The organism is Acinetobacter sp. LipI_23 (assembly GCF_058243045.1).
The window spans coordinates 461,372-692,057 of the sequence record NZ_JBZAYJ010000001.1 but is presented as its reverse complement, the minus strand read 5'-3'; the positions used below and the strand labels follow the sequence as shown (position 1 = coordinate 692,057).

General features: G+C 42.2%; 205 protein-coding genes, 2 tRNA genes, 3 rRNA genes and 11 pseudogenes (2 of these 221 cut by a window edge). 85 read left to right on the top strand and 136 right to left on the bottom strand.

Annotated features, from left to right (window positions below; all coding sequences use genetic code 11):
- The 6 genes from yihG to AC4CVD_RS03355 all read left to right on the top strand — a co-directional run.
- Positions 1 to 25: the 3' portion of a 1-acylglycerol-3-phosphate O-acyltransferase, YihG family gene (gene yihG / locus AC4CVD_RS03380; RefSeq protein ID WP_490752039.1), read on the top strand. The gene continues 908 nt to the left of window position 1, outside the view; only the last 25 of its 933 coding nucleotides appear in the window; its start codon lies beyond the left edge, outside the window; the stop codon is at positions 23 to 25.
- 10 nt (positions 26 to 35) lie between these two features.
- Positions 36 to 1,085 carry a preprotein translocase subunit SecA gene (locus tag AC4CVD_RS03375; RefSeq protein WP_373863459.1) on the top strand — a complete coding sequence of 350 codons (1,050 nt, stop codon included), beginning with the start codon at positions 36 to 38 and terminating at the stop codon, positions 1,083 to 1,085.
- 123 nt (positions 1,086 to 1,208) lie between these two features.
- Positions 1,209 to 1,940 (top strand): septum site-determining protein MinC, encoded by a 732-nt coding sequence (gene minC / locus AC4CVD_RS03370; RefSeq protein ID WP_114837467.1) that lies wholly within the window; start codon positions 1,209 to 1,211, stop codon positions 1,938 to 1,940.
- A gap of 69 nt (positions 1,941 to 2,009) precedes the next feature.
- Positions 2,010 to 2,822 (top strand): septum site-determining protein MinD, encoded by an 813-nt coding sequence (gene minD / locus AC4CVD_RS03365; RefSeq protein ID WP_039889843.1) that lies wholly within the window; start codon positions 2,010 to 2,012, stop codon positions 2,820 to 2,822.
- 2 nt (positions 2,823 to 2,824) lie between these two features.
- On the top strand, positions 2,825 to 3,097 hold the full coding sequence (minE, locus tag AC4CVD_RS03360) for a cell division topological specificity factor MinE (RefSeq protein ID WP_004694905.1): 273 nt from the start codon (positions 2,825 to 2,827) through the stop codon (positions 3,095 to 3,097).
- Between the two features lie 121 nt (positions 3,098 to 3,218).
- Positions 3,219 to 3,506 (top strand): PA4642 family protein, encoded by a 288-nt coding sequence (locus AC4CVD_RS03355; protein WP_004694907.1) that lies wholly within the window; start codon positions 3,219 to 3,221, stop codon positions 3,504 to 3,506.
- A gap of 64 nt (positions 3,507 to 3,570) precedes the next feature.
- Here AC4CVD_RS03355 and AC4CVD_RS03350 read toward each other — a convergent pair whose 3' ends face one another.
- Both AC4CVD_RS03350 and AC4CVD_RS03345 read right to left on the bottom strand, forming a co-directional pair.
- On the bottom strand, positions 3,571 to 4,476 hold the full coding sequence (locus AC4CVD_RS03350; protein WP_004694909.1) for an AEC family transporter: 906 nt from the start codon (positions 4,474 to 4,476) through the stop codon (positions 3,571 to 3,573).
- 57 nt (positions 4,477 to 4,533) lie between these two features.
- A complete protein-coding gene (locus AC4CVD_RS03345) occupies positions 4,534 to 7,629 on the bottom strand; it encodes a DNA translocase FtsK (protein ID WP_490752036.1) in 3,096 nt (1,031 codons plus the stop codon).
- Positions 7,630 to 7,925: 296 nt separating this feature from the next.
- Between AC4CVD_RS03345 and trxB the strand changes: the two genes are divergently transcribed.
- From trxB to AC4CVD_RS03330, 3 genes are all read left to right on the top strand, one after another.
- The gene (trxB, locus tag AC4CVD_RS03340; protein WP_004694912.1) at positions 7,926 to 8,879 is read left to right on the top strand and encodes a thioredoxin-disulfide reductase; all 954 of its coding nucleotides are present in this window, start codon (positions 7,926 to 7,928) and stop codon (positions 8,877 to 8,879) included.
- Between the two features lie 87 nt (positions 8,880 to 8,966).
- The gene (gene aat / locus AC4CVD_RS03335) at positions 8,967 to 9,698 is read left to right on the top strand and encodes a leucyl/phenylalanyl-tRNA--protein transferase (protein WP_062034249.1); all 732 of its coding nucleotides are present in this window, start codon (positions 8,967 to 8,969) and stop codon (positions 9,696 to 9,698) included.
- A 21-nt stretch (positions 9,699 to 9,719) separates the two neighbouring features.
- A complete protein-coding gene (locus AC4CVD_RS03330) occupies positions 9,720 to 10,535 on the top strand; it encodes an arginyltransferase (RefSeq protein ID WP_004694916.1) in 816 nt (271 codons plus the stop codon).
- Positions 10,536 to 10,564: 29 nt separating this feature from the next.
- On the opposite strand, the gene rimI is transcribed toward AC4CVD_RS03330, so the two are convergent.
- From rimI to AC4CVD_RS03295, 7 genes are all read right to left on the bottom strand, one after another.
- Positions 10,565 to 11,023: a ribosomal protein S18-alanine N-acetyltransferase gene (gene rimI, locus AC4CVD_RS03325; RefSeq protein WP_279042840.1), complete on the bottom strand. Its 459-nt coding sequence runs from the start codon at positions 11,021 to 11,023 to the stop codon at positions 10,565 to 10,567.
- Positions 11,024 to 11,127: 104 nt separating this feature from the next.
- Positions 11,128 to 12,009, bottom strand: coding sequence for a metal-dependent hydrolase (locus AC4CVD_RS03320; protein WP_087014336.1), 882 nt, complete (start codon positions 12,007 to 12,009; stop codon positions 11,128 to 11,130).
- A 293-nt stretch (positions 12,010 to 12,302) separates the two neighbouring features.
- Complete coding sequence (tuf, locus tag AC4CVD_RS03315) at positions 12,303 to 13,493, bottom strand: elongation factor Tu (RefSeq protein ID WP_004692776.1); 1,191 nt, start codon at positions 13,491 to 13,493, stop codon at positions 12,303 to 12,305.
- 93 nt (positions 13,494 to 13,586) lie between these two features.
- Complete coding sequence (gene fusA, locus AC4CVD_RS03310) at positions 13,587 to 15,722, bottom strand: elongation factor G (RefSeq protein ID WP_004694927.1); 2,136 nt, start codon at positions 15,720 to 15,722, stop codon at positions 13,587 to 13,589.
- Positions 15,723 to 15,852: 130 nt separating this feature from the next.
- Positions 15,853 to 16,323: a 30S ribosomal protein S7 gene (gene rpsG / locus AC4CVD_RS03305; RefSeq protein ID WP_004694929.1), complete on the bottom strand. Its 471-nt coding sequence runs from the start codon at positions 16,321 to 16,323 to the stop codon at positions 15,853 to 15,855.
- Between the two features lie 177 nt (positions 16,324 to 16,500).
- Positions 16,501 to 16,875 carry a 30S ribosomal protein S12 gene (rpsL, locus tag AC4CVD_RS03300; protein ID WP_002050319.1) on the bottom strand — a complete coding sequence of 125 codons (375 nt, stop codon included), beginning with the start codon at positions 16,873 to 16,875 and terminating at the stop codon, positions 16,501 to 16,503.
- A gap of 154 nt (positions 16,876 to 17,029) precedes the next feature.
- On the bottom strand, positions 17,030 to 18,487 hold the full coding sequence (locus AC4CVD_RS03295; RefSeq protein ID WP_490752033.1) for an EcsC family protein: 1,458 nt from the start codon (positions 18,485 to 18,487) through the stop codon (positions 17,030 to 17,032).
- Between the two features lie 278 nt (positions 18,488 to 18,765).
- Between AC4CVD_RS03295 and AC4CVD_RS03290 the strand changes: the two genes are divergently transcribed.
- Positions 18,766 to 19,995 (top strand): beta-ketoacyl synthase N-terminal-like domain-containing protein, encoded by a 1,230-nt coding sequence (locus AC4CVD_RS03290; RefSeq protein WP_004694933.1) that lies wholly within the window; start codon positions 18,766 to 18,768, stop codon positions 19,993 to 19,995.
- Between the two features lie 23 nt (positions 19,996 to 20,018).
- Positions 20,019 to 20,471 carry a CopD family protein gene (locus AC4CVD_RS03285; RefSeq protein WP_010325998.1) on the top strand — a complete coding sequence of 151 codons (453 nt, stop codon included), beginning with the start codon at positions 20,019 to 20,021 and terminating at the stop codon, positions 20,469 to 20,471.
- Between the two features lie 81 nt (positions 20,472 to 20,552).
- Here the strand turns inward: AC4CVD_RS03285 and AC4CVD_RS03280 are convergent, their stop codons facing one another.
- From AC4CVD_RS03280 to AC4CVD_RS03260, 5 genes are all read right to left on the bottom strand, one after another.
- Complete coding sequence (locus AC4CVD_RS03280) at positions 20,553 to 21,659, bottom strand: acyltransferase family protein (RefSeq protein ID WP_078426276.1); 1,107 nt, start codon at positions 21,657 to 21,659, stop codon at positions 20,553 to 20,555.
- A 187-nt stretch (positions 21,660 to 21,846) separates the two neighbouring features.
- On the bottom strand, positions 21,847 to 23,289 hold the full coding sequence (locus tag AC4CVD_RS03275; protein ID WP_151836671.1) for an amino acid permease: 1,443 nt from the start codon (positions 23,287 to 23,289) through the stop codon (positions 21,847 to 21,849).
- 142 nt (positions 23,290 to 23,431) lie between these two features.
- A complete protein-coding gene (locus AC4CVD_RS03270) occupies positions 23,432 to 23,791 on the bottom strand; it encodes a RidA family protein (RefSeq protein WP_004694941.1) in 360 nt (119 codons plus the stop codon).
- Between the two features lie 37 nt (positions 23,792 to 23,828).
- Positions 23,829 to 24,926, bottom strand: coding sequence for an alanine racemase (alr, locus tag AC4CVD_RS03265; RefSeq protein ID WP_490752030.1), 1,098 nt, complete (start codon positions 24,924 to 24,926; stop codon positions 23,829 to 23,831).
- 36 nt (positions 24,927 to 24,962) lie between these two features.
- On the bottom strand, positions 24,963 to 26,222 hold the full coding sequence (locus tag AC4CVD_RS03260; RefSeq protein WP_130147654.1) for a D-amino acid dehydrogenase: 1,260 nt from the start codon (positions 26,220 to 26,222) through the stop codon (positions 24,963 to 24,965).
- Positions 26,223 to 26,361: 139 nt separating this feature from the next.
- Between AC4CVD_RS03260 and AC4CVD_RS03255 the strand changes: the two genes are divergently transcribed.
- Together AC4CVD_RS03255 and AC4CVD_RS03250 are read left to right on the top strand one after the other, a co-directional pair.
- Positions 26,362 to 26,826: an Lrp/AsnC ligand binding domain-containing protein gene (locus AC4CVD_RS03255; protein ID WP_004694947.1), complete on the top strand. Its 465-nt coding sequence runs from the start codon at positions 26,362 to 26,364 to the stop codon at positions 26,824 to 26,826.
- Positions 26,827 to 26,910: 84 nt separating this feature from the next.
- The gene (locus AC4CVD_RS03250; protein ID WP_078389946.1) at positions 26,911 to 27,654 is read left to right on the top strand and encodes a sporulation protein; all 744 of its coding nucleotides are present in this window, start codon (positions 26,911 to 26,913) and stop codon (positions 27,652 to 27,654) included.
- A 96-nt stretch (positions 27,655 to 27,750) separates the two neighbouring features.
- Here AC4CVD_RS03250 and AC4CVD_RS03245 read toward each other — a convergent pair whose 3' ends face one another.
- Positions 27,751 to 28,395 carry an HAD-IA family hydrolase gene (locus AC4CVD_RS03245; protein ID WP_078389947.1) on the bottom strand — a complete coding sequence of 215 codons (645 nt, stop codon included), beginning with the start codon at positions 28,393 to 28,395 and terminating at the stop codon, positions 27,751 to 27,753.
- Between the two features lie 93 nt (positions 28,396 to 28,488).
- Between AC4CVD_RS03245 and AC4CVD_RS03240 the strand changes: the two genes are divergently transcribed.
- Entirely contained in the window at positions 28,489 to 29,256 is a 768-nt protein-coding gene (locus tag AC4CVD_RS03240) for a hydroxymethylpyrimidine/phosphomethylpyrimidine kinase (protein ID WP_078389948.1), read from the top strand.
- A 118-nt stretch (positions 29,257 to 29,374) separates the two neighbouring features.
- Here the strand turns inward: AC4CVD_RS03240 and AC4CVD_RS03235 are convergent, their stop codons facing one another.
- The 9 genes from AC4CVD_RS03235 to rpe form a co-directional block, all read right to left on the bottom strand.
- Positions 29,375 to 30,028, bottom strand: a complete 654-nt coding sequence (locus AC4CVD_RS03235; RefSeq protein WP_490752027.1) for a nuclease-related domain-containing protein — start codon at positions 30,026 to 30,028, stop codon at positions 29,375 to 29,377.
- A gap of 121 nt (positions 30,029 to 30,149) precedes the next feature.
- A complete protein-coding gene (locus tag AC4CVD_RS03230; RefSeq protein WP_490752025.1) occupies positions 30,150 to 30,635 on the bottom strand; it encodes a methylated-DNA--[protein]-cysteine S-methyltransferase in 486 nt (161 codons plus the stop codon).
- A gap of 33 nt (positions 30,636 to 30,668) precedes the next feature.
- The gene (gene sugE, locus AC4CVD_RS03225) at positions 30,669 to 30,986 is read right to left on the bottom strand and encodes a quaternary ammonium compound efflux SMR transporter SugE (RefSeq protein ID WP_490752023.1); all 318 of its coding nucleotides are present in this window, start codon (positions 30,984 to 30,986) and stop codon (positions 30,669 to 30,671) included.
- A gap of 82 nt (positions 30,987 to 31,068) precedes the next feature.
- On the bottom strand, positions 31,069 to 31,386 hold the full coding sequence (gene sugE / locus AC4CVD_RS03220) for a quaternary ammonium compound efflux SMR transporter SugE (RefSeq protein ID WP_005400191.1): 318 nt from the start codon (positions 31,384 to 31,386) through the stop codon (positions 31,069 to 31,071).
- 233 nt (positions 31,387 to 31,619) lie between these two features.
- Positions 31,620 to 32,546, bottom strand: coding sequence for a copper resistance protein B (locus AC4CVD_RS03215; RefSeq protein ID WP_490752021.1), 927 nt, complete (start codon positions 32,544 to 32,546; stop codon positions 31,620 to 31,622).
- Positions 32,533 to 32,826, bottom strand: a complete 294-nt coding sequence (locus AC4CVD_RS03210; protein WP_490752019.1) for a hypothetical protein — start codon at positions 32,824 to 32,826, stop codon at positions 32,533 to 32,535. The genes AC4CVD_RS03215 and AC4CVD_RS03210 overlap by 14 nt, the downstream gene beginning before the upstream one ends.
- Positions 32,813 to 34,681, bottom strand: a complete 1,869-nt coding sequence (locus AC4CVD_RS03205) for a copper resistance system multicopper oxidase (protein ID WP_490752017.1) — start codon at positions 34,679 to 34,681, stop codon at positions 32,813 to 32,815. The genes AC4CVD_RS03210 and AC4CVD_RS03205 overlap by 14 nt, the downstream gene beginning before the upstream one ends.
- A gap of 45 nt (positions 34,682 to 34,726) precedes the next feature.
- On the bottom strand, positions 34,727 to 35,200 hold the full coding sequence (locus AC4CVD_RS03200) for a hypothetical protein (protein WP_490752015.1): 474 nt from the start codon (positions 35,198 to 35,200) through the stop codon (positions 34,727 to 34,729).
- Between the two features lie 431 nt (positions 35,201 to 35,631).
- On the bottom strand, positions 35,632 to 36,318 hold the full coding sequence (gene rpe / locus AC4CVD_RS03195; protein WP_004694978.1) for a ribulose-phosphate 3-epimerase: 687 nt from the start codon (positions 36,316 to 36,318) through the stop codon (positions 35,632 to 35,634).
- A 177-nt stretch (positions 36,319 to 36,495) separates the two neighbouring features.
- Here rpe and AC4CVD_RS03190 point away from each other — a divergent pair, with 177 nt between their 5' ends.
- Complete coding sequence (locus AC4CVD_RS03190; RefSeq protein ID WP_004984216.1) at positions 36,496 to 36,771, top strand: DUF2218 domain-containing protein; 276 nt, start codon at positions 36,496 to 36,498, stop codon at positions 36,769 to 36,771.
- Between the two features lie 17 nt (positions 36,772 to 36,788).
- Here the strand turns inward: AC4CVD_RS03190 and AC4CVD_RS03185 are convergent, their stop codons facing one another.
- The 9 genes from AC4CVD_RS03185 to AC4CVD_RS03145 form a co-directional block, all read right to left on the bottom strand.
- Positions 36,789 to 37,844: a M48 family metallopeptidase gene (locus AC4CVD_RS03185; RefSeq protein ID WP_490752013.1), complete on the bottom strand. Its 1,056-nt coding sequence runs from the start codon at positions 37,842 to 37,844 to the stop codon at positions 36,789 to 36,791.
- Between the two features lie 10 nt (positions 37,845 to 37,854).
- On the bottom strand, positions 37,855 to 38,964 hold the full coding sequence (locus AC4CVD_RS03180; RefSeq protein ID WP_490752011.1) for a YjgN family protein: 1,110 nt from the start codon (positions 38,962 to 38,964) through the stop codon (positions 37,855 to 37,857).
- Positions 38,965 to 39,090: 126 nt separating this feature from the next.
- The gene (fghA, locus tag AC4CVD_RS03175) at positions 39,091 to 39,927 is read right to left on the bottom strand and encodes an S-formylglutathione hydrolase (protein WP_262470784.1); all 837 of its coding nucleotides are present in this window, start codon (positions 39,925 to 39,927) and stop codon (positions 39,091 to 39,093) included.
- Between the two features lie 24 nt (positions 39,928 to 39,951).
- Positions 39,952 to 41,328 (bottom strand): C13 family peptidase, encoded by a 1,377-nt coding sequence (locus AC4CVD_RS03170; protein ID WP_176537205.1) that lies wholly within the window; start codon positions 41,326 to 41,328, stop codon positions 39,952 to 39,954.
- Positions 41,329 to 41,451: 123 nt separating this feature from the next.
- Complete coding sequence (locus AC4CVD_RS03165) at positions 41,452 to 42,270, bottom strand: class I SAM-dependent methyltransferase (protein ID WP_490752010.1); 819 nt, start codon at positions 42,268 to 42,270, stop codon at positions 41,452 to 41,454.
- Positions 42,264 to 43,088, bottom strand: coding sequence for an undecaprenyl-diphosphate phosphatase (locus tag AC4CVD_RS03160; RefSeq protein ID WP_058869001.1), 825 nt, complete (start codon positions 43,086 to 43,088; stop codon positions 42,264 to 42,266). The genes AC4CVD_RS03165 and AC4CVD_RS03160 overlap by 7 nt, the downstream gene beginning before the upstream one ends.
- A 12-nt stretch (positions 43,089 to 43,100) precedes the next feature.
- Positions 43,101 to 43,766, bottom strand: a complete 666-nt coding sequence (gene tsaB, locus AC4CVD_RS03155) for a tRNA (adenosine(37)-N6)-threonylcarbamoyltransferase complex dimerization subunit type 1 TsaB (protein ID WP_010325977.1) — start codon at positions 43,764 to 43,766, stop codon at positions 43,101 to 43,103.
- Positions 43,767 to 43,894: 128 nt separating this feature from the next.
- A complete protein-coding gene (locus AC4CVD_RS03150; protein ID WP_058868999.1) occupies positions 43,895 to 44,425 on the bottom strand; it encodes a gamma carbonic anhydrase family protein in 531 nt (176 codons plus the stop codon).
- 23 nt (positions 44,426 to 44,448) lie between these two features.
- Positions 44,449 to 45,051, bottom strand: coding sequence for an NUDIX hydrolase (locus AC4CVD_RS03145; protein ID WP_004984200.1), 603 nt, complete (start codon positions 45,049 to 45,051; stop codon positions 44,449 to 44,451).
- Positions 45,052 to 45,174: 123 nt separating this feature from the next.
- Between AC4CVD_RS03145 and AC4CVD_RS03140 the strand changes: the two genes are divergently transcribed.
- Together AC4CVD_RS03140 and pabB are read left to right on the top strand one after the other, a co-directional pair.
- Positions 45,175 to 45,723 (top strand): NUDIX hydrolase, encoded by a 549-nt coding sequence (locus AC4CVD_RS03140; protein ID WP_490752006.1) that lies wholly within the window; start codon positions 45,175 to 45,177, stop codon positions 45,721 to 45,723.
- A gap of 129 nt (positions 45,724 to 45,852) precedes the next feature.
- On the top strand, positions 45,853 to 47,202 hold the full coding sequence (gene pabB, locus AC4CVD_RS03135) for an aminodeoxychorismate synthase component I (RefSeq protein WP_178927790.1): 1,350 nt from the start codon (positions 45,853 to 45,855) through the stop codon (positions 47,200 to 47,202).
- 71 nt (positions 47,203 to 47,273) lie between these two features.
- On the opposite strand, the gene hisC is transcribed toward pabB, so the two are convergent.
- A complete protein-coding gene (gene hisC / locus AC4CVD_RS03130; protein WP_178927791.1) occupies positions 47,274 to 48,365 on the bottom strand; it encodes a histidinol-phosphate transaminase in 1,092 nt (363 codons plus the stop codon).
- Between the two features lie 174 nt (positions 48,366 to 48,539).
- The gene (gene hisD, locus AC4CVD_RS03125; protein WP_178927802.1) at positions 48,540 to 49,841 is read right to left on the bottom strand and encodes a histidinol dehydrogenase; all 1,302 of its coding nucleotides are present in this window, start codon (positions 49,839 to 49,841) and stop codon (positions 48,540 to 48,542) included.
- A gap of 176 nt (positions 49,842 to 50,017) precedes the next feature.
- On the opposite strand from hisD, the gene AC4CVD_RS03120 reads away from it, so the two are divergent.
- The 4 genes from AC4CVD_RS03120 (at position 50,018) to tnpC (AC4CVD_RS03105) (ending at position 52,855) form a co-directional block, all read left to right on the top strand.
- Positions 50,018 to 50,368, top strand: a complete 351-nt coding sequence (locus AC4CVD_RS03120; RefSeq protein WP_490752003.1) for a nuclear transport factor 2 family protein — start codon at positions 50,018 to 50,020, stop codon at positions 50,366 to 50,368.
- A gap of 71 nt (positions 50,369 to 50,439) precedes the next feature.
- Positions 50,440 to 50,823 (top strand): IS66-like element accessory protein TnpA, encoded by a 384-nt coding sequence (tnpA, locus tag AC4CVD_RS03115; RefSeq protein ID WP_043974824.1) that lies wholly within the window; start codon positions 50,440 to 50,442, stop codon positions 50,821 to 50,823.
- Positions 50,820 to 51,155 carry an IS66 family insertion sequence element accessory protein TnpB gene (gene tnpB / locus AC4CVD_RS03110; protein WP_473827493.1) on the top strand — a complete coding sequence of 112 codons (336 nt, stop codon included), beginning with the start codon at positions 50,820 to 50,822 and terminating at the stop codon, positions 51,153 to 51,155. Before tnpA (AC4CVD_RS03115) ends, tnpB (AC4CVD_RS03110) begins: the two co-directional genes overlap by 4 nt.
- A gap of 74 nt (positions 51,156 to 51,229) precedes the next feature.
- Entirely contained in the window at positions 51,230 to 52,855 is a 1,626-nt protein-coding gene (gene tnpC / locus AC4CVD_RS03105; RefSeq protein WP_201949790.1) for an IS66 family transposase, read from the top strand.
- A gap of 122 nt (positions 52,856 to 52,977) precedes the next feature.
- Here the strand turns inward: tnpC (AC4CVD_RS03105) and hisG are convergent, their stop codons facing one another.
- The 5 genes from hisG to AC4CVD_RS03080 all read right to left on the bottom strand — a co-directional run bounded on the left by hisG (position 52,978) and on the right by AC4CVD_RS03080 (position 57,288).
- Complete coding sequence (gene hisG, locus AC4CVD_RS03100) at positions 52,978 to 53,679, bottom strand: ATP phosphoribosyltransferase (protein ID WP_004984172.1); 702 nt, start codon at positions 53,677 to 53,679, stop codon at positions 52,978 to 52,980.
- Complete coding sequence (murA, locus tag AC4CVD_RS03095) at positions 53,676 to 54,935, bottom strand: UDP-N-acetylglucosamine 1-carboxyvinyltransferase (RefSeq protein ID WP_004695018.1); 1,260 nt, start codon at positions 54,933 to 54,935, stop codon at positions 53,676 to 53,678. The genes hisG and murA overlap by 4 nt, the downstream gene beginning before the upstream one ends.
- A 6-nt stretch (positions 54,936 to 54,941) precedes the next feature.
- The gene (gene ibaG, locus AC4CVD_RS03090) at positions 54,942 to 55,193 is read right to left on the bottom strand and encodes a BolA family iron metabolism protein IbaG (protein ID WP_004695019.1); all 252 of its coding nucleotides are present in this window, start codon (positions 55,191 to 55,193) and stop codon (positions 54,942 to 54,944) included.
- 136 nt (positions 55,194 to 55,329) lie between these two features.
- Positions 55,330 to 55,662, bottom strand: coding sequence for a ribosome hibernation-promoting factor, HPF/YfiA family (gene hpf / locus AC4CVD_RS03085; RefSeq protein ID WP_004695021.1), 333 nt, complete (start codon positions 55,660 to 55,662; stop codon positions 55,330 to 55,332).
- 171 nt (positions 55,663 to 55,833) lie between these two features.
- A complete protein-coding gene (locus tag AC4CVD_RS03080) occupies positions 55,834 to 57,288 on the bottom strand; it encodes an RNA polymerase factor sigma-54 (RefSeq protein WP_005400217.1) in 1,455 nt (484 codons plus the stop codon).
- Positions 57,289 to 57,613: 325 nt separating this feature from the next.
- Here AC4CVD_RS03080 and AC4CVD_RS03075 point away from each other — a divergent pair, with 325 nt between their 5' ends.
- Entirely contained in the window at positions 57,614 to 58,168 is a 555-nt protein-coding gene (locus AC4CVD_RS03075; RefSeq protein WP_178927794.1) for a DJ-1/PfpI family protein, read from the top strand.
- Between the two features lie 55 nt (positions 58,169 to 58,223).
- Here AC4CVD_RS03075 and AC4CVD_RS03070 read toward each other — a convergent pair whose 3' ends face one another.
- The 14 genes from AC4CVD_RS03070 to AC4CVD_RS03005 all read right to left on the bottom strand — a co-directional run bounded on the left by AC4CVD_RS03070 (position 58,224) and on the right by AC4CVD_RS03005 (position 70,409).
- Positions 58,224 to 58,535 carry an ankyrin repeat domain-containing protein gene (locus tag AC4CVD_RS03070; protein ID WP_178927795.1) on the bottom strand — a complete coding sequence of 104 codons (312 nt, stop codon included), beginning with the start codon at positions 58,533 to 58,535 and terminating at the stop codon, positions 58,224 to 58,226.
- 61 nt (positions 58,536 to 58,596) lie between these two features.
- The gene (locus tag AC4CVD_RS03065) at positions 58,597 to 58,788 is read right to left on the bottom strand and encodes a hypothetical protein (protein WP_490752000.1); all 192 of its coding nucleotides are present in this window, start codon (positions 58,786 to 58,788) and stop codon (positions 58,597 to 58,599) included.
- Between the two features lie 8 nt (positions 58,789 to 58,796).
- Positions 58,797 to 59,822, bottom strand: a complete 1,026-nt coding sequence (locus AC4CVD_RS03060; RefSeq protein WP_201702131.1) for an IS30-like element ISAba125 family transposase — start codon at positions 59,820 to 59,822, stop codon at positions 58,797 to 58,799.
- A gap of 44 nt (positions 59,823 to 59,866) precedes the next feature.
- Complete coding sequence (locus AC4CVD_RS03055) at positions 59,867 to 60,079, bottom strand: hypothetical protein (protein ID WP_490751998.1); 213 nt, start codon at positions 60,077 to 60,079, stop codon at positions 59,867 to 59,869.
- Between the two features lie 215 nt (positions 60,080 to 60,294).
- Positions 60,295 to 60,501 carry a hypothetical protein gene (locus AC4CVD_RS03050; protein WP_178927797.1) on the bottom strand — a complete coding sequence of 69 codons (207 nt, stop codon included), beginning with the start codon at positions 60,499 to 60,501 and terminating at the stop codon, positions 60,295 to 60,297.
- An 84-nt stretch (positions 60,502 to 60,585) separates the two neighbouring features.
- The gene (locus AC4CVD_RS03045; protein WP_201950094.1) at positions 60,586 to 61,935 is read right to left on the bottom strand and encodes an aromatic acid/H+ symport family MFS transporter; all 1,350 of its coding nucleotides are present in this window, start codon (positions 61,933 to 61,935) and stop codon (positions 60,586 to 60,588) included.
- A gap of 265 nt (positions 61,936 to 62,200) precedes the next feature.
- Positions 62,201 to 63,805 carry an IS66 family transposase gene (gene tnpC, locus AC4CVD_RS03040; RefSeq protein WP_004684361.1) on the bottom strand — a complete coding sequence of 535 codons (1,605 nt, stop codon included), beginning with the start codon at positions 63,803 to 63,805 and terminating at the stop codon, positions 62,201 to 62,203.
- A gap of 74 nt (positions 63,806 to 63,879) precedes the next feature.
- Entirely contained in the window at positions 63,880 to 64,269 is a 390-nt protein-coding gene (gene tnpB / locus AC4CVD_RS03035) for an IS66 family insertion sequence element accessory protein TnpB (protein ID WP_151769163.1), read from the bottom strand.
- On the bottom strand, positions 64,212 to 64,595 hold the full coding sequence (gene tnpA / locus AC4CVD_RS03030; protein WP_004684363.1) for an IS66-like element accessory protein TnpA: 384 nt from the start codon (positions 64,593 to 64,595) through the stop codon (positions 64,212 to 64,214). Before tnpA (AC4CVD_RS03030) ends, tnpB (AC4CVD_RS03035) begins: the two co-directional genes overlap by 58 nt.
- Positions 64,596 to 64,919: 324 nt before the next feature.
- A 5S ribosomal RNA gene (gene rrf / locus AC4CVD_RS03025) occupies positions 64,920 to 65,034 on the bottom strand.
- 243 nt (positions 65,035 to 65,277) lie between these two features.
- A 23S ribosomal RNA gene (locus tag AC4CVD_RS03020) occupies positions 65,278 to 68,171 on the bottom strand.
- Positions 68,172 to 68,591: 420 nt separating this feature from the next.
- Positions 68,592 to 68,667, bottom strand: a tRNA-Ala gene (locus AC4CVD_RS03015).
- Positions 68,668 to 68,733: 66 nt separating this feature from the next.
- Positions 68,734 to 68,810: transfer RNA gene (locus tag AC4CVD_RS03010), tRNA-Ile, on the bottom strand.
- Positions 68,811 to 68,871: 61 nt separating this feature from the next.
- Positions 68,872 to 70,409, bottom strand: a 16S ribosomal RNA gene (locus AC4CVD_RS03005).
- The 16S, 23S and 5S rRNA genes sit together here with 2 tRNA genes alongside, the layout of an rRNA operon.
- Before the next feature lie 550 nt (positions 70,410 to 70,959).
- Between AC4CVD_RS03005 and AC4CVD_RS03000 the strand changes: the two genes are divergently transcribed.
- The 5 genes from AC4CVD_RS03000 (at position 70,960) to AC4CVD_RS02980 (ending at position 75,181) form a co-directional block, all read left to right on the top strand.
- The gene (locus AC4CVD_RS03000) at positions 70,960 to 71,862 is read left to right on the top strand and encodes an MlaA family lipoprotein (protein WP_490751995.1); all 903 of its coding nucleotides are present in this window, start codon (positions 70,960 to 70,962) and stop codon (positions 71,860 to 71,862) included.
- Between the two features lie 98 nt (positions 71,863 to 71,960).
- Positions 71,961 to 72,929 (top strand): RsbU family protein phosphatase GigA, encoded by a 969-nt coding sequence (gene gigA / locus AC4CVD_RS02995; protein ID WP_490751993.1) that lies wholly within the window; start codon positions 71,961 to 71,963, stop codon positions 72,927 to 72,929.
- A 112-nt stretch (positions 72,930 to 73,041) separates the two neighbouring features.
- Entirely contained in the window at positions 73,042 to 73,563 is a 522-nt protein-coding gene (gene gigB, locus AC4CVD_RS02990; protein ID WP_004692241.1) for an anti-anti-sigma factor GigB, read from the top strand.
- A gap of 23 nt (positions 73,564 to 73,586) precedes the next feature.
- Entirely contained in the window at positions 73,587 to 74,411 is an 825-nt protein-coding gene (locus AC4CVD_RS02985; protein ID WP_168159490.1) for a carbon-nitrogen hydrolase family protein, read from the top strand.
- 344 nt (positions 74,412 to 74,755) lie between these two features.
- Complete coding sequence (locus AC4CVD_RS02980) at positions 74,756 to 75,181, top strand: organic hydroperoxide resistance protein (protein ID WP_490751991.1); 426 nt, start codon at positions 74,756 to 74,758, stop codon at positions 75,179 to 75,181.
- A gap of 43 nt (positions 75,182 to 75,224) precedes the next feature.
- Here the strand turns inward: AC4CVD_RS02980 and AC4CVD_RS02975 are convergent, their stop codons facing one another.
- Positions 75,225 to 75,785, bottom strand: a complete 561-nt coding sequence (locus AC4CVD_RS02975) for a hypothetical protein (protein ID WP_490751989.1) — start codon at positions 75,783 to 75,785, stop codon at positions 75,225 to 75,227.
- A gap of 117 nt (positions 75,786 to 75,902) precedes the next feature.
- Positions 75,903 to 77,390, bottom strand: coding sequence for a type II secretion system ATPase GspE (gene gspE / locus AC4CVD_RS02970; protein ID WP_004979214.1), 1,488 nt, complete (start codon positions 77,388 to 77,390; stop codon positions 75,903 to 75,905).
- A gap of 114 nt (positions 77,391 to 77,504) precedes the next feature.
- Between gspE and AC4CVD_RS02965 the strand changes: the two genes are divergently transcribed.
- Together AC4CVD_RS02965 and AC4CVD_RS02960 are read left to right on the top strand one after the other, a co-directional pair.
- Positions 77,505 to 78,317 carry a DUF432 domain-containing protein gene (locus AC4CVD_RS02965; protein WP_017396988.1) on the top strand — a complete coding sequence of 271 codons (813 nt, stop codon included), beginning with the start codon at positions 77,505 to 77,507 and terminating at the stop codon, positions 78,315 to 78,317.
- A gap of 9 nt (positions 78,318 to 78,326) precedes the next feature.
- The gene (locus AC4CVD_RS02960; protein WP_004692251.1) at positions 78,327 to 79,250 is read left to right on the top strand and encodes a mechanosensitive ion channel family protein; all 924 of its coding nucleotides are present in this window, start codon (positions 78,327 to 78,329) and stop codon (positions 79,248 to 79,250) included.
- Positions 79,251 to 79,299: 49 nt separating this feature from the next.
- Here the strand turns inward: AC4CVD_RS02960 and AC4CVD_RS02955 are convergent, their stop codons facing one another.
- On the bottom strand, positions 79,300 to 81,996 hold the full coding sequence (locus AC4CVD_RS02955) for a DUF2339 domain-containing protein (RefSeq protein WP_490751987.1): 2,697 nt from the start codon (positions 81,994 to 81,996) through the stop codon (positions 79,300 to 79,302).
- Between the two features lie 162 nt (positions 81,997 to 82,158).
- On the opposite strand from AC4CVD_RS02955, the gene polA reads away from it, so the two are divergent.
- Positions 82,159 to 84,924 (top strand): DNA polymerase I, encoded by a 2,766-nt coding sequence (gene polA / locus AC4CVD_RS02950; RefSeq protein ID WP_490751985.1) that lies wholly within the window; start codon positions 82,159 to 82,161, stop codon positions 84,922 to 84,924.
- Between the two features lie 143 nt (positions 84,925 to 85,067).
- Here the strand turns inward: polA and AC4CVD_RS02945 are convergent, their stop codons facing one another.
- Genes AC4CVD_RS02945 through ppx form a run of 5 tightly spaced genes read right to left on the bottom strand, consistent with a single transcriptional unit; the run spans position 85,068 to position 90,183 of the window.
- The gene (locus AC4CVD_RS02945; RefSeq protein WP_004979206.1) at positions 85,068 to 85,637 is read right to left on the bottom strand and encodes a YggT family protein; all 570 of its coding nucleotides are present in this window, start codon (positions 85,635 to 85,637) and stop codon (positions 85,068 to 85,070) included.
- A 25-nt stretch (positions 85,638 to 85,662) separates the two neighbouring features.
- On the bottom strand, positions 85,663 to 86,493 hold the full coding sequence (gene proC / locus AC4CVD_RS02940) for a pyrroline-5-carboxylate reductase (protein WP_004692257.1): 831 nt from the start codon (positions 86,491 to 86,493) through the stop codon (positions 85,663 to 85,665).
- A gap of 28 nt (positions 86,494 to 86,521) precedes the next feature.
- Positions 86,522 to 87,868, bottom strand: a complete 1,347-nt coding sequence (tilS, locus tag AC4CVD_RS02935) for a tRNA lysidine(34) synthetase TilS (RefSeq protein WP_490751983.1) — start codon at positions 87,866 to 87,868, stop codon at positions 86,522 to 86,524.
- Positions 87,805 to 88,629, bottom strand: a complete 825-nt coding sequence (locus tag AC4CVD_RS02930) for an acetyl-CoA carboxylase carboxyltransferase subunit alpha (RefSeq protein ID WP_490751981.1) — start codon at positions 88,627 to 88,629, stop codon at positions 87,805 to 87,807. Before AC4CVD_RS02930 ends, tilS begins: the two co-directional genes overlap by 64 nt.
- 30 nt (positions 88,630 to 88,659) lie before the next feature.
- Positions 88,660 to 90,183 (bottom strand): exopolyphosphatase, encoded by a 1,524-nt coding sequence (gene ppx, locus AC4CVD_RS02925; RefSeq protein WP_004692262.1) that lies wholly within the window; start codon positions 90,181 to 90,183, stop codon positions 88,660 to 88,662.
- A gap of 263 nt (positions 90,184 to 90,446) precedes the next feature.
- Here ppx and trxA point away from each other — a divergent pair, with 263 nt between their 5' ends.
- The 3 genes from trxA to AC4CVD_RS02910 all read left to right on the top strand — a co-directional run bounded on the left by trxA (position 90,447) and on the right by AC4CVD_RS02910 (position 93,041).
- On the top strand, positions 90,447 to 90,773 hold the full coding sequence (gene trxA / locus AC4CVD_RS02920; RefSeq protein ID WP_004692264.1) for a thioredoxin: 327 nt from the start codon (positions 90,447 to 90,449) through the stop codon (positions 90,771 to 90,773).
- 330 nt (positions 90,774 to 91,103) lie between these two features.
- Positions 91,104 to 92,372, top strand: a complete 1,269-nt coding sequence (gene rho, locus AC4CVD_RS02915) for a transcription termination factor Rho (RefSeq protein WP_004692266.1) — start codon at positions 91,104 to 91,106, stop codon at positions 92,370 to 92,372.
- 411 nt (positions 92,373 to 92,783) lie between these two features.
- Entirely contained in the window at positions 92,784 to 93,041 is a 258-nt protein-coding gene (locus AC4CVD_RS02910) for a hypothetical protein (RefSeq protein WP_005400740.1), read from the top strand.
- Positions 93,042 to 93,182: 141 nt separating this feature from the next.
- On the opposite strand, the gene AC4CVD_RS02905 is transcribed toward AC4CVD_RS02910, so the two are convergent.
- From AC4CVD_RS02905 to pheS, 3 genes are all read right to left on the bottom strand, one after another.
- Complete coding sequence (locus tag AC4CVD_RS02905; protein WP_004649746.1) at positions 93,183 to 93,479, bottom strand: integration host factor subunit alpha; 297 nt, start codon at positions 93,477 to 93,479, stop codon at positions 93,183 to 93,185.
- Positions 93,476 to 95,857 carry a phenylalanine--tRNA ligase subunit beta gene (gene pheT, locus AC4CVD_RS02900; RefSeq protein WP_490751979.1) on the bottom strand — a complete coding sequence of 794 codons (2,382 nt, stop codon included), beginning with the start codon at positions 95,855 to 95,857 and terminating at the stop codon, positions 93,476 to 93,478. Before pheT ends, AC4CVD_RS02905 begins: the two co-directional genes overlap by 4 nt.
- A 132-nt stretch (positions 95,858 to 95,989) precedes the next feature.
- Positions 95,990 to 96,970: a phenylalanine--tRNA ligase subunit alpha gene (gene pheS / locus AC4CVD_RS02895; protein WP_004979194.1), complete on the bottom strand. Its 981-nt coding sequence runs from the start codon at positions 96,968 to 96,970 to the stop codon at positions 95,990 to 95,992.
- Between the two features lie 157 nt (positions 96,971 to 97,127).
- On the opposite strand from pheS, the gene AC4CVD_RS02890 reads away from it, so the two are divergent.
- Positions 97,128 to 98,144 (top strand): hypothetical protein, encoded by a 1,017-nt coding sequence (locus AC4CVD_RS02890; protein WP_078388713.1) that lies wholly within the window; start codon positions 97,128 to 97,130, stop codon positions 98,142 to 98,144.
- 61 nt (positions 98,145 to 98,205) lie between these two features.
- Here the strand turns inward: AC4CVD_RS02890 and AC4CVD_RS02885 are convergent, their stop codons facing one another.
- Both AC4CVD_RS02885 and AC4CVD_RS02880 read right to left on the bottom strand, forming a co-directional pair.
- On the bottom strand, positions 98,206 to 98,418 hold the full coding sequence (locus tag AC4CVD_RS02885) for a KOW domain-containing RNA-binding protein (RefSeq protein WP_004692273.1): 213 nt from the start codon (positions 98,416 to 98,418) through the stop codon (positions 98,206 to 98,208).
- 128 nt (positions 98,419 to 98,546) lie between these two features.
- Positions 98,547 to 99,098, bottom strand: coding sequence for a P-loop NTPase family protein (locus tag AC4CVD_RS02880; RefSeq protein ID WP_490751977.1), 552 nt, complete (start codon positions 99,096 to 99,098; stop codon positions 98,547 to 98,549).
- Positions 99,099 to 99,289: 191 nt separating this feature from the next.
- On the opposite strand from AC4CVD_RS02880, the gene AC4CVD_RS02875 reads away from it, so the two are divergent.
- On the top strand, positions 99,290 to 99,655 hold the full coding sequence (locus AC4CVD_RS02875) for a hypothetical protein (RefSeq protein ID WP_490751975.1): 366 nt from the start codon (positions 99,290 to 99,292) through the stop codon (positions 99,653 to 99,655).
- On the opposite strand, the gene AC4CVD_RS02870 is transcribed toward AC4CVD_RS02875, so the two are convergent.
- Positions 99,648 to 100,349 carry an IS1 family transposase gene (locus AC4CVD_RS02870; protein WP_005005861.1) on the bottom strand — a complete coding sequence of 234 codons (702 nt, stop codon included), beginning with the start codon at positions 100,347 to 100,349 and terminating at the stop codon, positions 99,648 to 99,650. The two genes, AC4CVD_RS02875 and AC4CVD_RS02870, sit on opposite strands and share 8 nt — an antisense overlap.
- On the opposite strand from AC4CVD_RS02870, the gene AC4CVD_RS02865 reads away from it, so the two are divergent.
- Positions 100,344 to 101,294: a hypothetical protein gene (locus AC4CVD_RS02865; protein WP_490751973.1), complete on the top strand. Its 951-nt coding sequence runs from the start codon at positions 100,344 to 100,346 to the stop codon at positions 101,292 to 101,294. The genes AC4CVD_RS02870 and AC4CVD_RS02865 overlap by 6 nt on opposite strands.
- Positions 101,295 to 101,322: 28 nt before the next feature.
- Here the strand turns inward: AC4CVD_RS02865 and rplT are convergent, their stop codons facing one another.
- Both rplT and rpmI read right to left on the bottom strand, forming a co-directional pair.
- Entirely contained in the window at positions 101,323 to 101,682 is a 360-nt protein-coding gene (gene rplT / locus AC4CVD_RS02860; RefSeq protein ID WP_004692276.1) for a 50S ribosomal protein L20, read from the bottom strand.
- 11 nt (positions 101,683 to 101,693) lie between these two features.
- Positions 101,694 to 101,888 (bottom strand): 50S ribosomal protein L35, encoded by a 195-nt coding sequence (gene rpmI / locus AC4CVD_RS02855; protein WP_004278281.1) that lies wholly within the window; start codon positions 101,886 to 101,888, stop codon positions 101,694 to 101,696.
- A gap of 221 nt (positions 101,889 to 102,109) precedes the next feature.
- Here rpmI and AC4CVD_RS02850 point away from each other — a divergent pair, with 221 nt between their 5' ends.
- Both AC4CVD_RS02850 and AC4CVD_RS02845 read left to right on the top strand, forming a co-directional pair.
- Positions 102,110 to 103,363, top strand: a complete 1,254-nt coding sequence (locus AC4CVD_RS02850; RefSeq protein WP_004979186.1) for an MFS transporter — start codon at positions 102,110 to 102,112, stop codon at positions 103,361 to 103,363.
- Positions 103,364 to 103,467: 104 nt separating this feature from the next.
- Complete coding sequence (locus AC4CVD_RS02845; RefSeq protein ID WP_004979184.1) at positions 103,468 to 104,199, top strand: energy transducer TonB; 732 nt, start codon at positions 103,468 to 103,470, stop codon at positions 104,197 to 104,199.
- A gap of 112 nt (positions 104,200 to 104,311) precedes the next feature.
- On the opposite strand, the gene AC4CVD_RS02840 is transcribed toward AC4CVD_RS02845, so the two are convergent.
- The 3 genes from AC4CVD_RS02840 to AC4CVD_RS02830 form a co-directional block, all read right to left on the bottom strand.
- Positions 104,312 to 104,740: a YqaA family protein gene (locus AC4CVD_RS02840; protein WP_490751971.1), complete on the bottom strand. Its 429-nt coding sequence runs from the start codon at positions 104,738 to 104,740 to the stop codon at positions 104,312 to 104,314.
- 1 nt (position 104,741) lies between these two features.
- Positions 104,742 to 105,035: a hypothetical protein gene (locus AC4CVD_RS02835; RefSeq protein WP_004979180.1), complete on the bottom strand. Its 294-nt coding sequence runs from the start codon at positions 105,033 to 105,035 to the stop codon at positions 104,742 to 104,744.
- Positions 105,036 to 105,150: 115 nt separating this feature from the next.
- Positions 105,151 to 105,771 carry a glutathione S-transferase family protein gene (locus AC4CVD_RS02830; RefSeq protein WP_004692287.1) on the bottom strand — a complete coding sequence of 207 codons (621 nt, stop codon included), beginning with the start codon at positions 105,769 to 105,771 and terminating at the stop codon, positions 105,151 to 105,153.
- Between the two features lie 324 nt (positions 105,772 to 106,095).
- Here AC4CVD_RS02830 and AC4CVD_RS02825 point away from each other — a divergent pair, with 324 nt between their 5' ends.
- Positions 106,096 to 106,548, top strand: coding sequence for an Hsp20 family protein (locus AC4CVD_RS02825; RefSeq protein WP_004692288.1), 453 nt, complete (start codon positions 106,096 to 106,098; stop codon positions 106,546 to 106,548).
- A gap of 51 nt (positions 106,549 to 106,599) precedes the next feature.
- On the opposite strand, the gene AC4CVD_RS02820 is transcribed toward AC4CVD_RS02825, so the two are convergent.
- The 3 genes from AC4CVD_RS02820 to thrS form a co-directional block, all read right to left on the bottom strand.
- A protein-coding gene (locus AC4CVD_RS02820) for an IS3 family transposase (RefSeq protein WP_101495500.1) occupies positions 106,600 to 107,837 on the bottom strand; the annotation gives its coding sequence in 2 pieces (ribosomal slippage) (positions 106,600 to 107,501 and positions 107,501 to 107,837; 1,239 coding nt in all).
- Positions 107,838 to 107,939: 102 nt separating this feature from the next.
- Positions 107,940 to 108,491, bottom strand: a complete 552-nt coding sequence (infC, locus tag AC4CVD_RS02815; RefSeq protein ID WP_078425166.1) for a translation initiation factor IF-3 — start codon at positions 108,489 to 108,491, stop codon at positions 107,940 to 107,942.
- A 5-nt stretch (positions 108,492 to 108,496) separates the two neighbouring features.
- Positions 108,497 to 110,419 carry a threonine--tRNA ligase gene (thrS, locus tag AC4CVD_RS02810; RefSeq protein WP_005400751.1) on the bottom strand — a complete coding sequence of 641 codons (1,923 nt, stop codon included), beginning with the start codon at positions 110,417 to 110,419 and terminating at the stop codon, positions 108,497 to 108,499.
- A 509-nt stretch (positions 110,420 to 110,928) separates the two neighbouring features.
- On the opposite strand from thrS, the gene AC4CVD_RS02805 reads away from it, so the two are divergent.
- Positions 110,929 to 112,572 carry an acyl-CoA synthetase gene (locus tag AC4CVD_RS02805; protein WP_490751969.1) on the top strand — a complete coding sequence of 548 codons (1,644 nt, stop codon included), beginning with the start codon at positions 110,929 to 110,931 and terminating at the stop codon, positions 112,570 to 112,572.
- Positions 112,573 to 112,650: 78 nt separating this feature from the next.
- Here AC4CVD_RS02805 and yjgA read toward each other — a convergent pair whose 3' ends face one another.
- The 9 genes from yjgA to mazG all read right to left on the bottom strand — a co-directional run bounded on the left by yjgA (position 112,651) and on the right by mazG (position 119,293).
- Complete coding sequence (gene yjgA, locus AC4CVD_RS02800; protein ID WP_005400753.1) at positions 112,651 to 113,184, bottom strand: ribosome biogenesis factor YjgA; 534 nt, start codon at positions 113,182 to 113,184, stop codon at positions 112,651 to 112,653.
- A 2-nt stretch (positions 113,185 to 113,186) separates the two neighbouring features.
- Positions 113,187 to 113,456, bottom strand: coding sequence for an HPr family phosphocarrier protein (locus AC4CVD_RS02795; RefSeq protein ID WP_010325935.1), 270 nt, complete (start codon positions 113,454 to 113,456; stop codon positions 113,187 to 113,189).
- Positions 113,453 to 114,304, bottom strand: a complete 852-nt coding sequence (rapZ, locus tag AC4CVD_RS02790; RefSeq protein WP_004692298.1) for an RNase adapter RapZ — start codon at positions 114,302 to 114,304, stop codon at positions 113,453 to 113,455. The genes AC4CVD_RS02795 and rapZ overlap by 4 nt, the downstream gene beginning before the upstream one ends.
- A 26-nt stretch (positions 114,305 to 114,330) precedes the next feature.
- The gene (panC, locus tag AC4CVD_RS02785) at positions 114,331 to 115,173 is read right to left on the bottom strand and encodes a pantoate--beta-alanine ligase (RefSeq protein WP_490751967.1); all 843 of its coding nucleotides are present in this window, start codon (positions 115,171 to 115,173) and stop codon (positions 114,331 to 114,333) included.
- Positions 115,174 to 115,176: 3 nt separating this feature from the next.
- Positions 115,177 to 115,986 (bottom strand): 3-methyl-2-oxobutanoate hydroxymethyltransferase, encoded by an 810-nt coding sequence (gene panB / locus AC4CVD_RS02780; RefSeq protein WP_004692301.1) that lies wholly within the window; start codon positions 115,984 to 115,986, stop codon positions 115,177 to 115,179.
- 36 nt (positions 115,987 to 116,022) lie between these two features.
- Positions 116,023 to 116,511: a 2-amino-4-hydroxy-6-hydroxymethyldihydropteridine diphosphokinase gene (folK, locus tag AC4CVD_RS02775; protein ID WP_004692303.1), complete on the bottom strand. Its 489-nt coding sequence runs from the start codon at positions 116,509 to 116,511 to the stop codon at positions 116,023 to 116,025.
- A complete protein-coding gene (gene pcnB, locus AC4CVD_RS02770; RefSeq protein WP_114836793.1) occupies positions 116,508 to 117,977 on the bottom strand; it encodes a polynucleotide adenylyltransferase PcnB in 1,470 nt (489 codons plus the stop codon). The genes folK and pcnB overlap by 4 nt, the downstream gene beginning before the upstream one ends.
- 137 nt (positions 117,978 to 118,114) lie before the next feature.
- Positions 118,115 to 118,513: a ComEA family DNA-binding protein gene (locus AC4CVD_RS02765; RefSeq protein ID WP_114836792.1), complete on the bottom strand. Its 399-nt coding sequence runs from the start codon at positions 118,511 to 118,513 to the stop codon at positions 118,115 to 118,117.
- 18 nt (positions 118,514 to 118,531) lie between these two features.
- On the bottom strand, positions 118,532 to 119,293 hold the full coding sequence (gene mazG / locus AC4CVD_RS02760) for a nucleoside triphosphate pyrophosphohydrolase (protein ID WP_114836791.1): 762 nt from the start codon (positions 119,291 to 119,293) through the stop codon (positions 118,532 to 118,534).
- A gap of 118 nt (positions 119,294 to 119,411) precedes the next feature.
- Here mazG and AC4CVD_RS02755 point away from each other — a divergent pair, with 118 nt between their 5' ends.
- The gene (locus AC4CVD_RS02755) at positions 119,412 to 120,179 is read left to right on the top strand and encodes an SDR family oxidoreductase (protein ID WP_078388728.1); all 768 of its coding nucleotides are present in this window, start codon (positions 119,412 to 119,414) and stop codon (positions 120,177 to 120,179) included.
- 39 nt (positions 120,180 to 120,218) lie between these two features.
- Here the strand turns inward: AC4CVD_RS02755 and AC4CVD_RS02750 are convergent, their stop codons facing one another.
- Genes AC4CVD_RS02750 through cysM form a run of 4 tightly spaced genes read right to left on the bottom strand, consistent with a single transcriptional unit; the run spans position 120,219 to position 125,727 of the window.
- Positions 120,219 to 122,525: a RelA/SpoT family protein gene (locus tag AC4CVD_RS02750; RefSeq protein WP_004979149.1), complete on the bottom strand. Its 2,307-nt coding sequence runs from the start codon at positions 122,523 to 122,525 to the stop codon at positions 120,219 to 120,221.
- Positions 122,526 to 122,558: 33 nt separating this feature from the next.
- Positions 122,559 to 123,947 carry a 23S rRNA (uracil(1939)-C(5))-methyltransferase RlmD gene (rlmD, locus tag AC4CVD_RS02745; protein ID WP_490751964.1) on the bottom strand — a complete coding sequence of 463 codons (1,389 nt, stop codon included), beginning with the start codon at positions 123,945 to 123,947 and terminating at the stop codon, positions 122,559 to 122,561.
- A 6-nt stretch (positions 123,948 to 123,953) separates the two neighbouring features.
- Positions 123,954 to 124,775: a 3'-5' exonuclease gene (locus AC4CVD_RS02740; RefSeq protein ID WP_005400762.1), complete on the bottom strand. Its 822-nt coding sequence runs from the start codon at positions 124,773 to 124,775 to the stop codon at positions 123,954 to 123,956.
- A 22-nt stretch (positions 124,776 to 124,797) separates the two neighbouring features.
- The gene (gene cysM, locus AC4CVD_RS02735; protein ID WP_005400763.1) at positions 124,798 to 125,727 is read right to left on the bottom strand and encodes a cysteine synthase CysM; all 930 of its coding nucleotides are present in this window, start codon (positions 125,725 to 125,727) and stop codon (positions 124,798 to 124,800) included.
- Positions 125,728 to 125,880: 153 nt separating this feature from the next.
- Here cysM and AC4CVD_RS02730 point away from each other — a divergent pair, with 153 nt between their 5' ends.
- The 5 genes from AC4CVD_RS02730 (at position 125,881) to rsfS (ending at position 131,796) form a co-directional block, all read left to right on the top strand.
- On the top strand, positions 125,881 to 128,694 hold the full coding sequence (locus AC4CVD_RS02730; RefSeq protein ID WP_005400764.1) for a GacS-like sensor histidine kinase: 2,814 nt from the start codon (positions 125,881 to 125,883) through the stop codon (positions 128,692 to 128,694).
- 113 nt (positions 128,695 to 128,807) lie between these two features.
- A complete protein-coding gene (locus AC4CVD_RS02725) occupies positions 128,808 to 129,596 on the top strand; it encodes a crotonase/enoyl-CoA hydratase family protein (RefSeq protein WP_004692317.1) in 789 nt (262 codons plus the stop codon).
- A 34-nt stretch (positions 129,597 to 129,630) separates the two neighbouring features.
- The gene (locus AC4CVD_RS02720; RefSeq protein WP_278345127.1) at positions 129,631 to 130,506 is read left to right on the top strand and encodes an NAD(P)-dependent oxidoreductase; all 876 of its coding nucleotides are present in this window, start codon (positions 129,631 to 129,633) and stop codon (positions 130,504 to 130,506) included.
- A 15-nt stretch (positions 130,507 to 130,521) separates the two neighbouring features.
- Entirely contained in the window at positions 130,522 to 131,316 is a 795-nt protein-coding gene (locus tag AC4CVD_RS02715; RefSeq protein ID WP_279044024.1) for a TIM barrel protein, read from the top strand.
- Between the two features lie 75 nt (positions 131,317 to 131,391).
- The gene (gene rsfS, locus AC4CVD_RS02710; RefSeq protein ID WP_004692321.1) at positions 131,392 to 131,796 is read left to right on the top strand and encodes a ribosome silencing factor; all 405 of its coding nucleotides are present in this window, start codon (positions 131,392 to 131,394) and stop codon (positions 131,794 to 131,796) included.
- Between the two features lie 47 nt (positions 131,797 to 131,843).
- Here the strand turns inward: rsfS and AC4CVD_RS02705 are convergent, their stop codons facing one another.
- The 6 genes from AC4CVD_RS02705 to AC4CVD_RS02680 form a co-directional block, all read right to left on the bottom strand.
- Complete coding sequence (locus AC4CVD_RS02705) at positions 131,844 to 132,452, bottom strand: hypothetical protein (protein ID WP_279044023.1); 609 nt, start codon at positions 132,450 to 132,452, stop codon at positions 131,844 to 131,846.
- 16 nt (positions 132,453 to 132,468) lie between these two features.
- The gene (locus tag AC4CVD_RS02700; protein WP_228128225.1) at positions 132,469 to 133,767 is read right to left on the bottom strand and encodes an ammonium transporter; all 1,299 of its coding nucleotides are present in this window, start codon (positions 133,765 to 133,767) and stop codon (positions 132,469 to 132,471) included.
- A gap of 224 nt (positions 133,768 to 133,991) precedes the next feature.
- Entirely contained in the window at positions 133,992 to 134,693 is a 702-nt protein-coding gene (locus AC4CVD_RS02695; RefSeq protein WP_005400770.1) for an FG-GAP repeat protein, read from the bottom strand.
- A gap of 97 nt (positions 134,694 to 134,790) precedes the next feature.
- Entirely contained in the window at positions 134,791 to 136,245 is a 1,455-nt protein-coding gene (locus AC4CVD_RS02690; protein WP_005400771.1) for an NAD(P)(+) transhydrogenase (Re/Si-specific) subunit beta, read from the bottom strand.
- A 3-nt stretch (positions 136,246 to 136,248) separates the two neighbouring features.
- Entirely contained in the window at positions 136,249 to 136,572 is a 324-nt protein-coding gene (locus AC4CVD_RS02685; protein ID WP_004692331.1) for a proton-translocating transhydrogenase family protein, read from the bottom strand.
- Between the two features lie 11 nt (positions 136,573 to 136,583).
- Entirely contained in the window at positions 136,584 to 137,711 is a 1,128-nt protein-coding gene (locus AC4CVD_RS02680; protein ID WP_279044021.1) for an NAD(P) transhydrogenase subunit alpha, read from the bottom strand.
- Positions 137,712 to 138,775: 1,064 nt separating this feature from the next.
- Between AC4CVD_RS02680 and AC4CVD_RS02675 the strand changes: the two genes are divergently transcribed.
- Positions 138,776 to 139,966 carry an MFS transporter gene (locus tag AC4CVD_RS02675; RefSeq protein ID WP_005400773.1) on the top strand — a complete coding sequence of 397 codons (1,191 nt, stop codon included), beginning with the start codon at positions 138,776 to 138,778 and terminating at the stop codon, positions 139,964 to 139,966.
- Between the two features lie 61 nt (positions 139,967 to 140,027).
- Here AC4CVD_RS02675 and AC4CVD_RS02670 read toward each other — a convergent pair whose 3' ends face one another.
- The 10 genes and pseudogenes from AC4CVD_RS02670 to AC4CVD_RS02625 form a co-directional block, all read right to left on the bottom strand.
- Positions 140,028 to 140,672: a HEPN domain-containing protein gene (locus AC4CVD_RS02670; RefSeq protein ID WP_005400774.1), complete on the bottom strand. Its 645-nt coding sequence runs from the start codon at positions 140,670 to 140,672 to the stop codon at positions 140,028 to 140,030.
- A 693-nt stretch (positions 140,673 to 141,365) separates the two neighbouring features.
- Positions 141,366 to 143,099 carry a UvrD-helicase domain-containing protein gene (locus tag AC4CVD_RS02665; RefSeq protein ID WP_005400775.1) on the bottom strand — a complete coding sequence of 578 codons (1,734 nt, stop codon included), beginning with the start codon at positions 143,097 to 143,099 and terminating at the stop codon, positions 141,366 to 141,368.
- The gene (locus AC4CVD_RS02660) at positions 143,096 to 145,177 is read right to left on the bottom strand and encodes an ATP-dependent nuclease (protein ID WP_005400776.1); all 2,082 of its coding nucleotides are present in this window, start codon (positions 145,175 to 145,177) and stop codon (positions 143,096 to 143,098) included. The genes AC4CVD_RS02665 and AC4CVD_RS02660 overlap by 4 nt, the downstream gene beginning before the upstream one ends.
- A 113-nt stretch (positions 145,178 to 145,290) precedes the next feature.
- Entirely contained in the window at positions 145,291 to 148,395 is a 3,105-nt protein-coding gene (locus tag AC4CVD_RS02655) for a type I restriction endonuclease subunit R (RefSeq protein WP_005400777.1), read from the bottom strand.
- A gap of 58 nt (positions 148,396 to 148,453) precedes the next feature.
- Positions 148,454 to 148,957 carry a hypothetical protein gene (locus tag AC4CVD_RS02650; protein WP_005400778.1) on the bottom strand — a complete coding sequence of 168 codons (504 nt, stop codon included), beginning with the start codon at positions 148,955 to 148,957 and terminating at the stop codon, positions 148,454 to 148,456.
- Between the two features lie 6 nt (positions 148,958 to 148,963).
- Positions 148,964 to 149,980 carry an AAA family ATPase gene (locus tag AC4CVD_RS02645; RefSeq protein WP_005400779.1) on the bottom strand — a complete coding sequence of 339 codons (1,017 nt, stop codon included), beginning with the start codon at positions 149,978 to 149,980 and terminating at the stop codon, positions 148,964 to 148,966.
- 17 nt (positions 149,981 to 149,997) lie between these two features.
- On the bottom strand, positions 149,998 to 151,302 hold the full coding sequence (locus AC4CVD_RS02640) for a restriction endonuclease subunit S (RefSeq protein ID WP_005400780.1): 1,305 nt from the start codon (positions 151,300 to 151,302) through the stop codon (positions 149,998 to 150,000).
- Positions 151,295 to 152,713, bottom strand: coding sequence for an ATP-binding protein (locus AC4CVD_RS02635; RefSeq protein WP_348943136.1), 1,419 nt, complete (start codon positions 152,711 to 152,713; stop codon positions 151,295 to 151,297). The genes AC4CVD_RS02640 and AC4CVD_RS02635 overlap by 8 nt, the downstream gene beginning before the upstream one ends.
- Positions 152,703 to 154,433, bottom strand: a complete 1,731-nt coding sequence (locus tag AC4CVD_RS02630) for a class I SAM-dependent DNA methyltransferase (RefSeq protein ID WP_005400782.1) — start codon at positions 154,431 to 154,433, stop codon at positions 152,703 to 152,705. The genes AC4CVD_RS02635 and AC4CVD_RS02630 overlap by 11 nt, the downstream gene beginning before the upstream one ends.
- 243 nt (positions 154,434 to 154,676) lie before the next feature.
- Positions 154,677 to 154,865: pseudogene (locus tag AC4CVD_RS02625) on the bottom strand (hypothetical protein); the annotation flags it as partial.
- 196 nt (positions 154,866 to 155,061) lie between these two features.
- On the opposite strand from AC4CVD_RS02625, the pseudogene AC4CVD_RS02620 reads away from it, so the two are divergent.
- The 3 genes and pseudogenes from AC4CVD_RS02620 to AC4CVD_RS02610 all read left to right on the top strand — a co-directional run.
- Positions 155,062 to 155,712: pseudogene (locus AC4CVD_RS02620) on the top strand (TorF family putative porin); the annotation flags it as partial.
- 38 nt (positions 155,713 to 155,750) lie between these two features.
- Positions 155,751 to 156,683, top strand: coding sequence for an IS5-like element ISAba12 family transposase (locus AC4CVD_RS02615; protein WP_053579251.1), 933 nt, complete (start codon positions 155,751 to 155,753; stop codon positions 156,681 to 156,683).
- Positions 156,684 to 156,736: 53 nt separating this feature from the next.
- Positions 156,737 to 156,889, top strand: a pseudogene (locus AC4CVD_RS02610) (TorF family putative porin); the annotation flags it as partial.
- 45 nt (positions 156,890 to 156,934) lie between these two features.
- Here AC4CVD_RS02610 and AC4CVD_RS02605 read toward each other — a convergent pair.
- From AC4CVD_RS02605 to AC4CVD_RS02595, 3 genes are all read right to left on the bottom strand, one after another.
- The gene (locus AC4CVD_RS02605; RefSeq protein ID WP_004692350.1) at positions 156,935 to 157,150 is read right to left on the bottom strand and encodes a hypothetical protein; all 216 of its coding nucleotides are present in this window, start codon (positions 157,148 to 157,150) and stop codon (positions 156,935 to 156,937) included.
- 10 nt (positions 157,151 to 157,160) lie between these two features.
- Positions 157,161 to 158,576: a glutamine synthetase family protein gene (locus AC4CVD_RS02600; protein ID WP_279045430.1), complete on the bottom strand. Its 1,416-nt coding sequence runs from the start codon at positions 158,574 to 158,576 to the stop codon at positions 157,161 to 157,163.
- Positions 158,577 to 158,845: 269 nt separating this feature from the next.
- Positions 158,846 to 159,547: an IS1 family transposase gene (locus AC4CVD_RS02595; RefSeq protein ID WP_004282344.1), complete on the bottom strand. Its 702-nt coding sequence runs from the start codon at positions 159,545 to 159,547 to the stop codon at positions 158,846 to 158,848.
- Between the two features lie 75 nt (positions 159,548 to 159,622).
- On the opposite strand from AC4CVD_RS02595, the gene AC4CVD_RS02590 reads away from it, so the two are divergent.
- Complete coding sequence (locus tag AC4CVD_RS02590) at positions 159,623 to 160,018, top strand: transposase family protein (protein ID WP_078388747.1); 396 nt, start codon at positions 159,623 to 159,625, stop codon at positions 160,016 to 160,018.
- Positions 159,966 to 160,298, top strand: a complete 333-nt coding sequence (locus AC4CVD_RS02585) for a transposase (protein WP_004692353.1) — start codon at positions 159,966 to 159,968, stop codon at positions 160,296 to 160,298. The genes AC4CVD_RS02590 and AC4CVD_RS02585 overlap by 53 nt, the downstream gene beginning before the upstream one ends.
- Positions 160,299 to 160,486: 188 nt before the next feature.
- Here AC4CVD_RS02585 and AC4CVD_RS02580 read toward each other — a convergent pair whose 3' ends face one another.
- From AC4CVD_RS02580 to kdpA, 5 genes are all read right to left on the bottom strand, one after another.
- Positions 160,487 to 161,200: a response regulator gene (locus AC4CVD_RS02580; RefSeq protein ID WP_004692355.1), complete on the bottom strand. Its 714-nt coding sequence runs from the start codon at positions 161,198 to 161,200 to the stop codon at positions 160,487 to 160,489.
- 27 nt (positions 161,201 to 161,227) lie between these two features.
- A complete protein-coding gene (locus AC4CVD_RS02575; RefSeq protein ID WP_005400786.1) occupies positions 161,228 to 163,876 on the bottom strand; it encodes a sensor histidine kinase in 2,649 nt (882 codons plus the stop codon).
- 206 nt (positions 163,877 to 164,082) lie between these two features.
- On the bottom strand, positions 164,083 to 164,685 hold the full coding sequence (kdpC, locus tag AC4CVD_RS02570) for a potassium-transporting ATPase subunit KdpC (RefSeq protein ID WP_004679624.1): 603 nt from the start codon (positions 164,683 to 164,685) through the stop codon (positions 164,083 to 164,085).
- 19 nt (positions 164,686 to 164,704) lie between these two features.
- On the bottom strand, positions 164,705 to 166,747 hold the full coding sequence (gene kdpB, locus AC4CVD_RS02565) for a potassium-transporting ATPase subunit KdpB (protein WP_490751961.1): 2,043 nt from the start codon (positions 166,745 to 166,747) through the stop codon (positions 164,705 to 164,707).
- A gap of 11 nt (positions 166,748 to 166,758) precedes the next feature.
- Entirely contained in the window at positions 166,759 to 168,483 is a 1,725-nt protein-coding gene (gene kdpA, locus AC4CVD_RS02560; protein WP_039890241.1) for a potassium-transporting ATPase subunit KdpA, read from the bottom strand.
- A 313-nt stretch (positions 168,484 to 168,796) separates the two neighbouring features.
- Between kdpA and AC4CVD_RS02555 the strand changes: the two are divergent.
- A pseudogene (locus tag AC4CVD_RS02555) lies at positions 168,797 to 169,192 on the top strand (undecaprenyl-diphosphate phosphatase); the annotation flags it as partial.
- A 153-nt stretch (positions 169,193 to 169,345) separates the two neighbouring features.
- Positions 169,346 to 169,618: a pyocin activator PrtN family protein gene (locus tag AC4CVD_RS02550; RefSeq protein WP_004644614.1), complete on the top strand. Its 273-nt coding sequence runs from the start codon at positions 169,346 to 169,348 to the stop codon at positions 169,616 to 169,618.
- On the opposite strand, the gene AC4CVD_RS02545 is transcribed toward AC4CVD_RS02550, so the two are convergent.
- The gene (locus AC4CVD_RS02545) at positions 169,602 to 170,750 is read right to left on the bottom strand and encodes a site-specific integrase (RefSeq protein ID WP_005400789.1); all 1,149 of its coding nucleotides are present in this window, start codon (positions 170,748 to 170,750) and stop codon (positions 169,602 to 169,604) included. The two genes, AC4CVD_RS02550 and AC4CVD_RS02545, sit on opposite strands and share 17 nt — an antisense overlap.
- A 133-nt stretch (positions 170,751 to 170,883) precedes the next feature.
- Between AC4CVD_RS02545 and dusA the strand changes: the two genes are divergently transcribed.
- Entirely contained in the window at positions 170,884 to 171,906 is a 1,023-nt protein-coding gene (gene dusA, locus AC4CVD_RS02540) for a tRNA dihydrouridine(20/20a) synthase DusA (protein WP_424904590.1), read from the top strand.
- 62 nt (positions 171,907 to 171,968) lie between these two features.
- Here dusA and AC4CVD_RS02535 read toward each other — a convergent pair whose 3' ends face one another.
- On the bottom strand, positions 171,969 to 172,478 hold the full coding sequence (locus AC4CVD_RS02535) for a hypothetical protein (RefSeq protein ID WP_005400791.1): 510 nt from the start codon (positions 172,476 to 172,478) through the stop codon (positions 171,969 to 171,971).
- 64 nt (positions 172,479 to 172,542) lie between these two features.
- A pseudogene (locus AC4CVD_RS02530) lies at positions 172,543 to 172,656 on the bottom strand (DUF695 domain-containing protein); the annotation flags it as partial.
- A gap of 58 nt (positions 172,657 to 172,714) precedes the next feature.
- Here AC4CVD_RS02530 and AC4CVD_RS02525 point away from each other — a divergent pair.
- A complete protein-coding gene (locus AC4CVD_RS02525) occupies positions 172,715 to 173,416 on the top strand; it encodes an IS1 family transposase (RefSeq protein ID WP_005005861.1) in 702 nt (233 codons plus the stop codon).
- On the opposite strand, the gene AC4CVD_RS02520 is transcribed toward AC4CVD_RS02525, so the two are convergent.
- From AC4CVD_RS02520 to AC4CVD_RS02490, 7 genes are all read right to left on the bottom strand, one after another.
- Positions 173,381 to 174,448, bottom strand: coding sequence for a DUF695 domain-containing protein (locus tag AC4CVD_RS02520; RefSeq protein ID WP_490751959.1), 1,068 nt, complete (start codon positions 174,446 to 174,448; stop codon positions 173,381 to 173,383). The genes AC4CVD_RS02525 and AC4CVD_RS02520 overlap by 36 nt on opposite strands.
- 100 nt (positions 174,449 to 174,548) lie before the next feature.
- Entirely contained in the window at positions 174,549 to 175,316 is a 768-nt protein-coding gene (locus AC4CVD_RS02515) for a tRNA threonylcarbamoyladenosine dehydratase (protein WP_005400793.1), read from the bottom strand.
- Positions 175,317 to 175,430: 114 nt separating this feature from the next.
- Positions 175,431 to 178,184 (bottom strand): aconitate hydratase AcnA, encoded by a 2,754-nt coding sequence (gene acnA, locus AC4CVD_RS02510; protein WP_005400794.1) that lies wholly within the window; start codon positions 178,182 to 178,184, stop codon positions 175,431 to 175,433.
- A 127-nt stretch (positions 178,185 to 178,311) separates the two neighbouring features.
- Positions 178,312 to 179,127, bottom strand: a complete 816-nt coding sequence (locus tag AC4CVD_RS02505) for a TatD family hydrolase (RefSeq protein ID WP_171054248.1) — start codon at positions 179,125 to 179,127, stop codon at positions 178,312 to 178,314.
- A gap of 12 nt (positions 179,128 to 179,139) precedes the next feature.
- Positions 179,140 to 180,090 carry an RsiV family protein gene (locus AC4CVD_RS02500; RefSeq protein ID WP_005400796.1) on the bottom strand — a complete coding sequence of 317 codons (951 nt, stop codon included), beginning with the start codon at positions 180,088 to 180,090 and terminating at the stop codon, positions 179,140 to 179,142.
- A 47-nt stretch (positions 180,091 to 180,137) separates the two neighbouring features.
- Complete coding sequence (locus tag AC4CVD_RS02495; RefSeq protein WP_005400797.1) at positions 180,138 to 180,956, bottom strand: hypothetical protein; 819 nt, start codon at positions 180,954 to 180,956, stop codon at positions 180,138 to 180,140.
- Positions 180,957 to 181,046: 90 nt separating this feature from the next.
- Positions 181,047 to 182,636: a peptide chain release factor 3 gene (locus AC4CVD_RS02490; protein ID WP_005400798.1), complete on the bottom strand. Its 1,590-nt coding sequence runs from the start codon at positions 182,634 to 182,636 to the stop codon at positions 181,047 to 181,049.
- A 291-nt stretch (positions 182,637 to 182,927) separates the two neighbouring features.
- Here AC4CVD_RS02490 and AC4CVD_RS02485 point away from each other — a divergent pair, with 291 nt between their 5' ends.
- Positions 182,928 to 183,878: an IS481 family transposase gene (locus AC4CVD_RS02485; protein WP_006582413.1), complete on the top strand. Its 951-nt coding sequence runs from the start codon at positions 182,928 to 182,930 to the stop codon at positions 183,876 to 183,878.
- Between the two features lie 148 nt (positions 183,879 to 184,026).
- On the opposite strand, the pseudogene AC4CVD_RS02480 reads toward AC4CVD_RS02485, so the two are convergent.
- A pseudogene (locus tag AC4CVD_RS02480) lies at positions 184,027 to 184,532 on the bottom strand (hypothetical protein).
- Positions 184,533 to 184,747: 215 nt separating this feature from the next.
- On the bottom strand, positions 184,748 to 186,826 hold the full coding sequence (locus AC4CVD_RS02475) for a bifunctional diguanylate cyclase/phosphodiesterase (protein WP_005400800.1): 2,079 nt from the start codon (positions 186,824 to 186,826) through the stop codon (positions 184,748 to 184,750).
- A gap of 80 nt (positions 186,827 to 186,906) precedes the next feature.
- Here AC4CVD_RS02475 and AC4CVD_RS02470 point away from each other — a divergent pair, with 80 nt between their 5' ends.
- On the top strand, positions 186,907 to 187,935 hold the full coding sequence (locus tag AC4CVD_RS02470; RefSeq protein WP_007116247.1) for an IS701 family transposase: 1,029 nt from the start codon (positions 186,907 to 186,909) through the stop codon (positions 187,933 to 187,935).
- A gap of 260 nt (positions 187,936 to 188,195) precedes the next feature.
- On the opposite strand, the gene AC4CVD_RS02465 is transcribed toward AC4CVD_RS02470, so the two are convergent.
- Entirely contained in the window at positions 188,196 to 190,391 is a 2,196-nt protein-coding gene (locus AC4CVD_RS02465) for a carboxy terminal-processing peptidase (RefSeq protein ID WP_490751958.1), read from the bottom strand.
- A gap of 241 nt (positions 190,392 to 190,632) precedes the next feature.
- Between AC4CVD_RS02465 and nagZ the strand changes: the two genes are divergently transcribed.
- Both nagZ and AC4CVD_RS02455 read left to right on the top strand, forming a co-directional pair.
- Complete coding sequence (gene nagZ / locus AC4CVD_RS02460) at positions 190,633 to 191,649, top strand: beta-N-acetylhexosaminidase (protein ID WP_005400802.1); 1,017 nt, start codon at positions 190,633 to 190,635, stop codon at positions 191,647 to 191,649.
- A 158-nt stretch (positions 191,650 to 191,807) separates the two neighbouring features.
- Positions 191,808 to 192,683, top strand: coding sequence for a class I SAM-dependent methyltransferase (locus AC4CVD_RS02455; protein WP_490751956.1), 876 nt, complete (start codon positions 191,808 to 191,810; stop codon positions 192,681 to 192,683).
- Positions 192,684 to 192,741: 58 nt separating this feature from the next.
- Here AC4CVD_RS02455 and AC4CVD_RS02450 read toward each other — a convergent pair whose 3' ends face one another.
- Positions 192,742 to 194,073 (bottom strand): alpha/beta fold hydrolase, encoded by a 1,332-nt coding sequence (locus tag AC4CVD_RS02450; RefSeq protein WP_490751955.1) that lies wholly within the window; start codon positions 194,071 to 194,073, stop codon positions 192,742 to 192,744.
- A gap of 306 nt (positions 194,074 to 194,379) precedes the next feature.
- Between AC4CVD_RS02450 and AC4CVD_RS02445 the strand changes: the two genes are divergently transcribed.
- The 9 genes and pseudogenes from AC4CVD_RS02445 (at position 194,380) to AC4CVD_RS02405 (ending at position 203,893) form a co-directional block, all read left to right on the top strand.
- Complete coding sequence (locus tag AC4CVD_RS02445; protein WP_168158291.1) at positions 194,380 to 195,645, top strand: glutamate-5-semialdehyde dehydrogenase; 1,266 nt, start codon at positions 194,380 to 194,382, stop codon at positions 195,643 to 195,645.
- A gap of 478 nt (positions 195,646 to 196,123) precedes the next feature.
- The gene (locus AC4CVD_RS02440) at positions 196,124 to 197,341 is read left to right on the top strand and encodes an acetate/propionate family kinase (RefSeq protein WP_005400806.1); all 1,218 of its coding nucleotides are present in this window, start codon (positions 196,124 to 196,126) and stop codon (positions 197,339 to 197,341) included.
- Between the two features lie 55 nt (positions 197,342 to 197,396).
- Positions 197,397 to 199,538: a phosphate acetyltransferase gene (gene pta / locus AC4CVD_RS02435; RefSeq protein ID WP_039890250.1), complete on the top strand. Its 2,142-nt coding sequence runs from the start codon at positions 197,397 to 197,399 to the stop codon at positions 199,536 to 199,538.
- 203 nt (positions 199,539 to 199,741) lie between these two features.
- Positions 199,742 to 200,752, top strand: coding sequence for a PM1805 family lipoprotein (locus AC4CVD_RS02430; protein WP_005400808.1), 1,011 nt, complete (start codon positions 199,742 to 199,744; stop codon positions 200,750 to 200,752).
- A gap of 175 nt (positions 200,753 to 200,927) precedes the next feature.
- Positions 200,928 to 201,026: pseudogene (locus AC4CVD_RS02425) on the top strand (NUDIX hydrolase); the annotation flags it as partial.
- Between the two features lie 85 nt (positions 201,027 to 201,111).
- Positions 201,112 to 201,495: an IS66-like element accessory protein TnpA gene (gene tnpA / locus AC4CVD_RS02420; protein WP_004684363.1), complete on the top strand. Its 384-nt coding sequence runs from the start codon at positions 201,112 to 201,114 to the stop codon at positions 201,493 to 201,495.
- Positions 201,492 to 201,827 (top strand): IS66 family insertion sequence element accessory protein TnpB, encoded by a 336-nt coding sequence (gene tnpB, locus AC4CVD_RS02415; RefSeq protein ID WP_473827493.1) that lies wholly within the window; start codon positions 201,492 to 201,494, stop codon positions 201,825 to 201,827. Before tnpA (AC4CVD_RS02420) ends, tnpB (AC4CVD_RS02415) begins: the two co-directional genes overlap by 4 nt.
- 74 nt (positions 201,828 to 201,901) lie before the next feature.
- Positions 201,902 to 203,527 carry an IS66 family transposase gene (gene tnpC, locus AC4CVD_RS02410; protein ID WP_490751952.1) on the top strand — a complete coding sequence of 542 codons (1,626 nt, stop codon included), beginning with the start codon at positions 201,902 to 201,904 and terminating at the stop codon, positions 203,525 to 203,527.
- Positions 203,528 to 203,558: 31 nt separating this feature from the next.
- A pseudogene (locus AC4CVD_RS02405) lies at positions 203,559 to 203,893 on the top strand (NUDIX domain-containing protein).
- Positions 203,894 to 204,004: 111 nt separating this feature from the next.
- On the opposite strand, the gene AC4CVD_RS02400 reads toward AC4CVD_RS02405, so the two are convergent.
- Positions 204,005 to 204,910: a DMT family transporter gene (locus AC4CVD_RS02400; protein WP_279045575.1), complete on the bottom strand. Its 906-nt coding sequence runs from the start codon at positions 204,908 to 204,910 to the stop codon at positions 204,005 to 204,007.
- A gap of 179 nt (positions 204,911 to 205,089) precedes the next feature.
- Between AC4CVD_RS02400 and AC4CVD_RS02395 the strand changes: the two genes are divergently transcribed.
- From AC4CVD_RS02395 to AC4CVD_RS02385, 3 genes are all read left to right on the top strand, one after another.
- Positions 205,090 to 205,950, top strand: a complete 861-nt coding sequence (locus AC4CVD_RS02395) for a helix-turn-helix transcriptional regulator (protein WP_279045576.1) — start codon at positions 205,090 to 205,092, stop codon at positions 205,948 to 205,950.
- 622 nt (positions 205,951 to 206,572) lie between these two features.
- On the top strand, positions 206,573 to 208,099 hold the full coding sequence (locus AC4CVD_RS02390; protein ID WP_005400812.1) for a fumarate hydratase: 1,527 nt from the start codon (positions 206,573 to 206,575) through the stop codon (positions 208,097 to 208,099).
- A 103-nt stretch (positions 208,100 to 208,202) separates the two neighbouring features.
- Positions 208,203 to 208,751, top strand: a complete 549-nt coding sequence (locus AC4CVD_RS02385; RefSeq protein WP_005400813.1) for a DUF2059 domain-containing protein — start codon at positions 208,203 to 208,205, stop codon at positions 208,749 to 208,751.
- A 5-nt stretch (positions 208,752 to 208,756) separates the two neighbouring features.
- Here the strand turns inward: AC4CVD_RS02385 and AC4CVD_RS02380 are convergent.
- The 7 genes and pseudogenes from AC4CVD_RS02380 to tig form a co-directional block, all read right to left on the bottom strand.
- Positions 208,757 to 209,023: pseudogene (locus AC4CVD_RS02380) on the bottom strand (DUF2846 domain-containing protein); the annotation flags it as partial.
- 142 nt (positions 209,024 to 209,165) lie between these two features.
- A complete protein-coding gene (locus tag AC4CVD_RS02375) occupies positions 209,166 to 210,320 on the bottom strand; it encodes an RNA-guided endonuclease InsQ/TnpB family protein (RefSeq protein ID WP_005402020.1) in 1,155 nt (384 codons plus the stop codon).
- Positions 210,317 to 210,931, bottom strand: coding sequence for an IS607 family transposase (locus AC4CVD_RS02370; protein WP_005402019.1), 615 nt, complete (start codon positions 210,929 to 210,931; stop codon positions 210,317 to 210,319). Before AC4CVD_RS02370 ends, AC4CVD_RS02375 begins: the two co-directional genes overlap by 4 nt.
- A gap of 50 nt (positions 210,932 to 210,981) precedes the next feature.
- Positions 210,982 to 211,431: pseudogene (locus AC4CVD_RS02365) on the bottom strand (DUF2846 domain-containing protein); the annotation flags it as partial.
- Between the two features lie 158 nt (positions 211,432 to 211,589).
- Positions 211,590 to 212,900 carry an ATP-dependent protease ATP-binding subunit ClpX gene (clpX, locus tag AC4CVD_RS02360; protein WP_010325894.1) on the bottom strand — a complete coding sequence of 437 codons (1,311 nt, stop codon included), beginning with the start codon at positions 212,898 to 212,900 and terminating at the stop codon, positions 211,590 to 211,592.
- Positions 212,901 to 212,928: 28 nt separating this feature from the next.
- Positions 212,929 to 213,534, bottom strand: a complete 606-nt coding sequence (clpP, locus tag AC4CVD_RS02355) for an ATP-dependent Clp endopeptidase proteolytic subunit ClpP (protein ID WP_005400817.1) — start codon at positions 213,532 to 213,534, stop codon at positions 212,929 to 212,931.
- Between the two features lie 193 nt (positions 213,535 to 213,727).
- Positions 213,728 to 215,059 (bottom strand): trigger factor, encoded by a 1,332-nt coding sequence (gene tig / locus AC4CVD_RS02350; protein WP_005400818.1) that lies wholly within the window; start codon positions 215,057 to 215,059, stop codon positions 213,728 to 213,730.
- A gap of 273 nt (positions 215,060 to 215,332) precedes the next feature.
- Here tig and AC4CVD_RS02345 point away from each other — a divergent pair, with 273 nt between their 5' ends.
- The 9 genes from AC4CVD_RS02345 (at position 215,333) to rdgB (ending at position 227,260) form a co-directional block, all read left to right on the top strand.
- A complete protein-coding gene (locus AC4CVD_RS02345; protein WP_005400819.1) occupies positions 215,333 to 217,516 on the top strand; it encodes a TonB-dependent receptor domain-containing protein in 2,184 nt (727 codons plus the stop codon).
- Positions 217,517 to 217,846: 330 nt separating this feature from the next.
- Positions 217,847 to 220,072, top strand: a complete 2,226-nt coding sequence (locus AC4CVD_RS02340; RefSeq protein ID WP_005400820.1) for a TonB-dependent receptor — start codon at positions 217,847 to 217,849, stop codon at positions 220,070 to 220,072.
- Between the two features lie 118 nt (positions 220,073 to 220,190).
- On the top strand, positions 220,191 to 220,874 hold the full coding sequence (locus AC4CVD_RS02335) for a Fe2+-dependent dioxygenase (RefSeq protein ID WP_005400821.1): 684 nt from the start codon (positions 220,191 to 220,193) through the stop codon (positions 220,872 to 220,874).
- 49 nt (positions 220,875 to 220,923) lie between these two features.
- Positions 220,924 to 222,030 carry an alpha-hydroxy acid oxidase gene (locus AC4CVD_RS02330; RefSeq protein ID WP_039890252.1) on the top strand — a complete coding sequence of 369 codons (1,107 nt, stop codon included), beginning with the start codon at positions 220,924 to 220,926 and terminating at the stop codon, positions 222,028 to 222,030.
- Between the two features lie 359 nt (positions 222,031 to 222,389).
- Positions 222,390 to 224,087, top strand: coding sequence for a 2-isopropylmalate synthase (leuA, locus tag AC4CVD_RS02325; RefSeq protein ID WP_005400823.1), 1,698 nt, complete (start codon positions 222,390 to 222,392; stop codon positions 224,085 to 224,087).
- 101 nt (positions 224,088 to 224,188) lie between these two features.
- Positions 224,189 to 225,349 carry a homoserine O-succinyltransferase MetX gene (metX, locus tag AC4CVD_RS02320; RefSeq protein WP_005400824.1) on the top strand — a complete coding sequence of 387 codons (1,161 nt, stop codon included), beginning with the start codon at positions 224,189 to 224,191 and terminating at the stop codon, positions 225,347 to 225,349.
- Positions 225,349 to 225,942, top strand: a complete 594-nt coding sequence (gene metW, locus AC4CVD_RS02315; RefSeq protein WP_004979039.1) for a methionine biosynthesis protein MetW — start codon at positions 225,349 to 225,351, stop codon at positions 225,940 to 225,942. Before metX ends, metW begins: the two co-directional genes overlap by 1 nt.
- Complete coding sequence (locus AC4CVD_RS02310; RefSeq protein ID WP_004692440.1) at positions 225,939 to 226,529, top strand: tetratricopeptide repeat protein; 591 nt, start codon at positions 225,939 to 225,941, stop codon at positions 226,527 to 226,529. The genes metW and AC4CVD_RS02310 overlap by 4 nt, the downstream gene beginning before the upstream one ends.
- Positions 226,530 to 226,633: 104 nt before the next feature.
- Positions 226,634 to 227,260 (top strand): RdgB/HAM1 family non-canonical purine NTP pyrophosphatase, encoded by a 627-nt coding sequence (gene rdgB, locus AC4CVD_RS02305; protein ID WP_005400826.1) that lies wholly within the window; start codon positions 226,634 to 226,636, stop codon positions 227,258 to 227,260.
- 119 nt (positions 227,261 to 227,379) lie between these two features.
- On the opposite strand, the gene AC4CVD_RS02300 is transcribed toward rdgB, so the two are convergent.
- Positions 227,380 to 228,264, bottom strand: coding sequence for an AEC family transporter (locus tag AC4CVD_RS02300; RefSeq protein WP_039890254.1), 885 nt, complete (start codon positions 228,262 to 228,264; stop codon positions 227,380 to 227,382).
- Positions 228,265 to 228,423: 159 nt separating this feature from the next.
- Between AC4CVD_RS02300 and tatA the strand changes: the two genes are divergently transcribed.
- From tatA to AC4CVD_RS02280, 4 genes and pseudogenes are all read left to right on the top strand, one after another.
- Positions 228,424 to 228,648: a Sec-independent protein translocase subunit TatA gene (gene tatA, locus AC4CVD_RS02295; RefSeq protein ID WP_005400828.1), complete on the top strand. Its 225-nt coding sequence runs from the start codon at positions 228,424 to 228,426 to the stop codon at positions 228,646 to 228,648.
- An 18-nt stretch (positions 228,649 to 228,666) separates the two neighbouring features.
- Positions 228,667 to 228,916, top strand: a pseudogene (gene tatB, locus AC4CVD_RS02290) (Sec-independent protein translocase protein TatB); the annotation flags it as partial.
- Between the two features lie 208 nt (positions 228,917 to 229,124).
- Positions 229,125 to 229,910, top strand: a complete 786-nt coding sequence (gene tatC, locus AC4CVD_RS02285) for a twin-arginine translocase subunit TatC (protein ID WP_426977691.1) — start codon at positions 229,125 to 229,127, stop codon at positions 229,908 to 229,910.
- Positions 229,911 to 230,108: 198 nt separating this feature from the next.
- On the top strand, positions 230,109 to 230,686 hold the 5' portion of the coding sequence (locus tag AC4CVD_RS02280) for a PhoX family protein (protein ID WP_490751949.1). Its footprint extends 1,675 nt past the window's final position; only the first 578 of its 2,253 coding nucleotides appear in the window; the start codon lies at positions 230,109 to 230,111; the stop codon falls past the right edge of the window.

Below are 230,686 nucleotides of genomic sequence, written 5' to 3'. Positions count from 1 at the left end.
CTCAACCTCCAATTTAACCGAGTAAGGGTCTATGCATGATGCAGAATAACCAAGTCAAAAAGTCTAAATATCATCAGGTTGATCCACAAAGTTTGTATTTCAAACTGTTTTTGATCTATGACATTTTTATGGTGTTTCTCATCATTTTTAACTTGTTTTGTTTGTGTGCTAATTTTTTTATCATGAGCAATATCGGTGGATGGTTTTTCCATGCCATTCACCTAGAAAGTGTCTTAAGCTTCTATCGTGAGCATTTGCATCCGTGGGTCATCACCACAGAAGCTTGGTTTATTCTGTTCTTGATTGCTGAATTACTGGTACGTTGGGGTATTGCTATTATTTATAGACACCATCGTCGCTGGTTTTTCTTCCCTTTCATCCATTGGTACGAAATTTTAGCGATTATTCCTCATTTACGCTTTTTAAGGTTATTCCGTGCAGGAGTGATTGCTTTTCGCCTGCATGAATTAGGCTATAACGTCATTCCTCAATCGGTACAAGCTAAGGCCAAATTTTACTACCGCGTGGTGATGGAAGAGCTCTCTGACCGCGTCGTGATTACTGTATTAGATGGGGTGAAGCACGAATTAAATACCAGTTCGACCCATAAAAAAATTATCCATGACCTGGTCGATCATCATCGGGCTTTATTTGCACAAGCATTGGCTGAAATTTTACAAGAATCTCTCGCCACTGAACTGAAACAACGTCAATATTTTATTGCTCAGAATGTCGGTCTGATTGTGAATCGTGCGATTGAAGATACCCCTGAACTGACCCAATTACTGCGTTTGATTCCAATTGTAGGTGGAAGAATTGAGCAACAAATTCAAAGTATCGGACAACGACTCGGTGAAAACATCACACAAGGTTTACTGGAACCGATGGTGGTGGGAAATCCTGCACAGCCCAATGCCACCTATCGCTTGATAGCTGAAAAAGTCAGTGATTTAAAAATCGATAATCAGTCTTTGGAACAGTTGGTTGAGTCTGTGGTCTATGAAAGTTTGGATGCCATTCGCAAGCAAGTTAAGGTGAAACAGTGGTTAGAAGAGCTTGAAAAAGATGATCAAGCCAAAGAATAAGCATTAAGGTAAAAATATTACAAACGCAGCTAGTGCAATCCTTCATTTTGTTCTAGGATTTGCTCTATTTACAACATCACTTCTTTAGTAAAAAATAAATCTGAGAAGTCTTAAGGAAAAATTATGGCTGATATCCGGATAACTGGCAGAATGGTCAATGCGATTCGCATTACCCTTGACACCAATGATCATGATGCAATCCGACAGCAATTAAGTAAAACATTACAAAATGCATCGACTGCTGGGGCGTTAGTTGTTCTGGAAAGTAGCGTTGAGCAAGAGTTAATTTCCTTGATTCAATTATTGCTGGATCTAGATGTACAGCCAATGGCAGTACAAGAAGGAATTTTGGCGGAACAAGCCCGTGCCATTCAATTCCCCGTGATTCCTGCGCAAGGTCATGGTATTAGCTCGCAACTTCAAGAAGTCAAAGCAACCAAAGAGCAAGTGGTTGAAGCCCCAGCTCCGGCTGCGACAGCTTCTACCAATGCACCAGTTGCGGCAGCACCTGTTATTCGTCATGCAACTTCATACCATGACGAAATTTTACGTACGGGTCAGTGCTTGGTGCAAAATCAAGGCGATATCATTATTACCGCAGGCATTAACAGCGGCTCGGAAGTGATTGCTTCAGGAAATATACATATTTATGGTAGTGCTCGTGGTAGAGTCATTGCCGGCGCGGGCGGAAACAGCGCTGCACGTATCTTCTGTCATGCTCTAGAAGCTGAATTGGTTTCAATTGCAGGGACCTATTGTGTTGCAGATGATATTCCAGCGCAGCATTTAAAACGCCCAACACATATTTACTTAAATGATCAACAAGAGCTTGTATTTGAAGCGCTTGAATTTTAATGTATAAATAAACACCAAAAGCCCCAAATGATAAATAAGGGGATTTAAACCATAACAGGAGTGGATTCGGTGGCGAAAATTGTTGTCGTAACATCAGGCAAAGGTGGCGTAGGCAAAACTACGACAAGCGCATCTTTTGCAACAGGTTTAGCCCTACGTGGTCACAAAACTGTTGTGATCGATTTTGACGTAGGTTTACGTAACCTTGATTTGATCATGGGTTGTGAACGCCGCGTTGTGTATGATTTTGTCAATGTATTAAATAACGAAGCTCGATTACAACAAGCGCTTATCCGCGATAAAGATATCGAGAACTTATATATCTTACCTGCGTCGCAAACCCGTGATAAAGATGCCTTAACTGATGAAGGCGTAGCACGTGTCATGGATGAGTTGTCACAAGAGTTTGACTACATTATTTGTGACTCACCCGCAGGTATCGAACGCGGTGCAATTTTAGCAATGTACCATGCCGATGAAGCGATTATTGTGACCAACCCTGAAATTTCATCTGTACGTGACTCTGACCGTATTATTGGTATGCTCGACAGCAAAACCAAAAAAGTTGAAATGAATGAAGGTCGTATTCGTAAACACTTGTGTATCACACGCTTCAACCCTGAACGTGCCGATAAACAAGAAATGTTAACCATTGACGACATTTCTAAAGATATTTTACGTGTGCCAACTTTGGGAGTGATTCCTGAATGTAAGAGTGTTTTACAAGCATCGAACGAAGGTAAACCAGTGATTCTCTTTACTGAAGAATCAGCAGGTCAAGCCTATGATGACCTTGTGGCACGTTTCTTAGGTGACGAACGTCCTTACCGTCATATTACGGTGAAGCCTAAAGGCTGGTTAGCACGACTATTTGGAGCGTAGACATGGCAGGATTTTGGAGTAAGCTTTTTAGTAATGATGAAAAACCGTCTAGTGCTCAAACAGCGAAGGATCGTTTAAAAGTCATCGTAGCGTCTGAAAGTGGTTTAGGTAAACGTCTTAGCCAAGACAAAATCGACCAAATGAAGAAAGAAATCATGCAAGTGGTGAATCGCTATGTTCGCGGTGTAGATGAACAGCACATTCAAATGGCTGTCCGTTCTGAAGCGAATATTGAAATGCTTGAAATGAATATCAATTTGCCTGAAGAACGTTAATCTGATTTTTGATTAGTCAAGCAAATTGAATCAAGGCAGAATATGCGCAGACACAAGAAAGTATTTTCTTTGTCTCCCATATTTTGCCTTTTTTAATGATTAAACCAGCAAGGAGATTGCTATGGCATTATCTCAGCCAGCAACGTTCAATGAAGAATGGTCAGATGAGCGTGTATTTGCCTACTTAACTCAGCTTCCTCCTGAAGGTGTGAATGGCGACTTTCATGTGTTGTACCATGCCTTTAAACACATGCGCCCAAGTGATTATGAGCGACTGCTCACCCAATTTAAAACGGATGGTCGCGACATTAATGCCACCAATCCAGAAGGTCAGCGTATCCATGACGTGATTGCCGCTTATCCACGTCAAGCAGCTCCCTTCTTAGAGGTTTTGGCTAAATTCGCCTAAACCTAGATCTGCTTAATGCGCATGATCTACAAATGCCAGTTCATTCCTAGGAGACTGGCATTTTTTATGACTGTAAAAACCACATCCAAAGTGGAAAAGTCAAACCGAAACACAAAGTTTGCAAACTAATGATTGCTGCCATGAGTTGACTGTCCCCTTGAAAATATTTGGTCAGGACATAGGCAGCCGATGCCGTCGGCAGTGAGAAGAAAACCACCACAATCATGGTTTCAAATGTTGCTAAACCAAATAAAAGACATCCTACATAGGCCAAAATAGGCACCAAGATTAAACGTCCCAAAGTGTTTAAAATTAGCGCTCGGCCAGCATATTTTAACGCATCAAACTGGAGTGCTGCGCCCACACACAAGAGCCCAAGCGGGAGGCTCATCCCTGCTACTAGCTTTAAAGATTGGTTAATGCTCTCGGACAAATGCATACCTGAAAAATTAAAAATGATCCCGACCAGACAGGCGAGAATCAGCGGATTTTTCGCAACCGACCACGCAATATTTTTATAAGATAGTCCCTGCCCTTGAGAAAAACCAAGTACGGACAGTACATTCACCAAAGGAATGACAAAGGCAATAATCATGGCAAAGACTTGCATCCCCTCAGCGCCAAAAATCAAAGCCATACTGGTCAAACCAATATAAGTATTAAAACGAATATGACTCTGTAAATAGACGCCAAATTGCGTCACAGGCGTACTATACAGCGCTTTTAATACCCACAGCACCACACTCATCAGCAAGGTCACAGTAAAGACCACAGCAAGCGCTGGCAGGACTTGCCCGACATTAAAATGAACGGTGGCTAGACTACTGAACAGCAAAACAGGAAATAAAATCCAATAATTCAGTCTTTCAGCACCTTGCCAAAATTCCACCGTTAAAAAGCGATACCGCTTTAATACATACCCCATGGCAATGAGTACTACCAATGGAATTAATGCATCAATAATTTGCATGACTGGATGCCTAAACTGAATGATTAAGAAAAAGCCTGCAATCCGCAGGCTTTCTTTTTAAACTAAAATTTCTCGCTTACCGTTCGCACCTTGCGCACTCACAATCCCATTTTCTTCCATTTGGTCGACAATCCGCGCGGCACGGTTATAGCCCAAACTAAACTTACGTTGTAGCGAGGACACCGAAACCTTGCGTGTTTCCAATACAAAGGATACGCACTGGTCATAAAGTGCATCACGGTTTGGATCGCCATCACCATCTTCAAAGCCACGAGAACTTGGCTCTTCATCAAATGGCGTTAGGATTTCATCAACATAATTTGGCGAGCCACGTTCACGCCAAGCATCACAGATGCGGTTCACTTCATCATCGGCAATAAAGGCACCATGTACACGTTCAGGTTCAATTTTACCCGGGCCTAAGAACAACATATCACCATGACCCAGTAAGTCTTCCGCCCCACCGGCATCCAAAATCGTGCGTGAGTCAATTTTCGAGTTCACACGTAAAGCCACACGTGTTGGAATGTTAGCTTTAATCAGCCCCGTAATTACATCGACCGATGGACGCTGCGTTGCAAGTAACAAATGAATGCCTGCGGCACGTGACTTTTGTGCCAAACGCGTAATCATTTCTTCAGCTTTCTTACCGACCTGCATAATCATATCGGCAAACTCGTCCGCCACAATTACAATCGATGGTAATGGGGTCAAACGTGGTGCGCGCTCACCAGCAACCGAATCACTGGCTTTCCAAGTCGGATCAATCAGCTCTTCACCATTGGCAATCGCTTCTTCCACTTTACGGTTATAGTCCGCTAGCTTACGAATTTTTAAGAAAGACATCAGCTTATAACGGCGTTCCATTTCATTCACACACCAGTTCAAGGCATTGACTGCATCTTTCATGTCCGTGACCACAGGGGTGAGCAAATGTGGAATATCGTTATAGTTAGCGAGCTCTAACTGTTTCGGGTCAATCAAAATTAAACGTAACTCATTCGGCGTATATTTCAACAACATCGATAAAATCATCGAGTTCACTGCCACCGATTTACCTGAACCTGTGGTGCCTGCAACCAGCATATGCGGCGCTTTACCTAAGTCAGCAATGACAGGATTACCTGAAATATCTTTGCCCATTGCCATCGAAAGAATGCTATTCGGATCGGTAAAAGCAGGAATAGTCAACAACTCGATTAAACGCACCATTTCACGTGTGCTATTCGGCACTTCAATCCCGATATACGGTTTACCCGGAATAACTTCAACCACGCGTACAGATGCCATGGACATTGAACGCGCAAGGTCACGGGAAATATTGGTCACTTTAGAGGCTTTCACACCTGGTGCTAAATCCAACTCAAAACGAGTTACCACAGGCCCCGGCTGTGCTTCGACTACTTTAGCCTTGACATTAAATTCTTGTAGCTTAATTTCAAGCAATTCAGATAAACGCGCCAACTGCTCAGCGGTGAAATTGACTTTTTTATTCAGGTCAACTTCATCCAGTAAGTCTAATCCTGGCAGCGGTGATAAATCACGACGACGTTCTGCTACTTGCATGGACAACGACATTGGACGGCCTGATGCATCCGTCAGTGGCGCATCAAAGTCAAACTCTTCTTCGTCTTGCGGTTTTCCAGCGGTGTCCTGCCATGCTTCAATAAATGCTTCTTTGGACAAAACTTCTTTGGTTACAGCCGCTGTAGCACTTGTGCTCACTGTATTATGATGCTGAATGGGTGCTTGTACAAAAGCAGATGACTGCGCATAGCTACTGCTGGTCCGTACATCTGAAGCAGCAACTTTCTGCTCCGACCAATCTTCAGCAAGGAATTCGTCTAAATCATCCAACTCATCGAGCTGTGCTTTTGCAATTCCACTCGGCGCTGGTTGTAATGCAACGGGACTTGCAGCAGCACTTAAAGTTGCAACCTCGGCTACCGCAATTGGATCTTCAACCACATGTAAATGAGACACAGTTTCAGGCGTATTGAAGGGGCTGTGAACATCCGTTGCTGTTTTACCATTGGGTACGGCAGCAAGCAGCTCGTCAAAGATTTCATCATCATCCCAATCAACATTTTTCTTCTGTGCAGGGGCATTGTCTTGGAAATAATGAGGATCAGCAATTGGCGCTGTATGATCTTGAACCACTGCTTGAAAATGTTGTTCTGGGCTAAATGGGCGATCTTCTTCGGCAGCACGAAGTAAAGCATCAATATCATTTTTATGACGTTGATCTTCACCTGAGTTTAATGCACGCCATACTTCCCCTGTCGCTACCACGCGCTGACTGTCTTGTTCTAATTGGTGCGCTTTTTCTATCGTCCGCTCAAGCTCTACTTCATCATCCACATCCACCTGTTGTTCTTGAACACGTTGCTCTTTGGCCACCATGTCATTAAACAAATGCTCTGCTGAATAGTCACGCTGAGGTGCTTTAACTGATGCCTCTTGCACGGCTACTGGTGCCTCGACCAATTCCGTTGCTTCAATACCCTTTTTCGGTGCCGTTGCAATCACTTCTTTTTTGACGCTTGGCGTCGTACGATCAAAGGCAGACTCGCTTTCAGGTACGTTACGGTAAAATAAATCTTGTAAATACGCAGGAGTTGCTTTGAGGGTCGCGAAAGTACGGTTCCATTTGATACCGAAAGCCAAGGTCAATAAGACCACGGTAAACACGACCAAAAATAAGGTTGCACCGTAAATGGTTAAAATCTGCGACAAACTTTGTCCCAGTTCATAACCAATAATGCCGCCAGAGGCATTGTCTAAAGTGTCCGCTGGAACTTTCCAAAACAAGAACAGTAAGCTGGCGGTTGCAAGCAAAATAAAGAATTGTGCAGCATAACGAAATGGGCGGTTTAAAAAACTATGCGGCCACCAGACTTGAATGGCTTCAATGAACAAAAACACAGGAATAAGTAGACTTGCCCAGCCTAAAAAACCGAACAGTAAGTCAGCAATCCACGCCCCAGCAACGCCACTGGCATTCGAGACTTGCAAGGTATCACTTGATATATGCATCCAGCCCGGATCAAATGGGGTATAGGTCACGGTAGCAAGGAACAAATAAATGCCAAACGAGACTAAAAATAATGTCATTAATAAGCGCTGTGCATAAGCACCCGACACCTCAGTCATATACTGTCCTGTAACAAATTCTTCATTAATGTTTTTTGTTCGAAACCTAAAGCAAAAGTTTCACAATAAACGTCATATTATGCACCTCTTCTTTATAAAAAGATGCACTATTCTTAAATGCTTTATGTATAGCGAGCAGATGATTTTTCCACTTTTTCCCGCTCTACACCGCATATTTCTTCTATATAGCTCAAATCGATTTGATTGATCAATAATATCGACATTGAACTCACACAACTGTTATAGAGTTTCACGTATAATTCCACAAATTTCTAAATAAAAAAAGGATTCTACGTATGAGCGCTCGTCACTCACGTTTGATTATTCTCGGTTCAGGCCCTGCGGGTTACAGCGCTGCGGTATATGCTGCGCGTGCCAACTTAAAGCCGACATTGATTGCGGGTATCCAACTCGGTGGTCAGCTAACGACAACGACTGAAGTCGATAACTGGCCGGGTGACCCTGAAGGCTTAACAGGTCCTGCACTGATGGAACGTATGCAAGCGCATGCTGAACGCTTTGGTACTGAAATCATCTACGATCATATCAATGAAGTCGATCTTTCTGTACGTCCATTTGTACTCAAAGGTGACATGGATGAGTTCACTTGTGATGCACTGATTATTGCCACAGGTGCAACCGCTCAGTACTTAGGTCTTGAGTCTGAAGCTGCTTTTATGGGCCAAGGCGTGAGCGCATGTGCAACCTGTGATGGTTTCTTCTACAAAAACCAAAAAGTCATGGTTGTGGGTGGCGGTAATACTGCCGTTGAAGAAGCACTATATTTGTCTAACATTGCATCGCATGTGACTTTGGTTCACCGTCGTGACTCATTGCGTTCTGAAAAGATTCTTCAAGATCATTTATTTGAGAAAGAAAAAGAAGGCAAAATCAGCATCATTTGGAATCACCAAGTGGATGAAGTTTTAGGTGACAACACGGGTGTAACCGCCGTTCGCTTAAAATCAACTCAAGACGAATCTACACAAGATATTGATGTTCAAGGTTTGTTTGTTGCAATTGGCCACAAACCAAACAGCGCAATGTTTGATGGTCAATTGAACTTACGTGATGGCTATATCCAAGTCCAAAGTGGCACATCTGGTAATGCCACTGCTGCTTCTGTTGCAGGTGTATTCGCAGCAGGCGACATTGCTGATAGCGTTTATCGTCAAGCGATCACTTCAGCGGGTTCTGGCTGTATGGCTGCGCTAGATGCAGAAAAGTATTTGGATGCTTTAGGCGAATAATCTAAGCCTTGAAAAAAGACCGCCTTCCATAGGCGGTTTTTTTATGTATGATCTTAAAGTCATTTTTTATCATGTATACACACTACTATGCAGCAGTTACCGCCTTCTGAGTATATCTTTCCCGATCCGCTTGAAGTTGACCCTGAGGGTGAAGGCTTAATTTGTATCGGTGCAGACCTCTCCCCTTCTACCCTGTTTGAAGCCTACACCCATGGTTTATTTCCATGGTTCTCAACAGGCGAGCCCATTTGCTGGTGGTGCCCCGAGCCACGTTGCATCATACGTCCGCAGGATTATCAGCCCAGTAAAACTCTCCTTCGGAGCATGAAAAAGCAAGATTATCGCATCACCATCAATCAAGCTTTTGAACGGGTGATCCGTGCCTGCTCACTACCACGCAGCTACGCTGATGACACGTGGATCAGCGAAGACATTATAGATGGCTACTGCGCAATGTTTGATGCAGGTTATGGCTATAGTGTTGAAGTATGGGATCAAACACGCTTGGTTGGTGGACTATATGGCATCAGCATTGGACACGGCTGTTTTGGGGAGTCCATGTTCAGTACCGAAACGGATGTCTCAAAAATGGCCTTTTATACGCTGATGTTGATTGGACGTGAAAATAAGCTGCCTTGGATCGACTGCCAATTGGTCAATGATCATCTGTTAAGCCTCGGTGCTTGTACACTTTCTCGGCAAACCTATTTAAAATCGTTACAAGATGTTGTAAATCAACCCGCTATCGATTGGAAAATGTATCAGGAGGGTGTATTTTCAAGTAAAACAATAGCGCAAAATGCGCGACTGACCGAATAAAGAATAATAGAGGGATTTATCATGAATTCGTATCACCCGAAGTCCCTACTGAATGATTTACAGTATTACATCACGCCACCGCATGACTGCAGCTATCTAGAAAAAAAGTCAGCCCGGATGGTATTTCTCGATCCAGCACATCGTATTGATGTCGTCACGCTGTCCGAACTTTCTCGGGTGGGTTTTCGCCGGAGTGGTGATTTTGTCTACCGCCCAGAGTGTCATCTGTGTCGACAGTGCTTGTCGAGCCGCGTACCTGTACGCGAATTTAAGATGAACAGCAGTCAAAAAAAAGCATGGAAACGCAATCAAGATCTGACTTTAAAAATTACCCGCACTGCGGATGCCACCAAAAAACATTATGACTTATATGAGCGTTATATCTTTAAACGCCATGCCGATGGAGACATGTTCCCACCTAGCCGCGATCAATTTGATAAATTCCTCGTGCATAGCTGTACCGAGAGCTTTTTCTTAGAGCTGTGGAAAGAAGACCAACTCATCTGTGTTTCGACCTGCGACCCTTTAGATGATGGCTTATCTGCGGTTTATACTTTTTTTGATCCCGATGAAAACAAACGCTCACTCGGCACTTTCGCCATTTTAAAACAAATCGAGCTAGCAAAAGCACGCGCTTTGCAGTTTGTGTATTTGGGCTATTGGGTACCACACTCAGAAAAAATGAACTACAAATCGCAGTATTTACCGCTAGAGTTACTGATTGATGGTCAGTGGCGCAGACTCAATCACAGCCTGAGCAGCGAGGAAGTGCAGCAACTGGGAAACTCCTTAATGACCACCCTACCTTCGGGGTGGAATAACGCCATTATTAAATAATGGCGTTATACAGAAGCTTAACTGTTCTCTCATTTAAACAACTCGGAAAAGTCATCACTACATGATTTCACCATGATAATTGCATGCTCACGACCACCATCTGGTTTAGGATAATAGTTTTTACGCAAATCAATTTGATGAAAACCGGACTTTTCATACAAGGCAATGGCCGCCTGATTGCTCTCACGGACTTCTAAGAACACTTGTATTGGGTTGTTTTTGAGTTGTGCCAGTGATGCATCTAATAGCTGGTAACCCAACCCTTTGCCTTGCTGGCTTGGATGAATGGCCATCAACAATAAATTGGCCTCATCAAGAACGGGTTGGAGGATACAAAAGCCTACGACCTGCCCTGCCTGTTCAATCACGGTACTGTGATAAGACTGCATGGACTCTTGGAACTGTTTTAGGCTCCAAGGATGGGTTTGAACTAAATTTTCAATCTGCGCAACTTGGCTTAAGTCCGCAGCTTGCATTAAACGAATCATCTTCGTTTATCTTTCTAAAATGTGGAGGTCACAGTATAAAAAATTTGTGCTAAAAACCGAACAAAAAAAAGAGTGATTTACATCGCTCAAAGAGCCAAAACTGCTTAAAAACCTAATTTTAGCTTCCACTTCTCAAGTAAAGCGTCGGTGTCGTGATGATTAGGATGAAAACCTGGTTTAAAGTACATGATCATTTCACGTGCCATCCCTGTAATAATTCCTTTCGATGGACTATATGCATAGGTATAAATATCTTTCAGCGCAGCCCTGTTCAATTGTTTATCTTGCTTTAATAACCGAAACACAAAATACGACTGCACGCAGAATAAAATGGCCATGGCTGCAACCAGTGATCCCGTTCGTAGTAGATAGGATTTGATTCCCTTTCCAAAAACTCCTTCAAATACATCATAAGCCACAGCTTTGTGCTCATTTTCTTCAATAGCATGCCATAACCACATGGTTTTCATGGTTTCATCGCTCATCAGCTCTTGAATGTGGTTATTGACCAACAACTGAGAGGCAATAGTTGCAGTAAAATGTTCCAGCGCGGTGGTTGCTGTTAAATCCACCATCTCTTGTGTAATACCCACAGGCTTGCCTAGAAAAGCAAACACTTTACGTGTGGTTTGAATTGCACGGTCGGTATAGCGGTCAAGTGTTGCAACATCGTGCCCATACTTTTGCGCAGACGCATTAAAACCTTCATGTTCTTGCGTATGCATCGCTTCTTGACCAATAAAGGCTGAAATTTCTTTTTGTAATTCGGCATTATCTTTGATTGAGGGATGCTGTCTAACGGCACGAACACTGTCGATAAAAAACATTTCACCTGCTGGAAAGAGTGCTGACAGTGCGGTCATAAAATGGGTCAGTCCAGCTGAACCATTCATCCAATATTCAGGTACGCTTTCAAACTCAAAGTTCATCCGACGTACAGGGAAACTCGCGCCCGCACGGTTTGTGATTTTTACCTTCGCATTCATATTTTTGCTCCTATGAATATCCTGAAGACATCCACTGCTTATAGTTGTTTTCGTCTTTTTATCTTACGTGATTAGGCTCCGCCCATAAGTGCAGTTAGGGTCAGCAAAATATCAGTTTAGGACAGTTTTCAGGGTGGATTGTTAGACAATTTAGTGTGCGTAAAGTTCTACGCTATTTTTAGGATGAACACTAAAGCATGCCGTATCTTGCCTAAAATAATCACTTTCGCAGTAAAAATGAATAAATAAAAAAAAGCGCCCCGAAGGAGCGCTTTTTTTACACAATCAGATGATTATGCAGTTACTTTAGCAACTACACCAGCACCAACTGTACGGCCACCTTCACGGATCGCAAAACGTAGACCTGGGTCCATTGCGATTGGGTGGATTAATTCTACTGACATTTCTACGTTGTCACCAGGCATAACCATTTCAACGCCATCTTGTAATTTGATCGCGCCAGTTACGTCAGTTGTACGGAAGTAGAACTGTGGACGGTAACCGTTAAGGAATGGAGTGTGACGACCACCTTCTTCTTTAGAAAGTACGTATACTTCTGCATCGAATTTAGTGTGCGGCTTGATTGCACCTGGTTTAGCAAGTACTTGACCACGTTGTACGTCTTCACGCTTAGTACCACGTAGAAGAACACCACAGTTCTCGCCCGCACGACCTTCGTCAAGCAATTTACGGAACATTTCTACGCCAGTAACTGTAGTTACTTGAGTATCACGGATACCAACGATTTCAACTGATTCGCCTACTTTCACAATACCAGTTTCTACACGACCAGTTACTACTGTACCACGACCAGAAATAGAGAATACGTCTTCGATTGGCATTAAGAATGCTTGATCGATTGCACGTACTGGCTCTGGAATGTAAGTGTCAAGCGCGTCAACAAGAGCAACAACTGCTTCTTCGCCATACTGACCAGCGTCACCGTTAAGTGCAAGAAGAGCTGAACCACGGATAACTGGAGTGTCATCACCTGGGAAGTCATAAGTAGAAAGAAGTTCACGAACTTCCATTTCTACTAATTCAAGAAGTTCTTCATCATCAACAAGGTCACACTTGTTAAGGAATACAAGAATGTAAGGTACACCAACCTGACGAGAAAGAAGGATGTGTTCACGAGTCTGTGGCATTGGACCATCAGTCGCAGCACATACAAGGATCGCGCCGTCCATCTGAGCAGCACCAGTAATCATGTTTTTAACATAATCGGCGTGGCCCGGGCAGTCTACGTGTGCGTAGTGACGAGTTGGAGAATCGTATTCTACGTGTGAAGTATTAATTGTAATACCACGTGCTTTTTCTTCTGGTGCAGAGTCAATTGCAGCGTAGTCTTTCGCTTCACCACCGAATTTCTTCGCACATACAGTTGCAATTGCAGCTGTTAAAGTTGTTTTACCATGGTCAACGTGACCGATTGTGCCCACGTTAACGTGTGGCTTATTACGTTCAAACTTAGCCTTAGCCATGAGATCTTCCTTTTTAAACTACTCATGCAGGATCACTGCATGAGCACTTGGTTTTTAACTATGAATTAGTTTGGGCTTATAGTAATCGAAAGATTACTCGTCGTCACCTTTTTTACCGCCAGACTGGAATTTAGAAATGATGCCTTCAGCCACGTTACGTGGAGTTTCAGCATATTTAGCAAATTCCATAGAGTATGTTGCACGGCCTTGAGACATAGAACGCATTTGAGTCGCGTAACCAAACATCTCTGCAAGTGGAACTTCAGCTTTAATTGCTTTAGTACCGCCAGGCAAGTCGTCCATACCTTGAACCATACCACGACGACGGTTTAAGTCACCCATGATATCGCCCATGTAGTCTTCTGGAGTTTCTACTTCAACTTTCATGATCGGTTCAAGCAAGATAGGATCTGCTTTCATGAAACCGTCACGGAATGCGTAAGAACCTGCCATTTTGAACGATAATTCGTCCGAATCGACATCGTGGTAAGAACCGTCAAACAATGTAGCTTTGATGCCAACAACTGGGTAACCAGCAAGGACACCATTCTTCATACGCTCTTGGATACCTTTATCCACAGCACCGAAGAATTCTTTAGGAACTACACCACCAACAACTTCTTCAACGAATTCGTAATCTTTTTCTGATTCAGGATCCATTGGCTCTAAACGTACGTATACGTGACCAAATTTACCTTTACCACCAGTTTGACGTACGAATTTACCTTCTTGTTCAACTGTTTTCTTGATCGTTTCACGGTAAGAAACCATTGGTTTACCAATGTTTGCTTCAACACCGAATTCACGCTTCATACGATCAACAATGATGTCAAGGTGAAGTTCACCCATACCAGCAATAATTGTTTGACCTGACTCTTCGTCAGTACGAACGCGGAATGATGGATCTTCCTTAGCCAAACGACCTAAAGCAATTGACATTTTTTCTTGGTCAGCTTTAGTTTTTGGTTCAACAGCCAATGCAATTACTGGCTCTGGGAATTCCATACGCTCAAGTGTGATGACATTTTTCTCATCACAAAGTGTATCACCCGTAGTTACGTCTTTAAGACCTACACACGCAGCGATATCACCCGCACGAATTTCTTCAACGTCTTGACGATCGTTCGCGTGCATTTGCACGATACGGCCGATACGTTCACGTTTAGATTTAACTGGGTTATAAACAGAATCACCTTGTTTAAGAACACCAGAGTAAACACGTACGAAAGTTAAGTTACCTACGAATTTGTCGTTCATGATTTTGAACGCAAGCGCAGAGAACGGAGCTTCGTCAGATGCTTCACGAATCGCTTTAGTTTCAGCCTTATCGTCAAGAACACCTTCAATCGCTTTAACTTCTGTAGGCGACGGTAAGAATTCAATTACTGCGTCCAACATACGTTGAACACCTTTGTTTTTGAACGCTGTACCACAAAGCATTGGTTGAATTTGACAAGCCAAAGTTTGAACACGTAGACCAGCAACGATATCTTCTTTAGATAGTTCGCCTTCTTCTAGGTATTTGTCCATTAGCTCTTCAGAAGCTTCAGCAGCAGCTTCAACCATGTTTACACGCCATTCTTCAGCAGTAGCTTGAAGTTCAGCCGGGATTTCACCGTATTCGAACTGCATACCTTGTGAAGCTTCATCCCAAATGATCGCTTTCATTTCGATCAAGTCGATTACGCCTTGGAAGTTTTCTTCAGCGCCAACAGGGATTACTACAGGTACAGGAGCTGCACCTAAACGTGTCTTCATTTGTTCAACAACACGGAAGAAGTTTGCACCTGTACGGTCCATCTTGTTCACGAATGCTAAACGAGGCACTTGGTATTTGTTCGCTTGACGCCATACAGTTTCAGACTGAGGTTGTACACCACCTACAGCACAGTAAACCATACACGCACCATCAAGAACACGCATAGAACGTTCAACTTCAATTGTGAAGTCAACGTGTCCCGGTGTATCAATTACGTTGATACGGTGTTCAGGGAACTGTTTAGACATACCTGACCAGAATGTAGTCGTAGCAGCAGAAGTAATGGTAATACCACGTTCTTGCTCTTGCTCCATCCAGTCCATTGTTGCTGCACCATCGTGTACTTCACCAATTTTGTGAGATACACCTGTGTAGAACAAAATACGTTCTGTAGTTGTGGTTTTACCCGCATCAATGTGCGCAGAAATACCAATGTTACGATAACGAGAAATTGGGGTTTGACGAGCCATGATTTCTTGCATTCCTAAATTTTGTTGTTTAAAACAGGCGCTTTAAGCTGACGAACAGCTTAAAGCGATTCGATGACAGTTTGGCGTAAGCCAAGCTGTCACCCTCCTGAATAGGGGCTGTTTTAGTCGCTTAGAAGCGGTAGTGAGAGAATGCTTTGTTGGCTTCAGCCATACGATGCACGTCATCACGTTTTTTAACCGCTGCGCCTTTACCTTCAGCTGCATCAAGCAACTCACCAGCAAGACGTAAAGCCATAGTTTTTTCAGAACGCTTAGCAGCAGCATCTACTAACCAACGCATAGCTAGAGCAGTACGACGGGATGGGCGTACTTCCATAGGTACTTGATAAGTAGCACCACCAACACGGCGTGCTTTTACTTCAACCATAGGACGAACTTTTTCAAGAGTAGTCTCGAAAAATTCAACTGGGTCTACTTTGTTTTTTTCTTGAACGCGGTCTAAAGCACCGTAAACGATACTTTCAGCAATAGATTTTTTACCATCTTGCATTACATGGTTCATGAATTTAGCGATTGTTTGGCTGCTGAACTTAGGATCCGGAAGGATTTCACGAGCAGCAACTACGCGACGTCTTGGCATTTTAAACTACCTATATATATGACACTTCAGGTTAATCCAGCCGTAGCACAAAGTGTCATGTGCTTTCGCTGGCCTTACTACACGTCGCTTGAATTTCACAAAATTAATGCAGAAATCAGACAAGCGAGACGATAAAGGATTGCAGTTCTAGCGAACTAAGAGGTTAATCTCGAAAGATTATTTCTTAGGACGTTTAGTACCGTATTTAGAACGAGACTGGTTACGATCTTTCACACCAGCACAGTCTAAAGAACCACGAACGGTATGGTAACGTACACCTGGTAAGTCTTTAACACGACCACCACGGATAAGAACAACACTGTGCTCTTGTAGGTTGTGGCCTTCACCACCGATGTAGCTAGAAACTTCAAAGCCAGAAGTTAAACGCACACGGCAAACTTTACGCATTGCTGAGTTAGGTTTTTTAGGTGTAGTTGTGTAAACACGTGTACAAACACCACGACGTTGTGGACAAGCCTTCAACGCAGGAACTTTAGATTTTTCAACTAAAGTCGTACGACCCTTACGGATCAACTGATTTGTTGTTGCCATTTGGCAATTCTCCCGTTAATAAAAAACCCAAAAAAAGACGACTTTTTGAGGGCATGCAATTGTAAGCTAAGACGTAAAAATGGTCAACATTTCAAACTACATGTAATGTTGACCAAATCAGGGCTTTTACAAATTTCTATCTATTTTAAAGGGTTTATTTTTTACTTGGCGCATTTCGTCTTTTTGTAACCTTTTTTTCAGTCGGCTCTACAGCGGGTTTTGCTGTGACTTTTGAAGCCATATTGGGTTCATTTTCCGTAAAAGACTCATTATTGTTCTGTGTGGTCTCCTCAACCTCATCCACTGGATATAAATCTGCAAGATCCTCTTCCATTTGTAGGGCTGGTTGCTGCGGTGCAACAGCATCATGGGGTTCAATCATTTGATCTGCGAGTTGTTCCAGCCCTTGTTGAACACGTTCTTCGGTTGCGACAGGCTCTGTAACTTTGTCAGACTTTTTCTGGATTTTAACCTTGGTAATGCTTTGATGACCATTTAACTCCACTTCAGCCCCAAGTTTCAAATCTGAACCATCGGTCTCTGATGTACTGCGCTGTGACAATAGTCTTGGTGAGGCTTTCACCAAAAGCTCAAGTGAGCGTTCATATGCTGTTAAAGCACTAAGGCTGGTATCTTTTTGTTGGATGATATATTGACGGGCTTCTGAAAAAACCAGTTGTGCTTTTTGGTGTACATCATCAACAAGGCGCCAACTATAAGCTGCACTCACCCCTGCACTGGCAATTGGTGTGAGTCTTGCTAACTTATTCAGTAGCGATAGGTTAGCAATCGACTGCCCCCATTTCAGCTGACCATCGGCATTGATCAACCATTTCTTTAAGGCTTCAATATCATTGCTTGAACCTAAAAGCTGTTGTAACTGAGAGACATCATGGGTTTGCAAGGTATTTGAAATGGCTTTTATCGCCATCAACAAAGTTTGTTTTTCCGCAATCAGCCCAAGATCAATCTGTTTAAAAATAAACTGGACGATGTCTTGATCGGACTCTTTAGTTAAGTCAAAACCATAAGAACGTCCCACTTGGTAGATCATACGTAACGACATCACCAAGGAAGCAGGGACATCTACGGTTGAGCCCACAAAGCCCGTTGCTCCAGTCAGTGCGCCTTGCAAGATAGCAATAATTTTATTTTGTTCGGACAATGCCTGACTAATCCGTTTTGAACGGTCGACATCTTGGGTCAGCATTTCTAAATCACGCACGCCTGCTTCATCTAAAACGGCATCGACCGAGCTCATACTTGAGCTAAATTGATTGAGCTGGCTAAAAAAATAATCTGCGGCTTTATCGGAAAGTTGTGGCGACACAAAATGTGCCACTCGATTTGCGTTGACATAATGACGTCCCAATAAATGACGCGATACTGTCGGCAGATGGTCTCTTAAGACTTGCTGCGGGTGTTCATAACGCTTATTTTTCGATTTTGTTTTTGTACTCGCACTATCACCAGTTGTAGCATTGGTCAGTGCTGAGGCCGTATCTGGGCTCACTTGGTTTAATATGTTTAAACCTGTATGACTGAGCTTTTTAGCCACTCCGAAGGCATTTGAAAAGAAACCACTGCGCTGTTTATTGTTTGAATCCGCCATTCCGTACCCCGTACTTTATAATCTTTCATTTCTAGCTAAATACTAGGTGTAGTACGCATTTATCTCAATAAGAATATGTGTCTTTTAGTAAAGTTGAAATGCCCTGCTCCTGATTTTAAGACAAGTCAAATTGGCATAGGATTTGCCATAAGAATTAAAAATTCTTTCTGCTATTATGATCTGCATTGAAAACATAAGAGTTGCAATTGGCTTAGAAATAAATTGTTGATTCATCTTTAAGCGCAACTCTGCAAAACCACCATATAAGGGATCTTTAAATGAAACGTGTAGTAATCACTGGCATGGGTATCAACTCATGTATCGGTAATACTTTGGAAGAAGTTACTCATGCATTACAAAACGGGATTTCTGGGACACGTTTTAACCCAACCTATGCTGAACTCAATTTTAAAAGCCATATCAGCGCTGCTGCTGAACAAGACTTTGATGGCATCGACCGTAAGCTAAAACGCTTTATGGGTGTTTGTGCCATGTATGCATACAATGCTGCGGTTGCTGCGGTTGAAAATGCAGGCTTAACAGCAGAGCAAATTGGTGGCAATCCACGCTATGGTATCGCGGGTGGTTCAGGTGGTGGTTCAACTGCATCTGTAGTTGAAATGAAAGAATTGTTAGACACCAAAGGCGCACGTAAAGTTGGTCCGTTCTTCGTACCTCGTAATATGTCGAACACAATTACGGCAAACGTTGGCGTTGCTTTTAAAATGCAAGGTGTTGCACACACCATTACCAGCGCATGCGCAACGTCTGCTGATGCAATTGGTTATGCCTATAACCTGATTCAATTGGGCAAGCAAGACCTCATGCTTGCAGGTGGCGGTGAAGAAGATCACTGGTCTCAAAGCTTGTTATTTGATGCGATGGGTGCACTGTGCTCAAAATACAATGACACACCAGAAACAGCGTCTCGTCCTTACTCTGCTGACCGTGACGGTTTCGTGATTGCTGGCGGTGGCGGTTTTGTAGTGCTTGAGTCTTTAGAACATGCGCAAGCACGTGGTGCCAACATTTTGGCTGAAGTTGTGGGCTATGCGGCAAACAGTGATGGTGCAGACATGGTTGCGCCATCGGGTGAAGGTGCGACACGTTGTGTACTGATGGCACTTGAAGAAGCAAAACAACACGGCGTAGACAAAATTGACTATGTGAATACGCATGGTACGTCGACGCCTGCCGGTGACATCACTGAATTAAAAGCAATGGAACGTGCATTTGGCGAAGGTCAAGTTCCTCCACTCAGCTCAACCAAGTCAATGACAGGTCATAGCTTAGGTGCAGCGGGCGTACAAGAAGCAATCTACTCTGTCCTAATGATGCAAAATGATTTTATTGCACCCAACATCAACGTGACTGAACTGGATGAAGGCGCAAAACCATTTGATATCGTGCTTGAAAAACGTGACGCAAAATTGAATACTGTGATGAGTAACAGTTTCGGTTTTGGCGGCGTAAATGCATGTCTCATTTTCAAAAAGTGGGAAGGCTAAGCCGCCCATTTTAGGGTGACTTGATGGATGCTCCTTCTGATGCTTTTTTGTGGGTAAAAGCATTACATATTATTGCCGTGGTGTGTTGGTTCGCTGCATTGTTCTACTTACCACGGCTCTATGTTTACCATGCCATGAGTGATGATGCCGTCAGTCATCAACGTTTCGAGGTCATGGAACGTAAGTTGTACCGTGGCATTATGTGGCCGTCGATGATTGCAACACTGATCACGGCACATTTCTTGGTCGAATGGGGTGATGCAACGCGCCACTACCATGAAGCCCTATGGTTCTACCTCAAAGTCGGCTTGGTTGGACTGTTGGTGATTTACCACTTTGTTTGCGGCTATTACCGTAAGAAATTGATTGGTCATGCGCACTACAAGTCACACAAATTTTGGCGCTTCTTTAATGAAATGCCGACCCTCATTTTATTTGCTGTGGTGATTTTAGTCGTGGTTAAACCGACATTTTAAAATCCCACACTTAAAAAGCCCCGATTGATTCGGGGCTTTTTAATGTCTGTACAAAATCAACAGCACAGTTCAAGATCAGTATTACGAACGTATCCAAGATTGACGAATTTTTAAATTGAGTGGGGTCGAATAATATTTCTCAATCGCCCAACTCAAAATAAACACCGCGATAAAATAAACAGGCAACAACATCAGCTTTTCAGCCGCTAAAGTGTCTTTTGGGAAATACACCACTTTCATTAAGCCGAGAACAATTAAGTGAAACAAATACATTTCATAACTACGCTGCCCAATCCAAACCAAACTCCGTGCCGTGTATGAGGCAGGTTTAACTTTCGGCTCTTGAGAAAAGCAAAATATGAGTAACGCCGTAAGTAACGCAAATACGCTGATACCCCATGTACTCACCTCTTTGATGGGTGCATAAAAATATAAAGCGGTCATCAGCAACGCTGTTACTGCAACAATCATTTTTTGATTGTAAATGGCACCTTTGAAATGCTGCGTATACATTGCGGTGAGGCAGCCAATGGCAATTCCATCGAAACTAGAAAAATAATGATACAGATAAGCACCACTTTCCTCGCCAAAATGGAGGGCACGAAAATACGGTGCATACGCGATGACAGCGAGTAGAAAAACAATAAAGCCTTTGCCTCGACCCAGTGCTAAACACAGGACAGGAAATGCCAAATAGAAAACCTCTTCAACCGATAAAGACCATAATACGCCCAAGGCATAGTTCACCCAGCCGTATTCAATAATCAATAGATTCATCCAGAAACTCAAAGCTGAAAGAATAGTCACAGCATAGGACACCTCTTTGCCATTGGGTGACTGATTGAGAAAGGGTTGCAACCCTAAACTTCCGAGCACACTGACCATCGCAACCAATAACACCAGACACGGTATGATTCGGGCAATACGACGGATATAAAAATCTTTCAGCTTAATCTGCGCCAAAGATCCACTACGCTGTAAGGTATGCTGGGTAATCAAAAAACCTGAAATGACAAAAAACATGGTCACACCATAGTTGCCGTTTCGTGCAAGCAAGGTACTTAAGCTCTCGCCCCCAATGGGGATGCCGAGAAAGGTATCGTGTAATTTATACGGAATATTGAAATGATGAATCAGCACCAATAGGATGGACACGCCACGTAGGATGTCGATTTTATAATTACGCATAAATCATTATTAAAATTTTAAAGTGCCTCATTAAAAGTGAAATCGCCTGATTTAGACAGCTTTTATATATAAAATCATACAATTATCTAACACTGAATTAGAACCTATTGATTCAGCTCAAGCAAAAAGAAAGCCCTACTTTTGCAGGGCTTTCTTTCAAACATCACGAGTACAGAATAAATGTTACTTAGTTATCCAGTTGCTGCCCTAACAGACGCTTTTTCATACGTGGTTTGTACAGCAGTTGATACGTCACGGCTAAAATAATCACCCAGAGTGGACTGATCATTAATGCACGAAGGGTATCCGCCTCTAAACTCAAAATAATCAACGTAAAGAACAAGAAGATTAAGACCACATAAGACATCCAAACACCGCCCGGCATTTTAAAGGTCGATTTTGCATGTAGCTCAGGACGCAATTTACGGTAGCGGATATAGCACACCATAATAATGCTCCAGATACTGATGAACAGAATCACACACAATGAACTGGCTAATGTAAAGGCTTCAACCGTATTTGGTACAAAGTACTGTAGCGCCGCACCTGCCATGATAAAAGCACATGAGAAGAATAAGCCTTTCGCTGGTACAGCACGTTTTGATAGACGAGCTAGACTCTGCGGAGCTTGCCCTTCTCTTGCCAAACCAAACAGCATACGTGATGTAGAGAACACGCCACTATTCATTGAAGACATCACTGAAGACAGCACCACCAAGTTCATAATGATGGCTGAAGTCGGAATACCTGCATGTAAAAATAGTGAAACGAACGGACTTTGATCCGCAGGAATTTGATTCCACGGCGTCACCGACATCACCACAAATAATGACAAGACATAGAACAAAATGATACGGGTTGGAATCGCATTCACTGCTTTAGGTAAGTTCTTTTCAGGATCTTTGGTTTCAGCAGCCATGGTTCCAATTAGCTCTACACCGACAAAGGCAAAGAGTGCAATTTGAAAACCTGCTAGAAAGCCACTACCACCTTTAGGAAACATGCCGCCATGCGACCAGACATTGGTAAAGCTGGAAGCCGTGCCATCCGGTGAGTGAAAATGGCTGAATACCATAAAGCCGCCTATCACGATCAGCCCTAAAATGGCTAAAATTTTGATTAAAGCAAACCAAAATTCAATTTCACCAAAGAGTTTCACAGTCAGCAAATTTAACCCAAGGACAAACAGCACACAGCCAACACTGATTAAAGCCTGCCCCATGGGAGTAAAGGCCATGTCTGGCGGGAGCCAAAAACCAAGATAGTTAATAATGGCTGCCAAGTCCGCAATACCGACCAAGACCCAACCGAGCCAATAGGACCAACCGATATAGTAACCCGCACCCGGCCCAATCAGATCATGAGCCATGTCGATAAACGACTTATAGTGCAAATTTGACAATAAAATTTCGCCCAATGCACGCATCAGGAAGAAGAACATGGTTCCGATAATCATATAAATGATCAGAATCGAAGGACCAGCAAGAGAGATGGTTTTGCCCGAACCCATGAACAGGCCCGTACCAATCGCGCCACCAATGGCAATCAATTGCAGGTGGCGGTTGGATAATTTCCGTTGTAATTCATGCGATGATGCATTTGCACCGTCAGCTTGTGGGGTAGTCGTCATAATTTAACATCCTGTTAAAGTCCTTTTTTGCGTATAAACCATGTTCATACAGTGCTCGTTATCCTAACGGGCGGCATTTATACGCTCATCAGCACTTCGGTTGAAACCCAAGCGCTGATATACACGGGGAGAGTTTAAAAAATTAGTTTTGTGCAGCCGTCACTGCAATTTCGATCAACCAGTTTGGATTAACCAAATCAGCCTGAATCGTGGCGCGCGAAGGTGCTACACAACCATTCATCCAATCAATCCAAATTGCATTGACTGTAGAAAAATCAGAGAGATTTTTGATGTAAAGCTGAGCCGATAACAAACGTGATTTATCTGTATTTGCCAAAGCTAAAAGCTCATCAATTGTTGCTAAAATTTCACGGGTCTGGCCTGCGACATCATTGTCGGTATTCTTTGGCACTTGCCCTGACAAATACACCACTTGATTAAACACAGTGACTGCACTCATGACTTCGTTGGTGTTGAATTTTTGAATGTCTGAATGTGACATAGGTCTTTCCTTGTATGAAACTGTATAAAAATAAAATTTAATCTTGGATAAAATTGACACGTGCAGTGACAGCACACATCAGCTCATAGCCAATCGTGCCTGAACCTGCTGCGACTTCATCAATGCTGAGTACAGCATCCTGTTTCGATGTACCCCACAGCACCACTTCACTGCCGACTTGGGCATTTGGAAGGTGAGATAAATCGACCGCCAACATGTCCATGCTGACACGCCCGACCAAGCGGCTGCGTTGTCCATCAACTAAAATAGGCGTACCTGTTGCGGTAATCCGTTGATAACCATCGGCATAACCACAAGCCACAATACCCACACGCATGTCGCTTTCAGCAATGAACTTTGAGCCATAACCGACGCTATCGCCTGCTTTTAATTGCTGAATGGCAATCAACTCGCTGCGCAAACTCATGGCTGGTTGCAAGTCCCAGTCCTGAATCGAATGGCTTGGATAATCTGGAGAACTACCATAGAGCATGATGCCGCTACGGATCACATCCGACTGCAACTGTTCATGGCGGAGAATGGCTGCACTGTTACTGACTGAACGTGCACCCGGTAGATCATGGGTGATGGCATCAAATAACTGACATTGATGCGCAATGCCTTCACGTCCGAAACGCTCACCATCGGCATCCGAAAAATGCATCATATGGGTCAAGCGTTGAACTTGAGGCAAACTGGAAAGCTGCTGCCACACTTGACGGTATTGTTCAGGACGGAAACCTAGACGGTTCATACCGCTGTTCATTTTTAAATAAACATCGAACTGCGCCTCTAAAGGAAAACGCGCTAACCATTCGAGTTGATATTCACTATGAATACTAAAGCTTAGATCCAACTCATGGCAGTCAAATAGATCTTGCTCTGAAAAAATACCTTCGAGTAACAGAACTGGACCTGTCCAGCCCAAGGCCCGAATACGTTTCGCCTCCGCCAAATCGAGCAGCGCAAAACCATCGGCAGATTTGAACGCTTGATAGACGCGTTCAATCCCATGACCATAGGCATTGGCTTTAACCACCGCATAGACTTGGCTATTCGGCATTTTCGTGCGGGCAACATTTAAATTATGCTGCAGTGATTGGCTATGAATCACTGCAGTAATTGGACGCGGCATTTTCTTCTTCCTTGAATCAATATGACCTAAAACGGATTAGGCTGCTGAAGGATAACGTTGAATCGATAGACCTTCAGTACTGATGTCTGGTTGATGATTCATCACCAAGTCACTAATGAGCTTGCCTGAACCGCATGCCATGGTCCAGCCCAAGGTGCCATGTCCTGTATTCAAGAATAGGTTTTTAAAGCGGGTCGCGCCAATAATCGGTGTAGAGTCTGGTGTCATTGGACGTAAACCCGTCCAGAAACTTGCTTCAGCTAAATTTCCACCTGGGAATAAGTCTTGAGTCACCATTTCCAAGGTTGCACGGCGGTCTTGATTTAAACCGTGGTTGAAACCGCTCAGTTCCGCCATACCGCCCACACGGATACGTTCATCAAAACGCGTAATGGCAATTTTATAAGTTTCATCAAGAACCGTAGACTGCGGTGCAAATGCAGGATCTACAATTGGAATCGTCAGTGAGTAGCCTTTGACAGGATACACAGGCAAATTCAAATTCAAGGGTTTTAAGAAATCACGTGAATAGCTGCCAAAAGCAAGCACATAGCGGTCTGCTGTAAGCACTTGGCCGTCAACCACCACGCCTTTGATTTCATCGCCTTCAACCACAAGTTTTTCAACATTTTGGTTAAATTTGAATTTTACGCCCATGTCTTTGGCAAGATTGGCCAAAGCATTGGTAAATAGGTAACAGTCTCCTGTTTCATCATTCGGCAGATGCAAGCCGCCGACCAGTTTGTCTTTGGCATATTCTAAGGCTGGCTCAACTTTGGCTAAGTCATCTTTCAATAGCAGTTCGTAGTCGACGCCGCATTCTTTTAACACTTGGATGTCACGCTGCACTGCATCCAGCTGCGCTTCATTACGGAAAACCTGCAAAGTTCCTTTCGCGCGGTTTTCATAGTGAATGCCGGTTTCTTTGCGCAGTTCACGCAAGCAGTCACGGCTGTATTCAGCAACACGCGTCATACGTTCTTTGTTAATGGCATAGCTTTGCGGATTGCAGTTTTTCAGCATTTGCGCCATCCAGTTCAGCTGCCACATGCTGCCGTCAATGTTAATTGCCAATGGAGCATGATGCTGGAACATCCACTTTACAGCTTTAAAAGGAATACCCGGTGCAGCCCACGGTGTAGAATAACCTGGAGAGATTTGCCCTGCGTTACCAAAGCTAGTTTCTTCAGCAGGACCAGCTTGACGGTCTAAAACCGTAACGCTTGCGCCTTGTTGTGCAAGGTAATACGCACTTGCAACACCGATGACACCACTACCTAAGACAATTACACGCATGACTGATCCCTTACACACACACTAGTTTATTTAACTAGTATATTTTTAGGTTAATAGTTTTTTTCACTGTTTTTAACATTATAATCTAGGTAAATCTCCATTTTTGTCGCGCTAAAATTCTAAACATAGGAAATTTATAATGCGTAAATTAGATCGGATTGATCAGCAGATTTTAGATATTTTGCAGCGCGATGGACGAATTGCGATTAGTGAATTGGCCTCTCGCGTTAACCTCTCAACCACACCATGTTCGGAACGCGTCAAACGCTTAGAGCGCGACGGTATTATCATGGGTTACTACGCACGCCTCAATCCGCAACTGGTCGATCGAAACTTATTGGTGTTTTTAGAAATTAAGCTATCAGCCAAGTCTGGCGATGTGTTTGATCAAGTGGCGCGTGACTTGGTCGAAATTCCTGAGGTTTTAGAATGCCATCTAATTTCAGGTGAATTCGATTATTTAGTTAAAGCCCGTTTAAAAGAAATGAGTGCCTACCGACGCCTATTGGGTGATTTACTAAAAAAACTGCCCTCTTCAGCGTCATCGCACAGTTATATTGTGATGGAAGAAGTCAAAGAAAGTTTTTATTTGGACATTCGCTAACAGCTTATTAAAAATATGCATCTTAAAAATGCATTCACTTTAAATGTTTAAAACCTATCGATTCCCTATTGGAAGTTCTGCACCATGTTTAACAAACTTATGTCTAGTCTTGGCTTACAAGGCATTCAAGTGGATACTCGTCTACACACCACCGCGCCACAAGCGGGACAAGCCATTCAGGGTGAGGTTATTTTTAAAGGTGCTGCGTCTAATAAAATTATCAACGGTATTTATTTAAAGCTCATGACCACAGCCGAGGTTGAGTCAGACGATGCTGAGTACAATAGCGCGTTAAGTATTGCCGAATGGCACATTAGCGGGGCTTTTGAGTTACAAGCCCATCAGTCACATGCATTTCCTTTTTCGATTCAACTACCCTTTGAAACGCCAGTTACAGATGTGCCTTGCCGCGTCAATAAAACTAGAGTGTGGTTACATACACATTTAGATGTGGACTGGGGGCTCGATGCCACTGACAAAGACTATTTACAAATTTTACCGACACCGGCTATGCAGGCGTTTATTCAAGCCATGCAGCAATGCAGTTTTCAGTTGATGACCGTCGATGTTGAAAAAGGTCAACTACGTGGCAACGGCTTCCACTCGAGCATTGGTTGTTATCAAGAACTTGAATTTAAACCTACGCAATTGTTCAACAGCATCAATGAAGTTGAAGTGTCCTTTGTGGCAGAGCAACATCAAACCCATGTGCTTTTAGAAGTGGATCGTAAATTTCGTGGTGATGGCTTCAACAGCCTTACCATTCCCCATCAGCAGGCCAATCCGGCACTGTTAGTGAATGAAATTAGACGCATGTTGGGACTTTAATTTTTAATCACTGCGCACAACTGTTTTAATGTAGAAAGTAGTGCGCAGTCAAAAAAGGCGTTATTTAAATCCTGTCCGAATTAAATTCTGTCTGAGTTAAATCAAGTCCAAGACATCGGCAAAGGTTTTAATTCGCGCTTTAGGTGCGGCTTCCGTCAACTCTTGATCAGAACCATAACCGTATTCCACCACAATGGTTTCAATGCCGTTGCGACGTGCACCCAAAATGTCATGCTCACGATCGCCAACCATCAGACATTCTTCTGCTTTTAACTGCTCTTTTTCTAAAATATAAGCAATCAAATCTCCCTTATTGGTGCGCTCACCGTTCAGTTCACTGCCATAGGGATGCACAAAGTATTGCAGTAAATTGAAATGCTCTAAGATTTGACGGGCATAGACTTCTGGTTTTGCTGTCGCCAAATATAAGTGATAGCCCTGCTCGGTCAGTTTTTTTAAGGTCGGTTCAACATCGGCAAATAAATGGTTTTCATATAAACCTTTCACCGCAAAACGCTCACGATAGCCCAATAAAGCTTGCTCTGCCAAAACATCGTCCACTGCAACATTTAAGAGTTTTGCCAAAGACGCTTTTAGTGGTGGCCCAATAATCCAGTCAATGTTTAGATCTTCAGCAATGGGATGTCCGACTTTGTTTAAGCCATAACGCGCACTGGTGGTAATGCCAACTTTTGGATCTGTTAATGTTCCATCTAAATCTAGCAAAATATGTTTAATCACAGCTGATCCTTCTTGGGCTTTAAATAAAATACTATCGAGAGTTCTGCTAAAGTTGCCTATACTATCGCAAATTTTCGCAACAAGGATATTTCTGTGCGCGCAACCGTACTGTGCTTTTCTGGTTTAGACCCTTCAGGTGGTGCTGGTTTACAGGCCGATATCGAAGCGATTGGTCAAAGTGGTGCGCATGCAGCCATTGCGTGTACAGCACTCACTGTTCAAAACTCGCAACAAGTGTTTGGCTTTGAAGCAACGTCAAAAGAATTGCTGTTAGCTCAGGCCCACGCTGTTGTCGGTGATTTACCGATTAAAGCCGTAAAATCTGGCATGTTAGGCACCACAGATAATATTGCAGCACTGGCTGAATTTCTACGTGAACATCCTGAGTACAAATATGTGCTCGACCCTGTTTTAGTAGCGAACAGTGGAGGTTCACTGGGTGATCAAGCCACCTTGGTCAAAGCCTTTGTTGAGCTGATCCCATTGGCGGACATTATTACCCCAAATACAGTTGAACTACGAGCGTTAACAGGTCTCGATGACTTAGCTGCCGCAACACAAAAACTGTTTGAAATGGGTGCCAAAGCGGTATTGGTGAAAGGTGGTCATGAAGACACACCTGACTATATTCGTAATGCCCTGTTTGTGAATGGCGAGCTCATTTCTGAAACTCGCTGCCCGCGTTTAGCCGGTGAATATCACGGTTCAGGTTGTTCGCTGGCAAGTTTTATTGCAGGTCGTTTGGCGCAAGGTGACAGTGTTAAAGTCGCAGTACATCATGCCGAAACATGGCTCTTTGGTGTATTAAAACAGGCAGAAACACCTGTTGAAGGCGGTCAAAAAATTCCGAAGCGTTTTTAAGTTAGAAAAAAAACTGCAAAGGTAAAAGCCAGTCCATGAAGAAATGGACTGGCTTTTTTTTAAATTCTAGATTTTATTTTCGGTGCAAAATGAATGTGTCACCTTTGGAATGGAGTATTTAACCATCTTGATGGCGTTGTTTTAAATGTGCCACATGCTCACGGTTGGTTTTCCATGACTTCTCTAACACTTCTTTTTCGATCCGAAGCTGAATCCGTTTCAGTTTCATCGCTGGAATCACCACTGTGTCAAAGGTCTTAATATAATCGACCCATGCTTTACCTTTAAATACCGTACTGGGCATCGCAGTTTTAAACTCGCATTCAGGCATAAACACCACAGCAGAATGGATATAATCTACATCAACAATATCTTGCAACACACTTTGCAAAACTTTGACGTGTTTATAATTTTGATGCAGCGGATTTTGAAATTTAAAGCTCTTTTTATAAATTTTTTGCGTCCACATCTTTTGACGCTCACCACCAAAAATCCACCCCTTATAGTTTTTGGTTTCAATCACAAAAACGCCAAAAGGGCTCAATACAATATGGTCTATTTGAGTTGTCCCGCCCTGCTCATCAGGCAAAGTCACATCGTTAATTAGAGTATAACGCTCATCCAAATACAATTTCACATGCGCTTGAACTGCGAACTCGCCGAACTTTCCTTTCAGATAAGGCTTAAACGCTTTTAAAAGGCCGATCCCGAACAAGATCAGTAGCATCCACCACAGTTCTGAAAACACATTCCCCACAATTTGACTCATCATATTATTCATCGTTATTTGAGTTAGAGACACGATTCTTCAAAAGAATACACATTAAAAGACAACATACTGATTTTAAATTATTAAACTAGAAATACGAGCGTAAAAACTCCGAAACACACGCTTAATTCGCAATTTTCTCAAGTTTCAATAAAATATCTTTATTGTCCAAACCGCCTGCAAAGCCGACCAATTTTCCATTCGCCCCCACAACCCGATGACACGGCGCAATAATTGAAATCGGATTTTTGCCATTGGCTGCACCCACTGCACGAACGGCTTTTACATTGCCGATCTGTAGCGCAATATCTTTATAGCTTCGGGTTTCACCAAACGGAATTTGCAGTAAAGCCTGCCAAACTTGCTTCTGAAAACCTGTCCCCGCAAAATCCAAAGGCAAATCAAAACATTGACGTTTTGCCACAAAATACTCGCTCAACTGTCGTTCAGTTTCCAGTAAAATCGGATGCTGATTGTGTTCGATCAGCTCAGCTAAACGTACCCGTTTGGGGTTTTCATTTTCCCACAATACGGCAACCAAGGCTTGATCATGTGCCACCAGTCTCAGTACCCCGACAGGAGATGGCATATATTTAAAAAATAAGCGCATGGTTCACCACAAAAATTGTCTATGTATACAATATTATGACGATGAAAGTTTCATCAGTACAAGCCCAGAAATGACTAAAACCGCTGCGAGCATCCGCATGGCATTGGCAGGTTCACCTAAAATCAAGATACCAACCAAAAATGAACCAATCGCGCCAATCCCTGTCCAAACCGTATAGGCTGTGCCCAAAGGTAAGGTCTTCATGGCATAAGACAGCAGCGCAAAACTGGCCACCATAAATACGAGGGTTAAAATACTCGGTGTCAGTTTAGTAAAACCATCCGATACTTTCATTGCATAAGCCCAAACCACTTCGAGCAATCCTGCAACTATTAAAATCACCCACGCCATACGCAAAACACCTTTTATTCCGAGCAGAAACAACAAAGCTTCAAACGAAGGATCGCTTGAAGCTCTACATATTTGAATGAATTTAGCTTGATGAGAGTTTCATCAAAATCAGTCCCGATACAATCAGCACCGCAGCAAACATCCGCATAGCTGTCGCGGGCTCACCTAAAATAAAAATCCCCACCAAGAAAGACCCTATCGCACCAATTCCGGTCCAAATGGTATACGCGGTCCCTAGCGGCAAGGTTCGCATTGCATAGGCCAGTAAACCAAAACTTAAAATCATGAACACAATGGTAATGATGCTGGGTGTGAGTTTGCTAAACCCTTCGGACAGTTTCATTGAATATGCCCAAACGATTTCAAACAGACCCGCAAAGATAAGAAAAACCCAAGCCATGATACTGACTCCTCTTTACTAGAGTCAGGCCGTCCTGACGAATTTTCTCAATATGAGGGAGGTCGTTCCTCCTAAATATGCCTCAAATTATAGCAAAGAGCGCACCAAAATGAATTATTTTCACATTTAGAAATCATTAAAGCGCAAAAAAGAGTGATCCGAACCAGCAGATCACTCTTTCAGCACAACCTTGGTGCAATCTTAGATATTCACTTTAAATCTAAACTTCTGGCTTAAAATTTAAAGCGGAGACCCATTCCGTACTGCCAACCTTTCTCTTCGTCACTTTCAGCCTGCCAAGCCGTCGCTTCATTGCCTTTGCTATATTCATAGGCAATGTCCACATAAGGCATGACTTTTTTGCTGATTTCATAACGCGTCTCAAGACCGACAGCTGCATTACTAAGGCCTGATTTTTTGGCATATTTAGAGTCATCACTGAAAATAATGTTCAGATCTAAATAAGGTTTGAAAATCAGCTTTTGGGTCAGTAACAAGTCCCGCTCAGTTTCTAAACTAAACGCAGCATAGTTGTCTGCACCAGCATATACGTAAGCATCGGTTTCAAAGAAATACGGCGCTAAACCATGTAGGCCAAGCACCCCATCCACTTTGTCTTCCGTATCCCATCCCTGCTGTTCACGCTCCACCTTTTCAGCTCGGTAACGTGCACCCGCCTGTACATCCCAAAAGTCTGAGATCATACGGCTATACAGCACTTTGGCATCATATTCAGCCTTATGCGCTTCCTGCTTATCCGCATGTACTTTGATAAACAGCTTATTTTCATCTGTCCCGATACGGGTTTCAAACTCAGACTTTAAACTGCCATCGCCGTCTTCATTCAGCAACCATTTGTTATCGACAGTGGTGACCGCATAAATTTGCGCACCATGCTCTTTGCGGTGATCATGCGTATGTGCTGTTGAGTCATGATTCATCTGCTGTACATGTTGTGCGCTAGCCTGTGGAACAGCTTGAGTTGGAGTGGTCATCACCTGATGCTGTGCATGTTGTGACATCACGGACTCAGTGGTCATGGACATATTTGCATTTGCTTCAGCAGGCATATGATGCCCTTCATGCGCCATAGCCGCAGCACTCATCAACACGAAAGAACAGCTCACTATGCTTTTAGAAAAAAGATTAATGGTGTACATGATGATCTCCTTTCTGAGCCTTCGACTGTTTGCTTGATTGAGTCTGAGCTTGCTTCTCCGATGAAGACTGACTAACCGCATTTTTCTGTTTCAGCATCTGAGCATGCTCATCGGCACTATGCTGATGATGCTCATATGCCATATCTTTGGACTGAACTTGGCTTGTAGATTTGGCTTTTTGTTTTTCATGCTGTGCATGAGATTCGGCAGCCATAGCAAACGAACTCAATAAGACACTAACAGCTAAAGTAAAACCTGAAAAAAGATTAATGATGCGCATGTTCATCTCCTTTTGGTTCAACTTGAGCTGCTGTTTTTTGCTCTTGAATTGGGGTGGTGGACACTTGACTATCACTCACATTAGCCACAATCAGTTTATTCATCATGCCTGAGCTCATGTGGTAAAGCAGATGACAGTGAATGGCCCATTCGCCTAACTCATCTGCGGTCAGTAAAGCAGTCACTGTTTTGCCCGGTGGCACAATCAAAGTGTGCTTATTCGGCATATCAACAGCGGCTTGTCCATTTTCCAGTTGCATAAACATACCGTGCAAATGCATCGGATGCGCCATCATACTGTCATTGATAAATTTGATCCGAATACGCTCACCGTACTTCACTTTCAACGGTTCAGCGTCGCTAAATTTTTTCCCATTGATGGTCCACAAATAGCGCTCCATAGTTCCACCCAAACGAATCACTAACTCGCTCGTCGCCTCACGGGTATCTTTTTGAGGCTCTAAGGATTTCAGATCGCTATATTGCAATGCCTTATCACCTTTAGGAGTAGAGGCATTCGCCCACCCATACACTGGTGTAACAGCTTCCTGTACCGAAATTGCTGTCGTATTCTGTTGCGCATGACCCATCTGTGTATGATCCATCTCAGACATGGTCTCATGATTCATCTTTGAATGATCCATACCAACCATCGCCGCATGATTCATCTTCGAATGATCCATTTCAGGCATCGCTTCAGGGTTCATTTTGGAGTGATCCATTGCAGGCATCGCTTCATGACTCATCTTTGAGTGATCCATACCTGAATGTTCTGAGCCGTGTCCCATATCTTCCATGGTCAACAATGAGCGTGGACGTGGCGCAGGCATATCTATGCTCTGTGCGATTGGGGTCAACTCATTGTGTAAAGTTCCAATGGCGTAGCCTGAACGGTCAATCGACTCTGCTTCAATTTGATAATGCCCTGCTTTCGGTTCCACAATCACATCATAAGTTTCAGCAGTTCCAATCCGAAACTCATCCACAGGAACGGGTTTAACAGGCTGACCATCTGCACTGACTACCGTCATTTTTAAGTGAGGAATACGGATATCAAAAAATGACATGGCTGAAGCATTGATAAAACGCAACCGAACCTTCTCATTCGGCTTAAACATACCTGTCCAGTTCTGCTCAGGCGTTTTACCATTGATCAGGAAGGTATAACCCGTAACATCCGACAGATCCGTTTTTAGCATGCGCATTTGGTTCCACATGGAACGGTCTTGCCACGCGGCTTTTAAGCCCTCGCGCTGTACTTGTTTCCACACATCAGCAACGGTTTCACGCTGATTTTGATAATATTCGGCAGAAATTTTCAGATTCTTCTGAATTTGTTCACTACTCTGCTCATGGAAGTCCGACAGCATCACCACATAGTCACGCTCAGTTTTTTCATGCTGAGCTAAAGGCTTTTTGTCTTTGGGATAAATGACCAATGCGCCATACAGCCCATCTTGCTCTTGTCCTTTCGAGTGTGCGTGATACCAATAGGTTCCACTTTGGCGCACTTTGAACTTATAGACAAATTCGCTCTTCGGCTGAATACCATTAAACCCATTAAAACCTGGCACACCATCCATTAGCCCGGGCAAAAGCAAACCATGCCAGTGGATCGATGAATCCTGTTTTTTTAAGTTGTTTTTAACCCGAATGACCGCATCATCGCCCTCCTCAAATTCAAGCAAGGGAGCTGGAAACTGTCCGTTGACACTAATCCGCTTGAGCGACTTGCCGGTTAAATTGACGGGACTTTCATCAATCACCAATTGGTATTCTTTGACTGCGGCAAAGCTCCAAGAAGATGACATCAGACATGCCCCAAGGACGAGGCTTTGTTTAAATTGAATAGACATGACTAAATCCTAATAATTTTAAAAATAAAGTTTTAAAAATCAGGATTAGGCTTTAGGAGGACGTAGAATTTCTTGCCAATAGCCCACTAGATGTTGAGCTTGATAACGAAAATGGGGGGATGATTGTACTAAAGCGGCTTCAAGCTGAACCACTGCAAGCGGTTCAACGTCTAAAAGCGTCAGCGTCGTTTGGCAGTGATACTGTGCATACTCCTGACACTGAACTTGCTTATTTTGCAGCATATCCAAGGCATGACAATTGCTCTTCGCTGTTATGTCGGTCTGAGCTATATGCATTTGATGTCCAGAGACTGGACTCGATGATTTCGTTTGATGACAGTCGAGCATGCTTTGCCTGCCTGTTGCATGCGCAGAACTTTGCTCACTGGTTGCAGCCTGCATACTCAGCTGCATCATTTGATGCATCGGCGCTGCCGAAGCTTGGGCAATACCACTCCACCCCATTACCAAAATAATGAGTAAGACAAACCAAGAATGTGTCTTGAGCAATGAACGCACAATCAATCCTATTTAGTCAGTGAAGAATGATATTTCAACGCAACAAAACGCTTTTTGCATGTAAATGCCTGAGCTTTTGTTGCTGATCCCAATCAACAGAATAAGCAAAGAATGCTTTATACACAAGTTTATAAATTTAAATTCAATTACTGCGACAGTTTAGCCACTACGCACACTTAAACAATAAAGTTATTTTTTAAACAGCACTATTTTTAAGTACAGATGAATAAAGCACCAGTAACTATAAAGCTTTCACACCATAAAAAAGGACTCAAATGAGTCCTTTTTATACATTTAACGTCTAAATACTAAACCATTGCTGTGTAAACGTTTGAATATTAATCAAGTTATCCATATCGTTATCAACATAGATATCCACCAGTTTATCCATAAAGTTATCCACAGAACGCATAGTATTTATACCTATGAGCTTAAACCTTTACCGCACCCACTTTTGCAAGCTCTGCACGCATATCATCAATCACAGCTTTATAATCTGGTTTTCCAAAAATAGCTGAACCAGCAACAAACATATCTGCACCCGCTTCCGCAATCTCGCGAATATTTGCAGGTGACACACCACCATCCACCTCTAAACGAATATCACGCCCTGAAGCATCAATAATTTTGCGCGCTTCACGTAGTTTATCTAAAGTCATCGGAATAAATTTTTGACCGCCGAAACCTGGGTTCACACTCATCAACAAAATTTGATCGACTTTATCGAGCACATAATCTAAATAATGGAGCGGCGTTGCTGGGTTAAAGACCAAACCAGCTTTTGCACCGCCTGATTTAATCAACTGTAAAGAACGGTCGATATGGTCAGAGGCTTCTGGATGAAAGGTAATAATGTCCGCGCCTGCTTCTAGGAAGTCACCAATCATGCGATCGACAGGTTTAACCATCAAATGCACATCAATCGGGGCTTTGATGCCGTAGTTCTTGAGGGCCTTACAAATACCCGCACCAAAAGTCAGGTTTGGCACATAGTGGTTATCCATCACATCAAAGTGAACCACGTCTGCACCTGCTGCAAGTACATGTTCAACGTCTTCACCTAAACGAGCAAAGTCAGCAGAGAGAATAGATGGTGCAATTAAATAAGGCTTGGACATGCGTGTACCTGGTTTAACAAAAGGGAATAAAGGCATTATAGCAAATTCAGCTTTTGAACTGGGACTTGTGAAAAAAGAAAGCGTTAAGCTTTCTAAATTTGCAACGTAGCGTTGCAACATTCAACTTTTCATTTGGCTTGAAACTGCTATGGTAAGTGATCAATCGACGAGGTAAATATGAAAAGTACTGCGGATATTGTCACGACAGATGCGGCTCGAATTGCAAAACGACTGGTGAATCATTGGAAACATAAGTTTGAAATCGAACAAGAACCCAGTAGTTTTACCATTATCATGCCTGAAGCACGGGTCCTTTTAAGTCCTCAAGCCGAACATTTACATGTCAGCATTGAGGCGAGTGAAGAAAAATTGAGTCACTTAGAACACGTGGTCTTAGACCACCTGATCCGTATGGGACAAACGCCCCTCACAGCAACATGGACACAAGTTTAAGTCAGCGGCTGAATGAATTAGTTTGATAAGCGTTGCTGTTGGTTAAATTGGCGAATAGCCGCAATACGCTCTTGGGTCGCAGGGTGACTTTGGAAGAATGAACCAATGCCACCTTCCTCCTCTTCTTCAGACTTCCCTTGCGGCTGCTTTTCTTCCTCTTCGGCACGTGCATCGGCTTCCATACGTGCCAAGAAATTCGCTAAATGTAAGCTTGAAATCTGGTTTTTATCCAAGACATGCATGGCATACAAGTCCGCATCACTTTCAAAATTGCGTGAATAACTGGCACCAACCAAAGCCACAGGCAAAGTTGTAAATAAGGCCGAACTGTCCCCCGTCACCGCAATCAACAGCACACTAAAACCTAAACTGGATAAGGCTTGCTGTAAGCTATGTCGCTCGACCAAGTGCCCTTGCTCATGTGCTAAAACCCCAATAATTTCATGATCATCTTTGGCTAAATTAACCAGTTCATCGGTCAAAATAATGGTGTTGTTTGGCAGCGCTAAAGCATTCGTTCCAATTTGTCCACCTGCACGAAACAGTACTTTGGCAGGTTGCCCATTGGCAACAAGGTCTTGATAGCTTTGTATGATTTGTTTTTGACGTGCAAGAGGGATAGTCGAAGGTCCCGTCAGCTTAAACACTTGTTCTTGCGCTTCATCGCCGAGTTTATAGATGGTATCGGCAGGTAGTTGCATCGCGACATAATGTGCTGCGCTTGGAATACCCCATCTTAAAATGGCGAAGATAAAAGCGGCAACAAACACCACACTAAACAAGATGAGACTTGGTGAGCGTTCTAATTTCCAAATCGAATGCTGTACATGCTTTTTGTTCAGCTCAAACCAGTCAGGCAATGCTTGTGGAAATTCAATCCGTGCATCATCTTTCAACTCAACCACAGGTCGAATCTGCCCCAATGCCCCAATCAACTGCATATCGGCATAGTAATAACGACGCTGCTGCTGGTTATAACAGATCAACACCGTTTCTCGGTCTATCGGTGCAATCGTGGCTGGATAAGGCTTAGAAATCTGCCCATCGTAAAAGGTGATGTTTTGTTCCTGCATTTAAGCCTCGTTACAGCGAAATATCGATGTCAAAAATATCACTCAGCTCTTCAGCAATAGCATTCGGGTCATCTTGAGCCAAATTGTACATACGATCTGGATCATTTTTTAGGGTTAAAGTTAATGACTCAATTTGATACTGATACAAACGCACCGCAGCCCATGCAGATAACAAACCGAGCGAGAGGATTTTTAAAATCCAGTTGGTCATCACGATCCATGCATAATGCATCTGACCACAGTCCGTTTGGAAAGGGCTACGCCCCAACGTGGCTTTATTCCATGTGGTAATAAAAATACGAGCCATCATCAGCGGCCAAATCATAAAAGCAGCAATCATATAAATTACCGCCACCATGATCCCAAACTGGGTTGGAGAACTGCTCCCCACTTGAAGGGTGAAGGCAACGAATAACCCTAAAACAAAGACGATTCCAATAAACAAAAACACCGGGACATACATGGCACGCATATAGTCAGGCCAATCGGCATGTAGCTCAAAACGTAATTGCCCGAGTTGTAAATTATCCAGCGTGTATTTTTTAAAATACCAAAATAGCACAGGGAAAAAGATCCCAAGGGTAAAGATGTAAATCAAAATGCCTTTCAGCGCCAAGATATAGGCTTCTTTGGTTGTGCCTGTAAAATAAAAGCGGCTATTACCAAATTTACTGTTTCTGGCACGAAAGCGAATAGTAGAACGTACCAACCACGGTACAAGTAGAAATATGATGAGGAAACCAATTAAAGAAGCTTGCCAAGATACCTGAGCCAAAGCTGAAGCGCCAAAGTACACGCCCAAAGCAATAATTCGACCAATCAGGATGCGTGTAGGTACACCCGTAAAATCAAACTTGCGGCGATAAAACACCGTATTGCCATAAAAATAGCGTAAGCGTCTAACCTTCGCCCAAGGGGCATATAAACTGAAGGTAACAATGGTCAATAAGATATTCACAATCCAAATGCCAAAGTACTCTCGGGCATTACCACGGAATTGGAAACGAAAGGTCTGTCCCAAATAGGCGTTTGGCTCATCCGTGGGAACGGCTGGTGGAGGTGGCCAGCTTGCTTCAAAAGAAGCCTCTACAGGTGGCAAAGATGCCTCTGAATTTTGCATGTATACCCTATCTATTATTTTACTGTTTTATTTTTTAAGAACAAAAAATCAATCACCCAACCATGTTAATGCCAGTGCTGGATGATTTCTAGTCAAAAATTAAGAATAAATATGACAAATCAAGATTTAAGATTCGAGCTGTACGGCATGAAACTGCAGGTGATCATCAATAAAACTTTGAATAAAGTAATAACCATGGTCATAGCCTGCATGTTCGCGAAGCGTCAGTGGCTGGCCCACAGCCTGACAGGCTTGCTGAAATAATGCAGGATTGAGCTGGCTATAAAACTGATCACTCAAACCCTGATCAATTAAAATATCAGCAAAATGAGCTGTTTTTGTTTGGACCAAAGCGCTTGCATCATGTTTCAGCCACTCAGCTTGATCTGAACCTAAATAGTTTGAAAACGCTTTTTCACCCCAAGGACATTGGCTTGGTGCACAAATCGGGGCAAATGCAGACACCGACTTAAACTTCTCAGGATATTTCAAGGCCAAGGTTAAAGCACCATGACCGCCCATGCTGTGCCCGAAAATCCCAATACGCTCTGCTTGTACAGAAAATTGCTGAATCACTAAATCATACAGTTCTTCAGCAACATAGCTTTCCATCTGGAAATGCTCAGCCCACGGCGCTTGGGTTGCATTGATATAAAAACCTGCCCCTTGCCCAATATCCCAATGATCACCTTGCGCAACTTGTTCACCACGGGGTGAAGTATCAGGCGTTACCAAAATCAGACCTAGCTGTGCTGCTAAACGCTGCGCATGCGCTTTAATGGCAAAAGTTTCTTCGGTACAGGTTAAACCTGCCAAATAAAATAATGTTGGACACGCTTGCCCTGCTAACGCTTGAGCAGGTAAATAAATACCAAACTTGCTCTCACCTTGGAGGCTGATGGAATTAAATCGGTAAATACGCTGTTCACCATCAAAACTACGGTTAGATTGTACTAATTCCATCAGGGGTTCCTTTTTAGATCCAAATTAAGGGGTAGTAACAGCTTTAGGTGGAAACAAGCGCTGTTCAAGTTGTGGAAGCATCAGCTCCATATTTTTACCCATCGACCACTGCGGTTCAGAGGGCTCAAAGCCTTGTGCTGTTTCCCATTGGCTCACAGTTTTTTGTGCTTGGCTAAAAGCAGTTTCTATACTGTTTTGTTCACGCATTGCTTGATCAAAAAACGCCCGACCAAAATAAGTATAATCGGCTTCATTGGTACACCCAAAAGACTGGCGGTCTGCCGCCGAAGCGGTAATGATCAAAGTATTGTCATTTTGCAGTGCTGGTACAAAGCTTCCAGAGAAGCACGATGAAATCACAATCACACGCCAGCGAATACCCGATGCATCTAAGGTTTCGCGTAACCATTTCGGGTCGACCTGAGTTAAGTCTAAAGGTGCATTTTCCATTTCGAACTGGTTCGGTAAACCATGCGAAGTCATATATAAAAATAACACATCACTTTCACGGTTCATCTGTTGTCCCATACGGCGCAGCGCCATTTCAATACTGTGTTTAGAGGCAATCGGAATTTCTGTTCGTGTAGCAGGGTTATTTACCAGCATCATCGAACGGCCCAACGTACCAAAACGCGTATCGAACTGTTCTTTTATTCGCTCGACTTCCGAACGGAATACATCTTGATAACTCGCTCCCGCTACGCCAAGGAAATACCAATGTGACTGGGCAAATTCGCCATATTGCACAGACTCTAGTGCTTTATTCAGTAAGCGACTTTGTGCATAGAAGGCATCTTCTGCAAAGGTTGGTGGTGTTTCTTCTACTTTCCAAATCGGCTGACTGGTCACTGACATTTGCCAAACCACAAGGGTAAACAGCGTGGCCAAGACAATCAGGGCTCGCTCCCACCAAGGCCATTTCAGTTCACGTGAAAACACCCACACCACAGCCAAACTCTGCCAAACAAACAGTACCATGAACACATTCGGTAGGTAGTCGTAGAAGAAATACGGCAGGACATCAATCATGCCTAAATATTGGATAAAACTTTGTAATAACGCGATATGCGTATCCAACACCAACCAAAGCAGTGCTGGTACCAACATCAAACGCGGATTATTCACCCGTTGAGACAGAAAAATCCCGACAATCAGGGCAATGAAAGGCCAAAGTGCGTAACTGACCAAACCTTGTGGGTTAAAGTCACCGATCTCTCCTGCGCTCAACCAGCTAAATAAAGTATTGGCTGAGCCACCTAAAATCCCCCAGAAGATGAGCTGCATAATCGAAGGATGGACAATTTGCAAAGAGCGTCGTGAACCTAGAAACAACCACATCCCCGCAGTTTGGTTGCTTTTAAAATCATGCCAAAAGTTGATGGAGGGTTTGAAGTCGATCATAAGATTCTAATTAAATTGTGACTTGCGTAGGGACACACTAAGTTTATGCTTGATCAGCATTTTATCAATGATGTTTTTAACTATATAACAAATCTTTGCATACTTTTGAAGCAATCTTCCACTTCAGTCTAAGCGTTCATGCTGAAAATAGGCATCAAAACGGCATGCATCACCCAGCCACTGATGAGTGGTTTCTTGATTTGCCAAAAATACGGCCAAGCGAGGACGTTTGACCACCACCCGTTTTGCCACTTTTTGCGCTAAGCCAAGCAGATTATCACCCAAATCCATTTCACCATCTTCAGGCAGTAACATATGTAAAAGCTGCATTTGCTTTTTTACTTGCGCCTGTTTTTTCACTGCTTGCTGATTTTGATCCCGTTGTGGAAACATCGGATCTAGATAAACCACATCAACCGTATTGCCCTGCTCTGCTTGTTGCTGCAAATACTGTGCGGAATCTGAAAAAACCAAGTCAATTCGAGTCACCACAGGGTTTAAAAATGCATCCTGCAAAGCCTGTTCCTTACTTGACTCTAACAAGGTGAATAAAATGGGATGGCGTTCTACCAACGTGACATTGGCGCCCAAATGTGCCATGAGCAGTGAGTCATGCCCAAGCCCTGCCGTTGCATCAATGAGCTTAGGTTTTTCAGTCAAGTGGCAAGCACGCGCAATCATTTCAGACTTTAACGACGCACGCTTTAAACGTGGAACTTCAGCTTTCCAATCCGGCTGCATTTTCATGCCATTGGCACAAAGCCAAAGCCCATCGGCATCGGCACACAGGCCCAGTTCAGGATGAAAACGGAAGAAACGTGCATTTAACTTTTCGGCGACTTCGATGCTGACCTCGACACCCCGAGAAAAAAGCACAGCAACATAGTGCTGTGCTTTTTCTAAATGCTCTTGTTCCACATATAAGCGCATTGGGCTTACCATAACTTCCAACCCGTAAAGGCAAACAATAGAATCACTAAGCCTGAAGCAATGCGGTACCATGCAAAAATCATGAAATCACGCTTCGCCACATAAGCGACTAAAGCACGAATCAACAGTAAAGCCGAGATAAAAGAAACAATAATGCCTGTTGCCAATACGATCCAATCTTGTTGTCCGTCAAACACATGCGCACTTTGGTACAAATCTAACAGACCCGCACCAATAATTACTGGAATACCCAAGAAAAATGAAAACTCAGTCGCCGCTTTACGCGATACACCTAAAAACATCGCGCCAATAATGGTTGCCCCCGAACGTGATGTCCCTGGAATTAAAGACAACACTTGAATCAGACCAATCCAAATCGCATCTTTTACACTCAGGTCTTCAACTTCATGGACGCGCTCTTGTGGTGGATGCTTTTCAATCCAAATAATAATCAAGCCACCCACAATCAAACCAATGGCAATGGCAATATCATTAAATAAAAGCTCTTTCACCGTTTGACCAAATGTCAGACCAATCAGCACAATAGGAATCGACGCTAAAATTAGCCCAATCCCAAGACGGCGACCTTGGGGTTCACCACTAAAAATCCCCGTTGCCGCTCCCCACAAACGTGCCCAATATTCATAAATGACGGCTGCAATTGCCCCCATTTGAATGGCGATCACAAAGACATCACTTTTTTCTTTGGTCCAGAAATTCATGAGTTCTGAAGCTAAAATTAAATGTCCAGTACTCGAAATGGGTAGGAATTCAGTAATACCTTCAACAATACCCATAATTGCCGCTTTGAGCAGCAGTAAAAGATCCATAAAAAACCCTAATTATGCTTTACCCTGTTCCGGGATTTTTTTCCAAGCGTTATCACGTAAATAGACTGGAAGTGCAAGTTCAGCACTCACCCAGTGTTGTTGCTGTGCATTCTTGCGCGCAATTGTGGCAATATCTTGCGCAGTTGCACTTAAATCTTTGTATTGTATTTGTGATGGATCAATTAAGGTTGCGCCTGAACCAACTAAAGTAAACGGTGTACATTCAGTAGCCGCTGCATAGCTTAAAAGCTGTTCTTCATCGACGGCTTGCATGATGCCGTCCGTATCTAATTGAAAACTTGCAATATAGACTTCACTCATGCGAGCGTCTAAAACTGCGGTGACTGTGGTTAGACCATGCACACGATGTGCAGCTTGTGCGAGCGCTTGTAAAGTTGAGACAGGAACCACAGGCAAATCATTCGACCATGCCAAAGCTTGAGTCACAGCAGCATTAATACGAACGCCGCTAAAAGAACCAGGACCACGACTAAAAGCGATACAAGACAAATCTTCTGTCTTAATATCCAACTGTAAAAACCCTTGTTCAATCATTGGGAGAATCGTTTGCGTTTGTGCTTTTGCGCGCGTATCCAATTGGAAAAAAAGTTCTTGATTTTCATCTACAATAGAGACGGAACACTGCTCATTTGCAGATTCCAATGCCAGCACTTTCATGCACAACCTTAATGATTTAATCTATAAAAACGTGGCTATGATACTCCACTCAAAAGCACTAGGCGAGATGTTCTCAAAACAGAGCTAAAAAAGCCTAGAAAAATCTAGGCTGAATAGGAAAAATAAGCTTATAACTGTGCCGGCTCTAAATCGATAAATTGTTTAAAGTGTTCTGCATAATGCAGTGCACTCATTTTCAAACGAGCCTCAGCCGTTTCATCCAAAGTTTTGACCACTTTACCCGGTGAGCCCATAACCAGAGAATTATCTGGAATGACTTTACCTTCCGGAATCAGTGCATTCGCACCAATAATACAATTTTTCCCAATCACAGCATTGTTTAAAACGACAGCATTAATCCCAATCAGACTATTATCCCCCACAGTGCAACCATGCAACATGGCTTGATGCCCAATCGTGACATAATTGCCAATATTCATTTCAATCCCAGCATCGGTATGTAAAACCGCATTTTCCTGAATATTGGTAAAGTCACCTAAACGAATTTTGCAATTGTCTGCACGTACGACTGCTCCAAACCAAATACTGACTTGCTGCCCCAATTCGACTTGACCGATGACTGTGGCATTTTCCGCAACCCAGCCATTCCATGGTTGATGCATTGCTTGTGGGGCATGACCTTTAAATTTGTACAACATATTTCTTCCTTAAAATACTCAACTTACTTGGGGAACCGAAAAGTCGGTGAATTGACTAAAAATGGCCACTCTTTATGGTAGCCCAAACCATATTGAAATAATGCAACCAACATACGTGCTGTCAGCCCCCAAACAATTTCATTTTCCACCCGCATACTCGGAAAATAGAGCGATTGATGAGCAAAACGAACTTCATAAGGCACCGCAGGCACTTCCATCAGCTGTTTGAGTGATGCAAAGAAAATACGATCAATTTCTGTCGGCTGGGCAACTAGTTCAACTTCAGGCGGAATCAGCCCGACCACAGGTTTGACCAGCATACCATTACGGGCTTTTTGCATTGGCAAATCACCGAGTAGCTGCACATCAAAAGGATTCAGCGCGGTCTCTTCATAGGCTTCACGTAAGGCAACCACGATATTACTGGTATCTTGCGGATCTCTTTTTCCGCCAGGAAAAGACACTTCGCCAGCATGATTAGATAGGTAAACAGAGCGGCGGGTCAGTAAAACTTTGGGATCGTCTTCATTGGTGATCGCGATTAACACAGCTGCATCTGCCGATTTGATTTTGCTTGAAAACCGTAACTGTTGCTGCAGTATGCGTGTTAATGAATGTTCATCCATTGAACGTCGTCCCCATCATTCTTTTTTTCATCATAGCTGAATTTAATACTGAAAAAAGAGAAATGATGCCAAAATTTAATTTTTAAGTTATGCTGAGTCTGAACTTTATCATTGATGATGAATATGGACTTTTGCAGCAATTGCGGACAAAAAACAACAGAACAAATCCCTCTTGGCGACCATCAATTGCGTCGTGTTTGCACCTCTTGTAGTTCTATTCATTATGTGAACCCTAAAGTGATTTGTGGCGCACTCGCACTTTGGGAAAATAAAGTATTGTTATGCCGCCGTGCCATTGAACCGCGTTATGGATTATGGACTTTACCAGCAGGTTACATGGAGTTGTTTGAAACTATGGAACAAGGTGCTGCACGAGAAACCTGTGAAGAAGCGGAAGCGGAAGTTGAAATTGAACAGCTATATTGCATGTACAATATTCCGCGTATTGGTCAAATTTATGTGCTATTCAAAGCGAACTTAGTAGATGGAAAATTCGGTGCTGGCGAAGAAAGCATTGAATGTCGTTTATTTGAAGAAGATGAAATTCCTTGGTCAGAACTGGCTTTCCCAAGTGTCGAACATACCTTACGTCACTATTTTGCCGACCGTAAAAGTAATCAATTTAATTTTCATCTCGAAACCCTAGGTACACGCTTAGACCATACAGGTTAATGTTGCCTAATATCAAAAAAAGCCCATCGATGATGCAATCCATAGCTTACCGATAAACGGTATTTCCTCTATGCGTACACGTACAATGAGGTAAAATAGCCTGAATTATTTAATCCTATTTGCGTTAGCATGACTCTAAGCCAATCATTTAAAAAGATAATTTGTGATTCAAGCCTCTCTGTATCTCATATATTACAGGCATTGAATGAGCTCACACAGTTAGTCTATTTACAAAATGTCGATGCACCTGTCATTGCTTTTTTACCCGAGCGTTATCAAGTTTTTCAAAAAAACCAGCACTTTTTCTTTCAACGCACACGGGATTTTTGTTATATCCGTGATCATGAAGAAATAGACATTTCCAGTAATATTCAGCCAAGCTCAGAACAAAAAGAAGCATCTTTTAGTGGCGGACTCATTGGATTCGTCAGTTATGATTATGCCGCCCAGAAACACGTTCCGGTTCAAATTAAGTCACAGCCAAGCCTATTTTTAGGTTTATACAGCAGTTATCTACAATGGACTGATGCAGGCTGGCTATTTTGCAGTAGTGATTCACAAGCAGAACGCATTTATCGCAAAATTGAATCGTATTTATTACAGCCATCTGCCTTAACCCATCCACTCCAACTCAAGTCGATCTGCCAAGCACGCTGGACTGAAACCCAATACAAACAAGCCTTTCAGAAAGTACAGGAATACATCAAAGCTGGGGATTGCTATCAAATCAATCTGACACAAGAGTTCACTGCCAAGGCACACGGTCAACTCCTAAGTGCAGTCGAAGCATTTTGGCAATTGACCAATGCACCTTACTCAGGCTATCTTCGTAGCGATGATTTTGAACTCTTAAGTTGTTCGCCCGAGTTGTTTATTGATTTTCAAACCCATCGTAAAATCATCACTAAGCCGATTAAAGGCACCATGCCGCGCTATGCAGATCCAGTCTTAGATGAACAATCTAAACAACGCTTAATGGCTTCGGAAAAAGATCAAGCTGAAAATGTAATGATTGTTGATCTACTGCGTAATGACTTGAGTGTTTATGCAGAAACAGGCTCAGTCAAAACACCTAAACTGTTTAATATTGAAAGCTTTAATCAAGTCCATCATATGGTCAGCGAAGTCGAAGCAACACTGAAAGCAGAAGTTCATCCCTTTCATGTGCTGCTCTCTGCGCTACCTGGCGGGTCTATTACAGGTGCACCTAAAATTCGAGCAATGCAGATTATTGAAGAACTCGAAGGTGCACCACGCGGAGCGTACTGTGGCTCAATGGGTTATTTTAATTTCGATGGTACGGGTTCTTGGAACATTCTGATTCGTTCTATTCAAAAATTCCAAGATGAGGTTTCGCTTTGGGCTGGCGGTGGAATCACTATTGCATCAGAGTATGAGGCTGAATACCAAGAATGCTTTGACAAGGTCTCAGCACTGCTTAATTTACTCAATACCTTTGTACAAACGGACAATGAATAGCCTCCAAAATAAAAAAGTGAACCTTCATATTAATGAACGTTCACTTTTCAAAGATCACAACTGTTGAAAGTTTATTTTAAAATATCATTTTTCAATGTATCGACTAAGCGTTGATTTTGTTCATCAGTTCCAACCGTGATACGTAAAAACTGGTTAATACGCGGTTTATTGAAATAACGCACAATAATGCCTTGTTCACGTAATTCAGCCGCTAATTCACCCGCATCTTTGCTAGGCAATGATGCAAAGATAAAGTTGGCACTTGATGGTAAAACGTTAAAGCCCAGTGCGGTCAATTGTTCAACCAAATGTTCACGGCTTTGAATCACTTTTTGATTTTGTGCTTCGAAATAAGCTTGATCTTCAAATGATGCAACCGCAGCGGCTATCGCAAAACGGTCCATCGGATAAGAGTTAAAACTATTCTTCACCGCTTCAAGTGCCGCAATCAAATGCGGTTGAGCAATCGCAAAACCAACCCGTAAACCCGCCAGTGAGCGAGACTTAGACGTGGTTTGGCACACCACCAAGTTCTCATATTTTTCCACCAAACTGACTGCCGATTCAGCACCAAAGTCTACATAAGCCTCATCTATCACCACCACTGAATTTGGATTGGCCTGAAGCACTTCCTCAATTGCTGCCAAACCAATATCTATACTGGTTGGCGCATTTGGATTGGTGATAATAATGCCGCCATTGGCTTGTTTATAGTGATCCACCACAATTTCAAAGTCATCATTGAGTGGCAAAATTTTGGTTTTGACCCCAAAGAATTGGCTATAAACAGGATAGAAGCTATAGGTAATATCGGGGTAAAGTACAGGCAGCTCTTGCACAAAAAATGCTTTAAAAATATGTGCTAAGACTTCATCTGAACCATTGCCGACAAAAATATGTTCAACTGCAACATTTTGTTGTTTCGCAATCGCCTGCTTTAACGCAGAAGCATCTGGATCTGGATATAAACGCAGTACATCTGCTGAGTTTACCAAGACTGCTTGAACAGCCTCCACCACCTTTGGTGAGGGTGGATATGGATTTTCATTAGTATTGAGCTTCAATAAATTTTGAATTTTCGGTTGTTCGCCTGGCACATACGGTTCTAATTCACGTACTTCAGGACTCCAAAAACGCATTTGTTCTGTAGTAATGTTAGACATTGTCTATCTCATTTATGTACTCAACTTACTTTTATGTAAGCCCTCTCCTGCTAGGAGAGGGTTTGGGAGAGCTTTATGATGTCCCAAACTGAATTAAATATTTTCCCCTCTCCTAACCTCTCCCATAGGGAGAGGAACATTCATTACTGAACAAATGAGGGATCTAAATTTATATTATTGATAACGATAACGTGCCGAACGCGCATGCGCATCTAAGTTTTCTTGCTGCGCTAGAATATCCGCGGTTTTTGCCAAAGTTTTCACACCTTGCTCTGAGCACATAATCAAACTTGAACGCTTTTGAAAATCATATACACCGAGTGGCGATGAAAAGCGTGCGGTCCCAGAAGTTGGCAAAACGTGGTTTGGCCCTGCGCAATAATCACCGATTGCCTCTGGGGTATAACGCCCCATGAAGATTGCGCCTGCATGGCGAATCTCTTCGGCCATTTCCTGTGCTTCATCCAAGCAAAGCTCTAAATGCTCTGGTGCAACCTGATTAATCAGCTCAACTGCTTCAGCGCGGTCTTTCACAAGCACTAATGCGCCACGATTGGCAATCGATGTACGCGCAATCTCCGCCTTAGGTAAAGCTTGTAAATGCGCTTCAATAGCGAGTTCTACTTCATTTAACAACTGCTCATCTGGTGTAATAAACACTGCTTGTGCCACAGTATCGTGTTCAGCTTGGGACAATAAATCCATTGCCAGCCATTCTGCGTTATTCACGCCTTCGGCATAAACTAAGATTTCAGACGGCCCTGCAATCATGTCGATACCGACTTGACCGAATACTGCACGTTTCGCAGCCGCGACAAAACGGTTGCCCGGCCCTGTAATCTTATCTACCGCTGGAATCGTTTCTGTACCATAGGCTAAAGCCGCAACCGCTTGTGCCCCACCAATGGTAAAGACACGGCTGACACCAGCCAAATAAGCGGCTGCTAATACCAAAGGATTCAACTCACCATTCGGTGCAGGCACGACCATAATAATTTCAGGTACACCCGCCACATGCGCAGGTACAGCATTCATCAGTACAGAAGACGGATAAGATGCCAAACCACCAGGTACATAAATACCAACGCGATCTAAAGGCGTTACTTTTTGCCCAAGTGTGTTCCCCAAGGCATCCACATAGATCCAGCCTTCTTGTTTTTGCGCTTGGTGAAACTCACGAATGCGGTTTGCAGCAAGCTCTAACGCCTCGCGGACTTCGGTACTCAAACCCTCAAAAGCGGTTTTTAATTGTTCTTGAGTCAGTTCTAAATCGGAGAATTGATGCGCGGGATGTCGATCGAACTGTTGAGTGAGTTTAAGAACATGAGCATTACCATGCTGACGAACTTCAGCGATGATTTGATCTACGGTTTTTAAAAGTTCTGGGTCACTCACGGTTTCAAAAGCCAACAAATCAGCAAAGACTTGTTTAAAGTTCTGATCTTGAGTCGATAAACGTCGCATCAATTTATCCACAATGAAAATAAAGGGAAGCTTTAGTTTACCTTGTTTCCTGTATTTTGTGGGCAACAATCCTCCAGCTAAACACGGAGTGTAATGAAAAATTACTTTTAACTTCATCGGGAAATGAATCTGATTCAATATTTTTAAACTAGAATCATTAAACATGACTAAAAAACAGGCAAAACGAGATGATCCTCACGGACATAGCCACCTACTTTTCAACGGGGCAATTTAGTCGAATCCAACAGCATTTTTCGGAAGCCATTACATGGGAAATTGTGGGTGAACAACGGCTTTCAGGTTTTGATCAAGTACTTAAGCATTGCCAGTCTATCGAGCATTATTTTACGACGGTCGCGCATGAGTTCCATATTCAAGCAATTCATCAAACGGGTCATCATGTGATTGTTCAAGGTGAAGCGCAATTTCATAACACCCAGCAGACATCGCGAATTTCTGCTTGTGATGTCTATACTTTTAACAATTTGAATCAACTGGCTCAAATTCAATCCTATTGTATTTCAGTAAGCGTCCGCTGAACACACCTTATGAATTCGTCCTATAAGCCTTAATTTAGTCCTCACTTAAAAACAAGTGGGAACTTAAATTTATGACTACAAATAACCAGACATCCATCGCATCTCTTACGATAAAACGAAGAACATATAGTGCTGAATTTAAACAGCAGATCGTTCAGGCGTGTAAAGCATCGGAGGTTTCAATTGCTTCGGTCGCTTTGCAACATGGATTGAATACAAATCTTGTATCCAAATGGATTCGCTTAATTGATGCTAAGCCAGGGAATGATCGCTCACTACTACCGAATAAACCTGCATTTATTGCCTTATCTTGCTCCGCACCATTAGATCCTATCCCTACTGGCATGTTAACGGTTCAAATTACTTTACCCCACTCAAAAGCAGAAATTGGCTTGAAATGGCAAGTATCAGAAATATCTGCTTTAGCAGAATTACTCAAGGCACTTACAACATGATCCGTATCGATGAAATCTGGTTGTCTACCCAGCCCATGGACATGCGTGCAGGTATGGATACGGCCATGGCTCAGGTGGTGAGAGCCTTTGGCTACATCAAACCGCATTGTGCTTACCTGTTCTGTAATAAACGTGGCCATCGCATGAAAGTGCTGGTACATGATGGACTGGGGATCTGGCTGTGTGCTCGGCGGTTGGAACAGGGAAAATTTCACTGGGCTAAAGTTCACCAGGGTGAAAGCGTAGCCCTCAGCCCAGAACAGTTACAGGCACTGATCCAGGGTTTGCCTTGGCAGCGCATTGGACGACAGCAATTGGTCACAATGCTCTAAACTAGCTTGGTCCAAGTTGCTATTCTCCAAACGTTCTATTTCATTCTTCTCATGACCTCAGGCATACTGCGGTCATGAATACACTGCCTGATTTAAGCCAACTGACCCATGAACAACTGCTGGAATTTACTAGACAGTTGGCAATGCAACATCAGTCTCTGGCACAATCAAACCAGCAATTAGATGCCAAAGTTCAGCATCTTGAAGTATCCAATCTGCAATTAGATGCCAAAGTTCAGCATCTTTCCATTCTCAATCAAAAATACGAGCATGAACTTGCGCTGTTTAAAAAGCACAAATTCGACAGTAAAAACGAACATCTCACCGCAAAACAAATCCATCTCTGGGATGAAGCGGTCGAAGAAGATATTGCCGCTGTTGATCTGGAACTGGAACGGCTGAATGCAGATAAAACTGATGCAGCGACACACAAAGCCACAGTCAACAAACCTAAACGTCGACTGCTGCCCGATCATCTACACACCATCCGTATCGAGCATGAACCAACATCAACCCAATGTGCTTGTGGCTGCACCTTGCGTCGTATCGGCGAAGATATCAGTGAAAAACTACATTTCAGACCGGCACAGTTCTATAAGGAACAGCATGTGCGTGGCAAATGGGTCTGTGATCAGTGTGACACACTGACTCAGCAAGCGATGCCCGCCTATGTGATTGATAAAGGCATTGCCAGTCCTGAACTGCTTAGCCATGTGTTGGTCTCGAAATACGCAGATCATTTACCGCTGTACCGTCAACGTCTGATCTATCAGCGGGCGGGAATCGAGCTTTCTAGATCAACTTTATCTGACTGGATAGGTCGCTGCGGTGTAGAACTGGAACCTCTGGCCAATGCTTTAAAAGAGGTGGTGCTGCAACAGCGGGTGATCCATGCCGATGAAACGCCGGTCACCATCATGCGGATGAGTGATGATGAGAAAAAACCGAAGAAAGGTTATGTCTGGGCCTATGCAACAACCCAATATAATCCAATTCAAGCCGTGATTTATGACTTTCAGGATAGTCGTTCAGGCCAGCATGCTGAAGTGTTCCTGAAAGACTGGCAGGGCCATCTAGTCTGTGATGATTACAGTGGTTATAAAGCACGCTTTAAATCAGGCCAAGTCATTGAGGTGGGCTGCATGGCGCATGCTCGTCGTAAATTCCATGAACTGCATGTGACCAAGAAAAGTCAGGTCGCTGAACAGGCCTTAGTGCTGATTCAGAAACTGTATGCCATAGAAGCAGAACTCAGGAGAAAGACCGATGGTACAGCAGAACAGCGCCGCGAATACCGACAACAGCATAGTCAACCGGTGATGCAACAACTGTATGAATGGCTCAACCAGCATCAACTGACGGTGCCATCGAGTTCTCCAACCGCCAAGGCCATCAATTACACTCTGAAGCGTTGGCCAGCTTTAAGCCGCTATCTGGATGATGGCAATCTACCGATTTGCAATAATTGGGTGGAAAACCAGGTGCGGCCTTGGGCGTTGGGACGTAAGAACTGGTTATTTGCAGGTTCGCTGCGTAGTGGTCAGCGAGCGGCAAACATCATGACTTTAATCCAGTCAGCAAAGCTGAATGGGCTGGATCCGTATGCCTATTTAAGTGATGTGCTGAAAAGATTGCCGACCCATAAAGTGACCCAAATAGAAGAATTGCTACCACACCGCTGGAAATCCAACTCAAATTAAAAAATAGACATGGGGTTCAGCGGACGCTTACGTATTTCAATCCAATAAAAATATTAAAAAATGAGCAGGTACAAAAAAACCGCCATCATCGATAGCGGTTTCTTTAAACAAAAAAGATCAACTTATTTGTTTTTTAACGCTTCACGTTCAGCGACTGCTGTTTCTAACTGTGCAAGAATTGGGTTTAACAGTGCTTGCTTACGTTTGAAACTTGCCTTGTTCACGATCAGACGTGAAGACACTTTACAAATTTCTTCCAAAGGTTCTAAACCATTGGCACGTAAAGTATTCCCAGTATCGACCACGTCAACAATATAATCGCCCAAACCCACCAACGGTGCAAGTTCCATTGAACCGTACAACTTAATCACATCGACTTGCTCACCTAAGCTTGCATAGTACTGACGGGTTAAGTTTACGTATTTAGTGGCAATTTTTAAACGCCCTTTTGGACGCTCCATGCCAACTTTGCCTGCAGTCATCAGTTTACATACTGCGATTTTTAGATCGAGCGGTTCATAAACGTTTTGCGCGCCATGTTCCATAAGCACGTCTTTACCCGCAACACCAATATCCGCCGCACCATTCTCCACATAGGTGGGTACGTCAGAAGCACGTAAAATTAAAATACGGACTTGTTTATGGGTGGTTGGGAAAATTAACTTACGTGACTTATCAGGATCTTCCAGTAAGTTAATTCCAGCCGTTTCAAGTAAAGGCAGGGTTTCTTTTAAAATACGACCTTTACTCAATGCCAATGTTAAACCATGATCAAAATTGCCCATTACATCAAAATTTGGATCATCGTTTCTCATATCGCTCATGAACTTACTCGCTTAATTTGGGCGCCTATACCTTGTAATTTCGCTTCGACATCTTCATAACCGCGGTCAATATGATAGATACGATCAATCAGCGTCTCACCATCAGCAGCAAGTGCAGCTAACACTAGAGAGAAAGAAGCACGTAAATCTGTTGCCATCACGGGTGCTGCAGAAAGTTTCTCTACACCCGTCACAACAGCATCATTACCTTCGACCTGAATATTGGCACCCATACGTGACAATTCAGGTACGTGCATAAAACGGTTTTCAAAAATCGTTTCAGAAATAGTAGCAAAACCACGACCAATGGCATTAACCGCCATAATCTGTGCTTGCATATCAGTTGGAAAGTCTGGATGTGGAAGCGTTTGGAAACTCACTGCTTTCGGGCGTTTACCCATCATATCAAGCTCGATCCAATCATCACCACGGGTCACTTCCGCGCCCATTTCTTCAAACTTTTCTAAGACCGATTCCATCAAAGTTGGATCAGTATGTGTAGTTTTTACACGACCACCGGTAATGGCCGCAGCAGCCAAATACGAACCCGTTTCAATACGGTCAGCAACCACAGCATATTCACAGCCATGTAGTTTTTCAACACCTGTGACCACTAAGGTATCTGTGTCTAATCCTTCAATTTTTGCACCCATCGCGATCAACATTTTCGCAAGGTCCGTAATTTCAGGTTCACGTGCCGCATTACGAATCGTAGTCACGCCTTCTGCCAATGCCGCAGCCATTAAGATATTTTCGGTACCACCCACGGTCACCATATCAAAAACGACTTCGCCACCTTTTAGGCGACCATCGACTTTAGCGTGTACATAACCCGCTTCAACTTCAATCTCTGCACCTAAAGCTTCTAAAGCTTTTAAATGTTGATCGACTGGGCGCGAGCCAATCGCACATCCACCCGGCAAAGACACTTTTGCACTACCATAGCGCGCCACCAATGGGCCCAGCACTAAAATAGATGCACGCATGGTTTTCACCAACTCATACGGTGCAAACTGATTGTCTAGTGTTGATGTATCCGCAGTAACCGTGTCGCCTTCGTAGGTCATGGTAATGCCTAGACCACCAATCAACTGCACCAAGGTATTTACATCTTTTAAATGCGGCACGTTGGTGAGCTTGGTTGGGGTTTCAGGCAAAATCATTGCTGCAAGCAACGGCAAGGCAGCATTTTTAGCACCCGAAATACGAACTTCGCCTTCGAGCTTAGTGCCACCTTGAATTAAAAATTTATCCATCTAATTTTAAGCTCCGAATAAGCTTGCTTTACGCCATTCTTCTTTAGTCATTGCACGAATAGTCACCGCATGCACTTCGCCACTTGCGATATAAGAATTTAATGGTGCATAAACAGCTTGCTGACGTGCAACAGGACGTTTGCCTTCGAATTGGTCGTCGACAATACGTAAGTCAAACTTTCCGCCTTGCCCACTAACTGCAACTTCAGCTTCAGGAAAAGCAGCTTTTAAAATTTCAGTGAGCTGTTCACTATTCATCACAAAGACCTCTTATAGGACCAACGGTGTAAAAACCTGCCATTTTACTATAAATCTGAAAAATAAATCATAAACCCGCACACTTTATATATAAAAAAAGAGGTTTTAAAAAACCTCTTTTTGCATAAAAATCAAACTAAATGGCGATCGGTTGGTAAACTTGCTGCATTTTACGGTGCTTATCGAGCTGTCTTTTTAGTTTTTCTGATAATTTTTTAATCGACGTATACATATCATCTGCTGAAGCCTGAGCAAAAAATTCAATGCCCGGTAAACGGATAATTGCTTCTGCAATATGATTGCTACTGCCTTTTTTAGTGTGCTTATCGACCTGATGATCCTTGGTTAATTTCACCTGCATACTGTTCACCTGATCAATATGCTTGGTCATTTCTGCAAATTTGCAGCGAATGGTATCTTCAATAGCTGGGGTAATGCTCAAATGATGTCCACGAATTGTTATTTGCATATATCTATCCCTCACCTTCATTAGGATTAATGAGGAAAAGCCAAGACGATTTAATGACTGCAAAACAACCAGCGCGCATAGAAACATCAAATCATTTTCGCCATTCCTTAAAGAAAAAAGAGGTTCATTATGTTGTCATAATGAACCTCTAGAATAGTCAGATTTTAAATTTTAGATCAAGACTTTTCGTTCAGAAGATGACGGAATATGTAACGATTCGCGATACTTTGCCACTGTCCGACGCGCTACATCAATCCCATCGTCCTTTAACAGATTGGCAATTGCGTTATCAGACAACGGTTTACGTGCATTCTCTTCAGCAATCAATTTTTTAATCTTGGCACGAATTGCAGTTGAAGATGCTTCACCGCCTGAAGTTGTGCCCACATGGCTTGAAAAGAAATATTTCAACTCGAACAAGCCGCGCGGCGTCAGCATATATTTGTTCGTGGTCACCCGAGAGACGGTCGACTCATGCAATTCAACTTCTTCTGCAATATCTCGAAGTACCAAAGGCTTCATCCCTTCAGCACCAATTTCTAAAAATGCACGCTGATGTTCAATGATACACGTCGCCACTTTCAGTAAAGTTTTATGGCGTTCATCGACACTTTTAATAAAGTTCTTCGCATCCAACATTTGATTACGTAAGTATTGATTATCTTCACTTTGATCTGCGCGCTTAATCATATTGGCATAAAACGAGTTCACACGAAGTTTTGGCATCACATCAGGATTTAAAGCCACTTGCCATTGTTCGTTTTTCTTCATTACCACGACATCAGGAATTTGATAATCCGAGTCTTTATCTTCAAACTCAAGTCCTGGATGTGCTTTTAGCGTTTTCAATAAATCAACCGCGCACTTGAGCTGCTCTTGATTTAAACCCGTTTGTTTAATCAGTTTCGCTAGTTCATTGCTGATCAATAGTTCATAGTTTTTCAGCAGATTCATGGCATCATTTCGACATGCGGTCTGCATCGGCAAGGCTTCCAACTGTACCATTAAGCACTCTGCAAGATTCCGCGCCCCAACGCCAAGTGGGTCTAAACGCTGAATATGCTTGAGCACCACAACCACTTCGTCATCTTCGACTTCGTCGTCATAGTCCATGCTGGTTAAAAGATGTTGAACTGAAGTCGTTATTTCTGAAATATCACTGTCTAAAAAACCTTTATCGTCCAACGAGTCAATAATGCAATAAGCAATCAACATATCTACTTGCGAAAAATGCAACAGATTGATTTGCTCAAGCATATGCTCTTTTAAGCCCAAATGACCTTGGCGATTATCTTCTCGCTCTTCAAATTCTGCCGCGCCCAAACTGGTTGGTTGATGCGTATAGACATCATCCCAGTCGGTATCGACGGGTAAATCATCGGGTAAATGGTCGGCGTTGAGTTCGTTGGTCAAATCTTTCTTATCCTGTTCTTGCTCTTGCACACTGGATAAGCTTTCGATAGATGACTGTTCTTCTACTTTTTCTAAGAGTGGATTGCTGTCGAGTTGAATCTGAATTTCTTGTTCAAGTTCAAGGCTCGACAATTGAAGCAATCGAATAGCTTGTTGTAATTGGGGGGTTAACGACAAAGAGTTCGAAACTTTCAATCCAACCGATAACTTCATAAAACTCTACTCATCAATACAACTATTTTTAAAGCACGCTTTATAAGCAATTTTTGTGCCGTTTTATTTTTTATAGCATAGAAAATTCAAAAAACCTACATTTTTTGAGCAGATTGTTTTTCATTTCCTACCTAGTTTTAGATTTTATGGATGTATTAATGCATATCAATTATTGAAAAGGCTCATTAAAACCCTCACACAGTCTAAAGTTACACGAAACACTGCATCGGCTACTTTCACTTACTTACAAGAGTCCGTTAAATCAAAACATCTGAATCATGCTGCTTTGTTAGGCTAAAGCATAGACATTTTTTAGGGGGTTTATATGACTCAAAAAGTATTGTTTATAACCTCAAATGTAGGCGTAGAGTATGATGAGCTAATTCAGCCTCTCCATTTTCTACAGTCCAAAGGCATAGAATGCATTCATGCCGCGATTGAAGCTCACGATGTTCGAACTGTCAAAATGGACTCAGAATCGGCAGCAAGCTATCCTCCAGACGTCGATTTGGATCATGTTCATTATGACGACTACGATTTGCTAATTATCCCCGGCGGTGCAGTTAATGCTGATCTCTTACGCCACCATCCTAAAGCGCTCGAAATTATCCAAAGTTTTAGCAACCAAGCCAAACCGATAGCTGTGATTTGTCATGCGGCTTGGGTTTTGATTAATGCTGAACGGATTAAAACTAAGCATCTGACTTCGCATCAAAGTATACGACTCGATCTGGAAAATGCAGGTGCTATATGGGTCGATGAAGCCGTTCACAAATGTAAAGTAGGTGGTTGGACACTCATCAGTTCACGTAGTTCAGAGGATATTCCCGCTTTTAATCAAGCAATATTAAAAGAACTCGAATCCAATTCGTCCATTTAAGATGCAAAAAAAAAGAGCCTGATATTGAGCAGGCTCTTTTATTCATTTTTAAAAGTTACAGACTTTTTAAGTATTCAATAATTTCTACTTGTTCTGCCATTTCAGCCAGTTGAAGCGCAGTATATTCACCTTTGTAGTGGATATTCGCACCTTTTTCAACCAGTAGTTTCACCACATCTAGATAGCCATTTTCAGCCGCCGCTTGGAGTGCACTATAGCCTTCATCATCTGTCGAGTTCACATCTACACCATTGGCGAGACTTTTTTCTACTTCAGCGAGTTCACCTAAAGATGCCCAATACACCAGTTCAGGTAAATGCAGTTCATCATCGTTTTCAGGAATTGGGGAGAATGAGGTAAGTTTCATATATTTTATTCCAAAGCTTTGGATTTATTAAATGCATAAAGTACTCTGTGGTCAACAAATATTAAAGCTCTCCATTTTTTTCAATATTATTTTTCACAATATTAAATGCATCTTTAAAGTTCTTATCATACTTACCATGATGCCGATAACCATATCTTTGGTTATAAATATCAGTAAAATCATCATGCCAATGTTCAAATTTACCCTTACGTGCCATTAACGCAACTTTCGGATGAATTTCCCCTTTATACAACGGCGAATTCAAACATGAGGTGCGACAGTTTCAAAAGCCTTATGATAATCAACAAGCTGAGCAAATTTCTCTAATGGTGTAAGCCAATCTAACGCTTTTCTAGGACGAGTATTCAGTGACATGGCAACTTGATTTAAATAATGCTGATCTGCCTGATTTAAATCAATCCCTTTAGGTAAATATTGCCTAATTAAACCATTCATATTTTCGCATGTGCCTTTTTGCCAGGGTGAATGTGGGTCACAGAAATATACATCTATGCCTAAATCTTCTTCGAGTATTTTATGTTCTGACATCTCACGTCCACGGTCATAGGTCAACGTTTTACGCAGTTCTGCAGGTAAATATTTCAGAGCTTCAGTTAAAGCCTTGCGCACGGATTCTGCCTTTGCATCAGGTAATGTTGCCAAGATACAGAGCCGTGTATTTCGTTCAATAAGTGTTGCTATCGAACTTTTATTGTCTTTACCTTTAATTAAATCGGCTTCCCAATGACCCGGTATTTTTCTTTCTTGAACTTCGGCTGGGCGCTCATGAATAGTTTTAATATCCTGTAATATAGAATCTTTTTTAGGTTCACCGTTAGCTTTTCGCTTTTTATTTTCATGACGCAGACAGGATAATAAGTCTTTTTTCAACTCACCCTTTGGTAATGCTCGTATAGTTGAGTAAATCGTTGTATGGCTTACATTCATTGTTTGATCCAAATCAGGAAATGTCTTTAAACGCTTTGCTATTTGCTGAGGAGACCATAAACAACGGATCGCTTCAACAATAAATTTCCAAAGGATTGAATCGATTTTGAGTTTTCTATGACCACGTCTACGTCTAGCGAAGGTGTGATCAGAAGCATATCGGGCTTGATAAACGTCATTGATGCTATTTCTTTTAAGTTCACGATAGATCGTACTAGGATGTCTTTTAATAAGTTCAGCAAATTTTCTGGGTGAAAAGCCTTCTTTTCTTGATTCAAGCATTAATGCAGTACGATCTTCAAAGTTAAGATGATGGTATGACAATTTTATATACTCCATAAACCCTTTAAATTAATTAGGTGGTTTATGTCGCACTTCAAGTTTTACTCTGCCAACTTTTTAAAGTTTTGATTTGAAACAATCACACCTTTAGTTATATATTTACGTACTAAAATTAACTCCATCACTAATTTCCTAAATGCTACCAGCTCACAACTTCCACCAAATCCAACCTGTTCACTAAAATGGATATAGCTATTCAGAACAATAAAATGATGCTCTCTAACTTCTAATAGAATACAAGTTTCACCACGCAAACTTTGGGATCTTACAAAATAAATAATAAATGGTTTTATTTGATCAATGCGTTCTAAGCAATCGTAAATACTTATATAAATTTGTTGATCGCACTTAAACGGATGTCCTTTTCCTTCTGTTAACCACTCATAATTAATTGCAAATGTTTGGGAAAAAATTTCTAAAAATTCTAACTCTGGTTCTTCAATATTTATAAAGTACTTCTCTAAATCACCTACTTTTTTAATTCTAAAATTTTACTAAACTGAGCTACAGTAAATTTTTCATCTCGTCCTTCATTCATTAATGACAAAACTAAATTTAAGCGATCAGCGATTTTATCCACATCAGTCCTGTTCATCTTAAACTTGAGTTTTTTCTTTAAAAGGTCACTCAGAAAATTTGTTAAAAGTCCCAACCCAATCGTTTCAAAAAAACTCATTTTTTAAATTTCTTTTAATTTATTAAGATTAAAAGAATATAACAAAAAGCCCCCACAATTTGGAGGCTTTCAATTAAATGACTCTTAAGCTTTCGAAATCGCAGGCTGACTTGCACCAATCTTTTCAGATTCATCCTCATGCATAATCAGTGCAACCGCAATAGCAGTAATCAACACAGGTAAACCCACTGCAATAAAATTAAAGTGAGCAGGTAAATTCATACCTAACAAACTTCCGATTAAAATTGGTCCAATGATTGCACCCATACGACCAATCGCAGACGACCACCCAATCCCAGTTGAACGAACAGCAAGTGGATAGTACTGAGCGACATAGCTATAAAGCAGCATTTGCGAACCAATGGATGCAGCACCCGCCAAGAATACTAAAATATATAAAAGGAATTGATTCGATTGAAAGCCCATCAAGCTCATTACAACAGCACCCATCATGCCCAAGCACATCAGCACAGGTTTCAAATGGAAGCGATCAGCCAAGATCCCTCCACCCACAATACCAATCACAGCACCAATGTTCATCACCATCATAAACATCAAGCTATTGTCCATTGAGTAGCCTGCTGCCATCATTAACTTCGGCAACCAACTGCTTAAAGCATACATTGTCAGTAAGCAGGTGAAGAACGCCACCCAAAACAATAAGGTATTTACCGCACGCCCACGTTTAAATAAGCTCACAACATTTGCAGACTCTGGCACATCAACCTGATGCAACTCAAAAGTTGTATCTTCTTTTACCGTTACTGTTGGTGCTAAACGACGAACAATTTTACGTGCTTCCACTTGACGGTTTTGTTGCACAATAAAAGTCAAAGACTCGGGCAAAAACTTCCAAATAACTGGTAACAACAACAAAGGAATACCCGCAATAAAGAACATAATTTGCCAACCAAAACTTGGAGTAAACCACGCACCTAGTAATGCAGCCATTACACCACCCACAGCATAACCACTAAACATTGTGGTTACTAAGGTACTACGCATTTTTTGTGGTGCATACTCAGATGTCAGCGCAACAAGGTTTGGCATTACTCCACCAATTCCTAGTCCCGCAAGGAAACGGAGAATTGCAAATTCCGTTGGGTTTGATGCAAAACCACCTGCACAGGTAAGCCCGCTAAAAAGTACAATACAGATCATAATGACTTTTTTACGACCAATTTTATCCGCCAAAGAGCCAAATATCATTGCACCAAACATCATGCCTGCTAAAGCAGTACTTGCAAGCATACCCGCCTGTACAGCACTTAAGCCCCAGTCTTCCATTAATAATGGCAATACCACACCATTAATTGCCAAATCATAACCATCAAATAAAATAATTAGCAGACACCAAGCAACAACTTGAAAATGGAAACCCGAAAATTTTGCACGATCAATAATATCATTCACATTAACTGCTTTAGCTGACATTATTCACCTCCTATGAGCTATTGTTTCATTGCACTTTAACTAGCGCCCTTCAGTTTTTATAATGTGCTAATTCAGCCCAAACAGAAGTCATTCACCAAAGTAATTTGGTGTTATATTCACACAATTTATAGTGATATAAAAATTCAACATTAGTCTAAATAAGTGATTTAATTCGCATTAAAAATAAATAAAACCAACTATTAATACTCGATTTTCTTGTAGAAAATAAAAATCGTAAGCGTCCGCTGAACCCCATGCCTATTTTTTAATTTGAGTTGGATTTCCAGCGATGTGGTAGTAATTCTTCTATTTGGGTCGCTTTATGCGTCGGCAGCCTTTTCAGCACATCACTGAGATAGGCATACGGATCCAACCCATTCAGCTTTGCTGACTGGATTAAAGTCATGATATTTGCCGCTCGCTGTCCACTGCGCAGCGAACCTGCAAACAACCAGTTCTTACGGCCCAATGCCCAGGGACGCATTGAGTTCTCTGCCCAGTTATTGTCAATGGGTAGATTGCCATCATCCAGATAGCGGCTTAAGGCTGGCCAACGCTTCAGACTGTAATTGATGGCCTTGGCGGTTGGAGAACTCGATGGCACCGTCAGATAATGTTGGTTGAGCCATTCACACAGTTGTTGCATCACCGGTTGGCTGTGCTGTTGTCGGTATTCGCGGCGGTGTTCTGCTGTACCATCGGTCTTTTTCCTGAGTTCTGCTTCTATCGCATACAGTTTCTGAATCATCAGTAATGCCTGTTCAGCGATCTGACTTTTCCCGGTCACATGTAGCTCATGGAATTTACGACGTGCATGCGCCATGCAGCCCACCTCTATGACATCGCCTGATTTAAAGCGTGCTTTATAACCACTGTAATCATCACAGACCAGATGGCCCTGCCAGCCATTCAGGAACTCTTCTGCATGCTGACCTGAACGGCTATCCTGAAAGTCATAGATCACCGCTTGAACTGGATTGTACTGTGTAGTGGCATAGGCCCAGACATAACCTTTCTTCGGTTTTTTCTCATCATCACCCATCCGCATGATGGTGACCGGCGTTTCATCGGCATGGATCACCCGCTGTTGCAGCACCACCTGTTTTAAGGCATTGGCCAGAGGTTCCAGTTCCACACCGCAGCGACCTATCCAGTCAGATAACGTTGATCTAGAAAGCTCGATTCCCGCCCGCTGATAGATCAGACGTTGACGGTACAGCGGCAAATGATCGGCATACTTCGATACCAGCACATGGCTGAGCAGTTCAGGTGAAGCAATGCCTTTATCAATCACATAGGCAGGCATCGCTTGCTGAGTCAGGGTGTCACACTGATCACAGACCCATTTGCCACGCACATGCTGTTCCTTATAGAACTGTGCCGGTCTGAAATGTAGTTTTTCACTGATATCTTCGCCGATACGACGCAAGGTGCAGCCACAAGCACATTGGGTTGATGTTGGTTCATGCTCGATACGGATGGTGTGTAGATGATCGGGCAGCAGTCGACGTTTAGGTTTGTTGACTGTGGCTTTGTGTGTCGCTGCATCAGTTTTATCTGCATTCAGCCGTTCCAGTTCCAGATCAACAGCGGCAATATCTTCTTCGACCGCTTCATCCCACAGATGGATTTGTTTTGCGGTGAGATGTTCGTTTTTACTGCCAAATTTGTGCTGTTTAAATAGTGCGAGCTCATGCTCGTATTTTTGCGTGAGAATGGAAAGATGTTGAACTTTGGCATCCAATTGCTGGTTTGATTTTTCTAATTCTTGATTTGATTGTGCCAAAGACTGATGCTGCATTGCCAACTGCCGGGTAAATTCCAGCAGTTGTTCATGGGTCAGTTGGCTTAAATCAGGCAGCGTATTCATGACCGCAGTATGCCTGAGGTCATGACGCAGAGGAAATAGAACGTTTGGAGAATAGCAGAATGGACCAAGCTAGTTTAGAGCATCGTCACCACCTGCTGTCGTCCAATGCGCTGCCAAGGCAAACCCTGGATCAGTGCCTGTAACTGTTCTGGGCTGAGGGCTACGCTTTCACCCTGGTGAACTTTAGCCCAGTGAAATTTTCCCTGTTCCAACCGCCGAGCACACAGCCAGATCCCCAGTCCATCATGTACCAGCACTTTCATGCGATGGCCACGTTTATTACAGAACAGGTAAGCACAATGCGGTTTGATGTAGCCAAAGGCTCTCACCACCTGAGCCATGGCCGTATCCATACCTGCACGCATGTCCATGGGCTGAGTAGACAACCAGATTTCATCGATACGGATCATGTTGTAAGTGCCTTGAGTAATTCTGCTAAAGCAGATATTTCTGATACTTGCCATTTCAAGCCAATTTCTGCTTTTGAGTGGGGTAAAGTAATTTGAACCGTTAACATGCCAGTAGGGATAGGATCTAATGGTGCGGAGCAAGATAAGGTAATAAATGCAGGTTTATTCGGTAGTAGTGAGCGATCATTCCCTGGCTTAGCATCAATTAAGCGAATCCATTTGGATACAAGATTTGTATTCAATCCATGTTGCAAAGCGACCGAAGCAATTGAAACCTCCGATGCTTTACACGCCTGAACGATCTGCTGTTTAAATTCAGCACTATATGTTCTTCGTTTTATCGTAAGAGATGCGATGGATGTCTGGTTATTTGTAGTCATAAATTTAAGTTCCCACTTGTTTTTAAGTCAGGACTAAATTAAGGCTTATAGGACGAATTCATAAGGTGTGTTCAGCGGACGCTTACTAAAAATCTACAATAAAAGCCTAACTTAAATTAGATATAGTATTTAGCTGAGAGTAAAAATTAATTCAAAATAGGAATAAAAAATATAAAGTTTAATTTAAATAATAATTATGACTATTTAGGATGTTTTATTTAATTACGATAAATCTCAATTAGACGATTGATTCGTTTATTATTTAATATTTTCAGCATAAAAAATCCCCCTCAGCGCTTAGCGGAGGGGGATTTAGAATTAATGAGCTGGCGATGACTTACTCTCACATGGATAACTCCACACTACCATCAGCGCTAAGAGGTTTCACTTCTGAGTTCGGGAAGGGATCAGGTGGTTCACTCTTGCTATTGTCGCCAGCACAACTGTTTATGACTATTCGTTGGGTCTAACCTCAGAGCAGTGCTCTTCGTGCCTAACTTTCATCAAATGAGTTATTAACAGGTATATTTGAGTTGATTTTAACATAAAGCATAGCTTTATGTCTTGCGCTCGGACAAACATAATTAATGTTTGTTTATTCCTCGCTCATGTATCTAGCTTTATAACTAAATCAAGTTGTTTGCAGTGATTTGAACCACAACACCAACTGTTTGGGTGTTGTATAGTCAAGCCTCACGAGCAATTAGTATTGGTCAGCTTCACATATCACTATGCTTCCACATCCAACCTATCAACGTCGTAGTCTTCAACGGCTCTTTAGAGGACATAAAGTCCTAGGGAAATCTTATCTTGAGGTAGGCTTCCCGCTTAGATGCTTTCAGCGGTTATCCCTTCCGAACATAGCTACCCGGCGATGCGACTGGCGTCACAACCGGTACACCAGAGGTTCGTCCACTCTGGTCCTCTCGTACTAGGAGCAGATCCTCTCAAATTTCCAACGCCCACGGTAGATAGGGACCGAACTGTCTCACGACGTTCTAAACCCAGCTCGCGTACCTCTTTAAATGGCGAACAGCCATACCCTTGGGACCTGCTTCAGCCCCAGGATGAGATGAGCCGACATCGAGGTGCCAAACACCGCCGTCGATATGAACTCTTGGGCGGTATCAGCCTGTTATCCCCAGAGTACCTTTTATCCGTTGAGCGATGGCCCTTCCATACAGAACCACCGGATCACTAAGACCTACTTTCGTACCTGCTCGACTTGTGGGTCTCGCAGTTAAGCGCGCTTTTGCCTTTATACTCTACGCGTGATTTCCGACCACGCTGAGCGCACCTTCGTACTCCTCCGTTACTCTTTAGGAGGAGACCGCCCCAGTCAAACTACCCACCAGACATGGTCCTCGTCCCGGATAACGGGACAGAGTTAGAACCTCAATATTACCAGGGTGGTATTTCAAGATTGGCTCCACCGAAACTAGCGTCTCGGTTTCAAAGCCTCCCACCTATCCTACACAAGTAAGATCAAAGTTCAATGTCAAGCTGCAGTAAAGGTTCACGGGGTCTTTCCGTCTAGCCGCGGGTACACCGCATCTTCACGGCGAATTCGATTTCACTGAGTCTCTGCTGGAGACAGCGCCCCCATCATTATGCCATTCGTGCAGGTCGGAACTTACCCGACAAGGAATTTCGCTACCTTAGGACCGTTATAGTTACGGCCGCCGTTTACTGGGGCTTCGATCAAGAGCTTCGCTTACGCTAACCCCATCAATTAACCTTCCAGCACCGGGCAGGCATCACACCCTATACGTCCACTTTCGTGTTTGCAGAGTGCTATGTTTTTAATAAACAGTTGCAGGGGCCTGGTTTCTGTGGCTGCCAATAGCTCAAGGAGTAAATCCTATCACCGTCGGCAGCGTACCTTCTCCCGAAGTTACGGTACCATTTTGCCTAGTTCCTTCAGCAGAGTTCTCTCAAGCGCTTTGGTCTACTCGACCTGACCACCTGTGTCGGTTTCGGGTACGATTCCTATGTAACTGAAGCTTAGAGACTTTTCCTGGAAGCATGGTATCAGCCACTTCACTGTACAAGTACAGCTTGCTATCAGTTCTCAGCATACAGTACCCCGGATTTGCCTAAGATACATGCCTACAACCTTCCACCTGGACAACCAACGCCAGGCTGACTTAACCTTCTCCGTCCTCTCATCGCATTACATAGAAGTATTGGAATATTAACCAATTTCCCATCGACTACGCCTCTCGGCCTCGCCTTAGGGGTCGACTCACCCAGCCCCGATTAACGTTGGACTGGAACCCTTGGTCTTTCAGCGTGCGAGTTTTTCACTCGCATTGTCGTTACTCACGTCAGCATTCGCACTTCTGATACCTCCAGCATACTTCTCAATACACCTTCATCGGCTTACAGAACGCTCCCCTACCACTTGCAATAAATTGCAAATCCGCAGCTTCGGCATATAGTTTTAGCCCCGTTACATCTTCCGCGCAGGCCGACTCGACTAGTGAGCTATTACGCTTTCTTTAAAGGGTGGCTGCTTCTAAGCCAACCTCCTAGCTGTCTATGCCTTCCCACATCGTTTCCCACTTAACTATAATTTTGGGGCCTTAGCTGGCGGTCTGGATTGTTTTCCTCTTGACTACGGACGTTAGCACCCGCAGTCTGTCTCCCGGATAGTACTCATTGGTATTCGGAGTTTGCATCGGTTTGGTAAGTCGGGATGACCCCCTAGCCGAAACAGTGCTCTACCCCCAATGGTATTCGTCCGAGGCGCTACCTAAATAGCTTTCGGGGAGAACCAGCTATCACCGAGTTTGATTAGCCTTTCACCCCTATCCACAAGTCATCCCCTGGCTTTTCAACGACAGTGGGTTCGGTCCTCCAGTTAGTGTTACCCAACCTTCAACCTGCTCATGGATAGATCACCCGGTTTCGGGTCTACACCCAGCAACTAAACGCCCTATTAAGACTCGATTTCTCTACGGCTCCCCTATGCGGTTAACCTTGCTACTGAATGTAAGTCGCTGACCCATTATACAAAAGGTACGCAGTCACCGAACATGTCGGCTCCCACTGCTTGTATGCATGCGGTTTCAGGATCTATTTCACTCCCCTCACAGGGGTTCTTTTCGCCTTTCCCTCACGGTACTGGTTCACTATCGGTCAGTCAGGAGTATTTAGCCTTGGAGGATGGTCCCCCCATATTCAGACAAGGTTTCACGTGCCCCGCCCTACTCGACATCATCATATCAGCCCTTTCGTGTACAGGACTATCACCCACTATGGTTGCACTTCCCAGAGCATTCCACTAAAACTGATATGACTTAATGGGCTTTTCCCCGTTCGCTCGCCGCTACTGAGGGAATCTCAATTGATTTCTTTTCCTAAGGGTACTGAGATGTTTCACTTCCCCTCGTTCGCCTCGTATGACTATGTATTCATCATACGATACCTGCCTTATGACAGGTGGGTTTCCCCATTCAGAAATCTCCGGATCACAGGATATTTGCCGCCTCCCCGGAGCTTATCGCAGGCTATTACGTCTTTCATCGCCTCTGACTGCCAAGGCATCCACCACATGCACTTAATTACTTGACTATACAACCCCAAACAGTCGTTAATCCCTACAAGTAGGATTAAGACAGTCTATGATGATTTCTCATCACTTCCTTACAGTTTGTTGTTCTGTGTACTTAAACACTGTACAGCTTCAATTCAATTCACATACCAAAACGCTTGATTCAGTTAATTTCGCTAGTAACTCATTTCATTCAACGTTAACAATTGCTTGTTAAGTTAACTAAAACGAGTATGAACAAATTATTTCAACTCAAATATATTCTGTTAATGATTTTTCCAGCCTTCGTCAGGTCAGGAAACTGTGATAAATCACAGAAGTTAATAAGCTTCAACTTACTAAATTCTATAATCCAACCTATCTGCGCGAAGCATAGCTTCTTGCTTAAATTTCAAGGAAAAGCCTTAAAGCAGTGCTTTAAGTTTTCTTGTCTTGAAATTTGGTGGAGACTAGGAGAGTCGAACTCCTGACCTCCTGCGTGCAAAGCAGGCGCTCTACCAACTAAGCTAAGTCCCCAGCTTATCAATAAGTCAATGTTTCTGTTTCTGTATTCAGCATTTAACAATGCTTGTTAGTCAGATTTGGTGGGTCTGACAAGACTTGAACTTGTGACCCCACGCTTATCAAGCGTGTGCTCTAACCAACTGAGCTACAGACCCTCAGATACATCGTCATGAAGAACAACTTGTTGTGGATTCTTACCAATCGTCAATCTTTCGTTAAGGAGGTGATCCAGCCGCAGGTTCCCCTACGGCTACCTTGTTACGACTTCACCCCAGTCATCGGCCACACCGTGGTAAGCGTCCTCCTTGCGGTTAGACTACCTACTTCTGGTGCAACAAATTCCCATGGTGTGACGGGCGGTGTGTACAAGGCCCGGGAACGTATTCACCGCGGCATTCTGATCCGCGATTACTAGCGATTCCGACTTCATGGAGTCGAGTTGCAGACTCCAATCCGGACTACGATCGGCTTTTTGAGATTAGCATCCTATCGCTAGGTAGCAACCCTTTGTACCGACCATTGTAGCACGTGTGTAGCCCTGGTCGTAAGGGCCATGATGACTTGACGTCGTCCCCGCCTTCCTCCAGTTTGTCACTGGCAGTATCCTTAAAGTTCCCGGCTTAACCCGCTGGCAAATAAGGAAAAGGGTTGCGCTCGTTGCGGGACTTAACCCAACATCTCACGACACGAGCTGACGACAGCCATGCAGCACCTGTATGTAAGTTCCCGAAGGCACCAATCCATCTCTGGAAAGTTCTTACTATGTCAAGACCAGGTAAGGTTCTTCGCGTTGCATCGAATTAAACCACATGCTCCACCGCTTGTGCGGGCCCCCGTCAATTCATTTGAGTTTTAGTCTTGCGACCGTACTCCCCAGGCGGTCTACTTATCGCGTTAGCTGCGCCACTAAAGCCTCAAAGGCCCCAACGGCTAGTAGACATCGTTTACGGCATGGACTACCAGGGTATCTAATCCTGTTTGCTCCCCATGCTTTCGTACCTCAGCGTCAGTATTAGGCCAGATGGCTGCCTTCGCCATCGGTATTCCTCCAGATCTCTACGCATTTCACCGCTACACCTGGAATTCTACCATCCTCTCCCATACTCTAGCTTCCCAGTATCGAATGCAATTCCTAAGTTAAGCTCAGGGATTTCACATCCGACTTAAGAAGCCGCCTACGCACGCTTTACGCCCAGTAAATCCGATTAACGCTCGCACCCTCTGTATTACCGCGGCTGCTGGCACAGAGTTAGCCGGTGCTTATTCTGCGAGTAACGTCCACTATCCTAGAGTATTAATCCAAGTAGCCTCCTCCTCGCTTAAAGTGCTTTACAACCAAAAGGCCTTCTTCACACACGCGGCATGGCTGGATCAGGCTTTCGCCCATTGTCCAATATTCCCCACTGCTGCCTCCCGTAGGAGTCTGGGCCGTGTCTCAGTCCCAGTGTGGCGGATCATCCTCTCAGACCCGCTACAGATCGTCGCCTTGGTAGGCCTTTACCCCACCAACTAGCTAATCTGACTTAGGCTCATCTATTAGCGCAAGGTCCGAAGATCCCCTGCTTTCCCCCGTAGGGCGTATGCGGTATTAGCATTCCTTTCGGAATGTTGTCCCCCACTAATAGGCAGATTCCTAAGCATTACTCACCCGTCCGCCGCTAGGAAATGTAGCAAGCTACCCTTCCCCGCTCGACTTGCATGTGTTAAGCCTGCCGCCAGCGTTCAATCTGAGCCATGATCAAACTCTTCAGTTAAAAATCATTAGTAGCTTATGGCTACAAATCTTGGCTCATCAATTTTCTGACAAATATTTCTCAAATAAACTTCGAGTAATTTTTACCATTCAATCAATGAAATATTTTCGATCGATCAATCAGTAAAAATCCACACAAGTTGTTCTTCATAATCTCTTAATGATCTTCTTACTGATTCGTCATCAGCAAGCTAGGTCGGCTATACTACTCTCTTTCAAGAAGAAGTCAACTGGTTTTGTTAATTATTTTTAAACTTATTCAAGACTTCCAGATTCTACCACTTGGGCTAAATCCTTGTTTCTTAACAAGTTTTAATCAACATCACCGCCGATGGATGTGCATTCTACAGTATTCCCGACTCAACACAACCCCCTTTTCTCAATTATTTATAAAAAAACTCCCACTTGTTTATTTATTCAGCAAAATGATGCTTTTTTACTAACATTTCTTAAAATTTGATTTAACAATGAGCAATAAAGAGCTGTTAAGATAGTTAAAAGATTATTTTTTTAATTCACCTGCTGATTATAAAGTTCCGGAACTCTTTTATATGCAACACATTCGCCACTTATGTGCTGGTCTACTCTTTGTAGGCTTTACAACATTTGCATTTGCTGAAGATGTAGCGCCTACAGCTGCCAGCGAAATAGATACCAGTGCTGATCCGCAAACAGCTCAATCTTCTTCGCTTAAAGAATTAAAGGATATTAAAGCAAAAGATTTAAAAGTAGATGCCAATGCAGCACAACCTGATAATGTAAAAGATCCGCTTCAACCTTTAAATAGACAAATTTTTGCCGTCAATGATGCTTTAGACCGTGCGATCGTTCGCCCAATTGCGGTGGAATATAAAGAAAAGATCCCTTCTCCGATTCGTGACTCTTATAGTGGCTTTCGTAAAAACCTCGGTGAACCTTGGAATGCGGTGAACCAACTTATACAAGGTCGTCCCGGCCGTGCCGCAAAAACTTTAGGTCGATTTACCATTAATACGGTAACTACTTTAGGTTTTGCAGATCCTGCTTCGCGCTTAGGTTTAGAAACTGAAGATGAAAACTTTGGTACGACTCTTGGCTATTGGGGGGTTCCATCTGGCCCATACCTAGTACTTCCTATTTTTGGGCCAAGTACTTTCCGTGATGGCTTTGGCTTGGTTGTTGATGGCTATGCGCGCCCACAAAGATACATATTAGAAGATGAAGAAGGCCTGTATTGGGCGGAACAGACTTTACGTGGTATTGATGTGCGATCACAACTGATTGATATTGAAGGTGCGATTCAAGGCGACAAATATTCCTCAATTCGTGATATTTATTTACAACGTAAAAACTTCATTATTGCCGAGAAAAAAGGCCAAGAATCTGAAGGGATGTTCATTGATGATGTCGGTGATGATGATTCTTCTAGCTCTCCATCAACCAATGAATCGCGTCAAATGTTAGATACGGAATAACAATGTATTGCAGCTAGAGTTGAATTTTTTTTCTCTAGCTGTAATTTGCTTGTTATAGTAAAGCAATAGCTTAATGCTAAGGATAAGCCATTTTTTTTATGTATTTCATTCAACCCTCTCGCCATATTCCATATTTAGAACAGGTGCTAGACACACTGCCAAGTGTGCAAATGATTCGCATAGAAGACCTTGATCTTTATGACCCGACTATTATTGCTATTGCCGATATCCAAGATTATTTAGATTATAAATGGACACTGCCCACCATTGTCCTTGCCTTTGAAAATGAAGGTAGTGCTTTAGCCCAAGCATGGGAACTCGGTGCTTTAGCAGGTTGGATGTGGAATAAACTCCCCAGCAATCCACAGCAATCCTTACTCAAAATTGATGCGCAATATAAGCGTAATCAAGACAGTCGCGATCTGCCTTCCGCAGCAGAGTTACAAAAGCGACTTTTACCAAACCCTATAGAGCTCCAAAACTACACCGTTGAAACATTTTTTCAGCCTTCTGCTTATTTGTCTGGAGACTGGTTTGATTATTGGAAAATTAGCGATAAAGAAGTGATGTTCTATTTGGCTGATGTATCCGGTCATGGGGTCACCAGTAGTTTATTAACCTCTTGGATGGCGGCTTTTCATGGTCGTGCCAAAACACCGCGTGAACTCATTAAAAAACTGAATGGTATGTTAGTGCAAGAGAATATTGAAAAGCACATCACCATGATTGCAGGGATTTTAAACCTCGAAACACATCAACTTCGTTGGTCGAGTGCAGGACATTACCCCCCCGCAATTATCTTTGAGCCAAATCAAGCTCCTAAAATATTACATACCAGTAGTTTTCCTTTAGGCCTTACTGAAGAACTGAAAGTTGAAGAGCATGAATGTGTGCTCAACCGTCATGCCCGCTTCATTATTTGTTCCGATGGCGCACTCGAACCCTTCAATGGTGGACTGAACGATCAGTTCACACAATTGGTCTATCATTTGCAAAATCAATCCTTTGAAGCACCAGAGCATGTTGCAGACGATATTGCCATTTTAAGTTTACGTCGAATGAATTAATCAAATTATCAATAACTTATTACAATATCCTATCTTCTAAGGCTGTTAGATACTTGAGTAAGTATTTGCCCTATGGGATAATTTCCTATCCTTCTCTGCAAATGGCATTTATATGTCAACAGGTCATGTTGAATATGCAAGCTTGAATGGAACGCATATTTTTAAGCTTATTGGCGAAGTGCGTGCCCAATCTTGTATCAGTCTAGACAAACTTTTAAACCGTATTGAACAACAGTCAAATGTTGTTGGTGCAATCGTAGATTTAACCCAAACTACATTCATCGACAGCACTGTGTTAGGCATTTTGGCAAAGTTAGGCTTAAAGCTTAAACAGATCCATAATATCCAAGCTGTCATGTTGTCCACCAACTCTGATATCACTACCTTAGCCAACAGTATGGGGCTAGGGCAGGTTTTTGTGATTTTAAACTACTGTGGCGATCCAAACGTTTGTACCCTCGAACTGATGGAAGAACACATTACACATCGTAATATGTTAAACACCGTACTAGATGCGCATAAGACTTTGATGGAACTGAATCAAAGTAATCAAAATATGTTTGAACCGCTGGTCAAACAGTTGCAAAAAGAACAAGACAGCCTCGATCAAGTGTCACAGCAACAAAACGCATAACAACAAATTTTATAGGCCCATTTATGACTTTACTTTCTGTTGTACAGATGAACTCTCAAAATGACATCGAAGCAAACTTCCTTGTCATTGAGTCTCTCATTCAACAAAGTAAAGCAAATGGTGCTGAACTTATTGTATTCCCCGAAAACTTCGTTTGTTTTGCCGCAGGCAAACAACGTGAGACCGCTGCACAGTTTGAAGACATTCAAAAGCGTTTAGAAAATCTTGCTCATCAATATCAGATCTGGATCGTCGCAGGTACTCTCCCATGCCCGTTCCGTCCAGATGGTTCTGTTATTGAAGATGGTCGTGTTCGTACAGTCAGTCTTTGCATTAGCCCTGAACGTACTGAAGCACGTTATGACAAAATTCATTTGTTTGACGTACAAGTTGGCGATGCTGTGGGTGGCTACCAAGAATCTAAGTTTTTTGAACCTGGTACAGATGTCGTTGTGGCAAAAACACCTTTTGGTAATATTGGCTTAATGGTTTGCTATGACTTACGCTTTCCTGAACTGGCTTTAACTTTACGCGCGCGTGGTGCAAATATTTTAACTGCTCCTGCTGCATTTACCTACACTACGGGGCAAATGCACTGGCAGTTATTATTACAAGCCCGTGCGATGGATAGCCAAAGCATCGTGTTAGGCGCAGCGCAACAAGGCTGGCATGGTGAAAAAAGACAGACTTGGGGACATGCAGCAGCAACTAATAGCCGTGGTCAAGTTTTGGATCTGATTCTTAACCCAGGTGCACAGTTGATTACGGTACCTTTTGACTTGGCAGAACAAGCTCAAATCCGTGAAAGCATGCCGTTAATGCAACACCGAAAATTAGTGCAATTTTAATCAAGCCACGATCATTTAAAATAACGTCAGTCTTCGCGCAAAAACTTCATATTGATTCACTGCTGCTCTTTCATGGAATAGCTCTAGCTCTCATAAAATACATGACTCTATTTATCTTTAAAATTAATAGTAGCTCGAATCACTCTCAGTTTTCATTCACATCGATAAGCCCCGATTGCGAATGTTAAAAAAACAATAATAAAATTCTATACCATTGATTTTTAATTAACTAAACCCTCAATTTAAACGCAAGCATACTCTGTATAAATTTACAAAAACACTGCTTATTCTTTCTGCAATTTAGGACAGGATAAGAACTCAAATACAATATTCAGGGAATCACAATGTCTTTAGAAAAAGTAGTTTATACAGCACATGCTAAAGCGACAGGTGGCCGTGATGGTCGGGCAACCACTTCTGATGGAATTTTAGATGTAAAACTCACCGTTCCTAAAGAAATGGGCGGCGCAGGTGGTGGAACGAACCCTGAACAGCTTTTTGCCGCAGGTTATTCTGCATGTTTTCTAGGTGCAATGAAGTTTGTTGCTAACCGTGACCAATTAAAAATTACACCTGATGTTTATATCGAAGGTGATGTAGATATTGGCCCGATTCCAACAGGCTTTGGTATTCAAGTGACCTTGAACATTCATTTAGAAGGTTTAGAGCAAGCAGAAGCGCAAAAATTAGTGGATGCAGCACATATTGTTTGCCCTTATTCAAATGCAACACGTGGCAATATTGATGTGACATTGAATGTAATTGTTTAAGTCATCTCTTCTATCCTAAAGTCATAGCTTTGGGATAGAGATTTCATAACTTACAAGGATTTGGAAATATCTTTTTAAATTTCTTTTGATCATCGATTTCATCTGCCAGTAAAATCAAATTTCCTTTTGGATCAAAATAAGAAGTGCCTTGGAACACCGTATATTGGGCAATATCAAAAATAGGGTGCTGGGTACTGATCAAAGTATGTCTTTTTTTCGAATTTAATTGGCGAGCTGTGATTTTATTGTGTTTAGAATCAGTTTCAATTAAACAATTACTCTTCGTATCAATAGCGATAAATTCTTGAGTCGCATCATCTTCTTGTTTATTTCTCGATAGAAAACTATGAGCTTGACATGGGCTACCACATGACATTTGAACATGATAATAACTTTGATTTAAACACTCAATATTTGGTGATTTCATACCGCCATAAACTTTTTCCTTCTTGCCATTGGTATTTCTAATGACATCACATGACCACTCCATTTCATCATGGCATTTTTTATAAACATTAAAAGTTTCATCTTTTGCAAAACTGAGAGGAGTAAAAAATACCATACCACTCAACACACCAAACAAGGCTAAGGATTTATTCATCATTATAAAGTTCTTTATTTTCATTCTAAAAGTAAAACGGATGCTGCCATACAAACACATCAGGTAATTTCAGGATAATACAACTACACGCATAACCCGTATCTACTAGTCGATATTCTATTATTCAGCCGCTTCATTGGTCACACGCAATACTTCTTCCAACGTAGTCTTCCCTGCCAACACTTTACGCAAACCATCATCACGAATAGAGCCTGAGTATTGTCGTGCATAACTTTCTAATTCATATTCAGCGGCATTGCCATGAACTAAACGACGCATTTGATCATCCACAGCGACAATTTCATAAATTGCCGTCCGTCCCGTAAAACCCGTATGTGAACAACGTTCACAGCCATTCGGTTGAGGTAACTGAAGTTCTGTTTTTGGATTCAAATGCTGAAACAGTTGTGTTTCAAAAGTATCGGCTTCATGCCATGTCACACAGTGACTACATAAGGTTCGTACTAAACGCTGTGCAATGACACCAATCAAAGAACTCGACAGCAAAAACGGCTCAATGCCCATATCTTTTAAACGGGTCACCGCACCAATGGCCGTATTGGTATGCAGTGTAGATAAGACCAAATGCCCTGTGAGCGATGCTTGTACCGCAATTTCAGCCGTTTCCAAATCACGGATTTCACCCACCATCACCACATCAGGATCTTGACGCAGCATGGCTTTTAAGGCTCTCGCAAAAGTCATATCGACTTTGGTGTTAACTTGGGTCTGTCCAATCCCTTCCAGTTGATATTCAATCGGGTCTTCTGCGGTCAAAATATTTTTCGAACCATCATTAAGGTCTGAAAGCGCCGCATAAAGCGTTGTTGTTTTACCCGAACCTGTCGGCCCTGTGACCAAAATAATGCCGTGTGGGCGATGCACCAATTGGGTTAAACGCTCATAGTCAGGTTTCAATAAGCCCAAATGTGTCATGTTCAAACGACCGGCTTGTTTATCTAATAAACGCATCACCACACGTTCGCCATGTGATGAGGGTAAAGTCGATACACGCACATCCACTTCACGACCGGCTAAACGCAGTGAAATACGCCCGTCTTGCGGAATCCGTTTTTCTGCAATATCCAGTTTTGCCATGACTTTAATACGAGACACCAACAGCGGTGCTAGTTCACGGCGTGGCTGCACAATTTCACGTAATTGCCCATCGACACGTAAACGCACCGACAGTTTCTTTTCAAAGGCTTCAATATGAATATCGGATGCGCCAACACGAATGGCTTCAGACAATAATGCATTAATCAAACGAACAATTGGGGCATCATCTTCTTGGTCCATCAGATCTTCAGCTTCAGGCACTTGGTCAGCTAAACTAAGTAAATCGGGATGATCTTCTAAACCAGCGGCCACTTGTTGTGATTCGCCACTGTCCCCTGCATAGCTACTGCTTAAAAGCTGATGAAATTCTTCATCACTACACAGTTGATGTTGTGCTGCCACACCTAAAAAACGGCGTGCCTCTTGCAAAGCCAACAACGGGGTACTTTCACGGCGCACAATAAAGGCTTGATCACCTTCATAACGCAACAGCACACCATGACGCTTCGCAAAACTATAGGGAATTTGTAATTGTTTAAGCACTTGCATCTTAAAATTATAATAATGATGAAAAATATTATTTTGAGTGTACTCTAAGCATATGACAGCGTGAAGTCTGTTTTTCACTGATTTGCAATATAAGGAAATGTGCTGTTGCCTAATATGAATGAACTGTTTGAATCGGATAGCCCCAATTTAAAATGGTGGGGGGAATACAACTTTGAGTTGAATCAAGCCCGTGCGTGGCAGTTCGGCTCATTACTTTTTCGCCTCACACGCGGTCTACAAGAGTGGCGTTTAGAGTTTCATCGCCCTCAAGTTCAGTACGACTATGAGCAAAAATGGCATGCGATAGAAGACCCTCATTTCGCCTTTCCACAACCCGTTGAAATTAAACGCTACATGTTTAAAAACACTCACCATACGATTCAACTGATGCCACGTTTGGCCGATCGTTCAGTGGTGATTAAACCTGTCGATCCGATTTATATTCCAGCGGGTCAGCGCGGCACGCTGTATATCAGCACCCCGTTATGGATTTCGGGCTTTATTGAAGGTCAGCGAGATCCCCTATTTGATATTCCTGTGATTTTACCCAAAGAAACTTGGTTTGGGCCAAACCACCGTACAGGTGAAATTGCCTACGCTACAGCTGTCGATGGTCGAACTGAATTGCATCAACTCAAACCACGTGCATTTCGTGCAGTGACTCCGATTGAGTTCCACAACACCAGTCACTTACAACTGCGTTTTGACCGCATGAACGTGCCTGTTTCAGCCCTGCCTTTATTTTATAGTGAAAGTACGGATCGACTTTGGACATCGCAAATTAAAGTCTTGCATGAAGGCGCCGATCGACCACCGCGAATCCGTATCGAAAATCGTACGCCTCCGCATGCAGGCAAAGTGATTTATGTGCATCCACCGCGCTCTTCGGCGAGTGCATTATTTAATATGTTTGATTCATTCTTCTAAGGGGGACAGATGCCAAACTCAAATATTCCCCAAGAAATTACCAGTAGCCTAAAAGGCATTTTCACCAACATCAACACAGAACGATTAACAGAAATCTTAATTGCCTTAGTGCTGTGTTTTGTTGGTTTTCTCTTGGCACGTCTGGTTTCAAATACATTTATCCGAACCATTGGCACCAAGTTTAACGCCCACCAACGGTTGGTCTGGCGTCGTGGTATTTTTTACTTTATTTTCCTAATTTTTGTGATGGCTAGCCTCAAAGAAGCTGGTTTTAAACTCAGTGTATTTTTAGGTGCCGCAGGTATTTTGACGGTTGCTTTGGGTTTTGCCTCACAAACCTCTGCATCCAACTTAATCAGTGGATTGTTCCTGATTGGTGAAGGTTCTTTTGAAATTGGCGACACCATTTCAATCACCCTTATTCGCGGCAATACCATTGAAGGTGAAGTCATTTCAATTGACCTCCTCTCTGTTAAGTTACTCACTCAGGACAACATTTATGTACGACTACCGAATGAACAACTGATTCGAGCGCCTGTTCATAACCTCTCTAAATTTCCAATACGGCGTATTCCCATCACCCTAGCGATTAACTTTCATGAGAACATCATTAAAGTACGCGAGGTGCTGATTGATGTGGCTAATAAATATCCTTTGGTGCTTGCAGACCCTAAACCTGCCGTCACCGTCACCGCCTTTCGCGAGTCTTCAATTGAGTTACTGTTTGCCGTGTGGTGTCAGCAAGAACACTTTCTGCAAGTGCGCGATGAAATGCAGGAACGTATTCGCAATGGTTTCTTAGATAACCAAATCGAAATTCCTGTGCCAAAAATGGGCTTTGTCGATCATCCGCTTTCGCGTCCATTATCCAATGAAGAAATTGATCAATATGCCAATGCACAAGCCTTGAAACGAGAACCGAATATCAAATAAATCGCCTCAGCTCCTTATGATCCATGCAGACATAAGGAGCTGAGCTTGTTTAATTGGTCTTTTCCTCAAGTTCAGGCATCGGTGCAATATACGCAATTATCAACATCACCAAACCTGCGCCTAAGAATGAAATCACACGGGTGAGTGTCCCAATGTGAGATAAGTCAAACAAGACCAATTTCAGTGTCACAAGAACTAAAATACAGCCGCCGAATATCCACAATGAACGTAAGTTGCGTTTGGTCGCCGTTAGCATGCAAATGAAGGCCAAACTGACCCAAAGCAAAGTAAAGCTCAGTTGCACCAAGGCATTTTCCCACATTTGCCAGTCATTATAGGGTGTTAGGAAGTAGACATGCAGCGCACGTAGCACCACATAACTACTGAGCCAGAGTAGACTCGACATCATCAAAATAGCACCCAGACTTTTTTCCAAACCCGCTTTCATTTGTAAATTCAGCATCCAAATGAAACCGATCAGCATCGCAATACTGACCAAGTCAAATGGGTTGAAAATGGGTAACCAGTATCCTGCAAAAGCTTGTTGGCTAAAGATCTGAGAACACACGATCCAAAACAACATGAGCACTAAGGTGTTGCGTGCTTGCCAAAACTTTCTCCATCGCGTTTGAGTCAATTGTGTGTAGCACCATGCAGCAAAGGCCAGTGGTAAAATAACCATGCTCAAATACGGCATACTTGGAATGAGAGTTAAGCTGGTGAACGCCAAACTTAGTAAAGCCCCCAAACTCACCCACTCCTGCTCATCCTCTACGCCCTGTAACGGGCGAAGCCACAGCAACGTGAGTAATCCACTCGTTAAAGCAAACAATAGACGGTCTAAACCAGACTGCCACATAATGATGCCATCATGGCTCAGGTCAACCAAGAAAATGAAGGCAACTGCATACAGCGGAATCAGGCCAATCCACTTGGGTAATAACCATGACCAACTGGCTTTGCGGTAGAGCAACCATTCATTCAGTACTGTATCTAAAAGCACGATGATCAGTAGCGCCATCGTCACCTGACTTTTACTGTCGATTTCATCCAAAAGTAGGATAAACAACATGCTGGTTGCTGAAAGCAGTTGTAAGCAAAAAAAGGCAATGGTGGCAAAAGACAACTGTTGTCTAAAGCGCTCTACGCTGTTGGCAACGGTAACCACAGCAAAATAACTCAGACACAGCGCCCAATAGACTTCCGTTGGAAAACGATTGAGCTCCACCACATAATACAGACTTGAGAGCCCTGCCACGGCCAATAAGCCCATCGCCAAATAACGACTCAGAGCGGAATTTCGATATAAGGCATACATAAAGATCAGTGCACCCTCAACACTCCACCCCACCACACCCCACTGATCAGGCAGCAAAATAGGGGGAATCAGCGCCAAGAAGACCAAAGTCAGACTGAGATAACTTTGCGCAATCAGCTCAACGCTATGGGCTCTTTTTAGCAGTTGATAAAGCATGGCATAGAGCGCTGCAAAGCCCAGACTAAAGCCTGCCTGCCAAATCGTTTCCTCAAAATACATCACATACAAAAAAGCAAAAGCAACAATAGGGGCAGCAAAAATCAAAGCCACATCCAAGATCGGTTTTAACTTAAACTGCGTTAAATCCTCACGCGCCAAAAGTTGGCTATAACGAAAACTCAACCAAATAAAGACCGTACTATGTGCCAAAACCAACAAGGCCAGCATGCCTCGCTCAGGCGTTTTGCCTTGATAAAAGGCATACGCTCCGCCTACGACCACCGTCATTAAAAAAGCAATTTGGTTGAGGACTTTCCACGGTCTGAACGTGCTTAAAACAGCAACCGCAATATTAATGACCAAATAATAGACCACTAGCTCTATCGCAGTGGCATTCCGTACTGGCAAAGTAAAGGGTGCCAAATAAGCAATGATCATCGCCATCAACGCCAGCTCAATCGACTGCTGTTTTAAACTGAGCCAAAGTGTAACCGCCATCACCACCACAAAGCACAGACTTGCAATCGCTAAACTTGCAATCACGCCGTTGTAGTAAGCAAAAAATAAGGTCAAAAATAAGCCTGACAGTCCAAGTGCTTCTAAAGCCAAAGCAAAACTGCGGTTCTTTTGTAGGAGCACATAACCAAAGATCACAACGCCCACACTTACCGCAGCAACGAGGCTCAGCTTAACAGCGAGACTCAACTGCCAATGTTCGGTGGCAAAGCGTAATAACAAAATAAGCCCAATCAGCAGTATCACAATCGCAACTTTTAAGACAGGATTGCCCTGCCAAAGCCAGCGTTTCACTTGCTCACTGAGACTTAAATCATCTGTGTTGTTTAGAGTAGTGGGTAAAGAGGGAGAATTTTCAGATTCTGTGAATCGGTCAGATATCACCTGATATGGCTGTGCTTGCACGGATAACAATAGATATTCTAGGCGACGTAACCATCGAAAGAAAAAGAACAACCAACCACTGATCCCCAATCCAATGAGTCCGCCCCATTGCCCCACCATACCGATCAAAATGACGAAAGCAGCAAGGTAAAGCGGCACTTTTGACGTTGGCTGAAAAGCAATGCCCCGTTGTTCCGCCAAGGTCATACTAGGGTTTTCAATGCTATCGACATAGTGCATAACACTCATGATCAACGCGATTCCACACAATGCACTCAACAGCGGCACGGCCAAAAACCATCCTGCAATCGCAACAATCGTCAGCCCCATTAACCACATCATGCGAATTTCACGCTGTCCAGTTTGCATCCGTTCTCAATCTCTTTTTCTCATCTTCAAATAATACATCAGCTTGTAGTACATCTTTAAGCGCATAACCGTAACCATCTATGCCAATCGGTACATCAATACACTTTGTTCTGTGCCAAAATCACGTACAATAAACGGGTTATTTGGATAAGGAATCTTGCAATGCCACCATTTGTCTTGGTCGATGGCTCATACTTTTTATTTCGTGCTTTTCATGCTTTGCCACCGCTCACCACGTCAACTGGCTTACATACCAATGCAATTCGTGGGGCAATTTCTGCCATCCAAAAACTGATGCGTCGTACCCAGCCAACACATATGGCAGTCATTTTTGATACACCAGAACCAACTTTTCGTCATGTGCTATCGCCGATTTATAAAGGTGACCGCCCGAGTATGCCTGAGGAGTTATCAGAGCAAATTCCATATTTGCATGCCTTAATTCGTGCTTTGGGTATCCCCTTGTACATGCTCCCAGGTGCCGAAGCAGATGACATCATCGGGACATTGGCCAAACGTGCGGAAGCCGCGGGACAGCAAGTGCTGATTTCCACAGGCGATAAAGACATGGCACAGTTGGTGACCGATAAAGTCACCTTAGAAGACAGCTTTAAAGACAAGCCGATGGATGTAAATGGCGTGTTTGAAAAGTTTGGGGTGTGGCCAAACCAAATTATTGACTATCTGACTTTAATGGGCGATGCCTCTGACGGCATTATGGGTGTTCCGGGTGTTGGTGCAAAAACTGCGGCAAAACTGTTAACAGAATACGGCTCGATTGGTGGCATTTTAGAAAATGTCGATAAAATCAAAGGCAAAGTCGGTCAAAACATCAAAGAACATGCTGATGGAATTGCTCTAGATCACCAACTGGCAAGTATTGTCTGTGACTTAGAGACAGGACTGACCTTTGACGATCTGAAACTCCAAGATCCGAATACCGAAGCCTTACGTTCACTGTATACCGAGCTTGAATTCCGTCAGCAGTTGCAATCGCTCGATCATCCAAACAATCCCAATAGTGCAACCTACAAACAAGCGACGCAACACATTGCTAAATCAGCGCAGTCTGAAACCGTTATCAATACAGAAGATCAGGCTGTTCAAAGCAGCGTCGATGACCAACTGGGTCAAGCGAACTACCATACTGTGCTCAGTGCAGAACAGTGGACACAATTATTCAAGCGTTTAACTACAGAAAAACGTTTTGCCTTTGATACTGAAACCACCAGTTTAGACTATCGCGTTGCGCAAATTGTCGGGTTTTCGGTCGCATTTGATGCGCAAGATGCCTATTACGTTCCACTTGCGCATGATTATGAAAATGCACCTGCGCAGTTAGATCGTGAACAGATCTTGGCGCAAATCAAGCCTATTTTAGAAGATGAGTCGGTTCAGAAAATTGGGCATCATTTGAAATATGATGCGCATGTCTTAGAAAATCATGGCATTGAGCTAAAAGGCTGGTATTTCGATACCATGTTGGCATCTTATGTACTCAATGCTGTGGCGACTCGTCACGGGATGGATGACGTTTCGCGTCTCTACCTCAGCCACTTAACCACGACCTTTGAACAAGTAGCAGGTAAAGGTGCAAAACAGAAAACCTTTAACCAAATTGAGATCGAAACCGCCGCGCACTATGCTGCGGAAGATGCCCATGTGACCTATCGCCTGTTTGAAGTGCTCGATGCCAAACTACAAAAGCATCCCGAACTGGTCAATATCTTGCACAATGTCGAAATGCCAGTTGCCCGTGTCCTCACCATCATGGAAGAAAACGGCATTGAGCTCGACTTAGGCTTCCTTGACCAACTCAGTATTGAGTTTGCCAATACCATGGCCAATCTTGAAAGCCAAATTACCGAACTAGCAGGACAAAGTTTCAATGTCAGCTCGCCGAAGCAAGTCGGTGAAATTCTGTTTGATAAACTCGGACTTAAGGGCGGCAAAAAAACCGCAACGGGTCAGTACAGTACCTCTGAAAGTGTTTTAGAAAAGATTGACCACCCAATTACCGAGCTAATTTTGGACTATCGCGGTTTATCCAAACTAAAAAGCACCTATACCGATGGCTTATTAAAACAAGCCAACAGTGATACCCATCGTGTGCATACTAGTTACCACCAAGCACTGACTGCAACAGGCCGTCTATCTTCGACCGATCCCAACTTACAAAACATTCCTGTGCGTGAGGAAATTGGACGTCAAATTCGTAAAGCCTTTATTGCTCCACAAGGTCGAGTGCTCTTGGCAGCCGATTATTCACAAATTGAACTGCGTTTAATGGCGCATTTCTCACAAGATGAAGCTTTGGTCGATGCTTTTAATCATGGGCAAGATGTACACCGTCGTACAGCGGCTGAAGTCTTAGGTGTCGCACTTGAAGATGTCACGTCAGACCAACGTCGTCAGGCCAAAGCCGTCAACTTCGGTCTACTCTACGGCATGTCTGAGTTTGGCTTAACCCGTCAACTCGGTTTTAGCCGTGAAGAATCGCGTGGCTATATTGCGAAATACTTCCAACGTTATCCGGGCGTGCTCGACTATATGGAACGTACCCGTCAAATTGCACGTGAACAAGGTTTTGTCGAAACCATTTTAGGCCGTCGCTTGTATACGCCCGATATTATGGCAAGCAATAAAATGATCAAACAAGCGGCTGAACGTGCCGCAATTAATGCACCGCTGCAAGGTTCTGCTGCGGACATTATTAAAATGGCGATGATTGCTGTTGATCAAATGCTACCTAAAGATCAAGCCAAAATGCTACTACAAGTACACGATGAATTGGTTTTTGAAGTCGATGAAAGTATTGCGGATGAACTGGCTTCGAAACTGGCAGACGTGATGCAATCTGTTTTACAAATTTCTGTGCCATTGTTGGTTGAAGTCGGCAAAGGTCGAAACTGGGATGAAGCCCACTAATACATTTGCACCTTCCTCCTCCTAGGAGGAAGGCTGGTATGGAGGTCATTTGCCGCCTAGAAGAAATATCAACGTCTTCACCTGAAAATTTCAACCACAAAAAAAGGACTCGCAATCGAGTCCTTTTTTATATCGCTACAATCTTATAAACCAGTGAGCAGGACAATCGCCACTTCATTCATAATCATTTCAGCAATATATAACGCTAAGAATGCTACGATTGGAGAAAGATCAATCATCCCCATATTGGGCAATAAACGGCGAAACGGTGCCAATAATGGTTCAGCAAGCTCTTGAATCACTTCGATATAAGGCGAACGTGACTGCGTAAACATCACCACCCAACTTAAAATAATCGTTGCAAAAATTAGGTAACGGCAGAAACGAATCAAGTCCTGAATCATGGTCACAAAAGTTAAAATGACCAAATGCACAGGACTATTCGGCATCGCTCCAGAGAGATACATGACGCCAAAAATTTTCAGTAAGTACAATAAAACCAAAAGCACTAAAGCCGCTAAGTTAACGCGGCCTTTCGCTACATTTGGAAAAATACGACCAAACATATCCACAATTTTAGTGGCTTTTACGGTCGACATCACCACTGGGTTATAAAAGTTAACCGCTGCCAACTGCATGAGAAAGCGGAAGAACACCAGTAAAATTGCAACGTTAATAATGATGCCAAAAATTAGCGCAGAGTTTGCACCCATACTTGAACTTTCCTAAATAAAACGATTATTTGCTACTTTCACTCAGCTCTTGAGCAAGTTCCTGACTGCGCTTTTGAGCAGCAGCCAATGCAGCTTGGATATTTTGTGAAATTTGTGCACGATCAAACACTTCAAGTGCCGCTTGGGTTGTACCATTCGGTGAAGTGACATTTTTACGCAATTCAGCTGGTGTATTTGAGCTCGTGATTGCCATTTGTGCCGCACCCAATGCCGTTTGCAACGTCAATGCCGTTGCTACTTTTTCATCTAGACCGAGGTTTTTACCTGCACGGATCATGCTTTCCATCATATAGAAGAAATACGCAGGACCTGAACCAGACACCGCAGTCACAGCATCAATTTGCGCTTCCTCGCCTACCCATAAAGTCAAGCCTGTTGCAGCCAGTACTTGGCTCGCCAAATCACGGTCTTCTTTATCTACAGCCTCAGTGGCATATAAACCATGCGCACCTGTTTGTACTAAAGCAGGCGTATTTGGCATCACACGAACAATACGATTACTGCCAGCAAGTGCAGCAATCGTAGCAATTTCAGCACCCGCAACAATCGAAATAATCAACTTACCGTCAAATAAACCGTTTAATGGCTTTAAAACATTGGCTAAAACTTGAGGTTTAACCGCTAAGACCACGACATCGGCTTCACGAATAGCAGATGCGTTATCCTCAGTCACCACCAAGTCTTTTTCAGCCAATAAATGACGAACTTGTTCAACAGGATCAGAAACCGTAATGCGAGTTGAAGGTAAACCACGTGAAATCAAGCCACCAATGAGGGCTTGAGCCATGTTACCACCGCCGATAAAACAAATATTACGATTCAACACTGCGCTCATGATTATTTCTCTATCCTGAATTTTTTAACTAAGCGATTAAATTTGGTTGCCATCCACCCGCTTCACAATAAGCCGACTCGACCAACCAAAATCCTTTAGGCGTAAAAACACCAAGCATAACATTATCTATGCTTAATATTTGTATTGTATGACGTTGCCACGGAAAAATTTGTGCGCTCTGAATGGCTTTTTTCAACGGCCAAGCCCCAACACGTCCATACAAATGCAATTTTTCCCCACCTAAGCGCGGTTTTATCTGTAAAGGCTGCTCTAATAATGCAGAAGACAGCCCATATTTTTGTGTTTCAATGCGAAATTGCCCTGAAGCCAATGCATAAGCTTGATCTAAACTAAACCGTTGCTCAATTGACTCAATCGTCTGACATTGTTCAGACAAATACTCGGCTTTACTGACACGAAAGAGCTGTTGTTGATAGCGTACGTAATAATATTGGTTCCAATGCAATGCGGCTTGAGCATCCACTTTGGATTCAATCACTTCATCAAACAAGCGTTGCACCATATCAAAAGCAGGACGATATAAATCCTCACCTTTCATCCAAGCGGACAGTAACTGTCGCTGTCTCGGTGCAGATAACTGACGGAATGGGGTTAAATTTAAAACCGTAGCATTCCCGCAACTGGCCCAATCTTGCGCCAACACATCGGCTAAAATCGTTTCGGCATCTTGCATCAAATAACTGGTGCGTGCCAAAGCTTGCTGCATTTTCGGAAAGCGTTGTTCTAAGATTGGCCACAATTCAGCTCGGCACCATGCCCGATCATAACTGGTATCAAAATTGGTATGGTCTTGAATATTTCTTAGCTGCATCTCAGCAGCCCACAGCTCAATTTGCTGTCTGGACAAAGCCAATAGAGGGCGCCAAATTGTAAATTGCTCTCGTATGTCGATGCTCTGCATGGCGGCTAGTCCATGAATCCCCGCACCAAAGAGTAAACGGAGTAAAACGGTTTCGGCTTGATCTTGTTGATGATGGGCGAGAACTAAAATTTCATTGGCAAGAAGATGCTTCTGAAAGGCCGCATAACGTGCACTACGTGCTTGGCTTTCTACATTGCCTGTATCAACATCCACCGCTTGAATCACACATGGGACATCCAAGACATAGCATTGTTCTTGAACAAAGCTACCCCACTGCGGACTAACATCCTGCAATTGATGATCAATATAGATGGCGCGAATGCGCTTGGGAAATAAATGAGACATCAAATGGAGTAGCAGCATGGAATCCATGCCACCACTACATCCGATTAAAAAATGAGGCTGTTCAGGCGTATCCTGAAACTCAGTTAAGACACTAGCCCTAAATTGTCGCTGCCAAACTTCATTAAACGTTGGTAACGTGCTTCGCATCGTTCATTCGCATCCATTGGTTGCAACTCAGCCAACGCATCTTTTAAAACGGTTTTTAAAGCATGCATGACTTGTTCTGGGTTGAGATGAGCGCCTTCACCTTCATCGACCACATATTCAACAATACCAATTTTCTGTAGTTTTTCAGCAGTCAAGGCCAAAGCTTCGCTGGCTTGCTCTGCTTTTTCAGCTGTTTTCCATAAAATAGATGCACAGCCTTCAGGCGAAATGACCGAATAAATACTATGGGATAACATCACCACACAGTCAGCCACACCAATACCCAGTGCACCACCTGAACCGCCTTCACCAAGTACGGTTGCAATGACAGGCACTTTCAAGCTTGAAAGTTGTGCCAAAGATGTTGCAATTGCTTCAGCCTGACCACGTTCTTCTGCACCCACACCTGGATATGCACCCATGGTGTCAATAAATGTAAAGACGGGTAGATTAAAACGTTCAGCCATATCGAGTAAGCGTTGTGATTTACGGTAACCTTCTGGGTTACTCATACCAAAGTTATGTTGTAACTTTTCACGCGTACTACGACCACGGTGTTGACCCACAATCATGACTGGCTGACCATCAAAGCGAGCTAATCCACCGATCATTGCACCATCATCACCAAATAAGCGATCACCATGCAAAGCATCAAATTCGGTAAAAATTTCACTCACATAATCTAAAAATTGCGGACGCTCAGGATGACGTGCAATTTGAACCGTCGTCCATGCTTTGGATTGCGCAGCTTTATTCTTCATAGCTCAACCATAAATCCCTAATTGACCAATTTATTCATCGACAAATTGTTCTGATTGGATATCCAGCTCAACATCCCAATGCTTAAATTGCGCTTGCTCATCATGCAAGTCTGCAACCAGCAAAGGCCATTGCGCGGCATTACCAGAAACACTCAGTTGCCATTGTTGCGCATTGCCTACTGTTAATTCAATGGCAGGAAGCATCTGATCGCTACGACTATGATTCAGTAAAACTGCGAGGCGAAGTAACAAACACAGATAGACTAATTTGTTGCCGCCAACCTTCATCACATCGACACGCGCGTCACTACGCAGCTTACGACGGTGATGAGCCACCAAATGTGATAGATGGTTTTGATCAATTTGCGAGAATCCCGCAATGTCAGAATGTTGCAATAAATATGCGCCATGACGATGGTAGCCTGCATGGCTAATCGCTAAACCAATTTCATGCAGATAAGCCGCTCGACGCAGTAAATCACTGTCTTCTGTGGTTAATTTTAGCGAATCCGCCACACCATCAAACAAATGCTGAGCCATGTTCACGACCCGTTCAGCTTGTTTTGGATCAGCGTTATAACGGCCCATTAACGCTTGTACAGAACGATCTCGAATATCTTCATGTTGAAAACGTCCCAGCAAGTCATACATCACCCCTTCGCGTAGGGCACCATCTGAATACACCAGTTTATCCAGTTCAAGTACATCAAAAATGGCATACAAAATAGCGATTCCGGCTGGCAAAACTGCTCGACGGTCTTCTTTTAGACCATCAAATTCCATCTCAGCGACATGTTTGTATTTGAGCAATTTTTCTTTAAGCTTATCTAAACCGTCACGGGTGAGTTCTTCTTTTTCATTACTCCAACCCATATTCACAGTAATTTGACGACACGCTTTGATGGTTCCACTCGAACCGACCACCGTATCCCAACCCGCTTCTTTATAGGTATTGGCAATACCAGACAGCTCCTTACGTGCTGCAACCACGGCTTTATCAAAACTTTTTTGGTTAATTTCACCATCGACAAAGAAGGCTTTTGTAAATGCTACACAGCCCATTTGTAAAGATTCGGTATGAATGGGCTCAAATTCTTCACCAATAATCAGCTCTGTCGACCCCCCACCAATATCAATCACAAGACGGCGTCCACTGTTTACCATGGTATGAGATACACCTAAATAAATCAGACGAGCCTCTTCACGACCTGCAATAATTTCGATGTGCTTCGGCAAAATTTCTGCCGCTTTTTGAATAAATTCATGGCCATTTTTGGCTTGGCGTAGCGCATTGGTCGCCACAATTCTTAAACGATTCGGCTGAACCGAACCTAAGCGTCCGACAAAGCGAGATAAACAGGCCAAACCACGCTGCTGTGCGGCTTCTGTTAAGTTTTTGTTTTCATCTAAACCCGCTGCTAACTGTACTTTTTCTGACATTGACGCAACTTTTTTCACTTCGCCATGGTCCACTCGTGCAATCGCTAAGTGGAAGCTGTTCGACCCCATATCGATGGCAGCAAGTAACTCTTCATCAATCAAAAAATCAGACATGATTTAATATAAACCTATACAGAATTGTGCTTAGATTAATTCACCTCCATGCAATTTAAAAGCCATTTGTGGTCAGAAATTGACGAGCTTTTAAAATTTCGGCATATATGACAATTGTGTTACACGATCAGTAACATCGTGAGCTTCAATTAGACAAATTCAAACTAAAGGTTGAAAATTTAGTAATCCATCTACTCAGTGATAGCAGGCTATGACATACTATTAGCCATAAAACTATCCAAAAATTGAAACTGGAGCTATCCATGTCTGGCAATATCGTAAATACAACTGATACAAACTTCGACGCTGATGTACTTCAATCAGACGTTCCTGTGCTTGTTGACTTCTGGGCAGGCTGGTGTGCGCCATGTAAAGCAATTGCACCTGTATTAGAAGTATTGGCGAACGAATACGAAGGTAAAGTGAAGATTGTTAAAGTTGACGTGACTTCTTGTGAAGCAACGGCTGTGAACTATAACATCCGTAACATCCCTGCATTACTTATGTTCAAAAATGGTGAAGTTGTTGCTCAACAAGTGGGCGCTGCACCAAAATCGAAATTGACTGCTTTCATTGAAGAAAACATTTAAGCATCCGTTTAGATTGAAAATGAAATACGCTGTCTAAACAACAGCGTATTTTTTTCGGCTATAAATTGACAAGTCTGTCTTTCTCTCTTATATTGCATGATCAAGAGATAAAGGATTATTCAATCCTGTCATTTTCTTAAAAGACACAACACATAAGATCGCCGCTCGGCAATACAAATTGTTTTGACACGTTTCTCTTCAAACAATGAATCAGTCCTCTGAATTGTTATAGTTCAAATACAATTGCGTTACTTCATTGCATGTCTGCGGCTAAATGTTGCTTCCTTTTCATCCTGTAATTTAGAATTTTTGATTCTTATCTGACCTCCTATGAATTTAACCGAACTCAAGAAAAAACCGATTGGCGAACTCATCAAAATTGCTGAATTTATGGGCCTCGAAGGAATGGCTCGTAACCGTAAGCAAGACATTATTTTTGCCATCTTAAAGCGCCATGCGATGAATGGCGAAGAGATCTTTGGGGATGGCGTTTTGGAAATTCTGTCAGATGGCTTCGGCTTCTTACGCTCTGCAGCGGGTTCTTACCTTGCAGGCCCAGATGACATTTATGTTAGCCCATCTCAAATTCGTCGTTTCAATCTACGTACTGGTGACACCATTACGGGAACCATTCGCCCTCCCAAAGAAGGCGAACGTTATTTTGCACTGTTAAAAGTGAACCAAATTAACTACGACACGCCAGAAAACTCACGTAACAAAATCTTGTTTGAAAACTTAACACCACTTTTCCCAACCGAACAATTGGTGATGGAACTTGGTAACGGGACGACAGAAGATTTAACCGCACGTGTAGTTGACTTGGTTGCACCTATCGGTAAAGGCCAACGTTCAATTATCGTAGCACCGCCAAAAGCGGGTAAAACCATGTTGTTACAAAACATCGCTCAGTCGATTGTGCGTAACAACCCTGAGTGCTTCCTGATCGTTCTTCTCATTGACGAACGTCCTGAAGAAGTGACCGAAATGGAACGTACTGTTCGTGGTGAAGTCATTGCGTCAACGTTTGATGAATCTCCTGCTCGTCACGTTCAAGTGGCTGAAATGGTGATTGAAAAAGCAAAACGCTTGGTTGAGCACAAGAAAGATGTTGTGATTCTACTCGACTCCATTACCCGTTTAGCACGTGCTTACAACACGGTTGTGCCTTCATCTGGTAAGGTTTTAACTGGTGGTGTGGATGCACATGCGCTGGAACGCCCTAAGCGTTTCTTCGGTGCAGCTCGTAATATTGAAGAAGGTGGCTCACTAACCATCATTTCTACAGCCCTGATTGAAACTGGCAGTAAAATGGATGAAGTGATCTACGAAGAATTTAAAGGTACAGGTAACCAAGAAATTACACTGGATCGCCGTATTGCGGAAAAACGTGTCTTCCCTGCGATGAACATCAAAAAGTCTGGCACCCGTCGCGAAGAGCGCTTAATGTCTGAAGATAATCTACGTAAAGTCTGGATTTTACGTAAGTTACTTCATACCCAAGATGAACTTGCAGCAATGGAATTCTTACTTGATCGCATGAAAGAAACTAAAACCAACGATGATTTCTTTGATCAAATGAAGCGTAAAGCAACTAGTTGATCCGACCTGCTTCACCTAAAAAGGCTGTCTTAACGACAGCCTTTTTTATTTGGTTGACTTAGCTTACACAAAGCAACATTTCATCCCATTCTCTGTAAACTTATTTGCAAGTTTTTGATAAATAAAAATTTGAAATAAAAACCCTCATCTTTTTAAATGTTTATTTAGTACTTCTCCAATACAAACCTCATCATTGATTGTTATTTTCTGTTAAAAAAGCCCTGTTTTTAGACCTTTTTTATCACTTTTTTCATCCCAGCTAGTAGCAATTCAAAATGCGCAGTGATAGCATATTTGCAGACCAGTTAGGCTGCTCCTGCATTGTTAGTCCCTAACAAAATTAGGAACAATAAAAGCACACAACAGACTAACGTCGGTTTTTTTTAATCTCATATTTTAGAGAGTGATGCCATGTTATTCAAAAAAATCGCTATTGCTGCTGCAGTTGCTACTACTTTAGCTTTCGTTGGCTGTGCTAAGAAAGAAGAAGCTCCTGCTGCTGAAGCTGCATCTGAAGTTGCTGCTGCATCTGAAGCTGTTGAAGCTGCATCTGAAGTTGCTGTAGATGCTGCTGCTGCTGCTTCTGAAGCTACTGTTGCTGCTTCTGAAGCTACTGCTGCTGCTTCTGAAGCTACTGTTGCTGCTGCTTCTGAAGCTAAAGCTCACTAATCTCTTAGAGATTAGTCAAAAAGAGAGCCTGTGGCTCTCTTTTTTTTATGCTCAAATTTTATCAAAAAATGACATTCTATTATTTTGCAAAAATTGAATCAGCCAAACGATCACCCAAAATTTTAAGCAAAAAAAAGCAGATCAATCGATCTGCTCATTTCCCACACGCTGGCGGAATTTCTGCCCTGCGCGGAAGGTCACTACACGGCGTGCAGAAATCGGAATTTCTTCACCCGTTTTCGGGTTACGACCTGGACGTTGACGTTTATCACGCAACTCAAAGTTACCGAAACCAGAAAGTTTAACTTGCTCACCAGAGATTAGCGCTTGGCTAATCTCATCAAAGAACAACTCGACCATTTGCTTAGCTTCACGACGGTTTAAACTCGTGAGCTCACTTAAATGGTCAGCCATTTCCGCTTTTGTTAATGCTGTCATGAAGCCCTCAATGTCGCCTGATAAGTGTTTTCCAACACTTGTAAAATATGATCCATACCAGATTTAATTTCAGCATCTTCAAGCGTACGTGATGGGTGTTGCCAAAGAAGTGCAAATGCCAATGAGCGCTTACCATCTTCAACGCCTTGCCCAGTGTACACATCGAATAACCAAGTCGAGTCTAAAAGCTCACCACCTGTTTTTTCGATAAGTTGCTGAATTTCACTTACATTTATCTTATCACTAATTAAAAGCGCAATATCACGTCTAACCGACGGAAAACGTGATAATTCTGTAAAATTAGATACATAAGTTTGCAAAACAGCCGATTGATCAAGTTCAGCCACCCAAGTTGTGCTCAAATCCAATGCATCTTCTAAAGATGGATGTAATCGACCAAAGTAACCAATAGATTGACCATCGACTAAAACCTCAGCAGACTGTCCTGGATGCAACCAGCTACGCTCAGAACGAACATAGTCTACTTGCACACGACCTGCTGCCAATACTTCTTCAATTTCACCTTTGAAATCAAAGAAATCCATAGCTTGAGGTTTAGCATGCCAAGTTTCTGAAGTTTTTGTACCTGTTGCAATCACTGCAAGGGTAGGAATTTGTTTCAAATCATGAATAGATTCAGCGTCTTGATAGTCAAAGCGTAAGCCTAGTTCAAAGAAACGTACACGACTTTGTTGGCGGTTTACGTTGTATTGCACACAAGGAATCAAACTAGAGAGCAGTGTTGAACGCATCACCGCTAAATCGCTTGAAATTGGGTTAGCCAAAGCCAAAGGATTCACAGCCGCATTGAGTTGCTTCTCAAGCTTTAAGTCTGCAAAGCTAAAGCTAATCGCTTCTTGATAACCCAAAGTCACGAGGGTTTGACGAAGCTGAGCTATTTCAAATTGGTCTTGATATTGAGCCAATTTCGCTTCAATTTTTGGCAAACTGATTTGAATATTGTCATAACCATGAATACGCGCAACTTCTTCAATCAGGTCTTGGTAGATCGCCATATCATAACGGTGTGAAGGCGGCACTACAGACCACTGGCCTTCTGCTTTAACCGTCACAGCACAACCTAAACGGGTTAATGCATCCGCAATAAATGCAGCATCTACGCGATAACCCAACAGTTGATCGACTTGTGTTTGTTCTAGCTCAATCGCTTCGCGCCTAGGCAAAACTTCAGCTTGTTCAGCAACAGTAATCGGACCAAATTCACCACCCGCCAAATCAGCAATCAATTGTGATGCACGATGCATTGCCAGCATTGGTAGTTCAAAATCCACGCCACGCTCATAACGCTGTGATGCATCGGTATGTAAGCCAAAGCTACGGGCACGACCTGCAATGGCTAATGGGGCAAAGAATGCAGACTCTAAGAAAATGTCTTGGGTTTCATCGGTAACAGATGAAGACAAGCCACCCATGATGCCTGCAATCGCCAATGCTTTTCCATCATCCGCAATCACCATGACTTTTTCATTGAGCTCAACTTCTTGTTCATTCAGTAAAACCAATTTCTCCGCCATATTCGCTTGACGAACTTGAACTGAACCTTGAATTTTTGCCGCATCAAAAGCATGTAGCGGTTGACCCAACTCCATCAGTACATAGTTGGTAATATCAACCAAAATACTGTGCTGACGAATCCCTGAGCGAACCAAAGCGCGTTCCATCCACTCTGGGGTTGCTGCTTTGGTATTCACATTTTTAATTACACGACCTAAATAGCGTGGGCAGCCTTCAGTGCTCACCACAACTTTTTTCTCATCAGCAATGGTCGCAGCAACGGCATTAATTTCAGGTGCAGTCACAGTCAGTTGGTTAATCACCCCAATTTCACGGGCAATACCACGAATACTGAAACAGTCACCACGGTTTGGCGTGATGCTGATATCAATCACATGATCATCTAAATTTAAATATTCACGAATATCCGCACCTACGGGTGCATCAACGGCTAACTCTAAAAGACCATCAATTTTATCTTCTAGATCAATTTCAGACGCACCACATAGCATACCTTGTGATTCAATGCCACGAAGTTTGCCTTTCTTGATTTTGAAGTCACCTGGAAGCACAGCACCAATGGTCGCCACAGGGGCTTTCATACCGACACGTACGTTTGGCGCACCACAAACAATTTGTAAAGGTTCACCTGAACCAATATTCACCGTGGTCACACGTAAACGGTCTGCATCGGGATGTTGCTCTACAGTCAACACTTCACCAACAACCACGCCAGTAAACGGTTTTGCCGCAGGTGATAAATCATCGACCTCTAAACCCAGCATGGTCAGTTGGTCAGATAATGTATTGCTATCAACGGCTGGATTAACCCATGTACGCAACCAATTTTCGCTAATTTTCATTTTGTTAAAAACCTATAAATCTAAATTTTTGAATCCCCCTCTAACTCCCTCTTTTGGAAAAGAAGGAGAACCCCGAGTCATCACAAATAACTCCTCTCCTTCAAGGAGAGGCTGGGAGAGGTATAAATCTGTTTAAGCAAATTGGCGTAAGAAACGCACATCGTTTTGGTAGAACATACGTAAGTCATTGATGCCATAACGAAGCATCGCAAAACGTTCCACACCTAGACCGAAAGCAAAGCCTTTGTATTTTTCAGGATCAATCCCTGCTGCCTGCAAGACATTTGGATGTACCATGCCACAACCAAGCACTTCTAACCATTTACCACGCTCATCCATAATATCCACCTCAGCACTTGGCTCTGTGAATGGGAAATAAGATGGACGGAAACGCACTTTTAAGTCTTTTTCAAAGAATTCGTTTAATAGATTAACCAACAAACCTTTCAGTTCTGCAAAGCTGGTATTTTCAGCGACATACAGACCTTCAATTTGATGAAACATTGGCGAATGCGTTTGGTCAGAGTCACAGCGGTATACACGACCTGGACATACAATACGAATCGGGGGTTGCTGGGTTTCCATGGTACGAATCTGCACACCAGAAGTATGGGTACGTAACAAATGTGTCGCATCGAAATAGAATGTATCGTGCATTGCACGCGCAGGGTGATGCCCTGGAATATTTAAAGCTTCAAAATTGTGGTAGTCATCTTCAACTTCTGGCCCAGTTTCAATCACAAAGCCCGCTTTGGTAAAGAACTGACAAATACGCTCTTGTACTTGAGTAACGGGGTGAATACTACCAATCGTTTGACCACGACCCGGTAAAGTAATATCCACCGTTTCACTTGCAAGTTTTTGCGCCAACGCCGCTTGTTGTAATTGTGTTTGGCGTTCAGTTAAAGCACCGGTAATCGCTTCGCGGACTGCATGAATTTGCGCACCAAAATTTTTACGCTCTTCAGGGTCCATTTTACCTAAAGCTTTTGATTGCTCAGCGAGCTGGCTTTTCTTACCCGTAAACTGCACTCGTACTTGATCGAGTGTAGCAAGGTCCTCTGCTGCTGCAATCGCAGCAAGCGCTTCAGTGGTCAGGGCTTCCAGTGACATAGTAACTCTCAAAGCAACAATTTATAAAATTAATAAAACCCCATATTCTATCAGTTTTTAAGCACGTTGATGAAGCTCTACGATCAGGAAAATTTGTTTAGTACATGGTTTTATAATCAGGTTAAGATAGGGCCATCACAGAAGAGAACAACAAACGATGTCGCTTGATCCTATTTGGCAACAACAACTTACTTTAGTGACTTATGGCAATGAATATTTACGCCACAACCTAAGTTTCCAACGTTGGTTAGAACATGCCATTTTTGACCGACATTGCTTTCAGTTCCGCGACCTAAATAGCCAACATTTACTGGCTCAGCATTTTCAGGTATGGCTTGAAGCCTTAAAAAAACAAGGGGTCAAACAGCTCAGTCTGCATAGCTCAACATTGCTAGCAGATGAAAAGAACCCCAACTCAAATATTGAACTCCTCGCTACACCACATATTATTGTGAGCCATCAAGCACAGCAAAAAACTGCTTGGATTTTTGGTAAAGAACTGGCTGAGTGGTACAGCGCTGAACATGATTTTATAGTTCCAAAGGCACAACAAAGCTCAATCCGTAGCGAAAATTTATGGCGTTTTGAACTGAATCACAAACTCAGCAAACGCATTGAAGCGGATTTACAAACGCCGAAATGGGATGAAATTGAGAACTTTACCGAACAAGAACTATTTAGTGCGCCATTTGCACAAGATTTAGTAGAGCCAGAGACGGCAAACTTACCTTACTATGGGCAACAAGATGCCACAGATGCAGTCCACCGTCTCGCTCTTTTACCAACAGATTACGCTGCTGATTATGCACACCAAACGCTGTATCGTTTAGATACACTATCAGCATTGATCCAGACTAAGATTCAACATCCTTATAATGCAGAAGGCCAAGTACTCACGCCAGATGAGCAATTGAACTTACGTCATTTTGAGCAAAAGATTGATGATTTAAGTACCAAGTTTATCGTAAAAGTGGCCAATCACTATCAAACCGCGCAGCTCACACCCAAAGACACAACTACACCACTGGATGCACGTAATCATCCAACACCTAAATTAAGTGCGATAGAGAGCAAGCCTCATGAAATACACCATAAATCGGGGAAAACTGGGGTGTTTGCTTTAATCGTGATTACGATTTTGATCTGCCTAGTTGGCTATTATTTTGGCTTATAAGTTATTACCGAGATATCTAAGCGCTCCTCTCAATGAGCGCTTTTTTATGGATTCAATTTCTTTAGGCAGTAATTAGAAGATTGAAGGGCCGAATCTTGATTTGTACCTTATGCTGATTGGCATGTTGATTAATATAATGATTAACCGAAACCACCTCGCCTTCAAGCTCCGCATCAGGGCCATACATAATTTTGACTGACTCACCTTTTCTGGGAATCATTTGTAATTCCACCGTGATACTTCCCTGTCCCATCCCAGTAATTTCTGCAAGCATATCCTGCTCCTTTTCTTTTTAATCTTTTTATTTATTAGGCATCGGCCACCTTTGAGATTAAAGCAGATTTATGTAACTAAAGCTTAACGATTCATCTTGATCGCTGAGTATGCACTGATATTTTTTATTTAAACGCTATGCTTTTCAACAGCCAACTGGTCTAAAAAACGACTCACTTGTTTTGGTGTCTTTAAATGAATCCACTGTATATGTTGATATTCAGGCATCTGCATCATTTTTAAGTATTTCTGTCGGTTTTTAGCATGCGTTTTAATCATCCACCAAATAATCGAATCCCGACCAAACATCCGTAGCAAGCTTTCTCGATTATTCGAGTTTTCCCATAAATCCTGTTGCGCCCATGCCCGCTGAACCGCACGCTTCACAGAACGGTAAAGGTTGACCGGAAACGGTAAATCCAACCAAATGACAGTATCAATTTCCGCCCATTTCACAGGTATAGCGCGGGTATAGTTACCATCGATCACGTAGCCCTGTGTCGCCTTTTGTACTTCTGACTCAATCTTGGCAAAAAACACCTCATCGGGACATTCTTGCCAGTCGTCTAACCAAAACAAATTATCCAACTCGATATAATGCAAATCTAACTTTTCGGCCAAAGCTCTGGAAAATGTAGATTTGCCTGTAGCAGAGGTTCCTACAACATTGATTCTTTTCATAACCATCTACCCAAGACTCGAAAAGAGTTAAAAACTATATCTAGAAGTTTCAATACTTAAAACATTATTAGCAATAAAATTACAATTAAAGTAATAGCCTAAAAACGTAAACACCGATATTCTCTGCACCGACAAAACAATAATTTTTAGTATTTATTCAATTAGTAAAATATAGTTATCGGAATTAAAAAGTGTACCTAAATAGAGCTTATCGCCAAATTGCATTTGTGAGTTATGGAAATGAATATTTAAATGGTGCCGTTGATACAGAGATCCTAGATAGGCATCCATTATTATTCAACCATTTTCCAATATTACGTGATACTAAATACGGTACCCTTTTATGCAGTTCTGCTTCACATCTATTGAGTCGCCTGCAAGAATCTGGAGCCATAAAACTGAGCTTACATGTTGCTCAAGACTTGCATATGGAACTCAATGACTCTTCAATTTTTTATTTTTCAACAGATGAAGAAAGTTTTTGTATTGTTGTGCATTATCCTCATAATGAATATAAAGTTTGGTGGTGTTTTAAAAAGTATGCTGACATTAAATGAAGCCATTATTGATGTAAAAGAAGGTTAAGTCGAAGGCTTTAAAATGGTTTTCAAGCTTTTTGGAGAAATTGCAACTTCTTCTAAAACCACGCCTTATTCGATGCCTTATTTTGCAATTATTACCTTCAATTCCTACAGTAAACAACTTACCAATACTTTGCTTGCAGTTTTTAAAAGCAGTGATGAAACTGTCCCAATGATCACTTGCAATTCGGGTGTAGTGAATACCTAATTGTTTAAGCTTTGTCTTCAACCTTTGGACTGTAGCTAAATCTCTCTTACCCCAAACATAAGCAACAATCTCACCTGTTTCTCGATGGTAGGCGTAAATAAGCCATTGTTTATTATTTTTATTTCCAACAAAAGTCCAGAATTCATCTACTTCGAGAGATTCATAATGACTTTGTTTAGGCTGAATTTGATAGGCCGATTCAGTTAAAGTCCGTAAGACTTTACCGATACTAATGCGCTCAACTTCAGCGATATCTCGTATACCGCTGCCTCTGACCATTAACTGTAATATTTTACGAGTAATGCCAGAATTACATCCTAGATAGCTCAGAGCATGGTCACCAATAAACTGACGTTTGCAGTCTTTGCATTGGTAGTTTTGTTTCCCATCTACTTTGATGCCATTTTTCTTTATACTGTCACTGAGGCAGGTTGGACATTTGATTTCTAGAGTTATTTGCATTTCTCTATTTTATCAAAATTCAACCTGCTTTTTTTTAGCATACTTTTTGATACACCACCTAAAGTTTTAATCCATAGCGACGAAAAACCAACATGGCAAAGTTTTGATGAACATGGAAACAAAGATTTTTATGATTATTCCAATTATTACCAAAATGTAGAGGCATACACGTTACACCACCCATCCCCTCAAGCAATTTCTACTATAGAACAAGATTTAAAGCCAATCAATTGGGATACTTTTTTTAAAGACACCGAAGCATGTCTTTATTTTAATGATATGGCAAAACAATATGGCAGTTATCCAATTCCATTAGATATCAATAATTGCTATGTCGGCGATTTATTCAATGATTCTATAAAAGAGCAGTATCCGATATTTCCATTCACTATTCGAAAAAATTACGCTTCGAATTTGATAGAAAATACAGCTTTATTAGAACAACAATATTCCGCTGCATCACATTCAAAAAATGAATATTCCGATTATGTTCAAATGAATAGTAACGAAAGAGATACTTTTTCAGCAGCCTATAATCAACTGACCCTACTCCGCCCACTAATTTTTAAACACTGCGCAAATCAATATCAATTTTCAGACATTAAAAATTGTAATTACTTGTCCAATATTCCCGAAACAACAAAAGATTCTTCTTTTTCTATTGAAAAAAACACCGTTCAAATTCCGACATCCAATGATGGAGTAGAAAATACCACACACCTAAAAGACATAGAACATCAACTAGAAACAAAGAGCGTAGCTGTAAGCTCTTTTCATTTATTCAAAATCATGAAATTTTTATGGCACATCATTTGGTGTCACTGTGCATTATGGACTTTGGCTTTCTATTCCGTATCGTGGGGAAATACTTTTATACTAACGATTGCATTTTTATATGCACTTTATAAAAGCATCATTCATTCAAACAATAAAAAAGACCGCTAAAAAGCGGTCTTTTTTAAGTCTTAAAGACTTATGCAGCTAATGCATCTTTAGCTTTAGAAGCTAAAGCAGCAAATGCAACTGCGTCATGCATAGCGATGTCAGCAAGTACGCGACGGTCGATAATCACTTGAGCTTTTTTCAAGCCAGCGATCATACGGCTGTACGATAAACCATTTAGACGAGCACCAGCATTAATACGCGCAATCCATAGAGCACGGAATTGACGTTTTTTCTGACGACGGTCACGGTAAGCGTATTGACCCGCTTTGATTACTGCTTGGAACGCTACGCGATATACGCGTGAACGAGCGCCGTAGTAACCTTTAGCACGAGCAAGAATTTTTTTATGACGGCGATGAGCCTGTACACCACGTTTTACACGAGCCATTTATAATCTCCTTAGATGTATGGGCACATACGACGAACTGAAGCAACGTCACTCACGTGAACCATTACACAGCCGCGTAATTGACGAATACGCTTAGCAGATTTTTTGGTCAAAATGTGGCGTTTGAACGCTTGTTTACGCTTGAAACCGTTAGCAGTAGCTTTAAAACGCTTAGCTGCACCACGGCGAGTTTTCATCTTAGGCATAACAACCTCTTTTGAACACCTGTTCGGAACGTTTGCACCATTGCAAAACGACCTGCAGGTAAGGGAGCGAATATTCTAATCGAACTTTGTCTAAAACAAAAGCAAATAATCAACAATAAAAGCAAGCTTAGTTTATTTCCCGATAAGCTTTAAGTGATGAATTTATAACCGAGGTTTAGTCCAAGTCTTATAATGCCTCATCCATTCCATACGGTACCCTTATGAACGCTACACAGGATGCTTTTGCCGCACTCCGATACCGAGATTTCTCTATTGTTACGCTCAATCAATTTTGTCTGACGCTTGCCATTTTAATTCAGGAAATTATTGTGGCGTATTCTTTGTATAAAATTACCAAAGATCCTCTCACTTTAGGCTTGATTGGTCTGGCAGAAGCAATCCCCTTTATTGCGCTCTCCTTATGGGGTGGTTATTTTGCAGATCGCTTTAATAAGCAAACCATCATGAAAATCTGCTTATTCTTTGCCATTCCTCTGCCCTTGATTTTATGGGGGTTATTTCATGCTTATACCTTAAAGCAAATTGAACTCTCCACCCTGTCATGGGGTGTCTATGCCGTGATCTTTGGCCTAGGAACAATTCGGGGGTTCTATAATCCATCTGCAACATCACTCAAACCCTTTTTAATTCCACGAGACATTTATGCCAATGGCGCCACATGGACCACCATTGGTTGGCAAAGCGGGGTGATTATTGGGCCGATGCTCGGTGGATTTATGCTGGCATTTTTAGGCCGTGAAACCAGTTTAATTAGTGTAGCGGTACTGCTCAGCCTATGCTTCTTACTCGTCAATCTTTTAAGCAAACGCACTTTTCCTAAAATTGAAACGAAACGTGTACTACAAAGTTTAGGTGTAGGTCTTCGCTTTATTGCTAAAACTAAAATCGTCCTCTGGGCCATCTCACTCGACTTAGTTTCAGTGCTGTTCGGCGGTGTGATCGCTTTACTCCCGATCTTTGCTGAAGATATTTTGAAAATTGGGCCTGAAGGATTGGGCTATTTACGGGCAGCACCATCGATTGGTGCACTCATCACCATGATTGCGCTGACGCGTTTTCCGCCCACCCGACATGCATGGCGCAATATGCTGCTTGCTGTTGCAGGTTTTGGCCTATTCACCTTATTGTTCGCTTACTCAAACTACCTCTGGTTGTCTTTGTTTGCTCTTGCTATGACGGGTGCATGTGACAGTATTTCAGTGGTAATTCGTCAGACCATTTTACAAATTTATCCTCCTGAGAATATGCGAGGCCGTGTTGCAGCGGTAAATGGCATGTTTGTGTCGAGTAGTAATGAACTGGGAGCATTTGAGTCAGGTCTTGCAGCAAAATATTTAGGCCCTGTGATTGCAACGGTTTTTGGCGGCAGCATGACGCTCTTGGTGGTCGCACTCAGTTGGGCTAAAACCAAAGACTTATTTGGTGTAGACATCACCCAAGCCGAGCAAAAATAGTTTTAATTTAACAATATAACTTGCGAGTCTTTCTAATTCAGGAAATACTCGCAACAATTATTTAAGTCATGCGCACTGGATGCGTTATAAAAGAAATCGATCATATGAAACCACTCTTCTTGCTCGCATTATCTACACTGCCCTTTCATCTCAGTCATGCAGCTCAGCCACCATTAGAACTCACCATTCAAAAAAGTTCAGCTCAATCGGCGCATTTGACCACGCGTATTCAATGGGTAGATTTTCCCAAACCCCAATATAAAAATAGTGATTTAAACCAACAAAACCGTGCAGCGATTATTCGTGTGTATGCAGATGAAACAGGTGATGTGACCAAAGCGACAGTCCAAGAAACGACTGGAATCAAAGCTTTAGATGAAAAGCTGGTAAATGCCGTGCTTCAAGCCAAAGTAAAACCGTTTATAGAAGACGACACCGCTTTAGCTGTCATTGGTTATCAAGTTTTTAATTTAAACTTAACTCCAGATGATGTCGAAGCATGTAACTATAGCTTTGACTCAAAGAACTGGCGTGCGCAACAACAGCAGCAAAAAGTGCCTTTTCAATATCAGGCTCAACCTACGCTTGCGCTAGATTCAACGCAGTTGAATGGTCATGACCGTCAAATTAAATTTAGCTTTAAAGCCGATAAACACGGCAACATCAAGAAGCCTAAAATTATCAAAGGTTCAGGTATTTACGCGCTTGATCAACAAGTTTTACAAGCCGTTGCAAATAGCAGAGTCAGTGTTAAACGCACAGCAAGCACACTGTGGATCTATAAGAAATCTAAATTTAAAGATGCGATTGAATTCGATCTGAATGCTTGTCGTTAAAAATTTAGCGTGACACGAGTTCTCACTCACTCGTGTCATCTCTCTATATAAACTTTAAACCCATTCAGCACATATAAGCATGTGGCCAGTCGCTCTCAGTACTTGAAAATAATTAGAACTGACTAAACATCCAATATACAAAAAGATAGCGTCCGATTTTCGCAATACTCACCATCACGACAAAACGAACAAAGTTTTCTTTGAGTAATCCTGCAATGAGGGTAATCGGATCACCAATAACGGGCACCCAACTGAGCAATAAAGACCAAAAACCATATTTTTGATAAATGCCCTGCGCCTGCAACATCTTTTGCTCTGAGACGGGAAACCATTTGTTATTTTTGTATTGCTCAACTTTCAAGCCGAGCCACCAATTCACACAGCTACCTAAAATATTGCCTAGGCTGGCAACAGCAACCAACAACCACACTGAATACTGCGTCTGAGCCAACAATCCCACCAAGACTGCTTCTGACTGTAAGGGTAGCAGTGTCGCCGCCCCAAAGGCAGAAAGGAAAAGTAGTCCTAAGGCCCACACCATTTTATGATTTTAAACCCAGCTTTTTCTTGGTTGAGCTATAAGCAAAACTTGACCAGATCAATGCCAGAATCAACAAAAACCAACGTGACCATGAATACTTATCAGCAATCGGTTCAATTGCAGCGCGGAGTACCACCTGATCTTTGGTATTCAGCAGTTCAATGATTTTTTGAATGTGTACCGCTTCAGCTACAAATAGCACCAAACATCCTGCAATCCCCACAATAATACTGAGATAGATTTTAGGATTCGCTTCAATAATGCGGGTTAAATTGAGGAAAAACTCTTTTTTCATTACGCTGATGTCCAAACAACCTTTCAACAAAAAAGCCACCCATCGGTGGCTTTAAAGAATGGCTTATACCTTGAAGGCGCTAAGCTTAACACAGTTCAAGTCAGCGCTTCTGTAACTAATTCACTTGAAGCGCCAACGCACGCTGAACCGCGGGGCGCGCTTGAATACGCTCCATATAAGCCTTCACATTTGGATAGTCATTTATGTCAATTTGCTGCCACTCATAACGCAGAATCCATGGGAAAATTGCCATATCCGCTATCGAATACTCTCCAGCCACATAGTTTTGACCAAAAAGTTGCTTATCTAGTACACCATACAAGCGCTTGGTTTCATTGACATAGCGTTCAGTTGCATATGCAATACGTTCGGGAGCAAATTTACTAAAGTGATGGTTCTGTCCAAGCATTGGACCAAAACCACCCATTTGCCACATCAACCACTGCTCAACTTCAACACGAGACTGTTCATCGCTTGGATAAAACTGTCCTGTTTTACGCCCTAAATACTGCAAAATCGCTCCTGACTCAAACACAGAAATGGCTTCACCTTTAGGACCATCTTGATCCACAATCGCAGGGATTTTATTGTTGGGTGAAATGCGTAGAAAGTCGGGTTGAAACTGATCATTTTCTAAAATATTGATGGGAAAGACTTGATACTCCAAACCCATCTCTTCTAATGCGATGCTAATTTTATGTCCGTTGGGTGTTCCCCAATAGTACAAATCGATCATGTGGTTATCCTGTTACTTTTCTCGTTTTAGTTCATATTGTCGAGGTTTGATACTGTTTATAACATGATTCCAGCCTAGAAACATTAGGTTAAACTGAAATTGAAATCTTAAAATATGCATGACTAGCTTCATATAAATAGAATAATTATCAACCAAAGAGAATTTTTTAAAAAACCTTATTTTTTAATCTTGAAATTTTATAGAGCATCCAAATATTAAAAGTACAGCAAACATCCACACCAATTATTGCTGTGACAACCATGCTAATCGAGTCGCATAGGTTGCTTATTTATATCACTTTTCCTAATAGTGGAGGTTTTATCAATGAGTAATTTAAGCTTAATGCCATTATTCCGTCGTAGTATCGGTTTTGACCGTTTAAACGATTTGTTTGATCATGCAATGCTCAGTGAAGCACCACATTATCCTGCGTACAATATTGAAAAAGTCGGTGATGATCACTACCGCATTGTCGTAGCTGCGACTGGTTTTAACCAAGATGAGCTCGCGATCGATTTAGAGAATCAGGTACTTAATATTTCAGGTCAACATGCTGATCAGACCAAAGACAATCATGCTGAGTTCTTGCATAAAGGCATCACACAGCGCTCATTTAAATTATCTTTACGTTTAGATGAACACATTGAAGTACAAGAGGCCAATTATGAAAATGGTTTACTCACCATCCAGCTACGACGGATTGTTCCAGAAGAAAAAGCGCCATGCCGAATTCCAATCGGACAAAAGAAATTAACAACTGAAAACACTTCGGCATAGTCAATCTGTCTTGTCCTGAAATAGATTGACAGTATTCCACTTCAAACCGAGTTAAGCAATTAGCTCGGTTTTAGTTTGCTCATACATCTGATTCGGGGTGTTCATATTTAAACTTAAATGTGGTCTATAGTAATTATAAATCATGATAGATTCCGTAATTAAGTGATCTAACTCCTTCATGGTTTGACATCGTGTAGTTAAAAACTCCTGCTTTAATATTCCATTAATCCGCTCTGCTAATGCATTTTGATATGAGAAACACTGTTTCGCAAGGTATCCATCTGTCATGGAAGGACATATCCCATAATGGCGCAATGCCGATTGATATAGCTCAGAGCAATACTGAGAGCCTCTGTCTGAATGATGAATCATCCTAGTCGCTCGATCCGTCACATGCTGCATCGCCATATGTAGAGCCTGCATAACATTCTCCGCACGCATATCATTCGATAACTTATAACCTTTAATCTGACGGGTATAAGCATCTGTCACCAATGATAAATAATGTACGCCTTCAGCACTCTCAACATAAGTAATATCACTAACAAAGACTTCGTTGGCTTGCACTGCTGAATAATCCTTTAATAAATTTGGATGCTTCTTCATCCAATGCTTGCTATCCGTAGTTTTTGTATAGCGACGCTTGGGGCGAATCAATAAATTATGCTCTTTCAATATTTTAAATAACTGATCCCGTCCACACTTTAAACCACGCTGCAACAATTTGCCTTTAATAAGCCAATACAACTTACGTGTTCCGATACTTGGCATGAGACAACGATATTCCATAACCAACTCAAGTATTTGTTCAGTTGCTTGTGCAGTCATTTGAGCACGTTTTTCTGCTTGATAATAAGCTTGTCGGGTGATTCCCAACCACTGACAATAACGTGAAACGCTTAGTCCTCTTTGGCTTTGCCAATCTTTGAAACGTGCTCGGTATACTTTTTTCCAAGATCAGTCCCACATTCTTTATCAATGTGATAAATCACATCCTGAATAAATTCAGTTTTAAGCTTTTCTGCGGCTAACTGCTTTTCTAATTGGCGGATTCGTTGTTGGGGTGTTAATTGGCGTTTAGAAGAAGGCGGCATATTCGAAGTCCAGTCCTGTTGTCCGTGCTTGCGTAACCATACCAGCACAGTTGATCTTCCTTGAATACCATATTTTGCCTGAGCTTGTTTATAAGTAATTTGCCCTTTTTCTACTTCATGTACAACCATCATTTTAAAGGCAAAGCTATAATCACCTTGTGTACGTTTAACTCTTTGTTCTCGTTCATGTTCCATAAAATAAGCCTCTTAAAGGTGTAAACTTATTTCAGGACGGGACAATCAACAAAATAAAAAAAGCACTGCATAGGCAGTGCTTTTTTTAAGATCAATGGATCATTACTTTTTCTTTTTAGGACCAAGCAACATACCCATTTGACGACCTTCCATTTTCGGTGCTTGTTCAACTACGCCCAAGTCAGCCACATCTGCTTCAACTTTTTGAAGTTGAGCCAAACCAAGCTGTTGGTGCGCCATTTCACGACCACGGAAACGAAGAGTAATTTTTACTTTGTTGCCTTCTTCAAGGAACTTAGTAATTGCACGTAGTTTTACGTTGTAATCACCAACATCAGTACCCGGGCGGAGTTTGATTTCTTTCACCTGTACTTGATGCTGTTTTTTCTTCGCTTCTTTCTGCTTTTGCTTTAGATCAAACAAATGCTTGTTGAAGTCCATGATTTTACAAACAGGCGGTTCAGCGTTTGCTACGATCTCAACAAGATCAAGCTCAACACTTTCAGCAGCGCGTAATGCTTCTGCCAAGCTAACAATACCTTTTTGCTCACCATTTTCGTCTACAAGACGGACTTCTTTCGCACGAATTTCATCATTCAAAGCAGGACGGTTTGATTTGTTACCGCCCTGTTGATTACGGTCAGGCTGTTTAATCGCTGTTACTCCACAATGTACCGGCCGCGTTCGGCAACGGCTGCTTTTACTAGGTCAACGAAAGCGTCGATTGACATAGTACCCAAATTTGTTCCTGAGCGGGTACGCACGTTCACTGTACCTTCCTCTACCTCACGATCCCCAAGTACCAGTAAGTAAGGAATACGCTCTAATGTACGTTCACGAATCTTAAAGCCGATTTTCTCATTTCTCAAGTCTGAAATCGCACGGAGACCGTTTTCTTTAAGTTTAGCGACGACTGACTCACATGCTTCCGCTTGTGAATCGGTAATGTTCATCACACATGCTTGGATTGGTGTTAACCAAGGTGGCATAAAGCCCGCATAGTGTTCGATTAGTATACCAATAAAACGTTCAAAACTGCCAAGTATTGCACGGTGCAACATTACAGGTTGATCACGATCATTGTCTTCAGTGACATATGACGCATCTAAACGTTCTGGCAAATTGAAGTCACATTGGATTGTACCACATTGCCATACACGGCCTAAGCAGTCTTTCAGTGAGAATTCAATTTTCGGACCATAGAATGCGCCTTCACCTGGTTGAAGTTCCCACTCCAAACCAGCAGCATCTAAAGCATCTGCTAAAGATTTTTCAGCCATATCCCAAAGTGCATCATCACCCACACGTTTTTCTGGACGTGTAGACAACTTCATTTGCACGTCTTCGAAACCGAAGTCTTTATACACATCTAAAGTCAGTTGAATGAAGTCAGCCACTTCTTGACCAATTTGCTCTTTGGTACAGAAAATGTGTGCATCATCTTGCGTAAAACCACGAACACGCATAATGCCGTGCAGTGAACCCGATGGTTCGTTACGGTGACAAGAACCAAACTCAGCCAAACGAATTGGCAAATCACGGTATGATTTTAAACCTTGGTTGAACACTTGTACGTGACAAGGACAGTTCATCGGTTTAATTGCATAGTTACGACTTTCTGAATGCGTCGTGAACATACCATCCGCATAGTTTGCAGCATGGCCTGATTTTTCCCAAAGCGTGAAATCAACCACTTGCGGGGTACGAATTTCGAGGTAACCATTATCTTGTTGTACTTTGCGCATGTATTGTTCAAGTACTTGATAAATGGTCCAACCGTTTGGATGCCAGAACACCATACCTGGTGCTTCTTCTTGCATATGGAACAGGTCTAAAGCTTTACCAATTTTACGGTGGTCACGCTTTTCAGCTTCTTCAATACGTTTGATATAAGCTGCAAGCTGTTTTTTGTCTGCCCACGCTGTACCATAAATACGTTGTAACTGTTCATTCTTCGCATCCCCGCGCCAATAAGCGCCTGACATTTTAGTCAGTTTGAATGCTTTTAAAAATTTAGTATTTGGCACGTGTGGACCACGGCACATATCCAAATAATCTTGATGGTAGTACAAGCCCATTTCTGTTTCTTCAGGCATGTCTGCAATCAAGCGTAATTTATAATCTTCACCACGCGCTGTGAATTCTGCAATCACCTCATCACGTGGTGTCATTTTTTTGATGACATCATAGTCTTGATCGATGAGCTTTTTCATGCGCTCTTCAATGGCTAGCATGTCTTCTGGCGTAAATGGCTTTGCGCTAAAAATATCGTAATAGAAGCCATCTTCAATGACAGGACCAATCACCATTTTCGCTTCAGGGAACAATTGCTTAACCGCATGTCCCACCAAGTGAGCGCAAGAGTGACGAATGATTTCGACACCTTCTTCGTCTTTAGGCGTAATAATTTGAAGGCTGGCATCCGTGGTAATCAAGTCAGATGCATCAACTAAACGACCATCGACTTTTCCTGCAACTGTATTTTTCGCAAGACCCGGACCGATGCTCAGTGCAACGTCCATCACAGATACAGCTTGATCAAATTGTTTTTGATCGCCATTTGGCAAAGTGATAATTGGCATAAAAAATCCTTAAGGAGTGATGCCCCGTACCATGGAGCATATCACCGCGAGATTATGATCGAGGTAAAACCTCAAAAGATAAAAACGGTGGATAAATAAAATCAGTCGAATTTTACACGTGTTATCCACAGGATTAAACCTTTTCCCCTATAAAATTCACGTTTCAGCGCATTTTGAATTTATTTGCCAGTCCCACAGCATCACTAAAATGAGGGAATTGATGTGCCGCAATCCTTATCGCTACATTTTATAATGACTCTATCGGTCACTTTTTATTGAACAATACAGCAACACAAGCATACACATTTTGCTTAAAAAGCAGGCTAAAATCTAACTAAAAGGGTTTATATCGCACAGAATCCATAGATTCAGTTTAGATAAACTAAACAAAAAAAATTCAATAAATTCATCTAAAAAGAGCAACTCGACTAAAGCATAAATGCAAGATGGCTGAAAAATGCATATCTTTTAATCAATGGAAAAATAATACTGAATTTGGAGTGATCAACATGGTGAGTGCTTATGATGAGTTACCAAGAACCCCCGCAAACTTTGTGGCTTTGTCACCGCTGCGTTATTTAGAACGAGCTGCTTATATTTACCCTCATCAAGATGCCATCATTCATGGGCACCGCCATATTTCATGGCGTGAAACTTACCTTCGCTGCTGCCAATTTGCCTCACAATTACAAAAACTGGGAATCACAAAAAACGATACTGTCTCTGTTTTGCTGCCCAATGTCCCTGCAATGATCGAAGCACATTTTGCAGTCCCAATGGCAGGTGCTGTCCTCAACACATTGAACACGCGCTTAGATGCCAAAACCATCGCATTTATGCTTGATCATGCAGAAACCAAAGTCTTATTGGTGGATCCAGAGTTTGCATCGGTTGCACAAGAAGCCTTGGCTTTGGTCGGACGCGATATTTTCGTGATTGATGTAGATGATGCTGAGTACGAAAACTGTTTTGCAGCCCCGATTGGGCAAATCGAGTATGAAGACTGGTTAACCGAAGGCGATGACAACTTTGAATGGCATTTACCTCAAGATGAATGGGATGCCATTAGCCTTAACTACACCTCTGGCACCACAGGCAACCCAAAAGGCGTGGTTTATCACCACCGTGGCGCTTATATCAATGCAGCCAGTAACATCATTGCTTGCGGCATGACACCACGTGCGACCTACTTGTGGACCTTACCTTTATTCCACTGTAACGGCTGGTGCTTTGCATGGACCATGGCAGCCAATGGGGGTACCAATATCTGTTTACGTAAAATTGACCCTGAACTCATTTTCAAAGTCATCGCTGAGCATAAAGTCGATTATTTCTGTGGTGCGCCGATTGTATTATCAATGCTGATCAACACCCCTGAAGAGCAACGGATCCACTTTGAGCATCGCGTTGAAGTGATGGTGGCAGGTGCTGCACCTCCTGCTGCAATCATTGAAGGCATGCGCCATATTGGTATAAATGTCACCCATGTTTATGGACTGACTGAAACCTATGGACCTTCTGCGCTTTGTGCCTCTCAAGCGGGTTGGTCTGACTTATCTATTCAGGAACAAGCGCAGTTGCACTCACGCCAAGGTGTACCTTACCCACTGCAAGATGGTATGAAAGTGCTGGATCCAGACACGATGCAACCTGTACCGCATGACGGTCAAACTATGGGTGAAATTATGTTCCGAGGTAACATTGTGATGAAAGGTTATCTCAAAAACCCTGAAGCCACGGCAGAAGCCTTTGCTGGTGGTTGGTTCCATACAGGCGATCTTGCCGTTTGCCAACCTGATGGCTATGCCAAAATTACTGACCGCTCTAAAGATGTCATTATTTCTGGAGGTGAGAATATTTCATCACTAGAAGTTGAAGAAATTCTCTATCAACATCCTGCTATTTTAACGGCTGCGGTGGTCGCGAAGCCCGATCCTCGCTGGCAAGAAGTGCCCTGTGCATTTATTGAACTCAAAGCAGGTAAAGAAACCACGCCTGAGGAAATCATTGAATTCTGTAAGCAACATCTGGCACGTTTTAAAGTCCCGAAAGATGTAGTGATTACAGAAATTCCAAAAACGTCGACAGGCAAGTTACAGAAATTTGTCCTACGTGATTGGGCCAAAGAGCGTGCAACACGCGAGTTTAGCTAAACAATCAGCAGTCTACTCAAGCAAATATTCTCACATAAAAAAGCGATCTTGAAGGTCGCTTTTTTATGTCTAAATGGCTTAATTATCTGAAATTAAAGCCACTTGCTGAATGTAGTTAAACAACTTCAAACGCGAAGCTTTAAGTTGTTCTTCATCAGCCTGCTGTTTCATATCACGGTGAATACGCAATACATGCTGACGAATGGTATGACGTTCCGCGGCATTATAAGTTTTGGAAAACTCATTAATGACCACATCACCATCTTTGATCATACGATCAACCCAACGCTGCAATTGAGCGGTTTTTTTCGCGCCTTGTTGCGGTGTCAAATAAGACAAAATCACCGTTTCATCTTCATTACGCAACAACTTACCAATACGTAAAAATTGGCGACGACGAGCTTCATTTGATGTAATCAGTTTCACATCCAAAAGGGCTTCAATCAAACGCTCTTCAACAGGTAAGTTTTGAATTTGTTTAGTGTTCAACTCTGCAAGTTGAGAACCCAAAGATGCCATACGTTGTACGGCTTTTTTCTGTTCAGTTTTACTTGCACGTCCTTCTAAAGATTCAAAGTCTTCTTCAGTAAAACTATGCGGTCGACGTGCCACGATTAATCTGCCTCGTAAAATTTTGCTGCAAATAGTGCCTGAATCTCAGATAAAGCTTGTTCTTCATCTGCGCCTTCAAGCACCAAGCGTAAAGTGGTGCCCTTTCCTGCGCCTAGCATCAGGAGGGACATAATATTTTTGGCATCCACCAATTTGTCTCCTTTTCCAATTTGGATTGAAGAACGGAATTTGGTGGTCACTTCAATGAGCTTGCCAGATGCACGCGCATGTAACCCTAGTTTATTAATTACGTCAACAGTTGTGTCAATCATGCCCAGTGCTTCATTTCTCGATGGAGGACCTGAATAGACCATTTTGCCTCAAGGGCTTTTTTTAGTCTATCCACAATATATACAGAGCGATGCTGCCCACCCGTACAACCAATTGACACGGTCATATAGTGACGATGCCCTTCAGCAAAAGCTGGTAACCATTTATCTAAAAACTTATAAATATCTTGGAACATTTCGTGGGTTTGCTCACTTTGTTCCAAAAATTTTTGCACAGGGGCATCCAGTCCAGAATACTTCCGCAGTTCTAAATCCCAATGGGGATTGGGTAAATGTCGAACATCAAATACATAGTCAGCATCTAACGGAATGCCATGTTTAAAGCCGAAAGACTGCAAAATCAAAATCAGGTTATCTGACTGCCCCAACTTTGACAGTAAGGTATGCTTTAAATCGTGCACACTTTTATCGGTGGTATCAATATGCACAGTTGAGCGCAAATTAATCGGCAATAAAAGGGTTTTCTCTTCTTGAATACACTGGTTCAAACTTTGAAAGCGTGTCGCCAACGGATGTGGACGACGTGAAGCACTAAAGCGCGCAATCAACTCTTGGTCACGCGTGGTCAAATAAATAATATCGACCGTACCATGCCTTTGCAATTGTTCAAACACCAAGTCGAACTCTTGCAAATCTGCACGTGTACTGCGTACATCCACACCAAGCGCCAACTGCTCAAGGTTATTTTCCCGATCCAGCTTAGCCACAATCTCTGGGAGTAAGGCCAAAGGCAAATTATCAATACAGTAATAACCAAGGTCTTCCAATACTTGTAATGCAGAGGATTTACCTGAACCAGACTGTCCTGTAACAATTAAAATGCGCTTCATCTTAATCCTTTGAGAGGTGAGCTTGACTAAATATGTTTCACTTTCAAGTTATCAATTAAACGAGTTGCCCCGAGTTTTGCCGCAACAAAAAGCACCACATCTTGATCAAACGCATCCAATTTCTGCAATGCAGGTGTGCGTGCTTCCACATAATCCAAAACAAAGCCAGCCTGTGTCAATGTCGCCTTTATATTTGCTAACACATCCACTAAATCGGTACCAGTTTGTAGCGACTGTTCTGCCGCTTTTAAACTTTGATAAATGGTCGGTGCTTTTTGACGATTTTCTTCGCTTAAATAACCATTACGGGAACTTAAAGCCAAACCATCTTCTGCACGTGCAATTGCCACACCCATTACCTCAAGCGGCATATTCAAATCACGAACAAACTGACGAATCACAGCCAACTGTTGATAGTCTTTTTCACCAAAGAAAGCAAAATTAGGTTGCACAATATTGAACAATTTCGTCACCACAACGGCGACACCATCAAAATGACCTGGGCGTTGTAGACCACACAAATCATTGGTGATATCTGAAACAGTAATATTGGTCAAACGTGGACTGTTGCCATACATTTGCTCAACCGATGGTGCAAACACGATGTCACAACCAACCTCGGCCAACAAGCGCTGATCTTGTTCCAAGGTGCGTGGGTAACTATCAAAATCTTCATTGGGTCCAAATTGAATAGGATTCACAAAAATACTGACTACAACCACATCACAGAGTTTTTTCGCTTCGCGCACAAGGTTCAAATGCCCCTGATGCAAATTCCCCATGGTCGGGACGAAACCAATACTTTTTCGAGCCGTTCGCGCAGGGTTCAATGATGCTGATAGGCCTTGGATCGTGGTTTCAGTTTTCATGTTTTACAGCTCGACTTGGAATGTTTGTTCTTTCGCAGGGAATGAGCTATCAAGCACCGCTGCATGGTATGCCTTGAACGCATCCAAAATCGCCGTTTCCCCTGCTTGTTCTTTCATAAAGTTACGCACAAATTTTGCAACACGACCAAAAGTCAGTCCAAGCATGTCTTGTACTACCAAGACTTGACCATCGGTATCCACACCTGCGCCAATGCCAATGACAGGTACATGTGGGAACAACTCACTAATTTCTTTACCGAGCTGCGCAGGCACACACTCTAATAACAGCACCGCAGCACCCGCATCAACCACCGCTTGGCAGTCCGCAATTAATTGGTCTGCCGCTTCACGTGTGCGTGCTTGTAATTTATAGCCACCAAACACATGTACAGACTGTGGGGTTAAACCTAAGTGTACACATACAGGAATACCGTTGCGTGTCAAAACCTGAACCGTTTCAGCCAGCCATGCTCCACCTTCGACTTTGACCATTTGCGCGCCCGCTTGCATCACTACTTTTGAGCTTTGCAAAGCATCATTTAAGGTGGCATAGCTCATAAAAGGTAAGTCAGTCATGATCAAGGCATGCTGGTTACCACGGCGTACAGCTGCGGTATGGTAAGCCATATCTTCAACTGTAACAGGCAAAGTGGAATCACGACCTTGAATGGCCATACCTAGCGAATCGCCAATTAAAATGGTATCAATTTCAGCAAGTTCCATTGCCTTTGCCATACTTGCATCATAGCAAGTCAGGCAGGAAAATTTGCGACCTTCTGCTTTAAATTTTCTTAAGTCATTTAAACTAATCATCAAACTATTCCTTTCAACATCTTTAGCTCGGCTAAATTAAATCTCTGCCCAATTGCCTGCATCCAGCACGCTCAACGTGGGTTGTTGTACAACAGGCAACTGTTTCAACGCAATACCATCAATGTGTAAATTGGGGTCTAAATCAAGCAATGGAATCAACACAAAATCACGCTCCATCACACCGACATGTGGCACAGTTAAGCGTTCATGCTGAATTTTCTCTTCTGCATAGATCAGTAAATCTAAATCTAAAGTACGTTCACCCCAATGGCGTAAACGTACACGTCCCGACTCTTGTTCAAAACGTTGCAATTCATCCAGCAAGGCCAACGGCGCCAAGTTTGTGCTGAGTTGCACCACGGCATTTAAATAATTGGGTTGGTCTTGCGGCCCCATCGGTGGGCTTTGATACAGCTTGGAGATCTTCACATCGCCAAGACTGGCCAACTTGTGCACCGCTTCAGTCAAAATCACTTTAGAGTCGCCTAAGTTGCTACCTAGACCAATGTACGTGACGATGCTCATTGTGTCGGCCCAAAAATCACGCTGCTTAAATCACGCTGAACACGTTTACGTTTTAAAATTGGGTGGTCTGCACCAATCTCGGTTGAGCTATGACCTGCTCCCGTACCAATCTGGGTACGAGCTTCAGCGTGTTGCTTCGGTTTACGTGCACGACGACTGCGCGATTCTTGCTCTTGCACCAAAGGCTCAATTTCATGACTTACCGTTTTAGCAATTGCTGCTTCTTCAGCACTTGCTTTACCGCTGCGACGTGATTTTGCACGTTGGCGGTTATATTGGCTGATAGCACGTTCTTTTTCATCGGTGCTCATCAACTGATAGGCATCCCACCACTGTCCCATGCCGAGCGTACCCTCATCACCGGATTTTTCGCGAAGCAACAAGAAGTCAAAGCCTGCACGGAAACGTGCATGGCTAGATAAGGCTTGAATTTGCTGTGCTTTCGGGTTGAGTAAACGCGTTTGCATTTCCCACACTTCACGAATAAAGGTTTCGGCAAAGCGCGGAATAATAGTCCGCGTGGCTTGGCGTTTTAATACATCAAGTCCTGCTTGTGCACGAGCTTCAGCTGCAACCACACCTTTACCACTATAAAACTCACAACGCTCTAAGAACGGTTGCCATAACAACACCGCATAGAAAAATGCTGGGTTGATGGTTTTGCCCACTTGAATACGCTGATCGGTATTTTTAGCGGCACGTTCAATAAATGGGGTGATATTCGGTTGGATATCTGCAAATAACTGCTTCCAAATGCCGAAATCGATCAACATTGGCAATACACGATTTAAATGTCCCATCGTGAATAACTTCTGAGATTCATCATATAAACGGTGCGGCGAAACATCACGCAGTAACTGCGTCATTTCCAAGGTAAAAACGTCAAGAATTTGCTGATCAATTGAGAAACCTAATTTTGCAGCAAAACGTAATGTCCGCAGCATTCGCACAGGATCTTCTTCAAAACGCGTTTGTGCATCGCCCAGTAGACGTAAGGTTTTATTTTTAATGTCATCCACAGCATGACAGAAATCTAAGACAACGCCCTTACGTGGCTGATAGTACATCGCATTAATTGAAAAGTCGCGGCGGGCAAAGTCTTGCTCAATTGTGCCCCAATTGTTATCACGCAAAATCATGCCTTGTGCAGAGGTGACTTCTTTCTTCGGCGGTGCACGGAAAGTTGCCACTTCAACCAACTCACGACCTGAATAGACATGAGCCAGCTCAAAACGGCGTCCGATAATACGGCAACGTCGTCCGAAAACTTCTTTTACCTGTGACGGTGTTGCATTGGTCACTGCATCAAAATCTTTGGGATTTAGGCCAAGCATCATGTCGCGGACACCGCCACCGACGATATACGCTTCATAGCCTGCCTTAGTTAATGCATCGATCACATCTAAAATGTAAGAAGGTAATTGAGCGGTTGATAAACCACATTTTGACGCGCGCAAAGTTTGCAAAAGCCGCTGTCTCCTACGCCTAAACGTAAAATTCTAAGATGACGCTAATCATATATCTAACACAATCAAAGGGCAATTTGATTATCGAAAGCAAAGCAGGATTCTGATCAATTCACCAATAAATGACACCGCTTTTTTCACAAGCCCAAACGAGTTTTATTTTTTGCAAAAATTGCCGGTCCAATCCCGCGCACCTGTTGTAGTTCATCTATGGTCTTAAATGGCCCTTGTTTCTGGCGATAGGCCACAATTGCCTGTGCCTTTTTTAAACCCACACCCTGAAGCTGCTGTAATTGATCGACACTGGCTTGATTTAAACTAATTTTATTTGCGCTCAACACAGGTTGAGCCTGAACAGGAGACACAGCACGTTTCACGCTCTTTGGCGCTTGAATACGATCATCCCACGCCTGCTGCTCTGCTTTCCAGTTCAGGTAGTTCTGATCAAAAGACTGTGCATAACTACTGGGTACCCAAGCCAGTAGACTCAGTAATAACAACGCAATGATCAACAAACTTACTTTTATTTTTATCAATTCAAGCCACCATTTTTATTATTTCAGTTGTAATTTGGCTTGCTCCCACAGTTGATCCATTTCTTCTAAGGACATCTGCTCAATCTTTTTTTGTTGTTGCAAAGCTTGATCTTCAATGAAAGCAAAACGAGTACGAAATTTATGAATCGTACTCAAAAGCGACATTTCGCTTGAGACGCCCAGTTTACGTCCAACATTGATCATTGAAAATAAACAATCGCCAAATTCATCCGCTATTTCATCGGAATTTTGCTGTTGAACCGCATGTTTCAATTCAGCTAATTCTTCTTCAAGCTTGGTATAAGCGCCTGCTACATCAGGAAAGTCAAAACCGATTTGTGCTGCATTTTTTTGAATCTGTTCCGCTTGTTGTAAGGCTGGACCATGTTTGATGCTGTCTAATCGTGACTGTGCCTTACCCTGCTTTTCCTGTTGTTTAATTTGCTTCCAAAGCTCGCCTACATCTTCGGCAGACAAAGCTGAAAACTGCTGTGCTTGAAAGACATGGGGATGACGACGAATCAGTTTTTCTGTGATGGCATGAACCACATCTTGAAAATTAAAAGCCCCTTGCTCGGCATACATCTGTGACTGGAACACCACCTGTAACAGTAAATCCCCCAACTCATCGCGTACCTCATCAGCTTTACCTGAACGCACAGCGGCTTCAACTTCATAAGCCTCTTCAATAGCATAGCGGGTTAAACTTTCTGGGGTTTGCTGTTGATCCCATGGACACTTTTCACGTAATTCACGCATCACGTTCAGCAATTGTTCCATGTTTATCTCTCTTCAAAAATCATATTGATAAAAATTACATTATGACGGCATTCATTTGTTATGCTCAATCCAATCACAACAATAACATCAAGAAAAAGAGCAACAAGGAGCAGTTTCAATGCGCAGTATTTTGATTAGCGGTGCAGCCCAAGGTATTGGTGCAGCGATCGCCCGCTTATTTTATGCACATCAGTATAAAGTGGGAATTTATGACATCAATAGCGCTCAAGCCCAACAGCTGGCAGCCAGCCTCGGCCCGAATGCCAAAGCAGGACAGCTCGATGTTTCCAACTATCAAGACTGGCAAACTGCTTTAGCCGAGTTTGTCACATGGGCAGGCGAGCTCAATATCTTGGTCAATAATGCAGGAATTCTATTCTCAGGGCCTTTTGAACACACAGAGATCAGCGCACATCACAAAACCATGTCGATCAATGTCAATGGTGTACTGAATGGCTGCCACGCTGCATTACCCTACCTCAAACAAGCGAATTTTGCTCGTATCATCAACCTTTCATCGGCTTCAGCCATCTATGGTCAAGCTGATTTGGTCTCGTACTCTGCCAGTAAGTTTGCGGTACGCGGCATCACCGAAGGCTTAGATACCGAATGGCAGAAATATGGCATTCGCGTGTTGGATGTGATGCCTCTATTTGTACAAACTGCCATGGTGCAAGATATGCAAGCGAAGAGTATTCAAAACATGGGGGTACACTTAACTGCAGAAGATGTAGCGCAACACGTTTTCCAACGTGCTGTTGCAAAAGATACGACACTCACTGCAACGCATCAAGCCGTGGGTGCCAGAGCCAAGCTTTTATTTCAACTGAGTAAAATCAGCCCCCAATTTCTCAATCGCCTGACCAACTTGTACCTTTCCAAATAAAAAGAGCCTGCAATTGCAGGCTCTTTCTTTTCAATTCGCTTAGTTACCTTGCACCAAACGACGCGCACTAATGATGCCTGGTTGTTGCTCCAATCGTGCCAACAGTTTTGATAGTTGCGATAAACCTTTCACTTCAATCAACAATTTCATATTGGCAATACCGTCTGCTTCAGAGATGGTATTAACCTGACGAATATTGATTTGATCGGAGAAAATCACTTGAGTCAAATCTTTGAGCAAACCACGGCGATCATAAGCTTCCACCACAATTTGCACACTCTGACCACGCGTTGGCTGCATTTCCCAGTCGGCTTCTACTGCACGTTCAGGTTCATTTTGAATCATGCGTAAGTAGTCAGGACACGCCACTTTATGGATGCTCACCCCACGGTTCAAGGTGATATAACCCGCAATTGACTCACCATGCACAGGCTGACAACACTGCGCCACATGCAGCTCAACGTTATCTAAACCATCAATCAGAATGCCATGCGCTGACAAGGTATGACTAGCACGTGGATTCAACGTCGGCTTCAGCACCAGTTCAGGTTCGTCCTGATCCAAATGCATATGGCGGTTCACCTGATTGATCAAGGCATGCAGACTAATGTCACCATTGACCAGTGCAATCAGAATATCTTCACCCGCTTTGACATTGAAATGATTGCAGTAATCATTCAAATCAATACTTTTTGGGTGAATTGCCAAACGTGAAAGTTCTTTGTTGAGCAGGTCACGGCCCACTTCCAAGTTTTTGCTGCGGTCTTGTTGTCTAAACCAATGACGCAGCTTGTCACGCGCACGTGCCGTCTTGATATAACCTAAAGAGTTCACCAACCAATCACGGTTTGGCTCACGGTCTTTCTTGGTTAAAATCTCAACTTGCTCACCCGTTTTTAAGGTATAAGTTAGCGGAACATAACGCTGATTCACCCGTGCGGCATAACACTTATTACCGACTTGAGTATGCACATGATAAGCAAAATCGAGTACGGTCGAACCACGTGGTAGCTCTTTAATATCGCCATCACGGCTAAACACATAAATCTTCTCAAAATCCTCAAAATCTTGAATTTGCTCAAAATTTTCAGAGTCTTCATCAGACTTATGTACATTCGCATCATTGCGCTCTTGATAGTGTTCAAGTACTGCACGCAATGAATGTAAACGATGGTTAAAAGAGCGATCGGTATTCTTACCACCCTCTTTATAGTTAAAGTGCGAACACACCCCAAGTTCTGCTTCTTCATGCATGCTCTTGGTACGAATCTGAACTTCCAGTGACTTATTTTCCGCAATCACAGCCGTATGCAGTGAGCGGTAACCATTGGCTTTCGGATTGGTAATATAGTCATCAAACTGATGCGGAATATGCCGCCAAATTTGGTGCACGATCCCCAACGAGTGATAGCACTCAGGAACCGTTTTAACCAAGACCCGAACGGCACGAATGTCATAGAGCTGATCGAAGCTCAGGTTCTTACTTTTCATTTTTCGATAAATCGAATAAATGTGTTTTACCCTGCCGCTAATTTCAGCTTCAATGCCATGCTCATTCAAAGATGCACGCAATGTATCAATCACAAACTGAATATATTGCTCACGCTCCAGTCGCTTTTCATTCAGCAGCGTCGCAATTTCTTTATAGCGATCGGGTGCTAAATAGCGAAAGGCTAAATCTTCCAGTTCCCACTTTAACTGCGCAATCCCTAAACGGTGTGCCAGAGGTGAGTAAATGGTTAAGATTTCTCGTGCTACACGCTCTTGACGTTCTTTAGATGAAGTCGCCAATTCACGCAGTGCATAAGTTCGCTCAGCCAATTTGATCAGTACAACGCGCACGTCTTCCGTCACTGAAATCAACATTTTATAAATGCCGTTTAAGTGCTCGCGCTGATTGTTATTAAAGTGATCTTCGAGGCGTTTATTCTGCTCAATGAGGTCGGACAACTTACCCATGGCCAAAGTGCCTTTGACCAGTGCATGCACTTGTTCGCCAAAATGCTCTTGCACTTCCGCCAATGGAATCACGCCTTCGCGTACACCACGATAGAGCATCGCAGCAGCCAAGGTATCTTCATCGACATGTAGATGGGCCAGAATATCCGCCATTTCAATACCGGTATAAAAGGTATTGGAACGATGATTAACCGTGGTTTCTAACTCTTTTTGTAAAGTCAAATTGGCAACTTCTTCGAGTTGCTCAAGCTTCGCATCATCTAATATGCTTCGAACACGATCTAACCATTCAGCCAAATCATGTTGAGCTTGTTCGGCATGCTCTACAGTCGCCTCCTGAGACAACTCATTGAGTCGCCCAGGTAGTTGCTCACGTACTGTGACCATACCCTTCTCCTACACTTTTACGCTTCATATTCTTTAATCGTTTATCTCATTATCTTTTTCAAACAATGCTATCGACTCAACGTGACCTGTGTGAGTAAACATGTCCATCACACCGGCTTTGACTAATCGATAACCCTGTTGTACCAACAGCCCCGCATCCCTTGCGAGTGTCGCTGGATTACACGACACGTAAACGATTCTTTTTGCACCAAAGTTAGGCATATAATGCATTATTTCCTCTGCGCCTGCACGTGGAGGATCTATCAATAATGCATCAAATCCTTGATTTGCCCAAGAATGATGCGAGAAATCTTTTGTTAAATCTTGTGAAAAGAACTTCAACTGGCGAAGCGCATTACGTTCCGCATTTTCTGCACCACGTTGAACCATTTCTTCACTGCCTTCAACACCAACCACTTGTCCTGTTTCACCCACGCATCGAGCCAAAGGCAAAGAGAAATTTCCTAGACCACAGAACAAATCGAGAACACGTTCTCCTTGTTTTAAATCTAGCAAGTCACATGCCAATTTCACCATTTGCGGGTTAATGGTTGAGTTTACTTGAGTAAAGTCGTGTGGGTTAAATCCAAATGCCACATCAAAATCATTTAAACGATAATGTAAACGCATCTCTGCATGTTCATCATCCATACGCTTTAGACTGTCTGGGCCTGCAGCTTGTAAATACAACTGCCACCCTCTGTCTAACGCAAATTGTTTTAATCGGTTGACATCCTCTGTGTTTAATTTTTCAGTATGTCGCACCGTGAGGGCGATGTCACAATCCCCCATGGCCAATTCTATATGACCAATAGCCGCTTTGGCTGTTAGACTTTGGAGTAACTGCTTTAAGCGTGTGATCGAACCAAACGCTTGATCTAACACCAAACAACGATCAATTGAAGTCAATTTATTGGTTTGACGCTCTCGAAAACCCACGACCAATTGGTCTTTGTGCGGCAAATAACGTACCCCAATGCGTGCTTTACGACGGTAGTCTTCACGTAAAGAGCGCAAAGGCGGCAACCATTGTTCAGGTTGAATCCCCGCAAAATGCTGCAAATGTGATTTAAGCACATCTTGCTTTAAGCGAATTTGTTCATCGGGATGAATATGCTGCATATTACAGCCACCACAGCTTTTAAAATGCGGGCACTTCGGCTCAACACGAAAAGTAGAGGCTTCACTGAGGAGTTGAACAGCATCGGCTTCCTCTAAACGCTTTACCGCATGGGTAATCTGCGCTTTAACCGTTTCACCCGGCAACGCATAGCTAATAAAGACTTTTTTACCCTGCTTGTCCGCAGGATGGTCTGGATGCGAACCATAGTGCGCTATGCCGCGTCCTTCATGCGAAAGTGACTCAACCTGAAAAATATAACTGGGCTGTTGAGTTGGACGAGGTTTGGCTCTATGTTTCATGTGTACCTAAAGATGGGAAGGAGAAAAATCGGCAGCGGTAAAAGCCGTCTGCTGTGAGGTCTCACGCCACACCGACAAAAAGTCTTGATGCTGCGGTTGAGCCTGTAAAAACTGGATGGTTTGATCGATAAAATGACGGTGGTCTTGAGCGAGCAATTGCCCTTTGAGCAAGAGCCAACGCAAATACACCAACCATGTATTTAGCACATCACCTTCACAATAACTGGTGAGTTTGAGCCATTCCTGAGCCCGAACATATTCAGGTACATGATAAGCCCCATCGCCTCGTTTACCGGGATACCCCAATAAATGAGCAACATCATCTAGCTTTTGGAAATGACGTCCATTAAACATTGCCATCACATCCATCAGATCGATGTGACGCTGATGATAACGGTTCTGATAGTTATTATAGCGCTTTTGTGTGTCAATTTCGCCCTGATCGAACAAAGCAGGTGCAGTTAAACCATGATACATAGCACGAAGCATGATTACAGGTAAGTCAAACTGAGCACCATTCCAGCTCACTAAAGTTGGTAAGCGCTTATCAAATATGGATAAAAACTTACTGAGGATTTCTGCTTCCGAATATTGCTCACGGTTAAAAGAAAAAAGTTTCATCTGGCCTTGGTCATCCAGCCATAAGCCTGAAATACACACAATTTCATGCAAAGCCAAACGCTGAAAATCCATGCCAGACTCTTGGCGACGCAATTTGGTCAGTGCCGCCTCCAAATCAGCCTCAGGCAAATCTAAACCATATAAATGCGCCCCCGATCTCAAATCTGTCATTGTTTCAATATCAAAGGTGAGAACAGGTAAACGCATAGCAGGACTCTCTTTTATTGTTTTATTCAGGATCGACCACAGAGAAAAGACCCGTCGATAAATAACGGTCACCACGGTCACAAATAATGCACGCAATGACAGCACCAGGGTTTTCTTCAGCAATTTTAATCGATGCCCACACCGCACCACCTGAAGAAGTTCCTGCGCTAATCCCTTCTTTTTGCGCCAATTTACGCATGGTTTTTTCCGCTTCAATTTGCGGAATATCAATAATTTGATCAATCCGACTGCGGTCAAAAATCGTTGGTAAATATTCTTCAGGCCAGCGGCGAATCCCTGCGATACTTGAACCATCCGATGGCTGTAAGCCAATAATTTGAATGTCGGGGTTCATCTCTTTGAGATATTTAGAGACCCCCATAATGGTACCTGTAGTGCCCATTGAACTTACAAAGTGAGTGATTTTGCCACCTGTTTGCTGCCAAAGTTCAGGCCCAGTCGTTAAATAATGTGCTTCAACATTATCAGGATTACCAAACTGGTTGAGTACATGCCCTTTGCCTTCTTCTTGCATTTGCAAAGCCAAATCACGTGCACCTTCCATGCCCTGTTCTTTGGTCACTTCAATCAGTTCCGCGCCATAAGCACGCATGGCATCTTTACGTTCTTGGCTCATGTTGTTGGGCATAATCAGTTTCATCTGATAGCCACGCATCGCAGCAACCATCGCCAGTGCAATGCCGGTATTTCCACTGGTCGCTTCAATCAAGGTATCGCCCGGCTGGATTTGCCCTCGCTTTTCCGCTTGCATAATCATATTATACGCGGGACGGTCTTTGACAGAACCTGCGGGGTTGTTGCCTTCTAACTTTGCCAATACTGTTGCTTGAGTGTGACTTGCCAGACGCTGTAAACGCACCAGTGGAGTTTTTCCAACATAGTGATCTAACAAAAATTCGTCTGCTTGAAAATCAGTGGATGTAGTACTCATTCTTTGCACCTTGATCGAGGTGCGCCTATTGTATGGAAAAATGCCAGTCCCTGCACCCATTTAGCGTGCTTTTTCGTGAAAGTGATTAAAGCACCATCGATTTTTTATAAAGCGTGCTACACTTCAAAGCATAGGGAATAAATCACTTGCACCATGTCAAATATCAATAAAAAGTTATTTAATCGTCTGCACTTAAACCATGCTTATGGACAGCTCATTGCACTTATTTTCGTGCCGATTATGATCTTGGCTTGTGTAGGTGCATTACTGGTTATTACCGAAACTTCAAATGCCGCCAAAGCCCAACAGCGACAAATGGCGATAGCGATTTTAACGCGCTATCAGCTAGATGCGGAAGCGGCGATCAATTTGGTGAATGCCTCCCCTTGGCAGTATGAAAATGCACGTTATTTGATGCAAAAGATGTTAGATGAAAAACATCTGATTCGTGCCGCAATTATTGATGAAAAAGGCAATAACAAACTCAGCATTGGCTACCAAGACCAAGCGCCGTGGCCTGCGCTGAAAAAAAATACTGATTTTTTTGGCCCAATGAATTTTAAAGGTAATACAGTATATGGTTTGCCCATCAACCAATTTACAGGCACGCCTGCGCAGTTGGTGGTTGAGTTAGATAACCAGCCCTTACAAATTGCCCGTTATCGCGTGTTGATTGTGTTGATTGCGACAGGTCTGTTGACACTATTACTACTTTTACTCTGTTTAAATTTCTACTCGCGTCGCTGGATTGCGCCGATGTATGAAATTCGCATGCAGCTGCAACGTTTAAATGCCGACACCCTCGATCAACACATGCTGATTAACAGCACCGGTGAATTACGCTTACTACAGCGCGATATTGCCAATGTGGTGAAACGCCTGCATTTTAGTTTTTTAGAATTGAAAGAACACACTGAGCAAACGGAAGACGATTTACGTCGAACCCTTGACACTTTAGAAGTGCAAAACATTACCTATCGTCAAGCGCGTGACCAAGCCATTTCAGCAAGTCAGTCCAAGTCTGTATTCTTGGCCAATATCAGCCATGAACTGCGCACGCCACTGAACAGTATTGATGGTTTTATTCACCTGTTACTGCGTCAAGACAACCTCAACAATGATCAAAACCTGTATTTACAAACCATCCGAAAATCATCTGCACACTTACTGGCACTGATTAATGATGTTTTAGATTTTTCAAAAATTGATGCAGGTAAAATAGAACTCGATACTGCAACTTTTGATTTAGAAGAAGCAATTTTTGATGTTATGGATATGCTGTCTCCTCTTGCTGCACAAAAGCATATCGATATGGCCTTTTACTATGCCGACAATGTGCCAAAGCATGTGGTTGGAGATGCCCTACGCTTCAAACAAATTTTAACCAACCTGATTTCCAATGCCATTAAGTTTACTCCTGATGGTGAGATCATCGTCCGCGCAAGAATGGAACAAGATGATATTGGACAGTGCCTATTGCACTTTAGTGTACAAGACAGCGGTATCGGACTCAGTGGAACCGACCGTAAAAAACTGTTTGAGTCTTTCTCGCAAGGTGATGCTTCGGTCACGCGTCAATTTGGCGGCACAGGTCTAGGCTTAGCGATTTCCAAACAGCTGGTGCATTTGATGCAGGGGCAAATTGGATTTGAGGACAACCAAGAACGCGCGCCCACCGAAAAAGGTTCCACCTTCTGGTTTACCGCCATGTTTATGGTCAATGAAGAAGATGAGTACGTTGAACATCCTCAATTTAGCGACATGCAAGTGGTCTCGTATTTGGCGCATCCTGCAACGGCCAATATTCTGCGTCATTATCTTGAAGACTATGCTGTGGAACACATCGAATCGAGTTCAATTTTAGACTTGTTCAGCCACCTCAACAGACTGCCTCAAGATGTGGAAAATACATGGTTAATTGTTGATCACAGTGGTGATACCGAAGCCTTATTAAAAGAAATTCGTCAGCGTTATAGCGGTAACCTTGCGGTTTATGGTTACCAGATGTCACTCGATTTGACCACGCTGAATGAATATCGCGCACGACCATTATACCAACCGCTCAGTCGGAGTGCTTTGATTCAATTGCTCAGCAATCAACCGCTATTTGAAGAAGACGAAATGGAGTCCTTCAATGGTCAAGGCTTACATATTTTAGCGGTGGATGACCATCTCCCTAACCTGATTGTCCTTGAAGCACTACTAGGCGAATTGAATGTCACGACAACAAAAGCTTTAAGCGGCCAACAAGCCTTAGAGATTTTACAAGAGCGCGCTGAACACGACAGCAAAGCTTTTGATTTGGTATTTATGGATATTCAAATGCCTGTCATGTCGGGTGTCGATACCACACGTGCCATTCGTGCGCTGGAGTCAACCATTGAAAACCATAAGCGTTTGCCCATCATTGCCCTCACCGCACATGCATTGGCCGATGAAAAACAAAAACTACTGCAAGTCGGCATGGATGACTATGTCACCAAACCGATTCAAATTGATCAGATTATCCAAATCCTGACCCATTGGACCACTGATCGCTTCAATAAAGGCTCACCCGTTGAAAAAGCTATCGTGATTGAAGCACTCGATCCTAAGGTGCTCGACTGGCAGCAAAGCTTACAGTTAGCCGCCAATAAAGAAGATTTAGCGGTCGACTTATTGCGTATGTTAATGGACAGTTTTGATACTGAGTTGCATGAAATGAAGCAATTGATTGAAATGGAAGATTTCCCACAATTGGAGCATGTGCTACACCGCCTGTATGGTGCAACACGCTATGTCGGTGTACCCAACTTACAAGAAGCAACAGGGACATTTGAACAGTTTGTTTCAACCTTACGTAAAGAACGTCGTAAAGCCGATGAACAATTTGTTCAAGAAACCATAAAGCGTTTCAATGAACTCAAAGTTGTGATTGAACAAGTACAACATGCGGCACAGCAAATTTTAATCAAACATATCCCATAAAACATTCAAAAGAGCATGGCACGAAAGACAAATTGCGACGTGACTCTTGGTGTCATTTATCCGCACGAGAGCTATGCTATGCTCCATGCGAGCAAAAAATAAGAGTTCTCATCATGGCTTTACTTCGCATTGAAAACAAAAACGGCATTGCCACTGTTTCACTTAACCGCCCAGACAAACGCAATGCGATGAGTTTCGACCTGTTGCGCGAGTTGGTTAAAACTGCTGAAAAAATTAAAAAAGACCGCAGCATTCGTTGTGTCATCCTCACTGGTGAAGCGCAAGTCTTTAGTGCAGGCATTGATCTTGCCGATTTGAACAATCCGAAGAATCGCGCCTATGCCGCATGGGAGCTGATTAAACCGGGACAAAGTCTATTTCAAAAAGCTTTCCTAATTTGGCAAGAACTGCCTGTTCCTGTGATTGCCGCGATTGAAGGGTTTTGCTTTGGCGCGGGTATGCAACTGGCTTTAGCGGCAGACATTCGTGTCGCACACCCTGCAACCAAAATGTCGATTATGGAAAGCCGTTGGGGACTGGTTCCGGATATGGGACTGACGCGTTCTTTGAAAGGTCTAATCGGACTAGATCTTGCCAAAGAATTAACACTTACGGCACGTATTTTCGATGCAACTTATGCCAAAGAAATCGGCTTAGTCACACATCTTGATGAATCACCGCTTGCTAAAGCCCAAGCCATTGCAGAAGAAATGTTACAACGCTCACCAGATGCGCTCATGGCCTCAAAATATGTGCTGGATGCCATGCAGCATGAGCCTAAAAAATCCTTACGTTTGGAAAAAATTTGGCAGCTCAAATTACTGTTAGGTAAAAATAGCCAAATCGCACGTAAGAAAGATAAACAACCCGACGTGCAGTATCTACCACGCCAATATAAATAACAGTATTTAATCACTGACAATCAAAGAGGGTCCCATGAATTTCGATCGACACACTAAAATTGCATTTCTCGGCATGGGACTCATGGGAAGCCGTATGGCCACCCGCTTACTTCAAGCAGGTTTCGAAGTCGCTGTATGGAACCGTACCCGCAGTGCCTGCGATGCACTCATTGATTTGGGGGCGACAGACTTAGCACTACAGAATATTGCTGAATATCCTATAGTCCTAACATGTTTAGCCGACGACAAAGCTGCACTCAGCGTTTATGAACAAATCGAACCGTTTTTGACGGCGAAGCAAGTAATCATCGACTTTTCCAGTCTTTCGGTGGAGCAAACCCTGAGTCTTGCAGCACGTGCCGAACAAAAACAGGTGCAATGGATCGACTCACCTGTTTCAGGGGGGACTGTCGGTGCGGAACAAGGTACGCTGGTCATCTTTGCTGGTGGCGATGCACAGACGATTCAAGACTTGTCTTTGATTTATAATATCTTGTCGCAACGTGTCACCTGTATGGGCAACACAGGAACAGGACAAGCCACCAAAATTTGTAATCAACTGATTGTGGCAGCCAATAGCACGCTGATTGCAGAAGCGGTTGCTTTAGCATCCAAAGCTGGCGTGGACACTCGCTTACTCGCACCTGCGTTTGCAGGCGGTTTTGCCGATTCGAAACCCTTCCAAATTTTAAGTCCACGTATGGCGACTCATCTGTTTGAGCCCGTACAGTGGAAAGTTCAAACCCTGTCCAAAGACTTGAACAACGCCGTGCAGCTTGCTGCGCAGCACCAACTTGACATTCCTGTTGCAGCGCGAGCACTTCAGCAATTGCAAGTACACCAACAACAAGGCTATGCTGAAGCTGATCTTGCCTCAGTCATATTACAAGTAGAACAACAAGCCAAATAAAATCAGGAGAAAATCATGACCAAACTTGCTGTAAATTTATCCATGATTTTTACCGAAGTACCGTTGCTTGAGCGTTTTGCTTTAGCGCAAGCTGCTGGCTTTAAACACGTGGAAATCCAATTTCCCTACGAACTCAGCATTGAACAAATTCAAACTCAGCTTAGGCTTCATGACTTAAGTCTCTGCCTGATTAACGTTCCTGCGGGTGACTTAATGACTGGTGGCAATGGACTCGCAGGTGTCCCCGGCAAAGAGCTAGAGTTTCATCACGCTCTTCAGTTGGCAGTTCAATATGCCAGCGCACTCAAAGTGCCAAGTGTGAATATCCTTGCTGGTAAACAGCCCCTAGATGCCGACCTACTGCCCTGTTTAAATACCTTGTCAAAAAACCTGAAACTGGCCTGCCATATGTTCAGTGAACATGACATTCAACCTGTCTTTGAAATGATCAACGGCACGGATATGCCACGCTTCTTAGTACAAAATATTGCCCAAGCACAGGAAATGCTAGAAGCAGTACAACACCCTGCACTTAAAATGCAATACGACTGCTATCACATGGCCATGATGGGTGAGGATGTGTTGCAAGGGCTACAAGAAAATATTCAAGATATTGGTCACATCCAATTTGCAGACTGTCCGGGGCGGCATGAACCAGATACTGCACAAATTATGTATACAAATATTTTTGAATGGCTACAACACAGCAGTTATGACGGTTTTATTGCGGCTGAATATCGACCAAAAACTGTTTCAACTCAGTCCTTTGCATGGAAGGCAAAATACTTTGCTGCACATCCTCAAAGTTGAACCATTGCGGATTTGAAATTTTCGCCTAAAAACGCTATATTATAAGATGAGTTATTGTCCGGAAAAATTCCCTTTATGAATTTAGAACCATCGCCCAGCGCTTCTAATTCTCACGATTTCGCAATGAATACCCAAGCTGCCGACGTACAAGCTTGCTTAAAAGTTGTACATGAAGCCCTTGAAGATGTAAAAGCAAAAGATATTTTAGCGATTGATGTCAGCCTAATCAGCAACGTCGCTGATGCAATTGTGATTGCAAGCGGTACATCAACGCGTCACATCAAAGCACTTGCTGATAACGTTGCTGAAGAAGCACGTAAAGCAGGCTTCCGCCCTCTCGGTGTCGAAGGCGAACGTGATGCAGAATGGATCTTGATTGATCTTGGCTTTGTTGTTGTGCACGTGATGTTGCCAACAGCACGTCGTTTCTACGACTTAGAAAGCCTTTGGCGTGCAGCCCCAGAAGAAACTGTAGCCTAATATGAAAAAAGCGACCTGAAGGTCGCTTTTTTTATGTCTAATTTTCTTTAAATTAAGCGATGCATATCGACCATTGGGTAACGCTCTTTCACTTGGCGCTTCACATGGGCATAGAGTTGATCTGCTTTTGCTGGACCATAAAATTCACAATAATTTTCATAACATATTGTCAAGACCTGCGCATATTGAGTCATGGGCAAAGCTTCGAGTACTGCTCGATCATTCAAGGCCTGATACTTATCGACCACAATGGATAAAGCGTCTAGCTGCGTTTTCACCTCACGCTCAAACTCCTGCACATCAACGGCTTTGACTGCTTGACAGATATTTTGCATAAAAAACGTCAATGCATCGAGTAACACTGCTCCCCCTTGTTCACTTTTCGATGCTTTTGCAGATGGGTTCAACAACACTTGTTTTTCAACTTGGGCCATCTCTGCCAAGACATTTTTGAGCATGTCTTTTCGGAAGTAACGTAATTCCTCTGTGGTGCAAATTTCACTCAAAAAACGATTCAGGACAAAGGAGGGTTGATCACCATATTTCGCTTCCCAGTGATTCAATACTTGCTCTAAAAGTGTTCCTTGTAAGTACTGACTCAATCCACGTTCGATCGCTTGGCGTTTTTGTAAAATAGTTAATGTTTCGGTCGACATGAGCTATCCTCTTTCATTAATGACGTTTGGTCATATCATCAGTTTCAAACGTCACATCACGCTGAAACTCGGGATAAGACAGTTCTGCATGTTCGGTATAGTCCAAGCCACGTTGTTCATGTTGTTTACTCACCCGCAAACCACCAAGAACGAGGTCTAAGACTTTAAAGACGATCAACGCCACACCAAAACCCCACGCAAAGGCTGTCACAATCCCCAAGCCTTGTACCGCAATGATTCCCGCATTAAACATTTGGTTTTCAAAAAACAACCCCGCAGCCAATGTGCCCCACGCCCCACAAAAACCATGTACAGTCACCGCATCGACCACATCATCCAAGCGGAGTTTTTCCATCACCACAGGTAAAATACTGACCAACACACCTGCAACCGCACCACTAATGATGGCATACACTGGACTCATGGTTGCACAGCCCGCCGTAATTGCAACCAGTCCACCCAAGGAGGCATTAATGGTGCCGCGCACTAAAATCGCTTTACCACGTATTAGGGTATAAACCATATAGGCAACTGCCGAAGCACACGCCGCCAAATGCGTATTCAAGGCAATCCGCCCAATACCCACATCCGCCTTCACAGTAGAGGCCGCATTAAAACCAAACCATGCCAACCATAGAACAAAACCGCCTAGCGCCACCAACGGTAAATTATGCCCTGCCAAATAATGGACCTGTCCATTGCGCCCAAACCGCCCTAAACGGGGTCCCAGCACAATAATTCCAGCTAAGGCCACCCATCCACCAATCGAATGCACCACTGTTGAACCAGCAAAGTCAATGAAACCCATGGCTTTTAGCCAACCTTCGCCATCAAATAAGCTCCCCCAAGCCCATGCACCAAAAATCGGGTATATCAAACCACTGACCACTGCAGCACTCACAATATACGCCACAAAGTGAATCCGCTCAGCCATCGCCCCACTGGCAATCGTCGTGGCGGTGGCAGCAAACATCATTTGAAAGAACAAGAGGTTCCAGTGCCAGTCATCCATAGCATTGGGGGCAAAATGCGAGGTTCCTATCCAACCACTCGAATTGGCACCAAACATCAAACCAAAGCCAATCAACCAAAACACCAAGCCCCCTAAACACGCATCCATATAGTTTTTCATGAGTACATTAATGGTGTTTTTAGAGCGCACCGAACCACTTTCAATCAGGGCAAAACCTGCTTGCATGAAAAACACCAAAATGCCACCGAGCACCACCCAGACACTGTCAAGCGAGAGGCAAATCTCTTGAATATTTTGAGCCTGTGTTGGCAGGGGTTCTGCAGCAAAACTGGGTAAAGTAATACATCACACGAAGAAGAGTAAGTATTTTATTTTTTTCATGAATAATCCCCCAAAGATTATTCATCTCAATTGCAAAATCAATGCCAGTGTTTCAACACCTTATAGATATTTAAAAATGATCTATGTTCGCCAATATAAATGGAGCGATTTAAACAAGGTGAAAAAGCGATACACCATACAAGAGGTCAAAATGAATTTATAAGCTAATTGCTAAAACATGGCTTTTAGTTTTTATAGTATTCATCCACAGCATAATAGTGAACCCTCTCTACCCATCGACCACGATTCAGCGTTCGCTCCGTCACTTTAACCTTTCCCGCTTGAACTGTTGCATCTTCAATAAACTCTTTGACTAAACTCAAGCCGTGTTTAGGAATCACGATATATTCCGAACGAATATGATAACAACACCCACTTTTATTGAAGGTTAAGATTCTTTTCTGTTTTGGATCGACCTCAAACATGCCCAAATTTTCATGAGTTAAGGCCGATAACTCCTGACTCAGCACAAATTTATTTTTAGTCCGATGAAAGACATAAACATCGTAAGTTGGCCCGCCATAAGCACCATAGTTACCATTACGGATGGCGACATCCTCACTGCCGTCAAAATTAAAGTCGGCAAAAATCACGGCACTTTGCTCACCATAAAGCTGCACCACATTGACAGATGGTTTGTCAGTTTCGTCCAGATCCATCGTCAATTCAGCCGAGGAAATACGCTGAAAGCGCTGTACCGTCCCTTTTAGGTAAAGATCAATATTGGCTTGTCCATCGCAGCTCCTGTCCGTACAGCTCGTCGTTATTTTTACATCATAGCGTTTCGATGCATTTTTTATTTCGAAGACTTGAGCCTGAGTAGTTTGACTCAAAACGAACCCACTAAAGATCAGCAACACCTGAAACGAAATCTGATTTATGTTCATCTTGTTTTCTTATTGAAAAGATACACATCATCTTAGCAAAAGCTGCAAACATAAAAAAACCACCCGAAGGTGGTCTCTATACACTCTAGGAGGAGGATTAGTGTCCACCACCATTGATTGCTTTGGTCATATCTTCAACCACTTTCTTCGCATCACCAAAGATCATCATGGTTTTTTCGTTATAGAATAAATCGTTGTCTAGACCTGCATAACCTGTCGCCATAGAGCGTTTGATGACCATAATGGTACGTGCTTTATGTGCTTCAAGAATTGGCATGCCATAGATTGGAGATGTTGGGTCGTCTTTCGCCGCAGGGTTCACCACGTCGTTCGCACCAATCACAAGCACCACATCTGTTGCAGGGAAGTCTGAGTTAATCTCATCCATCTCTAAGATGTCTTCATAAGCCACGTCTGCTTCAGCCAAAAGTACGTTCATGTGACCCGGCATACGACCTGCAACTGGGTGAATGGCAAAGCGCACTTTTACACCTTGTTCTTTCAAGATTTCACACAGTTCTTTCACAGCATTTTGTGCACGACCTTGCGCCATACCATAACCTGGTACGATCACAACGCTGTCTGCATTTGACATCAAGAAGCCTGCGTCATCTGCTGAACCAGAACGATGGTTACGCTGTGCTTGTTTGCCTTTGTCCGCAGAAGCTACCGCTGTACCGCCCATTGCACCACCAAACAAAACGTTGATGATTGAACGGTTCATGGCTTTACACATGATGTAAGACAGAATCGCACCTGAAGAACCCACCAGTGAACCCGCAACGATTAACATATTGTTTTCAAGTGTGAAACCAATACCTGCTGCTGCCCAACCAGAGAAGGAGTTCAATAGCGATACCACCACTGGCATATCACCGCCGCCGACTGGTGCAATCCACACCCAACCAAATGCAAGTGCAAGTGCAGTCATAGCCCAGAATGCATTCATGTTGCCTGTTGTGAAGAAGTACACACCACATGCCAACATTGCAAGGAAAATCAGTGCTTGTACAGGTTTAACCCATGCACCAGAAATGGTTTTTGCCCATTTTTTCGCAGCCAACTTACCATAAGCAAATACAGACGCTGTAAAGGTAATCGCTCCGACGAAACAGCCCACGAACAATTCAAATAAATGAACCTTGCTCATGTGTGCATGTTGCACACCCGCAGCAGTTAATGCAGTTTCATTTTGTGCAAATAAAGCAGTCAGTTGGTTGTTATGTAGAATTGCAGCTATTGCAATTAATACCGCAGCCAAGCCCACCAATGAGTGCATTAAAGCAACAGTTTCAGGCATCTGCGTCATAGGTACAGTACGCGCACGGGCAATACCCACTATCGCACCCAGCACCATCGCACCGCCAATCATCCAAATCACAGGATGATCTGCCACAAAGAAGGTGGTCACTACAGCAATCGCCATTGCGATCATGCCGTAACGGTTACCTTGAATTGCCGTTTTCGGGCCAGACAAACCACGTAAAGTTAAGATAAAGAGGACAGCACCAATCAGGTAGAACCAATCCGCATAGTCTCGAATGAATTCCATATATTAGCCCTCTTTTTTCTTTTGCTTTGGCTTGAACATTTCAAGCATACGCGCTGTTACTGCGAAGCCACCGAAAATATTGATACTTGCTAAGAACACCGCAATTGCACCTAAGATGCTCACCACATTCACACTTTGGAATGCAACATTCGCATCAACACCGATTGCAGGAATCCCCACCGTTTGAATCATTGCACCGACCACGATGATCGATGACAACGCATTGGTTACTGCCATAAGCGGTGTATGTAGTGCAGGCGTAACGCCCCACACAACGTAGTAGCCTACAAAGATGGCAAGGACGAAAATTGTAATTGTTTCAACCATGATCTATCTCCTTAACCACGCTTCAGCAGTACTTGACCGCCATGAGTTACTAGAAGGGCTTTTTGAATTTCTTCTTCAGGATTGATAGCAAAATTTTTCTCTGCATCAAATAAAGTATCTAAAAAGTTCAAGACATTTCGTGCATACAAAGCAGAAGCTTCAGTTGAAACCGTAGACGGAATGTTTGGAATCCCTAGAATGGTCACACCGTTGTCAGTCACAACATTTTCACCATTCTTAGAACCTTCAACGTTACCGCCTGTTTCAACCGCCATATCAAGGATGATTGAACCTGGTTTCATTTTGGCAACCGTTTCCGCCTTAATCAGACGTGGCGCATTACGACCTGGTAAAAGTGCAGTGGCAATCACGATGTCAGCATTCGATACAGCTTTGTCCACAATAATGGCTTGATCGCGGATATAGTCTTCACCTGGCATCCAGCCATAACCATTTTTCGCAGCATCGGCTGCTTTTTGCTGCTCTTCTGCTGACATAGGTACGTCTAACCATTTGCCACCCAAAGATTCCACCTGATCTTTCGCCGTCGGACGTAAATCCGTTGCTTCAACCACAGCACCCAAACGTTTTGCTGTCGCAATCGCTTGTAGACCTGCAACACCAACCCCCATGATCACGACACGTGCAGGTTTTACAGTACCCGCAGCCGTCATCAACATTGGGAACATGCGCTGGTACTCTGCCGCAGCAAGAAGCACAGACTTGTAACCGGACAAGTTAGCTTGTGAAGATAATACGTCCATGTTCTGCGCACGAGATAAAGTTCGTGGCAGTAGCTCCAAAGCAAATGCAGACACGTGTTGTGATGCAAATTGATCAAGCTCCGTATTACGGTACGGGTCAAACATGGCAATAACCGATGTATTTGGCGCAAGCTTTTGAATTTCAGCACCCTGAGGGGCACGTACTTTCAAAATCATTTGGCTACCGGTATAGGCATCATCTGTCAGCGTAGCACCGACTTGCTCATAAGCACTGTCGATATAAGCAGCTTTCACACCTGCTCTACGTTCAATCACTACACTATGACCAGCACTGATCAACTTTTTTACCGTTTCTGGCGTTGCGGCTACACGATTTTCACCGACGACAGTTTCGGCTGGAATTCCGATCTGCATGAGCGTCCCTCAAGCTAGTTTTTCTTAAAGTAAACATCACCGATTAGGCAATATTTTCTCACAGGATGTTCTTATGAATTTTTGGATTCTAATGAAACTTTTTTAAAATACCACCCACTATTTATTTAATAAATACCCATATACTGAACTGGTGATTCATAAAAAATATTGGGTGATATCTCGTTTATTTACTTTGAATCCGCTTAAAAATTGATTTATTTCTATTCAAATTCTGAGCTACAGATCTTTTTACACTAAAATCTGCACTTTTTTTGCACAAAACCAAGTCCTTTAATTCCGCAGTATTGATCTTTTTGACCAATCCAAGAATATGAACCACCACGTTCACATTAACCCGAACCTGTCATTCATCGAGCTTTGCCATCTGCCGTCGCGCAAACTTTGCAGGCATTGACTTGAATGACAGTTTTGCCCCATTTGCAAAAGCTTAGAATTGGCCTGTTCCTATGTTTCATCGATCAAAAATGCCAATGCTCAAAATTTAGTCCAACTGAAACGTATATTTGAAGTGGATCATATAAAAATACGAGGAAGGATTAATCACGTTTAAATAGATCTAAAACGCGGAACGACCAACAAAAATGTTTTTTTCATATTTTATGGGATGATAATGGCGTGCATTGACGCACTAGCCTTAAGCAAAAATGCACCATAATTAAGCAAAAACACTTTAAATAGATGAATATTTCAACAATCAGCCCCAAATGCTTGGTATGCTTTATGAGTGAAAATGATCGAATGCAACAATTTCATACAAAATAGACGGGTGCGTTCAGAATTTTTTAAAGATTTTTATCATTTTTTGACAGGAAATTCGAAATATCATTATTTTTTGATTGTATTAGACGAAAATACTCTCCTGAGAACAGGTCATGCTATTTTCTATGTCTTCATCTTCGACTCATTTTTTATGCAGTCTTTTCTCGCCTGTTTTAGGCTTTTGACCCAGCTTCGTATACAATTTCTGAAACGATGCATCTATTTAGCTCAAACATGATGTAAACGTCTTTCTGAAAAAAATACTCCCTCATCAAAGGCTCATTATGAATACCTCTTTCGACATCAGTCGAGACAAATCTCTGCTCTGGCTGATGGCAATTGTCTGTGGCTTATGTGCAGGGGCAAACTATTATTGCCAGCCTTTGATTTCCTCTATTCAGCAAAGCTTTCAAGCGCCAGAAGAACAAGTGGCTTTGACCGTGACCTTTGCGCAAGTCTCCTATGCTTTGGGTTTACTGTTCATTGTGCCCTTAGGCGACATGCTGAACAAAGCCAAACTGATTCCATTCCTGATGTTTGGCGCATCTGCTGGACTGTTTATCTGTGCGACATCTACCAACTTATCGATGCTCTGGCTAGGCACCATTATTACAGGACTCTTTTCTGTCGCAGCACAAGTACTGATTCCTCTGGCCACGATGGCAGTCAAACCTGAAAAAACGGGAGAAGTGGTCGGTTTCCTCATGAGTGGCTTATTGGTCGGGATTTTACTGTCGACCAGTGTGGCTGGATTACTCTCAGACTTATGGCACTGGAAAATGATTTATGTGCTGAGTGGCATCGCCATGTTTGCTTTGGCCCTTCTGATGAAAGGAAAACTACCCCAACTACCAAAACTTAAAATCACCTATTTCGACATTTTTAAGTCCATGGGGAGTCTGCTGCAACAAGAGCCTCGTTTGGTGTTTCGCTCAATCACGGGTGGATTTGCTTTTGCTGCCATGAGTATGCTGTTTTCAACCATTGCCCTACTTTTAACCTCTGAGCCATTTCAACTTTCGGATGTTTTAGTCGGCGTGGTAACTTTGGTCGGCGTATTTGGCGCACTCTCCACTCAGTGGATTGGTAAATGGGCCGATCGCGGTTATACCCTGCTTTTGACTTGGGTCGGCTGCGGGACGTTAGCCCTCAGTTGGGTGTTCCTATATTTAGGCGGGAGCTCACTCATCAGCTACATCATCGGTTATGCACTGATTAACTTAGGGCTTGCAACTACACATAGTTGTAACCAAAACGTGATTTTCCGTTTACGCCCCGATGCGAAGTCTCGGGTGAACTCCATCTATATGACATTATATTTTATTGGTGGCGCGTGTGGCTCGGCACTGGGTGTCTATGCATGGCATCACGGCGGCTGGAGCAGTACATGTTTAGTCGGTATTACACTGGTGATGATGGCGGGTGTCTTTGCTCTGCTGGATACCCTGTATAACAAAAAACAGGGTATTGCTTAACCCTTAAAAAGACAGTTGACTGAGTCAATTGTCTTTTGGTTTGGGCACTTCTTTTTGAGCGCTAACTGACCTGAGCCACGGGGTAAAAAGGTTTACCCAAATCGAGACTATCGGCATTTTCCAAAGCAATGTACAAAAATGCGGGCAGTAAAGCCGATAAAATTTGACAGCCATCTTGTAGCTGCTTGCGGTTCAATGAACTCTTATAGGTTGAACCACCATGCATCAGTTGATTTCTCAAGGTATATAAACGATTAAACAGTACCAGTAAAATATCAACCGAATGTTTCTGTTGTAGCGCTTTCGCCACTTTTTTCTTTTCTTGTTCAAGCTGAGCCTTACAGATCTCTAAACCAATTTTCTTATTTTGATAGTCCCAATACCCTTGATAGGTGTATTGGTTGTCTAAGAGCATACGAATAGGCTGACTAAATTTGTCCCATAAAATGCTATAAATTCTATGATCGACATCATGCTGGCAAATTAAATGCAAGAACTGACGTAAACTCTGTTTGTCCTGACTTTGCCCCAAGTCTTGTGCATATATCGCATTGAAGGAAATCCAGAGGCTGATAAATTGTAAATCGGGATCATGATCGAGCAGTAATGCCTGCTTTAGCCAACTCAGCCCACGATGTATTCTCAGATTAAACTCATCACTCTGTTGTACTTTTTTAGTTTTAAAAATTTCTTCTAAAAGCAACATCGGCTTTTCCTATACTTTATTCTTCTATGTATTCAACATACTGAATGATTAAGCTAAATTCAATTTAATCCTGCTAGGACCATAGTGATTGATAAATCCCGCTAGTTCAGTGTGAATGTTCTATCGAAAAAAACATTCTGTTTTCTATATTTCAATGTATCTAATGAATATTGGCTGCTCCTCTTACCATTAATTATAAGTTCTAAGCTTGATAAAAGCAGATAATATCTCTCAATGAATGTATTCCATTTTTGTGATAGTATTGCGTGCTATCGGAAATACCTGAATAAAATGAAGCATCGAGTTTCATTTTTCGTCCACTCCCAAAGATCCTCCTATCGGTAATGAATGCATTTCAGCTCACTACATTGTGCTGTATCTTGCTCAATAAATGGATTGACGCTTTGGCTTTGCGACATCTGATTTTCATGTAATTTCCCACATATTTCTTTGCACCGCTTCCGCTCTAAGACATAGGTTGTTCACCATGTCTTTGCAGACAAAAGCTGATAAACACTGATCAAGAGCCTGATTTTTTAATGAATACTGACAAAACCATTGAAACCCCTCAATCTCCACGAATTAGTGTTGCGCCGATGATGGATTGGACACTTAAAATAAAATAACAAATTAATATCAACAACTTAAATTGTATAAAATAATTTATGGTGTAAATTTGGCGTAAATTCTATTTTATGTACCAAAACTTAACTCTTCAACATTCTCACTTCCAAAAAGATTACTCACTGTAAGAAGTGCAGTGTCTGACAATGACTGAGTTGCCAGCACAGCAAGTCTCGTCATTGGGCGAGATATAGATACATAGAAAAGATTCCGAGCACGATAGAAACCTTTCATATTTGTCTTAGTCAGCTTTTTAGTTTCAAGTAGCTCAAGAAGCTGAGGCCAATTATAATGATTCCACCCTCCACCTAAGATTACCAATACATTATCAAACTCAGCACCCTTAACACTATGCTGGGTTGCAAAAGGGGTTAACTTTTCAATAAATCTTGTAACCTCGATAACTTCTTTATACGGGATTTCTCTTAATTTTTTATAACGTTGTGGTCTTGAAGACATTTCAACTTCAGGTATGCCCATCAATGAAATAAGCTCTTCCTCTCTTCTAAGTATACGATCAGGCAGAGATGGACGTTTAGTAATCTTTAAATGGTCTATAACTTGACCAATAGTCCCTTCTATTCTCAACTTTAGCAATCGATCCATATCTCTACGCCACAACATTTTATCTTCATGTTTTGTAATAGCAGGTCTAGCACCCAATATCTTAAACATATCTCCGTAATGTGATGAACTATAAGCCATGCACATTGGCTCTATTACTTCAGCAAAGAACCTAATGACCGGATCTTCCTTTTTTGTAAACTGTTCTGTACGACCTCTAAATAATTCAACAATTTTCGGATAACCTTGTTCAACTGCCAAAACATTGTGACTAAGCATTAATACTTTTGTCTTTTTTAAGTCCCACCCCTCTACTCTTAACCTAGCCATCAACTCTTCACGACAACTACGTGCTATGTCAGAAGGTAAATCTTCCTTTGAATGTGCTGTATTCGTTCTAGGCCCATTATAACTGTTAGTATGGAAAAACCGAGCTTCACCTTTGGCTTCTGGTAAGCTAACAACTTGTGGAAGCTCTGGGCGTAAAGCGTTTAGAACATTTACTACAGCAGGAACTGATCGAAAATTTGAACCCTTTGCAATTTCTTCAATTGGGTATTCAGCTAATTCATACTCACTACTATAAATAGTCTGCCAATGATCTCCGAAAAGACCTATGATTGGTCCAGTCTTCGACTTTAAAAAATAATCAGTAATAGCATCCATAAATTGACGATGAGTATCTTGATATTCATCAATAAAAATTACTGGAAATTGCTGACTAAATAACATCCGAAACTTTTCCTTAGCCAAAAGCATTGCCATCAATTCAGGAATATCATCATGATTAAGTGTAATGCGCATCTCATCTACACTAAAGAATCCCAGATCATATTCTACTAACTGTGATCCAATCCCCCCACTTTGTTCAACTTTCTCTTTTTTATCCTTTAGTTCAATTACCAAATCACGTATTGCCTTCTGAAATTGACGAATGAATGCCCAACAGAAGCCATGAATTGTGTCAACAAGAATTGCCGGATGATCTTCAATTTCTTGAGCAATCTCATTGCGTGCAACTTCTGTATAAGTAATACAAGCAACTTTTTTGCCTGACTGTACTAACGTTGAACCACGTTCGTCGATTAGTCTCTTGAGTGCAGCTACCAAAGAATATGTCTTACCTGCTCCCGCACCTGCTTCAAGTCTAAAACTATAACCCGCATCTAGAGCCTGATTGATCTTTCTCTGAGCTTCTTGTGCAGCAACTAGTGCAGGATTTTCTTTAATCTGACTCATGCTGCTCCTCCTTTGTCTAATGGTTCTAAATTTTGTATAGGAACATCAGATTCAGAAAGCCAAATCAGGCCTTCTCGAATATATCGAGGTACAACCCATTCTTTTACACGAATTGCATATTCTAAAGCGAAATCCGCTTTAGTAAGTCCCTGCGCATATTCCCAAGCTTCTGTAGCAACATCGTCTTCACTTGGTAATGGAAATTGATTAAGGTTCGCTAAAATAAGAGCATCTTCATAGCTTCTTGCACAAATATTAGTTTTTGGATCTTCAGGGATTTGGTAGGCAATTCGACGAAAGTTAACCTGCTTTTCTATGGCATTTTTAGCAATTAAATCAGCTGGAGATATTTGCCAAATTACTTTTTCATCTAAATCTTTAGGACGAAACCAATCCTTGATAGCCGCATTAGAGGTTCTCTCACCTTGAGCTACTGGACATTTTTCCCATATTTTGGTTTTTACTTTCTTCTTATTTTCTTTTTCCACCATTTTAGTTGAGTCTAAATCGGTAATGACTAGAGTCTTAAGTTCAAGAAAGTCGAGGAGTGGATAAAAAACATGAGCATGAGCCCCTCCAGCTTCAATACAAGTTACATACTGGCTTGCTAATTTTTGATGTTCTGGTAAGGATATATCAACTAATTCTCTGAGGCGAGGCATTAATAACCGTTCAGTTGTCCCTTCAACCATAATCACTTTATCTGCAAAATAAAGATCACACTTAGTCAGAGTCATGTATTTATGCAAGAACTCTTTATCAGCAGAAGATATTGTTTGCATGCCCTTTTTAAAATCTTTAACTTTAGTATTTCTAATACTTTTCACTGAATCTTTCTGGTTATAGAAATATCTTACTGCATCAAAACATGCCGCATTAGCAACATGAGAAGAATGTGTAGTAATAATAAACTGAACATTCCAAACGTCTTCTGCTGGATAGGCACTCGAAAGCTTTTGAATAGCAGCATTTAATTGATTAATGAAAACTTCCTGCATCTGTGGATGCAAATGAGCTTCAGGTTCTTCAATGAATATCAAATGGGCTGAAGGGCGAGTAATTTGAGATCGGTAAATTTTGTGATAGCTTTCAAGTTGTAGCAGCATATAGATTAAATTTCGCGTACCAAGACCATTATATCCCTCAGGTAAATGCACACCATCTGTACCGCTATAAACAACTTTTGTATGCCCAGACAAAAGTGCCTCTACATTTAATGAAGTTTCAGGCCTTAATTCAGTATCATTAAGACTTGGAAAACCCATCACCCCCATAACAGGTAATAACTTTTTGAGCATTTTGTCAAAATCACTTTGAACATTAAGCTCAATATCTTCAACAGATTTCTTTAATTTCGCAGCTAACTCTTGATCAGATTCTGTAGCCGTTGGTGCAGCAGCTGTTTTAAACAATTCACTAAGTAATTTTCCGATAACATCAGCCTCACCAAGCTTTGTCTTATCAAGAGTTCTTTGTGCTTGAACAAAGTTACATTGTAATAATGCTGCGAATGCTGAAGTACCCTCGAAATTTCTCTTATTAGACTTATCCGTCGGATCTATCGCACTAACATGCACTTCGTAAATTTTTGATAAATTATTACGTAAACACTTAAAAAAATGTATTTGAGGTTCCATACCTACTGGTGGTTGAGGTAAATCAAACAACAAATGCATTTTTGCTAAGACAGGCCTATATTCAATACAAGCAATCGCTGTTGTAGAGTCCATATCTAAATCAATGATAAATGGTGAAAGAGGTCCTAAAGTCGGGGCATCACTATCGTATCGAAATGTCAAAGAAAGAGTGATTATAGGCAGTGTATTATATATCTGCTCTGGACTTGCCCCCTCTTCTTTCAATTTTCTTGCATTTAAAAACTTCTCACGAGACAAACTAGAAAAATCTTCCAACCTAAAACGGGCTCCTGACTCACCACAAAAACAATCAAATATGCTAGTAAAAGATGTTTTTCCGCTATTATTTCGCCCAACAATCACAGTTGAATTCTTTTCTAATACAATCTCAATATCTTCAAGAAGTCTATACCCCTCAACTCTAACTTTTTCGATACGCATTGTTCCCCCCAAAATACATTGGTTATTGTAACTTTATCTATTTTTTCAAAGGTTTCGCCCAAGAAGAGCATGTAAATTATTTTGTGTAAATTACGTTCTTTATAAATGATTTTTTAGCTAGTCGTCCAAGCATTCGACAACTGCTCAGCCTGCTTCATCACCAACTCAATCGCTTCAGCTGCTTTATCAGGTGGATACTTCCAACGCTGCAAAGTACGACGTACTAATATTTTCAGCTGAGCACGCACACTATCCCGAACCTGCCAATCGACAGTCGTTGATTTCCGTAGCTTCTCTGTAATCTCTCGTGCGATCTGTTTCAGCGTATCGTCTCCAAGCTCTCTGACCGCACTTTCATTATTCGCCAAGGCATCGTAGAAAGCGATTTCATCAGGATTCAAACCAAGTGCAGCTTCACGCTGCATTTCGGCCTGAAACTCTTTTGCCATTTGAATGAGTTCTTCAATGACCTGAGAGGTTTCAATAGCTCGGTTATTGTATTTCCTCAAGGTTTCCTGCAAACGATCAGAGAAGCGTTTTTCCTGCACGACATTGTTTCGTGTCTTTGCCTTAATGCCATCATTGAGTAACTTTTCCAACAGTTCAACTGCCAAGTTACGGTATGGCATCTGCCGTACATCTTCTAAGAACTCATCTGAAAGCAAGCCAATGTTTGGTTTATCTAAACCACACATTGCAAAAACATCTGTTACCCCATCTGCAATGACAGCATTATCCAGAATCTGTTTTAGTGTACTGTCCTTTTCCGCTTGCGACAGTTTACGATCTACAGAGGTATGCTTGCTAATGACCGCTTTAATGGCTGAGTAAAAGGCAATTTCTTTGTGCAGGTTCTTCGCTTCATCCAAGGTGCTGCATAAAGAGAAGGCTTTATTGATTGCCAGGACTAAATCAAGAAAACGCTTTTTACCATCCTTTAAGCTCAGCACATAGTTGGCTGCGGGGATAATCAGTCGGTGTGCCTGAGTTTCATAAGCACTTAAATCCATGCCAACCTGTTCATTGGTTTTGGCAAACATTCCCCGTATCGCATCCATCTTTTCAGCAAGAACCGCATAAGCTTCTTCTGCACGTAATGTTGGTTCCCCTTTACCTTTGGCATCGGTATAGGTTTTTAAGGCTTGCTTCAATTCATTAGCAATGCCGATATAGTCAACAACTAGTCCACCCTGCTTATCTTTAAAGACACGGTTCACACGTGCAATGGCCTGCATGAGGTTATGGCCTTTCATTGGCTTATCTATATACATGGTGTGCGTACACGGTGCATCAAAACCTGTAAGCCACATATCGCGTACAATCACCAGTTGTAAAGGATCGTTTACGTCCTTAAAGCGTTTCTCAAGGCGTTTTTTAGTTTGCTTATTGTAGATATGCGGCTGTAATAATGGTTTATCTGAAGCTGAACCCGTCATCACAATTTTGATTTTGCCTTTTTCAGGATCAGGGTCATGCCAATCTGGACGTAAGGCAATAATCTCATTGTAAAGGTGGACACAGATCTCACGGCTCATGGTCACAATCATGCCTTTACCCGCCGTGGCTTCTGTACGGGCTTCAAAGTGTGCGACTAAATCCGCAGCAATCTGTTTCAGCCGTGGTGTGGCACCCACCAGCTTTTCTAGTCGGCTCCACTCACTTTTAGTCTTTTCTCGGTTACCAACATCTTCTTCATCTTCTACAACCTCATCGACTTGATCAGATAGCTCTTCAATTTCAGTCTGATTGATGTCCAGCTTTGCCAAGCGTGATTCGTAGTAGATCGGGACGGTTGCCCCATCATCCACGGCATCCTGAATGTCATAGATGGAAACATAATCACCAAAGACAGCTCGGGTATCTTTATCCTCACTCGAAATAGGGGTTCCAGTAAAGCCAATAAAAGCAGCATTCTTTAAAGCATCACGCATGTGCTTGGCATAGCCGAACTTGTATGTGCCATCATTATTTAGTTTTGCTTTCAAACCATATTGGCTACGATGTGCTTCATCTGACATCACCACAATATTGTGGCGTCCATTCAGTAATGGATGCTCACTCTCACCTTCCAATAATGCAAACTTTTGTACCGTGGTAAAGATGATGCCACCTGACTCACGCTCAGCTAAAAGCTGTCTCAGCTCATCGCGGTTATTGGCTTGTACTGGCGTTTGTTTTAATAGTTCTTGAGCATTACTAAAAGTTTCAAAGAGCTGTCCATCCAAGTCATTACGGTCGGTTACGATCAACAAGGTCGGGTTGTGCATAGCAGGCTGTTGTAAGAGTTTCCCCGCATAGCAGCACATGGAAATACTTTTACCCGAACCTTGGGTATGCCAAACAACACCTGCTTTTTTGTCTCCGGTTGGATTGGCTGCTGTAATGGTAGCCTGTACGGCTTCGCGTACTGCATGGAACTGATGATAGCCTGCAATTTTCTTAATAGTCTTTTCGCTATCTGTTTCAAACAACACAAAAAATCGGATGTAATCCAGAAACAACTCTCGATCAAAGAAGCCTCGAATAACTGTCTCTAGTTCCCATTCTAAAGCAGGTTTATCATCTTCATTCTTAATGGTACGCCACGGTAAAAAGCGTTCCTGATTCGCCGTAAGTGAACCGACACGAGCCGTTACCCCATCACTCACCACCAAGGCTTCATTAAAGACAAACAGATCGGAGATTTCTTCTTTGTAAGTTTGCAGCTGGTTAAAGGCATCCCAGATATCTGCATTTTCATCGGTTGGGCTTTTTAGCTCCAACACGGCAAACGGAATACCATTGATAAAACAGATGATGTCAGGGCGTCGCGGCTGCTTCACACCTAGAATGGTAAATTGATTGACCGCAACAAAACGGTTTTGATGCACATGATTAAAGTCCACCAAGAAGGCATGGTCATGTACCCAATCATCCTGTTTCTTATAGGTGACAGATACACCTTCCAATAACATACGATGGAAGGCACGGTTATTGGTCACCAAGTCCAGACTTTCAGGTTGATTCAGCTTTTGCAGAACTTGCTCAAAACAACTTACAGGTAAATGCGGATTCAAGCGTTCAAAAGCGGCCAGAACATCAGCTTCCAGTAAAATCTGTTTATAGTCTTTGCGTAAAGGAGTGCTACTATCAGGTGCAATATCAATACCATGAACGACTTCCCAGCCATTTTCGGCGAACCAATCAAGGCAAAGGTTTTCGAGTTGTGTTTCGTTCATGATTAATATTACCTGGTATGTTGTCTTTAAGTTTTTCTGATAGATAAAGTTTAAGTTTCTAAAGCACCAGGCCTTCTTTACGTGCTTTTTCCTCGTTTATTACAAATATATTCATATCGTTAATATTCCATAATTTTTTTATTTTATGTAAACGCTGTCTAAATTTGTCAGTTATTTGGGGTAAATGTTGATTAGGTACTTTAGGTATAATTAGCCTTAATTGAATTGTAGCTTTTTGCCAATCAATAAGTTTATGATTAGATGGTAGCTCTTGCTCTACAATAGAGTTTTGTTTTAAACACCCCATCATTTGTAATGGTAGTGCATTTTCAAACTTCTCAAAAATTTCATTCCAATAATTCTCATAATCGGATGTATTCCTAGGATTTGGTATACTCGATTTAGCTTCAACCATAAACATCTTTTGATTTTTTAAATAAGTAAACTCAACCATTTTAAAACCATTACCTAGAGATTTATGGCCTTTGGAATGTTCTATTTTATAAAAATCATCACGTGGGAAAGAACCAAAGCTCACTCCTGACTCTTCAAAAAAAATCATATATAATCAAACCCCTTGAAATTCAGCTTCAAAAAGTCGAATTGACTCATTAATGATCTCATTATCAGGTAGACCATCATTAAGCAAACAGGTTTGTTGCCAACTTCCATTTTCTGTTGCCATAAAAGTTGGAATAGGCATTTGATACTGATGAGCAATTAATACCAATTTTTTGATAACGTAATAAGAGTGAGTAGCAAGAAAAAATTGAATACCAGCTTTAGCAAGAACACTAATTATATCTAACAGTTGCACAATTGCTGTCGGATGCAAAGCAGACTCAGGTTCATCAATAAATACAATGGAATCTTTATCAAGATAGCGATTACCTAAAAGAGTATCAAGAATTGCAACCTTTTTAACACCTTCAGCTGTAGCCATCATTGAGTACTTACTATTTCCTTTTTTATAAATCCAGCTTTGGCTTTTATTATCGAATTCAACCTTCCCTGAAAACATATTTTCTAACTGTTTTCGAGAGCTTACAAACGCATCTGAATTACGCCCCTTTTGCGTAGGAATTTTAAGAGCAGTAATTAGATCGACATAAGTTGCATCAAAGCCAAATAATTTATCGATTACTGCCGACTTATGAATAACATCAATCAGTGACAATACTTCTTTAGGAGGTAGGAAAATTGAATTAGATTCTCTTTTGGTCAGATTATTGTGAATAGTACTTACTTTAACAGTTGTATCTTTTCCAAAACTAAATCCAAGTGAGCTATTGTCATCCAAGCTAATTGATACTGAGAGCTTTTTGCCCTCACCTTTGGTAACTATGTCACCAATTTTATCTGTTTGAAATGTCCAATATAATTTATCACTCAAAACATCGGAAAACTCTTGATTATTTTTCCCTCTATTGGACTCCTCATGGCTACGTATCGCACTATATAAAGCTTTGAGCAGAAAAGTTTTCCCTGTGCTGTTTTTACCCAAAATTAAGTTAATTTGTCCCAAATTTTTACCATGAGAACTAATAATTGGCCCATAGTTCTCTAAATCAAAATCTTTAATCATTCTTCATCTCACATACACTATTTTCTATCTTCATCAGAAATTAAAGTAATCTCACCCGACAATAACTTTGGCAATAAAGCATCTCTAATATCAATTAATTTTAAAGATTCATCTGACTGCTGTGATAATACAAATGGTTTTATCTTTTCTGCAAAAATATTTTGAATTTTAATATCTGGTTGCAATAAATCTATAGTTTCCAAGTCTTTTCTTTTAATACTCGATTGAACAGTAATAACCAATCTAGCATCTACATCATTCCTAAATTTGGCGCTATTCATTTGATAATACATAAATAGTGGATTTACTTTATTCAACTTAAATCTTAATCCTAATATATTTTGTGCAATTGCTAGAGTTCTATTAGCAGGAACAATACAAAGGCGACCTATAGTGCCCACTGTTGACATTATCAAATCATTTTCCTGTAAATGTGCTCTAAACCAAGTATTAAAAGTTTCTAAGCTCACTTTTTTGTCAGTATTTAAATCAGGATTTAAAGAGAATTCTGGTAAATGTTTTACCTCCAATAAAGGAATCCCTTCCGACTGAATAGGAGGAGTCTTACCTCTATTATCAATATACTTTTCAACAATATTACTAAACCGCGTAACCTCCCACCCCTTCGGTACTTCCCCTAACTCACTTTCTACCAATTCATCAGGAAACAGTGCAGCAGTTGCTCGCAATTCCGCCAAATCATCTTCAGCCATTTGCTGAAGCTCAACTTCACTTTTACCGCTAATAACACACATCGCAGCAAACTCAGGATTGTTCCCTTCTTGTTTTGCTACAATTTTGGCACGGACAGGGTCAAAGTCGATAAACCAGCTTTTAAAGAGGGCTTGGGCAATCGATTCTAAGGTTTGGTTAATTTGATTGTTGAGGTGGATTTTGTCATCTAGATCACCAAGAGTTTTGGCTATTACTTTTTCATTTATATATCCTAAGTTTTTGACCAAAACACTTGATAAGTGATTGCGATTTAATGTTGGAACACCTGTTCCAACATTAAATCGATGAAAATCTATACTTTTCAGCAAATAATAGACATATCTGGCATCATGTCCTTTGAAGTCTTTAACCCACAAAGTCGTATTAAGAGGCCAAAATTTCTCTTTAATATATTGGCCTCCCCCTATACTGCCACTTCTACCAATTACAACCCCTGGTGCATCAACTTTATATTCATTATGAAATCCAGCTACTCCTGTAGATGCTACGACAGGTATATCTCCAGAAATCCTGTCACTCTGAGGCAAATCAAATCCTCTTTGTAAAAGTATAAATTCATTTAATGGCACATAATTTTTATTACTCACTACATTCCCCAAATTCTTTTTTAATCGCCCAATGCCCACGAGTTCCACCCATACGCTCAAGCCAGCCTGCATCTTTTAAATGATTCAGATGCTTTTTCACTGCTGACTCATTAATACCGAGCTGCTCCGCCATAGCACGATAGGAAACTTTCGGATTTTTTTGAATCAAAACTAAAATCTCTTTTTGACGATCTGTCAGCATTGTTTCTTGGATTGAGCCACCTATTGAGCCACCTATTGAGCCACCTATTGAGCCACCTAATTGCTCAATCGAAGGACGGTAAAACTCCCAATCGACAAAATCACCTTGTGCTTTCAGTTGAGGTTCGGGATTGCCTGCTTGCAAACAAAGATCTTTGATCCGGGCAATCCCACTGCCCCATTGCTCGATATAACCCAGCTCTTTAAACACACGGGCCAAGACACGGTTACGAATCTCTGAACGACCTTGCGCTAAATCCTCTTCAGTCAGACCATTGGGCAAACCACCCGGCGATACAATATTCAGGATGTCATCATAAATGCCAACCTTGATATCACGCCCTGCATTGCTATAGTCACGATGCAACACTGCATTCACCAAGGCTTCACGAATGGCAGGAATGGGGATTTCATAACTTTCTGTACGTTGTAACCCTAAAATTTCAGCACGTAGATGCAGATGATTCTTGATGAATTGCTCTGTTTGCTTCAACTGACTAAATAAGTCTCCACGGTATTCTTTTTTATCCAAAAACACCGTCATGGTCGTGCCTTTAAAGCGGCTACATTTAATCTCAACCTGCTCATAAAGCCCCAACAAAATGAGTAACCCATGACTTGGGTAATCCTGTCCATTCTGCTGAATGATCAATTTAAGATTACGCATTTTCTGCAAAGACAGTTCTTTGCCCAGCTCAGCAAAGGCTTGCTTTAAAGGCTGTAAATCGATGTCATCTAAACTGTATTGCGGATTCGGCTGCTCATCAAAAGTCTGGTTCAGACGTTGCAATTCAAGTTGCTGGATATACTCAGGCGATGCCACACGATTACTTGCACCTAAACGGATATAAGTCCCCTGTGCCTTGCCTTGTGGCTTGAGATAATAAGGCAACAATGAACCACGGCTGACTTCAATCACCAGCAACTCTATGCCTTGGATATTCTCGATATAGATATACGGCAGAATGTTGGGCATACAGAGTTCATTGATCATCGAAGTGATCTGATCTTGCAACTCAAAAATATCATCTTGAATACCTACGAGTTGGCGATCATCACTTACACCCACTACCAATTTACCACCACTGGTATTGGCAAAAGCAATCAGGGTCTTTGCCACCTGTTGCCCTTTCGGTAATTGCTCTTTAAATTCAAGGGCTTGACTTTCACCCTTCTGAATTTCCAGCAATAAAGGATGATCAGAACTCATAGCCCAAGCCCTTTAGATTCTTTTTAATCTCACTTTCCAAGACAGCACTTTCAGCAAATTGTTCTTTGAGCTGAGCAGTCAAACGCAGCATTTTCTCAGCGAATGGCTCGCCATCATCTTCCTGCTCGACTGCACCAACATAACGTCCCGGAGTCAGTACGTAATCGTGCTTCTGAATATCCTTTAACTCAGCAGAGAAGCAGAAACCTTTCTCATCTTGATACGCTTCGCCTTCAAAATTTTCGCCTTGTTGCCAAGCATGTAAAGCATTGGTGATTTTAGCAATATCTGCATCGGTAAAGTCACGCAGTACGCGATCTTTCATATAGCCCAAATTACGGGCATCGATGAACAGAGTCTTGCCTTCACGGTTGGCTTTCTTTTTATCTAAAGACAAGCCATTCTTTTTGTCCTTGGTTAGAAACCAGATACAGGCTGGAATTTGCGTGTTGGTAAACAGTTGTCCTGGTAATGCAACAATACATTCCACCAGATCGGCTTCAATCAGGTTCTTACGGATCTCACCTTCATTATTGGTATTTGAGCTCATCGAACCATTGGCAAGTAGCAATGCCATACTGCCTGTAGGTGACAAATGGTGCAGCATGTGCTGCATCCAAGCAAAGTTGGCATTACCTTGCGGTGGCGTGCCGTATTTCCAACGCACATCATTTTCTAAAGAAGCATGCCACCAATCCTTGATGTTAAAAGGTGGGTTAGCCATGACAAAATCGGCACGCAAGTCTGGATGCTGATCCTCTAAAAAGCTGTCTGCATTCTTTTTACCGAAATTAAAATCAATCCCGCGAATCGCCATGTTCATGGCTGCCAGTTTCCATGTGGTCGGGTTGCTCTCCTGACCATAGATAGAAATATGCTTTTTCTGTTCAGACGCTTTGTAACGCTTTTCCTGTGCATGTTGTTCAATGAACTTTTCACTAGATACAAAGAATCCGCCTGACCCCATTGCTGGGTCATATACGCGCCCTTTATAAGGCTGTAACATTTCAACAATTAAGGTAACAATACTTTTAGGTGTGTAATATTGCCCACCCTGCTTGCCTTCAGCTAAGGCAAATTGTCCTAAAAAGTATTCATAGACATGTCCAAGAATATCTTTACTGTGCAGATTTAGTTTTTCACCGTTGTATTCAGGCTGAGTGAAACTGGTATCAGAGAAGGTATTAATCAGATCTAGTAACTTATCATTATCTAATTGATACTGTCCGATGCGATTCAGAATACCTTTCAGTTTTGGATTGGCTTTTTCAATTTCATCAAAGGCATTATCAATCAACCAAGATACAGAGCGTAACTTCACGTCCTGTCCTTGTTCATCTTGCCAAATGATTGAGCCAATTGGTAAAGCTGCTGCATCACGGATATTTGACCAGCGGCCTGCTTTTGGCACCCAAAATACGTTTTTTTCTTGGTAGTAATCCAGTATTTCTAGTTCATCAGCAATAGACTGTTGGTATTCTTCTTCGCTGTCGTACTGATCACGCGGCATGTAATAGATGTTGTGATCGTCTTTTTGTGCAAACAATTCTTTGAGTTCAGATTGCCGTTCATCAAAAGCATCTGATACGTACTTTAAGAAAATCAGTCCTAAAACAATATGCTTGTAGTTAGCGGCATCCAGACTGCTGCGTAATTTATCGGCGGCTTTCCAAAGCTTGTCATCTAAGTCATTTAGAAACTTTTGTTCCAATGAATGCATTTTATTTCCTCAATCCAAGATCAACCGCTTTGGTTTTATACTTAATGTTAAACAATGTTGCTAAGTTAGCATATCAATGACCTATTAAAAGTCATGCACTTAACAAAAAAAATAGAGATTAATAAAGTCCTGTCATTTTAACGGGATAACTTTAGCTAAAATAGTCCTTTAACAACTGCTACGTCTTATAATGTCGTAAAAAAAAAGAGCAACCTAGAAAGTTGCTCTTTTCCAACCAATCGATTAATTGACGGGTCTGACTGATCGCTGCAACCCCTGCTGAATACCCTGCACAAACCCTTCAGGCGAAGCTTGTTGCTCCACCGTACGGTTTTGTTCTTGTTCAGGGTAGTATTCCTCCAGCACCTCTAACCCTTCCTCTATATCCGTTTCAAACCGTGCATTGGCAAAACCCTTCCTTGCGGTAAAGTCTAATGATTCTATGAATACACCTAACTTTTTCAACTAACTACAAATGTGTTGCACTTGGGATTTGAATCTGCGACTTTAAAAAATATTCATCTTAAATTTTATACTTATTTTACGCAAAATTTACGATAATTTTATTATATATCAATAAATTAAACCATAACATACATTACTTCAATGACTACTAATTTAAAGTGTTATGAAAAAATTATACCATCTACTTTTTAGCCTTATACCGCTCTATTCAAGTTATGCTTTTGCTACTGGAGATGAAAGCTCTCCCGCTTTAAGCTTTTCAGGTAATGTATCATTGGCCAGCGACTACCGCTGGCGCGGCCAAACGCAAACCCAGAATGATCCGGCCTTGCAGGGAAACTTTGTTTTAAGCCATGCTTCAGGATTTTATCTTGCTGCATTTGCATCGAATGTTGATTTTGATGACGAAGTAAATTTAGAACTGGATCCCCAGATCGGCTATACAGCGCCAATCGCGCTAGGTTCAATCCATCCTGCAGTTGATCTTGGCATGCTGCGCTACAATTACATCGGCAACAGCGATTTAAATTATAATGAATACTATTTCAAAATGATCTTTAATGCGTTGCTGCATCAGAACGATAGCTTTACACCAAGCATAAGCTATACCTATAACTATGGCGGCAAAGCTGCCAGTGACAGTATAGGTAAAGATATCTCAAATTGGTATTTTAATGTCTTATATGCTACACCGATTGCTCAAACTAATTTTGGCACAAATGTTAGCTTAGGTTATTCCAAAGCAAATCAGGACATTTATGGTTCTGAAGCAAAAGACCTTTTTTTTGATTGGAAAATGGCTTTGTTGCACAAACCTATCTGTAAAGGGTTTTTCAGCGATATAATTTTCAAATGAAGAAGCCTACACACAAAATCTACCGCACAACCAATTGGCCCGCATATAACCGAGCACTCATGAGTCGCGGAAATATTGCCATTTGGTTTGATCCTGCTACGCAATGGTATGCGCCATCAAAAGGCAAACAAGGGCGAAATCAAACCTACTCCGACGCAGCCATCCAATGCTGCTTAATGATTAAATCCTTATTTCGTCTGTCTTTACGTATGGTTACTGGCTTTGTGCAAAGTCTGATTAAACTTTGCGGATTAAATTGGATAGCTCCAGATTACACCACGCTTTGTAGAAGACAAAAGCATATTGATATTGTAATCAGCTACCAAAAAAGTAGCGATGGGCTGCATCTACTCATGGACTCTACAGGCATGAAGTTTCTAGGTGAGGGCGAATGGAAACGCAAGAAACATGGACCTGAATATCGTCGCCAATGGCGTAAACTTCATATTGGTATAGATGCTAAAACCCTACAAATACGAGCAGTTCAGCTTACAACCAATAATGTCAGTGATTCACAGGTGCTTGGTGATTTACTTAATCAGATTCCACAAGATGAGCGGATTGACTCTGTTTATACCGATGGAGCTTATGACACCAAGCAATGCCGTCAGGTCATTGCAGATCGGCAAGCGCATGCGGTGATTCCACCTAGAAAAAATGCGAAACCATGGAAAGATACAAAGAGTAGCTCGCTAGAGCGAAATGAATTACTTCGAACAATTAAACGTTTAGGCAGGACACTATGGAAAAAATGGTCAGGCTATCATCGTCGAAGTTTGGTTGAAACTAAGATGCATTGCATCAAATTATTAGGAGATAAACTCAGTGCAAGGAGTTTTGATAGCCAAGTGAATGAGATCCATGCACGTGTAGCAGTCCTTAACAGATTTACGGAATTAGGTCGACCACTTACCCAAGTTACGCCTTAAATTTGGCTCAATTAGGGGCGCTTTGCATTTCAAATCTTTGTGCAACAAAGCCTTGGAAAATTGGTGCAACTTACCGCTATAAGCCAATGGGAATAAATGCAGAATTAGCAGCGGTTGGTAGTAATTTAAAAACCAAAGACTTTACAAGTCAAAATAAAAAAGGGGTAAAAACTGAAGCAGTATTCACCCTGACTAAATCTTTTTAAAAGTTAAATGCCAATAGTATCAGCAATACTATTGGCATAATTATTTTACTTGAGTGATTTCAATATATGATCTATCTCACTTCGATTAAAACCTCTTTCTTTAAAAATAGTATGAATTATTTTTTTCATACTTTTTGACGCATACTGGTATTTCTTTACTAAAATGTCAGAATCAATTTCCTGTAAACTATACTTCAAATATAATTCTTCATTGAGCTTCTGATTTCTAGCATCATCTTCATTATTTATCGTGTTATACATTTTTAAGCAGTTAAATATCCCAATGTTGTTCGATCAAAGTAATTTGGCTGTACATATACTGATGCTCAGCACGTTTAACTGCACACCATAATTCCATAAATCTTTTGCCGAGATATTTTTGCAAAACAGTATTCCGGTGAAAAAATGTTAAAGCATCCAGCTGATTCGTACTTAAAAAGTGCGGCTGATGTTTATTTTTTATCTGAGTGGCTTGCTGTGGAATTTCCAGATTCTGTGTCAACCCATGCAGTGTGCCGATCAAAATCAGGGCTGCAGTTAAATAAGGATTGCAATCCGCACCTGCAACACGATATTCCAAGCGTTGATTTTCATTGTCCGAACGTGGTATGCGAATGGCCACATTGCGGTTATTCACGCCCCAATTAGCTTCTAAGGGCACATGGTTTCCAGCTTTAAACCGGCGGAATGAGTTTACATTCGGGGCAAGCACGGCCATGGACGGCGGCAGCAAGACTATCAGCCCGCTGATCGCCTTTAATAATTGCCGTGACGGTAAAGGATTCTGCTTCATGCTGAAAATATTCTGCTGGTCTTGATTTAACAAACTCATGTGAAAGTGCATGCCGCTGCCCGCTTTATTCAGATCAGGCTTAGCCAAAAAGCTTGCATGTAACCCATGTTCTACAGCGACTTGCTTAATGGTGCGCTTTAGCATCATGATCTGATCGCATAGCTTCAAAATATCACCGCTATGCTGAATATTAATTTCGTATTGTCCGGAAGATGATTCCGAGACTAAGCCTGTAATCTGAATCCCCTGCAAAAGGGCAATCCGTTCAATTTCATCCAGAACGTCTTGATACTTATCTTGCGCATTCACATCAAAACATTGATTTAAATAAATCTGATTGGAGCCAGATTTTTCATTGCTGTCAAATAAATAAAACTCCAATTCTGCGGCCATGCAAGGATAAAAGTTTTGATCATGCAGCGCTCTTAAACTTTTTTTTAAAATATTGCGCGGTTCAACTTCGCAATCTTGATGATTGTCATCTTTCATGGTTAGGAATAACTGTGCATTGGACTCTGGATTTAAAGCGCAGGGCTGCAGGCTTCCCAATATAGGTTTACATAAATAATCCGGCTCACCGATCGTTTTTCCTAAACCCGATTCTTCAATCACTTCTCCATCAAGACTCATGGCATAAATAGACATTGGGAAATAACAGCCTTGTGCAATATTTTTTAGACCGACAATATCTATGCGCTTGCCGCGGACATGACCATTCAGATCGTGCAGGCAAATCTCAACATGACGGGTATTGGGATAGCGCTGCAGATAGTTTTCGATTTCTTCTGAAAATAGAATATCTTCAATATCGCAGCATTGACGCGCAGATGGCATGGATTCAGGGACCGCTTCTTCGTCAGCTATATTATGTCTAGCCATGAGTAAATTACTCATTATTTTGTCCTGTTAAATATTAACAATGATCAAAATAAAACAAGTTCTACCGAATGTAACGTAAATAAACCGTAAAAAAGCACCCAACTAATATGATTATTTTTTAAACTATTAAAACCACGAAAAAGCTAATTTAAAATAAGTTAAAACATAAAAATAACAATAGATCTCTTTCATAAATCAAAAAACGATCTTCTTTTTGGTTAATATTTGCACTCCGGATTTCTTAGCATTCGTGCATAGGTGGTGTTTTAAAAAGTATGCTGACATTAAATGAAGCCATTATTGATGTAAAAGAAGGTTAAGTCGAAGGCTTTAAAATGGTTTTCAAGCTTTTTGGAGAAATTACAACTTCTTCTAAAACCACGCCTTATTCGATGCCTTATTTTGCAATTATTACCTTCAATTCCTACAGTAAAAAACTTACCAATACTTTGCTTGCAGTTTTTAAAAGCAGTGATGAAACTGTCCCAATGATCACTTGCAATTCGGGTGTAGTGAATACCTAATTGTTTAAGCTTTGTCTTCAACCTTTGGACTGTAGCTAAATCTCTCTTACCCCAAACATAAGCAACAATCTCACCTGTTTCTCGATGGTAAGCGTAAATAAGCCATTGTTTATTATTTTTATTTCCAACAAAAGTCCAGAATTCATCTACTTCGAGAGATTCATAATGACTTTGTTTAGGCTGAATTTGATAGGCCGATTCAGTTAAAGTCCGTAAGACTTTACCGATACTAATGCGCTCAACTTCAGCGATATCTCGTATACCGCTGCCTCTGACCATTAACTGTAATATTTTACGAGTAATGCCAGAATTACATCCTAGATAGCTCAGAGCATGGTCACCAATAAACTGACGTTTGCAGTCTTTGCATTGGTAGTTTTGTTTCCCATCTACTTTGATGCCATTTTTCTTTATACTGTCACTGAGGCAGGTTGGACATTTGATTTCTAGAGTTATTTGCATTTCTCTATTTTATCAAAATTCAACCTGCTTTTTTTTAGCATACTTTTTGATACACCACCCGTGCATAATCTGCGGATGAAATACATCGATTCAAACAAGCTTTCTGATCCTCAGTTCAAGCGATACACAGGCATCTCATGGTCAACTTTCTATTTGATGGTTGAGCAATTGCAGAAGCATGTCTCTGCCAAAGACAGACCGCCCAAGTTAAGCCTGGAGGATCAGGTTCTGCTCTGTCTGAGCTATTGGCGGGAATACCGAACCTTATTTCACGTTGCGACGAGTTACGGGGTTTCAGAGCCCACAGCCTCAAGAATTGTCCGTCATGTTGAAGACTGCCTGCTTCGGTCCAATCTGTTTAATTTACCCAAAGATTTACCCGAGGGCGAAGGCATCGACTGGAATGTTGTGATCGTGGATGCCACGGAAATTCCAATCCAAAGGCCTAAAAAAACAGAAGAAAAGCTATAGCGGCAAAAAAAAGACCCATACCTTTAAAGTACAAGCCATGATTCACTACAAAACTCAGCAAATTCTGAGTTTATGTGCCAGTCGCGGGGCAGTGCATGATTTCGAGTTGTTCAAACGCAATTTAAACCAGATTCCTTTTGGGGCTTTTATCCTGGCAGATAAAGGCTATCAGCGGATTTATGTGTTGTATCCGAATAGCCTGTTGCCATTAAAAGCCAAAAGACACTGTAAATTGGATCCTGAATTGAAAATCTATAATCAAGAAATCAATAAAAGATGAATCGGAATTGAGCATGTATTTGGCAACCTGAAAACCTTCAAAATCCTTGCTGAGCGTTATCGAAATAGATGTAAAAGGCTTAGTTTGAGATTCAATTTAATCGCTGGAATCTACAACTTGGAACTGAGCAAAAAATGATTTATGAAAGAGGTCTAATTACTCATGTAAAATAAATGGCATATTTAATATTAATAAATCTTCAAAAATCGCAAACCCACTCCCGGTTCAGTAATAATATATTTAGGCTGCACAGCATTATCATTTAACTTCACTCTTAATTTAGCCACCAGAATCCGTAAATAATGCGTATCTTCTTGGTGCGTTGGCCCCCACAGCTCTTTCAATATTTGCGGCTGAGTAATCAATTGGCCTTTATTTTTCGCCAATAAATTCAGCAGCTGATATTCTTTGCGTGTTAAGGAGAGCAATTGTTGATTTAAAAAAACCTGCCGTTTGGAAAAATCGATTTTTAATACGCCATCATCAAAAATTACAGTATCAACAGTACTATGCTGGTGCTGCCTAAGCAGTACACGAATGCGCGCCACCAGCTCCTGAACACTAAACGGCTTGGTGACATAATCATTTGCGCCAGCATCCAGAAGCTTCACTTTTTCTTCTTCATTTGCCCGCACAGACAGCACTATCACTGGAACGTGCGACCATGTGCGAAGCTCAGACAAAACCTCATAACCATCCAAATCTGGCAAACCCAAATCGAGGATCACTAAATCCGCGCCTTGCAAAGCTAGGAGTTCCAAACCCTTTTGGCCATTTTCAGCCAAAAGCGTTTTATAGCCTTGCGCTCTGAGTGCTATATCCAAGAATTTTCGAATCTGATTTTCATCATCAATAATCAAGACATTGGTCATGGAGCTGGCTGATTCATTCTGTTCTGGCATTTTCCCACCTAAAAGCTGCTAGATGCTTTAAGTAATTTGCTGAATAGGAAGCTGTATGCGGATACATGTTCCTTGATTGTTCTTGCCTGATGATGCCATGATTTTCCCCATATGCGCACCCACAATCGCTTTCACAATCGTCAAGCCCAAGCCTGTACCATATTGCCCGCGGTCGCCGCGCTGCATGGTATAAAACATGTCAAAAATGCGTTCCCGCTCACCTTCCGGGATACCCTGCCCCTTATCAGTTATGGCAATTTCGATCTCATTTTCATTCACCTGCTGCACCTCAATCATCACAGCTTTATTTTCTGGTGAAAATTTTGCGGCATTTTCCAGTACATTAAAAATGGCCTGTTCAATCAAGGCGGCATGTACAAATAAACTCAAAGATTCTTGAGGCGCATGCACTTCAACCAATGCATCTGGCATATAACGGTTTAAACGGCGCACTGCTGAACCGATCAGTTCATCAACTCCAATCCAGTCCCGCTTCAAGCTTAAGCCTTCATGGCCTAAACGGGTCATATCCAGTAGGTTTTGAATATAGCGGTCTAAACGCTCCCCCTCTAAATGAATCGCTTCCAGCAAGCTGTCCTGATCATTTTCATTCATGGAATGGCGGTAAGTGCTCAAAGTATCCGCTGCTCCAATCATCGACGCCAAAGGCGAGCGTAAATCGTGCGATACGGATGATAATAATGCCGAGCGCAATTTTTCCGTTTCAGAATTCACATTGGCTATTTCCAAAGCCTTGGTCAGCTGGGTGCGGAAAATCGCCTGCGCAAGATACTCTACCATGAGTTCAGCGAGCTGTTTTTGCTCCGTATTGATTACTGCTTGCACATCTTTAAGTTTCAACCCCACCACGCCTAAGCATTGCTTGGAAGCCAATAAGGGCAAAAACCACCACTCATTTTCCGTCAAGGTTTGGGTAAAGCGACCGGACGGTTGATGGTTTTTGAATGTCCAATCGGCTGAAATTTTTTCTTTATTACTCATGATAGTCGATGATGCTTGAGTTGCTGCAGTATCTGGGAAATACAGCCAGACATCTGCATTGAGATTTTTACTCAGGCTATGTTCAGCAATCTCCTTGATTTGTGCCAAATCTAATGCTGTGGACAGCTTCTGCCCTAAATCCTGCATAATGCTGTTATAACTGTTCGCCGTTTTGAGTGCAGTCACCTGCTCTTTCAAACGTGACGCTAATCGGCTCGAAATTAAAGCCGCGCCCAAAAATGCAATCACGGTGACAATCCCCTGATGTGCAGAAATCTGAAATGTAAATTGCGGGGAAATAAAGAAAAAATTATAAGCTAGAAAGAATAGGATGGCTGAAAAAGCTGCAGCCAGCATCCGTGTTTTTGATGCCACAAAAACCACAGCGGTGATAAAAATCACCGAAAGATCTTCAATCCCTAAATACTTTTCCCCTAAGCTTGCAATCACAATGCTGATGACCGTGGTGGCTAGTACGTACTGTATTTCTCTCAGCGACAAGAATGCCCTTTGAGTGAAAAAGGACAGATGCTTATTCTCTGCAATAATCGGCACTATACTGAGTTCAAAACTGGGCCGGTATTGCAGTAATTGATCAATCAAATTGAGCCTTAAATTCAGCGAAAACTTTTGCGGAGCCGCTTGCGCTAAAACTAAGGTTGAAATGCCGCGGTCCATCACATAATCAAATAAAGTTTTAGCATGTTGCTGGCCGTAAAGGACTTCTGTCATTCCGCCCATTTGACGCGTTAAGTTTAAAGCCCGTTCTATTTCACGGCTTTGCGAGTTTTCCTGTTTATTCATGATTTGCGTATCATGAGAAAAAGCAACAACCGTCCAGTTTGCCGCACGATGCTCGGCAATACGGCATCCAGTCCGAACTAAAGCTTCAGAATGCCCTTTGCCATCAATCATAATTAAGACATGATTTTTTAAGGGGATTTGAGCAAGCCCTTGAATGGCGAAATTTTCGCGTACATCATTATCAACATAATTGGCAACGGTTTGCATTGCCAGTTCACGCAGTGCCGTTAAGTTGGAGCTGTTGAAAAATCGCTGTAAGGCCTGTTCCGCCTGCTCAGGCACATAAACCTTCCCTTGGTTTAAGCGCTCCAACAGCTCATTCACAGGCAAATCAATTAAGCGGATATCTCTAATCCGTTCGAACACCCGGTCTGGCACGGTTTCAGTGACACGAATCCCAGTGATTTGATATACCACATCATTCAAACTTTCCAAATGCTGAATGTTCATGGTGGTAAAAACATCAATACCAGCATCTAATAATTCATTGATGTCTTGCCAGCGTTTTTCATGACGGCTGCCGGGCATATTAGTGTGGGCAAATTCATCCACCAAAACAATACTGGGCTTTTTATCCAAAACGGCATCTAGATTCATTTCCTCCAGATGCTGCCCTTGATATTCAATAGCCTTGCGCGGAATTATATCTAAACCAGAAATTAAATTTTCAGTTTCTCTACGGCCATGCGTTTCTACATAGCCAATGACGATATTAATACCCTGCAGCGCCAGTTCATGCGCACGAACCAGCATGGCAAAGGTCTTTCCCACGCCCGGAGCTGCGCCTAAAAAAATCGTCAGCCGCCCAGACTGATAACGCTGTGTATGTTGCAGCAAAACATCGGCTTTATTGGTTCGTTGATCAGTCATAGAAGTAATCTTTATTTATTGCTTTAAAAAGATGTTTTTAAATTCATTTAAATGCGTCTAAAGTCAGCTTGGCTATTGCTGGGCAATATGGATGCCACCGTTGGGCGGAGGTATAGAACATCCCCTCGCCCAACAATCGTATGTAACTTAATTCAAATTATTTAATAGCGTTCAATCACTATATTTTAATCTTCAAGCCATTCATATCACTTCCCGCCCCGATCCAAAGCCAAATTCAATTCAAGCACATTGATACGTGCCTGCCCTAAAATCCCAAAAATCGGCTGAACCGTATGCGACTGAATCAGTTTTTCGACATTCTGTTCAGGCATATGCCGTGCATGGGCAATCCGCTTCACTTGAATCATGGCTGATTGCACGCTAATTTCAGGGTCGATGCCACTGCCTGAAGCGGTGACCAGATCCGCAGGAATTTTAGATTTTTCAATCTGTTCCTTCGCTGCGATTCGATTCAGCCGTTCCTCTATGGCTTTCTGCAGTTCAGGATTGGTTCTCGCCATGTTGCTTCCGGCCATCGCCATAGGATCATAATTTGCGGCAGATGGACGCGGATGGAAATATTGAACTTGGGCAAAAGGCTGTGCCACTAAGCGTGAACCGATCACTTGATTATTTTCGACAATCAAGCTGCCGTTGGCTTGTTTTGGAAAGAGCATTTGTCCTAAGCTGGTTGCAGCAGCACTATATACAAAGCCGCATAAGCCTAGAGCAATGATGGTCATTCCAAACGAAGCGCGCAGTTTCTCACCCCATGATGAGTCTGCCAATTGATGATTTTGCATATTCACTTTGTCATCCTCAAAAAATTTATAGGGCCAAGATTGGACTGATCAGCAGATCAATCGCTTTAATGGCAATAAACGGTAGCAGCACCCCGCCCACACCATAAATCAGCATGTTGCGGCGCAATAATTGGGTAGATGCCGAAGGTTTGAATTTCACACCGCGCAGTGCAATTGGAATCAGCAGAGGAATAATGATCGCATTAAAGATCAGCGCAGACAGGATGGCACTTTCAGAACTGCCTAGTTGCATGACATTTAACACATGCATTTGCGGAATTGCCGCGACGAATAATGCCGGCAAAATTGCAAAATACTTTGATACATCATTCGCCAAGGAAAAGGTGGTTAATGCACCGCGAGTAATCAGCTGCTGTTTGCCTATTTCAACCACAGATAGCAATTTGGTTGGATCAGAATCTAAGTCCACCATATTGCCTGCTTCTTTGGCTGCTTGCGTTCCCGAGTTCATGGCTAAGCCAATATCTGCTTGGGCCAACGCCGGTGCATCATTAGTACCGTCACCGACCATCGCTACCAAATGTCCTTTGTTTTGCTCGGTTCGAATGCATGTGAGTTTATCTTCTGGTTTCGCTTCAGCGATATAATCATCCACACCAGCCTCTGCTGCGATGGCCGCTGCTGTGAGCGGATTATCTCCGGTCACCATCACAGTTTTAATGCCCATTTCACGTAAGCGCGCAAATTTTTCTTTAATGCCTTGCTTAATCACGTCTGATAGTTCAATGACACCCAACAAATTCTGGTCTTTAGCCACGACCAGCGGCGTTGCCCCTTTTGAAGCTATTTGTTCTACGCGCGCTTTCAGTTCGGCATGATTTTCAAGGTTTTGCGAAGCGAATTTAAGAATGGCATCCATAGCGCCTTTACGCACTTGATGACCATCCGCCAAGTTAAGGCCTGAAATGCGTGTGGACGCATTAAAAGCGATAAATTCAGCCTGTTCAGGCTCGGCCACTCTTTCACCTTGCTCTTTGGCCAAAGCAACCACCGATTTACCTTCTGGCGTTGGATCGGCCAAAGAAGTCAGTACCGCCGCTTGGCGAAGTTCAGACTCCGTCACTCCTGTTAAGGGATAAAAAGCAGTCGCCTGACGGTCACCGTAAGTAATAGTTCCGGTTTTATCGAGTAGTAAAACATCTATATCGCCTGCAACTTCAACCGCCTTGCCTGATTTGGCAATCACATTGGCTTTGAGCGCTCTGTTCATCCCTGCAATTCCAATAGCTGGCAATAAGCCGCCGATGGTGGTTGGAATCAAGCAGACCAATAGCGCCACCAATAAAATCGGGCTGATTTCAATATGCAGGAAATGTCCAATCAACGGCAGGCTGACCACGACGATGATAAAAGTCACAGTCATCACGGTCAGTAAAATACCTAAGGCAATTTCATTCGGTGTTTTTTGACGGTTTGAGCCTTCGACTAAAGCAATCATTCGGTCGAGAAAGCTATTTCCCGCCTCTGCGGTCACTTGCACGATGATCCGGTCGGTTAAGACTTTGGTTCCGCCAATCACCCCAGATTTATCTGTGCCCGCTTCACGGAGTACCGGCGCAGATTCACCTGTTACTGCAGCTTCATTGATCGTAGCAAAGCCCTGAATTATTTCACCATCTGCGGGAATCAATTCCCCTGCACGCACTTCAATCAAGTCATGCATGTTCAATTCAGCCGCTGAAATCTGCACCCCATCCATATCATCTTTAGAATGGATCCGGCGCGCCGTCAAATTCTGACGCGCTTGACGCAGGGATGACGCCTGTCCGCGGCCTTTGGCTTCAGCAACCGCTTCGGCATAATTGGCAAAGAGAACCGTCACAAATAAAATCAACGTCACCAATAAGCCAAAAACCAAACTAGATTGACCTAGAATTGTACTAACCAGTGTAATCAGCGTCCCAAGCCAAACGATGGCCATCACCGGATTTTTAATCACATGCTGCGGCAGCAGTTTAATAAAAGCATTTTTCCATGCTTCAGCTTGAAATAAGGTTGAAGCTATGGTGTTTTGCTGTGTTTGAACAGTGTGTTTTGAATGATTCATTGTACTCCCCCTTAACCTTGAACCAATAACAGATGATCAGCAATTGGCCCCAAGACCAGGGCTGGCATAAATTGCAATAAGGTCAACATCACCACAATGGCAATTAAAGTCAGTGCGAATGTTGGCGTTTCGACTTTTAAACTGCCGCTGCTTTCAGGTGCTTGGCGTTTAGCAGCTAAACGTGTAGCGATGATTAAAGGAATAATTAATGTCGGGAAACGGCCGAGCAATAAAGCAATACCGCATGTGACATTCCACCACACGGTATTGTCTGATAGCCCTTCAAAGCCTGAGCCATTGTTGGCAAATGCAGACACATATTCGTACAGCACTTGAGAAATGCCGTGGTATTGCGGATTACTGTTGCCCGTCAATTCAGGAAAAAATACAGTTATTGCGGTTAAACCAAGAATGACGATGGGTTGGATCAAAATCACAACAGCGAGCAGCTTGATTTCACCGGCTTCAATTTTGCGGCCAAACAATTCTGGGGTGCGGCCGGTCATTAAGCCTGCAATAAAGACTGCTAAAAACAGATAAATAATGAATTGCTGTAAACCACAGCCAATCCCGCCCCAAATGGCATTGATCAGCATATTGGACAATTGCACCATACCCGTGAGCGGTGCAGATGAATCATGCATCATATCCACTGAGCCGTTATTGACTTGGGTGGTGACCGCTGACCACAAAGCAGATGATGCCTCGCCAAAACGCACTTCTTTACCTTCCATGGCGGAAAGCAATGTCGAAGTCGATGAAAGGCTTTCTGACCAGATAGCGCTAGTCGCAGAAATGATCGACATCAGCAGCATTGAAGCAAAGACCAAGCCTGCGAATTTGGCGCGTTTGGTGAAAAAGCCCAGCATAAAAATCACCGAAACAGGGATCAGTAAAATCGCAAGCATTTCCAGAAAGTTTGACAATGGTGTCGGATTTTCCAAAGGTACACTGCTGTTCGGACCATACCAGCCACCACCATTACTGCCCAATTGCTTAATTGCTACCATGGGCGCAACAGGGCCTAAAGGTATTTTTTGCGTTGTTAATTCGCTGCTTTGGTCGATGACTTGAACTTCTGGGCCGCCTTGAAAAGTCGATGGTACGCCTTGGCTAGTGAGCAATAATGACCAAACCATGCATAAAGGAATCAGAAAGCGGAACGTCGGACGAATCACATCGGCCCAATAGTTGCCGACATTAATTTGTTGCACTTTATGCTTAAAGCTGGTCTGTTGATCGGTTTCAGAAAGTGCATTGGATTGTTTGTAGAACAGTGCTCGAACTGTAGCCACCACCATCGCCAGGCCCATCATCGGCGTGAAGATCTGCAAGCCGACAATGCCGACCATTTGCGATAAATAAGACAGTTGCGCCTGTCCTGAATAGTGCTGCTGGTTGGTATTGGTCAGAAACGAAATCATGGTATGCAGCGCCAAATCCCATGACATATTCGGTGCATGGTTTGGGTTCAACGGCAGGCTGGCTTGAACCATAAATAGAGTCCAAGTCACCAAACCGATCACTGCACAGCTCATGACAAAATTGAATGAATAGGTTTTGACATTCATCCCCCGTTTGGGATTGATTCCTAAAACCGCGTAAATGGGCTTTTCAATCCAATTGAATAGAGGATCAATTTTCATATCGCGGTTGTGCATAATTGCTGCGAGGTATTTACCCAAGGGATAAGCCAGAACAAAGACGATGGCTAAAAGCAAAGCAAACTCTAACATGGCATTTCACTCCTATGTTTCAGAGCTGAAATCTGCATGCAGATATTGAAATAACGTTTATTTTGATTATTTAGTACAACGCAATTTTTTTGATGCTGTACCTGCTGATGCGCGTGAATGACCGCACTCATGTTTTTCATCCTAAGCATTGGGATATTCCAAAATCCAGTATGAAAAATAAGACCGTAAAGTCTCTATTCATAACTTTGGATGCCGCGTAAAGAAAGCGTAAAAATTTAGCTCAATGCACTTATAAATGCAGAAAAATATCTTAAAAGTGATGGCTATTATTATTCTGTGACTCACTTTATTTATGGATATAATTTCAGTACTTAAAGCCTTATTTTTAGGTTTTATAGAAGGTTTAACGGAGTTTTTACCCATTTCCAGTACTGGTCATTTAATTTTATTTGGCCATTTAATTGATTTTCATTCAGGCTCAGGCTGTGTCTTTGAAGTTGTCATTCAACTGGGCACAATCTTAGCCGTTTGTTGGCTCTACCGTAAAAAAATTATTAATCTACTACATGGTTTTATATCAGGTGATTACCATGCGAGACGTTTTGCGATAAATGTCTTCATTTCATTTATTCCTGCAGTAGTGATCGGAGTTATAGCTGTTGATTTTATTAAACAAGTTTTATTCAGTCCTTCGGTTGTGGCATCTGCACTGATTATTGGTGCACTGTTAATTTTTGCTGTAGAAGCGGCTTTGTTGCATAAATATGTAAGCATCTGATTTAAATAAATTTAATTTTGGATCAAAAAATAATCAAAACTTTTAAAATCATATAGTTATGAAATCTTTGTGCAACAAAGCCCATTCAAATTAAAAAAGTTTTATGTATGGAATACCCACTTCATGAATTGCTTTCAAATTAATACTACCGAACTACTTTTTATAAAGTATCGTTCTATGACCGTTGAACTAATGACAGTAGTTTCTGACTATTATCCCCACCTCAGCAAAGCCGAAGCACTGAGAAAAGCGAATAATCAACAATTCCCTTTCTCAGTATTCAAAATAGATAAAAGTAAACGTGCTCCATTTTTGGTACACATTAAGGATCTTGCTGCTGTCTTGGATAAGCAATATTCAGAGGCATCCAAAGATTTTGCTACGTTTCATCGATGAGGCGTAGCACCTCCTCCAACTGTAATATATTTCTTCTCGCTTTCACTGATACATAACGCTGTAAACTCCCCCAAGAATCGTGCAAACTTACTTTCTGAATTTCAGGAATAGTAAAACTCTGTTCAGCTAATCGAGTACAGCCTTCATGTCTCAAGTCATGAAATCGTAAATCTTCAATCCCCAAAATTTTACAAGCTTCTCTAAACTCTTTACCCAAAATTTTGGGATTCAAAGGCAATAACAAATTTTCATTATGTCCAAGCTTTAGCATCCGTTCTCGAACTTCTGAATGTTTCAGTCTTTTGATCAGCTCCTTACAAGGATCAAGTACATCAAATGACTTATGATTACCTTTAGAACCATTAGGATTCTTTAAATCATGCACTTTCCACGTTGAATGATGTGGGTCATAATCTCGAAGATACAATCGTGTTAATTCAGCTTCACGTCTGCATGAGAAAATTGCAAACCACATAATCAAATGCATTGGGTATTTAGAGCCATAACGATTTAGCTTCCATCGTTCTGCAAAATACTTCGTCAATGCAATCAATTCATCTCTCGAAGGCAGTCGGTCTCTTTTTTGACTGGAGGATATTTGACGTGTTTTTCTTAACTGAGCAGTAGCCTTATCGAAGCTATTTAAATCAATATCCATTTCCCACATAACAGCAGCATGAGAAAGAACACCTCTGATATGTAAAAGCTCATGTTGCAGTGTACTAGTCGCAATAGGTTCAAGATCGAGGTACGGAATTCCACCCTTCCTTAAAGCCACATGCTCGGCTAAATGTACTGATTTTATTTTTGTGATAATATTGCGCGCAATTGGTAGCTTCTTAATTAAGAGCAGAGAATAGCGTTTCGTCCTTCCGTACTCGCTCCCGACTTCATCCAAATATTTATCTATGGCATCTGATAAGGTCAGATCAATCAACTTTTCTTTGCCAAGCAAAATATCAGGATTTTCTTGAATTTCGACTTCTCGTTTCTTAATCCAGTTTTCAGCTAATTTCTTTGAGTGAAATGTTTTACTTTCAGAAAAAGCAGGAAAGCCCTTTCGAGTGATTCGAATCGCAGCACGATAGTTAACTTTACCATCTGCACCTTTCCTTGCTGTAATTGAACCCATAATTTACACCAAAAGCTATTTTTTCTATTATGGTGTAAAATTTGGTGTAAATGCAAATGGATTCACCCACCTAAACACAGGTTCAAACAAATTCTCGCAGGTTGCAGAATATAGATTAAAGGTATGATTTTTAATGACTATTAACAAAAACATTGAAAACACTCAATCTCCGAGAATCAGCGTAGCACCGATGATGGATTGGACGACCAAAGATTATCGTTTCTTTGCCCGCTTATTTAACCCGAATGTCATCCTTTATACCGAAATGGTGACCACTGGCGCGATTCTGTTTGGCGGTGCAAATCGTCATCTCGACTATAACAATGAAGAACACCCGATTGTGCTACAACTCGGTGGCTCAAATCCTAAAGACTTAGCCACTTGTACCAAAATGGCACAAGACTGGGGTTATGATGAAGTCAATTTAAATGTCGGCTGTCCAAGCGACCGTGTACAAAATAATAAAATCGGGGCCTGTCTCATGGCAGAACCTGACCTTGTCGCTGAATGTATTGCTGAAATGCAAAATGCCGTGGAGATTCCAGTCACGGTAAAGCATCGTATCGGGATTGATGACATGCATTCTTATGAAGAAATGCTACATTTTGTCGATACAGTCACGAAAACGGGCTGCGATAATTTTATCGTACACGCACGTATTGCCTTGCTTCAGGGGCTTTCTCCGAAAGAAAACCGTGACATTCCCCCACTACGTTATGAAGATGTCTATCGTTTAAAGCAAGAACGTCCAAATCTATTGATTGAAATTAATGGCGGGATCAAAACCTTTGCTGAAACACAAGAACATCTCAAACATGTTGATGGTGTGATGATTGGTCGTGAGGCCTACCATAATCCCTACCTTTTGGCAGAGCTGGGACAGCTGTGGAATTTGGATCTACCTGATCGCTTTGAAATTATTGACCAAATGCTGCCGTATATTGCAAAGCGTATGGCTGAGGGTGCGCCATTGTCGATTATCACGCGCCATATTTTGGGTTTATTCCAAAACCTTCCGGGTGCTCGAAAATGGCGTCAGGCTTTAAGTGGTGGTAATGCCAAGACTTTTGCCGATGTTGAAAATGCAATTCTTAACATTAAAGACGCAATGCAACGCACCGAAGATTATTTAAAAGAACACACTCTAGCTCAGTAATTTAGAACGTTGATCTAAACGAAAAAAGCGAAGCATCTGCTTCGCTTTTTTATGTTTCACCGTTATAGCCGAGTACAAGCTTTCACTAAAGCACGCTTGTGTATATTGGTGACACATTTTATTGTTTCAGTCTTAAAATCATAATGATAGGAAATATACTTTCCTGCAATAAGCTCGCTGACAAAGGGTTCTTTTCTAAAGTAAGCCGTAGTTATACAACCATGTAAATCAGGGGTGGCATTTACTTTAATCTGTTCAACAAATTGACTTTGCTGATGAATTTGATCCTGTAATTTTAAAATACGATTCATATTTTGAAATTCTACGGATTGAGCAATCTGTTGTATATTTTTAAAATGACAAGCCTGCGTGACATCATCATGATGCTGATGCATTGACCAAACCAATAATGACTGTATATCACTCATCATTTCTTTGGCTTCATTGACCTGATTTAAAACATAAAAATGACGAACGGTTGAGTAAATAGCATATACAACACCACAACTCAAAATGATCCCTAAAGCCACTATTGTAACATCAAGTTTGGAATGCCCTGAAAGATGAGTCATGGAGCTGCTTTATCCCTTTATATTTTAAAAGTGCTTCAGGCGAACTCTTCTTTTATATAAGAGCTTAACCGGTAAATTTACTCAGAGCACGCCAGTATTTGTCTTTAAACAAACTGACCTCTATTTCAAAGTTGCCTTTATATTTTTCAATCACTTGATCAATGACCTTGGATGGTTGGTGGTGTATCAAAAAGTATGCTAAAAAAAAGCAGGTTGAATTTTGATAAAATAGAGAAATGCAAATAACTCTAGAAATCAAATGTCCAACCTGCCTCAGTGACAGTATAAAGAAAAATGGCATCAAAGTAGATGGGAAACAAAACTACCAATGCAAAGACTGCAAACGTCAGTTTATTGGTGACCATGCTCTGAGCTATCTAGGATGTAATTCTGGCATTACTCGTAAAATATTACAGTTAATGGTCAGAGGCAGCGGTATACGAGATATCGCTGAAGTTGAGCGCATTAGTATCGGTAAAGTCTTACGGACTTTAACTGAATCGGCCTATCAAATTCAGCCTAAACAAAGTCATTATGAATCTCTCGAAGTAGATGAATTCTGGACTTTTGTTGGAAATAAAAATAATAAACAATGGCTTATTTACGCCTACCATCGAGAAACAGGTGAGATTGTTGCTTATGTTTGGGGTAAGAGAGATTTAGCTACAGTCCAAAGGTTGAAGACAAAGCTTAAACAATTAGGTATTCACTACACCCGAATTGCAAGTGATCATTGGGACAGTTTCATCACTGCTTTTAAAAACTGCAAGCAAAGTATTGGTAAGTTGTTTACTGTAGGAATTGAAGGTAATAATTGCAAAATAAGGCATCGAATAAGGCGTGGTTTTAGAAGAAGTTGCAATTTCTCCAAAAAGCTTGAAAACCATTTTAAAGCCTTCGACTTAACCTTCTTTTACATCAATAATGGCTTCATTTAATGTCAGCATACTTTTTAAAACACCACCGGATGGTTTTCTAAACTCTTTACACGCAAAATATATAGTTCTTAAGTGATTACCCGTTTCACGACCTATATTTAAATAGCCATCCACATCCTTAAGCTCTTGTAATAATGCATCTTCTATCAAATCCAGTAGTTCATAATCTGTAGACGCGGACATGCCATTTGAATGCTGACCATAATAAGAGATTTCAATCAACATCATCCATGGATGTGAGGCTTTTTGATCCCATGTTAAAAGTGTACGATTTAAAGTCGCCAGCAACGGTAGACCTTCATTGGTTTCACCTTCCAAACTGACAAATTCATCGGCATCCGTATTTGAACGGGTAATTTTGTCTAATCTTGAAATTTCACTACTTTTTAAAATTAAAATGTTTTTGAGCAAGTGAATCGGTAGCAATTCTTTTTCGGCATCTTGCTTAGACTGGACAGAAACATTGTCCAATTTGGTAACCGCATCGTACTCGCCCAAATAGTTGTCGAGGAAAATATACACAGCCTGTAAAAACGCATCGTTTTCAGCTGCATTATATTCATCATGTACCACGACCAGATCAATCTCATCGGGATATTCGGCTTGCTGGTTAAAATAAAAAGATAAAGTCTCCTGACTAAACTCATAATCATGCATATTAATCCCGACTTGATGAATATCGCTTTCAGGTTTAAGCGCAGTGAACTTCCACCCTGCAATCTCAGGTGCAGCTGCAATCAGCTCTTCCACAAAGACAATATTTGGAATGATGCCATCAGGGGTAAGAATTAATTCAGCTGTTTGTGGGGTTAACATGCCCGTCAGAAAAAAGATGCCGCAATGGACTTTTTCCAATTCAGGCGTCAATCGATCAAAGAAATCTCGCTCGATTTCAGTTTTACTGCCTTGATTCACAATGTGGTGAAAATGCTGTTGATGCTGCTGAAACCATTGCCAAAATGCAGTATATGCATTTTCATTCGCAGGCGTTTTTTTGTTTTGAGAACCCCATAATTTTTTTAAAAAGCTCATTTTTCTTTTCTCTTTTTTTCTATTGGTTTCAATATTTTTTGTGGTCTAAGGACTGTATCCATATATCGATGTATACAGTCCAATTAAACCTAAAACAGTATTATTGTTTCGCTTTCATTCCATCTAATTTTTTCAGCACTTCCGCCACTGCCACCATCGCAAAGCTTGAAGTCACCACCACCGCAGAACCATAGCCACCACAACGTAGGCCCGCACTTGGACACACATCTGCACTGGAAAATGGATTATCAATCGAATACACACAGCTAATGCCGAACTTTTCTTTTGGTTTTTTACAAATTCCCATGCCACGTAACTGGGTTCGAAGCTTCGCCAACATGGGATCTTGTTCGGTTTTAGACAAATCAGCAACTCGGATTTTTAGTGGGTCGAGCTTACCACCCGCTCCCCCCGAAACAATCAATGGGATCTTATTAAAACGGCAGTGCAACATCAGTGCTAATTTAGCTTTGACGTCATCAATACAATCTAAAATTAAGTCTGGTCGATGTTCTAAAATTTCTTTGACATTTTCTGGGGTTAAATAGTCATCGATCAAATTGATTTTGATCCGTGGATTGATGGATCGACAACGTTCGGCCATCACTTCAATTTTTTCATGACCCAAGGTTGAGCTCATGGCTGGCAATTGACGGTTAACATTCGAAGCCGCAATTGAGTCCATATCAACCAGTGTTAATTCTCCAACGCCTGTACGCGCTAAAGCCTCTACTGCCCACGAACCTACACCACCAATTCCGATCACCATGACATGACTTTTTTCATAATATGAAAAGGCCTCGTCTCCATAAATTTTGGCTACACCAGCAAAACGGCGGTCATATTCATCATGTTGCAGATCAGTCATGCGTACATCTATATCGGTAAAATCATGTTCATTTTACCTGAATACGACCTTGGATTGAATGTATCGCTACAAACAATAAAGCCCTGCTACTGACAGGGCTTTATTTCATTGAGATTAGGCTGCAATTAAATTACGCAGTACATAATGCAAAATACCGCCAGCTTTAAAGTATTCCACCTCATTCAAGGTATCAATACGGCACAACACTGTAAATTGGTCTTGGCTGCCATCTTCTCGAAGCACCTGAATATCCAAAGTTTGATGCGGCTGAATATCATCCGATAATCCATGAATCGAAAGTACTTCACGACCTGTCAAGTTTAAGGATTGGCGCGTTTGTCCATCGACAAATTGCAATGGCAATACTCCCATACCAACCAAATTCGAACGGTGAATTCGTTCAAAACTTTCGGCAATCACCGCTTTAACCCCCAATAAGTTCGTGCCTTTGGCAGCCCAGTCACGTGATGAGCCTGTGCCATACTCTTTCCCAGCAATAATGATTAACGGCGTATGTTGCTGCTGATAAAACATAGAGGCATCATAAATCGGCAAGGTTTCTCCTGTTGGAATATAGATCGTGTTTCCACCTTCTTCTCCACCGAGCATTTCATTTTTAATGCGGATATTGGCAAAAGTGCCTCGCATCATCACTTCATGGTTCCCACGTCGAGACCCGTAAGAGTTAAAGTCTTTGGGTTCAACCCCTTGCTGTTGCAAATAGCGTCCTGCGGGGCTGTCTTTCTTGATATTACCCGCTGGGGAAATATGATCGGTGGTGACCGAGTCTCCAAGCACAGCCAAAATACGTGCCTGTTCAATATTGGTAATCGGTTTCGGTGGCTTACCTATCTCTTCAAAAAATGGCGGGTGGCGAATATAGGTTGAATTCTCTTGCCAAGCATAGGTCTGACTTTGAGGAATCTGAATCTCCTGCCATGCTGCATCACCATCAAATACTGCGGCATATTCTTTATGGAACATCGCGGTATTTACGCTCTGTAGCGCATGATCAATTTCAGCCTGACTCGGCCAAATATCCTTCAAGTAGACTGCTTGCCCATCTTTGCCGAGGCCGATCGGTTGCGTGGTCAGGTCTGTACGGATATTGCCCGTCAAACCATAAGCCACCACCAAAGGTGGCGAAGCCAACCAGTTGGTTTTCACCAGAGGATGCACACGCCCTTCAAAGTTACGGTTGCCTGAAAGCACTGAAGCGACATTGAGATCATGGCACTGAATGGCTTCTTCAATCGGTTCAGGCAGTGGTCCAGAGTTGCCGATACACGTGGTACAGCCATAGCCAACCAAGTTATAACCCAACTCATCCAAATACGGTGTTAAACCTGCCGCAGCCAAATAGTCGGTCACTACTTTAGAACCAGGTGCAAGCGAACTTTTCACCCACGGTTTACGCTGTAGGCCTTTTTCAATGGCTTTTTTGGCAAGAAGTCCCGCGGCTAACATCACGCTGGGATTGGAAGTATTGGTGCATGAGGTAATGGCTGAAATGACCACATCACCATGGTTCAAGGGGTAGGATTTTCCATCAATGGTGCAAGATGGCTCCTCATGCGGTAGATTAGCTTTTTTAGCTTCAACAGCTGTGCCACCACCTTCATTTTCTAAACGCTCTTTCGCCTCTTTGGCGGGCTTTAGCGTTAGTTCCATCAAATCATGAAAAGTTTTAGGTACATCTGCTAGCAAGACACGATCTTGCGGACGTTTAGGGCCTGCCAAACTGGCCTGCACTGTGCTCATGTCCAAGCTCAACGTATCGGTAAAAACGGGTTCATCACCTGCATTTCGCCACAGGCCTTGCGCTTTACTATACGCTTCAACCAAATCAATCCGTTGTTGCTCACGACCTGTCAACGCTAGATAGTCCAAGGTCACGTCATCAATGGGGAAGAAACCACAGGTTGCACCATATTCAGGGGCCATATTGGCAATAGTGGCGCGGTCAGCCAAAGGCAAGTCGGCCAAACCATCGCCATAGAATTCAACAAATTTACCAACCACGCCTTTTTGGCGTAGCATTTGTGTGATGGTTAGAACCAAATCTGTTGCGGTAATGCCTTCATTGAGTTTTCCTGTGAGTTTGAAACCGATCACTTCAGGAATCAACATGGATACAGGCTGCCCGAGCATCGCCGCTTCAGCTTCGATCCCGCCAACACCCCAACCGAGCACGCCTAAGCCATTGATCATGGTGGTATGCGAATCTGTTCCCACCAAGGTATCAGGGAACGCAAAAGTTTGTCCCTCATCCTCCCCCAACCATACCGCTTGAGCCAGATACTCTAAATTGACTTGGTGGCAAATTCCTGTACCGGGCGGGACAACGCTAAAGTTATTAAAGGCCGATTGTCCCCAGCGTAGAAATTGATAGCGCTCACCATTGCGTTGCATTTCAATTTCGACATTTTCAGCAAAGGCATCTTTATCTGCAAAATGATCGACCATCACGGAATGATCAATCACCAAATCGACAGGGGATAAGGGATTTATCAAATTCGGATCGCCACCCGCTTGTGCCATTGCGGCACGCATGGCAGCCAAGTCAACCACGGCGGGAACCCCTGTGAAATCCTGCATCAACACACGTGCAGGCCGATATTGAATTTCTTGATCAGAGCTTCTAGTTTTTTGCCAATCGACTAGGGCTTGAATATGCTCTACTTTTACACTTTTTTGATCTTCAAAACGGAGTAAATTTTCGAGTAAGACCTTTAAAGACTTGGGTAAATGATCAATATTACCCAATGTTTGGGCGGCTTGAGGGAGGTTAAAAATTTGATAGGATTTTTCACCCACCGTGAGTGTTTGTAATGCATTGAAACTATTGATTTTGCTATATCTGGCCATTCGGTTGCCCTCCCAATATTGGCGAATGTATTTATTATGATGTTCTTTCTTTAATGTAAGCCTGTTTAGAAAAGAATGTGTTCCCTTTTGGTTATCTTATTTTTATCGAGATTATTGTCTTATTCTTCTAAAATTTTAAATGCAACGCAGCCAATGAGTTCTGCCAGAGTTGAGTTGCTAACGACCGCTCAGACTGATCCAGTGTCTGTGCGAGACTCTCCAAAACATAAGGTAAATTTACCGGTGTATTGCGGGTGGGATGCTCGGTCGATGTTTGACAACACAACGGTGTCATATCTGGACAGTCCGTTTCAATCACCAAATGTTCGCTACCAAGTGCTTGCACCACTTGATGCAATTTTTTGGCATTTGGATTGGTGATTTGTCCTGTTACCCCTATTTTAAAACCGAGTTTGACCAAGACCTTGGCTTCTTCCACCCCACCACTAAAGGCATGAGCGATACCACCAAATTTGAATTTTTGGGCTTTTAAAATAGCAATGCTTTCTGCATGTGCTTTGCGAATATGCAATAACACAGGTTTTTGATATTGCTGAGCAAGTTCCAGTTGTGCGGAAAAATAAGATTGCTGCTTGGCGAAAAGTGCAGGCTGTTTATGCTCTTTTAAAAAGGTGTCTAAACCAATTTCACCCACAGCTACGCAGTCCTGCTGCTGCAAAACCTGTTCTAAACGCTGTAAATGTTCAGTCTGATGCTGTTCGATATAAAACGGATGTAAACCTGGGGCAAGATAAGAGCATGGAACATTCTCCCAGCTTTTTAATTGCTGATGTGTCTGAATCAGCGCATCAAATCGTGATTCAAGAAAACCAATAAGGACCAGTGCCTCTACCCCAACACGTTTTGCTTGTTCGGCCAAATGTTGCCGATCAGTATCAAAATCGGCAACATCAAAGTGAGTATGGGTGTCGAACAGAGGCAAGCTCATGCTTGATTAACTCTTGGCTTCTGAAGCAGCCTGTGCGCTCTGTTTGGCTTTGGGTAAATACTCAGGCTTTAAAATTTTCTGGAGTTGATCATAACCAAGAGTTAAGCGTGGTAAACCCACCACATAAGGACCAATTTCATACTCGCCATATTGCAAAATTAGACCTTCAGTACCCAAGTAATAATTGTTACTCAAACTAAACTTCCACGCTTGCTCATATTCATCGACATTGGTCGCTAACTTAGAGTCGACGATCCAAGCACGAAAGGCTTCATGCGCTACTCTATTTAACGCCGCCTTCTGATTCGGCAACAATAGATCATCCAAACTCACCAGCTTTTGCTGCTTCAAGTCAAAATTATAATAATGCTGTGACGATGAACCATGTGCACCGCCTAAGTAGCTGCTGGTGTTCAATACCACCGTGGCCAAAGGATCTTTGGCATTTAGAATTTTCGGCTTAATCATCAAACTAATTTGATGGTTCGAACTTAAGGCTTTCAACTCTTGGTCTAAACCCAGAAAAGCAGCCAAATAAGGTTGAACTTGTTTCTCTAGTTTCAGTTTAGGGGTGATGACTTGGCCCACTACTGCAGGTTCAGAACTTGCCGCCACCGCACTTGATGCCGTGGTATCAGAACTGCTATGCATCGGCGAAATATCAATAATCTGCGAGAGATCTTTCACAATTTGTTGATCAATAAAATCATCAATAAATGCTTGATTACTTTGCAAACGATCAATGTTTAATTCAGGGCAAGCATTGCCATCACACTCAGGTAATTCGAATTGTAATTTTTCTGTGTCACCGACCAGCTTTAAGGCTGTTTCTGCCTCTGAAGCCGCTGTGGTTTGCGTTGCAGGAGTTTGAGGCTCTTTATCTTTTGGTTGGCAGGCTGTCAAACTGATGGCAGCTGCAAGTACGCTGATTGTCAATATTGTTTTGCTTTTTAACATAAATAACCTATTACCTTGTGAAGCCAGCTCTTGCTTTGGCCAATGCACTAAAACAACTGGGTATAGACATCGGCTTTTAATACCTGTTGAGTTTGTGCTTTCGTCAAATAAATATCAAGCTGAGTGCCATCTTTTACAATCTCATGAGTCCGATAGTGTAAACCAATGCCCTCTTGGTCAAAAAACCAATCTGCTTGCCCCCAGTACAACTTCGCTGGTGCAGATTTTCGCACTTCAGGTTCTTGTTTCTTCAACCAGTCTTGATACGCTTTTTGCACCAACACATTCATCGCCAGCTGCTGTTTCGGGTGAATTAAATCTAATAATGCCACCGCTTTTTGGTTTTTACGATCCGCAACAAAGAAATAATAACGTTCCTTAACATTTACATTCTCTTGATTGGTATCAACCCCAATTTGCATCAATACAAACTGATTGCGCTGATACGGTATACGCGTATACATCGCCAAGCTATAAGCCTTATTGCCCTTGAATTCAGCTTGCCATGTATCCGACTTTTTCACATAGGCATTAATGGCTTGCTGTAAGCTCATGTCTTGTTTTAAGCCAATCTGATCTTGAATCACTCGAGCCTGACTTTTGGCAATCCATTGGTTTAACCACGGATCTGCCGTTGTTAAGCTTTGCAGATCTAATTCAATACAATTCTTGGTTTCACAAAACGGTTGTGCAATATCAGCCGCTTGTTGCTGAATATTTAAATATGGTAACACTTCAGCCTGCTCTGTTTTAAATACCGAGCTTTTGGCATCTGCGTCTGTTTCAGATTGTTTAGAGGAGTCACATGCCGTCAATAAGACAGTCAAACTCACCAATATTGTATAAATAGCCTGTTTCTGCAACATGCGTCTTCCATGAAATTCATGATTAAAATAAAGTATCTTGCATAATAAAACAGCTTCACGAAGAAGCTGTTTTATTTTTTAACATCCCGATTAGTGTTCGCGGGTATTGCGGAACACGATGTCTGGATAGCGCTCTTGCATCAGTTGTAAGTTCACACGACTCGGTGCCAAGTAGGTCAAGTGACCACCACCATCTACCGATAATTGATCATGTGCTTTTTTCTTAAATTCATTGAATTTTTTGTCATCATCACATGACACCCAGCGCACAGTGTTAATGCTCACAGGCTCGTAGACGCAGTCGACTTTGTATTCTTCTTTCAAACGGTATGCCACCACTTCAAACTGAAGCACACCTACCGCACCGACAATCAAGTCATTGCTATTTTGCGGCATGAAGACCTGTGTTGCACCTTCTTCTGAAAGTTCTTTTAAGCCTTTTTGTAACTGCTTCGATTTCAATGGATCTTTCAAACGTACACGGCGGAACATTTCAGGGGCGAAGTGCGGGATACCCGTAAATTGTAGTTTTTCACCTGATGTAAAAGTATCGCCAATTTGAATCGTACCGTGGTTATGTAAACCAATAATGTCGCCCGGCCATGCCTCTTCTAGATGCTGACGATCACCGGCTAAGAAAGTCAAAGCATCACTAATGCGCACATCTTTATCTAGACGCACATGCTTCATTTTCAAACCTTTTTCATATTTTCCTGAACAAATACGCATAAAGGCAATACGGTCACGGTGTTTCGGGTCCATATTGGCTTGAATTTTAAAAACAAAGCCAGTAAAACCTTCTTCAGTCGCTTCAACCAAACGATTTTCTGTTGGGTGTGCTTTAGGTTCAGGTGCATAATTACTAAATGCATCTAACACATGGTCTACACCAAAGTTACCTAATGCTGTACCAAACAATACAGGCGTTTGACGACCCGCAAGGAACTCTGTGCGGTCTAAAGGCTCATTGGCCATTTGCACCAACTCTAGAGACTCTTCAAATGCCGCCCAAGCCAGCTCACCGACTTTTTCACGTAAGTCTGGATAGTCATAACCATCACGGACTTCGATTTCAGTAATGGTTGAACCAAAACCTGCTTTATACACATAAAACTTCTCTTCGATCAGGTTAAACACCCCAGCGAAGTCACGACCTGTACCAAGCGGCCAAGTGATCGGCACACATTTGATTTTGAGAACATTTTCAATTTCATCCAACAGCTCTAAAGGCTCACGGATTTCACGGTCCATTTTGTTCACAAATGAAATGATTGGTGTGTCACGCATACGACACACTTCCATCAGTTTCACGGTACGATCTTCAACACCTTTTGCACCATCAATTACCATCAAAGCTGAATCGACCGCCGTTAAGGTACGATACGTATCTTCAGAGAAATCTTCGTGTCCCGGCGTATCCAGCAGGTTGATCATCTTGTCTTTAAAGGGAAACTGCATGACAGAGGTGGTGATCGAAATACCACGTTCTTTTTCCATTTCCATCCAGTCTGAAGTCGCAGCACGGTCCGATTTACGGCTTTTCACCATACCAGCAATCTGAATGGCTTGTCCCCACAACAGCAATTTTTCTGTCATGGTGGTCTTACCAGCATCGGGGTGGGAAATAATAGCAAAAGTTCTACGAGCCGCTACTTCTCTAGCTAATTGATCTTTAAACATAAGGGAAATCTTCAATAGGTACACGGTTTTGTACACACTTATAAATGTGTATCCAACCCGTAAAGTGATAACTTAAAATTGGCGCAATTGTAGCAGATTTATGAATGAGATTTTATTGATAATTTTCCCTTAACCCACCAGCGCAGTACATCGCATTCGTCGTCAATTCGGATGCTTTCCCGCTCTGGTAGAGGATAAGAATAGAACGCTACAGCGCTATCAGCTACAACTTAGATGTTTAGTCCCAGATTTTAATGGTGCAATATTCTCAGATAAATGGAAGGAAGCACTATGGGACAAGTTCTACACAGCAGCGCCACAACGACACAGGCAGTGCGTCGAGCAATACAAAATAGTCAAGAGAGCTTAAGAACGCTAGCCAAGCGTTACGGCATCAATCAAAAGACCGTCGCAAAATGGAAGAAACGTACTTCAGTAGATGATCTTACAACCGGCCCAAAGAATCCTCGCTCAAGCGTGTTATCGCCTGAAGATGAGGCGGCAATTGTTGCTTTTCGAAAACGCACTTTGTTGCCGCTAGACGATTGCCTTTATGCATTGCAGCCGAGTATTCCTTATCTGACACGCTCGTCGTTACACCGCTGCTTACAGCGGCATGGTATTTCACGACTGCCTGAGGTACAAGGTGATCGCCCTGTCAGGAAGCGCTTCAAGAGCTACCCCATTGGTTACTTTCATATCGACATCGCTGAGATGCAAACAGCACAGGGTAAGCTTTATCTCTTCGTTGCCATTGATCGCACTTCCAAGTTTGCGTTCACTGAATTGCATACTAAAGCCAGTAAGATGGCAGCCGCGGAGTTCATGCGCAATCTGGTTAAGGCTGTGCCCTATAGAATCCATACGGTGCTAACAGATAACGGCATCCAGTTCACGAACCGCACCTGTGATCGCTACGCCTCTGAGCACATCTTTGATCGGGTTTGTACTGAATGTGGCATTGAACATCGTCTTACCAAGGTTAAGCATCCATGGACCAATGGACAGGTCGAGAGGATGAACCGAACGATTAAAGAAGCTACTGTCAAACGGTTCCATTACGACGATCACACTCAGCTATGCATTCACCTTGCTGATTTTATTGCTGCATACAACTTCGGCCGCAGACTCAAAACACTCAGGGGCCTGACTCCCTACGAATTCATCTGCAAACAGTGGACAGATGAACCTGAACTTTTTAAAATTGATCCGATCCATCAAATGCCGGGACTAAACACTTAGATGTACAGAAACATTGTTTGATCCGATCTGAACATACACTTAATCACGCTGCATCCAATGACAACTCGGAGTAAAACTTCCGTTGCCCCTCATACATCAAGCATTATTTTATCTTGTTTAAGCCTAATCTGAGGCCATTTTATAAACTTCATTCAAACTCTGGATATACGAAGCTATATTTCCCTGTTTTTATACGTTCTACTATAGCCAAAGGGGGCATAACCACACCTATTTCTGCTTTACGGTTTTCTCCCTCTAGGTTTCCAACATAAGTAAATTTATCATCATTAATGTGCCATACAAACCAATTGTGAGAAATTTTTATTGGTTCTTCCCCTACCATAACACCATAATCATCTGTGTCTCTGAATAATATTGTAGAAGTTCCACCCACATCAGATATGTTTCCAACTTTCTCCCAAAGATTCATTTTTATGCCAAATTTAGTGACGCAATGTGCATAAAAATCGACATCATCACTAACGATATCCAATAATGTAGGAGTTGCATGGATAGGGTATACTTTTTTAAATGCTCTGATCACATCACTATTTAATTGTGTTAAATCAAAAGCAATGAGCTGGAAATATTTTTTCACCTCATTATCCAACTTTACAGAAAAACATCACCAACCTTAGTAACGACTCTAACCATAATTATTTAATTCCAAATTGTTCCCAATGTTTTGAACTGAACAGCTTGGTATACGGACAACAGGACACTAAAACGAATAGATTCTAAAGAATGCATAAAAAGCCGATATCACTAGATAGAGGATTTTGCGAACACTGCTTATTTTTTATTAGACTCTCAACTGAATTACATCACCATAAAAGCGATCAGCCATCGGCACAAATTGTAGATATCGCTTAATTGAAATAAGTTGACGACGTATACTCAAACTCTTCTAAGCGCTTAACATCCATAGGCATACCCAACAAATAGCCTTGTAATTGCTGACAGCCTAAACGCGATAAAATTTCCATTTGCAAAGGACTTTCTACACCTTCTGCCGTCACGACTAAGCCTAAGCGAATCGCTAGATGAACAATACTTTCTAAGATCATTTCATCTTTTGAGCCAACAGTCAGCTCATGAATAAAACCGCGATCAATCTTCAACTCATCTACAGGTAGGTTTTTTAAATATAAAAAGCTAGAATGTCCTGTCCCAAAGTCATCAATCGCCAAACGAATCCCCATTTCACGTAAACGCTGTAAGGTACGAATGCTAGCTTCGATATGGTGCATGGCCGTACTTTCAGTGATTTCAATAATTAAATGATTTGGATTGACTTTGTATTTATCAAAAAGATGCTCAAGATTATTAAATAAATGCTTATGCTCAAACTGCACCGCCGATAAATTCACAGCAATTGGATACAGTTCAATTTTCTCTCGTTCCCAGATTTGCAGTTGTTTACATGCTTGCTCCAAAGCCCAATACCCCATTTGGATGATCAGTCCCGTTTTCTCCGCGCCTTTAATAAACATATTGGGGGTCAGCAAGCCTAAAGTCGGATGCTTCCAGCGAATCAACGCCTCGACTCCACAAATCCGTTGATCTTGGATGGTAAATTTAGGCTGGTAATACAAAACAAACTGTTGTTCTTCTACTGCTTTATATAAGTCATTGATCAGCTTAGTTTGGCTTTTCGCTTCTTGTTGGTCAAAGCTGTAGTTAAAAATAGAATAGGTATTTCGTCCCTGATATTTTGAGGTCAGCATCGCTGCATCGGCATTAATCAATAAATCTTGCAAATTACTACCATGTTCGGGATACATCGCAATACCAATACTCGCAGACACATTGATTTCTTTACCCGCAATCAAAAAGCTATCTTGAATCAACTCCAGCACGTGCTCCGCCATTTGGCACGCTTGCTCAGGAGTGGCCTGCTCCAGCACCATCAGAAACTCATCCCCACCAATTCTGAGAATTTTTTCATTTTTACTTAAGTGACGATGAATTCGTGTGGTCAGTTGAACCAATAATTGATCCCCAACATGATGCCCAAAGACATCATTTACGGCTTTAAAGCGGTCTAAATCGATATATAAAAAGGCAATGCTTTCATTGCGGAAGCGTTGATCTGTAAACAAAAAATGGGCGTATTCCGCCAAATACAATCGATTGGGCAGCTTGGTTAAATTGTCCTGTACAGCCTGATTTGCCAGCTCTTTATTGGCCAGAGAAAGTTGAATATTGCGCTCTTCTAAACGCTGCTCCAGCACCGCAACAACAAATGCTGCCACCAAAATCAAACAGGTAATAAAGATAACAACAAATAAAACGATGCTTTGACCTGCTTCAAGGGTCATGACCAGTTTGTCACTATTGGTTGGATAGAACGAGACTGCAAGCATACCAGTATAATGCATACTTACGATGGTCAAGGCCATCATCCCTGCAACATACCATTGGTACAACAGTTTTTTGCTGACCGCACTTTTATATTTAAAGATCAGCCAAAAGGTTAAACCCGAGCCACTGATGGCAAGTAAAATAGAGAAAACTGTCAGCAAGGGATCGTAAACACTCTGATAGCCCTCAATAATCAGACCCATCATGCCAGTATAATGCATGCCCGAAATACCAAGCCCCATCAATACCGACCCCAAAACCAATCTTAAAAAAGGTAAGGTCTGACGCGTGGTCAACCAAATTGAAAAAACAGATGCAATAAAAGCAATAAAAAAAGAAAGAATTGTCAGTGCAGGGTCAAAATAACTATGCGTCGGCAAATCACAAGCCAACATGCCCACAAAATGCATGGCCCAAATGGCACAGCCTAAGAAAAAACTACTGAGTAAAATGAGCGCTGTTTGAAATTTTTTACGCCAAGCACGAAATAATAAGCGTTCGGTCGACACTGCAAAAAAACACGCCAACAATGCCACAACAATTGAACCTAATACCAAACTAAAATCGTAATGCACATGCATCATATAAAATGTCCGTATTAATTTCTCTAGGACTTACGCATTGACGGATTCAAAAAAGTATTAAAATACTTTATAAAGTATCTGTGATCAGACGAATTAAACATGCTTCTACAGCAACTTGTACATTACCCATTTATATGGGCTTTCTCATGACAGAACCGAACTCTATTAGCTGCACACAACTTGCCGAGACTTATAACATCTCGCATGATAGTGTAAATCGCTTTCTAGAACGTGAAGACTACACACCTCACGACCTATATCAAGAAGCAATTCAACATATTGATAATAATAAACTTATAGTCAGTATTGATGATACTGTTTTAGATAAACCCTATAGTCAACATATGGACTTGGTTAGCTATTTTTGGTCAGGCAAACACCACCGATCCGTCAAGGGTATTAATCTCATTACCTTGTATGCGACAGATCAGAATGGTCAAAATATTCCAATTAATTTCCGAATTTATGACAAATCTGAAAGTAAAACCAAGAATGATTACTTTATGGATATGTTAAGTGAAGTACTCAGTTGGGGTGCAAAGATTCAATTTATTACAGGTGATAGTTGGTATTCATCGACTGGAAATCTAAAAACCATAAGAAAATATGGTATTCGATTTATGTTTGGTATCGACTGTAACCGTAAGGTTTCCCCAGAAAAAGGACAATGGTTTCAACTGCGTTTATTGCCAAATTTCCATCAGGGTCAAGTGGTCTGGCTCAAAGATTTTGGCTTTGTACAATTATTTAAGACTCAGTTAAAAGAACAGCAGAGGTTTTATATTGTGCATCAAGATGAAGATGATTTATTGTCCTTTGAGGGTTTTCATGAATTACATTCAAGTCATTGGAAAATAGAGCAATATCACCGGGTGATTAAACAGGTTTGTCATATTGAAAAGTTTCAAGTAAGACGATCTAAACTGATTTTGAATCATATTTTTTCAGCCTTGATGGCCTACGTCGAGATACAAAAGAACCAGTTTGAGCGGATCTTTGAAAATGTATATCGTTGGCAGAAGAAATTATTTAGACCAGTTATCAAAAACTTCATTGATGACTTTATTCTCGATAAAAATCATCTGCTACCACAGAGAATCTATAAATAATAGTGCGTAAGTCCTATTCTCTTTTTCTTCATTTATATCCTTTTTATCAAAGGCGAAAAGCATTACTACCCGATTAAGAATCTTATACAAACAGGTTCAGGTCAAGAAAAAATCACAGAGATATCATTAGAATTTATAGATTTATTTTACCTAGCAGATTGCTTTGGCAGCCTGCCAATCCCACATTTGTGTTTTGAATCACAATTTAAATAAAAAGCCAGTCGAAACTGGCTTTTTAATACATTGCGTCAGAGATTAAACTATTTTGCAGTGCCTTTTTGCAACTTGGCATAATCTAACAAGACATTTGCAGATTCAGTCACAAATGCTTCCTCTTCAGGCAATGCAGGACGTTGATTCGCTTTCATTTTAGCGCGTGCTTCAACCAAAGCTTCCATAGAAGCTTGATAGCTTTCCCAGTTTGCATAAGGCTTTTGTCCTGCAATCTGACGGCGCTTGTTTTCCGAGTCTAAAGTCTGTTTTTCCAGTGCCAACAATTCAGCTTTACGTTGATCAATATCTAAAACCACACGTTTTTGATCTTCGGTCTTTTTCGAGATGTCTTTACGCTGTTCAAGATAGTTAAACTGCGGGTCGACTTTAACGCGTGCTTGCGACAGCTCACCTAAACGTTTTACATACGGTGTGATACTGCCTTCACGTTTAAACGGCGCAGTTGGAATCGTATCCCATTCAAGCGCATTTTTCGCTTTACGCTCACCAAACTCTTCATTGTAAATATCTACCAGCTTCACGTCTGGAATCACGCCTTTGTTCTGCGTACTGCCACCCGTTACACGGTAAAACTTACGTTGCGTTAGTGTCGCTTGACCATGCGCCAAGTTGTCGAGCTGAACTTGTGCGGTTCCTTTACCTGTGGTGGTGCTACCAATCACAATGCCACGTTCATAGTCTTGAATCGCAGCAGAATAAATTTCGCTTGCAGATGCAGATGCTAAATTCACCATCACTGCCAATGGACCCGCATAGGTTTGCGCACCATTGTCATCGTCTTCGAAAACGCTCACATTGCCATTACCATCTCGAATTTGCACCACAGGACCTGACTTAATCACCTGTCCAAGCATGCGAGCCACTTCTTCAAGCGAACCCCCTGGGTTATTACGTAAGTCGATAATAATCCCTGAGACATTCTTGGCCGCTAAAGTTTTCAGCGCATTGTTGGTATCTTCAGATACAGAGCGATATTCTGTGCCCGCACGACGTGCACGATAGTTCAAATAGAAAGACGGAATTTCAATCAAACCAAAGGTGTATTGTTGTCCATCACGCGTTACATTCACGGTACGTGAACGTACCCCAGCATCTTCTTCTTGAATGACGTCACGGGTAATGGTCACATTACGTGCTTGGCTCATCGGCGCACCTGAACCGAGTAACCGTATGGTGACTTTGGTACCACGTTTACCACGGATTAAACCCACAATTTCATTGCTCGGCCAACCGATGACATCCACCATTTTTTCGCCATCTTGTGCCACACCAATGATGCGGTCACCCGACTTCACCTGTCCTGACTTGCTCGCTGGACCACCTTCCACAATGGTTTCGATTTTGGTGTAGTCTTCATTGCCCCGTTCAGGTCGAATCGACACCCCAATCCCTTCAAGCTGCAAAGTCGTCTGGCGGTTCAATTCCATTGCATCGACAGGTGGGAAATAGTTACTGTGCGGATCATAGGTAAGCGTCATCGCATTGAGTGTTTTGTCTAACACATCATCACTTTTCACCCGTGAAATACGTTCTAACTGGCGCATATAACGCTTGGTTAAGGTTTGTACTGGGGTTAAATCTTCCGAGCTAGTGAGATCTTGTCCATTGGCCAATTCTGGGTTGGCTTTAAGCGCTTTTTGCTTCGCCAACTCTTCTTCTTTGCTAATGGTCAAATTAATCAGCTGCGAAACCAACATTTTGTTCCAATGCTGACGCTGCGCCGCTTCATTGGCAAAATACGGTGCCTTTTCACGATCCGTTTCGATATAAACATTGGCTTGTTTTAAGTTCTGCGGCTTTTTCAGCTCATCCAGCATATAGGTATAAAACTGGGTCAAACGATCTCGATACTGTGCATGAATCGCATACGGTCCACTTAAGTCCCCTGCTTTTAAAGCCGCACCTAAGTTTGAGCCATATTTACGCTTATAACTCTCTACTTCAGAGGCAAGAAACAGCGAATGGTCTGGATCTAAACTGTCCAGATAGAAATCGAGAATACGCGCCGATGTTTTCGCATCTGAACGTTGATTGAGATAATGTTGACGGTCAACCAAGGTCGCCAGTTGACGAGACACCAAAGCCTGCTCCTGCGACGGAACAATAGCTTGTTTGGTTACAGCGGTAGTTTCAGTCGCTGCAATGGCTTCATTAATGGCATGAGTGAAAAAGAATCCACCCGTTGCAATTGCAACCGCACAAGCAATGGTTTGAAGTTTCATAAATAATTCTTAGTTCCTTGGTTTTTGACCAAAATTACAATGTCATTTTTCGACATGAATTGAGAATATTCAAAATCTTAAACAACTTAATCTGTTTATGTCGTGTAGTTTTATCATAATCTGTGCTGACAAAATGTAGCAAATCATTGCAAAATTCGGGTATTGTTTTCGACGACCTGTTTCGCTCTCATTTCAGAGCCAAAACAGTCACTGACCAAAAAATCAAATACGGACACCCAATATGATTGGCGCATTGATGCTCGACATCGCAGGCACAGAACTTACTCAAGAAGATATTGCACTATTACAAGCACCGCAAGTCGGTGGCATGATTTTATTTGGACGAAATATTGAATCTCCTGCACAAGTTCGCGCCCTCACCGACCATATGCGCCGAATTCGTCCTGATATTTTGATTGCTGTCGATCAAGAAGGCGGACGCGTTCAACGCTTAAAACAGGGCTTTAGCCTACTTCCAGCAATGGGTAAGTTTGGCGAGCTATTCTTAAGCGAACCTGAAAAAGCCTTAAGCTTGGCAGAACAATCTGGCTGGTTGATGGCAACAGAAGTTCTTGCCGTCGGTATCGACTTTAGCTTTGCCCCTGTACTCGACCTCAATGACATCAGTGATGTGATTGGTGACCGTGGCTTTGCCAAAAATATTCAAGACATCGTACCGCTGGCCAGTGCATTCCTAAAAGGGATGAAAGCCGCAGGCATGGCATCAACAGGCAAACATTTCCCCGGTCATGGTTCAGTCAAAGCAGACTCACATGTCGCAGCAGCCATCGACTCACGCACGTATGATGAAATTTATGCCAAAGATATGCAAACCTTTATCAAACTGATGCCGCAGTTAGACGCACTCATGCCTGCCCATGTAATTTATGACCAAGTCGATCCAAACCCAGCAGGTTTTTCGCCGTATTGGATTCAAACCGTGCTACGTCAGCAACTGGGCTTTGATGGTGTCTTATTCTCAGATGATTTAAGCATGCAGGCCGCATGTGTTGCAGGTGGTGCAGATTCCCGCATTCAAGCCGCACTCCATGCAGGCTGTGACATGGGACTGGTGTGTAATGACCGAGCATCCGCATGTGTAGCCTTGGAGGGAATCAACCAACTGGCGCTGCCAAACCAAGCTCGCTTAGAACGCATGCGTGGTCAGATTCCAAATATCAGCGTTCAATCGACACTGCATTTAGGTGAAGATTGGGCCAAAGTACGCGACCAAGTGGAACTGTTTAGATTAAGTTAAGCACTTCATCTTTGACCATTTCAACCGCGATATTTCGGACAAAGGGACATCACAAGATGTCCTTTTTTCATTATGATAAACTCAAAATAAATCAACAGGCTTGCTCTGCATTGCCCAAACAACAACGCTAAAACAACAAAATATCAGGTACGGATACCATGACAGATGCTTTATCGGCTCATCGCCACATCTCTTTTACTGCACACTATACAGGCTATATTTGGTATAGCATGGGCATCTCACATCCTGTATTTGCCACCCGCAAAGGGAAGTTACTGGCCAAACTGGTGCATCCACTCGAAAGTTGGGCCGAAAAACACGTCGGTGGCAGCATGCGCACCACCTTAAAACAGCGTCATCAAATGATTGATGACCACCTCAGCACACTAATCCAGCAGCATCCAAATTTACAAGTTTTAGAAATTGCCAGTGGCTTGTCGCCACGTGGCTGGAGCTTTCGCCAACAGTATCCTGAGATTGACTATCGTGAACTCGACTTACCAGACATGGCACAAATGAAAACTCATGCCTTAAAACAGATCGATCAGGCCAGTCCAGCGGTTCTGTCTGCCGACTTATTTAGTGCAGATTTTGCCCGTGCCTTTGAGGTGTTTGACCCAAACCTTCCACTGGTGGTGGTGAGTGAAGGTCTGATCAACTACTTTAGCAAAGACATGCTCGCTCAACTGCTACAAGGCATTGTCCAATACGGACAACAGTTTGATCAGTTATATTATCTGACTGACCTCTACCCTGAACCTGTGAAAAATAAGCTGGCTAACTTTATCTGGAGCAGTAGCAAGCTGTTAAAATGGATGTCCCGTAGCGCCTTTGGCTTTCACTTTGTCAGTCCGCCTGAAGCGGCTCAGTTTTTCAAACAAGCGGGCTTTCATACTGTTACTGTTCACCAACCCACTTTAGCCTTCAATAGTACTCAGGCCGATACTTCAAACTTAGAGCAGCAGGATCACTTAGGCGACTTGGTCTGGTTGATACATAGCCAATGGCAAAAGCCCAATCAACCCGAGCAATAAACTTATTCCCCATATAAAAACAGCGATGACACGCTGTTTTTATATTTTTAAAGTTCACTTAACTCACGGCTTCAAGCAACGTCTGTTCTTGTTTCTGACGCCCCACAAAGCGAAGTAATCGCTCCGCGAGTTCAAAACTGCCATGTTTAAATAAGGCACGAATATACGGTCCATCTTCCGCAAAAATTAAACATTCAATCTGAAACTCACCTTCTTCATCGCTCAAGTGCAAAGCCAAATCACGCGGATATTTAGCCGCCACAGCAGCTAAGTCTGACTCAAAGCGTAAAAGCACCCCAAAGTAGTTCAAGTCCACCACTTCTGTCGCAATCACCAAATCCGAATGTCGATAGCTTAAGAAAGTTTCGGGCTGTTGAATCTGAACTCGCTCTTCACCACGGCGCTCCATTTCCAACATTTGTGCTCGACTAAAGGGGATAATCCCGTCTAAGTGTTGAATGGACTCGTCCTTCAGAAACGTTGCAAACAAGTGCATGGTTTCTTTACGGCGTTGTAGCTGTGGCACATGGTCTGCATTGGCAATTTGTGCATATTCCATGTCAGGACATTGCAGCGCAAAATTGGCATTTTCATGTGGCAAGGTAAAACTGTCATATTGGCCACAGGCCACCAAGACTCTGCACTGTGGAATCGGCACATCGGTGAGGCGAAGCAAACGATTACAGTTGATTTCATAACGCTCTTGTTCTGTTGCCGTAAACTCCGCCATCTGCCTGAAGAACAAACGCTTGGCTGTGGGTGACATTTTGGTTTTATCCATTTTGGCATGATTGACCAAATACAAAATCACGGCCTGACCAAATTCATCCATGCGTTGTTCACGCATTAAATGTAATGACTCTTCCAACAACATCCGCCAACTTTTACGGGTCTTTTGCATCACGCCCATTAAAATCATACGGTCAATCAGCTCTGGTCGTTGATCGGCCAGACAAGACGCCACCACTGAGCCCAGTGACATGCCCATCACTGAAACTTTGTCTAATCCTTCAATGTCTAACCAAACACCGAGCATTTTCGCGAGATCACCCAGTTCTAAGGTGCCCGCAGACAAGCCTGTATCGATATTACGAATTTGTTGATTGGCGCCCATTGAAGGCAGATCAATCAGGACAATCGGACCAGCATCGAGCAGTTGCTCAACGCAGTATTTGTAGGAGTTAAAGTTTTGAAATGCCCCACCGATAATCACGATAGGCGTGCGATGGAATGACTCTGGCCGAGCAATCGCCATGTATTCGACTTTCCAGCCCTCAACCCATGTGGTTCGTGCAGGTTCTTTAAAGCTGTTACGATGGTAAACATCAAAAAAACCTAAGCGTAAATTCGCGTCATCCAGCTCGGCATCCCTTTGAATCATAGAATTCATGTTCCTTCCCTCTACTCTTGCCTATACTTTTTGTTTTGCAAGAAATGCACGACCACGCCTGTCAACGGCAACAGGGTGTTCAGTGTTGTAATAATTATGCAAGGACTTCATGTCCTAAAATTCATTCTATACAGAGCACTGTTTTACACGCAACAGATTGTGCAACCGCTTATCATGTTTTAGATAAAAAACAATTTCAAAATATGTATAAGTCTGCCTATACACTGGATTTTTCATGTAGAGACTATGCGGTCGAGTGTTAGGCTGTTACTATCTTCTGTGAAATTTCTAAGTGATCAAACCGCTATGCAAGAGTCGATTGAACAATATATGCAAACGGTAGGACAGCAAGCACGTCAAGCTTCTCGTATTTTGGCGCGTGCCTCTACCGAAACTAAAAACAACGCGTTGTCAGCTATTTATACTGCTTTAGTCAACAGTGAGCCCACTATTTTAGCGGCAAACCAAGCAGATATGAACAAAGCGCACAGCAACAACTTAGACAGTGCTTTACTTGATCGCTTAGAACTGTCTCCCGCACGCTTTAAAGGCATGTTGCAAGGCTTAAAAGATGTGATTGGCCTCAAAGATCCTGTCGGTGAAATCACTGATATGGCCTATCGCCCGTCAGGAATTCAGCTCGGTAAGATGCGCGTTCCTTTAGGCGTGGTTGGCATGATTTATGAATCTCGCCCAAATGTGACCTTAGAAGCCGCATCTTTAGCACTAAAGTCTGGTAATGCCATTATTTTACGTGGGGGTTCTGAAGCGCTCGAATCCAATAAAGCCATTGCTGAAGCCATCCAACGCGGTTTAAAACTGGCGGGTTTACCTGAACATGCGGTTCAAGTCATTAACACCGCAGACCGCGCAGCCGTGGGGCAACTGATTACACTCACTGAATTTGTCGATGTCATTGTTCCACGTGGAGGCAAAGGCCTGATTGAACGTATCAGCAATGAAGCCCGTGTCCCTGTGATTAAACACTTGGATGGGAACTGTCACGTTTATGTTGAAGCGCAAGCTGACCTACAAAAAGCCCTACCGATTGCGCTCAATGCAAAAACTCACCGTTACGGCGTATGTAATGCCATGGAAACTTTGCTGGTCGATGAAAAAGTCGCAGATGAATTTTTACCACGTGTCGCTGAGCTCTACACTGAAAAACAAGTAGAATTGCGTGGCTGTGCTGAAACTCAGCGCATTTTAGGTGCGGCAGTCAAAACAGCAACCGAAGAAGACTGGTACACGGAATACCTCGGTCCAATTTTAGCGGTGAAAGTAGTGTCTGGTATGGAAGAAGCGATTGAGCATATCAATAAATACGGCTCACACCATACCGATTCGATCATTACAGAAAACTACTCTCTAGCTCGCGAGTTCTTGGCCGCTGTGGATTCGAGTTCTGTCATGATCAATGCCTCGACCCGTTTTGCCGATGGCTTTGAATATGGTTTAGGTGCAGAAATTGGCATCTCAACTGATAAAATCCATGCCCGTGGCCCAGTCGGCTTAGAAGGCCTGACTTCACAAAAATGGATTGTGTTTGGTGATGGTCAAATTCGACAATAACTCATCCGACACCTTTTAAATATCTATGTTCAGCTCTTTCCAAAGGGCTGAACATTTTTTATATCTGAACATTCTCTGCTTCTGCGAATCCTTAAAATCTAGAGGAAATCATGCTTTTTTGATGGTCACGTTGATTGCGTATGTGATTGTGCGTGTATCTAAAAATGAAATATCAAAAATAAACAGGAAAGCCACAATATATGCAGCTCTTTTCAGCAGATAGCGTGTTATTTTTAAAGGGTTGAAGCTGATAAATAATTCAGCATCATTTCATGAATAAATGAAAATCATGAACCGATAAATTTTAATTATTATTCATGAGACGGTCGATAGTGCTTAAGTCTAATCACCTAAAGTCTATCTAGGACTAAAAATATACACATGATACAACATAAAAAATGATCAAGATTGCATAAGAACGTACTGCATGAAGATCAGTTCTAGGACGGATAATTCAATTAGAATCAGGTATTAAAACGTGTCTACATCAGTATTAGTAATTAACTGCGGATCTTCATCAATCAAATATGCGCTCGTTTCTGAACGTCGTGAAGATCGTATTTTCGGTTTAGCTGAGAACTTAGGTTCTGCTGACGCTCGTATCAAAGGTATTACAGCGGGTGGTCAACCCCTTGAATTGTCTATTCCACATGCCGATCATGAAAAAGCATTGGAAACCATCTTAGAACGCCTTTCACATTATAACCCTCAAGCCATTGGTCACCGCGTAGTACACGGCGGCACATTGACCAAAGCTGAGCTTTTAACAGAAGAAATTGTAGAACGCATTCGTGCAGCAACACCACTTGCACCATTACACAACCCTGCGCACTTGGTTGGGATTGACGCCACTATGCGTTTATTCCCAGAGCTACCACAAGTGGCGGTATTTGATACAGCATTCCACCAGACTATGCCTGCACATGCTTACCGCTATGCTGTGCCAAAGTTCTTATACACTGAACACAATGTCCGTCGCTATGGCTTCCATGGTACGAGCCATGCTTATGTGTCTGAACGCGGTTCAGAACTGGCAGGTAGCTTTAAACAAGGGGGCTGGTTAACTGCACACTTGGGCAATGGTAGCTCTACTTGTGCGATTTGGAATGGACAAAGTGTAGATACCTCAATGGGTTTAACTCCACTTGAAGGTGTCGTAATGGGCACACGCAGTGGTGATGTCGATCCAAGCTTACATAGTTTCCTTGCCAATAACCTAGGCTGGGACATTTATAAAATTGATAAAATGTTGAATAGCCAATCGGGCTTACTCGGCCTGTCTGATCTATCAAATGACATGCGTACTTTGATTGAAGCCTCTGAACAAGGCAATGAAGATGCGACTTTAGCTATTGAAGTGTTCTGCTACCGCCTCGCAAAATCATTGGCCGCACTGAGCTGTGGTCTACCACGTCTTGATGGCTTGTTCTTCACGGGTGGTATTGGTGAGAACTCGGCATATATTCGTGAAAAAACAGTCGCTTTCCTACCGCACTTTGGTTTTAACTTGAGTAAAGAAGCCAATGACAGTTTAAAACGTGGTACCGAAGGTCGTATTGATACAGGTACAGGCCCGCAAATTTGGGTTATACCGACCGATGAAGAAGGCCGTATTGCCAAAGAAACTGCATCCGTGGCCGATGAGGTGATTCAAACTGCTGCAAAAAAGTCTGAAGACAATGTAGCGATCGCTTAAGCGGTCGTTACATTCCCTCAAGTCTGTTTTAAATTATTGTATGACGAATAAATATATGAAAACGATTTTACTTGTGCCCACTGGGGAAGGCGTCGGCTTAACATCCGCTTGTCTGGGTTTGGTTTATGCGCTGGAATGCCAAGGTGTTAAGGCTGGATTTTTAAAACCTTTTTCTCAAGAACTGACTACAGGTGCAGACCGTACCACAGCGCTCTATCACCATGTTTCAAAAAACGAAACCGTTGAACCGATTAGTTATCACACCATTTTGCAACAACTCAGTGCAGGTGAAAATGATGAGTTGCTTGAAGATGCGGTTCGTTTGCACCGTGCTATTGCGCGTAAGCATGACCTGATTATTGTTGAAGGCTTAGTCCCGAATAGCCGAGATTCTTTTGCTTCTGAACTAAATGCACAACTTGCGCAAGCACTCGATGCCAAAGTCATTATTGTCAGTAATGCAGACATTAACAAGCCAAGCGCGACGGCTGAAAAAGTCGATAGTCAACTACGCTACTTTGGGGGTGCGAGTTCAGAGCGAACTGCGGGTGTGTTATTGATGCGCACCAAAGGCTTGCCCGATGACTCAGCACACATTCCAGTGACGTTTGACCCAAGTCTGCGTTTAATCAGCGATACCAATAAATTTATAATTGAGCTCCAAAAGACCCATCCAAAGCTCGGATCAGACAAACTCCCTGTAATAGGCTTGGTTCCGTTTAGCAACACGCTTAGCGTACCGCGTATGTCGGACTTGGCTTCACACATTCAAGCGGAATGGATCAATCAAGGCGACGCTAACCAACGTCGTGTGTTGCATAGCAGTTTGATTGCATCGAACATTGAGCACGAACTTCATAAGTTTGTCGCAGGCGAGCTGATCATTAGTGCATCAGATCGTATCGATGTGCTTTTGGCATCCAGCTTAGCCAGCAGTAACGGTATTCCACTGGCAGGTTTGGTCCTAACTGAACACCATACACCAAACGAGCAAGTGCTTGCGTTCTGCCAAACAGCGATTAAGCAAGGCTTACCAATTTTACATACAGCGCTCAGCACGTTCGACACGGCGCAGAGCTTAGCCAATCTCAGCAATGAAATTCCGGTCGATGATACGGAACGTGCTGAACAAGTCACTCGTTTTGTTTCGAGCCATATCAATGAAGAATGGTTAACGGCAATGTTGAATGGCTCGTACCAACCTCGTCTCTCGCCTTCGGCTTTCCGCCATGAGTTGGTCCAAAAATCGATTGCTGCGAAAAAGCGGATTGTTCTACCTGAAGGCGATGAGCCACGTACAGTTCAAGCAGCAGCTATTTGCCAATCTCGTGGCATTGCACACTGTATCTTATTGGCAAAACCTGAAGCTGTAGTAGAAGTGGCTAAAGCACGTGGTATTGAGCTTCCACATGATTTAGAAATTATCGATCCAGATTTGATTCGTGAAAACTATGTCGAAAAAATGGTGGAACTGCGTAAAGGTAAACTGAATGAGCTGCAAGCGCGTGAACAGCTGCAAGACACAGTCGTTCTGGGTACCATGATGTTGGCGCTCGATCAAGTCGACGGTTTGGTTTCAGGTGCAATACACACCACAGCCAATACTGTACGCCCAGCCTTCCAACTGATTAAAACAGCGCCTGAGTACTCACTGGTCTCTTCCGTGTTCTTTATGCTGTTACCCGATGAAGTCTATGTGTATGGCGACTGTGCGATTAACCCAGACCCAAATGCCGAAGAGCTCGCTGAAATTGCGATTCAATCGGCTGATTCAGCAAAGGCCTTCGGCTTAGACCCACGTATTGCAATGATTTCATACTCTACGGGTACCTCTGGTGCTGGAGCTGAAGTTGAAAAAGTCGCTGAGGCAACACGTATAGCGAAAGAACGCCGTCCTGATCTATTGATTGATGGCCCACTTCAGTACGATGCAGCATCGGTTGAAAGTGTCGGACGCTCGAAAGCACCTGATTCTAAAGTTGCAGGTCGTGCCAATGTGTTTATCTTCCCTGACTTAAACACAGGCAATACGACCTATAAAGCCGTGCAACGCTCTGCCAATGTCGTAAGCGTCGGCCCAATGTTGCAAGGTTTGAACAAACCTGTAAATGACTTGTCTCGTGGTGCTTTGGTGGATGACATCGTGTTCACGATTGCACTCACTGCAATTCAAGCAGAACAGCAAGCAACAGCTTAAAGTAACTTGATGTGATCCAAACCATCCAACTGAGCAGTTGGATGGTTTTTTATTTTATAGCGCTCAACAATATGACCAAAGCTTAACTTCTATATATTTACGAACATAGCCCAAACACAGATAAAACAGTAAGACTTTACTTTTCAGACACTTAAACAATATACTCAAGCGATATAATTAAATTCTAAATCATTGGTCTCATAATGAATAAAAAATTGCTTCCAATTCTAATAGTGACAACATTTTCACTGACAGCATGTAATGAATCTAAGCAGCACCAAACACCGTCAGACTCAACCACAGCATATAAAAACTTAAGTACAGCCAATCCAGCTGACATTAAAGCGGATCTTGATGCCCTAGATCAGATTTCGAATAAAAACTCTCAAGCCATTTTGAACGCACAAGATGCGCTTAAAGCGGCTCGTCAAAATAAAGAAGTCGATACCATCCCCGCCCTGCTAGAACAACTGAAAACCCATTCTCTTACGTTTAATACTGCACTAGATGCAACAAACTTCAAAAGCCAAGAAGGTGCTGCGTTACGTGAGAAATTTAAGCAAGTCCATTTACTTGGTGTGGAACTGGCACAAGAAAATACTAAAAGTCCACCACAGATGCAGCGTATAACAGCACTTGAAGCAGAAATCAGCGTCATACAACAAAGCTCTATCAGTGAAATGAGAGCCTTACAACACATGATTTACCCTCAACTGAATTCAGGGGCATTAAACAACACGCGACAACAGGTAAAATCAGACCCTGAGCTCAATGTTACGGCTCATACTCCACCCCATAGCACCTCACATCTGAGTCAAGATAATGCCGCAGACATCAAACATGACCTCATTGCACTTAGAGCCGTATCTCAAACCGCCAAACAAAAGGCGCAAGATTCTTTTACGGACATGCAGCATGCGATAGACAGCGGTAATAGGAATGCGCTTATGAAGGCTGTTAAACAAACCACTACGCGAATTCATGACCTGAATCAAAAATACGATACTGTGACACTCAAAAGCGCTGAAGCAACAGCAGCTCGTGAAAAGTTGAAAGAAGAAAATAATCTCCAAATCGAAATGGGTAATATCATCTTATCGGACTCACCAGATCGACAGAGGTTTGCTGAGTTGAGTAATAAACATGACAATTCTCAAAAAATGGTTGAGATTGAGATGGAAGCACTTCGGCTTAAAGCCAATACAGCGTCATGATGAGCTCATGCAGATTTGGTTCAAGCTATTGTCAGTAGAAAAACCCTGACAGCTATAGATACGACTATGTCCAGTATAGCCAATGATCACAGCGGTAACGCTGTATACATTTATTTCGCCGAAGTTCTATTCTTTTAAATTGCTATAATGACCGACCTAATTGATAAAATTGAAAATGACATTAATAGAAAAAGTAGTCCCTGTTATATTGCGGGATATCAATCAAAGAACAGAAATATTAGTTTTTAAACATCCTATTGCAGGCATTCAAATGTAAGCGTCCGCTGAACACACCTTATGAATTCGTCCTATAAGCCTTAATTTAGTCCTCACTTAAAAACAAGTGGGAACTTAAATTTATGACTACAAATAACCAGACATCCATCGCATCTCTTACGATAAAACGAAGAACATATAGTGCTGAATTTAAACAGCAGATCGTTCAGGCGTGTAAAGCATCGGAGGTTTCAATTGCTTCGGTCGCTTTGCAACATGGATTGAATACAAATCTTGTATCCAAATGGATTCGCTTAATTGATGCTAAGCCAGGGAATGATCGCTCACTACTACCGAATAAACCTGCATTTATTACCTTATCTTGCTCCGCACCATTAGATCCTATCCCTACTGGCATGTTAACGGTTCAAATTACTTTACCCCACTCAAAAGCAGAAATTGGCTTGAAATGGCAAGTATCAGAAATATCTGCTTTAGCAGAATTACTCAAGGCACTTACAACATGATCCGTATCGATGAAATCTGGTTGTCTACTCAGCCCATGGACATGCGTGCAGGTATGGATACGGCCATGGCTCAGGTGGTGAGAGCCTTTGGCTACATCAAACCGCATTGTGCTTACCTGTTCTGTAATAAACGTGGCCATCGCATGAAAGTGCTGGTACATGATGGACTGGGGATCTGGCTGTGTGCTCGGCGGTTGGAACAGGGAAAATTTCACTGGGCTAAAGTTCACCAGGGTGAAAGCGTAGCCCTCAGCCCAGAACAGTTACAGGCACTGATCCAGGGTTTGCCTTGGCAGCGCATTGGACGACAGCAATTGGTCACAATGCTCTAAACTAGCTTGGTCCAAGTTGCTATTCTCCAAACGTTCTATTTCATTCTTCTCATGACCTCAGGCATACTGCGGTCATGAATACACTGCCTGATTTAAGCCAACTGACCCATGAACAACTGCTGGAATTTACTAGACAGTTGGCAATGCAACATCAGTCTCTGGCACAATCAAACCAGCAATTAGATGCCAAAGTTCAGCATCTTGAAGTATCCAATCTGCAATTAGATGCCAAAGTTCAGCATCTTTCCATTCTCAATCAAAAATACGAGCATGAACTTGCGCTGTTTAAAAAGCACAAATTCGACAGTAAAAACGAACATCTCACCGCAAAACAAATCCATCTCTGGGATGAAGCGGTCGAAGAAGATATTGCCGCTGTTGATCTGGAACTGGAACGGCTGAATGCAGATAAAACTGATGCAGCGACACACAAAGCCACAGTCAACAAACCTAAACGTCGACTGCTGCCCGATCATCTACACACCATCCGTATCGAGCATGAACCAACATCAACCCAATGTGCTTGTGGCTGCACCTTGCGTCGTATCGGCGAAGATATCAGTGAAAAACTGCATTTCAGACCGGCACAGTTCTATAAGGAACAGCATGTACGTGGCAAATGGGTCTGTGATCAGTGTGACACCCTGACTCAGCAAGCGATGCCCGCCTATGTTATTGATAAAGGCATTGCTTCACCTGAACTGCTCAGCCATGTGCTGGTATCGAAGTATGCCGATCATTTGCCGCTGTACCGTCAGCGCCTGATCTATCAGCGGGCGGGCATTGATCTGTCCAGATCCACGTTATCTGACTGGATTGGTCGCTGCGGTGTGGAACTGGAACCTCTGGCCAATGCCTTAAAACAGGTGGTGCTGCAACAGCGGGTGATCCATGCCGATGAAACGCCGGTCACCATTATGCGGATGGGTGATAATGAGAAAAAACCAAAGAAAGGTTATGTCTGGGCCTATGCCACTACACAGTACAATCCAGTTCAAGCGGTGATCTATGACTTTCAGGATAGCCGTTCAGGTCAGCATGCAGAAGAGTTCCTGAATGGCTGGCAGGGCCATCTGGTCTGTGATGATTACAGTGGTTATAAAGCACGCTTTAAATCAGGCGATGTCATAGAGGTGGGCTGCATGGCGCATGCACGTCGTAAATTCCATGAGCTACATGTGACCGGGAAAAGTCAGATCGCTGAACAGGCATTACTGATGATTCAGAAACTGTATGCGATAGAAGCAGAACTCAGGAAAAAGACCGATGGTACAGCAGAACACCGCCGCGAATACCGACAACAGCACAGCCAACCGGTGATGCAACAACTGTGTGAATGGCTCAACCAACATTATCTGACGGTGCCATCGAGTTCTCCAACCGCCAAGGCCATCAATTACACTCTGAAGCGTTGGCCAGCTTTAAGCCGCTATCTGGATGATGGCAATCTACCGATTTGCAATAATTGGGTGGAAAACCAGGTGCGGCCTTGGGCGTTGGGACGTAAGAACTGGTTATTTGCAGGTTCGCTGCGTAGTGGTCAGCGAGCGGCAAACATCATGACTTTAATCCAGTCAGCAAAGCTGAATGGGTTGGATCCGTATGCCTATTTAAGTGATGTGCTGAAAAGATTGCCGACCCATAAAGTGACCCAAATAGAAGAATTTCTACCACACCGCTGGAAATCCAACTCAAATTAAAAAATAGACATGGGGTTCAGCGGACGCTTACATTCAAATCGTAAAAGGTACAGTTGAGACGAATGAAGAACTAGAAGAGGCAGCTTTACGAGAGCTTTATGAAGAATCGGGGATTTCGTCTGCACACATTCACTCATATTTGGGTTTACATCATCCATCTGAACAAGGTCTTAACTGGCATGTATTTATCTGCCATAGCACAGAAACTATAAAAGTGAATAGCCACCGATTTTGTAGACACTTTTATGCAATGATGATGGCGGGCTAGAGTTTAATTTCTTTTGGCACCCTCTGTTTGAGTCACCAAGCGCTGAATGGCATCCATTATTCCAAGAATTACTAGCGTTTATAAAATCAAAATATTGAGCCGTAGCTTAGGAGAAATTTTGATTCACTAGAGCTAACAGCGTATAGATTTAAAAGCCCAGATCTCGTGTCTGAGCTTTATAAACTGTAGTGTCTTTAGATCTTCATCACTCAGCTTCGCTTCAACATTTGACTCAGTCTAAACTTGGGCGGCTTGATAAAGAAAATTGCATTACCACATAAAATCAAAATCACCCCAATCACCGCATTCATATGCCATTGATACCCTTCCCAGATGGTCGAAATCACCAAAGCCACCAAAGGAAATAACAAAGTACTATAAGCTGCCTTACCTGCCCCAATCCTTCCGACCAAATAGAAGTAGGCGGTAAAGCCAATCACTGAACCAAAAATAGCCAAATACAATAAAGCACTCACTGCACTGAATTCCATAGCAGGGAAAAACTCGTCTTGTTTAAATCCAGCAATCAATGCCATCAAGATTGAACCATATAGCATGCCATAAGCATTGGTGGTAAAAATATCCAATCCGTTTTTCTGATGGCGCGCACTGATCATATTGCCCAGTGAAAAACCATAGGTTCCTAACACACAAAGACCAATCCCCATCAGCGTATGATTATTTAAGGCACTCCCCACCACATCATGCCAAAACAAGGCAATAATCCCCAATCCACCCAACAAAGCCGCAGGATAAAAACGGGTAGACACCTGTTGTCCAAAGAACAGTTTGGCGTTGAGGGTATTAAAAATGACTGCCATCGAAAAAATTACAGCCTCTAAACCACTGCTGATATATTGCACCGCATAATAGAAACAAACAAAGTTAAAACCAAAAATACAGCATGCTTGTAACATACAAAATAGATGATCTTTTACAGCCAGCTTTTGCAGTTTTCGGCACAAAACAATAAAAGCAAACAACACCAGAGCCGAAATAAAGAAGCGCCAAAACACGGCTACATTGGTCGATATCCCACTTTGTTGTTGCAAACTAATCGCAATCCACGTCGTTCCCCAGATTACAACCACCAAAGCATATAACAGCGCATTCATACTCTTTCAACCAAACTCAAACCACTCACGCTATTGTGCTTGGTTTAGGTTTCTCATTTCTTGCACCTTCTTGTGGTCACTATCATGAACTTGTGGTTTTTTACTGATTTTCTGATATAGATGACAAAATGAAATCAAAGTCCTACACTCATTCTTCCATTCGGCACTGCGTATAGATGATGAAATATCAGATTCTAGATCAATTACAACAACATAAAGCTCAACTCCTCGACTCGGTCGAGTTGGGTTCAGGCATGCAGCTGGCCATGTGGCAAAACAACCAAGACCGTGTCAGTGTTTGTAGTAACCACCATACACTCAGTATGTATATTCAAGGTGGATATCACAGTTATCAAAAGACAGCTCAAGGTTGGCATAATGGCGGTGGGCCAGATCATATGTGCTTGATGCCACAGAATTTTGAGTCAACATGGGATCTGCGCGACCCACTGACTTTTGTGCATCTGTACTATACTGAAGAACACTTACAACGCGTCGCTGAACAAGTGTGGGATCGTGAGCCGAGCCAAATTATTTTAAATCCGCAAAGTTTCGTAGCTGACCTACAGATTGCCATGATCTATCGACACTTTTTACTCAATGGGGCTTGGCAGAACAGGGAAAATCACTTGCAGATGAGTACTGCCACCACGCTTCTGCTCAACCATCTAATTAAAAATTATAGCCATACCGAATGGCAAGCCCCTGAAGTCAAAGGCGGGCTGTCCCCGTATACCCTGAAGCAGTTATTAGAATGGATTGATCAGCATATTCAGCAAAGCTTGACCCTGTCAGATTTAGCCGAGCAAACTCAGCTCAGTGAATACCATTTTGCCCATATGTTTAAGCAATCTATGCAAATGCCACCACACCAATATGTAATGCAACGTCGACTTGAACTGGCACATCAAGCTCTACAGCAAACGACTGCTAATATGACAGACATTTCGGAGCAGTATGGATTTAGCTCCAGCAGCCATTTTAGTCATCGCTTTAAAAAGCATTTTGGCTACACTCCATCCCAAATGCGGAAAAATTAGAACCCGTCGATAGGATAAAGCGAAGATTTGAAGATTTGAAGATTTGAAGATTTGAAGATTTGAAGATTTGAAGATTTGAAGATTTGAAGATTTGAAGATTTGAAGATTTGAAGATTTGAAGATTTGAAGATTTGAAGATTTGAAGATTTGAAGATTTGAAGATTTGAAGATTTGAAGAAAGCTTAAAACAAAAAAAGAAGATAAAGCTTAAGCCTGATCTTCTTTTTGACCGTACATCCAAGTCGCTGCGATATATACACAAAAGCCCGCAGCCATCACTAAACCTGTCAACATGCTCGATGTCCTATTGTTTGATGAATGCATTATGCGAAAGTTTTATGACAACTTTATGACAGTGTTGTCATATTTCAATATTATTATTTTTACATTATATTCAATATCTTAAGTAATAAATCATATTCATAATCCAAATTTAGACATGAAATATTTCATTAAATTTAGATATTTTTGTCATATTTACCACCGTTTATAACCTCATTTTCTCATCAATTTTGTTCAACTATTAAACTTTCGCCTAAAGGCTTCGCAAAACATCCACAACCTCGGCATTTTGTCTTATAATTTAGCCCGCTAGCTATCAGCCCGCTCAAGAGATATTTGTATGACCACTATTATCAAGCAAGATGATTTGATCACATCGGTCAAAGACGCGCTTCAGTTCATTTCTTATTATCACCCACAAGACTTCATCCAAGCGATGAGCCGTGCGTATGATCGTGAAGAGAACAAAGCTGCAAAGGATGCGATCGCACAAATCTTAATTAACTCGCGTATGTGCGCAGAGGGTCACCGCCCAATCTGTCAAGATACAGGTATCGTCAACGTATTCGTTGAAGTGGGCATGGATGTTAAATTTGATTTAACTATGAGCTTAGACGATGCAATCAACGAAGGCGTACGTCAAGGTTACCTAGAAAACTCAAACGTACTGCGTGCTTCTGTATTGGCTGACCCAGCATTTGGTCGTAAAAACACCAAAGACAACACCCCTGCTGTGATCTATCACAAACTTGTTCCAGGCAACAAAGTGGATATTACCGTTGCGGCAAAAGGTGGCGGTTCAGAAAACAAATCTAAACTGGCTATGTTAAACCCATCTGACTCAATCGTGGATTGGGTACTTAAAACTGTTCCAACTATGGGTGCTGGCTGGTGTCCACCAGGTATGTTGGGTATTGGTATTGGTGGTACTGCTGAAAAAGCCATGATGCTTGCGAAAGAATCGCTCATGGAAGAAATCAACATGGACGAATTACTTCGTCGTGGCCCTGAAAATAAAATCGAAGAACTTCGTATGGAAATCTTCGAAAAAGTAAACGCACTGGGTATTGGCGCGCAAGGCCTAGGTGGGTTAACCACAGTTCTAGATATTAAAATTAAAGATTACCCATGTCACGCTGCGGGCAAACCAGTGGGTATGATTCCAAACTGCGCAGCGACTCGTCACGCGCACTTCCAACTTGATGGTACAGGTGTTGCACACATTCAAGCACCTAAACTTGAAGACTATCCATCAGTCACTTGGGATTCATCAACCTCTAAGCGCGTTGACCTCGACACCATTACCCAAGAAGAAATGAACGCTTGGCAACCAGGCGACACCTTACTTCTGAATGGTACAATTTATACAGGTCGTGATGCTGCACACAAACGCATGGTCGACATGCTGAACAATGGTGAAGAGCTTCCTGTCGACTTAAAAGGTAAATTCATTTACTACGTTGGCCCTGTAGATCCAGTCGGTGATGAAGTGGTTGGTCCTGCTGGCCCAACAACAGCAACACGTATGGACAAATTCACACGTCAAGTGCTTGAAGCAACTGGTATGTTCGGCATGATCGGTAAAGCGGACCGTGGTCCTGCAGCGGTTGAAGCAATCAAAGACAATAAAGCGACTTACTTGATGGCAGTGGGCGGCGCAGCTTACCTTGTGTCTAAAGCAATTCGTGAAGCTGAAGTGGTTGCTTTTTCTGACTTAGGTATGGAAGCGATTTACAAATTTGTAGTGAAAGACATGCCTGTATCGGTAGCAGTTGATGTAAATGGCACATCTATTCACGCGACAGCACCAAAAATCTGGCAAGCGAAAATTGGTAAAATTCCAGTAGTCGATGCTGCAGCGGGCTAAAACTTAAGTTTTACTTTTTTGGATACCCTTAACATGCTAAGGTCATGTTAAGGGTATTTTTTTACCTACTTTTATAGACTTAATCAAAAAATATAGACCAACAATGAAAAAATTAAATCACATCCTTTGCGGTATTACCTTATGTGTCCTCAGCACAGCTTCTTTTGCCAAACCCGCGACCGAAGCATCGGTAGAGAAGGCGCTCAAACTGGGCGATATTAAAGGCACATTAGCACAGTCTCAGCAAGAAATGCGCCCCATTTATGACCAGCAAGCCGAAGAAATCATTAAGAATATTTTTAAAACATCTACACTCAATAATGAACAACAAAAAGCAGCCAAGCAAATCGCTGAAATCACGGCATCGTTTAGCAGTAAATTGATTTCTGATCCGAAATTTATGCAAATGCTTAAAAATGTATATATGCAGACCTTTACCGAAGAGGAAGTATTGGCCAACATTCAGTTTCTTGAAACACCTCTAGGCCAGTCTATCAATAAAAAAAGCAGCAAAATGATGAGTGAAATCATGCGCAATAGCATCGCCATGTCTGCTGAAATGATGCAAGATCCAGCTATTCAGCTGGAAATGAATCGTCAAATTGAAAAGACCCTGACACCATTATTTGAACAAGCCAAAAAAGCACAATAGCTCACTTACCAGGTTAAAGGATTCCACAGCTTAAAGGGTTTCATCAGCTGAACCTCTTCACTTGGATCATATTTTGCGGGTTTAAGTTTTTGCGCTTTCTTTCGTAGCTCACCCGTGTGTTGATCTTCCGCTACAAAGTTGTAGCTGTTCGACTTTAACTGGGTAAATGCAATCTCTTGAATCGCAATTTTTTCAGGGATAACCGCCAAAGGCCCCGAAACATCACGGCGTGTGGATAAGTTCTCTTCATCATACTTGATGAAATAAGACTGCCGTTATTTAAAACCTACTTAAACCTACTTACGTGGGTTTAATGTTTAATTCCTACTTCATCATCAAGAACCAATTGCTATTGCGCTTGGGATTACCTCAATTCCATAGGCTGTCACGGTGTAACTCACCGCCATTGGTGGCTTATGTAGCCACCAATTCTTTATCTGCATGTTTTAGAATATTGATGGCAGCATTAATATCCCTGTGATGCAGGGTGTTACATGAACATCGCCACTCACGCATTGCAAGTGTCAGGTTTTGGTTTAATTCACCACAATTCGAACACATCTTGCTGCTTGGAAAGAATCGTCCAACAGAAAGTATTGATTTGCCATGCTGTTTAGCCTTGTAAATCAACTGTCGCTTGAACTCATAAAAGCCCATATCCGATATGGCTCTTGAGAGCTTACGGTTTTGTACCATACCTTTCACATTTAAATCCTCAATCGCAATCAGATCGAATCGCTTAACTAAATCAGATGTGACTTGATGAAGATTGTTTTTTCTCAAGCATGATATTTTGTAGTGCAAACGAGAGAGCTTGGTTTTCGCTTTTTCTCTGTTTTGACTACCTTTCTTTTTACGGCTAAAAGACTTAGCAAGTCGTCTTAACTTGGCAAGCTGTTTCTTTAGTGGCGCACTTGATGGAACAACCTCGCCATTAGATAAAGTGGCAAGACTGGAAACACCTAAATCAATACCAACAGATAAACCTGTTTTGGGGTGAAGTTTCTCAGGCTGATTTAATTCAACAGCAATCGAAGCAAACCACTTACCACCCTGTTTAAATATTTTCGCTGATAATATTTTTCCTTGATAACGCAAATCCTCAGTCATTTTTACCCAACCCAAGTTTGGGATACTAATTTTTCTATCTTTAATGCTGAATTGGTCATTTGATAATGAGAAGCGATCATCTACGCCTTTTTTTCTAGGCTTTGGATATTTGGATTGACCATTAAAAAAACGATCAAATGAACTACCCAATTGCTTAATCGCAAGTTGTGGCGCACATTTGGTCACTTTAAGCATGAAAGGGTATTTCTCACGCTTGAACGAGTTTAAGTGCTTTCTTATTTTAGCTTCGGATGGTTTATTTAGAAGTTTTTTATCCACCTGAACGCCATAATAGTCACACTGATCTCTATATTCCTTATCTGCTTTATATTGACGTTGCCATTCTTTTAAAGCCCAATTATACGACAAACGAGCAACACCACTCGCTTGAGCGAAATGACTTGCTTGCTTATTATTTGGCAGTAATTGGATTACATGCCCTCGTATGAATCGGCTCATAGTGCGTCTTTGACTGCCTGTATTAACTTTTGGTTTTTCTTACTACGACTACCATATAATCTTGCCGAAAACACTGTAATGATTTCCAAAACATCTTGAGCAAGTTCTTCCTCAAAAGACAAATTTTCACCCTTATTAAGAATGACGATCTCCACGCTTTTAGCTTCACATAAGGCAAAAACCAACTCAGCACCAAACCGCAATAAGCGATCTTTATGCGTTAAAACCAAACGTCCGATTTCATCATTCATGATTGCTTCTAGCAGCTTATTTAAGCCTTTTTTTCTATAGTTCATACCCGAACCAAGATCGGAGATTAATTCAAACGTCCAACCTTGATTTGCACAGTACATTTCAAGAACTTGTTGCTGTCGAATTAAATCTTCTTTTTGGTCATGACTCGATACCCTTGCGTATGCAATGGTTTTCCTTTGAAGTTGACTATCGGGCTTGTGTATTTGCTCAGGCGTGATCTTACTCAGATCATATCGTCTATGATTTTTAGGGGTTCGATCTGCAACCAAAGTGCCTTCTTCATCCCAACGCCTTAATGTTTGAATGGAAACACCTAATGTTTTAGCTGCAACGCTAATGCTTACATATTTACTCATGTTGTATATAATAGTATAGAAATAAGTAGATTTCAATTAGCAGTTACAAACCCTGCTTCTACGGTAAAATCGATATACTTCGGCTTTTGAAAATGGTTAATACCCAAAGGACGACTACTCGATAAACGATAAGTCCCTGCGGGTAATTCGACCCAATAGTAATGATTGTTCAGCAGGCTTGGAATGCGCTCTTTATTGATAAATAAACTCGACGCCACAATTTCTTGTCGGTTCCACTTTGAATCTGGACGATACAGATAAACCATCGCCGCTTGTTCATGCTGGGGTTGGACACGCTGAAAACGCTGTCCTAATTTTTGGTTGACCCATCCACCTACGCTAAACACTCCAATGCGGTACTGCTCGACCATACCTGGATCGTGTTCAAAATCAACCTCATGGCTGAGCGTTGATGTTAATTCAGGTTGTTCAACTGTCGCTTTTCCATGACAACCCAATAAAATTAAACTGCTTAAAAGCGTAATCGTCATTGCACGCATGACTATTCCTCACGGCATATTTTTTATTTTGATACTGAATTTTTAGTTTTAATCTAGGCATCCCAGCCTATGATGCAGAGTAGCATTCCCTCTTTTTTTTGAATATAAAAAAACGTGTGAAAACACTCGATTTTCACACGTTTCAGATGAATAACAACTTAAGCGGACTTTGAATTAATCACTTTTAAATCAACTTTAGCTGCATCTTTCTGTTCGATTCTTGGTAAACGCTCTGGCTTAAATAATGGTGCAGCCGTACCGTTAATCACGTCTTCATTCACCACAACTGTGCCAACATCGGTACGACTTGGTAAATCATACATGGTTTCAAGCAGCGTATTTTCTAAAATAGAACGTAAGCCACGTGCACCCGTGTTACGATCCAAAGCTTTTTTCGCCACAGCGCGCAGTGCTGAGTCTTCAAAAACCAGATCAACGTTTTCCATATCAAACAAATGTTGATATTGACGAGTCAATGCATTCTTCGGCTCAGTCAGAATTTGCATCAAAGCTTCTTCATCTAACTCTTCCAAAGTCGCAATTACAGGCAAACGACCAATAAACTCTGGAATCAGACCAAATTTCACCAAATCGGTCGCTTCAACTTGACGGAACAAATCAGACAATTTCTTGCCTTCATCTTTCTTCTTCACTTCAGCCGTGAAGCCAATTCCACCTTTTTCTTGGCGCTGTTGTACGATTTTTTCAAGACCCGAGAATGCCCCACCACAGATGAACAAGATATTTGAGGTATCAATTTGAATAAATTCTTGCTGTGGATGCTTACGACCACCTTGAGGTGGAATAGAGGCAACCGTACCTTCGATCATTTTCAGTAACGCTTGTTGTACACCTTCACCCGACACATCACGCGTGATCGATGGGTTTTCAGACTTACGGGTAATCTTGTCGATTTCGTCGATATAGATAATACCTTTTTGCGCTTTTTCTACATCGTAGTCTGCTTTTTGTAGAAGCTTTTGTACAATGTTTTCAACATCTTCACCGACATAGCCTGCTTCGGTAAGTGTCGTTGCATCAGCCATAGCAAAAGGAACATCGAGAAGACGTGCCATGGTTTGCGCAAGCAAGGTTTTACCCGAACCTGTTGGTCCTACTAATAAGATATTACTTTTCGCAATTTCAACAGCATCGTCGTGTTTATGTCCACCATGTGTCGCTTTAAGGCGTTTATAGTGGTTGTAGACAGCAACTGACAAGGTTTTCTTTGCCACATCTTGACCAATGACATATTGATCTAGTGCCGCACGAATTTCGTGAGGTTTAGGCAAGGGTTTTGCAGCCCAGTCACCCGACTCAACTTGTTGACTGGTTTGCACCAAGTCTAAGCATACGTCCACACATTCATTACAGATGTACGCGTCCTCGCCTGCAATCAGTTTCCCAACTTCAGACTGCGTTTTACCGCAAAATGAACAATGCTTTTGTCCTTGAGGATGTTCGGACATATTCACTCCAATTCTAAACTTTTAAAACTTATGGACGTTTAGATAACACTTCGTCCACGAGACCATATTCTTTTGCAGCTTGCGCTGTCATAAAGTTATCACGGTCAGTATCACGTGCCACAGTTTCATAGTCTTGACCACTGTGCTCTGCCATTAAACGGTTTAAACGTTCTTTAATGAACAGAATTTCACGTGCATGAATTTCAATATCAGATGCCTGACCACGGAAACCGCCTAACGGTTGGTGGATCATGACACGTGCATTTTCAAGGCAATAACGTTTACCCTTCGCACCTGAATTCAACAAGAAAGCACCCATTGATGCTGCTTGCCCCATACAGTAAGTCACAACATCTGGTTTAATAAATTGCATGGTATCGTAAATCGCCATACCAGCAGTCACCGAACCACCTGGTGAGTTAATGTAAAGATGAATATCTTTATCTGGGTTTTCCGCTTCTAAAAACAACATTTGCGCGACAATCAAATTCGCCATGTTATCTTCAACTTCACCAGTCATAAAAATGACGCGTTCACGCAAAAGACGTGAATAAATGTCAAATGAACGTTCACCGCGAGATGACTGTTCTACAACCATTGGAACTAAGGCATTATCGATAGTTGGAATATACATACGTTTACTTATTCCTAAATTTTTTGTTACTCAACTCATAGTCACAATATGAGGGATAATTGCTGAAAATGCAAAATATTCTCAAGTAAATAACAGATATTTTTTGCATAAGCTTTATGAACGCAAGGCCTTTTAAAAAAACCAGATCATAATAAAAAAGGCGCTCAAAGCGCCTTTTTTACTTTAGCTAAACTTAGCCTTGTTGACGAGCTTGTTGCTCTTTCAATAAGTCTTCGTAGCTTACAACAGTATCTGTTACTTTAGCAGACGCTAAGATGTGATCAACCACTTGGTCTTCTAACACAACAGCTTCGATTTGCGAACGTTGTTGCTTGTCATTTTTGAAGTATTCGATCACTTCAGCTGGATCTTCATAAGAAGAAGCCATGTCTTCGATGTAAGCATCAACACGTGCTTGATCTACTTCAATTTTAGCATCAGCTAAAACTTTGCTTACCAATACGCCTAATTTTACAGATTTTTCAGCTTGTTCTTTGAACAACTCATCTGGAAGCATGCTTGAGTCAAATGCTTTCGCACCTTGAGCACCAAATTGCTGAGTGAACTGTTGGATCATTTGTTGACGTTGACGGTCAACTTCTTGAGCAACCATAGACGTAGGAAGTTCAACTTCGTTTGCAGCTACAAGTGCATCAAAAGCTGCACCTTTCACTTGATTACGCAAACCATTTTTCACTTCACGTTCCATGTTTTTACGAACGTCAGCTTTTAACTTCTCAATGCCTTCTTCTTCAGTTAGACCAAAGATTTTAAGGAATTCAGCATCAACTTCTGGAAGTTTTTGTTTTTCAACAAGCTTCACAGTAATTTTGAATTGAGCTGATTTACCAGCAAGGTTTTCAGCTTGGTAATCTTCAGGGAAAGTTACATCAATCACTTTCTCTTCGCCTTTCTTCATACCAACGATGCCGTCTTCGAAGCCAGGGATCATACGACCTGAACCTAAAACAAGTTTAAAGTCTTCTGCAGAACCGCCTTCAAACTTTTCACCGTCTACTGAACCTTCAAAGTCAAAAGTTACTTGCATGTCTTTTTTAGCCATGCCTTTCGTTTCAGCCCAAGAAGCACGTTGCTTCTGAAGGTTTTCGATCATTTGATCAACATCTTTGTCGTTTACTTCAGATGCTTTACGTTCAACTTCTAAACCATCAAATTTCACGTTAACTTCTGGATAAACTTCAACAGTCGCTTCGTATACAAGCGCGTCGTCTTTTAATTCAGATTTTTCAATGTTTGGCATGCCGACAGCATTGATTTTTTCTTGTTGGATCGCTTCAAATACTGTGTCACGAATAATGTCGCTTACGACTTCTTGGTAGATACCCGCGCCATATTCACGACGAACAACATTTACTGGCACTTTACCTGGACGGAAGCCGTTGATCTTCACAGTTTTAGCAGTGCGTTTTAAGCGAGCTTCGAACTGCTCGTTAACACGGCTCGTCGGTACAGATACATTTAAACGACGGGTAACACCCGAAACCGCTTCAGAAGTTACTTGCATGGCTTCCTCAATCTTTTGGTAAGAACAATTTTAAAAAGTGCCACATTATATGACAACATTGAACGATATACAAAACACCCGATTGAAACCACATATTTTTTTCTTCATTTATCGTTTTTTATTTTGAATATTTTTAAATCGCTACTGATTAAGCGCAAAGTATTATATTTTTTATGGCTTTTTGTTGAAAATGATAAATATTACTATTAATATTTGCGTCAACTTTGATCGTTTTTTTCAATTTTTTTCTCGTCCATCATTGGAACTCTAGTTATGAGTAAGTTTAATCTACACCCTCTTTCATTGGCATTGCTTGGGGCAATCACCACTCCTGTTTTCGCAGAAACAACAACTGAAGATTCATCGCCACATCAGCTTTCCACCATTGTGGTTTCAGCTGCGGGTTTTGAACAAGATATTAAAAAAGCACCTGCTACAATGACGGTCATTACAGCAGAAGATTTAAAAAATAAACGTATTAATTCGATTGCCGATGCCTTAAGCGATATAGAAGGCGTTGATATTAGTCCCACAGCAGGAAAAACAGGTGGTCTGAATATTCGTATTCGTGGAATGGATTCAGAATATACACTCGTTCTAATTGATGGTCGCCGTCAAAACAGCACTGGTGACATTACTCCAAATGGATTTGGCGAATCAAACAACAGTTTTATCCCTCCAATATCTGCGATTGAACGTATTGAAGTCATACGCGGCCCTGCATCAACATTATATGGCTCTGACGCCATCGGTGGTGTAGTCAATATTATTACTAAAAAAGTTTCAAATGAATGGACTGGAGCAGTCACTTTAGAAGGAACATTACTCCCTAATAGTTCTGATTTCGGGAATCAACGCTCTGTAGATGCATATGTTACTGGTCCACTTATTCCAAACCTCCTTGGTATTCAATTAAGGGGCCGCAAAGCTGAACGAGATCAATCAAACGTAATTCGTAGCGATGATGAAGGTACTGAAACAGAACTAACTCAGGGACAAAACCCAACCAAGTCAGACTTAGAAAATATTGGTGTTCGCTTAACTTTAACACCAACGGATCAACATGATATTTCTGCGGAATATGAGCAGACAGATCAATGGTATGACAACTCTAAAGGACAATTAGGCACTTTAGGTGCAAACGGCGGTTATGATAAGTCCCAAGAATATAATCGTGAAAAAATGATTCTTTCGCATACATGGCGCAGTAATATCGGCACTCTTGAGTCTAGTCTCGCAAATACTCAAACAGAAACGGTAGGTCGCTTAATTCCGGCTCGCGCGCAAAATATGTCTCAGGCAATAACACTACGTTTGCTTGAAAGCGAAGATACTATTTTCGATACCAAGTTTACGACTAATTATATTAATGGTCATAACATTACTTTAGGGGGGCAATGGTGGGATGCAAGCATTCGTGATGGACTTCGTGTTCAAAAAGAAGTTTCTTTTGAGCAATTAGGACTATTCGCTGAAGATACATGGTCACTTAATGATAGTTTGGCATTAACCTTGGGGTTACGTTATGACAATCATGATACTTTTGGAGATTTTTGGACGCCGCGTGCTTATTTAGTCTGGAATGCAAATGAAAACTGGACATTTAAAGGTGGCTACTCTGAAGGCTACAAAGCGCCTCGATTAGAACGCCTAACCACAGGTATTTATAATGTTAGTGGTCAAGGCCGCACACCTGTTTTCGGTAATCCTGATTTAAAACCTGAAACCAGTAAAAATTTAGAACTAGGTACGTATTTTACGAATAACTCTAATTTTGACTTTAATATCACAGGTTTTTTTAGTGAAATTGAAGACAAAATTATGACAGGTAATGCTGAGTTACGTTGTAATACTGATACGAATAAACAGCAATGTGAAGACTATATGCTTTCCGTTGGAACGCCTTGGACAATGGACTATAACCGAGGTGCTCCAGATACATGGAACGTTACGCGCCCAATCAATGCCGAAGAAGCTGAAGTTTATGGTATTGAAACTGGTCTAAATTGGGAGTTTGCAGAAAACTGGAAACTAGGCCTCAATTATACTTGGACCGAGACGGAAATTAAGGATAAACAACTTAATAACCCTGTTCTAAATGATACACCAAAGCATATGGCAAACGCCTCTTTGAAATGGCAAGCTGCCGATTTCGTCAATTTATGGGCACGTGGTGAATATCGTAGTGAACGTGCACGTTTTACGTCAAATTACGAGAATCTAACCGTAGCTAACCAAGCTGTTTATGATGCTTTAGGAGATTATAAGGCTTATACACTGTTCCATATTGGTTCAAACTTTATCGTTAATGATAACTGGGACGTTGGTGTGGCTTTATACAATGTCTTTGACAAAGACTTCAATGATTATGAAAAAATAGGGACAGGCTATTACAATCGTTATAGTAACACCCAAGAAGGACGACGCGTTCAGCTAAGTACCACCTTTAAGTTCTAATCTACATGCAAAACCCTGCTTCGGCAGGGTTTTCTTCGTACATAGCTAATATAGATCCAACATAATTTATACATATTCACTTGAGAAACACCTTCAAACTTAGCTTAAAAATAATGGATTCTAAATTCCAATAACATTATAAAAATATAATCTAATTTTCCAATTTAAATAAAAATCAAAAACTTATGTTAAATTCATTACATTATTACATTTATTTTTTCTACACAAATATATCTAAGCATCGACAATTCCAATGTAATAGTTATGCTACAAAAAATAAGAATCATTATTATTCGCATACTAATTTACAACGCTAGAACTAGATTCGTTATGGCCTTCATCAAAACACGTAAAAAGCTGGTTTCTTCAGCAATCGCTTCAACACTCTCTGTGGTTGCAGTCAATGCTGTTGCGCAAGATCAAATCGCGCAATTAGAAACAATTCACACGGAAGCGGCAGCAGAACAAAGTTTGAAAGTAGACAAATCTGCAAACAGCAAGTTCGTTGCTCCCCTACTCGACACACCAAAGTCAGTATCTGTTATTTCTAAACAGTTGATTGAAGACACTCAAGTTACAACTTTAAGCGATGCTTTACGCACAGTACCTGGGATCACACTTGGTGCAGGTGAAGGTGGTAACCCAAATGGTGACCGTCCATTTATCCGTGGTTATAACTCTGAAAGTTCAATGTACGTAGACGGCGTACGCAACTCATCTTCGCAAAACCGTGAAATGTTTGCAGTAGAGCAAGTTGAAGTAATCAAAGGTTCTGCTTCTTCTCTTGGTGGAGCTGGCTCTGTTGGTGGCAGTGTTAACATGATTTCTAAAGTTGCTAAAAAAGGCGATGCTTTAGAAGGTTCTGTTGCTGCAGGTACAGATAACTACCAACGTATTACTTTAGATGGCAATAAAGACTTTGGTAATGGTATTGCAGCTCGTGTTGCTGTAATGGGACACCAGAATGAAAAAGCTGGGCAACATGACGGTGCTGAATACAAACGTGCAGGTATTGCGCCAAGTATTACTTTTGGCCTAGACAGTGATACACGTGCAACATTAAGCTATTACTATTTAAAATCTGATGATACACCTGACTCAGGTGTGCCTTACAATTATGATGCTACAAAGAAAGCAACTGTAGGCAAACCTGTAGATGTAAAACAAGGCATATACTACGGCTTACATGATCGTGATTTCCAAAAACAAGAAAATCAAATTGGTACAATCAAATTAGAGCACGATATTAATGATAATTTAACCATCACGAATACTGCTGTTTATAACAAGTCGACAAATGATTACCTTTGGACTCAACCAGACGACTCTAAAGGTAATGTATTAAATGACAAAGTATGGCGCCGTATCAACTCACGTATTACAGATACCGACATCTTTACAGATCAACTTGCGTTAACTGGTAAGTTTAATACGGGTACAATTAAACATAAATTTAATGTGGGTGCAGAATATAGCGACCAAGAGTCTAACAAAGGTAGCTATACAACAACTTACCCAGGTTATGCTGGTACAACAACTGGTGGCTTCAATAGTGATTGTAAAATTAATGATGCATGGTGTACTTCTTTAACTAATCCTAATTCTAAAGAAGAATGGTTAGGTACAGCTGTAGCGAATCGTAATACGACAACTACCACGACTAAAGTTACTTCAGTTTATTTACTGGATAATATCGAGTTCAATCCACAATGGTTATTGGATTTAGGACTTCGTTGGGATAAGTTCGATACAGAACAAGTGACTAATGCTACAGGTGCTAAGCTTGAAAATAATAAAGACTTTTTCACCTATCAAGCTGGTTTAACCTTCAAGCCTGTTGAAAATGGTTCAATTTATGCAAGTTATGCAACCTCTGCAAACCCTGTAGGTGTCGATGGTGGTGATGGCTCAGAAGCAATTGGCCAAGCCTACATGGATTTAAAACCTGAAGAAGCACGTACTATTGAACTAGGTACGAAATGGGATCTTTTCAATGACCGCTTAAACCTTACTGCTGCTATTTTCCGTACCGAAAAACAAAATACACGTATCCAACTTGATGCTGGCACGTATACCAACGGTGGGGAAAGCAAGGTTGATGGTATTGAGCTTACCGCGACAGGTAAAATTACGGATAAATGGGATATTACTGCTGGATATTCTTACTTAGATACAGAAATGACCAATCCAGGTCCGTCATGTACACGTGCAGGCGTATGTACATATCCTAACCCAGCGAAGGGTAAACAATTACCAAATGTTCCAGAAAATAGTGCAACTCTCTGGACGACTTACAAAGTATTGCCAGAATTAACTTTAGGCGCTGGTGCAATTGCAATGGACAAAGTCTATGGTGATGCTGCAAATACTAAATTTGTTCCAGGTTATGTACGTTACGATGCAATGGCGCGTTATAACGTGAACAAAAATGTGGATCTACAGTTAAATGTCAACAACTTGGCTGATACACGTTATTTCACTAAAGCTTACGCATCTCACTATGCAACAGAAGCTGAAGGTCGTAGCGCAGTACTCTCTGTAAACTTTAAGTACTAAGTTCGATAGTTAATTCCATAACTTAGTTATGGAACAAAACAAAAATGGCCTCTCATTGAGGCTATTTTTATATATGCTTAAAGACTAAATAGATCTTTCATTTTCAGCAGGTCGTGTTGTGATCCATCATATTCCCAATGTATTAAGCAAAGAACAGGTACAATACTTTCGCCGTGAAATGGCAAAAGTCGAGTGGATTGATGGTAAAAAAACCACAGGATCACTCTCAAAAAATGTAAAACAAAATCAACAGCTCCCCGAAGATCACCCTCTCACACAACACTTAGGCAATATCATCTTAGAAGCACTTGGACAACATCCACTCTTTATGTCCGCTGCCCTACCTTTAGATATTTTGCCGCCTTATTTTAACCGCTATGAACAGGGCGAAACTTTTGGCTTCCATGTGGACAATGCCATTCGCTGGGTAGCTGGAAGCAAAGATCGGATTCGTACTGATGTATCCTGCACTGTTTTTCTAAGCGAACCTGACGAATATGAGGGTGGCGATTTGGTGGTAGAAGACACCTATGGTTATCATGAAGTAAAACTACCCGCGGGTGATATGATTTTATATCCATCTACTAGCGTGCATGAGGTAACACCAGTGACCTCAGGCTGCCGTGTCGCTTCGTTCTTTTGGGTTCAAAGTATGATTCGAGATGATGCTGACCGCCATATCTTATTTAATCTTGATCAAACTATTCAGAACCTACGTGTGCAACTCAGTGATCAACATCAAGAAGTGGTCAAGCTCACCAGTCTGTATCATAACCTGATGCGCAAATGGGCTGAACTGTAAAACAATAATCCCAGCCCAACGTCAACTACTGTAGCAACTGGACCGTTCCATGACATCAAAAACTGTTTTGCCACCACTCACCCAAATTCCTGCCTCATTGCAAACGATTGCAGACTATGAAATTGAGGTAGAAAAGCATCTACCCGAGATGGTCTGGCACTATTTGCAAGGTGGCGCTATGGATGAGATCAGTGTTCGGAATAACCTCGCTCAGTTTCAAAACTTGCACTTAATACCACGCATGTTAAGAGATCTCACTCAAGGCAATACGAGCTGTGAAATCTTAGGGCAAATCTTTCCACATCCTATTTTTGTGGCACCGATTGGTCATCAACAGCAGTTTCATTCTGAAGCAGAAGCAGCAACCGCACTGGCAGCTGAAGTACTCGGTAGCAATATGATTTTGAGTACTTTTACCAACACAGACATGCGAACATTCAAACCTGAAAATCCCTACAAATGGTTTCAACTGTACTGGCAAGGTGACCGCGATAAGTCTTTAGCTTTACTGAAGCTCGCTGAGGCACAACATTTCACCGCCATTGTAATCACTGTGGACTCTCCACATACAGGCATCCGTGACCGTGAACGTCGTGCTTTCTTTCACCTTCCTGAAAACATGCAGCATCCGCACACTCCTGCCCATATTCCACTGCCTGAACTGCAAGAAGGCGATCATCCCGTGTTTAATGGGCTAATGAAAATTGCTCCGACGTGGGACGACATCGCATGGATGGTTCAACAGACTGATTTACCCATCCTGTTAAAAGGCATCGTCAGCCCACTCGATGCCCAACTGGCCATTCAACATGGCATACAAGGCTTAATTGTGTCTAATCACGGCGGTCGAGTTTTAGATACCTGTATTCCTCCACTCAAAGCCTTGCAACTCATAAAAAAAGCCGTTCCGCATGACTTCCCTCTTTTATATGATGGGGGTGTGCGTCGCGGCTCAGATGTGTTTAAGGCCATTGCTTTAGGTGCTTCCGCGGTTTTAGTTGGAAGACCATGTATTTATGGTCTTGCCACTGCGGGTGCCTTAGGCGTTGCCCATGTGCTTAAAATCTTAAAAGAAGAATTTGAGATCACCATGGCGTTGATGGGCACTGCAACCCTTGCAGATATACAGCCCGATATGGTCATAGAGTTCTCATAACCTCTTCAAAAAAGCGAATGAAATGAATCAAATTCTTAAAATGAAGAAAAAGATCAAACACATCTCAAAAATACACGGAAATATTTCCCCTATATATCAAATTAAAGGGAAATATTTTTTCAGATACGACTAAAAGCCATAAAAAAAGAAAAATCTTTTCGACCGAACTGGATTAAACTCTTAAATATAACGTTACAAGGTTACTCACGGTAAATCTAAGTCGTATCAAATATTTACGTTTACAAACACCCTGAAGACTCCCTTGTAAATAGAGACCATAGACACAATCTATATTCAGTAGTAGGTTGCTTTTTATTACCCCCCTTAAATGCAACCCGTACTATGTAAGGAGTTACCTCATGATGTTGGCTGATCCAAGTAAAAAATATCGTCGCATGTATCAACGTGTTGACTTGCCAGACCGTCAATGGCCAAACAACGAAATTACAAAAGCGCCTATTTGGATGAGTACTGACCTGCGTGATGGTAACCAAGCGATTTTTGAACCGATGGACATGGAACAAAAATTTAAAATGTTCCAAATGTTGGTGAAAATTGGATTCAAGAATATTGAAATCGGTTTCCCTTCAGCCTCTCAAATTGACTTTGACTTTACCCGTAAATTAATCGAAGAAAATCACATTCCAGATGATGTGTATATCGAAGTTTTAGTTCAAGCACGTGATCATTTGATCCAACGTACCTTTGAGTCTTTAGCGGGTGCAAAACGTGCAATCGTGCATATTTATAACTCAAATGCACCAACTTTCCGCCAAAAAGTCTTAAATGTTGATGTTGCAGGTGCGAAGCAATTGGCGGTCAATGCAGCCAGCAAAGTCAAAGAATATGCAGCGCAATATCCTGAAACGGAATGGGTGTTCCAGTACAGCCCAGAGTGTTTCTCTGCAACTGAATTAGAAGTTGCAAAAGACGTGTGTGATGCAGTTACCGAAATTTGGGAAGCATCGCCAAGCAATAAAGTGATTTTAAACTTACCTGCTACGGTTGAAGTTTCAACACCGAATGTTTATGCAGACCAAGTTGAATGGATGCACCGCAACATTGCTCGTCGTGATGGCGTGATTATTTCTGTGCACTGTCACAACGACCGTGGCTGTGGGATTGCTGCATCAGAATTGGCGATTATGGCCGGTGCAGACCGTGTCGAAGGTTGTGTGTTTGGTAATGGCGAACGTACTGGTAACGTCGACGTCGCTGCAATTGCTTTGAATATGTACTCTCAAGGTGTTGCGCCAAACTTAGATTTTTCAAATATCAATGAAATCATTGCAACGGTAGAAGAATGTACAGGTTTGCCTGTTCACCCTCGTCACCCATATGTAGGTGACTTAGTCTTCACCGCATTCTCTGGTTCGCATCAAGATGCTATTAAAAAAGGGTTTGAGTTCCAAAAGAACGAAGAAATTTGGGATATGCCATACTTGCCAATCGACCCGAAAGACTTGGGCCGCGACTATGATGCTGTGATTCGCGTCAACTCACAGTCAGGTAAAGGCGGTATTGCTTACTTGTTAGAAGCAAATTACAACGTGGTATTGCCACGTCGTATCCAAATTGAATTCTCTCAAACCGTACAAAAACGTACCGATGAAGAAGGCACTGAAATTACCGCACAAGAAATTTGGAAATTGTTCAAAGAAACTTATGTGGACACCAAAGATACACATTACTCGACTAAAAACTACCGTTTGTATGACAACAACGGCAAACAAGTGGTTGAGCTTGAAGTTGAAGTGAATGGTGAAACGCAGCAATTACGTGGTGAAGGCAATGGTCCAATCTCTGCAATGTTGGATGCTTTACAGTTACCAATTGACGTCTTGAGCTACGAAGAGCGTGGTATTAGCTCTGGAGCAAATGCAAAAGCCTTGGCTTTGGTTGAGTTACAAGTCAAAGGCACTGGAAAATCAGCCTTCGGTGCGGGTATTCACGACAACATTGTGACCTCATCGATTGAAGCGATTATTGCGTGTACCAACCGCTTAATTGATCAAGGTGTGTTAAGCACAGATCAAGTGATTGCTGCTGCGGTATAAGTATTAGCAATAATAATTAGCACTAAAATGACTTTAGAAGGATACCCTCAAGTGGTATCCTTTTGTTTATTAACCCCAAAGATTTAAGGCGTATTATTCCTGTGTCTTTTCCTGCTGACTCCGTGGGTATCGTTACTCCACAAAAGTTTACTTTTGAAGGGCCCTTAGAGCTCGAATGCGGTCGTATTCTTCCTCGTTATGAATTGATGGTTGAAACCTATGGGGAACTCAATGCAGATAAATCCAATGCGATTTTAATTTGCCATGCACTATCAGGTCATCATCATGCTGCGGGTTACCATCATGCTGACGATAAAAAACCGGGTTGGTGGGATGCTTGTATTGGCCCAGGTAAAGCGATTGATACTTCAAAGTTTTTCGTGGTAGCACTGAACAATATTGGGGGCTGTAGCGGTTCAACAGGGCCAACTTCGCCAAATCCTGAAAATGATAACCGTCCTTATGGTCCAGACTTTCCTTTAGTCACCGTCCGTGACTGGGTTAAAACCCAAGCCATTTTATCTGATCATCTGGGCATTCAGGTCTGGAGTGCGGTGATTGGCGGTTCATTGGGTGGTATGCAAGCCTTGCAATGGTCGGTTGATTATCCTGATCGCTTGCAAAAATGCGTGATTATTGCCAGTGCGCCGAAATTATCGGCTCAGAATATTGCCTTTAACGAAGTCGCACGCCAGTCAATTTTGTCTGATCCAGACTTCCATGATGGTCGCTATCTTGAAAATGACAGCTATCCAAAACGTGGCCTAATTTTGGCACGTATGGTCGGCCATATTACCTACTTATCTGAAGAAGCCATGAAGCAGAAATTTGGTCGTGACCTAAAGTCAGGCAAATTTATGTATGGTTTCGATGTCGAGTTCCAAGTCGAAAGCTATTTGCGTTATCAAGGTGAGCAATTTAGCCGTAACTTTGATGCCAACACTTACCTGATTATGACCAAAGCTTTAGATTATTTTGATCCTGCGCGTGAGTATGAGCAGTCTTTAGTTAAAGCCATGTCACAGACCAAATGTCAGTTCCTTGTGGTGTCCTTTACCACCGACTGGCGTTTTACCCCGCAACGCTCACAAGAAATTGTGGATGCGCTGATCACCAATCACAAACCGGTGAGCTATTTAGATATCGACGCTGAACAAGGCCATGACTCATTCCTGTTCCCGATTCCTTTGTATGTAAAAGCGTTACGTGCATTTCTAGGCGGTTCTGAACACCTTCAAGCAACATCTCAGGGGGCTGTGTAATGCGTATTGATCATCAACTGGCAGAAAAATGGATCAAACCTGATTCCAGCGTACTCGATTTGGGCTGTGGTGACGGTGAATTACTGGCCCACATGAGCAAAAAGCACAATATTCGCGCATATGGACTGGAAATTGATCAAGAAAAGATTGCAATTGCGGTCGGTCGCGGGTTAAATATTATCCAACAGGACTTAAACTTGGGTTTAAGCCGCTTTGCAGACCAGTCTTTTGACTATGTCGTTATGGCACAAGCCTTGCAAGCGGTAGATGCACCAGATGTTTTATTACGTGATATGGTGCGTGTAGGGAAACAGGCGATCATTACATTTCCAAACTTTGCTCATTGGAAGACTCGTTCTTTCTTGGCACTGAAAGGAATGATGCCTGTTTCTGAAGCTTTACCGTACATGTGGTATAACACACCCAATATCCACTTATGTACTTTCCGTGATTTTGAAGCACTTTGTGCGGAAAATAACATCAGAATTATTAATCGACTCGCTGTAAATGGGGATCAACAAGATAGTTTACTCAGTAAACGTCTCCCGAATTTGTTTGGTGAAGTCGCAATTTATCGAGTGAGCGCTCTATGAAAAAACTATTCTTAAGCACGACACTACTGGTTGGACTTTTGAGCATTCAGGCTCATGCAGATTATGTTTCCCCAACCACGTCTGTTGCGAGTCAAGCTGCACAATATTCTGTTATGGATATCAATAGCTTAATTAAAGCAGCAAAAGCAGGTCAGCCTGCTGCGCAGTTCTATCTTGCAACCAAGTATCAACAAGGTAAAGACATCTCTGCAGATGAACGACAGGCCTTTGCTTGGTACAAAGCCGCTGCAGATCAAGGTCTTTCGGCTGCTCAGCTAAATGTTGGTCGTATGCTTGCAGATGGCCTAGGCACCAAAAAAGATGAATCTTTAGCACGTCAATACTTTGAAAAAGCAGCCAGCCGTGGTGATAACCGCGCAAGCTTTAACTTGGCGATGATGGAAGAGCAAAAGAAAAACTACATGGGTGCTTATCAATGGTATGAGCTTTCAACCCGTGATGGCATGCTCGACAATAAAGTGATTACGCTTTCTGAAGGCAAGAAAACAGCCTTAGCGGCAAACTTAACACAAGATCAAATTCGTCAAGCACGTGACCGTGCAGACAAGTGGATTCAAGCTCAATAAGCTTTTATTTCCATACTCAGCACCTTCGGGTGCTTTTTTATTGCCTATCCATGAGTCGGACTTGTTAAAATAACCGCATAATTTTTAAAGCACGGATCCTTCACATGGCATCAACTGATTGGTTATCTCAAGGCACATTAGTCCTCGCAAGCAATAACAAAGGTAAAATTGCGGAATTTGAAAAATTATTTGCAGAGCTCAACTTACCTGTTGAAGTGATTGCTCAAGGTAAATTGGATATTGAAGATGCCATTGAAGATGGTCTGAGCTTTGTCGAAAATGCGATTATTAAAGCACGCCATGCATCTAGAATTTCAGGAAAACCAGCCATTGCAGATGACTCTGGGATTTGTGTCCCAGTTTTAGGTGGTGCACCGGGGATTTACTCTGCGCGTTATGCAGGTGAACACGGCGATGATGCTGCCAATAACCAAAAACTCTTAGCTGAACTCAAGCCACTGCGTAAAGATGGTCAAGCGATTGAAGGCATGTTTGTATGCGTTTTAGCGTTAGTACAACATGCTGATGATCCTCTTCCACAAATTTTCCAAGGCATTTGGAAAGGTGAAGTACTGGAGGCTGCACGTGGTGAAAATGGTTTTGGTTATGACCCGCTGTTCTGGTTACCCGAGTTAGGGCTTTCAAGTGCAGAAATGAGCAAAGAAGAAAAAAATAAAATCAGCCATCGTGGTCAGGCGATGCAACTGTTTAAAGCCAGTTTAGAACAATAAAAACTAAGCTGCGCAATGTTGCCCCTTCTCCCTTTAGGGAGAATGGTGGCGAAATATTTTCTATATTCTCCTCTATCGCCCTTGCGCAGCACTACGCATCTCCAGCTAAAAGTGAGTACTTAGATCACAGCAAATACATGCAGCAATAAACCATAAATACTCACTACGACACAGCTGATGATCGTACCTGAAGCAATGTATTTTGCCGACGTGCCTGTACCCTGATAATGCGTTTCCAAAGCCACAATATTGGCTGCTGGCGGTAAACAGAACAATAAGAACATGACCCCAATATATTGTTCAATATTAGGAATAGCGAGGTAACGATAACTCAGCCCACACAGCACCGCGCCACATGCTAGTTTTAACAAAGCCGTCTGACTACTTTGCCACAGGTCCGCTTTCTCAACTTTGGTGTGCCTCAACCACATGCCCAATACACACATGCCAGAGAAGCTCATACCAAATTTGGCTGCACTATAAACCACATCAATCAGATCATGCTGTGACCAATATTGCACCCCAACGGAACGAAAAATAAGGGCCAGAATCAAAGCAATCATGGGGGGAGCACAGAGCACTTTTTTTAAAATAAATGAAAAAGCTAACGGTGTTTGGCTAACGGCCGTTACTGCCCAGAGATTGCCAAAAATAGAGCCACCGATATATAAGGCCACCATTGCTGGACTAATTTTTGTGCCAAACAACGCAATCGCAAAAGGAAAGCCTAGCCATGCCATATTGACATAACTAAAACATAGGGCGCTTAATTTATTCTTTGAAAAATAGAGGAAAAAGTAAAATAAGAGCACTGCCACGACAAAACTGAATAACATCAGACTAAAGCTACCAGCCTGATAAAACACCATGTTGTAGACAATAACAATCGGAATGAAGCAACGCGCTAAAAGACTTGAAAAGCCTGTTTTCAACCGTGTTGCCAATGGGGTGGATGCAAGGAGTAAACCACTAAGAAAGGCCAACAGAGGGAGCAGCAACGTCACTTCAATATCCTTGAAATTTCACGGAATCATCATAACACTGCTTTTTCTCAAAATCAGTGCAAAGCGATCGTTTTGTCTTGAAATTGAAACATCATCGTCACCGCAATGTCACACAAGCCTGTTGATATAGGGAAAACGAAAAATGATGAGGATCTACCCATGGCGGGACTATCAATTTGGCACGTACTAATTTTTGCAATTGTGGTTATTCTTCTTTTTGGTACAGCCAAACTTAAGAACTTAGGTAAAGATGTGGGTGGCGCGGTCAAAGATTTTAAAAAATCAATAAAAGATGATGAGGCAGAAGCGGCGCAACTCAAAGAACCTCGTACGATTGAACATCAAGCCAATAGCAGTGATGTCAATTCGACAGTAAAACACTAAGGCTGAGGGTTTGAGATTATGCTCAATATTGGAATGACAGAACTGCTGATTTTCGGCATCATTGCATTATTGGTGCTGGGTCCTGAGAAACTTCCAGAAGCTGCGCGTTTTGTTGGAAAGTGGTATGGCAAAGTAAAACGTATGGTCAGCAATGTTCAAAACGACATCGACCGTGAATTGCGTTTATCTGAATTACGTGAACAAATGCAGCAAGAAATGGCACGTATTCAAGAGCTTGAAGCAAAAATGCAGGCTCAGATGTCTGAAATGAAAAATGAAAAAATCTTTGATGATGCAAAATCATCGACAGACTCAAAACAGGCATCTTTAAACAACTTACAACAGCAGTTTTATCAACCTGTTGAAAATACAGAAAAACAGTGCATGGTACGCATCCCTAAAGCGCCAGTACGGACTGCATCAGCATCTATCTCCCCCATTCAAAATACAATATATACTGAAATGAAGGTCGCGGTATGAGTCAGCCCAATTCTACTCAGCTTCCTCATTTAGCGGTGAAGTCTGAGCAACCTGCATTAGAAGAAATGCCAATTACCAAGCACCTGATGGTGCTGCGTAAGCATCTTTTTAAAATTGTCGGGTTAATTATTGCCTTATTCTTTTGTTTATTGCCATTTGCCAATAAAACCTATCAGGTCTTATCAGAGCCCTTACGTGCGCAATTGCCACATACATCGACCATGATTGCAACCGATGTCACGGCAACCTTTATGGCACCATTTAAACTGAACTTTTTTGTGGCGTTGCTGATAGCGATGCCATTTATTTTGTATCAGCTTTGGGCATTCGTAAAACCTGCACTATATGAGAAAGAAAAAAGTTTGGCCTTACCTTTGTTGATTGGCAGTATTTGTCTGTTTTATATCGGCATCAGTTTTGCCTATTTTGTTGCACTGCCGTCAATTTTGCATTTTTTCATCAGTGTGTCGCCGGAAACGGTTGCCCCGATGACGGATATTAATAGCTATCTGACCTTTTGTTTGAAGCTGTTTTTGGTGTTCGGGTTTACCTTTGAAATTCCAATTATTACCCTATTACTGATTTTAATTGGTGTGGTCAGTACCCAGCAGCTGGTCGAGAAACGCCGCTTTATTATTGTGGGTTGCTTCTTTGTGGCAATGTTTGTGACACCCCCGGATGCCCTATCAATGATCATGCTGGCTGTCCCGATGTGGCTGCTGTTTGAACTTGGTTTACTGGCAGGAAAACTGATTGAGAAACGTCGTTTAAAGACTGAATAACAATACCAGCCAAAACAAAAAAATATCGATTTACTCAGGCAGCTCTGGATGTCTTTTTGTTTTTTAAATTTAAATAAAATACTAATTTATTTAACTTTTTTGAAATATTTTCTTCAAGGTACTGTCATATTCAGCGGGTAGTTTATTTCTAGCTTTTAAGCAGCAACCAAGCCATTAAAGAAAAGCTAGGACTTTTAAATGAACAACGATGAAATGATTCCGTGTCAGGATCTGACCGAAGATAGTAACACTTCAAATAATACGCATTTTCAAACGATTCTTGATCAACATATGAATCGTCGTGGTTTTATTGCAAAAACTACAAGTGGGGCAATGGCATTAGCATTTGCAGCAACAGTAAGTGGTTGTTCAGATGATGATAATGATTCTGGTACTCCTGACGGTAATCCAACTACACCGCCAGCCACCACTAACCCAGATCAACATGCCTGGAGCGATCTAAAAGCACGTCCGAATAAATTAACCTTTGAACCTGTGAGAAAAAATACAGCGAACTTCTTCAGTGTTCCTGCAGGCTACCAGCTGAAAGTGTTATATGCAGTAGGCGATCCAATTAACCCTACTTATCCAGAAAAAACCGATGCTGAACTACCATCAGGTGCATCTTATCAATTCCGTGCCGGCGATAACCATGATGGTATGAGCTTCTTCGGTATGCATCCAACCAACAAAAATTATGCTGCCAAAGAATCAACACAAGGTTTACTTGTTCTAAACCACGAATACCTACAACTACCTCAGCTCCATACACCAGA

Bases quoted from the DNA above. Each gene is read 5' to 3' on its own strand.
- AC4CVD_RS03375 (WP_373863459.1), top strand. From the start codon at position 36: ATGATGCAGAATAACCAAGTCAAAAAGTCTAAATATCATCAGGTTGAT.
- minC (WP_114837467.1), top strand. From the start codon at position 1,209: ATGGCTGATATCCGGATAACTGGCAGAATGGTCAATGCGATTCGCATT.
- minE (WP_004694905.1), top strand. From the start codon at position 2,825: ATGGCAGGATTTTGGAGTAAGCTTTTTAGTAATGATGAAAAACCGTCT.
- AC4CVD_RS03355 (WP_004694907.1), top strand. From the start codon at position 3,219: ATGGCATTATCTCAGCCAGCAACGTTCAATGAAGAATGGTCAGATGAG.
- AC4CVD_RS03350 (WP_004694909.1), bottom strand. From the start codon at position 4,476: ATGCAAATTATTGATGCATTAATTCCATTGGTAGTACTCATTGCCATG.
- AC4CVD_RS03345 (WP_490752036.1), bottom strand. From the start codon at position 7,629: ATGACTGAGGTGTCGGGTGCTTATGCACAGCGCTTATTAATGACATTA.
- trxB (WP_004694912.1), top strand. From the start codon at position 7,926: ATGAGCGCTCGTCACTCACGTTTGATTATTCTCGGTTCAGGCCCTGCG.
- aat (WP_062034249.1), top strand. From the start codon at position 8,967: ATGCAGCAGTTACCGCCTTCTGAGTATATCTTTCCCGATCCGCTTGAA.
- AC4CVD_RS03330 (WP_004694916.1), top strand. From the start codon at position 9,720: ATGAATTCGTATCACCCGAAGTCCCTACTGAATGATTTACAGTATTAC.
- rimI (WP_279042840.1), bottom strand. From the start codon at position 11,023: ATGATTCGTTTAATGCAAGCTGCGGACTTAAGCCAAGTTGCGCAGATT.
- AC4CVD_RS03320 (WP_087014336.1), bottom strand. From the start codon at position 12,009: ATGAATGCGAAGGTAAAAATCACAAACCGTGCGGGCGCGAGTTTCCCT.
- tuf (WP_004692776.1), bottom strand. From the start codon at position 13,493: ATGGCTAAGGCTAAGTTTGAACGTAATAAGCCACACGTTAACGTGGGC.
- fusA (WP_004694927.1), bottom strand. From the start codon at position 15,722: ATGGCTCGTCAAACCCCAATTTCTCGTTATCGTAACATTGGTATTTCT.
- rpsG (WP_004694929.1), bottom strand. From the start codon at position 16,323: ATGCCAAGACGTCGCGTAGTTGCTGCTCGTGAAATCCTTCCGGATCCT.
- rpsL (WP_002050319.1), bottom strand. From the start codon at position 16,875: ATGGCAACAACAAATCAGTTGATCCGTAAGGGTCGTACGACTTTAGTT.
- AC4CVD_RS03295 (WP_490752033.1), bottom strand. From the start codon at position 18,487: ATGGCGGATTCAAACAATAAACAGCGCAGTGGTTTCTTTTCAAATGCC.
- AC4CVD_RS03290 (WP_004694933.1), top strand. From the start codon at position 18,766: ATGAAACGTGTAGTAATCACTGGCATGGGTATCAACTCATGTATCGGT.
- AC4CVD_RS03285 (WP_010325998.1), top strand. From the start codon at position 20,019: ATGGATGCTCCTTCTGATGCTTTTTTGTGGGTAAAAGCATTACATATT.
- AC4CVD_RS03280 (WP_078426276.1), bottom strand. From the start codon at position 21,659: ATGCGTAATTATAAAATCGACATCCTACGTGGCGTGTCCATCCTATTG.
- AC4CVD_RS03275 (WP_151836671.1), bottom strand. From the start codon at position 23,289: ATGACGACTACCCCACAAGCTGACGGTGCAAATGCATCATCGCATGAA.
- AC4CVD_RS03270 (WP_004694941.1), bottom strand. From the start codon at position 23,791: ATGTCACATTCAGACATTCAAAAATTCAACACCAACGAAGTCATGAGT.
- alr (WP_490752030.1), bottom strand. From the start codon at position 24,926: ATGCCGCGTCCAATTACTGCAGTGATTCATAGCCAATCACTGCAGCAT.
- AC4CVD_RS03260 (WP_130147654.1), bottom strand. From the start codon at position 26,222: ATGCGTGTAATTGTCTTAGGTAGTGGTGTCATCGGTGTTGCAAGTGCG.
- AC4CVD_RS03255 (WP_004694947.1), top strand. From the start codon at position 26,362: ATGCGTAAATTAGATCGGATTGATCAGCAGATTTTAGATATTTTGCAG.
- AC4CVD_RS03250 (WP_078389946.1), top strand. From the start codon at position 26,911: ATGTTTAACAAACTTATGTCTAGTCTTGGCTTACAAGGCATTCAAGTG.
- AC4CVD_RS03235 (WP_490752027.1), bottom strand. From the start codon at position 30,028: ATGATGAGTCAAATTGTGGGGAATGTGTTTTCAGAACTGTGGTGGATG.
- AC4CVD_RS03230 (WP_490752025.1), bottom strand. From the start codon at position 30,635: ATGCGCTTATTTTTTAAATATATGCCATCTCCTGTCGGGGTACTGAGA.
- sugE (WP_490752023.1), bottom strand. From the start codon at position 30,986: ATGGCGTGGGTGATTTTAATAGTTGCAGGATTGCTCGAAGTGGTTTGG.
- sugE (WP_005400191.1), bottom strand. From the start codon at position 31,386: ATGGCTTGGGTTTTTCTTATCTTTGCGGGTCTGTTTGAAATCGTTTGG.
- AC4CVD_RS03215 (WP_490752021.1), bottom strand. From the start codon at position 32,546: ATGTACACCATTAATCTTTTTTCTAAAAGCATAGTGAGCTGTTCTTTC.
- AC4CVD_RS03210 (WP_490752019.1), bottom strand. From the start codon at position 32,826: ATGCGCATCATTAATCTTTTTTCAGGTTTTACTTTAGCTGTTAGTGTC.
- AC4CVD_RS03205 (WP_490752017.1), bottom strand. From the start codon at position 34,681: ATGTCTATTCAATTTAAACAAAGCCTCGTCCTTGGGGCATGTCTGATG.
- rpe (WP_004694978.1), bottom strand. From the start codon at position 36,318: ATGTCCAAGCCTTATTTAATTGCACCATCTATTCTCTCTGCTGACTTT.
- AC4CVD_RS03190 (WP_004984216.1), top strand. From the start codon at position 36,496: ATGAAAAGTACTGCGGATATTGTCACGACAGATGCGGCTCGAATTGCA.
- AC4CVD_RS03185 (WP_490752013.1), bottom strand. From the start codon at position 37,844: ATGCAGGAACAAAACATCACCTTTTACGATGGGCAGATTTCTAAGCCT.
- AC4CVD_RS03180 (WP_490752011.1), bottom strand. From the start codon at position 38,964: ATGCAAAATTCAGAGGCATCTTTGCCACCTGTAGAGGCTTCTTTTGAA.
- fghA (WP_262470784.1), bottom strand. From the start codon at position 39,927: ATGGAATTAGTACAATCTAACCGTAGTTTTGATGGTGAACAGCGTATT.
- AC4CVD_RS03170 (WP_176537205.1), bottom strand. From the start codon at position 41,328: ATGATCGACTTCAAACCCTCCATCAACTTTTGGCATGATTTTAAAAGC.
- AC4CVD_RS03165 (WP_490752010.1), bottom strand. From the start codon at position 42,270: ATGGTAAGCCCAATGCGCTTATATGTGGAACAAGAGCATTTAGAAAAA.
- AC4CVD_RS03160 (WP_058869001.1), bottom strand. From the start codon at position 43,088: ATGGATCTTTTACTGCTGCTCAAAGCGGCAATTATGGGTATTGTTGAA.
- tsaB (WP_010325977.1), bottom strand. From the start codon at position 43,766: ATGAAAGTGCTGGCATTGGAATCTGCAAATGAGCAGTGTTCCGTCTCT.
- AC4CVD_RS03150 (WP_058868999.1), bottom strand. From the start codon at position 44,425: ATGTTGTACAAATTTAAAGGTCATGCCCCACAAGCAATGCATCAACCA.
- AC4CVD_RS03145 (WP_004984200.1), bottom strand. From the start codon at position 45,051: ATGGATGAACATTCATTAACACGCATACTGCAGCAACAGTTACGGTTT.
- AC4CVD_RS03140 (WP_490752006.1), top strand. From the start codon at position 45,175: ATGGACTTTTGCAGCAATTGCGGACAAAAAACAACAGAACAAATCCCT.
- pabB (WP_178927790.1), top strand. From the start codon at position 45,853: ATGACTCTAAGCCAATCATTTAAAAAGATAATTTGTGATTCAAGCCTC.
- hisC (WP_178927791.1), bottom strand. From the start codon at position 48,365: ATGTCTAACATTACTACAGAACAAATGCGTTTTTGGAGTCCTGAAGTA.
- AC4CVD_RS03120 (WP_490752003.1), top strand. From the start codon at position 50,018: ATGATCCTCACGGACATAGCCACCTACTTTTCAACGGGGCAATTTAGT.
- tnpA (WP_043974824.1), top strand. From the start codon at position 50,440: ATGACTACAAATAACCAGACATCCATCGCATCTCTTACGATAAAACGA.
- tnpB (WP_473827493.1), top strand. From the start codon at position 50,820: ATGATCCGTATCGATGAAATCTGGTTGTCTACCCAGCCCATGGACATG.
- tnpC (WP_201949790.1), top strand. From the start codon at position 51,230: ATGAATACACTGCCTGATTTAAGCCAACTGACCCATGAACAACTGCTG.
- hisG (WP_004984172.1), bottom strand. From the start codon at position 53,679: ATGAGCGATATGAGAAACGATGATCCAAATTTTGATGTAATGGGCAAT.
- murA (WP_004695018.1), bottom strand. From the start codon at position 54,935: ATGGATAAATTTTTAATTCAAGGTGGCACTAAGCTCGAAGGCGAAGTT.
- ibaG (WP_004695019.1), bottom strand. From the start codon at position 55,193: ATGAATAGTGAACAGCTCACTGAAATTTTAAAAGCTGCTTTTCCTGAA.
- hpf (WP_004695021.1), bottom strand. From the start codon at position 55,662: ATGCAAATAACAATTCGTGGACATCATTTGAGCATTACCCCAGCTATT.
- AC4CVD_RS03080 (WP_005400217.1), bottom strand. From the start codon at position 57,288: ATGAAGTTATCGGTTGGATTGAAAGTTTCGAACTCTTTGTCGTTAACC.
- AC4CVD_RS03075 (WP_178927794.1), top strand. From the start codon at position 57,614: ATGACTCAAAAAGTATTGTTTATAACCTCAAATGTAGGCGTAGAGTAT.
- AC4CVD_RS03070 (WP_178927795.1), bottom strand. From the start codon at position 58,535: ATGAAACTTACCTCATTCTCCCCAATTCCTGAAAACGATGATGAACTG.
- AC4CVD_RS03060 (WP_201702131.1), bottom strand. From the start codon at position 59,822: ATGGAGTATATAAAATTGTCATACCATCATCTTAACTTTGAAGATCGT.
- AC4CVD_RS03050 (WP_178927797.1), bottom strand. From the start codon at position 60,501: ATGAGTTTTTTTGAAACGATTGGGTTGGGACTTTTAACAAATTTTCTG.
- AC4CVD_RS03045 (WP_201950094.1), bottom strand. From the start codon at position 61,935: ATGTCAGCTAAAGCAGTTAATGTGAATGATATTATTGATCGTGCAAAA.
- tnpC (WP_004684361.1), bottom strand. From the start codon at position 63,805: ATGAATACGCTGCCTGATTTAAGCCAACTGACCCATGAACAACTGCTG.
- tnpB (WP_151769163.1), bottom strand. From the start codon at position 64,269: ATGGCAAGTATCAGAAATATCTGCTTTAGCAGAATTACTCAAGGCACT.
- tnpA (WP_004684363.1), bottom strand. From the start codon at position 64,595: ATGACTACAAATAACCAGACATCCATCGCATCTCTTACGATAAAACGA.
- AC4CVD_RS03000 (WP_490751995.1), top strand. From the start codon at position 70,960: ATGCAACACATTCGCCACTTATGTGCTGGTCTACTCTTTGTAGGCTTT.
- gigA (WP_490751993.1), top strand. From the start codon at position 71,961: ATGTATTTCATTCAACCCTCTCGCCATATTCCATATTTAGAACAGGTG.
- gigB (WP_004692241.1), top strand. From the start codon at position 73,042: ATGTCAACAGGTCATGTTGAATATGCAAGCTTGAATGGAACGCATATT.
- AC4CVD_RS02985 (WP_168159490.1), top strand. From the start codon at position 73,587: ATGACTTTACTTTCTGTTGTACAGATGAACTCTCAAAATGACATCGAA.
- AC4CVD_RS02980 (WP_490751991.1), top strand. From the start codon at position 74,756: ATGTCTTTAGAAAAAGTAGTTTATACAGCACATGCTAAAGCGACAGGT.
- AC4CVD_RS02975 (WP_490751989.1), bottom strand. From the start codon at position 75,785: ATGATGAATAAATCCTTAGCCTTGTTTGGTGTGTTGAGTGGTATGGTA.
- gspE (WP_004979214.1), bottom strand. From the start codon at position 77,390: ATGCAAGTGCTTAAACAATTACAAATTCCCTATAGTTTTGCGAAGCGT.
- AC4CVD_RS02965 (WP_017396988.1), top strand. From the start codon at position 77,505: ATGAATGAACTGTTTGAATCGGATAGCCCCAATTTAAAATGGTGGGGG.
- AC4CVD_RS02960 (WP_004692251.1), top strand. From the start codon at position 78,327: ATGCCAAACTCAAATATTCCCCAAGAAATTACCAGTAGCCTAAAAGGC.
- AC4CVD_RS02955 (WP_490751987.1), bottom strand. From the start codon at position 81,996: ATGCAAACTGGACAGCGTGAAATTCGCATGATGTGGTTAATGGGGCTG.
- polA (WP_490751985.1), top strand. From the start codon at position 82,159: ATGCCACCATTTGTCTTGGTCGATGGCTCATACTTTTTATTTCGTGCT.
- AC4CVD_RS02945 (WP_004979206.1), bottom strand. From the start codon at position 85,637: ATGGGTGCAAACTCTGCGCTAATTTTTGGCATCATTATTAACGTTGCA.
- proC (WP_004692257.1), bottom strand. From the start codon at position 86,493: ATGAGCGCAGTGTTGAATCGTAATATTTGTTTTATCGGCGGTGGTAAC.
- tilS (WP_490751983.1), bottom strand. From the start codon at position 87,868: ATGCGAAGCACGTTACCAACGTTTAATGAAGTTTGGCAGCGACAATTT.
- AC4CVD_RS02930 (WP_490751981.1), bottom strand. From the start codon at position 88,629: ATGAAGAATAAAGCTGCGCAATCCAAAGCATGGACGACGGTTCAAATT.
- ppx (WP_004692262.1), bottom strand. From the start codon at position 90,183: ATGTCTGATTTTTTGATTGATGAAGAGTTACTTGCTGCCATCGATATG.
- trxA (WP_004692264.1), top strand. From the start codon at position 90,447: ATGTCTGGCAATATCGTAAATACAACTGATACAAACTTCGACGCTGAT.
- rho (WP_004692266.1), top strand. From the start codon at position 91,104: ATGAATTTAACCGAACTCAAGAAAAAACCGATTGGCGAACTCATCAAA.
- AC4CVD_RS02910 (WP_005400740.1), top strand. From the start codon at position 92,784: ATGTTATTCAAAAAAATCGCTATTGCTGCTGCAGTTGCTACTACTTTA.
- AC4CVD_RS02905 (WP_004649746.1), bottom strand. From the start codon at position 93,479: ATGACAGCATTAACAAAAGCGGAAATGGCTGACCATTTAAGTGAGCTC.
- pheT (WP_490751979.1), bottom strand. From the start codon at position 95,857: ATGAAAATTAGCGAAAATTGGTTGCGTACATGGGTTAATCCAGCCGTT.
- pheS (WP_004979194.1), bottom strand. From the start codon at position 96,970: ATGTCACTGGAAGCCCTGACCACTGAAGCGCTTGCTGCGATTGCAGCA.
- AC4CVD_RS02890 (WP_078388713.1), top strand. From the start codon at position 97,128: ATGTCGCTTGATCCTATTTGGCAACAACAACTTACTTTAGTGACTTAT.
- AC4CVD_RS02885 (WP_004692273.1), bottom strand. From the start codon at position 98,418: ATGCTTGCAGAAATTACTGGGATGGGACAGGGAAGTATCACGGTGGAA.
- AC4CVD_RS02880 (WP_490751977.1), bottom strand. From the start codon at position 99,098: ATGAAAAGAATCAATGTTGTAGGAACCTCTGCTACAGGCAAATCTACA.
- AC4CVD_RS02870 (WP_005005861.1), bottom strand. From the start codon at position 100,349: ATGCAAATAACTCTAGAAATCAAATGTCCAACCTGCCTCAGTGACAGT.
- rplT (WP_004692276.1), bottom strand. From the start codon at position 101,682: ATGGCTCGTGTAAAACGTGGTGTACAGGCTCATCGCCGTCATAAAAAA.
- rpmI (WP_004278281.1), bottom strand. From the start codon at position 101,888: ATGCCTAAGATGAAAACTCGCCGTGGTGCAGCTAAGCGTTTTAAAGCT.
- AC4CVD_RS02850 (WP_004979186.1), top strand. From the start codon at position 102,110: ATGAACGCTACACAGGATGCTTTTGCCGCACTCCGATACCGAGATTTC.
- AC4CVD_RS02845 (WP_004979184.1), top strand. From the start codon at position 103,468: ATGAAACCACTCTTCTTGCTCGCATTATCTACACTGCCCTTTCATCTC.
- AC4CVD_RS02840 (WP_490751971.1), bottom strand. From the start codon at position 104,740: ATGGTGTGGGCCTTAGGACTACTTTTCCTTTCTGCCTTTGGGGCGGCG.
- AC4CVD_RS02835 (WP_004979180.1), bottom strand. From the start codon at position 105,035: ATGAAAAAAGAGTTTTTCCTCAATTTAACCCGCATTATTGAAGCGAAT.
- AC4CVD_RS02830 (WP_004692287.1), bottom strand. From the start codon at position 105,771: ATGATCGATTTGTACTATTGGGGAACACCCAACGGACATAAAATTAGC.
- AC4CVD_RS02825 (WP_004692288.1), top strand. From the start codon at position 106,096: ATGAGTAATTTAAGCTTAATGCCATTATTCCGTCGTAGTATCGGTTTT.
- thrS (WP_005400751.1), bottom strand. From the start codon at position 110,419: ATGCCAATTATCACTTTGCCAAATGGCGATCAAAAACAATTTGATCAA.
- AC4CVD_RS02805 (WP_490751969.1), top strand. From the start codon at position 110,929: ATGGTGAGTGCTTATGATGAGTTACCAAGAACCCCCGCAAACTTTGTG.
- AC4CVD_RS02795 (WP_010325935.1), bottom strand. From the start codon at position 113,456: ATGATTGACACAACTGTTGACGTAATTAATAAACTAGGGTTACATGCG.
- rapZ (WP_004692298.1), bottom strand. From the start codon at position 114,304: ATGAAGCGCATTTTAATTGTTACAGGACAGTCTGGTTCAGGTAAATCC.
- panC (WP_490751967.1), bottom strand. From the start codon at position 115,173: ATGAAAACTGAAACCACGATCCAAGGCCTATCAGCATCATTGAACCCT.
- panB (WP_004692301.1), bottom strand. From the start codon at position 115,986: ATGATTAGTTTAAATGACTTAAGAAAATTTAAAGCAGAAGGTCGCAAA.
- folK (WP_004692303.1), bottom strand. From the start codon at position 116,511: ATGAGCATCGTCACGTACATTGGTCTAGGTAGCAACTTAGGCGACTCT.
- mazG (WP_114836791.1), bottom strand. From the start codon at position 119,293: ATGGAACAATTGCTGAACGTGATGCGTGAATTACGTGAAAAGTGTCCA.
- AC4CVD_RS02755 (WP_078388728.1), top strand. From the start codon at position 119,412: ATGCGCAGTATTTTGATTAGCGGTGCAGCCCAAGGTATTGGTGCAGCG.
- AC4CVD_RS02750 (WP_004979149.1), bottom strand. From the start codon at position 122,525: ATGGTCACAGTACGTGAGCAACTACCTGGGCGACTCAATGAGTTGTCT.
- rlmD (WP_490751964.1), bottom strand. From the start codon at position 123,947: ATGAAACATAGAGCCAAACCTCGTCCAACTCAACAGCCCAGTTATATT.
- AC4CVD_RS02740 (WP_005400762.1), bottom strand. From the start codon at position 124,775: ATGCGTTTACCTGTTCTCACCTTTGATATTGAAACAATGACAGATTTG.
- cysM (WP_005400763.1), bottom strand. From the start codon at position 125,727: ATGAGTACTACATCCACTGATTTTCAAGCAGACGAATTTTTGTTAGAT.
- AC4CVD_RS02730 (WP_005400764.1), top strand. From the start codon at position 125,881: ATGTCAAATATCAATAAAAAGTTATTTAATCGTCTGCACTTAAACCAT.
- AC4CVD_RS02725 (WP_004692317.1), top strand. From the start codon at position 128,808: ATGGCTTTACTTCGCATTGAAAACAAAAACGGCATTGCCACTGTTTCA.
- AC4CVD_RS02720 (WP_278345127.1), top strand. From the start codon at position 129,631: ATGAATTTCGATCGACACACTAAAATTGCATTTCTCGGCATGGGACTC.
- AC4CVD_RS02715 (WP_279044024.1), top strand. From the start codon at position 130,522: ATGACCAAACTTGCTGTAAATTTATCCATGATTTTTACCGAAGTACCG.
- rsfS (WP_004692321.1), top strand. From the start codon at position 131,392: ATGAATTTAGAACCATCGCCCAGCGCTTCTAATTCTCACGATTTCGCA.
- AC4CVD_RS02705 (WP_279044023.1), bottom strand. From the start codon at position 132,452: ATGTCGACCGAAACATTAACTATTTTACAAAAACGCCAAGCGATCGAA.
- AC4CVD_RS02695 (WP_005400770.1), bottom strand. From the start codon at position 134,693: ATGAACATAAATCAGATTTCGTTTCAGGTGTTGCTGATCTTTAGTGGG.
- AC4CVD_RS02690 (WP_005400771.1), bottom strand. From the start codon at position 136,245: ATGGAATTCATTCGAGACTATGCGGATTGGTTCTACCTGATTGGTGCT.
- AC4CVD_RS02685 (WP_004692331.1), bottom strand. From the start codon at position 136,572: ATGGTTGAAACAATTACAATTTTCGTCCTTGCCATCTTTGTAGGCTAC.
- AC4CVD_RS02680 (WP_279044021.1), bottom strand. From the start codon at position 137,711: ATGCAGATCGGAATTCCAGCCGAAACTGTCGTCGGTGAAAATCGTGTA.
- AC4CVD_RS02675 (WP_005400773.1), top strand. From the start codon at position 138,776: ATGAATACCTCTTTCGACATCAGTCGAGACAAATCTCTGCTCTGGCTG.
- AC4CVD_RS02670 (WP_005400774.1), bottom strand. From the start codon at position 140,672: ATGTTGCTTTTAGAAGAAATTTTTAAAACTAAAAAAGTACAACAGAGT.
- AC4CVD_RS02665 (WP_005400775.1), bottom strand. From the start codon at position 143,099: ATGAGTCAGATTAAAGAAAATCCTGCACTAGTTGCTGCACAAGAAGCT.
- AC4CVD_RS02660 (WP_005400776.1), bottom strand. From the start codon at position 145,177: ATGCGTATCGAAAAAGTTAGAGTTGAGGGGTATAGACTTCTTGAAGAT.
- AC4CVD_RS02655 (WP_005400777.1), bottom strand. From the start codon at position 148,395: ATGAACGAAACACAACTCGAAAACCTTTGCCTTGATTGGTTCGCCGAA.
- AC4CVD_RS02650 (WP_005400778.1), bottom strand. From the start codon at position 148,957: ATGATTTTTTTTGAAGAGTCAGGAGTGAGCTTTGGTTCTTTCCCACGT.
- AC4CVD_RS02645 (WP_005400779.1), bottom strand. From the start codon at position 149,980: ATGATTAAAGATTTTGATTTAGAGAACTATGGGCCAATTATTAGTTCT.
- AC4CVD_RS02635 (WP_348943136.1), bottom strand. From the start codon at position 152,713: ATGAGTTCTGATCATCCTTTATTGCTGGAAATTCAGAAGGGTGAAAGT.
- AC4CVD_RS02630 (WP_005400782.1), bottom strand. From the start codon at position 154,433: ATGCATTCATTGGAACAAAAGTTTCTAAATGACTTAGATGACAAGCTT.
- AC4CVD_RS02615 (WP_053579251.1), top strand. From the start codon at position 155,751: ATGAAGAAGCCTACACACAAAATCTACCGCACAACCAATTGGCCCGCA.
- AC4CVD_RS02605 (WP_004692350.1), bottom strand. From the start codon at position 157,150: ATGTATAACACGATAAATAATGAAGATGATGCTAGAAATCAGAAGCTC.
- AC4CVD_RS02600 (WP_279045430.1), bottom strand. From the start codon at position 158,576: ATGAGTAATTTACTCATGGCTAGACATAATATAGCTGACGAAGAAGCG.
- AC4CVD_RS02595 (WP_004282344.1), bottom strand. From the start codon at position 159,547: ATGCAAATAACTCTAGAAATCAAATGTCCAACCTGCCTCAGTGACAGT.
- AC4CVD_RS02590 (WP_078388747.1), top strand. From the start codon at position 159,623: ATGAAATACATCGATTCAAACAAGCTTTCTGATCCTCAGTTCAAGCGA.
- AC4CVD_RS02585 (WP_004692353.1), top strand. From the start codon at position 159,966: ATGCCACGGAAATTCCAATCCAAAGGCCTAAAAAAACAGAAGAAAAGC.
- AC4CVD_RS02580 (WP_004692355.1), bottom strand. From the start codon at position 161,200: ATGCCAGAACAGAATGAATCAGCCAGCTCCATGACCAATGTCTTGATT.
- AC4CVD_RS02575 (WP_005400786.1), bottom strand. From the start codon at position 163,876: ATGACTGATCAACGAACCAATAAAGCCGATGTTTTGCTGCAACATACA.
- kdpB (WP_490751961.1), bottom strand. From the start codon at position 166,747: ATGAATCATTCAAAACACACTGTTCAAACACAGCAAAACACCATAGCT.
- kdpA (WP_039890241.1), bottom strand. From the start codon at position 168,483: ATGTTAGAGTTTGCTTTGCTTTTAGCCATCGTCTTTGTTCTGGCTTAT.
- AC4CVD_RS02550 (WP_004644614.1), top strand. From the start codon at position 169,346: ATGAATTGCTTTCAAATTAATACTACCGAACTACTTTTTATAAAGTAT.
- AC4CVD_RS02545 (WP_005400789.1), bottom strand. From the start codon at position 170,750: ATGGGTTCAATTACAGCAAGGAAAGGTGCAGATGGTAAAGTTAACTAT.
- dusA (WP_424904590.1), top strand. From the start codon at position 170,884: ATGACTATTAACAAAAACATTGAAAACACTCAATCTCCGAGAATCAGC.
- AC4CVD_RS02535 (WP_005400791.1), bottom strand. From the start codon at position 172,478: ATGACTCATCTTTCAGGGCATTCCAAACTTGATGTTACAATAGTGGCT.
- AC4CVD_RS02525 (WP_005005861.1), top strand. From the start codon at position 172,715: ATGCAAATAACTCTAGAAATCAAATGTCCAACCTGCCTCAGTGACAGT.
- AC4CVD_RS02520 (WP_490751959.1), bottom strand. From the start codon at position 174,448: ATGAGCTTTTTAAAAAAATTATGGGGTTCTCAAAACAAAAAAACGCCT.
- AC4CVD_RS02515 (WP_005400793.1), bottom strand. From the start codon at position 175,316: ATGACTGATCTGCAACATGATGAATATGACCGCCGTTTTGCTGGTGTA.
- acnA (WP_005400794.1), bottom strand. From the start codon at position 178,184: ATGGCCAGATATAGCAAAATCAATAGTTTCAATGCATTACAAACACTC.
- AC4CVD_RS02500 (WP_005400796.1), bottom strand. From the start codon at position 180,090: ATGTTAAAAAGCAAAACAATATTGACAATCAGCGTACTTGCAGCTGCC.
- AC4CVD_RS02495 (WP_005400797.1), bottom strand. From the start codon at position 180,956: ATGTTGCAGAAACAGGCTATTTATACAATATTGGTGAGTTTGACTGTC.
- AC4CVD_RS02490 (WP_005400798.1), bottom strand. From the start codon at position 182,636: ATGTTTAAAGATCAATTAGCTAGAGAAGTAGCGGCTCGTAGAACTTTT.
- AC4CVD_RS02485 (WP_006582413.1), top strand. From the start codon at position 182,928: ATGGGACAAGTTCTACACAGCAGCGCCACAACGACACAGGCAGTGCGT.
- AC4CVD_RS02475 (WP_005400800.1), bottom strand. From the start codon at position 186,826: ATGATGCATGTGCATTACGATTTTAGTTTGGTATTAGGTTCAATTGTT.
- AC4CVD_RS02465 (WP_490751958.1), bottom strand. From the start codon at position 190,391: ATGAAACTTCAAACCATTGCTTGTGCGGTTGCAATTGCAACGGGTGGA.
- nagZ (WP_005400802.1), top strand. From the start codon at position 190,633: ATGATTGGCGCATTGATGCTCGACATCGCAGGCACAGAACTTACTCAA.
- AC4CVD_RS02455 (WP_490751956.1), top strand. From the start codon at position 191,808: ATGACAGATGCTTTATCGGCTCATCGCCACATCTCTTTTACTGCACAC.
- AC4CVD_RS02450 (WP_490751955.1), bottom strand. From the start codon at position 194,073: ATGAATTCTATGATTCAAAGGGATGCCGAGCTGGATGACGCGAATTTA.
- AC4CVD_RS02445 (WP_168158291.1), top strand. From the start codon at position 194,380: ATGCAAGAGTCGATTGAACAATATATGCAAACGGTAGGACAGCAAGCA.
- pta (WP_039890250.1), top strand. From the start codon at position 197,397: ATGAAAACGATTTTACTTGTGCCCACTGGGGAAGGCGTCGGCTTAACA.
- AC4CVD_RS02430 (WP_005400808.1), top strand. From the start codon at position 199,742: ATGAATAAAAAATTGCTTCCAATTCTAATAGTGACAACATTTTCACTG.
- tnpA (WP_004684363.1), top strand. From the start codon at position 201,112: ATGACTACAAATAACCAGACATCCATCGCATCTCTTACGATAAAACGA.
- tnpB (WP_473827493.1), top strand. From the start codon at position 201,492: ATGATCCGTATCGATGAAATCTGGTTGTCTACTCAGCCCATGGACATG.
- tnpC (WP_490751952.1), top strand. From the start codon at position 201,902: ATGAATACACTGCCTGATTTAAGCCAACTGACCCATGAACAACTGCTG.
- AC4CVD_RS02400 (WP_279045575.1), bottom strand. From the start codon at position 204,910: ATGAATGCGCTGTTATATGCTTTGGTGGTTGTAATCTGGGGAACGACG.
- AC4CVD_RS02395 (WP_279045576.1), top strand. From the start codon at position 205,090: ATGAAATATCAGATTCTAGATCAATTACAACAACATAAAGCTCAACTC.
- AC4CVD_RS02390 (WP_005400812.1), top strand. From the start codon at position 206,573: ATGACCACTATTATCAAGCAAGATGATTTGATCACATCGGTCAAAGAC.
- AC4CVD_RS02385 (WP_005400813.1), top strand. From the start codon at position 208,203: ATGAAAAAATTAAATCACATCCTTTGCGGTATTACCTTATGTGTCCTC.
- AC4CVD_RS02375 (WP_005402020.1), bottom strand. From the start codon at position 210,320: ATGAGCCGATTCATACGAGGGCATGTAATCCAATTACTGCCAAATAAT.
- AC4CVD_RS02370 (WP_005402019.1), bottom strand. From the start codon at position 210,931: ATGAGTAAATATGTAAGCATTAGCGTTGCAGCTAAAACATTAGGTGTT.
- clpX (WP_010325894.1), bottom strand. From the start codon at position 212,900: ATGTCCGAACATCCTCAAGGACAAAAGCATTGTTCATTTTGCGGTAAA.
- clpP (WP_005400817.1), bottom strand. From the start codon at position 213,534: ATGTATATTCCAACTATCGATAATGCCTTAGTTCCAATGGTTGTAGAA.
- tig (WP_005400818.1), bottom strand. From the start codon at position 215,059: ATGCAAGTAACTTCTGAAGCGGTTTCGGGTGTTACCCGTCGTTTAAAT.
- AC4CVD_RS02345 (WP_005400819.1), top strand. From the start codon at position 215,333: ATGAGTAAGTTTAATCTACACCCTCTTTCATTGGCATTGCTTGGGGCA.
- AC4CVD_RS02340 (WP_005400820.1), top strand. From the start codon at position 217,847: ATGGCCTTCATCAAAACACGTAAAAAGCTGGTTTCTTCAGCAATCGCT.
- AC4CVD_RS02330 (WP_039890252.1), top strand. From the start codon at position 220,924: ATGACATCAAAAACTGTTTTGCCACCACTCACCCAAATTCCTGCCTCA.
- leuA (WP_005400823.1), top strand. From the start codon at position 222,390: ATGATGTTGGCTGATCCAAGTAAAAAATATCGTCGCATGTATCAACGT.
- metW (WP_004979039.1), top strand. From the start codon at position 225,349: ATGCGTATTGATCATCAACTGGCAGAAAAATGGATCAAACCTGATTCC.
- AC4CVD_RS02310 (WP_004692440.1), top strand. From the start codon at position 225,939: ATGAAAAAACTATTCTTAAGCACGACACTACTGGTTGGACTTTTGAGC.
- rdgB (WP_005400826.1), top strand. From the start codon at position 226,634: ATGGCATCAACTGATTGGTTATCTCAAGGCACATTAGTCCTCGCAAGC.
- tatA (WP_005400828.1), top strand. From the start codon at position 228,424: ATGGCGGGACTATCAATTTGGCACGTACTAATTTTTGCAATTGTGGTT.
- tatC (WP_426977691.1), top strand. From the start codon at position 229,125: ATGAGTCAGCCCAATTCTACTCAGCTTCCTCATTTAGCGGTGAAGTCT.